The sequence below is a fragment of the Pantoea rodasii genome, from assembly GCF_002095465.1.
Taxonomy (GTDB): Bacteria; Pseudomonadota; Gammaproteobacteria; order Enterobacterales; family Enterobacteriaceae; genus Pantoea; species Pantoea rodasii.
The window spans coordinates 346,029-524,703 of sequence record NZ_MLFP01000001.1 but is presented as its reverse complement, the minus strand read 5'-3'; the positions used below and the strand labels follow the sequence as shown (position 1 = coordinate 524,703).

The 178,675-nt window shown below is 54.4% G+C and carries 138 protein-coding genes, 3 tRNA genes, 1 other RNA gene and 17 pseudogenes (1 of these 159 running past the window's edge); 44 read left to right on the top strand and 115 right to left on the bottom strand.

The window, feature by feature from the left end; genetic code table 11:
• Positions 1 to 7: 7 nt before the first annotated feature.
• The 9 genes from HA45_RS02345 to mltB all read right to left on the bottom strand — a co-directional run bounded on the left by HA45_RS02345 (position 8) and on the right by mltB (position 8,401).
• Positions 8 to 100, bottom strand: a tRNA-Ser gene (locus HA45_RS02345).
• Between the two features lie 302 nt (positions 101 to 402).
• Complete coding sequence (gene csrA / locus HA45_RS02340; protein WP_004155916.1) at positions 403 to 588, bottom strand: carbon storage regulator CsrA; 186 nt, start codon at positions 586 to 588, stop codon at positions 403 to 405.
• Between the two features lie 248 nt (positions 589 to 836).
• Positions 837 to 3,464, bottom strand: a complete 2,628-nt coding sequence (alaS, locus tag HA45_RS02335; protein ID WP_100703643.1) for an alanine--tRNA ligase — start codon at positions 3,462 to 3,464, stop codon at positions 837 to 839.
• A gap of 134 nt (positions 3,465 to 3,598) precedes the next feature.
• Positions 3,599 to 4,114 (bottom strand): regulatory protein RecX, encoded by a 516-nt coding sequence (locus HA45_RS02330; RefSeq protein WP_240629269.1) that lies wholly within the window; start codon positions 4,112 to 4,114, stop codon positions 3,599 to 3,601.
• A gap of 107 nt (positions 4,115 to 4,221) precedes the next feature.
• The gene (gene recA, locus HA45_RS02325; protein WP_100703642.1) at positions 4,222 to 5,301 is read right to left on the bottom strand and encodes a recombinase RecA; all 1,080 of its coding nucleotides are present in this window, start codon (positions 5,299 to 5,301) and stop codon (positions 4,222 to 4,224) included.
• A gap of 94 nt (positions 5,302 to 5,395) precedes the next feature.
• On the bottom strand, positions 5,396 to 5,890 hold the full coding sequence (gene pncC, locus HA45_RS02320; protein WP_100703641.1) for a nicotinamide-nucleotide amidase: 495 nt from the start codon (positions 5,888 to 5,890) through the stop codon (positions 5,396 to 5,398).
• A gap of 101 nt (positions 5,891 to 5,991) precedes the next feature.
• The gene (gene tam, locus HA45_RS02315) at positions 5,992 to 6,768 is read right to left on the bottom strand and encodes a trans-aconitate 2-methyltransferase (RefSeq protein ID WP_100703640.1); all 777 of its coding nucleotides are present in this window, start codon (positions 6,766 to 6,768) and stop codon (positions 5,992 to 5,994) included.
• 127 nt (positions 6,769 to 6,895) lie between these two features.
• Positions 6,896 to 7,231, bottom strand: a complete 336-nt coding sequence (locus HA45_RS02310) for a zinc ribbon domain-containing protein YjdM (RefSeq protein WP_100703639.1) — start codon at positions 7,229 to 7,231, stop codon at positions 6,896 to 6,898.
• 87 nt (positions 7,232 to 7,318) lie between these two features.
• Positions 7,319 to 8,401: a lytic murein transglycosylase B gene (gene mltB, locus HA45_RS02305; RefSeq protein WP_100703638.1), complete on the bottom strand. Its 1,083-nt coding sequence runs from the start codon at positions 8,399 to 8,401 to the stop codon at positions 7,319 to 7,321.
• 348 nt (positions 8,402 to 8,749) lie between these two features.
• On the opposite strand from mltB, the gene mutS reads away from it, so the two are divergent.
• Positions 8,750 to 11,311 (top strand): DNA mismatch repair protein MutS, encoded by a 2,562-nt coding sequence (gene mutS, locus HA45_RS02300; RefSeq protein ID WP_420849072.1) that lies wholly within the window; start codon positions 8,750 to 8,752, stop codon positions 11,309 to 11,311.
• 111 nt (positions 11,312 to 11,422) lie between these two features.
• Here the strand turns inward: mutS and rpoS are convergent, their stop codons facing one another.
• The 13 genes from rpoS to cysG form a co-directional block, all read right to left on the bottom strand.
• The gene (rpoS, locus tag HA45_RS02295) at positions 11,423 to 12,418 is read right to left on the bottom strand and encodes an RNA polymerase sigma factor RpoS (RefSeq protein WP_100703636.1); all 996 of its coding nucleotides are present in this window, start codon (positions 12,416 to 12,418) and stop codon (positions 11,423 to 11,425) included.
• 51 nt (positions 12,419 to 12,469) lie between these two features.
• The gene (gene nlpD, locus HA45_RS02290; protein ID WP_100703635.1) at positions 12,470 to 13,588 is read right to left on the bottom strand and encodes a murein hydrolase activator NlpD; all 1,119 of its coding nucleotides are present in this window, start codon (positions 13,586 to 13,588) and stop codon (positions 12,470 to 12,472) included.
• 166 nt (positions 13,589 to 13,754) lie between these two features.
• The gene (locus tag HA45_RS02285; protein ID WP_100703634.1) at positions 13,755 to 14,381 is read right to left on the bottom strand and encodes a protein-L-isoaspartate(D-aspartate) O-methyltransferase; all 627 of its coding nucleotides are present in this window, start codon (positions 14,379 to 14,381) and stop codon (positions 13,755 to 13,757) included.
• On the bottom strand, positions 14,375 to 15,136 hold the full coding sequence (surE, locus tag HA45_RS02280; RefSeq protein ID WP_100703676.1) for a 5'/3'-nucleotidase SurE: 762 nt from the start codon (positions 15,134 to 15,136) through the stop codon (positions 14,375 to 14,377). Before surE ends, HA45_RS02285 begins: the two co-directional genes overlap by 7 nt.
• Positions 15,137 to 15,353: 217 nt before the next feature.
• Positions 15,354 to 16,397 (bottom strand): tRNA pseudouridine(13) synthase TruD, encoded by a 1,044-nt coding sequence (gene truD, locus HA45_RS02275; RefSeq protein ID WP_100703633.1) that lies wholly within the window; start codon positions 16,395 to 16,397, stop codon positions 15,354 to 15,356.
• Positions 16,394 to 16,876, bottom strand: a complete 483-nt coding sequence (gene ispF / locus HA45_RS02270) for a 2-C-methyl-D-erythritol 2,4-cyclodiphosphate synthase (protein WP_100703675.1) — start codon at positions 16,874 to 16,876, stop codon at positions 16,394 to 16,396. The genes truD and ispF overlap by 4 nt, the downstream gene beginning before the upstream one ends.
• Complete coding sequence (gene ispD / locus HA45_RS02265; RefSeq protein ID WP_100703632.1) at positions 16,876 to 17,592, bottom strand: 2-C-methyl-D-erythritol 4-phosphate cytidylyltransferase; 717 nt, start codon at positions 17,590 to 17,592, stop codon at positions 16,876 to 16,878. The genes ispF and ispD overlap by 1 nt, the downstream gene beginning before the upstream one ends.
• Positions 17,593 to 17,595: 3 nt before the next feature.
• Positions 17,596 to 17,913, bottom strand: a complete 318-nt coding sequence (gene ftsB / locus HA45_RS02260; protein WP_007893240.1) for a cell division protein FtsB — start codon at positions 17,911 to 17,913, stop codon at positions 17,596 to 17,598.
• Between the two features lie 171 nt (positions 17,914 to 18,084).
• Positions 18,085 to 18,405 carry a DUF3561 family protein gene (locus HA45_RS02255; RefSeq protein ID WP_100703631.1) on the bottom strand — a complete coding sequence of 107 codons (321 nt, stop codon included), beginning with the start codon at positions 18,403 to 18,405 and terminating at the stop codon, positions 18,085 to 18,087.
• Positions 18,406 to 18,461: 56 nt separating this feature from the next.
• On the bottom strand, positions 18,462 to 19,067 hold the full coding sequence (gene cysC / locus HA45_RS02250) for an adenylyl-sulfate kinase (RefSeq protein WP_100703630.1): 606 nt from the start codon (positions 19,065 to 19,067) through the stop codon (positions 18,462 to 18,464).
• Positions 19,067 to 20,494 carry a sulfate adenylyltransferase subunit CysN gene (gene cysN, locus HA45_RS02245; protein ID WP_100703629.1) on the bottom strand — a complete coding sequence of 476 codons (1,428 nt, stop codon included), beginning with the start codon at positions 20,492 to 20,494 and terminating at the stop codon, positions 19,067 to 19,069. The genes cysC and cysN overlap by 1 nt, the downstream gene beginning before the upstream one ends.
• Before the next feature lie 10 nt (positions 20,495 to 20,504).
• A complete protein-coding gene (cysD, locus tag HA45_RS02240) occupies positions 20,505 to 21,413 on the bottom strand; it encodes a sulfate adenylyltransferase subunit CysD (protein ID WP_100703628.1) in 909 nt (302 codons plus the stop codon).
• Between the two features lie 9 nt (positions 21,414 to 21,422).
• The gene (cysG, locus tag HA45_RS02235; RefSeq protein ID WP_100703627.1) at positions 21,423 to 22,838 is read right to left on the bottom strand and encodes a siroheme synthase CysG; all 1,416 of its coding nucleotides are present in this window, start codon (positions 22,836 to 22,838) and stop codon (positions 21,423 to 21,425) included.
• Between the two features lie 248 nt (positions 22,839 to 23,086).
• Between cysG and HA45_RS02230 the strand changes: the two genes are divergently transcribed.
• The gene (locus HA45_RS02230) at positions 23,087 to 24,106 is read left to right on the top strand and encodes an aminopeptidase (RefSeq protein ID WP_100703626.1); all 1,020 of its coding nucleotides are present in this window, start codon (positions 23,087 to 23,089) and stop codon (positions 24,104 to 24,106) included.
• 9 nt (positions 24,107 to 24,115) lie between these two features.
• Positions 24,116 to 24,400, top strand: a complete 285-nt coding sequence (locus tag HA45_RS02225) for a YciI family protein (RefSeq protein WP_100703625.1) — start codon at positions 24,116 to 24,118, stop codon at positions 24,398 to 24,400.
• 103 nt (positions 24,401 to 24,503) lie between these two features.
• Here the strand turns inward: HA45_RS02225 and HA45_RS02220 are convergent, their stop codons facing one another.
• The 3 genes and pseudogenes from HA45_RS02220 to cysJ all read right to left on the bottom strand — a co-directional run bounded on the left by HA45_RS02220 (position 24,504) and on the right by cysJ (position 28,763).
• Positions 24,504 to 25,238 (bottom strand): phosphoadenylyl-sulfate reductase, encoded by a 735-nt coding sequence (locus HA45_RS02220; protein WP_100703624.1) that lies wholly within the window; start codon positions 25,236 to 25,238, stop codon positions 24,504 to 24,506.
• Positions 25,235 to 26,959, bottom strand: coding sequence for an assimilatory sulfite reductase (NADPH) hemoprotein subunit (gene cysI / locus HA45_RS02215; RefSeq protein ID WP_100703623.1), 1,725 nt, complete (start codon positions 26,957 to 26,959; stop codon positions 25,235 to 25,237). The genes HA45_RS02220 and cysI overlap by 4 nt, the downstream gene beginning before the upstream one ends.
• Positions 26,959 to 28,763: pseudogene (gene cysJ / locus HA45_RS02210) on the bottom strand (NADPH-dependent assimilatory sulfite reductase flavoprotein subunit). The gene cysI and the pseudogene cysJ overlap by 1 nt, the downstream one beginning before the upstream one ends.
• A 294-nt stretch (positions 28,764 to 29,057) precedes the next feature.
• Between cysJ and queD the strand changes: the two are divergent.
• Together queD and HA45_RS02200 are read left to right on the top strand one after the other, a co-directional pair.
• The gene (gene queD, locus HA45_RS02205) at positions 29,058 to 29,420 is read left to right on the top strand and encodes a 6-carboxytetrahydropterin synthase QueD (protein ID WP_176505758.1); all 363 of its coding nucleotides are present in this window, start codon (positions 29,058 to 29,060) and stop codon (positions 29,418 to 29,420) included.
• A gap of 129 nt (positions 29,421 to 29,549) precedes the next feature.
• Positions 29,550 to 30,149 (top strand): inorganic diphosphatase, encoded by a 600-nt coding sequence (locus tag HA45_RS02200; protein WP_100703621.1) that lies wholly within the window; start codon positions 29,550 to 29,552, stop codon positions 30,147 to 30,149.
• Between the two features lie 84 nt (positions 30,150 to 30,233).
• Here HA45_RS02200 and queE read toward each other — a convergent pair whose 3' ends face one another.
• The 6 genes and pseudogenes from queE to rumA all read right to left on the bottom strand — a co-directional run.
• Positions 30,234 to 30,905, bottom strand: coding sequence for a 7-carboxy-7-deazaguanine synthase QueE (gene queE / locus HA45_RS02195; RefSeq protein ID WP_100703620.1), 672 nt, complete (start codon positions 30,903 to 30,905; stop codon positions 30,234 to 30,236).
• A gap of 149 nt (positions 30,906 to 31,054) precedes the next feature.
• Positions 31,055 to 32,350 carry a phosphopyruvate hydratase gene (eno, locus tag HA45_RS02190; RefSeq protein ID WP_100703619.1) on the bottom strand — a complete coding sequence of 432 codons (1,296 nt, stop codon included), beginning with the start codon at positions 32,348 to 32,350 and terminating at the stop codon, positions 31,055 to 31,057.
• Between the two features lie 77 nt (positions 32,351 to 32,427).
• A complete protein-coding gene (pyrG, locus tag HA45_RS02185; RefSeq protein WP_100703618.1) occupies positions 32,428 to 34,065 on the bottom strand; it encodes a glutamine hydrolyzing CTP synthase in 1,638 nt (545 codons plus the stop codon).
• 250 nt (positions 34,066 to 34,315) lie between these two features.
• On the bottom strand, positions 34,316 to 35,107 hold the full coding sequence (mazG, locus tag HA45_RS02180; protein WP_100703617.1) for a nucleoside triphosphate pyrophosphohydrolase: 792 nt from the start codon (positions 35,105 to 35,107) through the stop codon (positions 34,316 to 34,318).
• 94 nt (positions 35,108 to 35,201) lie between these two features.
• On the bottom strand, positions 35,202 to 37,433 hold the full coding sequence (gene relA, locus HA45_RS02175; protein WP_100703616.1) for a GTP diphosphokinase: 2,232 nt from the start codon (positions 37,431 to 37,433) through the stop codon (positions 35,202 to 35,204).
• Positions 37,434 to 37,468: 35 nt separating this feature from the next.
• Positions 37,469 to 37,697 (bottom strand): annotated as a pseudogene (gene rumA, locus HA45_RS27840) (23S rRNA (uracil(1939)-C(5))-methyltransferase RlmD); the annotation flags it as partial.
• A 281-nt stretch (positions 37,698 to 37,978) separates the two neighbouring features.
• Here rumA and barA point away from each other — a divergent pair.
• On the top strand, positions 37,979 to 40,708 hold the full coding sequence (barA, locus tag HA45_RS02165) for a two-component sensor histidine kinase BarA (RefSeq protein WP_100703615.1): 2,730 nt from the start codon (positions 37,979 to 37,981) through the stop codon (positions 40,706 to 40,708).
• Positions 40,709 to 40,818: 110 nt separating this feature from the next.
• Here the strand turns inward: barA and HA45_RS02160 are convergent, their stop codons facing one another.
• From HA45_RS02160 to HA45_RS02135, 6 genes and pseudogenes are all read right to left on the bottom strand, one after another.
• The gene (locus tag HA45_RS02160) at positions 40,819 to 41,958 is read right to left on the bottom strand and encodes a glycerate kinase (RefSeq protein WP_100703614.1); all 1,140 of its coding nucleotides are present in this window, start codon (positions 41,956 to 41,958) and stop codon (positions 40,819 to 40,821) included.
• 85 nt (positions 41,959 to 42,043) lie between these two features.
• A complete protein-coding gene (gene garR / locus HA45_RS02155; RefSeq protein WP_100703613.1) occupies positions 42,044 to 42,928 on the bottom strand; it encodes a 2-hydroxy-3-oxopropionate reductase in 885 nt (294 codons plus the stop codon).
• 19 nt (positions 42,929 to 42,947) lie between these two features.
• Entirely contained in the window at positions 42,948 to 43,715 is a 768-nt protein-coding gene (gene garL, locus HA45_RS02150; protein ID WP_100703612.1) for a 2-dehydro-3-deoxyglucarate aldolase, read from the bottom strand.
• 52 nt (positions 43,716 to 43,767) lie between these two features.
• Positions 43,768 to 45,098 (bottom strand): annotated as a pseudogene (gene gudD / locus HA45_RS02145) (glucarate dehydratase).
• Positions 45,099 to 45,108: 10 nt separating this feature from the next.
• Positions 45,109 to 46,455, bottom strand: coding sequence for an enolase C-terminal domain-like protein (locus HA45_RS02140; RefSeq protein ID WP_038645131.1), 1,347 nt, complete (start codon positions 46,453 to 46,455; stop codon positions 45,109 to 45,111).
• Positions 46,456 to 46,464: 9 nt separating this feature from the next.
• Positions 46,465 to 47,811 carry an MFS transporter gene (locus tag HA45_RS02135; RefSeq protein WP_100703610.1) on the bottom strand — a complete coding sequence of 449 codons (1,347 nt, stop codon included), beginning with the start codon at positions 47,809 to 47,811 and terminating at the stop codon, positions 46,465 to 46,467.
• A gap of 173 nt (positions 47,812 to 47,984) precedes the next feature.
• Between HA45_RS02135 and HA45_RS28905 the strand changes: the two are divergent.
• Together HA45_RS28905 and garD are read left to right on the top strand one after the other, a co-directional pair.
• Positions 47,985 to 48,029, top strand: a pseudogene (locus tag HA45_RS28905) (LEPR-XLL domain-containing protein); the annotation flags it as partial.
• Positions 48,030 to 48,317: 288 nt separating this feature from the next.
• A complete protein-coding gene (garD, locus tag HA45_RS02125; RefSeq protein WP_100703609.1) occupies positions 48,318 to 49,877 on the top strand; it encodes a galactarate dehydratase in 1,560 nt (519 codons plus the stop codon).
• 126 nt (positions 49,878 to 50,003) lie between these two features.
• Here garD and HA45_RS02120 read toward each other — a convergent pair whose 3' ends face one another.
• From HA45_RS02120 to syd, 4 genes are all read right to left on the bottom strand, one after another.
• The gene (locus HA45_RS02120) at positions 50,004 to 50,450 is read right to left on the bottom strand and encodes a flavodoxin (RefSeq protein ID WP_100703608.1); all 447 of its coding nucleotides are present in this window, start codon (positions 50,448 to 50,450) and stop codon (positions 50,004 to 50,006) included.
• A gap of 12 nt (positions 50,451 to 50,462) precedes the next feature.
• The gene (truC, locus tag HA45_RS02115) at positions 50,463 to 51,242 is read right to left on the bottom strand and encodes a tRNA pseudouridine(65) synthase TruC (protein ID WP_100703607.1); all 780 of its coding nucleotides are present in this window, start codon (positions 51,240 to 51,242) and stop codon (positions 50,463 to 50,465) included.
• A complete protein-coding gene (locus HA45_RS02110) occupies positions 51,242 to 51,568 on the bottom strand; it encodes a YqcC family protein (protein WP_100703606.1) in 327 nt (108 codons plus the stop codon). The genes truC and HA45_RS02110 overlap by 1 nt, the downstream gene beginning before the upstream one ends.
• Before the next feature lie 586 nt (positions 51,569 to 52,154).
• Positions 52,155 to 52,703, bottom strand: a complete 549-nt coding sequence (gene syd, locus HA45_RS02105) for a SecY-interacting protein (protein WP_100703605.1) — start codon at positions 52,701 to 52,703, stop codon at positions 52,155 to 52,157.
• 62 nt (positions 52,704 to 52,765) lie between these two features.
• Here syd and queF point away from each other — a divergent pair, with 62 nt between their 5' ends.
• The 3 genes and pseudogenes from queF to xni all read left to right on the top strand — a co-directional run bounded on the left by queF (position 52,766) and on the right by xni (position 55,946).
• Positions 52,766 to 53,611 carry an NADPH-dependent 7-cyano-7-deazaguanine reductase QueF gene (queF, locus tag HA45_RS02100; RefSeq protein WP_100703673.1) on the top strand — a complete coding sequence of 282 codons (846 nt, stop codon included), beginning with the start codon at positions 52,766 to 52,768 and terminating at the stop codon, positions 53,609 to 53,611.
• A gap of 186 nt (positions 53,612 to 53,797) precedes the next feature.
• Positions 53,798 to 55,152, top strand: a pseudogene (ppnN, locus tag HA45_RS02095) (nucleotide 5'-monophosphate nucleosidase PpnN).
• Positions 55,153 to 55,190: 38 nt separating this feature from the next.
• A complete protein-coding gene (gene xni, locus HA45_RS02090; RefSeq protein WP_100703603.1) occupies positions 55,191 to 55,946 on the top strand; it encodes a flap endonuclease Xni in 756 nt (251 codons plus the stop codon).
• A gap of 239 nt (positions 55,947 to 56,185) precedes the next feature.
• Here the strand turns inward: xni and rlmM are convergent.
• The 4 genes and pseudogenes from rlmM to HA45_RS02070 form a co-directional block, all read right to left on the bottom strand.
• Positions 56,186 to 57,285, bottom strand: a pseudogene (gene rlmM / locus HA45_RS02085) (23S rRNA (cytidine(2498)-2'-O)-methyltransferase RlmM).
• Positions 57,278 to 57,673: a DUF423 domain-containing protein gene (locus HA45_RS02080; protein WP_034823080.1), complete on the bottom strand. Its 396-nt coding sequence runs from the start codon at positions 57,671 to 57,673 to the stop codon at positions 57,278 to 57,280. Before HA45_RS02080 ends, rlmM begins: the two are co-directional and overlap by 8 nt.
• 50 nt (positions 57,674 to 57,723) lie before the next feature.
• Positions 57,724 to 58,641 (bottom strand): transcriptional regulator GcvA, encoded by a 918-nt coding sequence (locus tag HA45_RS02075; protein WP_100703601.1) that lies wholly within the window; start codon positions 58,639 to 58,641, stop codon positions 57,724 to 57,726.
• A gap of 335 nt (positions 58,642 to 58,976) precedes the next feature.
• Positions 58,977 to 59,201, bottom strand: coding sequence for a YgdI/YgdR family lipoprotein (locus HA45_RS02070; protein WP_100703600.1), 225 nt, complete (start codon positions 59,199 to 59,201; stop codon positions 58,977 to 58,979).
• Positions 59,202 to 59,408: 207 nt separating this feature from the next.
• Between HA45_RS02070 and csdA the strand changes: the two genes are divergently transcribed.
• Both csdA and csdE read left to right on the top strand, forming a co-directional pair.
• Positions 59,409 to 60,614 (top strand): cysteine desulfurase CsdA, encoded by a 1,206-nt coding sequence (csdA, locus tag HA45_RS02065; protein ID WP_100703672.1) that lies wholly within the window; start codon positions 59,409 to 59,411, stop codon positions 60,612 to 60,614.
• Between the two features lie 4 nt (positions 60,615 to 60,618).
• A complete protein-coding gene (gene csdE, locus HA45_RS02060) occupies positions 60,619 to 61,068 on the top strand; it encodes a cysteine desulfurase sulfur acceptor subunit CsdE (protein ID WP_100703599.1) in 450 nt (149 codons plus the stop codon).
• Here the strand turns inward: csdE and tcdA are convergent.
• Together tcdA and mltA are read right to left on the bottom strand one after the other, a co-directional pair.
• Positions 61,056 to 61,861, bottom strand: a pseudogene (tcdA, locus tag HA45_RS02055) (tRNA cyclic N6-threonylcarbamoyladenosine(37) synthase TcdA). The gene csdE and the pseudogene tcdA sit on opposite strands and share 13 nt — an antisense overlap.
• Positions 61,862 to 61,994: 133 nt before the next feature.
• The gene (gene mltA / locus HA45_RS02050) at positions 61,995 to 63,143 is read right to left on the bottom strand and encodes a murein transglycosylase A (protein WP_100703598.1); all 1,149 of its coding nucleotides are present in this window, start codon (positions 63,141 to 63,143) and stop codon (positions 61,995 to 61,997) included.
• Positions 63,144 to 63,347: 204 nt separating this feature from the next.
• Here mltA and HA45_RS02045 point away from each other — a divergent pair.
• Both HA45_RS02045 and HA45_RS02040 read left to right on the top strand, forming a co-directional pair.
• A tRNA-Met gene (locus HA45_RS02045) sits at positions 63,348 to 63,424 on the top strand.
• A gap of 50 nt (positions 63,425 to 63,474) precedes the next feature.
• A tRNA-Met gene (locus HA45_RS02040) sits at positions 63,475 to 63,551 on the top strand.
• Between the two features lie 79 nt (positions 63,552 to 63,630).
• Here the strand turns inward: HA45_RS02040 and amiC are convergent.
• A complete protein-coding gene (gene amiC / locus HA45_RS02035; RefSeq protein ID WP_100703597.1) occupies positions 63,631 to 64,866 on the bottom strand; it encodes an N-acetylmuramoyl-L-alanine amidase AmiC in 1,236 nt (411 codons plus the stop codon).
• Between the two features lie 232 nt (positions 64,867 to 65,098).
• Between amiC and argA the strand changes: the two genes are divergently transcribed.
• Positions 65,099 to 66,427: an amino-acid N-acetyltransferase gene (gene argA, locus HA45_RS02030; protein WP_100703596.1), complete on the top strand. Its 1,329-nt coding sequence runs from the start codon at positions 65,099 to 65,101 to the stop codon at positions 66,425 to 66,427.
• 168 nt (positions 66,428 to 66,595) lie between these two features.
• Here the strand turns inward: argA and recD are convergent, their stop codons facing one another.
• The 12 genes and pseudogenes from recD to rppH form a co-directional block, all read right to left on the bottom strand.
• Complete coding sequence (gene recD / locus HA45_RS02025; protein WP_100703595.1) at positions 66,596 to 68,440, bottom strand: exodeoxyribonuclease V subunit alpha; 1,845 nt, start codon at positions 68,438 to 68,440, stop codon at positions 66,596 to 66,598.
• Positions 68,437 to 71,982 carry an exodeoxyribonuclease V subunit beta gene (gene recB, locus HA45_RS02020; protein WP_100703594.1) on the bottom strand — a complete coding sequence of 1,182 codons (3,546 nt, stop codon included), beginning with the start codon at positions 71,980 to 71,982 and terminating at the stop codon, positions 68,437 to 68,439. Before recB ends, recD begins: the two co-directional genes overlap by 4 nt.
• Complete coding sequence (gene ptrA / locus HA45_RS02015; RefSeq protein ID WP_100703593.1) at positions 71,979 to 74,876, bottom strand: pitrilysin; 2,898 nt, start codon at positions 74,874 to 74,876, stop codon at positions 71,979 to 71,981. The genes recB and ptrA overlap by 4 nt, the downstream gene beginning before the upstream one ends.
• A gap of 105 nt (positions 74,877 to 74,981) precedes the next feature.
• A complete protein-coding gene (recC, locus tag HA45_RS02010; RefSeq protein WP_100703592.1) occupies positions 74,982 to 78,362 on the bottom strand; it encodes an exodeoxyribonuclease V subunit gamma in 3,381 nt (1,126 codons plus the stop codon).
• Positions 78,363 to 78,441: 79 nt separating this feature from the next.
• The gene (locus tag HA45_RS02005) at positions 78,442 to 78,714 is read right to left on the bottom strand and encodes a prepilin-type N-terminal cleavage/methylation domain-containing protein (RefSeq protein ID WP_240629271.1); all 273 of its coding nucleotides are present in this window, start codon (positions 78,712 to 78,714) and stop codon (positions 78,442 to 78,444) included.
• Between the two features lies 1 nt (position 78,715).
• Complete coding sequence (locus HA45_RS02000; protein ID WP_100703591.1) at positions 78,716 to 79,144, bottom strand: DUF2509 family protein; 429 nt, start codon at positions 79,142 to 79,144, stop codon at positions 78,716 to 78,718.
• A complete protein-coding gene (locus tag HA45_RS01995; RefSeq protein ID WP_100703590.1) occupies positions 79,141 to 79,680 on the bottom strand; it encodes a prepilin peptidase-dependent protein in 540 nt (179 codons plus the stop codon). The genes HA45_RS02000 and HA45_RS01995 overlap by 4 nt, the downstream gene beginning before the upstream one ends.
• The gene (locus HA45_RS01990; RefSeq protein WP_420849071.1) at positions 79,671 to 80,222 is read right to left on the bottom strand and encodes a prepilin-type N-terminal cleavage/methylation domain-containing protein; all 552 of its coding nucleotides are present in this window, start codon (positions 80,220 to 80,222) and stop codon (positions 79,671 to 79,673) included. The genes HA45_RS01995 and HA45_RS01990 overlap by 10 nt, the downstream gene beginning before the upstream one ends.
• A gap of 112 nt (positions 80,223 to 80,334) precedes the next feature.
• Positions 80,335 to 81,129, bottom strand: a complete 795-nt coding sequence (gene thyA / locus HA45_RS01985; RefSeq protein ID WP_100703589.1) for a thymidylate synthase — start codon at positions 81,127 to 81,129, stop codon at positions 80,335 to 80,337.
• Entirely contained in the window at positions 81,126 to 82,007 is an 882-nt protein-coding gene (gene lgt, locus HA45_RS01980; protein WP_100703588.1) for a prolipoprotein diacylglyceryl transferase, read from the bottom strand. Before lgt ends, thyA begins: the two co-directional genes overlap by 4 nt.
• A 114-nt stretch (positions 82,008 to 82,121) precedes the next feature.
• Entirely contained in the window at positions 82,122 to 84,368 is a 2,247-nt protein-coding gene (gene ptsP / locus HA45_RS01975) for a phosphoenolpyruvate--protein phosphotransferase (RefSeq protein WP_100703587.1), read from the bottom strand.
• Positions 84,369 to 84,380: 12 nt separating this feature from the next.
• Positions 84,381 to 84,910, bottom strand: a pseudogene (gene rppH / locus HA45_RS01970) (RNA pyrophosphohydrolase).
• Positions 84,911 to 85,595: 685 nt separating this feature from the next.
• Between rppH and mutH the strand changes: the two are divergent.
• The 4 genes from mutH (at position 85,596) to HA45_RS01945 (ending at position 88,572) form a co-directional block, all read left to right on the top strand.
• On the top strand, positions 85,596 to 86,327 hold the full coding sequence (gene mutH / locus HA45_RS01960) for a DNA mismatch repair endonuclease MutH (RefSeq protein WP_128598871.1): 732 nt from the start codon (positions 85,596 to 85,598) through the stop codon (positions 86,325 to 86,327).
• 13 nt (positions 86,328 to 86,340) lie between these two features.
• Entirely contained in the window at positions 86,341 to 87,051 is a 711-nt protein-coding gene (locus tag HA45_RS01955; RefSeq protein ID WP_100703583.1) for a TerC family protein, read from the top strand.
• 117 nt (positions 87,052 to 87,168) lie between these two features.
• Positions 87,169 to 87,387 carry a YgdI/YgdR family lipoprotein gene (locus HA45_RS01950; RefSeq protein WP_100703582.1) on the top strand — a complete coding sequence of 73 codons (219 nt, stop codon included), beginning with the start codon at positions 87,169 to 87,171 and terminating at the stop codon, positions 87,385 to 87,387.
• A gap of 144 nt (positions 87,388 to 87,531) precedes the next feature.
• A complete protein-coding gene (locus tag HA45_RS01945) occupies positions 87,532 to 88,572 on the top strand; it encodes an NADP(H)-dependent aldo-keto reductase (protein WP_100703581.1) in 1,041 nt (346 codons plus the stop codon).
• A 102-nt stretch (positions 88,573 to 88,674) separates the two neighbouring features.
• On the opposite strand, the gene lplT is transcribed toward HA45_RS01945, so the two are convergent.
• The 13 genes and pseudogenes from lplT to HA45_RS01885 all read right to left on the bottom strand — a co-directional run bounded on the left by lplT (position 88,675) and on the right by HA45_RS01885 (position 111,915).
• Entirely contained in the window at positions 88,675 to 89,865 is a 1,191-nt protein-coding gene (gene lplT, locus HA45_RS01940) for a lysophospholipid transporter LplT (protein WP_100703580.1), read from the bottom strand.
• Positions 89,862 to 92,012: a bifunctional acyl-ACP--phospholipid O-acyltransferase/long-chain-fatty-acid--ACP ligase gene (aas, locus tag HA45_RS01935; protein ID WP_100703579.1), complete on the bottom strand. Its 2,151-nt coding sequence runs from the start codon at positions 92,010 to 92,012 to the stop codon at positions 89,862 to 89,864. The genes lplT and aas overlap by 4 nt, the downstream gene beginning before the upstream one ends.
• Positions 92,013 to 92,190: 178 nt before the next feature.
• Positions 92,191 to 93,588: an efflux transporter outer membrane subunit gene (locus tag HA45_RS01930; protein ID WP_100703578.1), complete on the bottom strand. Its 1,398-nt coding sequence runs from the start codon at positions 93,586 to 93,588 to the stop codon at positions 92,191 to 92,193.
• Positions 93,589 to 93,591: 3 nt separating this feature from the next.
• Positions 93,592 to 96,693, bottom strand: coding sequence for an efflux RND transporter permease subunit (locus tag HA45_RS01925; RefSeq protein WP_100703577.1), 3,102 nt, complete (start codon positions 96,691 to 96,693; stop codon positions 93,592 to 93,594).
• Positions 96,693 to 99,882: pseudogene (locus HA45_RS01920) on the bottom strand (efflux RND transporter permease subunit). The gene HA45_RS01925 and the pseudogene HA45_RS01920 overlap by 1 nt, the downstream one beginning before the upstream one ends.
• A pseudogene (locus tag HA45_RS01915) lies at positions 99,879 to 101,122 on the bottom strand (MdtA/MuxA family multidrug efflux RND transporter periplasmic adaptor subunit). The pseudogenes HA45_RS01920 and HA45_RS01915 overlap by 4 nt, the downstream one beginning before the upstream one ends.
• A gap of 142 nt (positions 101,123 to 101,264) precedes the next feature.
• Entirely contained in the window at positions 101,265 to 102,665 is a 1,401-nt protein-coding gene (locus HA45_RS01910) for an efflux transporter outer membrane subunit (RefSeq protein WP_100703574.1), read from the bottom strand.
• Positions 102,655 to 105,788, bottom strand: a pseudogene (locus HA45_RS01905) (efflux RND transporter permease subunit). Before HA45_RS01905 ends, HA45_RS01910 begins: the two are co-directional and overlap by 11 nt.
• An 8-nt stretch (positions 105,789 to 105,796) precedes the next feature.
• A pseudogene (locus tag HA45_RS01900) lies at positions 105,797 to 106,932 on the bottom strand (efflux RND transporter periplasmic adaptor subunit).
• Between the two features lie 246 nt (positions 106,933 to 107,178).
• Entirely contained in the window at positions 107,179 to 107,367 is a 189-nt protein-coding gene (locus HA45_RS01895; protein WP_100703571.1) for a toxin-antitoxin system HicB family antitoxin, read from the bottom strand.
• 270 nt (positions 107,368 to 107,637) lie between these two features.
• The gene (locus tag HA45_RS01890) at positions 107,638 to 109,368 is read right to left on the bottom strand and encodes a penicillin-binding transpeptidase domain-containing protein (protein ID WP_100703570.1); all 1,731 of its coding nucleotides are present in this window, start codon (positions 109,366 to 109,368) and stop codon (positions 107,638 to 107,640) included.
• A 46-nt stretch (positions 109,369 to 109,414) separates the two neighbouring features.
• On the bottom strand, positions 109,415 to 109,543 hold the full coding sequence (locus HA45_RS28605; protein ID WP_280174493.1) for a hypothetical protein: 129 nt from the start codon (positions 109,541 to 109,543) through the stop codon (positions 109,415 to 109,417).
• A gap of 110 nt (positions 109,544 to 109,653) precedes the next feature.
• Positions 109,654 to 111,915, bottom strand: coding sequence for a molybdopterin-dependent oxidoreductase (locus HA45_RS01885; RefSeq protein ID WP_100703668.1), 2,262 nt, complete (start codon positions 111,913 to 111,915; stop codon positions 109,654 to 109,656).
• 195 nt (positions 111,916 to 112,110) lie between these two features.
• On the opposite strand from HA45_RS01885, the gene galR reads away from it, so the two are divergent.
• Entirely contained in the window at positions 112,111 to 113,112 is a 1,002-nt protein-coding gene (gene galR / locus HA45_RS01880; RefSeq protein WP_100703569.1) for an HTH-type transcriptional regulator GalR, read from the top strand.
• Between the two features lie 29 nt (positions 113,113 to 113,141).
• Here galR and HA45_RS01875 read toward each other — a convergent pair whose 3' ends face one another.
• Together HA45_RS01875 and lysA are read right to left on the bottom strand one after the other, a co-directional pair.
• Positions 113,142 to 113,594: a GNAT family N-acetyltransferase gene (locus HA45_RS01875; protein WP_100703568.1), complete on the bottom strand. Its 453-nt coding sequence runs from the start codon at positions 113,592 to 113,594 to the stop codon at positions 113,142 to 113,144.
• Positions 113,591 to 114,844, bottom strand: coding sequence for a diaminopimelate decarboxylase (gene lysA, locus HA45_RS01870; protein ID WP_100703567.1), 1,254 nt, complete (start codon positions 114,842 to 114,844; stop codon positions 113,591 to 113,593). Before lysA ends, HA45_RS01875 begins: the two co-directional genes overlap by 4 nt.
• Positions 114,845 to 114,954: 110 nt before the next feature.
• Between lysA and HA45_RS01865 the strand changes: the two genes are divergently transcribed.
• Positions 114,955 to 115,875, top strand: a complete 921-nt coding sequence (locus HA45_RS01865; RefSeq protein ID WP_100703566.1) for a LysR family transcriptional regulator — start codon at positions 114,955 to 114,957, stop codon at positions 115,873 to 115,875.
• On the opposite strand, the gene HA45_RS01860 is transcribed toward HA45_RS01865, so the two are convergent.
• Complete coding sequence (locus tag HA45_RS01860) at positions 115,872 to 117,035, bottom strand: MFS transporter (RefSeq protein ID WP_100703565.1); 1,164 nt, start codon at positions 117,033 to 117,035, stop codon at positions 115,872 to 115,874. The genes HA45_RS01865 and HA45_RS01860 overlap by 4 nt on opposite strands.
• Positions 117,036 to 117,396: 361 nt before the next feature.
• On the opposite strand from HA45_RS01860, the gene HA45_RS01855 reads away from it, so the two are divergent.
• The gene (locus tag HA45_RS01855; RefSeq protein WP_100703564.1) at positions 117,397 to 118,023 is read left to right on the top strand and encodes a hypothetical protein; all 627 of its coding nucleotides are present in this window, start codon (positions 117,397 to 117,399) and stop codon (positions 118,021 to 118,023) included.
• On the opposite strand, the gene HA45_RS01850 is transcribed toward HA45_RS01855, so the two are convergent.
• The 12 genes and pseudogenes from HA45_RS01850 to xerD form a co-directional block, all read right to left on the bottom strand.
• The gene (locus HA45_RS01850; protein WP_100703563.1) at positions 118,024 to 118,695 is read right to left on the bottom strand and encodes a DUF1989 domain-containing protein; all 672 of its coding nucleotides are present in this window, start codon (positions 118,693 to 118,695) and stop codon (positions 118,024 to 118,026) included. It lies immediately after the preceding gene.
• 13 nt (positions 118,696 to 118,708) lie between these two features.
• A complete protein-coding gene (locus tag HA45_RS01845) occupies positions 118,709 to 119,374 on the bottom strand; it encodes an amino acid ABC transporter permease (protein ID WP_100703562.1) in 666 nt (221 codons plus the stop codon).
• Positions 119,374 to 120,024 carry an amino acid ABC transporter permease gene (locus HA45_RS01840; RefSeq protein ID WP_100703561.1) on the bottom strand — a complete coding sequence of 217 codons (651 nt, stop codon included), beginning with the start codon at positions 120,022 to 120,024 and terminating at the stop codon, positions 119,374 to 119,376. The genes HA45_RS01845 and HA45_RS01840 overlap by 1 nt, the downstream gene beginning before the upstream one ends.
• A gap of 3 nt (positions 120,025 to 120,027) precedes the next feature.
• Positions 120,028 to 120,675 (bottom strand): urea carboxylase-associated family protein, encoded by a 648-nt coding sequence (locus HA45_RS01835; protein WP_100703560.1) that lies wholly within the window; start codon positions 120,673 to 120,675, stop codon positions 120,028 to 120,030.
• Positions 120,659 to 121,291 carry a DUF1989 domain-containing protein gene (locus HA45_RS01830; protein WP_100703559.1) on the bottom strand — a complete coding sequence of 211 codons (633 nt, stop codon included), beginning with the start codon at positions 121,289 to 121,291 and terminating at the stop codon, positions 120,659 to 120,661. The genes HA45_RS01835 and HA45_RS01830 overlap by 17 nt, the downstream gene beginning before the upstream one ends.
• Positions 121,292 to 121,293: 2 nt before the next feature.
• Positions 121,294 to 122,156 (bottom strand): annotated as a pseudogene (locus HA45_RS28900) (transporter substrate-binding domain-containing protein).
• Between the two features lie 225 nt (positions 122,157 to 122,381).
• Positions 122,382 to 123,233 (bottom strand): MurR/RpiR family transcriptional regulator, encoded by an 852-nt coding sequence (locus HA45_RS01820; RefSeq protein WP_100703667.1) that lies wholly within the window; start codon positions 123,231 to 123,233, stop codon positions 122,382 to 122,384.
• A 172-nt stretch (positions 123,234 to 123,405) separates the two neighbouring features.
• Positions 123,406 to 124,926 (bottom strand): lysine--tRNA ligase, encoded by a 1,521-nt coding sequence (gene lysS / locus HA45_RS01815; RefSeq protein ID WP_100703557.1) that lies wholly within the window; start codon positions 124,924 to 124,926, stop codon positions 123,406 to 123,408.
• A gap of 9 nt (positions 124,927 to 124,935) precedes the next feature.
• A protein-coding gene (prfB, locus tag HA45_RS01810; RefSeq protein WP_100703556.1) for a peptide chain release factor 2 occupies positions 124,936 to 126,034 on the bottom strand; the annotation gives its coding sequence in 2 pieces (ribosomal slippage) (positions 124,936 to 125,958 and positions 125,960 to 126,034; 1,098 coding nt in all).
• A 169-nt stretch (positions 126,035 to 126,203) separates the two neighbouring features.
• Positions 126,204 to 127,927, bottom strand: a pseudogene (gene recJ / locus HA45_RS01805) (single-stranded-DNA-specific exonuclease RecJ).
• Positions 127,928 to 127,936: 9 nt separating this feature from the next.
• Positions 127,937 to 128,650 (bottom strand): bifunctional protein-disulfide isomerase/oxidoreductase DsbC, encoded by a 714-nt coding sequence (dsbC, locus tag HA45_RS01800; RefSeq protein WP_100703554.1) that lies wholly within the window; start codon positions 128,648 to 128,650, stop codon positions 127,937 to 127,939.
• 22 nt (positions 128,651 to 128,672) lie between these two features.
• Positions 128,673 to 129,566 carry a site-specific tyrosine recombinase XerD gene (gene xerD, locus HA45_RS01795; protein ID WP_100703553.1) on the bottom strand — a complete coding sequence of 298 codons (894 nt, stop codon included), beginning with the start codon at positions 129,564 to 129,566 and terminating at the stop codon, positions 128,673 to 128,675.
• 102 nt (positions 129,567 to 129,668) lie between these two features.
• Here xerD and fldB point away from each other — a divergent pair, with 102 nt between their 5' ends.
• Complete coding sequence (gene fldB / locus HA45_RS01790; RefSeq protein ID WP_100703552.1) at positions 129,669 to 130,187, top strand: flavodoxin FldB; 519 nt, start codon at positions 129,669 to 129,671, stop codon at positions 130,185 to 130,187.
• Here the strand turns inward: fldB and HA45_RS01785 are convergent.
• Both HA45_RS01785 and sdhE read right to left on the bottom strand, forming a co-directional pair.
• A complete protein-coding gene (locus tag HA45_RS01785; RefSeq protein ID WP_100703551.1) occupies positions 130,184 to 130,603 on the bottom strand; it encodes a protein YgfX in 420 nt (139 codons plus the stop codon). The two genes, fldB and HA45_RS01785, sit on opposite strands and share 4 nt — an antisense overlap.
• Positions 130,578 to 130,844, bottom strand: coding sequence for an FAD assembly factor SdhE (gene sdhE / locus HA45_RS01780; protein WP_100703550.1), 267 nt, complete (start codon positions 130,842 to 130,844; stop codon positions 130,578 to 130,580). Before sdhE ends, HA45_RS01785 begins: the two co-directional genes overlap by 26 nt.
• A 218-nt stretch (positions 130,845 to 131,062) precedes the next feature.
• Between sdhE and ygfZ the strand changes: the two genes are divergently transcribed.
• The gene (gene ygfZ / locus HA45_RS01775) at positions 131,063 to 132,046 is read left to right on the top strand and encodes a tRNA-modifying protein YgfZ (RefSeq protein WP_100703549.1); all 984 of its coding nucleotides are present in this window, start codon (positions 131,063 to 131,065) and stop codon (positions 132,044 to 132,046) included.
• Between the two features lie 61 nt (positions 132,047 to 132,107).
• Here ygfZ and trhA read toward each other — a convergent pair whose 3' ends face one another.
• The 9 genes and pseudogenes from trhA to HA45_RS01730 all read right to left on the bottom strand — a co-directional run bounded on the left by trhA (position 132,108) and on the right by HA45_RS01730 (position 143,139).
• Entirely contained in the window at positions 132,108 to 132,761 is a 654-nt protein-coding gene (gene trhA, locus HA45_RS01770) for a PAQR family membrane homeostasis protein TrhA (protein WP_100703548.1), read from the bottom strand.
• A gap of 174 nt (positions 132,762 to 132,935) precedes the next feature.
• Complete coding sequence (locus HA45_RS01765) at positions 132,936 to 133,679, bottom strand: SDR family oxidoreductase (RefSeq protein ID WP_100703547.1); 744 nt, start codon at positions 133,677 to 133,679, stop codon at positions 132,936 to 132,938.
• A gap of 187 nt (positions 133,680 to 133,866) precedes the next feature.
• Positions 133,867 to 136,655, bottom strand: a pseudogene (gene gcvP, locus HA45_RS01760) (aminomethyl-transferring glycine dehydrogenase).
• Positions 136,656 to 136,838: 183 nt separating this feature from the next.
• Positions 136,839 to 137,225, bottom strand: coding sequence for a glycine cleavage system protein GcvH (gcvH, locus tag HA45_RS01755; protein ID WP_100703545.1), 387 nt, complete (start codon positions 137,223 to 137,225; stop codon positions 136,839 to 136,841).
• A gap of 19 nt (positions 137,226 to 137,244) precedes the next feature.
• Positions 137,245 to 138,342: a glycine cleavage system aminomethyltransferase GcvT gene (gene gcvT / locus HA45_RS01750; protein WP_100703544.1), complete on the bottom strand. Its 1,098-nt coding sequence runs from the start codon at positions 138,340 to 138,342 to the stop codon at positions 137,245 to 137,247.
• A 446-nt stretch (positions 138,343 to 138,788) separates the two neighbouring features.
• Positions 138,789 to 139,991, bottom strand: a complete 1,203-nt coding sequence (gene ubiI / locus HA45_RS01745) for an FAD-dependent 2-octaprenylphenol hydroxylase (protein ID WP_100703543.1) — start codon at positions 139,989 to 139,991, stop codon at positions 138,789 to 138,791.
• A gap of 20 nt (positions 139,992 to 140,011) precedes the next feature.
• The gene (gene ubiH, locus HA45_RS01740; RefSeq protein WP_100703542.1) at positions 140,012 to 141,190 is read right to left on the bottom strand and encodes a 2-octaprenyl-6-methoxyphenyl hydroxylase; all 1,179 of its coding nucleotides are present in this window, start codon (positions 141,188 to 141,190) and stop codon (positions 140,012 to 140,014) included.
• Positions 141,187 to 142,509: a Xaa-Pro aminopeptidase gene (gene pepP / locus HA45_RS01735; RefSeq protein ID WP_100703541.1), complete on the bottom strand. Its 1,323-nt coding sequence runs from the start codon at positions 142,507 to 142,509 to the stop codon at positions 141,187 to 141,189. Before pepP ends, ubiH begins: the two co-directional genes overlap by 4 nt.
• 48 nt (positions 142,510 to 142,557) lie before the next feature.
• The gene (locus tag HA45_RS01730) at positions 142,558 to 143,139 is read right to left on the bottom strand and encodes a YecA/YgfB family protein (RefSeq protein ID WP_100703540.1); all 582 of its coding nucleotides are present in this window, start codon (positions 143,137 to 143,139) and stop codon (positions 142,558 to 142,560) included.
• Between the two features lie 170 nt (positions 143,140 to 143,309).
• Between HA45_RS01730 and zapA the strand changes: the two genes are divergently transcribed.
• From zapA to HA45_RS01715, 3 genes are all read left to right on the top strand, one after another.
• Positions 143,310 to 143,639 carry a cell division protein ZapA gene (zapA, locus tag HA45_RS01725; RefSeq protein WP_007890288.1) on the top strand — a complete coding sequence of 110 codons (330 nt, stop codon included), beginning with the start codon at positions 143,310 to 143,312 and terminating at the stop codon, positions 143,637 to 143,639.
• 39 nt (positions 143,640 to 143,678) lie between these two features.
• A non-coding RNA gene (ssrS, locus tag HA45_RS01720) (6S RNA) lies at positions 143,679 to 143,862 on the top strand.
• A 182-nt stretch (positions 143,863 to 144,044) separates the two neighbouring features.
• The gene (locus tag HA45_RS01715; protein ID WP_100703539.1) at positions 144,045 to 144,644 is read left to right on the top strand and encodes a 5-formyltetrahydrofolate cyclo-ligase; all 600 of its coding nucleotides are present in this window, start codon (positions 144,045 to 144,047) and stop codon (positions 144,642 to 144,644) included.
• Between the two features lie 66 nt (positions 144,645 to 144,710).
• Here the strand turns inward: HA45_RS01715 and serA are convergent, their stop codons facing one another.
• On the bottom strand, positions 144,711 to 145,949 hold the full coding sequence (gene serA, locus HA45_RS01710) for a phosphoglycerate dehydrogenase (protein ID WP_100703538.1): 1,239 nt from the start codon (positions 145,947 to 145,949) through the stop codon (positions 144,711 to 144,713).
• 290 nt (positions 145,950 to 146,239) lie between these two features.
• Entirely contained in the window at positions 146,240 to 146,899 is a 660-nt protein-coding gene (gene rpiA, locus HA45_RS01705) for a ribose-5-phosphate isomerase RpiA (protein ID WP_100703537.1), read from the bottom strand.
• 181 nt (positions 146,900 to 147,080) lie between these two features.
• Between rpiA and HA45_RS01700 the strand changes: the two are divergent.
• Positions 147,081 to 147,985, top strand: a pseudogene (locus HA45_RS01700) (LysR family transcriptional regulator ArgP).
• 95 nt (positions 147,986 to 148,080) lie between these two features.
• Here HA45_RS01700 and HA45_RS01695 read toward each other — a convergent pair.
• Positions 148,081 to 148,812: an oxidative stress defense protein gene (locus tag HA45_RS01695; protein WP_100703535.1), complete on the bottom strand. Its 732-nt coding sequence runs from the start codon at positions 148,810 to 148,812 to the stop codon at positions 148,081 to 148,083.
• Between the two features lie 219 nt (positions 148,813 to 149,031).
• Between HA45_RS01695 and HA45_RS01690 the strand changes: the two genes are divergently transcribed.
• On the top strand, positions 149,032 to 150,339 hold the full coding sequence (locus tag HA45_RS01690) for an MFS transporter (RefSeq protein WP_100703534.1): 1,308 nt from the start codon (positions 149,032 to 149,034) through the stop codon (positions 150,337 to 150,339).
• On the opposite strand, the gene HA45_RS01685 is transcribed toward HA45_RS01690, so the two are convergent.
• The gene (locus HA45_RS01685; protein WP_100703533.1) at positions 150,326 to 151,024 is read right to left on the bottom strand and encodes an IclR family transcriptional regulator; all 699 of its coding nucleotides are present in this window, start codon (positions 151,022 to 151,024) and stop codon (positions 150,326 to 150,328) included. The genes HA45_RS01690 and HA45_RS01685 overlap by 14 nt on opposite strands.
• A 59-nt stretch (positions 151,025 to 151,083) precedes the next feature.
• On the opposite strand from HA45_RS01685, the gene HA45_RS01680 reads away from it, so the two are divergent.
• Entirely contained in the window at positions 151,084 to 153,360 is a 2,277-nt protein-coding gene (locus HA45_RS01680) for an FAD-dependent oxidoreductase (protein WP_420849076.1), read from the top strand.
• On the opposite strand, the gene argO is transcribed toward HA45_RS01680, so the two are convergent.
• From argO to tkt, 6 genes are all read right to left on the bottom strand, one after another.
• Complete coding sequence (argO, locus tag HA45_RS01675; RefSeq protein ID WP_100703531.1) at positions 153,339 to 153,962, bottom strand: arginine exporter ArgO; 624 nt, start codon at positions 153,960 to 153,962, stop codon at positions 153,339 to 153,341. The genes HA45_RS01680 and argO overlap by 22 nt on opposite strands.
• Before the next feature lie 130 nt (positions 153,963 to 154,092).
• Positions 154,093 to 154,965, bottom strand: a complete 873-nt coding sequence (gene mscS, locus HA45_RS01670; protein ID WP_100703530.1) for a small-conductance mechanosensitive channel MscS — start codon at positions 154,963 to 154,965, stop codon at positions 154,093 to 154,095.
• Positions 154,966 to 155,153: 188 nt separating this feature from the next.
• Entirely contained in the window at positions 155,154 to 156,233 is a 1,080-nt protein-coding gene (gene fbaA, locus HA45_RS01665; RefSeq protein WP_100703529.1) for a class II fructose-bisphosphate aldolase, read from the bottom strand.
• Between the two features lie 99 nt (positions 156,234 to 156,332).
• Positions 156,333 to 157,496, bottom strand: coding sequence for a phosphoglycerate kinase (pgk, locus tag HA45_RS01660; RefSeq protein WP_100703528.1), 1,164 nt, complete (start codon positions 157,494 to 157,496; stop codon positions 156,333 to 156,335).
• Between the two features lie 51 nt (positions 157,497 to 157,547).
• The gene (gene epd / locus HA45_RS01655; protein ID WP_100703527.1) at positions 157,548 to 158,567 is read right to left on the bottom strand and encodes an erythrose-4-phosphate dehydrogenase; all 1,020 of its coding nucleotides are present in this window, start codon (positions 158,565 to 158,567) and stop codon (positions 157,548 to 157,550) included.
• A gap of 420 nt (positions 158,568 to 158,987) precedes the next feature.
• Positions 158,988 to 160,979: a transketolase gene (gene tkt, locus HA45_RS01650; RefSeq protein ID WP_100703526.1), complete on the bottom strand. Its 1,992-nt coding sequence runs from the start codon at positions 160,977 to 160,979 to the stop codon at positions 158,988 to 158,990.
• Positions 160,980 to 161,252: 273 nt separating this feature from the next.
• On the opposite strand from tkt, the gene loiP reads away from it, so the two are divergent.
• Entirely contained in the window at positions 161,253 to 162,008 is a 756-nt protein-coding gene (gene loiP / locus HA45_RS01645) for a metalloprotease LoiP (protein WP_100703525.1), read from the top strand.
• 50 nt (positions 162,009 to 162,058) lie between these two features.
• On the opposite strand, the gene HA45_RS01640 is transcribed toward loiP, so the two are convergent.
• Both HA45_RS01640 and speB read right to left on the bottom strand, forming a co-directional pair.
• Entirely contained in the window at positions 162,059 to 162,469 is a 411-nt protein-coding gene (locus HA45_RS01640; RefSeq protein ID WP_100703524.1) for a YidB family protein, read from the bottom strand.
• Between the two features lie 782 nt (positions 162,470 to 163,251).
• Positions 163,252 to 164,172: an agmatinase gene (gene speB / locus HA45_RS01635; protein WP_034823229.1), complete on the bottom strand. Its 921-nt coding sequence runs from the start codon at positions 164,170 to 164,172 to the stop codon at positions 163,252 to 163,254.
• 811 nt (positions 164,173 to 164,983) lie between these two features.
• Here speB and HA45_RS01630 point away from each other — a divergent pair.
• The 12 genes and pseudogenes from HA45_RS01630 (at position 164,984) to HA45_RS01590 (ending at position 172,970) form a co-directional block, all read left to right on the top strand.
• On the top strand, positions 164,984 to 165,760 hold the full coding sequence (locus HA45_RS01630) for an ABC transporter permease (protein WP_100703523.1): 777 nt from the start codon (positions 164,984 to 164,986) through the stop codon (positions 165,758 to 165,760).
• Positions 165,757 to 166,422 carry an ABC transporter ATP-binding protein gene (locus tag HA45_RS01625; RefSeq protein WP_100703522.1) on the top strand — a complete coding sequence of 222 codons (666 nt, stop codon included), beginning with the start codon at positions 165,757 to 165,759 and terminating at the stop codon, positions 166,420 to 166,422. The genes HA45_RS01630 and HA45_RS01625 overlap by 4 nt, the downstream gene beginning before the upstream one ends.
• Positions 166,409 to 166,702, top strand: a complete 294-nt coding sequence (locus HA45_RS28895) for a Stealth CR1 domain-containing protein (protein WP_366557311.1) — start codon at positions 166,409 to 166,411, stop codon at positions 166,700 to 166,702. Before HA45_RS01625 ends, HA45_RS28895 begins: the two co-directional genes overlap by 14 nt.
• Positions 166,659 to 167,087, top strand: coding sequence for a hypothetical protein (locus HA45_RS28890; protein ID WP_366557310.1), 429 nt, complete (start codon positions 166,659 to 166,661; stop codon positions 167,085 to 167,087). Before HA45_RS28895 ends, HA45_RS28890 begins: the two co-directional genes overlap by 44 nt.
• Positions 167,087 to 167,383 (top strand): stealth conserved region 3 domain-containing protein, encoded by a 297-nt coding sequence (locus HA45_RS28885; protein WP_366557309.1) that lies wholly within the window; start codon positions 167,087 to 167,089, stop codon positions 167,381 to 167,383. The genes HA45_RS28890 and HA45_RS28885 overlap by 1 nt, the downstream gene beginning before the upstream one ends.
• Positions 167,384 to 167,556: 173 nt before the next feature.
• Complete coding sequence (locus tag HA45_RS28880; protein ID WP_128598870.1) at positions 167,557 to 167,841, top strand: glycosyltransferase; 285 nt, start codon at positions 167,557 to 167,559, stop codon at positions 167,839 to 167,841.
• A pseudogene (locus HA45_RS28875) lies at positions 167,825 to 168,070 on the top strand (glycosyltransferase family A protein); the annotation flags it as partial. The gene HA45_RS28880 and the pseudogene HA45_RS28875, both read left to right, overlap by 17 nt.
• A 48-nt stretch (positions 168,071 to 168,118) precedes the next feature.
• Positions 168,119 to 168,730, top strand: a complete 612-nt coding sequence (locus tag HA45_RS01610; RefSeq protein WP_244563356.1) for a hypothetical protein — start codon at positions 168,119 to 168,121, stop codon at positions 168,728 to 168,730.
• Entirely contained in the window at positions 168,724 to 169,464 is a 741-nt protein-coding gene (locus HA45_RS01605; protein WP_128598869.1) for a CDP-glycerol glycerophosphotransferase family protein, read from the top strand. Before HA45_RS01610 ends, HA45_RS01605 begins: the two co-directional genes overlap by 7 nt.
• Positions 169,394 to 171,280: a CDP-glycerol glycerophosphotransferase family protein gene (locus HA45_RS01600; protein ID WP_158087305.1), complete on the top strand. Its 1,887-nt coding sequence runs from the start codon at positions 169,394 to 169,396 to the stop codon at positions 171,278 to 171,280. Before HA45_RS01605 ends, HA45_RS01600 begins: the two co-directional genes overlap by 71 nt.
• A gap of 54 nt (positions 171,281 to 171,334) precedes the next feature.
• Entirely contained in the window at positions 171,335 to 172,114 is a 780-nt protein-coding gene (locus HA45_RS01595; protein WP_128598867.1) for an accessory Sec system protein Asp2, read from the top strand.
• 40 nt (positions 172,115 to 172,154) lie between these two features.
• Positions 172,155 to 172,970 (top strand): hypothetical protein, encoded by an 816-nt coding sequence (locus HA45_RS01590; protein WP_128598866.1) that lies wholly within the window; start codon positions 172,155 to 172,157, stop codon positions 172,968 to 172,970.
• Here the strand turns inward: HA45_RS01590 and HA45_RS01585 are convergent.
• The 4 genes in view from HA45_RS01585 to HA45_RS01570 are tightly spaced (at most 39 nt apart) and all read right to left on the bottom strand, a layout consistent with a single transcriptional unit that may run on beyond the window.
• Entirely contained in the window at positions 172,953 to 174,212 is a 1,260-nt protein-coding gene (locus HA45_RS01585; RefSeq protein WP_100703519.1) for a capsule polysaccharide biogenesis protein, read from the bottom strand. The two genes, HA45_RS01590 and HA45_RS01585, sit on opposite strands and share 18 nt — an antisense overlap.
• 39 nt (positions 174,213 to 174,251) lie before the next feature.
• Positions 174,252 to 176,279: a capsule polysaccharide biogenesis protein gene (locus tag HA45_RS01580; RefSeq protein ID WP_100703518.1), complete on the bottom strand. Its 2,028-nt coding sequence runs from the start codon at positions 176,277 to 176,279 to the stop codon at positions 174,252 to 174,254.
• Positions 176,280 to 176,291: 12 nt separating this feature from the next.
• Complete coding sequence (locus tag HA45_RS01575; protein ID WP_100703517.1) at positions 176,292 to 177,968, bottom strand: polysaccharide biosynthesis/export family protein; 1,677 nt, start codon at positions 177,966 to 177,968, stop codon at positions 176,292 to 176,294.
• A gap of 11 nt (positions 177,969 to 177,979) precedes the next feature.
• On the bottom strand, positions 177,980 to 178,675 hold the 3' portion of the coding sequence (locus HA45_RS01570) for a capsule biosynthesis protein (protein ID WP_100703516.1). Its footprint extends 453 nt past the window's final position; only the last 696 of its 1,149 coding nucleotides appear in the window; its start codon lies beyond the right edge, outside the window; its stop codon occupies positions 177,980 to 177,982.

Sequence of the window (178,675 nt, the reverse complement as noted above, 5' to 3'; positions counted from 1 at the left end):
TCGGAAATGGCGGTGAGGCGGGGATTCGAACCCCGGATGCAGCTTTTGACCGCATACTCCCTTAGCAGGGGAGCGCCTTCAGCCTCTCGGCCACCTCACCATACGCGTTCTTGCGAACTGTGCTTCTGAACTTGTTTCTGCTCATCGGCACTGCGTGGCGCACATATTACTTTCCCGCACTTATAAGTCAAACAATTTTTCCCGAGTTTTTCTGGATATCGTTCTGTTTGCACAAATGACGCGCAATTAGTGTGTTTTGCCGACAAAAGAGTGATTAATCAACAGCGAAAGCACGCTGCAGTTAACGAAACAGGAAGAAAGAAAACGAGAGAAGTACTGGGAAAAATGAAGCTGAGGGGAGAAAAGCGGTAGCGCCTCGCTGGATGCGAGGCGCTGAATCCGTTAGTAACTCGTTTGCTGAGTCTTTTCGGCCTGAATACGCTGATAGATTTCTTCGCGATGCACCGAAACTTCTTTAGGCGCGTTCACGCCAATACGGACCTGGTTACCTTTAACACCCAGCACCGTTACAGTCACCTCATCGCCAATCATGAGGGTTTCACCAACTCGACGAGTTAGAATAAGCATTCTTTGCTCCTTGAAAGATTAAAAGAGTCGGGCCTGTTCGGTCTCCCGGCCATATCCATCATATAACGCTGAACAATGTCTATGACAAATACACCATTGTGCATCGCCACGCCAATACATTCTGCTGATAGTTAGTTTAGCCGAAATACACTACATCAACCGGACTTTGTCATTATCGGGTGCACACCGCGTTAAAAAGCGCCAGAACACGGGGTTCTGACGCTCTGGACGATGCTGCGTTTATTTCGTTACAGACGGTTGCTCACCCAGTCCGGCACTCCAGCCAGCGCTCCAGCCAGCGCCTGTGGATCCGTTCCACCTGCCTGAGCCATATCAGGACGTCCACCGCCTTTACCACCCACCTGCGCAGCCAACTCCCCCACTAACTCACCGGCTTTCACACGGTCGGTCAGGTCTTTTGTCACGCCCGCAATCAGCGAAACCTTACCTTCAGCGACGGTTGCCAGCACGATGATGGCGGAACCCAGCTGATTCTTCAGCTCATCCATCATAGTACGCAGCATCTTCGGCTCAACGTTGCTAAGCTCGCTCACCAGCAGCTTGGTGCCCTTCACGTCGACCGCTTTACTGCTGAGTGAAGCACTTTCTTGCGCCGCTTGCTGATCGCGCAACTGCTGCAGTTCTTTTTCCAGCGCACGGACATTATCAACCAGGCCGCGCACTTTCTCATTCAGATTGCTGCTGTTGGCTTTAACCACCTGAGCAAGCTCAGATATCTGATCGCTCTGTGCATGAAGTTGCGCAATTGCCCCCTCACCCGTCAGCGCTTCAATACGACGCACACCCGCCGCCGTGCCGGATTCAGACTGAATGCGGAACAGACCGATATCGCCGGTGCGTGCTGCGTGCGTACCACCACACAGCTCAACGGAGTATTCACCCATGCTGACTACACGTACGCGCTGCTCATATTTTTCACCAAACAGCGCGGTGGCACCACGTGCCTTCGCTTCATCCAGATCCATCACTTCGGTCTGAATTAACAAATTGCGACGAATCTGAGCGTTAACGATATCTTCAACGGTACGAATCTGCTCTGGCTTCATCGCTTCATTATGAGAGAAGTCGAAGCGCAGGTATTTATCGTTGTTGAGTGACCCTTTCTGCCCAACGTGATCGCCTAACACTTCACGTAACGCTTCATGCATCAAATGCGTTGCAGAGTGATTAAGAATGATGCGAGCGCGGCGCTCTTCATCCACTTGCGCATTTAAGCGGTCCCCCACGCGTAACTCACCGTGGTTCAGCTTACCGATATGACCAAAGGCTTTGCCATACTTCTGGGTATCCTGAACGCTAAATTCAGCATTCTGCGCAGTGAGTACGCCCGTATCACCGACCTGACCACCAGATTCACCGTAAAACGGTGTTTGGTCCAGAATCACTACAGCATCCTGACCGGCAGAAACCTGCTCAACCTGCTGGCCGTCAACAAACAGCGCCTGTACGGTGCCTTCATGTTGCAGGTACTCATAGCCTTTGAAGTCAGTCGCTGAATCAAAGCGAATCACGCTGTTGTAGTCGGCACCGAAGCCACTGGCCTCACGTGCGCGCTGGCGCTGCTGCTCCATTGCCGTTTCGAAGCCCGCTTCATCAATCTTCAGATTGCGCTCTCGGCAGACGTCGGCAGTCAAATCAGCCGGGAAACCGAAGGTGTCATACAGACGGAATACTGTCTCACCATCCAGCGTATCACCCTGCAGGTTGGCCAACTCTTCGTCGAGCAAGGCCAGACCACGTTCCAGCGTCTTAGCAAACTGCTCTTCTTCATTTTTCAGCGCATTTTCAACGTGCTTCTGCTGACGTTTCAGATCTTCACCGGCATCGCCCATGACGTCGATCAATGGCGCAACCAGCTTGTAGAAGAAGGCCTCTTTAGCGCCCAGCATATTGCCATGACGCACTGCACGGCGAATGATACGACGCAGCACGTAGCCGCGGTTTTCATTTGACGGGATCACGCCATCAGCAATCAGGAATGCACAAGAGCGGATATGGTCAGCAATCACGCGCAGGGATTTATTATTCAGGTCAGCTGCACCCGTCACCTGGGCAACCGCTTTGATCAGTTTGGCAAACAGATCAATTTCATAGTTGGAGTTAACGTGCTGCAGGACCGCGGCGATACGCTCCAGGCCCATGCCGGTGTCTACTGACGGTTTCGGCAATGGCTCCATGGTGCCGTCGGCCTGACGGTTAAACTGCATGAAGACGATATTCCAGATCTCAATATAGCGATCGCCATCTTCTTCCGGGCTGCCCGGCGGGCCACCCCAGATATGGTCGCCGTGATCGTAGAAAATCTCGGTGCATGGGCCGCAAGGACCGGTGTCACCCATCTGCCAGAAGTTGTCAGATGCGAAAGCGCTGCCTTTGTTATCGCCAATGCGGATAATGCGTTCGCGTGGCACGCCTACTTCGTTAGCCCAGATGTCAAAGGCTTCATCGTCGGTCTCGTAAACAGTGACCCACAAACGCTCTTTTGGCAGCTTAAACCACTGCTCACCCGTCAACAGTTCCCAGGCATAAGCAATCGCTTCTTTCTTGAAGTAGTCGCCAAAGCTGAAGTTACCCAGCATTTCAAAGAAGGTATGGTGACGAGCGGTGTAGCCTACGTTCTCAAGATCGTTATGCTTGCCGCCGGCGCGCACACAACGTTGAGACGTGGTTGCGCGGGCGTAATCGCGCTTATCCTGACCGAGGAAAACGTCTTTAAACTGCACCATCCCAGCGTTAGTAAACAGTAACGTCGGGTCGTTGTTCGGTACGAGGGAGCTGCTGGCTACAACCTGATGTCCCTTGCTATGAAAAAAGTCGAGAAACGCTTGACGGATCTCAGCAGTGCTCTGGCTCATAAAATTCCTGGAATCACGCTAACGAACGTTCCCTTTCGCTGGCAAACCGCTTCTGCAAGCTCACCGCTGATTGAGGAACAAAAAGTGGGAATAAGATAAATTTTCTTCAGTGGGAAGTAAAATCCCATCGCCTTTCAGTCGTCAATATTTCTGAAAACCGCCTGAATATCTTCCATCATAAAGCCTTTTGACATCAAAAAGCGCTGTACTTTGCTTTTCTCGGCCCAGGTTTGCGGCAATGGATCACCAAATTTACGCTTAGCTAAATCGGCTGCACTCTGGCTCCAGTCCACTTCCGTCTCCATCATCGCCTGATTAATCTCATCACGGCTGATACCTTTTTGCTGCAACTCCATACGTACGCGTTGTGAACCGTAACCTTTGCGTGCACGGCTTTGGATAAAGCGTTCGGTGAAACGTTGATCGTTAAGCCAGCCGCTCTCCTGACACCAGTCGAGTACCTTTTCCAGTAGCTCTTCGGGGATCGGCACGTTCTCTTCTTGCTTCAGATAAGCTGCACGTTGTGTAGAGAGCTGTAACTTACGTTTTAACTCGTCACGACTGTGGTCACGCTGGGCTAAGATGCGCATGGCACGGTCTAGCAAACGGGAATATGTCGGCACAGAGGCCGCAGCAGGTGATGATGACATGGGTTTTACCTTGTTCTGACTGTTGCGCAGGGTAAAGCAAGAAGACGATCAGGGGAAGCATGGACGGGGAAAAGCAAACGGGAGCATTGCTGCTCCCGTGGGGTATTTTAGAAATCTTCGTTGGTTTCGCTAGCTTCTTCGTGGTCGCCAGCAGGTATTCCCGCTGCATCGCCTTCAGCCGTAGCCGCCGTTGCACCCGTCAGCAACATATCGCGCAACTTCTTATCGATTTCGTTGGCAATCGCCGGATTCTCTTTGAGGAAGTTGGTCGAGTTCGCTTTACCTTGACCAATCTTATCGCCGTTATAGCTGTACCACGCACCGGCTTTCTCAACCAGTTTGTGTTTCACGCCAAGATCCACCAGCTCACCAAAGGTGTTGATACCTTCGCCGTACATAATCTGGAATTCAGCTTGCTTAAACGGTGCAGCGATTTTGTTCTTCACCACTTTTACGCGGGTTTCGCTACCAACCACTTCATCGCCCTCTTTAATCGCACCGATACGGCGGATATCAAGACGGACAGAAGCGTAGAATTTCAGCGCGTTACCACCGGTCGTGGTTTCCGGGTTACCAAACATCACACCAATTTTCATACGAATCTGGTTGATGAAGATCAGCAGCGTGTTGGACTGCTTCAGGTTACCCGCTAACTTACGCATCGCCTGGCTCATCATACGTGCGGCCAGACCCATGTGCGAATCACCGATTTCGCCTTCGATTTCGGCTTTTGGCGTCAGTGCAGCAACGGAGTCAACAATGATCACATCAACGGCACCAGAGCGCGCCAGCGCATCACAAATCTCTAACGCCTGCTCACCGGTATCCGGCTGCGAACACAGCAGGTTATCGATATCAACGCCCAGCTTTTTCGCATAGACCGGGTCAAGGGCGTGCTCAGCATCGATAAACGCACAGGTTTTGCCTTTACGCTGTGCTGAGGCAATGACCTGCAGCGTCAACGTCGTCTTACCGGAAGATTCAGGTCCGTAAATCTCTACGATACGGCCCATTGGCAAGCCGCCAGCACCCAACGCGATATCCAGTGACAATGAACCGGTTGAGATGGTTTCCACGTCCATTGAGCGGTCTTCACCCAAGCGCATGATCGTGCCTTTACCAAATTGTTTCTCAATCTGGCCCAACGCGGCAGCTAGAGCTTTCTGTTTGTTCTCGTCAATTGCCATTTCCACTCCTAATCATGCTGGGTAAGCCGACATCATCGTATGCCTGCTCGTTCTATTGCGGCTAATTATACTGTATGACCATACAGTATCAAGTTTAATTTGTCAGAAATTCATCAAGCAGCGTTTGTAGCGCCCAAGTCACTGACTGACGCCGGACTGCGTCGCGATCTCCGGCAAAGTTCTGCCGCTGCGCCAAAACTCGCCCCTCTGGCCCGGCAATGGCAAACCACACGGTACCAACAGGCTTTTCTGCCGTGCCTCCGTCAGGCCCGGCAATCCCGCTGACCGCAATGCCATATTCTGCTGCCGCAGCATGACAGGCTCCGCGAGCCATTTCGCGCACCGTTTGTTCACTCACGGCCCCATGCTGGGCCAGCGTCTCATCCTGCACGCCAACCATCTGCTGCTTGGCTTCGTTGCTATAAGTGACGAAACCCCGCTCAAACCAGGCTGAGCTACCGCTGATATCCGTAAAGACTTTGGCAATCCAACCGCCAGTGCAAGATTCGGCTGCCGTGACTGTCGCCTGACGTTTTTTCAGCTGTTCACCAATACGCTGGCTCAGCTGCTGCAACTCTTTATCGTTCATCGCCTTCTCCTGTAGAGCGCTTCACGTTAGCCATAAATGGTGCAGCATAGAGCCCTTTTCAACCTTTATTGCGCTATTTTGCGCACCCGCTTCCAGCTAACTCAGCGTGTTCGCACTGCCACCATGAATAAACGTGGGAAAGCTAACAAAACCTGACCATTGCTGCGCGGGGGATAGGCGGGGAGCAATGCCTGATGATAGTCATGCAGAAAATCGGCCTGCTGCTGTTGATTCAACGCGGCAAGGAAAGGACGTAAACCCGTTGCTTGTAGCCAGGTAATGATGCCCTGCGCATCGGCCATGGGGTGATAGTAAGTGGTACGCCAGATATCAACCTGACAGCCGGCATCACTCAGCAAGTCATAATACTGTTCCGTGGTCAGCAGGTGTTTGCGATCCGCTGCCTGTGGCGAAATTTCTGCCTGCCAGCGTTCACTGGCCGCCACTTCACGCATCAGGCGGTGTGAGGGTTCATCGAGATTATCGGGCATCTGAATCGCCAGTGCACCGCCAACATCTAACTGATTAACCAGATGGGGTAGCAGCGAGTGGTGATCGGTAAGCCATTGCAGTGAAGCATTGGCATAGATGACCTGCTGCGGCTGCGGAGCCTGCCAGGTGCGAATATCGGCTTGTTGAAAGGTGCAGTCAGGCAGGCGCTCCTGGGCTTGTTCCAGCATGGCTGCAGAACTATCAATCCCCGTGATCTGCGCATCCGACCACAACTGTGCGAGTAGCTCAGTGCTGTTACCGGGGCCGCAACCGAGATCGGTGGCAAAATGGACGTGGAGAGGAGGGATTCGTTCTAACAGTTCACGTGCGGGTCGCGTGCGTTCTGATTCAAATTGGCGATACAGCTGTGGATTCCAGTCTTGCATGTCAACGCTCCTGTCTGGCTGAAGAGCATCACACTACCTGTTTTTTGCCTGTGGGGACGAAGATAAAAGTGCGATGCTTTAGCAGACTGGAAAGAATCATACCGGACGGCCGGGTGCCGTCCTGCTGTTAGTTCTTTTTCACAAACTCAGATTTGAGTTTCATCGGACCAAAGCCATCAATCTTGCAATCAATGTTGTGATCGCCTTCAACCAGGCGAATACTTTTCACTTTGGTGCCAATCTTCAGGGTTGAGGAGCTACCTTTCACCTTGAGATCTTTAACCACGGTAACGCTGTCGCCATCAGCCAGCAGATTGCCATTGGCATCACGCACCACCAGGCCATCCGAGGCTGCCTCTGCGCTCATGGACCATATATGGCCACAAGATGGGCAGTTCAGGTTATCGCCATCCTGCCAGGTATAATCAGCCTGACATACAGGACAAGCAGGTAAGGTTGTCATTCGCGTTCCTAAGAAGTCAAAAAGCGGTGAAGATGGCACCGCAAAAAGGGGCGCCATCTTATACCCTCATACTTTATAAGGACAGCATTAAAGCATGTTGCCCTGGCGCGCTTTGGCCACCGCTTCACCTAACTGCCATACGGCCATGGCGTAGTGCGTGCTGTGGTTATAGCGCGTAATGACATAGAAATTAGGCAGTCCATACCAGTATTGATAGCTGGTACCGAGATCAAGCCGCAGCAGGCTCGCCTGATTATTACCATCCAGCGATCCTTGCGGCGTCAGACCACTGGCCATCAACGTGTTCACCGGATAGAGCGTTTTAAACCCGTTTTCCAGCGCGGGAGCCTGGCCGCTTGCCGGCACGGCAACATTCTGCCCTGCGCGCCAGCCATGTTCTTTGAAGTAGTTTGCCACGCTGCCAATGGCATCCACCGGATCCCATAAATTGATGTGGCCATCACCATTGAAGTCGACCGCGTACTGCTTATAGGACGATGGCATAAACTGGCCATAACCCATGGCACCGGCAAAAGAGCCGCGCAGATCCAGCGGATCATCCTGCTCAGTCCGCGCCATTAACAGGAAGGTTTCCAGCTCGCTACTGAAATAGGCGGCGCGACGGGGATAACTGAAGGACAAGGTTGCCAGTGCATCCAGCAGGCGCGTTTTACCCATCACCCGGCCCCAGCGTGTTTCCACCCCAATAATGCCGACAATGATTTCAGGCGGAACGCCATAAACCTGTTGCGCGCGCTGCAGTGCATCCTGGTATTGATCCCAGAACGCCACGCCGTTTTGTACGTTATCCGGCGTGATGAATTTATTGCGGTAGCGGATCCAGGCCCCGTTTGGCCCGGTCGGCGGCGTGTAACTTGGTGCCTGTTGATCCATCAGACGCAGCACATAGTCCAGCCGTTTTGCCTGCCCAATCACGGCATGCAGCTGTTCACGGTTAAAACCGTGTTTTGCCACCATTTGATCAATGAACTGCTCAGCCGCTGGATTACCGGCGAAATCGCCAAACATGGGCTGAACGGCGTGTGAAGGTTCCAGTAAAAAACCGCCTTTCGGTGCAGGCACAACGGCGGTTTGCTGCTGGGATGCAGGCTTACTGCTGCAGGCAGCAAGTAAGGCAATTAGCGGAAGAAAAGCAACCTTAAAACGCATTAGATATCCATAAGCCAGATGAAACCGGAAGCCCACATGGTAATCGTTCATCAAAGCGGGATACAGAGCAATATCTTAAAATTCCGCCGCTTTTCCCTGGTTTCAGTGGGTTGCAGGGTAAATTTGCGAAACGGCTCCACACTTTGTCTCAATCTTGAGATTTTGCTTTTTACTGCTTATCGCAATTTGCTAAGGTCGGCAGCCAGAAACCGTTGCTGACTGATGAAGGCCGGGGGGCAAAAATGCTAATATCTGCGCTTTGGTTTCCCGTTGATGGGATAACGCAACGCACTGGCTGGCACGACCGGCCAGACAAAATCAAAAGAGTTAATTTTGAGTGAAAACGAGATGAAAGGAGCAGCGCAAATGGACTTAAGTGGCCACACCCCCATGATGCAACAATATCTGCGCCTGAAGGCTGACCATCCCGAAATCCTGCTGTTTTATCGCATGGGCGATTTTTACGAACTGTTCTATGACGACGCCAGGCGTGCTTCACAACTGCTGGAGATCTCACTCACCAAACGCGGCGCGTCAGCGGGTGAACCAATCCCTATGGCTGGCGTACCTTACCATGCCGTAGAAGGTTATCTGGCAAAACTGGTACAGCTCGGCGAATCCGTGGCGATCTGTGAACAGATTGGCGATCCGGCACTGAGTAAAGGCCCGGTTGAACGTAAAGTAGTACGTATCGTCACGCCCGGCACTATCAGTGATGAAGCGCTGTTACAAGAGCGTCAGGATAATCTGCTGGCGGCGATATTCCAAAGCCCGCGCGGCTTTGGTTATGCCACACTCGACATTAGCTCAGGGCGTTTTCGCCTGAGTGAACCTGCCGACCAAGAGACCATGGCGGCAGAACTGCAACGCACCAATCCTGCCGAACTGCTCTACCCCGAAGATTTACAGGCGATGACGCTGATTGATCAGCGCCGTGGTCTGCGCCGCCGTCCGCTGTGGGAATATGAAATCGACACCGCACGTCAGCAGTTAAATATGCAATTTGGCACGCGCGATCTCAGCGGTTTTGGCGTTGAACAGGCACATCTTGCGCTGCGTGCGGCCGGTTGCCTGCTGCAATACGTCAAAGATACGCAACGAACCTCCTTGCCGCACATTCGTTCGCTGAGCATGGAACGTCAGCAGGATAGCGTGATTATGGATGCGGCCACCCGACGCAATCTGGAAATTACCCAGAACCTGGCAGGCGGCATAGAAAATACCCTGGCTGCGGTGCTGGATAAAACCGTCACGCCGATGGGCAGCCGTATGCTCAAGCGCTGGCTGCATATGCCGCTGCGTGATGTCGCCATTATTGGGCGTCGTCAGGAATCGATTGCCGAGCTGCAGTCACTGAGTGAGGAGTTACAACCCGTGCTGCGTCAGGTGGGTGACCTGGAACGTATTCTGGCGCGCCTGGCACTGCGCACCGCACGTCCGCGCGATTTAGCGCGTATGCGCCATGCATTCCAGCAGCTTCCAGAGTTAAACCAGCAACTTGATGGCGTCGCGGCCACTCAGCTTGTCAATTTACGCGCGCAGATGGGAGATTTTGCTGAGCTGCGCGAATTGCTGGAGCAGGCCGTCATCGAATCACCGCCGGTGTTGGTGCGTGACGGTGGCGTTATCGCGCCAGGCTACAACGCAGAACTGGATGAATGGCGTGCGCTGGCGGATGGCGCCACCGATTATCTTGATCGTCTGGAAATTCGCGAACGTGAGAAGCTGGGACTGGATACGCTAAAAGTCGGCTTTAACGCTATTCATGGCTACTACATTCAAGTGAGTCGTGGCCAAAGCCATTTGGTACCCATTCATTATGTGCGCCGCCAGACGCTTAAAAATGCCGAACGCTATATCATTCCTGAACTGAAAGAGTATGAAGACAAAGTCCTGACCTCGAAAGGTAAAGCACTGGCTCTGGAAAAGGGGCTGTACGAGGCATTACTTGATCATTTATTACCCCATCTTGAAGCACTGCAGTTAAGTGCAGCAGCACTGGCCGAACTGGATGTCTTGGCTAACCTGGCGGAACGCGCATGGACGCTGAATTATTGTCGTCCGGTGTTGCAGGAAAAAGCCGGTATTCGCATTACCGCCGGACGCCATCCGGTAGTGGAGCAGGTGTTAAAAGAACCGTTTATTGCCAACCCGCTGTCGCTCTCCAGCCAGCGACGCATGTTGATCATCACGGGTCCTAACATGGGCGGTAAAAGTACCTACATGCGTCAAACCGCGCTGATTGCGCTTATGGCGTGGATTGGCAGCTATGTGCCTGCGGAAGAGACGGTGATTGGCCCCATCGATCGCATATTCACTCGCGTGGGTGCAGCTGATGATCTGGCGTCAGGTCGCTCGACCTTTATGGTCGAAATGACTGAAACGGCCAACATCCTGCACAACGCCACTGAAAACAGCCTGGTGTTAATGGATGAGATTGGGCGCGGCACCTCAACTTATGATGGCCTGTCGCTGGCATGGGCCTGCGCGGAAAGCCTGGCCAATCGCATCAAAGCGATGACGCTGTTCGCCACCCACTACTTCGAACTCACCACCCTGCCAGAGAAAATGGAAGGTGTGGTCAATGTGCATCTCGATGCGGTGGAACATGGCGATACCATTGCTTTCATGCACAGCGTGCAGGATGGTGCCGCCAGCAAGAGCTATGGTTTGGCGGTGGCAGCGTTAGCAGGCGTGCCAAAGGACGTTATCAAACGTGCGCGCCACAAGCTGAAAGAGTTAGAAGCGCTTTCGGGCAGTTCAGCAACATCCACCGTTGAGGGATCGCAAATGCAACTGCTGGTCGCCGAAACCTCTCCGGCCGTCGATGCACTGGAAGCGTTAGATCCTGATAGCCTCACGCCGAAACAGGCGCTGGAGTGGATTTACCGTCTTAAAACATTGGTGTAAGCCTTCGAAATGGCGGTGCTAGGGCGCCGCTATCCTTTGGCAGGTACGGTCAGATTTTAGGCATAAAAAAACGGTGACCCTTGGGTCACCGTTCTTGTTACCGGTTACGGCTTATTCGCGAAACAGTGCTTCAATGTTGAGGCCCTGTGTCTGCAGGATTTCACGCAGACGGCGCAGACCTTCAACCTGAATCTGACGGACACGTTCACGGGTCAACCCGATCTCACGGCCCACATCTTCCAGCGTTGCCGCTTCATAACCTAACAGGCCGAAACGACGCGCCAGCACTTCACGCTGCTTGGCATTCAATTCAAACAACCACTTAACGATGCTTTGTTTCATATCATCGTCCTGCGTGGTGTCTTCCGGGCCGTTGTCTTTCTCATCGGCCAGGATATCCAGCAGCGCTTTTTCGGAATCTCCACCTAACGGTGTGTCAACCGAGGTAATACGCTCATTGAGACGCAGCATACGGCTTACGTCATCAACCGGCTTGTCTAACTGCTCAGCAATCTCTTCAGCACTCGGCTCATGGTCAAGCTTGTGCGAAAGTTCACGCGCGGTGCGCAGATAAACATTCAACTCTTTAACGATGTGGATCGGCAGACGGATAGTACGGGTTTGATTCATGATCGCCCGTTCAATAGTCTGACGAATCCACCAGGTGGCATAAGTTGAGAAACGGAACCCACGTTCTGGGTCAAACTTCTCCACGGCGCGAATCAGGCCGAGATTACCCTCTTCAATCAGATCCAGCAATGCCAGACCACGATTGCTATAACGACGGGCAATCTTCACCACCAGGCGTAAGTTACTTTCAATCATACGGCGACGAGAAGGAATATCACCTCGTAACGCACGACGGGCAAAGAAGACTTCTTCTTCCGCTGTTAACAGTGGAGAGTAACCAATCTCTCCGAGGTAAAGCTGCGTCGCATCCAAAACGCGTTGCGTCGCACCCTGTGACAACAACTCTTCTTCAGCTACATCGTTATCACCAGGTTCGTTCTCAACGAGAGCCTTCTCATCAAAAACCTCAGCTCCGTTGTTCTCCTCGAATTCCGCATCATCGTGTGATTCATTAACTTTCAGCGTATTCTGGCTCATTAAGCGGCTCCTACCCGTGATCCAAGGGCAGAACACCAAGGTTCTGCCGGATTATCGTTGCGGTAAATAACGCAACGGGTTTACGGATTTCCCCTTGTAACGAATTTCAAAGTGTAATCTTACCGAACTGGTTCCGGTGCTACCCATGGTAGCTATTTTTTGCCCCGCCTTAACTTCCTGTTGTTCCCGGACCAGCATAGAGTCGTTGTGGGCGTAGGCGCTCAGGTAGTCATCATTGTGTTTGATGATGATTAAATTACCGTACCCACGGAGCGCGTTACCTGCGTATACCACCCTTCCTGAAGCAGTGGCGACAACAGGTTGTCCACGCGAACCGGCGATATCGACACCTTTATTTCCGCCTTCCGCAGCGGAGAAGTTATCGATGATCTTCCCATCAGTCGGCCAACGCCAGCTTCCCACTGGTGTTGTGCTATTCGTCGTGCTGCTGACTGTAGGTGGTGCGACAACCGGAGCTGTGGTCGTTGCCACATTATTTGCCCCTTTCGTCGGCAGCATTTTACTGCCTGACGAACCCGAATCATCAGAATACGTAATAACAGGTTGCTGTGCAACAGGGGTCGATTTAATTTGCGATTGACTTGGTGTCACCGGCACGCCGCCCTGCGTAGCATCCGCTACGGTTATCGCATTCCCGCCAGTGATGGTCTGGCCATTTCCGTTGCCAACCTGCAGAACTTGCCCAGCCTCCAGGCCATACGGGGCCGGGACGTTGTTGCGTTGTGCCAGGTCGCGGAAGTCATTGCCGGTAATCCAGGCAATATAGAACAAGGTATCACCGCGTTTGACGGTGTAGGTCTCACCACCGTAACTACCTTTAGGAATATTCCCATAATTGCGGTTGTACACTATGCGACCATTTTCGGTGGTGACGTTGTTATTGCCACTAACCATTCCGCCGGCAGGTGCCGCAGATGGTGTACCGCCGCTTAACATTCCGCCTTGTGGCATTGAGGGCACGGCGCTGCTCTGTCCAGACAGCATGCCGCCGCCAGCCGAGGAAGCCATACCGCTCTCCCCACCGCCACCACCAATTTGGCTAATCGGTGCTTGCGAGTTGTCGCCAGAGCTACAGCCCGCCAGCCAAAATCCTACCAGTGAAAGTGCCGCCAAACGGCGTAATTGAAATACTGTGCTTCCCGTGCTCATTGATCCCCCGTTATGGCAATCCTGGATGTAACTGTGTAATGGTTTTGACCGCATGATTCACTGCACAACAGGCGGAATGCGGTCTTTCACATTGATTAACAAGGATAGTAACAATATCAACTGCGCCATGCCATGTAACAGTTGTGAAGATTTACGTAGCTATGGCTCAGGCCAGATCGCCCTGAACTAACGGTACAAAACGGACGGGCTCGATGATTTCTTCAATTAATTCATCTCCCTGACGACGTAAGCGCTTTAAAACCTGCTGATCTTCGCCCACCGGCAGCACCATTTTGCCACCGTCACCTAATTGCGCTATCAGCGCAGTCGGAATTTCAGGCGGTGCGGCCGTGACAATAATGGCATCAAACGGGCCACGTGCCGCCCAGCCTTGCCAGCCGTCACCGTGACGCGTTGAAATATTATGCAGATCGAGCTGCTTCAGGCGGCGCTTAGCCTGCCACTGCAACCCTTTAATGCGTTCAACAGAATAAACATGATTAACAAGATGGGCCAGAATAGCGGTCTGATAGCCCGAACCGGTGCCAATTTCCAGCACGCGCGATTCTGGGGTCAGTTCAAGTAACGCGGTCATCCGCGCCACCATATAGGGCTGAGAAATCGTCTGGCCACTGCCAATCGGCAGCGCAACGTTTTCCCAGGCTTTATGCTCGAACGCCTCATCGATAAAGCGTTCACGCGGGACATCGGCGATGGCTTTGAGCAGGTGTTCATCGAGAATTCCCTGCGCACGCAGTTGCTCTAATAGCGTTTCGATGCGCCGGTTCACCATGCGAGATTGACCTCAGCCTCGGTCAACCAGTCGCTTAATATTTCCTGCGCCGCGTGTGCGGTGAGATCAACATGCAATGCCGTGAGCGACACATAACCTGCATCTACCGCGGCGAAATCGGTATCCGGACCTGCATCCAGCTTTTCCCCCGGCGGGCCAATCCAGTACAGCGTATGGCCGCGCGGATCTTCTGTGCAAATCACCTTATCGGCCGGATGACGACTGCCGCAGCGCGTCACGCGGAAACCTTTGATTTCCGACAGCGGCAGATCAGGCACATTGATATTGAGGATACGCCCGGTGCGCAGCGGTGCGCGGGACAAAGCACGCAGCAATGTGCAGGTTATCGCCGCTGCGGTAGCGTAATGCTGGTGTCCATTGAGTGAAACGGCCAGCGCGGGCAGTCCAAGATGGCGCCCTTCCATTGCCGCGGCCACGGTGCCAGAGTAAATCACGTCATCACCCAGGTTGGGACCCGCGTTGATCCCCGAGACCACAATATCCGGACGCGGCTGCATCAGTTTGTTGACCCCGAGAAACACACAGTCCGTCGGCGTCCCCATCTGCACCGCGATATCGCCATTTTCATGGGTAAAAGTCCGCAGCGGGGTTTCTAATGTCAGAGAATTTGATGCGCCACTTCGATTGCGATCGGGCGCGACCACCTGCACTTCCGCAAACTCACGCAGCGCGCGAGCCAGCGTTTGAATGCCGGGGGCATGAATTCCATCGTCGTTGCTGAGCAATATCCGCATCTGTTCCTGACCTTTGTTCATTCAACTGGCCCTCAACTCACCTGGCAGCCGCAGTATGGGTACCGTAAAACGGTTTCTGGCGAGACAAGGATGTTTGCATTCTAGCCGTGAGGCGCGGGAAGTGGTAGGCGTAAATCACGGAACTTACGGCGTTTGCCGCAACAATGCGCAGCCGAAGTCGAGATTTACCCGGCATTGCGGCCGGGTAAAGAGGAGGTTATTCGTCGTTGATAGGCGCAGCGGCACCGTTACTCAGCAGTTCGCGCACCACGCTGGTCGCGAAACTCCCGGCAGGCAGCCAGAATTCCATTTCTAACGTCACATCATCCCACCAGTTCCAGCGCAAATCCTTCGGCACCACCAGCATGGCGCGGCGGGCCGCATCTACGCGTTCACGGTCAAGTAATCCCAACAAATCCGCCGCGGGTGCCAGATTGGCCTGTTCAAAGGCCAGCATCTCACCCTGGGTGCCCAGCTCGCCTCGTCCGGCAAGCGGCGCGGTGATGCGCAGTTGGTGATGGTTAACCCGTTGCTGCAATTCCGCTAACTCTTCCGCCAACGCAACAAACCAGCTCCCGCGCCCGGCCAGCTGCAGCGCATCGCCCGCCTGTACCTGATCCAACACACCATCGCGCTGCAAGCGCGCGCTGGTGACCTGATTGAACAACTGACTGCGCGAGGCGGACAGCAAAATACCTTTCATACTGCGGTCGCGCGGGCGGAATTTATCCTCAGCCCACAGCTTCGCCTGCGTCAGGTTGTTGCCGCCGCGTCCAAAACGCTGCTCGCCAAAGTAATTGGGAACGCCGCTTTGCTGGATACGCTGCAAGCGCGCTTCCACTTCAGCACGATCGGAAACCTGACGCACGATCAAACGGAAAGCATTTCCAGCCAGTGCACCTGTGCGCAATTTACGCTTGTGGCGAATCACCTGCAGAATCTCCACACCTTCCAGCTGGAAACCGGCCAGATTCGGCATCGCATTGCCCGGCACACGGAAGCACAGCGTTTGCTCGGTGACCGCATGGCGGTCTTTCATACCGGCATAGCTCATATCACGCTGATGTACGCCGAGAAATTTCGCAATCGCTTCAGCGACAAAACGCGTGTTACAGCCGATTTTGCGGATACGGACCAAAACCTGTTCGCCCTCGCCATCATAGGGATAGCCCAGGTCTTCAACCACCACAAAGTCTTCGGGATTGGCTTTGATAACGCCAGTCGCACTCGGCACACCGTGCAGATAAAGCAACTCACTCATGCCCGATCGGCCTTCACCAGCAGCGCTACCGCTTCACAGGCAATGCCTTCGCCACGACCGGTGAAGCCGAGCTTTTCCGTGGTGGTGGCTTTGACGTTGACGTCGTCCATGTGGCAACCCAAATCTTCGGCGATGTTGACGCGCATTTGCGGCACGTGCGGCAGCATTTTCGGCGCCTGAGCAATGATGGTGACGTCGACGTTACCGATGCGGTAGCCTTTCAACTGGATACGACGCCAGGCTTCACGCAGCAGGCCGCGACTGTCCGCGCCTTTGAACGCGGGATCGGTGTCCGGAAACAGTTTGCCGATATCGCCCATCGCCACCGCGCCAAGCAAGGCGTCCGTCAGCGCATGCAGCGCCACGTCGCCATCCGAATGCGCAATGAAGCCGTGTTCGAAGGGAATACGCACCCCGCCAATCACCAACGGACCTTCGCCGCCAAACGCGTGAACGTCAAAACCGTGGCCGATACGCATCATGCGCTCTCCTTTAACTGAATCTGGGTTAGATAGAAGGCCGCCAGCGCCAGGTCTTCTGGCCGCGTTACCTTGATATTGTCACTGCGCCCACTCACCAGCTCCGGATGATAGCCGCAGTATTCCAGCGCCGAAGCTTCATCGGTAATGGTAGCGCCTTCATGAAGTGCGCGCGTCAGGCATGCCGTGAGTAATTGATGCGGGAAAAATTGCGGCGTCAGCGCGTGCCATAAATCTTCGCGTTCCACGGTGTGGGCAATCGCCTGTTTGCCCGGTTCGGCACGCTTCATGGTGTCACGCACCGGGGCAGCCAGAATTGCACCGACTTTGCTGTTCGCACGGACCGCCAGCAATCGCGCTAAATCATCCGGATGCAAACAAGGGCGTGCGGCATCATGCACCAGCACCCACTCGCTGTGTTTAATTGCCTGTAATCCTGCCAGCACCGACTCGGCACGCGTCTCGCCGCCGGTCACGCGCAGCACGCGCGGATCCTGCGCCAGCGGCAGCGAATCAAACCAACCGTCATCGGGACTGATTGGCACGATCACTTGCTTAACCGCGGGATGCGCCAGTATGCGCGCAACGCTGTGTTCGAGAAGGGTGAATTGACCAATGGTCAGATACTGTTTCGGGCAGGCAGCCTGCATGCGGCTGCCGACGCCAGCGGCTGGCACCACGGCAATCACATCCGCAAGGGAAGAGAGGTTGTTCATGGTTTATCGTTGTTGATTCTGCGCAGCTTGTTGCGCGTTACGTTTGTTCTGGTCTGGCACCAGGCGATAGAAAGTCTCGCCGGGCTTAATCATGCCCAGTTCATTGCGTGCACGTTCCTCAATCGCCTCTGAACCGCCATTGAGGTCATCAATTTCGGCAAAAAGCTGATCGTTACGCGCTTTAAGTTTGGCGTTATTCGCCTGCTGCGACGCGACGTCTTCGTTGACGCGCGTATAGTCATGGATACCGTTCTTACCCAGCCACAAGGAATATTGAAGCCATCCCAGCAGCACGAGCAACAGTAGCGTCAATTTTCCCATCCCCGCCCCCTGAAAAACGGCCCAATCATCCCATAACTTCGCACAGGACTCCACAGTGACAGCGAAAATGCCGTACACCGGTGAATGTCTACACAAGGAATGAACGGATTTACAGCGAAGCGGCGGGTAAAGTTTTGTAACCAGCCGATGCGTTTGCACATCAGCAAGCGGTTACCAACCCGAGAGAAATGAGAACAACAGCCAGAACAGACACACCACCACAATCGTGGTGATCACCCCGCTCCAGAACAGATGTCCGCGGATCATTAAGCTCAGTACGATACCAATCAGGACCGAAACGGGTAATAACGCGAGGAAGAACGGCCACGTGTAGAGGAAGAAGAACAGCGTATTGGAACCGTAGAGCATGAACGGAATCGCCAGCGCGCACCAGTACGAGAGAAAGCCAATCACGCCGCCCGGCAATGATGAGCGAGGCTCATCCGGGGTGCGTTCATCTTTGCGTGCCAGCATGGGGGTTACGTTCTGCATAGAGATCCTGTTGACGCATAATCGCGGCAAACCCCTTGGGATTTGCCGCTGTCGGTTCAGGATCTGATGATATCGCGGTGACGCAGGAGGTCTAACAATTGGGCGCTCAGTTTTGTAACCAATTGTTCGCCATCAAGATGGATTTCCGGCGCGTCCGGCGCCTCATACACGCTGTCGATGCCGGTAAAGTTACGCAACTCTCCGGCTCGGGCTTTTTTGTATAAGCCTTTCGGATCGCGCGCTTCACACACCGCCAACGGCGTATCGACAAACACCTCGATAAACTGCCCGGCGCCGAGCAAATCACGCACCATCTGGCGTTCCGCGCGATGCGGTGAGATAAACGCGGTCAATACCACCAAACCGGCATCCACCATCAATTTCGCCACTTCGCCGACGCGACGAATGTTCTCTTTGCGATCGTCATCGCTGAAGCCGAGATCACGACACAGGCCGTGACGCACATTGTCGCCATCCAGCAGATAAGTGCTGACGCCCGCGCGATGCAGCGCCTGCTCCAGCGCGCCCGCCACGGTGGATTTACCCGAGCCTGACAGCCCGGTAAACCACAGCACCACGCCTTGATGGCCGTGCTGCTGCTCACGCTCTTCACGCGAGACCGGATGGTCATGCCACACCACGTTTTCGTCGTGTTGCGCCATTACTTACCACCCAGCAGGTCGCGGGCGTTCCAGTGTGGGAAGTGACGGCGCACCAGCGCATTCAACTCCAGCTCAAACTCACTGAATTGCCCTGCTTGTGCACGCGTATCGGTCAGCGGCTGATGGATCATTCCCGCGCCCACCGTGACGTTGCTCAGGCGATCGATAAAGATCATACCGCCAGTGACCGGGTTCTGCTGATAAGCATCCAGCACCATCGGCTCATCAAAGGTGATTTCCACCAAACCAATGCCATTCAGCGGCAGGCTTTCGACTGCACGCTTCTCCAGCGTATTGATCTCCACCTGATGAATGATCTTTTCCACGCGACCACGCGCTTTCTTACCGGCGACCTTCACTTCATAGCTTTGGCCCGGCTGCAGTGGTTGTTCTGCCATCCACACTACATCAACGGTGGCAGACTGCACCGCTTGCAGTTCAGCGGCGGCATCCACCAGCAGATCGCCACGGCTGATGTCGATCTCATCTTTCAGCACCAGCGTAATCGCTTCACCGGCACCCGCTTCCTGCAGATCGCCATCGAAAGTCACAATGCGCGTCACCGTCGATTCAACGCCCGAAGGCAGCACTTTGACGCGTTGGCCGACCTGCACCGTGCCGGACGCCAGCGTACCGGCATAACCCCGGAAATCGAGATTAGGGCGGTTCACATACTGCACCGGGAAACGCATCGGTTGGTGATCCACCACGCGCTTCAGCTCCACGGTTTCCAGCACGTCGAGCAGCGTTGGGCCGCTGTACCATGGCATGGTGACGCTTGGGGTTGCCACGTTGTCGCCTTCCAGCGCAGACATCGGCACAAAACGGATATCCAGATCTTCCGGCAGCTGTGCGGCAAAATCGAGGTAAGACTGTTTGATCTGCTCGTAAGTCTCTTGCTTGTACTCCACCAGATCCATCTTGTTGATGGCAACCACCAGATGCTTGATGCCCAGCAGCGTGGAGATAAAGCTGTGACGACGGGTTTGATCCAGCACGCCTTTACGCGCATCGATCAGCAGAATCGCCAAATCACAGGTCGACGCACCGGTCGCCATGTTACGGGTGTACTGCTCATGCCCCGGCGTGTCGGCGATGATAAATTTGCGCTTCTCGGTGGAGAAATAGCGATACGCCACATCAATGGTGATGCCCTGCTCACGCTCAGCCTGCAAACCATCCACCAGCAACGCCAGATCGAGTTTTTCGCCTTGGGTGCCGTGACGCTTGCTGTCGTTATGCAGCGAGGAGAGCTGATCTTCATAAATCTGACGGGTATCGTGCAGCAGGCGACCAATCAGCGTACTTTTGCCGTCGTCGACGCTACCGCAGGTCAGGAAACGCAGCAGGCTCTTGTGTTGTTGCGCGGTCAGCCAGGATTCAACGCCACCCTGATCGGCAATCTGTTGTGCAATTACGGTATTCATCTGCGTCTCCTTAGAAATAACCCTGACGTTTCTTCATTTCCATCGAACCGGCCTGGTCGCGGTCAATCATGCGGCCCTGGCGTTCACTGGTGGTGGAGACCAGCATCTCTTCAATAATTTCCGGCAGCGTCTGCGCTTCGGATTCCACCGCGCCAGTCAGCGGCCAGCAGCCGAGGGTACGGAAACGCACCATACGCTGTTTGATCACTTCACCGGGCTGCAGATCGATACGGTCATCATCGATCATCATCAGCATGCCATCACGCTCCAGCACCGGGCGCGGCGCGGCGAGATACAGCGGAACAATTTCAATGTTTTCCAGGAAGATGTACTGCCAGATATCCAGCTCGGTCCAGTTAGAGAGCGGGAACACGCGAATACTTTCGCCTTTGTTAATCTGACCGTTGTAGTTGTGCCACAGCTCAGGACGCTGATTTTTTGGATCCCAGCGATGGAAACGATCGCGGAACGAGTAAATACGCTCTTTGGCACGTGATTTCTCTTCGTCACGACGTGCACCGCCGAAGGCCGCATCAAAACCGTACTTATTCAGCGCCTGCTTCAGCCCCTCGGTTTTCATGATGTCGGTGTGTTTAGCGCTGCCGTGGACAAACGGGTTAATGCCCATCGCCACGCCTTCCGGATTACGGTGCACCAGCAGCTCGGCACCCATGTTTTTCACGGTGCGATCGCGGAACTCGTACATTTCACGGAATTTCCAGCCGGTATCAACGTGCAGCAGCGGAAATGGCAGCGTGCCCGGATAGAAGGCCTTACGCGCCAGATGCAGCATCACCGAGGAGTCTTTACCGATGGAGTACATCATCACCGGATTGCTGAACTCGGCCGCCACCTCGCGGATGATATGGATACTCTCTGCCTCCAACTGACGCAGGTGAGTAAGACGATTTTGGTCCATAATTTTTCCTCAAGCCAAATTGACAACGGCGGACTCGCGAGCCCCCTGCTGTGCCGAATGTTGGAACCAGGCTAATTGCCCGTGCAAATTCACCACTTCGCCAATCACTATCAGTGCTGGCGTGGGCGCGGCTACAGCCAGCGCCTCAAGTTGATCTAACGTACCGGTCAGCACCTGCTGATCCTGACGCGTGCCGCAGCCAATCACCGCCACCGGCGTGGAGGCTGCGCGCCCATGTTCGATGAGCCCCGCCGCGATTTCCGCTGCTTTAAGGGTGCCCATATAAATGGCTAACGTTTGTCGCGCACGTGCCAGCGTCGGCCAGTCAATGCCTGCGCTATCACTGCGCAAATGCCCGGTGACAAACAGCACGCTCTGCGCGTGGTCGCGATGGGTCAATGGAATCCCGGCATAAGCAGTGGCGCCCGCCGCCGCAGTAATGCCCGGCACCACCTGGAACGGAATGCCCGCCGCTTTCGCCGCCTGGAGTTCTTCGCCACCGCGGCCAAAAATAAACGGGTCGCCGCCTTTCAAACGCACCACGCGTTTGCCCTGCAGCGCCAGCTCGACCAGCATCGCATTGGTCTCTTCCTGTGATACGGAATGTGCACCCGCACGCTTGCCGACGCAGATACGATCGGCATCACGGCGCACCAGTTCCAGCACCTCTTCGCTCACCAGATGGTCATACAGCACCACATCCGCCAGCTGCATCACCTGCAGGCCGCGCAGCGTCAGTAAACCGCTGTCACCCGGACCGGCACCCACCAGGGTAATTTCACCCTGATTGTCGCTGTCATTCTTTAACTCACGATCCAGCGTGCGACGTGCTTCGTTGACGTTACCGGCTGACATCTGGCTGGCGAACAGACCATTAAACGCCCGCTCCCAAAAGCGACGACGTTCCGACATGCTGTGATAACGCTGTTTAACCTTGTCACGCCATTGCCCCGCTACTTCGGCCATCTGACCCAGGTTGGCAGGCAACAGCGCCTCAATTTTTTCACGCAGCAGACGCGCTAACACTGGCGCAGTGCCGCTCGAGGAGATCGCCACCACCAGCGGAGAGCGATCAACAATAGAAGGGAAGATAAAGCTGCACTTGGGCTGATCGTCCACCACGTTCACCAGCTTGTGGCGCGCGTTGGCGGCATCAAACACCTGCGCATTCAGCGCGTTGTCATCCGTGGCAGCGATCACCAAAAACACGCCATCCAACTGAGCCGGTTCGAAGCGGGGTGCAATCCACTCAATCGCGTTAATGTCCAGCAGCGCCTGCAACTCATGGCCGAGTTCGCGCGCAGCTACCAGCACGCGCGCACCGGCCCGTCGCAGCAGTTCGATTTTACGCGCAGCGATTTCACCACCGCCGACAACCAGCACCGGACGGTTTTTGAGATCGGCAAAGAGAGGCAGATAATCCACGTTAACCTTGCTAGTTTTACAATAAGTTAACGCGACTATACTTTCCCACCTTCCAGCAGATGAAATTACGAATTGGCATTAGTAGTTACCGAATGGAATAACGACCCAGGATTGCTGATAACAATTTGTGCTTAACAAATGATATTGCTGGTGTTTCGGAGCAATTCAAATTGTGCAATCGCGGTCACAGTTTCATACTAATCGGGAATTTTTTTAGCATGACGGGATGTCACAAAAGGACCCTAACTATGTTTGCCACTCTCCGCCGCACCGTGCTGGCCGCACTGATTGCGGGCGGTTTGCCTTTCTTTGCCCACGCCGCCACTGACGCGCCAGGGCATTTTGCTGAACAGCAGCTGCGCCACATTGCCACCTATTTTCCCGGCCGTATGAGCGGCAGCCCAGCCGAGCTGATGACCACCGATTACCTGCAGCAGCAATTCACTGAGCTGGGTTATAAGAGTAATACCCGTCAGTTCAATACCAGCTACAACTGGTTAGACCGCAAGGGTGAGACGCGCCCACGTAAAGTCTCGGCCACCTCGGTGATAGCTGCCCGGGCTGGCGCGGTGCCGCAAGAGATCCTGATTGTCTCCCATCTCGACACCTGGACGCCGCTTAGCCGCCACGAAGCCGACAACAATCTCGGTGGCCTGCGTTTACAAGGCGTCGATGACAATGCTTCTGGCCTCGGCGTGATGCTGGAATTGGCGCAACAGTTGAGTAAAACCCCGCTGCATTACGGCGTGCGTTTTGTCGCACTCAGCGCCGGTGAAGCGGGATTGCACGGTATGGATGATTATCTGACGCGCATGAGTGCGCAGGAGAAGAAGAACACGTTGCTGGTGATCGACCTCAACAGTCTGATCGTTGGTGACCATCTCTACTTCAACAGTGGTATCAATACGCCTTCTGCGGTACGTAAACAGACCAGCGCACGCGCCGTGCAGCTGGCCCATCGCTTCGGTATTTCCGCCGCCAGCCACAGTTTGACCGCGCGCGACTATCCGGGCGTGAACCCGTTCGACAAAGCCGGGATGCCGCTGCTGGATGTCACCGCCGCTAACTGGGCGCTGGGTAATAAAGATGGTCAGCAGCAGCGTGCGCACAGTAGCCACTTCCCGGAGGGCAACGTGCGTCATCAAACCGATCGCGATAACCTTAATTATCTGGATCGCTGGCTTCCGGGCCGGATTACGCAACGCACGCGCGACAGCGTGAAGATCTTACTGCCGCTGGTGACCGAGCTGGCTAACCCAACAACCTGAGGATTTGCTATGTACGTGGTGTATCTGAATTATTTCCGTCCCGCTGAAGAAGCCGATGCGTTGCTGGCACCGCATATTGAGTGGCTGGATCGCTATTTTGACAGCGGAGACTTTATCGCGGCAGGCCGTAAAGATCCGCGCACTGGTGGCATGGTGCTGGTGAAGGAGATGGATCGCGCCCAACTGGTTGCGATTCTGGCAGAAGATCCGTTTGTCGCGGTGGCCCATTATGAAGTGACGAAGGTGAACGTAACGCGTGCGGCAGATGCGTTTGCTGGCTTGAAAGGAATCTAAAGTTAATCGTAGCGGCACGATTTATCGTGCACCTGTCAGCGTTAGAGGCGCTGAAGGGGGGCGCGATAAATCACGCCGCTACGGTTTTCAGCTGTTTTCTGCATTAACCTTCGTGCAATCCGCACTCGCGCTTCAAGCCAAAGAAGCGCGTCTCTTCTTCTGCCATGCCCGGTTCCCACTTCTTGGTGGTGTGCGTATCGCCCACTGACAAATAACCTTCGTCCCACAGCGGATGGTACTTCAGGCCATGCTGCTGCAGGTACTGATGCACCTGACGGTTATCCCAGTCAATGATCGGCAGAATCTTGAACACGCCGCGCTGCACCGCCAGCACCGGCAAACTGGCACGGCTGCCAGACTGGTCACGACGCAAACCAGCGAACCACGTCTGCGCGCCCAGCGTTTCCAGCGCGCGGTTCATCGGTTCGACTTTGTTGATCTGGTTGTACTGCTCAATCCCTTCGACGCCCTGCTCCCACAGTTTGCCGTAGCGCGCTTCCTGCCATGCTGGAGAGGTCTCAGCGCGGAAGATTTGCAGGTTGAGATTGAGCTTCTCGGTCAGCTCATCAATAAAACGATAAGTTTCCGGGAACAGATAGCCGGTATCGGTCAGGATCACCGGCGTATCCGGTTTCTGCTGCGTCACCATATGCAGCAAAACCGCCGCCTGAATACCAAAGCTGGAGGACAGCACAAACGCGCCCGGCATATTTTCCAGCGCCCAGCTCACGCGTTGCTCAGCAGAGAGTTTCTCCAGCTGCACGTTACTTTCGGCCAATGCCATGATGCGATCAACTTTGCTGCCACTGTTCAGTGCTGCGAGATCAAGTACCGTCATACTGCCTCCGAGTCCCAAAAATCACGGGCGGGATCCACCACGGCTTTGATGATGCCCGCGCGAATCACGAAGTCACCGAAACCTTCATCAGCCTGACGCTCGGTAGCCCAGCGCGCCACCAGCTCATCGATACTGGCCAAAATTTCGCCTTCGTTGATGTTCTCGCGGTACATGCGCGGAATGCGTGTACCCATGCGGTTGCCGCCAAGATGTAAGTTGTAGCGGCCCGGTGCTTTACCCACCAAACCCAACTCTGCCAGCAAAGCACGGCCACAGCCGTTCGGGCAACCAGTAACGCGTAGCACTATGTGCTCTTCACCGACGCCGTGCTTATGCATGATCTCTTCGACCTTGGTGACGAAGGAAGGCAGGAAGCGCTCGGCTTCAGCCATTGCCAACGGACACGTCGGGAAGGCCACGCAGGCCATCGAGTTTTCACGCTGCGGCGTGACCGCTTCCATCAAACCGTGTTCACGGGCGATGGCTTCGATTTGTGCTTTTTGCTTCTCGGGCACACCGGCCACAATCAGGTTCTGGTTGGCGGTCAGACGGAAGTCGCCCTGATGAATTTTAGCGATTTCGGCAATACCGCGTTTCAGCGGACGACCCGGATAATCCATCAGACGACCGTTTTCGATAAACAGCGTCAGGTGCCACTTCTTGTCGATGCCTTTCACCCAGCCCACGCGATCGCCACGAGTAGTAAAGGCATACGGACGAATCGGCTCAAACGTCAGACCGGCACGCTTTTCCACTTCGGCTTTGAAAGTGTCAACGCCAACGCGCTCCAGCGTGTACTTGGTTTTGGCGTTTTTACGATCGGTACGGTTGCCCCAGTCACGCTGGGTGGTGACGACCGCAGCGGCAACATCGAGAATCTTTTCCACCGGCAGGTAACCAAACTCGCTGGCGGTACGCGCGTAAGTCGCTTTGTTCCCGTGATCGATCGACAAACCACCGCCAACCAACAGGTTAAAGCCAATCAGTTTGCCTTTCTCCGCAATGGCGATGAAGTTCAGATCGTTGGCATGCAGATCGACATCGTTATGCGGCGGCACTACCACCGTGGTTTTGAATTTACGCGGCAGATAGGTCTCACCGAGGATCGGCTCTTTATCCGTGGTGGCAACCTTCTCTTTATCCCACCAAATCTCAGCGTAAGCGCGGGTTTGCGGCAACAGGTGCTCGGAGAGCTTTTTCGCCCACTCGTAGGCTTCCTGATGCAACTCCGACTCCACTGGATTCGAGGTGCACAGCACGTTACGGTTCACGTCGTTGGCGGTGGCCAGCGCGTCGAGGCCGACTTCGTGCAGCATCTGGTGCGTCGGCTTCACGTTCTTCTTCAGAATGCCGTGAAACTGGAAGGTCTGACGGTTGGTCAGACGGATGCTGCCATAAATGGTTTTATCGGTGGCGAACTTATCAATCGCCAGCCACTGGGTTGGCGTGATGATGCCGCCCGGCAAGCGGCAACGCAGCATCATCGCGTGGCGCGGTTCCAGTTTCTGCGCTGCACGCTCGGCACGGATATCACGGTCATCCTGCTGGTACATGCCGTGGAAACGGATCAGCAGGAAGTTATCGCCGCTAAAGCCGCCGGTCAGGCCTTCATCGAGATCCTCGAGAATGGTACCGCGCAGATAGTTACTCTGTTTTTTCAGACGCTCAGCGTCGACCAGCTTGCCTTCAACGACCAGCGGTCCAGGATGTTTTTCGCTCATTAGTAAACGTCTCGCTGATAACGGCGCTCAATGCGCAGCTCACTTAAAAATTCGTCAGCCGTTTCACGATCCATGCTGCCGTGTTCGACCACCACATCCAGTAATGCCTGCTCAACGTCTTTCGCCATGCGATTGGCGTCGCCGCAGACGTAAAGGTGGGCGCCCTCTTCAATCCAGCGCCACACTTCCGCCCCTTTCGCGCGGATTTTATCTTGTACGTATATTTTCTCAACCTGGTCGCGTGACCACGCTAAATCAATGTTGGTCAGCAAGCCGTCTTTGACGTATTTCTGCCATTCCACCTGATAGAGGAAATCATCGGTGAAGTGCGGATTGCCAAAGAACAGCCAGTTCTTGCCACCTGCGCCGTCGTTATCACGCTGCTGCATAAAGGAACGGAACGGCGCGATGCCGGTGCCAGGACCGACCATGATCACCGGGGTTTCCGGGTTGGCCGGCAAGCGGAAGTTGTCGTTGTGTTCGATGAACACGCGAATCTCGCCCTCTTCTTCGATGCGGTCGGCCAGCCAGGTTGACGCACCACCGCCGCGCTGACGACCGTCAATCTCGTAGCGGACTGCGCCAACGGTGATATGCACCTCGGTATCAGTTTCCGCTTGCGACGAGGCGATGGAATAGAGACGAGGGGTCAGAGGACGCAGCAGCCCGGTCAGCTGTTCGGCGTTCAGTTCGGTCGGGGCCTGACGCACCATATCGACGATCGGGAAGCTTTGCGCATAGCTTTGCAGCTTCGGCTTATCACCTGACAGCGCCAGCAGCGCATCATTACGTGACAGCGCCGCATATTGCTCAACGATCTGCGGGGTATTCACCGTCAGCTCATAATGTTTTTGCAGCGCCTCAGCCAGCGGCAAGGTTTCGCCGTTCACTTCAACGGACTCATCGCCTTTCAGCCACACCAGCTGCAGCAATTCATCCACCAGCTCGGCGTCGTTCTCAAACCACACGCCCAGCGCATCGCCCGGTTGGTAACGCAGACCTGAATCGCCCAAATCGATTTCGATATGGCGCACATCTTTATCGGAATCGCGGCCGGTGATTTTCTGGTTGGCAGCAAAGCTGGCGGTCAGCGGCGCTTCTTTACTGTAAGGCTGGTGTGAATGTCGTTCACCACGCCGGATGCCGTTACGGCTGCGACCACCGAGGATTCACTCGGCACGCGCGCTTTCAGGATCTCGGTCAGCTGCTGACGCCAGGCCGTGGCTTGCTCTTTATACTCGACGTCCGCATCAACACGATCCAGCAGACGTTCTGCGCCCAGCTCAGCCAGACGCTCATCAAAGTCTTTACCGGCTTTGCTGAAGAACTCGTAAGAGGTATCGCCGAGGCCAAACACCGCAAACGCGGAGCCTGCCGCAAATTTCGGCGCTTTCTTCGACAGCAGGAATTTATGCAGCGCGACGGCTTCTTCTGGCGGCTCGCCCTCACCTTGAGTGGAGGTGACCACCACCAGTAATTTCTCCTGGCCGATTTGCTTGAACTTGTAGTCACCGGCGTTCACCAGATTGACGCTCAGCCTGGCGGCCAGCAGGTCATCACGCAGTTGTTCAGCCAGACGACGGGCGTTACCGGTTTGCGAAGCGGAAATCAGCGTAATGGTTGGCACTTCTGCCTGAACCGGCGCAGGTGCGGCAACGGCGCCCGGCGTCTGATTGACCATGCCCCAGAAGTAGCCGGAAAGCCAGGCCATCTGCGTGGTGTTGAAATCCGTGGTCGCTGCCTGTAAGCGCGCGAGTTGCTCCGGATTAAGCGGGAGCATTGAACCTGGTGCCTGAGTCGTCATCGCGTTAAAAATTCCAGTGTATGAGGTCCGGACCGATATGTGGCGGAAGAGTGAGTAGGTTACCGGGCTGTATATTAACGATTAAATAAGCCTTCGACATAATAAATAACCAAAATGACTAAGTGGTTTTTCGGGTAATGTTAATCGACAAAAGTGGTAAATAAAGCCACAGTAATTCAATGATTTAATCAGTGACCGATCGCCTGCCAGGGCGCAAAATGCCCTTTTCAACACTAGCGGGTGCGAAAAATCTGTGATTCAGGTAGAATTCGGCGGTTTTTAAGTCTGAGAGCCATTATGTCTACCACGCTGTTTAAAGAGTTCCAGTTCGAATCTGCTCACCGTCTGCCGCATGTGCCTGAAGGGCATAAGTGTGGTCGTCTGCACGGCCATTCGTTTCTGGTGCGACTAGAAATTACCGGTGAAGTGGATGCACATACCGGTTGGGTAATGGATTTTGCCGAACTGAAGGCGGCATTTATGCCGATTTATGATCGTCTCGATCATCACTATTTGAATGATATTCCAGGCCTGGAAAATCCAACCAGCGAAGTGCTGGCAAAATGGATTTGGGATCAGATGAAGCCGATCCTGCCAGAACTGAGCGCCGTGATGATCAAAGAAACCTGTACCGCAGGTTGTACTTATAAAGGTTAATCACTGTTGACGGGCTGCCGCTGTGCAGCCTGACTTTCAGCTATACGCTTCTTTACGTTCACTTCATCTCCCTGTCATCCGCCCCCACTACGTTGTTGTCTCCTTCATTAAAGATCAAGAGAATCAACAATGAACCTCGTCAAACGTCTTTCTGTTATTGCTTTGCTTGTTTCCGCCTCTGCCGCCGTTCAGGCGCAAAACGTACTGGATTTCCCACAGCCAGAAAACGTGCCGGATGAATTCTATGCCGTGACCGAAATCCCGGCTGGCGGCATGATCAAATATGAAACCGATGCTAAAACCGGCTTTATTGTGGCTGACCGCTTCCAGTCGATGCCGGTGGCTTATCCCGCCAATTACGGTTCATTGACGCAGTCATTGGGTGGCGATAAAGATCCGCTGGACGTGATTTTCTACACCCGCGCACCGCTGCAACCGGGCACGTTGATCAAACTGCGTCCGATTGGCGTGCTGAAGATGATCGATGGCGGCGAAGTGGATGACAAAATCGTCGCGGTGCCGGCCAGCAAAATCGACCCAACTTACGATGACATCAAAGAGATGAGCGATCTGCCGAAAATGGAGCAGGAGCGTCTGCAGGCGTTCTTCCGTGTGTACAAGCAGTTGCCAGACGGTCGTAAGAAAGTTGAGCTGAATGGTTTTGAAGATGCGGCGAAAGCCAAAACTGAAATCAAGCAGGCGTTCGACGCTTATAAAGCGAAGCAGTAAAACCTATCGTCGCGGCGCGATTCATCGCGCATTTAGCAGCAGTGATGTTGCAAAATACGCGTGATGAATCACGCCGCTACGGGATTAAGCAATATTCAAATACTTATGCGTCTGCATCGAAAGGCGCCAGTTACGCGCAATACAAGTATCAATGCACAGTTTGGTGGCCGCATCGCCGCGACTGATCGGTTGCAGCGCCACGATGCGCTTTTTGTCATCGTGCAGGCCTGCCAGTAAAACATCTAACGCTTCCACATCACGCTCACGTGCCACCGGATGTTTAATCTCATCCGCACGCTGCAACGCCTGCGGCAACACGTCATAACCACCGCGCATATTCACCTTAGGTGAAACCGTCACCCAGGTGGCGTCAGAACACTGCACTTCATGCGTGCCGCTGGTCTCAATCTGGCAGTCAAATCCACCGGCTTCTAACGCTTCGGTCAGCGGGCGCAAATCAAAAATGGCCGGTTCGCCGCCAGTGATCACCACATGGCGCGCGGTCCAGCCCTGACGTTGAATGGTCTCAATCAGCATCGCCGCGTCGGCGCTGCCCCAGGCGTCACTCTCCACGGTTTTCACCAGAATATCGCCCAGCGAGGTCTCCCGATTGGCCAGCTTTTCCCAGGTATGTTTGGTATCACACCAGCTACAGCCCACCGGACATCCCTGTAAGCGGATGAACAGCGCCGGAACACCGGTGTAAAAACCTTCACCCTGCAGGGTCTGGAACATTTCGTTAATCGGGTAGAACATTTTTCACTCACGTCTAAAATTCGAGGCGGGGATTATGGCAGATTTTCGCCGTGCGTTCACAGCTGCTTCGTGTCAAAAAACAAAAAGCCCCGCACGAGGCGGGGCTTTATCAGCGATGATGCGGCCAATCGGGCCACATCAACAGACCATTACTGGCCTTTAACTTCTTTCAGACCGTTGAACGGCGCTTTGTCGCCCAGCGCTTCTTCGATACGAATCAGCTGGTTGTACTTAGCAACGCGGTCAGAACGGCTCATAGAACCGGTTTTGATCTGGCCTGCTGCAGTACCGACCGCCAGGTCAGCGATGGTCGCATCTTCAGTTTCACCTGAACGGTGTGAAATCACCGCGGTGTAGCCTGCGTCTTTCGCCATCTTGATTGCAGCCAGCGTTTCGGTCAGAGAACCGATCTGGTTGAATTTGATCAGAATGGAGTTAGCGATGCCTTTATCGATACCTTCTTTCAGGATCTTGGTGTTGGTGACGAACAGGTCGTCACCTACCAGCTGAATTTTGTCGCCCAGTACTTTGGTCTGGTACGCGAAGCCCGCCCAGTCAGATTCGTCCAAACCATCTTCGATAGAGACGATTGGGTACTGTTTGGTCAGGTCTTCCAGGAAGTGCGTGAACTCTTCAGAGGTGAAAGCTTTGTTGCCTTCGCCAGCCAGCACATATTTGCCGTCTTTGTAGAATTCAGAAGCCGCGCAGTCCATCGCCAGGGTGATGTCTTTACCCAGCTCATAGCCTGCTGCTTTTACCGCTTCAGCGATAACAGCCAGTGCTTCAGCGTTAGAACCCAGGTTTGGCGCGTAGCCACCTTCGTCACCTACCGCAGTGCTCATGCCTTTAGATTTCAGGACTTTTGCCAGGTTGTGGAAAACTTCAGAACCCATACGGATGGCTTCTTTCACGTTTTTCGCGCCCACTGGCTGAATCATGAATTCCTGGATGTCGACGTTGTTGTCGGCGTGCTCACCACCGTTGATGATGTTCATCATTGGCAGTGGCATTGAGTATTTGCCTGGGGTGCCGTTCAGTTCAGCGATGTGCGCATACAGTGGCAGGCCTTTAGAAGCCGCAGCCGCTTTAGCTGCTGCCAGAGAAACCGCCAGAATGGCGTTAGCGCCGAAGTTGGATTTGTTCTCAGTACCGTCCAGCTCGATCATGATCTTATCGATGTTCGCCTGGTCTTTGGCATCTTTACCGGTTACCGCACCCGCGATAGGACCGTTAACAGCTGCAACCGCTTTGGTTACACCTTTGCCCAGGAAACGAGATTTGTCACCGTCACGCAGCTCCAGTGCTTCGCGAGAACCGGTTGAAGCACCTGATGGCGCCGCAGCCAGACCAACGAAACCGCCTTCCAGATGCACTTCTGCTTCTACAGTCGGGTTGCCACGAGAGTCGATAATTTCGCGACCGATGACTTTTACGATTTTGGACATTCGATTTTCCTCAGTACAAGTTAGTCAATCCTAAGACAAACAACGCGCGAAAAGTTCGCGCGCCGTTCGTTAAACTTTTACTTCGCTAACCGCTTCTGGTGCTCCTGCGCGGCTTTAACAAAGCCAGCGAACAGCGGATGACCATCACGCGGGGTCGACGTGAATTCCGGGTGGAACTGACAAGCTACAAACCACGGATGGTTCGGGAGTTCAATGATCTCCACCAGCTGGTCGTCGCCGGAACGGCCCGCAATATGCAGACCCGCCGCTTCAATCGGCTTCAGCAGCAGATTGTTGACTTCATAACGATGGCGGTGACGCTCAGTAATCACCTCAGAACCGTACAGCTGACGCACTTTGCTTTCCGGCGACAGCTGGCACTGCTGGCTTCCCAGACGCATGGTGCCGCCCAGATCGCTCTGCTCAGTACGCTGCTCAACGTTGCCTTCTTCATCACGCCATTCAGTGATCAGCGCAACCACTGGGTACTTACAGTCTGGCACAAATTCCGTTGAGTTGGCGTCGGCCATCCCTGCCACGTTGCGCGCAAATTCCATCAACGCAACCTGCATACCCAGGCAGATGCCGAGGTAAGGAATGTTGTTCTCACGTGCATACTGCGCGGTGAGCATTTTGCCTTCCACACCACGGTAACCGAAGCCACCAGGGATCAGGATAGCATCCAGATCTTTCAGAATTTCGACACCGCGTGATTCAACGTCCTGCGAATCGATCAATTTGATGTTCACGGTGACGCGATTTTTCAGGCCGCCGTGCTTCAACGCTTCAATCACTGACTTGTAGGCATCGGGCAGCTCGACGTATTTGCCGACCATACCGATGTTTACTTCGCCGCCCGGATTGGCTTCTTCGTAAATAACCTGTTCCCATTCGGCCAGGTTTGCTTCCGGCGCGTTCAGATTGAAACGCTTACAGATGTAGTCATCCAGGCCCTGCGATTTCAGCATGCCAGGAATTTTGTAAATGGAATCCACATCTTTCAGGGAAATAACCGCTTTTTCCGGTACGTTACAGAACAGCGCGATTTTGGCGCGTTCGTTGGCCGGCACAGCACGGTCAGAACGGCAGATCAGCACATCAGGCTGGATACCGATCGACAGCAGCTCTTTCACTGAATGCTGGGTTGGCTTGGTTTTCACCTCGCCTGCAGCCGCCATATACGGCACCAAAGTCAGGTGCATATACATGGTGTGTTCACGGCCCACATCAACCGCCATCTGGCGAATCGCTTCAAGGAACGGCAATGACTCAATGTCACCGACAGTTCCGCCGATTTCGACCAGCACGACGTCATGACCTTCGCCGCCTTCAATAATGCGTTCTTTGATGGCGTTGGTGATGTGTGGGATAACCTGGATCGTGGCGCCCAGATAGTCACCGCGACGCTCTTTGCGCAGTACTTCTGAGTAAATACGACCGGTCGTAAAGTTGTTGCGGCGCGACATTTTGGTGCGGATGAAGCGCTCGTAGTGACCCAAATCCAGATCGGTTTCGGCCCCATCATCGGTAACAAACACTTCACCGTGCTGCGTTGGGCTCATGGTACCCGGATCGACGTTGATGTACGGATCGAGTTTCATGATGGTCACATTCAGACCACGTGCTTCAAGAATGGCTGCGAGGGAGGCTGCGGCAATGCCTTTGCCCAGAGAGGATACGACCCCGCCGGTCACAAAAATATAATTCGTTGTCATGCTGAACCTGAGAGTTTAGGTTTAAAGACGGTGGAATAACCAAGACGGGAAAATAGTATACCCGAAGTCGTCTTAAGCCACAATTGATGAATCACACCATCCCCCACGCATTGAAGCCGATAACATAGCGGATAGACGGGGGTTAAATGTTGACGTGCGTCACAAAGTTACCGCTTGGCTGAATCGAGTAAGCTCAAGCGGACAAATTATGCACAGCGCAGGAATAATCGGCTATTTGTGGAATAATCGCTTAGTCTTTGTTCTCACTGACTTTCACCTGCTGCCAGGCGGCTTCCATCTGTTCCAGTGTGGCATCGGTCATCGCCATGCCCTGATCGCTGATGATGGATTCAACCTGTCGGAAGCGGCGCTCGAATTTATCATTGGCTTTCTGCAAAGCCACTTCTGCTTTACTGCCCAAATGGCGAGAGAGGTTGACGGTGGCGAACAGCAGATCGCCGATTTCTTCTTCCAGCTTGTCGTTATCAACCACCGCCTGCTGTGCTTCGTGCATCACTTCATCGATCTCTTCATGCACTTTGTCGAGCACCGGACCCAGGTTATTCCAGTCGAAGCCCACCGTGCTGCAACGCTTCTGAATTTTGTGCGCGCGCATCAGTGCGGGCAGCGCTTTGGGAATGTCATCCAGCGCGGAGTGCTGTGACTTTTCGGCACGTTCGCTGTGCTTAATGGCTTCCCAATTTTTCAGCACTTCCTGCGTGGTGTCGGCCTGCACATCACCAAAAATGTGTGGATGACGACGTTCCAGCTTGTCGCTGATCGCGTTGCAGATGTCATCAAAGTTGAAGCGCTGTTGCTCATCCGCCATCTGCGCGTAAAACACCACCTGGAACAATAAATCGCCCAGTTCACCGCGGAGATCGTAAAAGTCTTCGCGCTGAATGGCATCGATCACTTCGTAGGTCTCTTCCAGCGTGTAAGGCGCGATAGAGGCAAAGGTCTGCTGGCGATCCCACGGGCAGCCGCGCTCCGGGTCGCGCAGGGTTTGCATGATGGTGAGCAGGCGGTTGAGGGCTGTCATGGGGAAATCCTTTGGGGTTAAAAATGGAAAAGGTCGCCAAAAATGGCGACCTTACGGCGCACCGAACACTGTAGATGCGCCATTAATGGCAAAATCAGTTCAAACGACGCGCATCGATGATATCCGGCACCTGATTGAGGCGCGCCAGCACGCGGCCCAGCACCTGCTGGTTATAAATCTCAATATCCATATCGATGGTCGCCAGCTGCTTTTTGGTGTCGCTGCGGCTGGAAACGCCCAGCACGTTAACTTTCTCATTCGCCAGAATGGTGGTGATATCACGCAGTAAGCCGCTGCGATCGTTGGCGGTGACGCGCACCACCAGCGAATAACCGCTGGAATAATCTTCGCCCCACACCGCATCGACAATACGTTCCGGCGCATGAGAGATCAGCTCGCTGAGCTGGTCACAATCGGCACGGTGGATTGAAATACCGCGCCCTTGCGTGATAAAGCCCACGATATCATCGCCGGGAATCGGCTGGCAGCAACGCGCGATATGGTGCAGCAGATTGCCCACGCCTTCCACCACCACGCGCCCGCTCTCTTTGCGTTGCGATGGCGTGTACGATTTCTGCGTCAGCTGGCGCAACGCCTGGCGATCTTCCTCTTCTGCACTCGGTTTGTTGAGTTTGGCCTGCAGGAAATTCACCATCTGATTGAGACGAATATCGCCGCCGCCAATCATTGCCAACAGCTCATCCTGCGAGCTGACGTTGTAACGCGGCAGCAGAATTTTTTCTGCATCGCGGAAACTGATATCCAGCTGGCTCAACTCGCTTTCAAGAATCTGGCGGCCCGCCAGAATATTTTTGTCGCGATCCTGTTTGCGGAACCAAGCGTGAATCTTCGAGCGACCACGGCTGGTGGTGATATAGCCGAGGTTCGGATTGAGCCAGTCGCGGCTGGGGTTCGGCTGCTTCTGGGTGATAACTTCAATCTGATCGCCCATCTGCAGCTGATAGGTAAACGGCACAATGCGGCCGCTGATTTTGGCCCCAATGCAGCGATGGCCGATATCGCTGTGAATATGATAAGCGAAATCCAGCGGCGTGGAGCCGGACGGTAAATCCACCACATCGCCTTTCGGGGTAAACACATACACCCGATCGTCAAACACCTGGCTGCGCACTTCTTCCAGCATCTCGCCGGAATCAGACATCTCTTCCTGCCAGGTGATCAGCTTACGCAGCCACGCAATGCGCTCCTCATGCCCTGCGGCACCGCGCGCGTTGCTGGAGGTCGGGCCTTCTTTGTACTTCCAGTGCGCCGCCACGCCCAACTCTGCATCTTCATGCATCTGGCGAGTACGAATCTGGATTTCTACCGTTTTGCCCTGCGGGCCGAGCACCACGGTATGAATTGATTGATAGCCATTGGGTTTAGGATTAGCGACGTAGTCATCAAACTCGCTTGGCAGATGGCGATACAGCGTGTGCACGGTACCCAAAGCTCCGTAGCAGTCCTGCAGACGTTCCGCGACAATACGCACCGCGCGCACATCGAACAGCTCATCAAACGCCAGCGACTTCTTCTGCATTTTGCGCCAGATGCTGTAGATGTGTTTCGGGCGGCCATACACTTCTGCGCGCACGCCCTCTTTCTGCATCTCCGCACGCAAGTTACTCACGAAGCTATCAATGTAACCTTCACGATCGATGCGGCGTTCATGCAGCAGTTTCGCAATACGCTTGTATTCATCAGGATGCAGATAGCGGAAGCAGTAATCCTCCAGCTCCCATTTGAGCTGACCAATGCCCAGACGGTTAGCTAACGGTGCATAGATATTGGTGCTTTCTTTCGCGGCGAGTACGCGTTCGTCTTCTGGCGCGTCTTTCATTTCACGCAGGTGGGCGATACGTTCCGCCAGCTTGATGACCACGCAGCGGAAATCTTCCACCATCGCCAGCAGCATGCGGCGTACGTTATCCACCTGCTCGGAGGCCATCGAGTCATTGTGAATCGCTTTTAGCTGGCGAATGGCATCCATGTCGCGCACGCCGTGCACCAGCAAAACAATGCCCTTGCCGAATGACGCTTCCAGCTCTTCTTCACTGACGACATTCGCGTTGGCGAGCGGGAACAGCAATGCCGCACGCAGGCTATCGTTGTCCATACTGAGCATGGTGAGAATTTCCACCATCTCAATACCACGCCACAGCAGCAGAGCCTGATCTGGATGGTTGTGCGTTTTGGTTTCACAGTAGCGCCAGGTATCCGCTAATCGCTGACAGGATTGCGGATTATTAATATTTAAACTGGCGATCCACTGGTCAAGGGCAAACTCCCCTTCCGTATTCAAATGCGCACTTCTAACCGCAACCATATCCTCTCCTGCCATAACGACGAAAACGCCGCGTATGTTTTGCTTAACAGCACCATGGATTCGAGATAGCGGAGAGGTGGGAACCTATCCAGCATCGCGACCCTTTCCAAATGGTAGCCCGCCGACAGTAATGCCTGACTGCCGCGCGCAAGTGTTGTGGGTATTCTGTTCAGCATTATACGCTGCCTGGTGGACTAATGCTGCAACACCCTCCACACCCACGGCAATTTGTACGAACTTTCCTACCGGCGAGGGTAAATTCCCCTACCCTGGAACAGATTCCGCTGCGAATGATTGTGCTCATGCGAAAAACGTTCCAGTTTTACGCGACCGTTCCACACCCGGTAATGTGCGGAAACCGCGGTGCAACAGCCGTTATCGCGCCTCACTTTCGGGCACCAAAATGGGGCGTCGCGCCAATTCCACTTCGCTGAGTCACCACGTGCTGTTTTGCGAAGTAAAATTGCGCCATAGTGTCGTCAATGGGTGCGCCACGGTGAAGGTGAGTGCACAAGGACAGATGCCAGGAGTTGCAGGCCACAATTATGACCAAATATAGCCTGCGGGCGCGAATGATGATTTTGATACTGGCGCCAACGCTGATGATTGGCCTGCTGCTCAGTACCTTCTTCGTGGTGCACCGTTATAACGAATTACAACATCAGGTACGCGATGCCGGCTCGAACATTATCGAACCGCTGGCGGTCTCCAGCGAATACGGCATGACCTGGCACAACCGTGATGCGATTCGCGAGCTGGTAAGCCTGCTGCATCGTCGTCATTCCGACATTGTTCGTGCCATTACCATTTTCGACAACAACAATCACATCTACGTCACCTCGAACAACAATCAAAATCTGGCGTTGTTGCAGAAAGAGGATATCTCGACGCTGGAAGATGGCGTGTCCGTCGAGCGCCATGGCAACCTAATGGTGTTGCGTACCCCCATAATCTCCGAACGCTATTCAGTGGATGAGTTGCCGGGAGAAGATGCGAAACCGTCCGGCAATCCGCTGGGTTATGTGGCCATCGAACTCGACCTGCAATCGGTGCGGCTGGAACAGTATAAAGAAGTGTTCGTGGCCACTTTGCTGCTGCTGTTTTGTCTGTGTATCGCCATGCTGTTTGCCTATCGCCTGATGCGCGATGTCACCGGGCCGATTCGCAACATGGTCTCCACGGTGGACCGCATCCGCCGTGGCCAGCTCGACAGTCGCGTTGATGGTTACATGCTGGGCGAGTTGAGCATCCTGAAAAACGGCATCAACGCTATGGCGATGTCGCTCACCGCTTACCATGAAGAGATGCAGCAGAATATCGATCAGGCCACCTACGATCTGCGTGAAACCCTCGAACAGTTGGAGATCCAAAACGTCGAGCTGGATCTGGCGAAGAAGCGTGCGCAGGAAGCGGCGCGTATCAAATCAGAATTCCTTGCCAATATGTCGCATGAGTTGCGCACACCGCTCAACGGCGTGATTGGCTTTACCCGCCAGATGCTGAAAACCGGGCTGAGTACCAACCAGCGCGACTACATGAGTACCATCGAACGTTCGGCTAACAACCTGTTAAGCATCATCAATGACGTGCTCGATTTCTCCAAACTGGAAGCCGGCAAGCTGGTGCTGGAATCGATCCCGTTCCCGCTGCGCGCCACGCTGGATGAAACGCTGGTGTTACTGGCGCCCTCAGCACATGACAAAGGATTAGAAATCACCGTCTGCCTGGAAAAACAGGTGCCAGACAATGTGATTGGCGACCCGCTGCGACTGCAGCAAATCCTGATCAACCTGATTGGCAACGCCATCAAATTCACTGAACAGGGGCACATTGATTTACGCGTTGAACTGCGCAGCGTCAGCAATACGCGGGTTGAACTGGAAATTCAGGTTCACGATACCGGCATTGGTATTTCTGAGCAGCAGCAGTCACAACTGTTCCAGGCATTCCGTCAGGCGGATGCGAGTATTTCCCGCCGCCACGGCGGTACCGGTTTGGGTCTGGTGATTACGCAAAAACTGGTGTCGGAAATGGGCGGAGAGATTGCGTTTCACAGCCGCCAGAACCAGGGTTCGACCTTCTGGGTGCACATCCATCTCGATCTCAATCCCAACGCGCCGCCGATCCCGCGCATGCTGGAGGATCTGCGTGCCATTCCGTTAGCCTACATCGAACCGCATGCCGCCGTGGCCAAGGCGGTGCAGGAGATGCTGAGCATTACGCCATTGCAGGTGCAGCATTACGCCACGCTCGATGAGCTGCCCGATAGCCACTTCCCGCTGCTGCTGATGGGATTACCGGTCAGCGATCCGCATCCCGCCACGCTGCCCGATGCGCTGATTCATCGTCTGCGCTTGCATGCTGACTCGGTGCTACTGGCGTTGCCCAGCGAGATGATGTTGTTTGCCGACGATTTACGGGCGCGCGGCATTGCCGGCTGCATCGCTAAACCGGTTTCACTGACGCGCCTGCTGCCGATGCTGCTGGATCTGCACAGTCGGCACAGCGATACGCTGCCGCGCAGTGCCCGCCAGCCGCTGACGGTGATGGCAGTGGATGACAATCCCGCCAACCTGAAGTTGATTGGTGCGCTGCTGGAGGAGCAAGTGCAGCAGATTATTTTATGCGACAACGCGGAGCAGGCAATTCGCCAGGCGCGGCTGCACAAGCTGGATGTCATTTTGATGGATATTCAGATGCCGGATATCGATGGCATTCGCGCCAGTGAGATTATTCGTGGTTTGCCGCTGCATGCCAACACGCCGATTGTTGCCGTGACCGCACATGCACTGGATGGCGAGCGCCAGCAGCTGATTGGTGCCGGGATGAATGATTATCTGGCCAAGCCGATTGACGAAAATAAGCTGAACCAGTTACTGCAACGCTATGCGCCAAACATTGTCTCAGCACAGCCGGTGTATCCTGATGTTGCGCCGTCACTCGATTGGGCGCTGGCACTGCGCCAGGCCGCCAACAAGCCAGATCTGGCGCGCGACCTGCTACAGATGCTGTTGGATTTCCTGCCGGAAGTGGAAGCGCGCGTGGAGAGTTGTATGGCCAGTAATGACGTTGTTGGCCTGCGCGAGATCATCCATAAGCTGCACGGCAGCGCCAGCTACAGCGGCGTCCCGCGACTGAAACAGCTGTGCCAGCAGCTGGAGAAGAGTTTGCATCAGGAGAGCGATATTGAGGCGCTGGAGCCGGAATTGCTCGAGCTGAGTGATGAGATGGCCAACGTGGCGCGTGAAGCGCGGAAGGTATTGGGCGTCAAGTGATGTAGTGAACAGACTTGTTGCGGCGCGATTTATCGCGCGCTGCCTGAAGCGGCACGGTGCCACATCGGGTCAACACGCGCGATAAATCGTGCCGCTACGGTTCGCGGGGGTTACAGTGCCTGGCCTGCCTTGATCGTTGCCGCCACATTACGCGCGGTGAGTCGCACATTCTGCGCGGCATTGGCTAACGCATCCTCCAGCGAGCCAACGCTAAACAGCACGCTGAACACCGCATCCAGCCCGTGCTGATGCACCACGCCAACATCCGCCGTTAAACTCCCGGCAATACCAATCACCGGCTTGTTAAACTGCTTCGCCACCTTCGCCACGCCAATCGGCACTTTGCCGTTAATGGTCTGGCTGTCGATACGTCCTTCGCCAGTAATCACCAGATCGGCATCTTTCACCTGATCGGCTAATCCCAGGGCTTCGGTCACAATCTCAATACCGCGACGCAGCTCGGCCTGACAAAACGCATGCAGCGCCGCGCCCATACCGCCTGCCGCACCGCCGCCGGCAATGTGCAGTACATCAATATCTAAATCGCGATGGATAATGTCCGCGTAATGCGCCAGCGCTTTATCCAGTTGCTGCACCAGCTCCGGCGTCGCCCCTTTTTGTGGACCAAAGATTGCCGATGCGCCCTCTTCTCCCGTTAATGGATTGGTGACATCACAGGCCACTTCGATGCGGCACTGCTGAATACGCTTATCCAGCTGATCGATTTCAATGCGCGCCAGCTGCGGCAGTGCGCCGCCACCAAACGCAATCTCATTACCCTGCTGATCCAGCAAGCAAGCGCCCAGCGCCTGCATCATGCCTGAACCGCCATCGTTGGTGGCGCTACCGCCAATGCCAATGATGATGTGGTCAACACCGCGATCGAGCGCATTTTTGATCAGCTCGCCAGTGCCATAAGAGTTGGTGATCAGCGGATCACGCTGCGCGGCAGGCACCAGTTCAAGCCCGCTGGCCGCCGCCATTTCAATAAAGGCGCTGCGCTCGTCACCGGATAAACCGTAAAACGCATCGACGGGTGCGCCGAGCGGTCCGGTGACCGATAATCTGACAATACTTCCCTGCGTTGCCGCCACCATCGCTTCGACCGTGCCTTCACCACCGTCGGCAACCGGTATCTTCACGTATTCGGCTTCGGGAAAAATCTCGCTAAATCCCGCTTCAATTGCCGAAGCCACTTCCAGGGCGGACAAACTCTCTTTATATGAATCCGGTGCGATGACAATTTTCATAGGCAATCCGAGCGCGATGGGTGACGGAGTTCCGTCCTGCTAATGCAGTAAGCGGTCCGGCATCCGCAGACACCGGACAGACAAACTACCGGGTGATCTCGACCTGAGCTAATTTTTCATAATAGCAAGCCAGCGCACTATGGTCAGATGTGCCTTTGCCATCGACTTTCAGCGCCTGCATCATTTCCATCACCGCAGCGGTCAGCGGCAGATGCGCGCCAATGTCGTGTGAGGTATCCAGTGCGTTAGCCAAATCTTTGATATGCAAGTCGATACGGAAGCCGGGCTTGAAATTACGATCCAGCACCATTGGCGCTTTGGCATCCAGCACCGTGCTGCCTGCCAGCCCACCCCGAATCGCCTGATACACCAGCTCCGGATTCACGCCGGCTTTAGTCGCCAGCGACAGCGCTTCAGACATCGCGGCGATATTCAGTGCCACAATCACCTGGTTCGCCAGCTTGGTGACGTTGCCTGCACCGATATCACCGGTGTGCACTACGGAACCCGCCATCGATTTCATAATGTCATAGCACTGGTCGAATACCGCTTTATCTCCGCCCACCATCACCGACAGCGTGCCCTCAATAGCTTTTGGCTCGCCGCCGCTGACCGGCGCATCCAGCATCTTGATGCCTTTTTCTGCCAGCGCATCGTGCACTTCACGGCTGGCCAGTGGTGCAATCGAACTCATATCGATGACGATCAGGCCCGGCTTCGCGCCTTCAATGATGCCGTTGGCACCGAGGCACACTTCTTTCACCTGCGGTGAGTTCGGCACCATGGTGATCAGCACGTCAACCTGCTCGGCCACCTCTTTTGGCGTTTTTGCCACGGTCGCACCCAGCTCCACCAGTTCAGCTTCATTGCTGACGTTGTGATCGCGTACCACCAGCGAATAACCGGCTTTCACCAGGTTTTTACTCATCGGTTTGCCCATAATACCGAGGCCGATAAATCCAATTTTCATTGCCTTTCCTCTCAGTCAGTTACTTCTTAAATTTGTCACACAGCGCCTGCGTGGCGTTGCGGAAAACACCCAGATCGCTGCCCACGGCAACGAACGTAGCGCCCCATTCGAGATAACGGCGCGCGTCGGCTTCCACCGGGGCCAGAATGCCGCTCGGCTTGCCCGCGGCTTTAGCACGCTCAAAGATGTGTTTGATCACTTTCAGCACTTCAGGATGCGCAGGTTGGCCGAGATAGCCCATCGCCGCCGAGAGATCACCCGGTCCGACAAATATGCCGTCCACGCCATCGACTGCCGCAATCGCATCAATGTTATCCACCGCCTGCTGCGTTTCGATCTGTACCAGCACCGTGATGTTGTCGTTGATGGTGGCGTTGTACTCCGGCAGCGTGCCGTACATGTTGCTGCGATGCGAAACCGATACGCCGCGAATACCCGCCGGCGGATAGCGCGTTGAGGCCACCGCGCGAATCGCCTCTTCCTCGGTTTCGACAAACGGCACGAGGAAGTTATAGAAACCAATATCCAGCAGACGCTTGATGATCACTGGTTCGTTGCACGGCGGACGTACCACCGGCGCGCTGTGGCTGCCTTTCAGCGCCATCAGCTGCGGGATAAAGGTGGTGATGTCATTCGGCGCGTGTTCGCCATCCAGCACCAGCCAGTCAAAACCGGCGAGGCCCAGAACTTCGGTAGAAATCGGACTGGCAAGCGCGCACCAGCTACCAATCAGGGTTTCCCCTGCCAGCAAACGGCGACGAAAGTGGTTCGGCCAGGCATTGCTCATTGTCTTTACTCCTGTCTGTTACAACGGGCGCCCGCAAGGGGCGCCGGAAGCGTTAGCGCACCAGGCACGGACGCTTGTTATCGAAAGTCCAGTTCGGCACGAGGAACTGCATCGCCTGCGCATCGTCGCGCGCGCCCAAACCGTGTTTCTGATACAGCGCGTTGGCCTGCATCACCTGATCCATATCCAGCTCGACGCCCAGACCCGGTTTTGCGGCACCTGCACCATGCCGCCCTTGATCTGGAACGGCTCTTTAGTCAGGCGCTGATTGCCTTCCTGCCAAATCCAGTGGGTATCGATGGCAGTAATCGCGCCCGGTGCAGCAGCGGCCACGTGGGTGAACATCGCCAGCGAGATATCGAAATGGTTATTGGAGTGTGAACCCCAGGTCAGGCCGAAGTCGTGACACATCTGCGCCACGCGCACTGAACCCTGCATGGTCCAGAAATGCGGGTCGGCCAGCGGAATGTCCACCGATTGCAGTGACAGCGTGTGGCCCATTTGACGCCAGTCAGTGGCGATCATGTTGGTGGCGGTCGGCATACCGGTCGCGCGGCGGAATTCAGCCATCACTTCACGGCCCGAATAGCCCTGCTCAGCGCCACACGGATCTTCTGCGTAGGCCAGCACGCCTTTCAGCTGCTTGCCAAGAATAATCGCTTCATTCAGCGACCAGGCACCGTTGGGATCGAGCGTGACGCGCGCCTGTGGGAAGCGTTTAGCCAGCGCCGTTACGGCTTCGGCCTCTTCGCCACCGCGCAGCACGCCGCCTTTCAGTTTGAAATCGTTGAAGCCATATTTCTCGTAGGCCGCTTCCGCCAGTCGCACCACGGTATCCGGCGTCAGCGCCTCTTCATGACGCAGGCGATACCAGTCGCACTTGTCGGTTTCCTGGCTCTGATAAGACAGCGACGTTTTCTTGCGGTCGCCGACATAGAACAGGTAACCCAGCATCTCCACACGGTCGCGCTGTTGGCCATCGCCGAGCAGCGAGGCAACGTTGACGCCCAAATGCTGGCCGAGCAGATCCAGCAGCGCCGCTTCAATACCGGTCACCACGTGAATCGTGGTACGCAGGTCGAAGGTCTGATTGCCGCGTCCGCTGGAATCACGATCGGCAAAGGTACTGCGCACCAGATTGAGGATGTTTTTGTATTCGCCCACGGTTTTGTGTACCACCAGCGTGGCAGCATCTTCCAGCGTCTGACGGATCTTCTCACCGCCGGGAATTTCACCGACGCCGGTGTGGCCGGCATTGTCTTTGATAATGACGATGTTACGGGTGAAAAACGGCGAATGGGCACCGCTCAGATTCAGCAACATGCTGTCGTGACCGGCCACCGGAATGACCTGCAGCGATGTGATTTTTGGTGTCTGACTCATTTCCTGCTCCTTATGCATGACGGCGACCGAAGGCCGGACGCTTACGGTCGAATGACCAACCGGGAACCAGATATTGCATGGCCGTGGCGTCGTTACGCGCGCCCGCCGGCAGAGATTTGTACAGTGCATTGGCCTGATGCAGGCGATCCCAATCCAGCTCGACACCGAGGCCCGGTTTATCCGGCACGGCGATCTTGCCGTTGCGGATTTGCAGCGGCTCTTTGGTCAGGCGCTGATCGCCTTCCTGCCAGATCCAGTGGGTATCGATAGCGGTGGGTTTGCCCGGTGCCGCCGCGCCAACGTGGGTGAACATCGCCAGCGAAATATCGAAGTGGTTGTTGGAGTGACAACCCCAGGTTAAGCCCCAGTCATCACACAGTTGCGCCACGCGTACCGCACCGCTCAGCGTCCAGAAGTGCGGATCGGCCAGCGGGATATCGACTGAGTTGAGCATCACCGCGTGATTCATCTCACGCCAGTTGGTGGCGATCATGTTGGTGGCGACCGGCAAGCCGGTGGCGCGGCGGAACTCCGCCATCACTTCGCGGCCGGAATAGCCCTGTTCAGCACCACAGGGATCTTCGGCGTAGGTCAGCACATCGCCCATGCCTTTGCACAAGCCGATTGCTTCATCTAACGTCCACGCGCCGTTGGGATCGACGGTGATACGCGCATCCGGGAAGCGTTTTTTCAGTGCGGCAGCGGATTCAATCTCCTGCTCTCCCGGCAATACGCCTCCCTTCAGTTTGAAATCTTTGAAACCGTATTTGTCCTGTGCCGCTTCCGCCAGACGCACCACCGCTTCAGGCGTTAACGCTTCCTGATGACGCAGGTGATACCAGTCATGGCTTGCACCTTCGCCGGTCAGATACGGCAAATCGGTTTTACGACGATCGCCGAGGTAGAACAGATAACCGAGCACCGTGACTTCATCGCGCTGCTGGCCCGGACCGAGCAACTCGGCCACAGGCACGCCCAAACATTGGCCCAGCAGATCCAGCAGTGCGGCTTCCAGCGCCGCCACCGCGTTGACGCGCAGTTCGAAGGTCCAGGCACCTTTGCCGAAGGTATCGAAATCCGCCGACTGATTGCCTTTGTGCACCTGCTGCACCAGCCGGTTCATGCGCGCCACCTGCTGGCCTTTGACCTGCGGAATCGCCTCAACCAGCGTTTGATAGATGGTTTCACCGCCTGGCGCTTCACCGACGCCAGTGTGACCATCGCTGTCGGTCAACACCACGATGTTGCGGGTGAAGCAGGCGCTGTGTGCACCGCCGATGTTCAACAGCATACTGTCGTAACCCGCTACCGGGATCACCTGCATATCGGTGATCACCGGGCTACTTTGCGTATTCATACTCAGTCCTTATGCTCGGTGTTTCAGTTCAATACGTTTGATATCGCCCGTAATGAACAGGAAGCTGAACGCGGCAACGAAGGCGTGGATACCCACGTAAATCAAAGCACCTTCGAACGAACCAGAAGCGGCGATGATGTAACCGATAGCAATTGGCGTCACGATGCCGGAGAAGTTGCCGAACATGTTGAACAAGCCGCCGCTTAATCCGCTGATCTCTTTCGGTGCGGTATCCGCCATCACTGCCCAGCCCAGTGCACCAATGCCTTTGCCGAAGAACGCCATCGCCATAAACAGCACCACCACCCATTCGGTATCGGTGTAGTTACACATCACCATGCTGATAGAGAGCAGCATGCCGACCACAATTGGCGTCTTACGCGCAATATTCAGCGAACCGGTTTTGCGCATAAGGTAATCGGAAATCACTCCACCTAACACACCGCCCAGGAAGCCACAGATGGCCGGGATTGAGGCGATCATGCCGGCTTTCAGAATCGACATGCCGCGCGCCTGCACCAGATACACCGGGAACCAGGTAATAAAGAAGTAGGTCAGCGCGTTAACACAATATTGTCCGAGGTAGATGCCCCACATCATGCGGGTCGCGAGCAGCTGCTTGATTTGGAACCACTTCTCATCCCAGCTCACTTTGCGCTCGGACTTTTTCGCGTCCATGTTGATCAGCGCACCGCCCTGTTCCATGTACTCCAGCTCGGCTTTGTTGACACTCGGGTGATTGTTGGGGTCGTGCATAAACTTCAGCCAGACGAAACTCAGAATGATGCCCAGCCCGCCCATGAACCAGAACACATGTGCCCAGCCCACTTCCGCCACCAGCCAGCCCATGATTGGTGCGAAGATCACCGTGGCGAAGTACTGTGCCGAGTTGAAAATCGCCACGGCGGTACCACGCTCTTGTGCCGGGAACCAGGCTGCAACAATACGGCTGTTACCCGGGAAGGAAGGCGCTTCTGCCAACCCGACCATAAAGCGCAGCAGGAACAGCGAAACCACGATGCCGAAGCCGCTGAACAGGTCAACAAAGCCCTGCAGTAAGGTAAACAGCGACCAGAGGAAAATACTCCAGAAGTAAACGCGTTTTGAACCAAAGCGGTCGAGCAGCCAGCCGCCGGGGATTTGTCCGATAACGTAAGCCCATGAGAAGGCGGAGAAGATATATCCAAGACCGACCGAATCAAGGCCGATATCTTTAGACATCGCGGAACCGGCAATCGAAATGGTTGCACGGTCACCGTAGTTGAATGAAGTGACGATAAATAACATCACTACAATCCAGTAACGGGCGTTGGTGCGTTTTTGCACCGCTTCCGCTGTCTGGCTGAAACTATTCATGATGCACTCCTGAAATATAGCGAACGCTACATTCACTCTGACTGCATACACATCGCGTTGGGTATCAGAATGATGTCGGGTTAAACACGGCGATTGTTGTTATGGCAAAACGATGATGCGTCGTGACAAATAACCAAACGTTTAGAGAACGAGAATCAGTATAGGAACAGCCAAATCACGAGGCATTGGAAGAACGCATGATGATGAGCGGCGATTAATACTGATTTTATGGCAATTGCACATAAGGCTGCGGTGTGGCTCACGGAACCCGACAAATCATCGTCATATTGATGAAGAAACAGACAGCCAACGCGCGCTTTGTGAGTGTGTTCACTTGTATTTGGATAAACGAACCAAACTCCGCGATTAAAACCCCTTAAAGCCAGTCAGTTGCACAATGCGCTGGCAAATACCCCTGCATATACTGAGGCTGGCAAAAATGATGACGTGATGGAAGCATTTACACCGCGCTGCCAAGTACAGCGCGACGAACTGGAAGGTGAGCAATGAACCGACCGCTAACAGAAAAACCGCTGTATATAAAAGTGCACGATGCCGACAACGTGGCCATCGTGGTCAACAATCAAGGCTTACCCACGGGCACCCGCTTTGAGGATGGCCTGCAGCTCACCGAACATGTGCCGCAAGGACATAAAGTGGCGCTGGTGGATATTCCTGAGAACGGCGCGATCCTGCGTTATGGCGAAGTGATCGGCACCGCATTGCGCCCGATCGCCCAAGGCAGCTGGATTGAAGAATCGCTGGTGGCGCTACCCGAAGCGCCTCCGCTAAACACTCTGCCACTGGCAAACAATGTGCCGCCCGACCTGCCACCGCTTGAAGGTTATACCTTTGAGGGTTATCGCAACGCCAATGGCAGCGTGGGAACGCGCAATCTGCTGGGTATCACCACCAGCGTGCACTGTGTGGCTGGCGTGGTGGATTACGTGGTGCAGATGATTGAACACGATCTGCTGCCGCGTTATCCCAACGTCGATGGCGTGGTCGCCTTGAACCATCTTTATGGCTGCGGGGTGGCGATCAATGCGCCAGCAGCGGTGATACCGATTCGCACTATTCATAACCTCGCGCTCAACCCCAATTTTGGTGGCGAAGTAATGATCGTCAGCCTCGGCTGCGAGAAATTACAGCCCGAGCGTCTGCTGACAGGTACGCCGGACGTGCAGGCGATTTCGCTGGACGATCGTGACATTGTGCGTTTGCAGGATGAGCGTCATGTCGGCTTCGGTGCGATGGTGGATGAAATTCTTCAGGTCGCCGAACGTCATCTGAAAAAGCTGAATCAACGGCAGCGTGAAAGCTGTCCGGCATCCGAACTGGTGATCGGCACCCAGTGCGGCGGAAGCGATGCCTTCTCCGGCGTGACAGCTAATCCGGCTGTCGGCTTCGCCTCTGATTTGCTGGTGCGCTGCGGTGCCACCGTAATGTTCTCTGAAGTGACCGAAGTGCGCGATGCGATACACCTGCTAACGCCGCGCGTGGTCGATGAAAACGTCGGTAAACGCCTACTGGAAGAGATGGCGTGGTATGACGATTACCTCAGCCAGGGGCAAACCGACCGTAGCGCCAACCCTTCACCGGGCAATAAAAAAGGCGGATTGGCCAACGTGGTGGAGAAAGCATTGGGGTCGATTGCCAAATCAGGCCGCAGCCCAATTGTGGAAGTGCTGTCACCCGGTCAGCGTCCGACCAAGCGCGGTTTGATCTATGCGGCAACACCGGCCAGTGATTTTGTTTGCGGAACGCAGCAGATGGCATCGGGCATTACGTTACAGGTGTTCACCACCGGTCGCGGCACGCCGTACGGTCTGGCCGCCATTCCAGTGATTAAAATGGCCACGCGTAATGCACTGGCTGAGCGCTGGCATGATCTGATGGATATTAATGCAGGGACGATTGCCACGGGTGAAGAGAGTATTGAGCAGGTGGGCTGGCGGTTGTTTGAGTTGATTCTGGATATTGCCAGTGGTCGCAAACAAACCTGGTCCGATCGCTGGGGGATTCGTAATCAGCTGGCAGTGTTTAATCCGGCACCGGTGACCTGATTGTTATCAAACCCTCTCCCAACATGGGAGAGGGTTTGTTCAGGCGCGTCAGAATAATCATCACCTGATTTGTCAGGCCGCTTAGATTGTCTTAAGTCGCTTGCCAGAGCTGAAGCGAAGGCAAAATTACAGCAATTTACCCCAGTTCTCGACCCACGGCGTGGTCACTGACTCAGGCTCTGGATCTTCTGTGGCATCCACCAACAGCACGTCACCAATGCGTTTGGCACTTTGTTCCTGCAAGGTGGCATCAAAGGTTTTACCCGCGCCGCAGAAGTTGTCGTAGCTGCTGTCACCCAGTGCAATCACGCCGTAGCGCAACTCTGGCTGATAGCCTACTTCATCACGCACTTGCACAAACAAACGGGCGATATTGTCCGGGAAGTCGCCCTGACCGGTGGTCGAAGTCACAATCAGCACCACATCCTTGCTGTAAGCCTGCCAGTCGGCCAACGTCGGATCTTCAAAGACCTTAACGTCATGGCCCTGCTCTTCCAGTACCGGCTGGGCTTCTTCAGCCACCAGCAGCGCATTGCCGTACACCGTTCCTGTAAAAATGCCAATCTTTGCCATCTTGCCGCTCCTTTATTCTGTTGGCTTATCCTGGACTGCCTCGTCAGCAAACTCAACCCTCGGAACTTCAGGGATCTGATCCTGCCAGCCGAACTGTTGCAGCATCCCTTGCCAGACGCGATCCAACCCCGCACGAATCACTAATGGCTCACCGGTCACTGGATGGGTCAGGCTGAGTGCGCTGGCATGTAACATCAAACGATTCATACCAAAGTGCTGTGCGGCGCCACGATTTTGACGCAAATCGCCATGGGCGCTATCACCAATAATCGGGTGACGCAGATGCACCATATGACGACGCAACTGATGTTTGCGGCCGGTGTGTGGCGACATCTCCACCAGGGTATAACGCGCGCTGTCATAACGGCTGATCGCCACCGGCATCTCAACCTGTGCCAGTGAGCAATAGTCGGTCACCGCTGGCTGTGCGGTGCGTTCCTGGCTGGCAAACTTATCGGCGATCTTATCCAGCTCTTCGAGCAACGGATAGTCGAGCGTCGCGCTGCCATCCAGCCAACCACGTAGCACCGCATGATAGGTTTTCTGTATTTGATGCTGCTCAAATTGCTGTGACAGCAGATGGGCCACTTCACTGGAAAGAGCCATTAACAGCACGCCGGAGGTGGGACGATCGAGACGATGAACGGTAAACACGTGCTGACCAATCTGATCGCGCACCGTTTGCATCACCACCACTTTTTCGTCGCGGTCGAGCCAACTGCGATGCACCAGCCAACCAGAGGGTTTGTTGACGGCAACCAGCCATTCATCTTGATAAAGGATTTCTAACATTACAGGGTCGGATCCTGAAAAAGCGCGTCAAGCTGGCCGAGTGTCAGCAACAGCACCGCATGGCCCGGCGTGGTAGCCGGTAAAGCCACTTCATAATAAGGCGTCACGGCGAAGTTTTGCGGCAGCGGCGCACCGGCTTCGATCAGCGCGTGGAAGCGGGGGATCAACACCCACTGCAGCCATTCCAGCGGTTCCAGGGTGTCGAGACAAAATGGCTCGGTGCTGGCGAAAGCTTCCGCCTCAGGGGATTGAGACTGCCAGTGGCCGTGTTCGCGCATCACCGCTTCGACCTGTTGCAGCCGTTGAATAATCATTTGCGACGACATACGCCACCTCCAGAGAAAATTTGGGCGGCAAGCATACCATTAGTCTTTCATGGCGCAAAAAAGCCATAAAAAGGGAGCACTGTATTTACAGTGCTCCCGGTTTCGTTCGCAGCATTCCCGCCACCGCTGTGCTCCCTGCTCATCCATGACAACTCTTCCTGTGCTTTCCATTGCCTGTCATCGTGACAGATATCCTTAGCATCCTGGCCCACCACATCCCGCGTGGCTCTCATTCTCCGTCCTGGAGGTGTCCCTGACTCAATCCTGAGTGTCCTGCTTCGTCCTGAAGCCTTCCGTGTGCCGTAACTCCGTTACGTTCCCGCCTCCTGGCTGACATTCTCCTGAACGTCTCTTAATCCCCAGCATCCTGCCAGTGGTGACTATTCTGTCAGAAACCATCGTAATAACAAGTTAGTAAGACGCGTTAATAGATTTCTCACACTACTAATTTTAGGAGTGATGCCATAAGCTCATGATTCACAATATTTTTACATAGCGGACTTCCGGAAGTCTGCGAAATGATCTAGCGATCTCTCACACTGCTTGTGAGAGATGTCTTACAAGATTAACCCGCGAACTCTGCCACTCAAACACTAACCGGTTGTAAAGCATTAAGAAATATCTGAACACTTGCCGCCAGGACTTCACGCTTTTTACTACTAAGCTGTTCCAGAATAACTTCGCCCGTCAGATTGCACAGGGCAATCACATCCTGCTCTGATTCAGTCGTGGCAATAAATAATGTTGGACTCTGTTTAAGGCGGCGCTTCATCACCAGGTGGCCAATCAGGTTTTCCTGCAAGCGGGTAAAATCTGATTCACTCCACACCTGCAATAAGGTCACCGGCTGTTGTTCAAAGGTGGCCGTCATATCACCGGCAAATTGCGTCGTATAAAAGGCACTGATTTCCGGCATTAACTGGATCTCCAGCGCGCGCTCTACAGCTGCCAACGTGGCAGGCAGAGTAAAAGGCTGCGGCTGCCACAACACGCGATCGTCCAGCGTACCCACAATGCAGGGGGATGGCACACCGAGGAGATCCGCACTGGCGGGCAGATGTCCCGCCTGCTGCTGCCAATCCTGAACATATCGGGCGGTAAAATCACGCAGAGCGTCTGCGGTTTGCTGCATCATTCATCTTCTCGCTTGTGATCGGTTACACTTAGCCACTTTGATGGAATGTAGTGGTAACCGATATGTCTTCTGAAAACCACGATCGGGCATTAAGTGGCCTGACGTTAGGCAAGCCCACGGCTTATGTAGATCGCTACGATAACACGCTGCTGCAATCGGTGCCGCGCAGCCTGAATCGTGAACCGCTCGGGCTCTATCCAGACAATCTGCCCTTTCAGGGTGGGGATATCTGGACGCTGTACGAACTCTCCTGGCTGAACAGCAAAGGGGTGCCACAAGTTGCAGTGGGCGAAGTGGTACTGCGCGCAGACAGCGAAAACCTGATCGAATCTAAGAGCTTTAAGCTCTATCTTAACAGCTTTAACCAAACGATTTTCGCCGACTGGGGCGAAGTCCGCCAGACGCTGGAACGCGATCTTCGAGCCTGTGCTCAGGGTGAGGTCAGCGTCGCACTGTTCCGCCTGAGCGAAGTTGAAGGACAGCCAATCGGCCATTTCAATGGCGATGTGATCGACGAACAAGATATTGAAATCCACGATTACGCCTTCAATGCTGATTATCTGGCACATGCTGCGGGCGAGGACGTGATTGAGGAAACGCTGGTCAGTCATTTGCTGAAATCGAACTGTTTGATCACTCACCAACCCGATTGGGGTTCAGTGATGATCCGTTACAAAGGCCCGCGTATCGATCGTGAAGCGCTGCTGCGTTACCTGATCTCGTTCCGCCAGCATAATGAGTTCCATGAACAGTGCGTTGAGCGCATTTTCAACGACATTCAACGCTTTTGCCAGCCAGAATCCCTGACTGTTTACGCACGATACACGCGTCGTGGTGGACTGGATATTAACCCCTGGCGCAGCAACGTGCCTTTCTCCCCGACGTTTTCACGCCTGGTTCGCCAGTAACAGATTGCGAGACGCCTCGCAGGCCGCTGCACGGATGCGCGGTTCCACTTGAGCATTCCCTGCGGACAACGTTACTCTGTGAATGGCGCGAGAGTTTAAGCCCGCGTTCCAAAGGATTTTCGTCACTGCGTTCAGTACGTTAAGCGCAGCGTCACCCGTCACGCATTTGCGTGTAAAGGAGTTCTCTTGATTACACATATCAGCCCACTTGGCTCAATGGATCTGCTCTCCCAGTTGGAAGTCGACATGCTGAAGCAAACCGCCAGCAGCGACCTTTACCAGCTTTTTCGTAACTGCTCACTTGCGGTGCTCAACTCCGGCAGCCAGACCGACAGTAGTCATGAACTGCTTTCCCGCTTTGAAAATTTTGATATCAACGTGCTGCGTCGTGAACGTGGCGTCAAACTCGAACTGATCAATCCGCCGGAAGAGGCGTTCGTTGATGGCCGTATCATCCGCTCATTACAGGCCAACCTGTTTGCCGTTCTGCGTGACATTCTGTTTGTCAATGGCCAGCTTGAGCGCAGCGATCAGCAAACCGCTGATGATTCCGCCCACATAACCAACCAGGTGTTTTCGATCCTGCGTAATGCCCGCGCGCTGCACATCGGCGAATATCCCAACACCGTGGTGTGCTGGGGCGGCCACTCGATCAACGCGGTCGAATACCAGTACTGCCGTAACGTTGGCACCCAAATGGGTCTGCGCGAACTCAATATTTGTACCGGATGCGGACCTGGCGTCATGGAGGCGCCGATGAAAGGCGCGGCAGTGGGCCATGCCCAGCAGCGCTATCATGACAGCCGCTTCATCGGTCTGACGGAACCGTCCATCATCGCGGCAGAGCCACCGAATCCGCTGGTGAATGAGCTGATCATCATGCCGGATATTGAAAAGCGCCTTGAAGCCTTTGTACGCATCGCGCATGGCATTGTGATCTTCCCTGGCGGCGTGGGCACGGCAGAAGAGTTACTTTATCTGTTGGGGATTTTGATGAACCCACACAATAAAGATCAGGTGCTCCCGTTGATTCTTACCGGCCCGAAAGAGAGTGCAGATTATTTCCGTGTGCTGGACGATTTCATCGTCAACACGCTGGGCGAAGCCGCGCGCAAGCACTACAAAATCATCATTGATGATGCCGCCGAAGTGGCGCGCTTGATGAAGAAGGCCATGCCACAGGTGAAGGAGTATCGTCGTGAAACCGGCGACGCCTATAGCTTCAACTGGTCAATTCGTATCGCGCCTGACCTGCAGGTTCCGTTTGTGCCAACCCATGAAAACATGGCCAACCTGAATCTGTTCCCGAATCAGCCTGCGGAAAAACTGGCGGCGGATTTACGTCGTGCTTTTTCTGGCATCGTGGCGGGTAACGTCAAGGAAGTGGGCATTCGCGAAATTCGTGAGAAGGGTCCTTACCAGCTTCGTGGCGACGCAGACATCATGCATCGCATGGATGAGCTGTTGCAGGGCTTTGTCGCGCAACAGCGTATGAATTGCCAGGCAGTGCCTATATCCCCTGCTACGAAATCATTAAATAACCCACCAGGAAGGCAGCCTGCGGGCTGCCGCTATCACTATGTCGTTTCATCTTCTGATCATTGATGCGCTGAACCTGATCCGTCGCTTGCATGCCGTGCAGGGCACACCGTGTCGCGAAGCTTGCGTGGCCGCCTTGCATCAACTGTTAGTTCACACACAGCCGACACACGTGGTCGCGGTGTTTGATAGTCACGAGCGCCACCCCGGTTGGCGGCATCAGCTGCTGCCCGATTACAAAGCCGGTCGCCCTGCGATGCCAGACGATTTGCAGCTGGAGATGCCCGCCATCCAGCAGGCGTTTGAAGCTGTCGGCGTGCGTTGCTGGGTCGCCGATCTCGACGAAGCCGACGATCTCGCCGCCACGCTGGCGGTAAAAATGGCCGATGCTGGCCATCAAGCGACTATCGTCTCCACCGATAAAGGCTATTGCCAGCTATTGGCGCCCAATATCCGCATCCGTGATTACTTCCAAAAACGCTGGCTGGACGTGCCTTTTATCGAACAGGAGTTCGGTGTCACGCCCGCGCAGTTGCCCGATTACTGGGGGCTGTGCGGTATCAGCAGCAGCAAGATTCCCGGCGTTACCGGCATCGGCCCCAAAAGCGCCCGTGAACTGCTCACGCAGTTTGGTACGCTGGAAGCCCTGTATCAGCAGTTCGACCAGGTCCCTGAAAAGTGGCAAAAGAAATTGCGCGATCACCGAGAGATGGCAGAGATTTGCCGCCAGGTTTCAACGTTAAAACGCGATTTGGAATTGCAGGGGAATTTGAATACGTTGCGCTATAAGGCGTAAATGATCTGTGCGGCGTTTCTGCCGCACACACCTGCGAGCCTCACAACATGCGCAATAAATTGCGCCGCTACAGTTTGAACCCGGGAAATCCAGCGAAGTATGACGGGAAATGCATCCTGCGAAATAATTTGTGCTACAGCAAGGCGGCAAGTGCGTGAGTCCCCGGGAGCATACGTCAGTATGTGACCGGGGCGAGCAAGCGCAGCCAACGCCGCTGTAGTGCAAAGTATGAAGCAGGATTAGCGTTCGTCGCGACGGCCGCCCACTGCCGCCCAAAGGCGGCGCACGTGAACGGTCACTTCTTCACGATCGTGATACAGCTGACGCGCCTGGATCTCTGCATTGATGCCCTTCTCTTTCAACGCTTCATCGATCATTGCCAGGTTTTGCGTCACTTCTTCGTAGCGCTTTTTCATTGGCAGCTTGAGGTTGAAGATCGCCTCACGGCACCAGCCATTGACCAGCCACTCGGTCATCAAACTGGCCACGCGCACTGGTTTTCCACCATGTCACACACCAGCCAGCTGATGTTGCTGCGCGCGGGACGGTATTTGAACCCATCCTCGCGGCAGTGGGTAACCTGTCCGGTGTCCATCAGGCTCGGTGCCATCGGGCCGTTGTCCACGGCATACACCCACATGCTGTGTTTAACCAATTGATAGGTCCAGCCACCGGGGCAAGCGCCCAGATCAACCGCATACATGCCACTGCCTAAACGTTCTTCCCACTCATCGGCCGGGATGAAGACATGGAATGCCTCTTCCAGCTTTAAAGTCGAACGGCTTGGCGCATCAGATGGGAACTTGAGACGCGGGATGCCCATATAGAACGGTGAATTGTTCTCTGGCAGTGAATATCCGACATAGCAGGTGCCCGGTGCAATAAAGAACACGTGCACCACTGGACGCTTCGGCGATTCGTAGTTGAGCAGAATTTTGCTTTCACGCAGGCTGGCACGCAGCGGTACGGTCAGCTTGCGGCAGAACTTGGTGAGTTCTTTCGCCTGATTCGTATCCGGCACTTCGACACGCAGATCACCGCCTTTTTCCACCACGCCGGTCAGCATACCCACGATAGGGGAAATACGATCTTCCTGCGGCAGGTCGCGCAGCAGTTCGCCCACCACCAGCATCTGGCGTGCAAAAATCAGCTCAGAAAACGGCAGCGTTTGAATCAGTTTTTCAGCATCTTCCTGCTGATAGCACTCATAAAGCACATAGCCGGAATCATCTTTGACGCGCGCAAAACCAAAAATCTCACGCTCGGTCGCTTTGGCACTGATTTCTGCCGCACACTCTTTCTCAAAGCCAGGACGGCAATAGAGCAAAACTTTATTCATGGCGATCCGCCTTTCGTTTAAGACGCAATGCGCCAATCAACATCAAGAACCAGCCTATCAGGAAGAACAATCCTCCCACTGGCGTGACAAAAACCCAAAACTTTAAGTGTGACAGCGCCAAACAATACAGGCTGCCACTGAACAACACGGTGCCGAGCGCTAATGCAGCGCTACTCCAGTAAAACCAGATATTGGCGCGGCGCAGCATCGCTGCACCCAGACCAATGACCGCCAGCGTGTGATAAGCCTGATATTCAAGGCCGGTATGAATCCACGCCATTTCGGCTGGGCCAAGCGACTTGCTCAGCACGTGCGCCCCAAAAGCACCAAATGCCACCAGCAGGAATCCGCTGATGGCGGCAAACACAAACATGGCACGACTGGACATTTATTCTTCCTCAGAATGAAACTGCACATCACTGTGCAGCACTCAACGCATTAGTGATCGTAGCGAAAGCGGAATTTTTCTTGTTCAACTGCGGCTTTTTCCAGGATCCACTGACGAAAGGCGGCTATTTTACCCAGTTCTGCCTGGCTGTCATGACAAACCAGATAAAAAGCATTTTTACTGACTAATACGTCATTAAATGGACAGACCAACCGCCCGGCTTCAATTTCACTCTGCGCCATCACATTATTGGCGAGCGCAACGCCCTGGCCGTGAATAGCGGCCTGTAGCACCATCGCGCTGTGGCTGAAAATCGGTCCCTGCTGCACATTAATGTGCTGCAATCCTAGCTGACGAATGTAGGACTGCCAGTCGCGCCGCGAGGCGTCATGCAACAGCGTGAAGTGTGCCAAATCGGCCGTTGTTTTCAGCGGATTGTCGCCGGTCAGCAGCATCGGCGAGCAGACCGGCAACAAATATTCGGCATACAGCTTTTCAACACGCAGCCCCGGCCAGTTGCCGCGGCCGTAGAAAATAGCCACGTCTACATCATCGGCTAGCTTCTCTTCATCACGGTCGACCGCCTGGATACGCACATCGATGCCCGGATAAGCCATATTAAAGCTGGAAAGGCGTGGCACCAGCCACTGAATGGCAAAACTCGGCAGCAGGCTGACGGTTAAAGCACCCTTGGCACTGCGCGCCTGAAGTTTACGCGTAGCATCGTTGATCGCAGAGAAGATCTCCTTGATATCCAAATAGTAGCTTTGACCTTCTTCCGTAAGTAAAAGCGAACGATTCCTCCGCCGAAACAGCTTTAGGCCGAGGAAATCTTCCAGAGATTTAATCTGGTGGCTGACAGCTGCCTGGGTAACGAACAGCTCTTCAGCGGCTTTTGTGAAGCTTAAATGGCGGGCTGCAGCATCGAAGACGCGTAAAGCATTAAGCGGTGGAAGGCGTTTTGACATGGTTTTCCGTGTGCGGATTCATAAGGTCATCGTCCAACTTATACAAAGTCGTTACGTATTAGTTTTTTTAATCCGAGACATTATAAATTGTCCGTTGAGGAAGCTCCAGCAAATACCTATAGTTGCCGCACTTCCTGAGCCGGAACGAAAAGATTTCTGGAAACGTGCGAGAGATCGCAGACTTTTGGAGAGCTTTTGGCTTGTGGTCGTGATGTTGTGTTTGCATTTTGATCTGACGATTGCAGATCAAGCTTTTAATTCCTGTAGATTTACCCTGTCTGTCCAAGTGATTTTAAGTAGCACCGCAAATTGCGGTGCTTTTTTTTATCTAAAGCTTACTGCCCCATCTCAACCATTTCTTTTACATCTGTACGGTTAATCTGCTGCTCGTTGCCATTGGCATCTTTATAACTGATCATACCGGTATCATCGTCAACTTTCGGTTTGCCAGCGGCAACAATGGTGCGACCATCATTAGTATGCATGACATAATTGCTGGAACAAGCAGCCAGGGTAAAGGCCATGGTACACACGGCCAGCACTGCGGCGAGTTTTTTCATCTTCTATCTCCTTGCAGATTGATTGCATTAAACCACCCGCATGCGCTGACCAGAGGCAGCAAAAAGTGATTTCGACTGATAATGTCGATTCGTTATGCGGGTATCGGTTCAAACCTTGCAATAATTAGCATAACGCGCTTTTCCAGCTTTGCCAGCGAACCGGCCGGCTTTCGGCCTGGTCCTAAAAATGAATACAGTGGGTTTAGTATGACCATCTTCTCCCCAACCGCCTTCCGCGCGCAGTTTCCAGCGTTAAGCGATGCTGGCGTGTACCTCGATAGCGCCGCCACAACGTTAAAGCCACAGGCGGTGATTGACGCCACGGCAAATTTTTACAGCTTGAGTGCGGGCACCGTGCATCGCAGTCAGTTTAAAGCCGCTCGCGCCTTAACCGAAAAGTACGAGCAGGCGCGCGGACGGGTGGCCAACTTGATCCATGCCGCCGATGACCGCCAGATAATCTGGACGCGCGGCACCACGGAAGCGATTAACCTGGTGGCCAACAGCTGGCTGGCACCACGCTTACAGCCGGGCGATGAGATTGTGGTGAGCGAAGCAGAACATCATGCCAATCTGGTGCCGTGGCTGATGGTCGCGCAGGCTCGCGGCGCGAAGCTGGTGAAATGGCCGATTGGCGCAGATCGTCTGCCGGATATCAGCCTGCTTCCGCAACTGCTCAACGCGCGAACCAAACTGCTGGCGATCGGCCAGATGTCGAATGTCACCGGCGGCTGTCCGGATCTCGCTCAGGCCATTACGCTGGCGCATCGCGTCGGCGCAAAAGTGATGGTGGACGGTGCCCAGGGTATCGTGCATGCCCCACCGAATGTTCAGGCGCTGGATATCGACTTTTATGCCTTCTCCGCCCATAAATTGTATGGCCCAATGGGCATCGGGGCGCTTTACGGCAAAGCCGAACTGCTGGAAGAGATGGATGCGTGGCAAGGCGGCGGCAAGATGCTGACGCAGGTCGATTTTAACGGCTTCACGCCCCAACCGGTGCCGTGGCGTTTTGAGGCCGGTACGCCAAACGTCGCTGGCGTGGTGGGCCTGAGCGCCGCGCTGGAGTGGCTGTCACAGCATCACGCCGAAAAGGCCGAGATGTGGAGCCAGCAGTTAGCCAGTTTGGCCGAAGAGCAGTTGAGTGAAATTCCCGGTTTCCGCAGTTTCCGCTGCGGCAATGCCAGCCTGCTGGCGTTTGATATTGAGGGTATCCATCACAGTGATATTGTCACCTTGCTGGCAGAACAGGGCATTGCGCTGCGAGCCGGGCAACACTGCGCCCAGCCCTTAATGGCGGCGCTGGGCGTCAGTGGTACGTTACGCGTGTCATTCGCCCCGTATAATAATTTGCAGGACGTGGATGCGCTGGTGCGCGCCATGCATCATGCCGTAGAACTGCTGAGTGAATAACGCTATGACGACCCTGATTGGTCCGCATCCGTTTGGTGATGTGATTACTGAAGCCAGCCTGACCGAAAAATTTACCCATTTTCATCAGTGGGAAGATCGCTATCGCCAGCTGATCCAGCTCAGCCGCCAGTTACCTGCTCTGGCAGAGGAGGTAAAAACGGCAGATATTGAACTCAGCGGCTGTGAAAATCGGGTATGGCTCAGCAGCCAGCTGCTGCCGAACGGCAAACTGCACTTCTATGGCGACAGCGAAGGCCGCATTGTGCGCGGATTGCTGGCGGTGCTGCTGACCGCAGTAGAAGGCAAAACGCCAGCGGACCTATTAGCACAAGATCCGCTGGCGTTGTTTGATACCTTAGGCCTGCGCGCACAGCTCAGCGCCTCACGCAGCAGCGGCTTAAAGGCGTTGGCCGATGCAGTGCAACGCACCGCGCGGATGCATCAAGCAGCCTGACGCGCCGCGCGAGCGAGAAACTTCTTCAGCGCGTGTGAAACAGCGATAAAGCCGAATGTGGCGGTCACCATGGTGGCCGCACCAAAACCCGCCGCGCAATCCATACGTTTTGGCCCTTCAGCGGTGCTTTTGGAAGTACAGACGCTGCCATCCAGCTGAGGATAAACCAGCGCCTCGGTGGAAAACACGCAATCAATCCCTAACTTGCCTTTGCTGTTCTTCACCACACCAAAGTCGCCTTTCAGTCGCTCACGCAGTTTTGCCGCCAGCGGATCCTGAATGGTTTTGGCTAAATCACTGACCTGAATCTGCGTCGGATCGATTTGTCCGCCCGCCCCGCCGGTGGTGACTAACGGGATTTTGTTACGACGACACCACGCAATCAGCGCCGCTTTGGGGCGCACGCTGTCTATCGCATCAATCACGTAATCAAACCCGCCGACAGCAACTCAGCGGTGTTATCCGGCGTGATGAAATCATCAATGCAGGTCACTTCGCACTCCGGATTAATGGCGCGAATCCGCTCCGCCATCACCTCGGTTTTCGCTTGTCCCACTTTGCCTTGCAGGGCATGAATCTGGCGATTGGTGTTGGTGATGCAGACATCATCCATGTCGATCAGCGTGATTTTACCGATTCCGGTGCGTGCCAGCGCTTCAGCAGACCATGAACCCACGCCACCAATACCAATCACACAAAAATGGGCGTCGGCAAAACGCTGCAGTGCGTCCTGCCCGTACAAACGCGCCGTGCCGCCAAAACGTTGCCGCCAGGCGTCGCTGACTTCTTTCATATCAAACCTTTTGATGCGGTGCGCATGCATGCGCACCCTTACAGAAACAGTGAAGGACTCGTTGAGTCGCCCTTATTGGCGACCCATGGCAAATCAGTTAAATACTCCCGCTGATTTGCCGCAGGGAAGAATATCAATTCGCCCCGATAATCAGTGAACCATTATTGCCATTCTGCGGATTGCTAAACAACGGCTGTCCGGCACCCGGCGCGGCTTTCAACACCCAGACGCGGCCGTAGTGATTGTAGAAGCCGGCAAGGTGCGCCGCATCCGGCCCGACACCCTGATAGATGTCGAAGTGTTGGCCTTTAATCGCTCCGCCAACATCCAGTGCCACCATCAGTCGCATCTCATACTTGCCGTTGAACTTGCCCTTCTCATTCAACTGCGGCACTTCGGCTAACAATGCCGTGCCTGCAGGAATCAATGAACGATCGGAGGCCACAGACGCTTTGGCAATCAAAGGCACCGCACTGGCACCACGCACCGGCACATACTCTTCCGGCTTAAAGAACACGAATGACTGGTTAGTCTCGAGGACATTACGCACCTGCTCCGGCGAATGATCTTGTGCCCACTGGCGAATCGCCTGCATCGACATATCTTCACGCTTCACTTCACCGCGATCGATCAGCTCTTTACCAACGCTGTGATAGGCCCAGCCATTTTTGCCGCCGTAGCCAAAGAAGCGCATTGGACGGCCGTCACCGAAATCAACGTAGCCGCTGCCCTGCACGTCCATCATAAAGTTATCGATCAGCGAGTTGCTCCAGGCGATCACGTAACGTTCATCGAGTCCGCCACTATATATAGAAGCACGGCTCGGCAACTTCTGGCCGCGCGGGCGCGGGGGCATGCGATAAATCGGGTACTGGAACTCACCCTGGCGGGTATAGCGTGCTTCCACCACAGGCGTGTAGTAACCGGTGAACTGCACGTTACCGTAGTTATCGGTACCTTCCATCTGATAAGCATTTAAACCGAACTGGCTCAGCTGACGGGTATCGGCGCCGGAGAGCAGCCAGTTCTGGATCGCGCTGTAAGTGCCGGTGTTGCGGCTATACAACCCGGATGATGCCCCCTGAATCTGTTGCACCTGCACGCCAAAATCGCGGCCGTTAACAGGGCGCCCTTTGGCATTCGGTTCATTAACCAGCCCAAGCGGCTGATTCAGTTTGCCATCTATATATTGCTGACCACGGTCAGTCGGTTTAGAACTACAGCCCGCTAAAAGCGCGAGAAACGCGCCAGTCAGTGCATATTTGGCCCAATGTCCTTTCATTACGTTCTCTTTTTCTCGGTTGTTTGCAGGGCGACGATAGCAAAGGGACAGAGAGAATGAAATCCGCCACAGGGTACCGCGCTCACATCTGTACAATTAATCGCCCAATGGCACTATTAATCACCAACTGGCTGTAAATTTAAGGCTTTAACACAAAAAGGGGTTGCATCGCCGCGCGTCGAGAGTATAGTGCGCATCCACGGACGCGGGGTGGAGCAGCCTGGTAGCTCGTCGGGCTCATAACCCGAAGGTCGTCGGTTCGAATCCGGCCCCCGCAACCAATTCGTCTTTAGAAGAATACAATGTGAACGTAGTAAAAGCGTCAGACGGACGCGGGGTGGAGCAGCCTGGTAGCTCGTCGGGCTCATAACCCGAAGGTCGTCGGTTCGAATCCGGCCCCCGCAACCAATTACAGATAAGCACCTTAACGGGTGTTTTTTTGTTTTTGTCGCCAGTCAAAAAAAGCGGCACAGTGGCCGCCCTCCTCTCAACGATGCGCAAGCACCGCACCTTTATCGAAATACGCCTTAATCCCATGCAGGATCGCCTCAGCCACCTGATGCTGATAACGCGGCGTGCGCAGCTTACGCTCCTCCTCGACATTGCTGATAAACGCGGTCTCCACCAGTATCGATGGAATATCCGGGGCTTTGAGTACCGCGAAACCCGCCTGATCCACCGTGCGTTTATGCAGGTGATTGATATGACCCATACGCGATAACACCTCTTTACCGAATTTCAGGCTGTCGCTGATGGTCTGCCGCTGAACCATGTCGAACATCGTGTGATCGAGATAACGGTCGCCACTCATGCTGACGCCACCAATCAAATCCGATTCGTTTTGGGTTTGCGCCAGGAAGCGCGCGGCGGTGGAGGTTGCACCACTGGTCGAAAGCGCAAACACCGACGAACCGCGCGCGGCACGGCTGGTAAAGGCATCGGCGTGAATCGAGATAAACAGATCGGCGCGCTGCTTGCGTGCTTTCGCAACGCGCACACGCAGTGGAATAAACACATCTTCGTTGCGCGTCATGTACGCTTTCATGTTGCGCTCTTTGTCGATCAGCGCTTTCAGGTAGCGGCCAATCTTCAGCACAATGTCTTTTTCCCGCGTCTTATATTTGCCATGCGCACCGGGATCTTCGCCGCCGTGACCGGGATCGATCATGATGATGATCGGACGGTCGCGCCCTGCTTTGCCCGGTAACGGCGCCTGCGCGGGTTGATCGCGTTCAAGGTCACCCTGATTGTAATCGTTCAGTAACGCCAGTAGCGGATCCTCTTCCGGCGATGGCTGGCTCGGATAGAGATCGACCACTAAACGATGTTTGATGCCCGCCACCGGTGCCAGCGTGAAGATCTTCGGCGCGACGTTGCGTTTCAGCTCCAGCACCACGCGCACCGTGTTGGCATCGAACTGGCCGACGCGGGCATTTTTAATATATGGATCGTCAACGCGTACTTGCTTATCCACCCCTTTCAGGACCGGATTGATATGCAGGTTCTCAATGTCGATCACCAGGCGATCGGGGTTGCTCAGGGCGAACTGTTTATACTTGAGAGGAACATTCGACTCTAACGTCACGCGGGAGTAAGTCGATGAAGGCCAGATGCGCACCGCCACAATATGCTGGCTGGCTGCCAGTCCGGTTCGCGTTACGCTCAAGAGTAATAGCGCGCCCGCGCCCTGCAATAATCGTCGTCGTGTAAAAGCTTCGGACATGCCGCTCCAACTGCTGTGTGATGTCTAAAATATCGTCAATCGACGAGAGGAAGGCGAAAACTTTGCTTGGCAAGCCGTGTCGTGTTTTGCCAGAAAAACCAGATAATGCAGGCTGTTAGCGAGGGTTGCATCAGGAAAATCGTAAAGTAACGTCAGGCCCGGCGCTTGCAATAACCGGCAAAAGAGCATAAAAATACACAAATTACGAATAAACATTCACAGAGGGTTTGCCGTGAAGGAACGTAGTACCGAACTGGTTCAGGGTTTTCGCCATACCGTTCCCTATATAAATGCCCACCGTGACAAGACCTTTGTCATCATGCTGGGCGGTGAAGCCATCGAGCATGAGAACTTTTCCAGCATCGTTAATGACATCGGATTGTTGCATAGTCTTGGCATTCGCCTGGTGGTTGTTTACGGCGCCCGTCCGCAGATTGATGCCAGCATGGCACAGCAACAGCTGGAACCGATTTACCACAAGCACACGCGCGTAACCGATGCCCAATCACTGGAACTGGTGAAGCAGGCTGCCGGACGTTTGCAGCTGGATATTACTGCCCGCCTGTCAATGAGCCTGAATAACACTCCGCTGCAAGGCGCGCACATCAACGTGGTAAGCGGTAACTTTATTATCGCCCAACCGCTAGGCGTGGATGATGGTGTGGATTACTGCCACAGCGGCCGTATTCGCCGTATTGATGAAGAGGCGATCCATCGTCAGCTGGATAATGATGCCATCGTGCTGCTCGGCCCGGTCGCGGTATCGGTAACCGGTGAAAGCTTTAACCTGACCTCTGAAGAAGTGGCTACCCAGTTGGCGATCAAGCTGAAAGCCGAAAAGATGATTGGCTTCTGCTCTGAACAAGGCGTCACTAATCGCGAAGGCACCATCATTTCCGAGCTGTTCCCCAACGAAGCGCAAGCGCGTATCGATGAGATGGAAAATGACGGTGATTTCCTGTCGGGCACGGTGCGTTTCCTGCGGGGTGCGGTGAAAGCCTGCCGCAGCGGCGTGCGTCGCAGCCACCTGATCAGCTATCAGGAAGATGGCGCATTGATCCAGGAGCTGTTCTCACGCGACGGTATCGGGACACAGATCGTGATGGAGTCTGCCGAGCAGATTCGTCGCGCTACCATCAACGATATTGGCGGCATTCTGGAATTGATTCGTCCACTGGAGCAGCAAGGCATACTGGTGCGTCGTTCGCGCGAGCAGCTGGAAATGGAGATCGACAAATTCACCATTATTCAGCGCGATAGCCTGACCATCGCCTGTGCCGCGCTCTATCCGTTCCCGGATGAACAGATTGGTGAGATGGCCTGCGTGGCAGTACATCCGGACTACCGCAGCTCATCACGCGGCGAGCTGCTGCTGGATCGTGTGGCACTGCAGGCGCGCCAGATGGGTCTTAAGAAGCTGTTCGTGCTGACCACCCGCAGTATTCACTGGTTCCAGGAACGCGGCTTTACGCCGGTAGATATCGAATCACTGCCGGAGAGCAAGAAACAGATGTATAACTATCAACGCCGTTCGAAGGTGCTGATGGCGGATTTGCGCTAACGGTAGTGAATCGCGCTGAAGGGTAGTGAATGGAAAATTACGCTTAATGGCCTGGAGTTGCCCCACTTCTTAGACTGATAACGTTGTTTCAGGATGCGCATCCACGCGCATCCAATTAAACATCCGCATTGCCCTGAGGTCGGTTTGTCGACCGACCTCAACCCCAACTCAGGATGACTCGCCGCTCAGCCGATCCAACAATCCGCTACGGCGCTGCGTGCGTAACTGCACCGCACGACGAAAAACGCCATCATCGCTGTATAACGTTAGCTGCTTACGCGCACGGGTAATTGCGGTGTAAATCAGCTCGCGGGTCAACACCGGTAAAAACTGCGCCGGCATCACCAGCGCCGTATGCTCAAACTCCGATCCCTGCGATTTATGCACCGTCATTGCCCAGGCGGTATCATGTGCCGGTAAACGGCTCGGCTGTACGGCTTTGATGCTGCCATCCGGCAACGGAAAGAACACCTTCAGCAGCCCTTCGTCATCGAACAACGTAATGCCAATGTCGCCGTTAAACAGCCCCAGCGCGCTGTCATTGCGCGTGACCATCACCGGGCGGCCCTGATACCAGCGGCTGCCGCCAGGCGGACGACGAATCAGCTGCATCTGTATCAGTTTTTGCTCGATACGCTGATTTAATCCCTGCACGCCAAACGGCCCTTCACGCAGTGCACACAGCAACTGGTAACGCCCAAACGCGGCGAGGATGTCAGCGGGTGGCGATCGCTGGCTCACCAGATGGAGAAACGGACGATAGCCCGCTGCGATGTCAGTCAGCATCAACTGATACGCCTCGCCATCATTGAGTGGCTGGCGTGAAATGTCGCTGAAGCCCGCGTTAAATGCGGCTTCGACGGCTTTTGGCTCGCCGGCATTGACCGCAGCAGCCAGCTTGCCGATGCCCGAGTTGGCATCAAAACGGTAGCTTTTACGCAATAAGCAGATGGCATCGCGCACGGCGGGCGCGCTGGGATCATCGTGGCCTTCAACCAGGCAACCGGTTAAGGCACTTAGCTGGGCTGCGCGCGCTACGCTGTATCCTGCTTCAGCGCAGCGACAAATATCGCCCAGCACCGCGCCAGCTTCCACCGAAGCCAGCTGATCGCGATCGCCGAGGAAAATCACCCGCGCCTGTGGCGGCAGTGCGGCGATCAGGTTCGCCATCATGCCCAGATCAACCATCGAGGCTTCATCCACCACCAGCACATCAAGATGCAGCAAATTACCGGCGTGATAGCGCAGGCGCTGCGTTTCCGGTTGTGCACCGAGCAAACGGTGCAGCGTGGTGGCTTCCGCCGGGAAGCGCTGGCGCTCAGTGTCGCTGACCGGCAGTTTTTGCAGCGCCTTGCCAAGTGATTCGGTTAATCGCGCCGCCGCTTTACCTGTTGGCGCCGCCAGCTGAATACGCAGCGCACCGTCAGTCAGGCGAATCAATGCCGCTAACAGCTTCGCCACCGTGGTGGTTTTGCCGGTGCCGGGACCGCCAGAAATCACGGTTGTTTTCTGGGTCAGCGCCACCGCTGCAGCGATTTTTTGCCAGTTATCCGGCTCCGTACCAAACAGCTCATCCAGCACCTCACGCACCGTTTCACTGGCAAACGGCTGCGTTGCAGACTGCGCCTGAAAGAACCGTGCCACCTGCGCTTCGTTGTGCCATAAGCGATGCAGGTACAGACGGTTTTCACTCAGAACAATCGGAGCGGCCTGTTCGTCACCACTCACCGCCGACCAGTTTGCCAGCACATCATGCCAATTCTGCGGTTCACCCGCCGCCAGCCAGATGGCCTGAACCCAATCAGGATGACGACCATTAAATAATCCTTCACGACTCAGCTGTGACAGCGGCAGGCAAACATGGCCCTCTCCCGCTTCGGCGCTGAGACAGGCAGCAGCAAGGAGGCGTGCTGGCTGCGTGTCATCCGCCAGCAACAGGGCGAACTGGACATCCAGTGAACGCAGTAAACGCAGTTCAACCGCCTGTTGTAATAGCGCTGTGATGCCGCTCATGCCGTGGCTCCCTGCCCGCGAAACAGGCTATCCAGTTGTGAAACAAATTCGAGGGTGGGCCGTGTGTGGAACACGCCATTGGCCGGTGAAGTGCCATCCATGCCACGCAGGAACAGATAAAACACGCCACCGAAGTGTTGCTCGTAGTCGTAGTCCGCCAGGCGATGTTTAAGATAGCGATGCAGCGCCAGCGTGTAGAGCTGATACTGCAAATCGTAACGGTGGTCGATCATGGCCTGTTTCATCGCCGCTGGGGTATAGGCATCGTGACTGTCGCCCAGCCAGTTGGATTTATAATCCAGCAGGTAATATTTACCCTGCCAGCGGAACACCAGATCGATAAAGCCCTTTAACATCCCCTGCACCTGACGAAAATCGAGCGGTGGCGCATCAGACGATAAAGCATCCTGGCGGATCAGTGCATCCAGGGCATTGGCCGTCAATAAGCCGTCGATAGGCAAGTAAAAGGCCATTTCGACCAGGCGATCGCTGGCCTGCACGTTGCCGAGCTGAATCCCTTGCGCATTGAGCGGCGTGCTCACCACGCGCGCAATCCAGTCCGTCAGCATCGGCTGCCAGTGCAACGGATAACCATTCTGCTGCAGATGTTGATCCAGCAACGCCGCAGTTGGGGGCTGAGGGAAGTCGAGCGATTCGAACAGTTCGTGCAGGAAAGTCCCCGGCGCCGCGCCACGCGGGAAATGGTGCGGCGTCAATGCGGCTTCAGCGGCCTCTTCCTGCTGCTCTTCACCTGCGGCTTCGATATCAAAGCTTGGCATCACATCGAGTAGTCGCTGGTTGCCGTGCTGCTGCAAGCCGGAATAACTGGTCACTCGCCAGGGTTCAACCAGCGTGCGGGAGACGGTTCTGGCAGCCAATGCCTGATCGGCAGTTGCAGGTTCCTGCCAGCGTTCGGCCTCCTGATGCGCTATCTGCACGACTTCAGTCCCGGTGGCATCCATCTGTTCAAGCAGCGTGGCTAGCTGTTCTGCCGAGGCCGCCTCACCGCGCTGCAGCAGATAGCCCAGCGCGCTTTTATGCAGATCGCTCGCGCCCTCTTTCTTGCGCGTACCGCGAAACAGCGGTGCCACGCCAACGCTGCAGTGATAGATCGAGCGGGTGAGTGCCACGTAAAGCAAACGCAGATCTTCCGCCAGGCGCTCCTGTTCCGCCATCGCCAGGCTGGCGTCATCGGCCTGCAGATCGAGCACCGCCTCAAAGTTGTCGCGATCGTGATACAGCGCGGTATCCGCTTCGCGATATCCAGCCGCAAACGGCAGCCACACCAGCGGATATTGCAGTCCTTTGGATTTGTGGATGGTGACGATCTGCACCAGGTGGCGATCGCTCTCCAGACGCAGTTGCTGGCTGGACGACTGGCTATCCGGGCTGGCAATCTGCTGCGCCAGATAACGTACCAGCGCATGCGGGCTGTCGAGCTGTGAAGCGGCCTCCTGCATCAGTTCACCAAGATGCAGCAGATCGGTCAGGCGGCGTTCCCCGTTTTCCGAGGCCAGCAAGTTTTCCGCTAGCTGACGTTCCAGCATCAGCTGACGCAGCATCGGCAATACGCCACGCTGTTGCCATAACTGCTGCCAGCGGGCGAAAGTCTCGACTAATTCATCCCAGCCACGCGCATCCTGATCCAATGCATCCAACTGTGCGGCATCAAAAGCAAATAGCGAGGTGGCCAGCGCCGTGCGTAACATGCGCTCCTGCTCGGGAGCCAGCACCGCCTGCAGTAACCACAACAGTTCACGCGCTTCCGGGGTGGTGTACACGCTGTCGCGATTCGACAAGTAAACCGAGGGAATACCGAGCTGGTTAAGTGCTTCACGGATAAGATTCGCTTCATTGCGGCTGCGCACCAGCACCGTGATATCCGATGCCTGCACCGGGCGCTGTGCTGAAGCTTTGCCCAGCAGCGCTCGCTGTTGCTGTCCAGCCTGTAACCAATGGCTGATGTCCGCAGCACATTGCAGTGCCATGGTCTGCTGATAGTCGCCGACGCTGCATCCCTCGCCCGGTTGTAACCAGAGACGTAATGCCGCCTGCTCCTGCTGATCGATGCTCAGAGACAGCGTTTGATTCGGCGCCGCGAACTGCACCGGCAAAAAGGGAATGGCGTCAAACAGGAACGGCGCGTCAAGGCGAGAAAACAGCTGATTGACGCTCTCGACCATGGCTGGCGAAGAGCGCCAGTTGGTGTCGAGGGTGTAATGCGCGCTAACTTCATTACGCGCGCGGATATAGGTAAAAATATCAGCACCGCGAAACGCATAAATAGCCTGTTTGGGATCGCCAATCAACAGCAGCGCATGTTCGGGCTGATTGATATAAAGCGTGCGGAAAATACGATACTGCTGCGGATCGGTGTCCTGAAATTCATCGATTAACGCCACCGGAAAGCGCTGACGAATCGCCTGAGCCAGTTGCTCACCCGCGGGCTGCTGCAGGGCATCATCCAGCCGGCTCAGCAGATCATCAAAACCCAGCAGCGCCTGTTGACGTTTCTCTTTGCGCACTGCCGCACGGACATCAACCAACGCACGTGCAATCACCAAATCGCGCAGTGAAATCGGCTGAGCCAGGAACAGATCAATCGCTGTAAACAGCGCATGGTGCGGCGGATGGCCTTTTTTGGTTTTCTCTTCCAGCACCTGCTGGCCAAAGCGCGCCAGTTCTGCAGGCAACTGATAGTCACAGGTTTCACTCTGCGCCCAGAAACTGACCTTATTCACCCACACCGGCAGATTTTTACTGCTGTAGCTACGCTTATCGACATCGGACTGCCCGACCAGCGTCAACACCTCTTCACCCACCGCGCGCCATTCGGCTTTTATCGCGTCGATACGCGCCAGATTTTCATGATGGCGCGTGGTCAGTGTTTCTGCGTCCGCGGGCGGCAAACGCAGGCTGGGGGATTCGCCCTGCAGCCATGGCCGTAAGGTGGCCAGCAGCTGCTCCGGGCCACTCCACTCGCTGACAATCACGCGCGCAATATCCAGCGTGAGCGGGTAACAGTGGCGACGCCAGAAATCGGCAGTGGCCTGGCGCAGCAGCTGTTGCTCATCTTCAATCAGTTGCTGCTCAAACAGCATGCCCGATTCAAACGCATTGAGATTGAGCATGCGCTGGCAGAAGCCGTGGATGGTAAAGATCGCCGCTTCATCCATCTGACGTTCCGCCGCCAGCAGCAGCGATGCCGCCTCCGCAGGCTGCGGCATCTCTTGCAACAGCAGCTTCAGCATGGGATTGCGGCTGGTACCGCGAATACAGGCCAGCCGCAGCTCATGAATATTGGCGCGGATACGTCCGCGCAGTTCCGCCGTGGCCGCCTCAGTAAAGGTCACCACCAGAATTTCCTCTACCGACAACGGACGGGAATAAGCGTTGGGCCCCCCCAAACCTAACAACAACCGCAGATAAAGCAGACCGATAGTGAACGTTTTTCCGGTCCCGGCAGACGCCTCAATCAGCCGCTCTCCGCGTAACGGCAGCGTTAGCGGATTGAGCGATTCAGGCGGCTGATGCAGACTCATTGCGTATCACTCTTTACCGGCAGAGATTGCTGTAGCTTCTCAACCTGATCCCAGTTGGTAAAGCCTGGCAGTGGCGCATAATCATCTTTGGTGGCGCCATCGTGACTGCCGCCAATCTGCGAAATCATCGCCATCCCCTGCTGTTGCAGCACAGCCTTGTGGAAGAAATCGGCCAAACCCTGTGGGGTAAGTTTCTGGATCTGCTCAATCGCCTTTTCACGTGTATCGAAGGCAAAATTCTGACGGTTGAAGTCACGACTGTAGCGATTCGCTTCCTCATCCAGCGTTTGCGGACGTTGTTTTAAGTCGTTGATCAACGCCTGCTGATACTGGGCAAAATCTTCCGGTTTCATGTCGCGCAGACGTTGCTCTGCCTGCGGATAAAACGCCTCGAAGCGCTGCATCAGGTAAGCCGGTTGCTTACTGTTACTTTGCAGCAGGAAGCCAATCCCCCACTGGCGACCAATCGGCATCTGATACGAGAACACGGCATAGCCAAGTTGTTCCTGAGTACGCAATTGATTGTAGAACCAGGGTTGAACAATCTGGCTCAACATGGTGCTGTTGGCCATGCTTTGATACTCGTCGTAACCCAGTGGCACGTAGAGCGCGGCAAGCGCCGAATCCGTGCTGCTGCCTGCAGTTTGCAGGTTAGCCTTCATGGCTTTATCGATCACCACGTAATCACTGTGCCAGTAACTGTGCCCCTCGCTGTGCAGCTGCTGCTGCAGGTCAGTGCCTAGCTGTTTGACGAGTTCGGCAGACAGGTTGCCTACTACCATCATTTCCGGCGTGGCGTTGCGTAGTAACGCATCGCGGTAATCCGTCACGTCTTTTAGCGTCAGGTCTTTGACTAATTTACGACGCGTCTCACGTTGGGTGTACGGCAGCTGAGACAACATCTGCATCGGTTGGATGGCCTGCTCAAAGGCTTTCCCCTTCTCCGCAGCCTCTAATCGATCCAGATACCAGGACTTCGCCTGTTCCAGCTGCTGTGCATCGGGCTGGAAGCTGGCATAACCCTCGACCAGTTTCTTCAGCAGTTCAGGCAAGCGTTGCGTAAAACCACTGGCGCTGAACACGATGCCGTCATCTTCACCGGTCGAGAAACTGATGCCGCCCACCGAGGCCTGAGAGTTCAGCTCATCCAGCGCCACGCTGGAGAGATAATCATTCAGGCCAAACAGCACCTGCTGACGTGCATCACCGATCGCCGCTTTGTTACGCAGCGCCAGAGTGATGGCTGCCTTAGGTTCACTGGCGTAGAACTGGCTCGGCATCCAATAAATGCGCATGCTATCACCGCTGGTGAGTGCCAACGGGTGGGTATAGGTTTTGCCATCGCCAGGCACGATAGTGAAATCAGAGGGGATATACGGATTCAGCGTCGGCATTGATAGCTGAATCTGAGTACCACGCTGCTGCCAGTCACTGAACTGCGCAGCATTGATTTTATCGACCTGATAAGGCGCATTCACAAAGTAAGCTTCTTTGTTGTGCGGCTCATTCGGGCTGATATACCAGATGCGGGCATTTTGCGGCGTCATCTCATCCAGACGAGATTTTATCGCAGCAGGATCGAAGTTATCAGCGAGGTACGGTGCATCCAGCGTGTGATCGACCGGCACGCGCAACATGGTATCCACTAACCATTCGATGTAATCCATATCACGGGTAATCGATGGATAACGGAAATCCAGCGCCAGGACGTGCGAAACCTCGTCAAAATAGCCTTTATCAATGCCTTTATTACGCAGCATATCGAGGTAGCTAAACACGGCGGCGATCACTTCATCACGCTGCGCCAGGCCTTTATCGGTCAGCGATACCGTGATAGCAAACACGCCGCTATTACGATCCGTCATCGGATCGGCGCCGGCATTAACGCCGTCCGCTAACCCTTGTTTTTGCAGCCAATCATTCAGAGTGTTTTTACTGCGGTTGCCAAGAATGTAACTGATCAGCGTGTCGGTTTTGCTGCGGAACTGCTCGCTGTTGTTGGCAATGCGGAATTCCAATTTTAACTGCTTGCGCGGCTGGGCGGGCACGTAATGAATGATGATGCCTTTCTGCGCATCGGTCACCACCGGCACTTCGATTTTTGGCACGATGGCCTGATGGTTAGCCACACGCCCAAAAGTCTGGACCGCAATATCGGCCATTTCCGGCAACGATTTGTTGCTGTAAATCACCGCTTTCATCAGATTGGCTGAGTAGTGGCTGTGATAAAAATCACTCAGCGCCTGATGCAAATTGCTGTCAGGCTTATCACGCAGCGTATCGAGGTTACCACCGGAATAACGCGATGCCGGGTGCGCCGGGTTCAGGGTTTCCGCCCCAACCTGCGACATACGCAGCCCATCGCGCGAACGCGCCATGGTCAGTTCCGCATTCACCGCATGGCGCTCACGATCGGCGTTAACCGGATCGAGTAATGGCTCAGCAATGGCATCGGCCAGGCGATCGACCGCCGGTTGCAGCGCGTCATTTTCCACTTCCAGATAGAACGCTGTGCGATAAGATGCGGTGCTGGCGTTATGGCTGCCACCATGCTTTTTAAGGAATTCCGCCAGGTTGTCCGGCTGCGGATAGCGTTTAGACCCCATCGACACCATATGCTCGGTGTAGTGCGCCAGTCCCAGCTGTTGATTAGGATCGTCCAGCGAGCCAATCGGCAACGTCAGCGCCGCCAATGATTTCGGTGCGTCTTTGTCAGACACCAGCAATACCGTCATGCCATTGCTGAGCGTAATCGCCTGATAACTGCGTGGATCGTGATCGCTTTTTCGAATCGTTTCGTTGATAGGTTGCCAGCCGCGATCGCTATTGGCAAAGGCATTCAGCGCCAGCATGCTCAGCAGCAGCGCTCCAATCCAGCGTGCGTAAATCCGCATTTAAACCCCTTTCTTTACCCTTTACCGCTGGCTGTGTGCCCAGCGGCGCAATAAACAACTTTTTATGATTTTGGGAACACCAGCAAACACCGGGTTACCCGATTGCTATTCATCATCTTGATGCGCAAGGCGCACCGGTAAATACCACTGACGAGCGGCGGCAGTTATCGCCTGCACCGCTTCATCATCCAGCATACGGCTTAAACGTTGCAGATAGGGATCGCTGCCCTCACCTTCCACCTGGAAACCACCCTGCCAGGCTTGCAGCAATTTGTTAAGTGCCTTTTTCTGCGTAGCTTCATCGTCCAACAGCTGGCGAGATTTGCCGTCAAAACAGGCATCCAGCCACGCGCCCCCTGATTTGTTCAGCAGCATCAACGGTTCAGTCATCCCGACCTGATAGGCCTCAACGTATTCGCTCAACAATGACAGCGCAGGCTCCGCGTCGATGGCTTTAAAACACCAGCGACTCTGTTTGCGCCCGTACATGCGGCTTTCCCCTTTGCCGCCCAGCGAGCAATACACCAAATGCTCCAGCCACAATAGCAGGCCATCATTCATATTCAGCACGCCCGGACGCCAGCGCAGCAGCCCATCAGCTTGCACCTGGGTTAGCCAGCCGGTCAACTGCACGCCGTTAAGTGACAGATTGATCTCCCACCCTTCGGCCGCCTGACGCTGACCGCTGACTTCCGCAGCCACTTCCTGCATCTCTTCGGTCTGGCTCTGCCAGAAAAGTTCCCCAAAAGCGCCATAAGGCAGATTGCCGGCGGCTCGATGGCGCGCATAGAGCTGGGCCGGATCGTCGCCATTAACCAGCGTATTCAGCAACTGTGCATTGATTTGATAACGCTCCAGGCTATCCGGTGCAAAGGGTTCGCTGTCCGGCAACTCGCTCTCTTCCATCCAAAACGCCACGCCTAACCGCTGCTGGAACCAGGCGCGCACCGGATGGCGCCAGAAGCGCAGCAGTTGTTCCAGCGAGAGGGTTTCCAGCGGCAGCAACGGTAGCCGTTGCACAAAGTCCGGCTGTGCCACGCCGCTGCCGGTGGCTGCCGGCAACCATTCGGCGGCAAAGCTCTGACCCCAGGCTTCGGGCTGATAGTTTTCCGCCGCAAATGGCATGCGGCTGTGCAGCGTTTGCAAATGCTCACGCACGTGCTGTTCGCTGACGTCGGGTTCACATGCTTCGTCGCCCGGCAGGCAAAAACTCTGACCAAGATAATCCACCAGTTCCGTTACCAGCACCGAGGGATAACGCTCGGTGTTGTCCTGAATCGCACGACCGATGTAACTGATGTAAAGCTGGTGTTGTGCTGAAATCAGCGCTTCGAGGAACAGGTAGCGATCATCATCACGGCGACTGCGATCGCCTTTGCGTGCCTGCTGCTGCATCAGATCAAAGCCGAGCGGTGCCAGGGTGCGTGGATACACGCCATCGTTCATGCCTAACAGGCACACCACCTTGAAGGGAATGGAACGCATCGGCATCAGGGTACAGAAGTTAATCGGCCCCGCCAGGAAGCGTTGGCTAATACGTTGCTGATCGAGGCGTGAACGCAGTTCATCACGCAGTAAGGTCACGGGAATTGGCTGCTGATAGGCCGCCTGCATGCCCTGCTCAATAATCTGTTTCCACTGGGTTTCAACCAGCAGCAACGCTGCTTCGCTCTCGGCGTCGCCATTGAAGAAACTGTCGATCAGCTCGCGGCACAGCGGTAACCATTCTGGCAGCGTGCGCTCTTCAGACAGCCGGAGGCGCCATGCCTCAAGACGTGACAGCAGTTCAGCCAGATGCCCGGCAAGTTCGGCAATCAATCCACTGGATTCATCGTAAGGTAAAATGCCCTGCCAGTCGCCGTTGCGGCTTTCCAGCGCATAGCCCAGCAACATACGTTGCAAACCAAAGCGCCAGGTGTGCTGGCCAGTGACGGGGAGCGCCAACGCTTCGACGCTCGCATCATCCAGCCCCCAACGAATGCCGGACTCCATCACCCAGCGGCGCAGCAGGCGCAGACCGCTTTCATCCACCGAGAAGCGCTGCGCCAGCGCGGGGACTTCCAGCAGTGCCAGCACCTCTTCGGAAGCAAAGCGACTCTCCGGCAAGCTCAGCAAACTTAACAGGGCTAAAATCGCCGGGTGCGCCTGGCTGGCACGACGATCCGAGATAGCAAACGGCAGATAACGATCGGCGGGCGCACTGGCAAACGCCGCCTGAATAAAGGGCGCGTAGCTGTCGATATCCGCCACCATCACAATGATATCGCGCGGCTTCAAATCGGGATCGGCTTCCATTAGCCCTAGCAGATGATCCTGTAACACTTCCACTTCACGCTGAGCGCTATGACACACCTGCAGCGTGATGGAACGATCGTGCGGATCGAGCGGGCGTTTTTTGCTGCTGTTGCCCAGTTCATCCGCATGCAGGCCAATCACCGCATGGTCATCAAGGTTGAGCAGGTCGGCTTGCAGGCTGTGCAGCAGGTTGTCCTGCGGCATCTCGACAAAGGCATCAATATCGTTCGCGGCGGATTCCATCTGACTGAGCAGGAACAGGTTATCGCGCCCCAGTTTTCCCCACGAAGCTAATAATGGATTGGTGAGCTGCTGTTCGCCGAGTTCATTGAACAGCGTCTGTGCTGCTTCGGGATCGCGGAACAGCATCTGCGTCTCTTCGGACTGAATGCGGCGACGTTTGCGGCTCTGCAATTTCGCGAGGAAAGCGTAATCCTGAATATCGCCCCAGTAATGGCGGCAGGGATTGGTAAACAGCAGATGAATATCGATGTGGCGACCGAGCGCTTCCAGCGCCTGCAAATACACCGGCGGCAGCGCGGAGATACCACAAATGAACACGCGTTGCGGCAACCCTGCTGGAGGGGTTGATGCTTGCTCCAGCGCGTGGATAAAGCGCGCATACAGGTTGGCGCGGTGCCACATCGGCTGGCCTAGCTGCTCGGTGAACGCCACCAGATCGCGCCACAGCGGTGCCTGCCACTGCTGGGCATCGCTTAAGCCGTCAATGAGTTCTCCGCGTTCCCAGCTGTTGAGCCAGTCAGATCGATACACCAGATATTGGTCAAACAGATCGGCAACACGTGCGCTGAGCTGATACAGCTTACGCTTGTCATCGTCATCATTGAGGTAGTGACGTAATGGCTGGAACGCATCCTGCTCCAGCAAGGTGGGCAAGCGATGCATCAGCTTCCAGCTCATGCTGGCTTTGGTGAAAGCGCTCTCTTCAGGGATTCCGGGCAGCACTTTGACAAACATGTTCCAGATAAAGGTCGCAGGCAGCGGAAAGTCGATATTCGCCGCGATACCAAAACTGTTTGCCAGCTCCATCTGCAGCCACTGCGCCATGCCGGGGCTTTGCACCAGCACCTGTTCGGCCGCGAGCGCATCGTTCAGCGGCTGGTTTTCAATCAGAATACCTGCCAGATTTTTCAACAGATCGAGCTGATTGGAGTGGTAAACCCGGAACATAAATCTCCTTGAGAGGGAAAACAGCGCAGCCTGGTCACTCTACCCTGTATCGTTAACGATGCCTATCGCAGAGGTCACCTTAGTGACAATTGAGCCGCGCCAGAGTGGCGCTGCGCTGCTGCGAACCCGTCACGGTGACGCGCTCCAGCATGCACCCCAGGCCCACACTCTGCTGCTGGCGCTCAATCTGCCAACCCGCCACCTCGCGCCCGAGCAAGGCTTGTCCGGCAACCTGCCACGCCTGCTGTTGCTGCCACTGTTGACTAAACCCCAAGGCCAGTACCCGATGGTATTGCAACAGCGTGCTGATGGTCATTGCCAGCAACAGCATCGCCACCAGCGTTTCAGCCAGGCTAAAGCCCTGCTGATAACGCCTGCGGCTGGCAGTGCTCTGGTTTCGACAATGGACAGTAATCAATCCAGCCGCGTGCCTCGGGTTGCAGCCGATGGCTGCGTGGCGAGACCCATTGCCAGAGGCGGAGATCGCTTTTTTCATCCTGACCCGATAACAGCGCATTGCCCTCCTCCATAGGTAATAAGCAGCTTAACCACTGGTGTGCGGGCTGTTGCTGGCATTGCCAACCGGGCACTGCCGACCAGCTTTGCATCAGCCCCCATTGCAGCGCAGCCTGTGCCTGCGAAAAATCTTTATGGTGCTGCTGCGTATCCGCCACCAGCACCACGCTCTGTGACAACTGCGTACGCAGAGCATGCAGCGTCAAACTGCCGAGTAATAACAGCATCAACACCATGCCTAACGTGCTGTTGCCGTGCTGCTTCATAGATTCATGCCTTCAATCCAGTGCTCAACGTGTTGGCTTTGCTCACCGGCACGGCCCGTCAGGTGGAGGATCAAGCGGGTGCCCTGGCGCACCAACCGGAACTGCTCAATGGTAAGAAAGGCGGGAGCGGTGAGGCGCTCCCAGCCATTGCCGTTACAGTTATCCACCGCGCGCTGCATTTCCAGCTGTCCGCTGCGTAACCGATAGCCGTAAAAATCACTGTCACTGCTGCCCACGCCTTCCCAGCGCCCATTGCTGTTTTCATCCCAGCGCAGCAGCACACAGCTGACACCCGCCGGCAGAGTGAGCGCGGGTCCAGTGCATTGCCCATGGCAATAACCCGCGCGCTGTAGCGCTTTTTGTAACGTCGAGGAGAGCTGTTGCAGCTCCTGCTGCAACTGCACGCGCTGTTGCAGACGCAGATTTTGCTCCAGCAGCAGCGGCAAAAATCGCCCGACGCTCACCATCAATATCGCGCCCACCGCCAGGGCAATAAGCATTTCCAGCAGGCTGAAACCGGCCTCGGTTATTCGCACCCTTTTTCTCCCGTCTGGCAGGCGCGTATGCGTGCACGCGCGGAGATAATCACCCGCCAGCGACCGGCTGCGCTTGTAACTTCAATGCTGCCAGGACGCGCCACATCACGCCGGCCATAGAAACCCGGTTCGCCGGCGATCGCGCTGAAGCGCACCCCGGTATGCGGCGACGCTAGCCACCAGCGTGAAGGCAACTCACAGCCCTCAGGCGGTTTAGTGCCGACACCCAGGCAGCCGCGTTCGCCGGGAATCAGCCACAGATTGAGTTCGCTGTTATGCCAGCTTGCGTGGGCGCGCAGCCGTAATAGAAATCCCTGCAGCTGCTGCACGCTATCGCGCAACTGTTGATGTTGCTGCCAGCGCTGCCAACTGTGCAGGGCACCGAGACTAAGTATCCCGGCGATCACCATCACCAGCAGTAATTCAGGCAAGGTGAACCCGAGGTTTGCGTTTTTGTTCATGGCGACAACGGTGCGCGTCTTCGAGGCGGCTAACAAGGCAACATCAAGCAGGATGGAAAGCGTCGCGCAGGCTATTTTCACGTGGTACAGGCAGATACAGATTGTTGCGAGGTGGATTCAGAAAAGCGGGTGTAGAAAAGGGAATAAAAAAGCCCCGCACAGTGGCAGGGCTTCGACGTTATTGCGCGTGCTTTTACACCGCGACCGGCGCTTTAATGGCCGGATGCGGGTCGTAACCCTCAATCTCAAAATCTTCAAAGTTGTAGTCGAAGATAGAGTCGGGTTTACGCTTGATCACCAGTTTAGGCAGTGGGCGCGGCTCGCGCGTCAGCTGCAGCTGTGCCTGCTCCAGATGGTTGCTGTACAGATGGGTATCACCACCGGTCCAGACAAAATCACCCACTTCCAGATCGCACTGCTGCGCCACCATATGCACCAGCAGCGCATAGCTGGCGATATTGAACGGCAGGCCGAGGAAGATATCGCAAGAACGCTGATACAGCTGACAAGAGAGCTTGCCGTTAGCCACGTAGAACTGGAAGAACGCATGGCACGGTGCCAACGCCATCTGGTCCAGCTCGCCCACGTTCCACGCTGAGACGATAATGCGGCGCGAATCCGGGTCACGTTTCAACTGCTCAATCACTTTGCTGATTTGGTCAATTTCTGCGCCTGAGGCACTGCCCCAACTGCGCCACTGCTTACCGTAGACCGGGCCTAAATCGCCGTTCTCATCAGCCCACTCGTCCCAAATCGTCACCTTGTTATCTTTCAGGTAGCTGATATTGGTTTCGCCTTTAAGGAACCACAGCAGCTCATGAATGATCGAACGCAGGTGCACTTTCTTGGTGGTGACCAGTGGAAAACCGTCCTGCAAATTGAAACGCATCTGGTGGCCGAAAATCGACAGCGTGCCGGTACCGGTGCGGTCGGCTTTCTCTGCGCCTTCATTCAGCACATGTTGCATTAAATCCAGATACTGTTTCATTTTACCTCACGAGTTTGTGGCTGTGGACGACGACGGTACGCCCAGATCATCATAATCACGCCGCCCAGAATCATCGGAACCGACAGAATCTGGCCCATGCTGATGCCGCCTTCAAACAGGCCCAGTTGGGCATCTGGCTGACGGAAGAATTCCACGATAATGCGGAAGGCACCGTAACCAATCAGGAACAGGCCTGAGACGCTGCCCATCGGGCGTGGCTTGCGAATAAACAGGTTGAGAATGATGAACAGCACAATGCCTTCAAGGAACAGTTCATACAGCTGCGAAGGATGGCGCGGCAGCACACCGTAGGTGCTCAACAGTTGCTGATATTGCGGGTTGTTGGCGGCCAGCGCGATATCTTCGCTGCGAGAACCCGGGAACAGCATGGCGAATTTGAAGCCAGGATCGACGCGGCCCCACAGCTCACCGTTGATGAAGTTACCGAGACGACCGGCACCCAAACCAAACGGAATCAGCGGTGCAATGAAGTCGGACACCTGGAAGAAGTTGCGCTTGGTGCGATGGGCAAACACCAGCATCACCACAATCACCCCAATCAGGCCACCGTGGAACGACATGCCGCCATCCCAGACTTTGAACAGGTAAAGGGGGTTATCGAGGAACAGCGGCAGGTTATAGAACAGCACGTAGCCAATACGGCCACCGAGGAACACACCGAGGAAGCCTGCATACAGCAGATTTTCCACTTCCTCTTTTTTCCAGCCGCTGCCAGGTTTGTTGGCCCGGCGCACCGCCAGCCACATAGCAAATACAAAGCCCACCAGATACATCAAGCCGTACCAGTGAAGCGAAATCGGTCCGATGGAGAAAATTATCGGGTCGAATTGGGGAAACGAAATGTAGCCGTTAGTCATCTTTCACCATCGTTTTTTCTGCCCTGAAACGGGTCTGGCTAAGGGGTCATAATTAAAAGGCTGCGCATAATAGCACAGCCGCTTTTCACAATTGGCGCGGAAGTGTAAACGCCGTTAACGACCGCCGCGAATCAAACCGCCCAGACCGCGTCGCTCCATAAACGCGGAAACCAGATGGCGTACTTCAGTGGCGGTATGCGCCGCCACACCCTGTTCACTCAGCTTCTGCGTTTCTTCGTGATCGAGGTGACGCAACAGATACTTCACACGCGGAATGTTCTTGCCGTTCATGCTCAGGTGGTGATAACCCAACCCCACCAACAGCGCGACGCACATGGGATCGCCGGCCATTTCACCACACAGGCACAGTTCCAGCTTGGCCTGACGGGCTTCGTTGGCAATGCTTTGCAGCGCGCGCAACATCGCCGGATGCAGCGGATCGTAGAGATTCGCTACGCGGGTATTGTTGCGATCCACCGCCAGCAGATACTGGGTGAGATCGTTGGTACCCACCGAAACGAAGTCCACGCGATCCGCCAAATGCGGGATCATGAACAGCATGGAGGGCACTTCAATCATCACGCCAATCCGCGGTTTAGGGATCACGTAACCCAACATTTCTTCCACTTCGCGACCGGCACGATCGATCAGCCGACGTGCATCGTCGATCTCATCGATATGGCTGATCATCGGCAGCAGAATACTGAGATTGCCCGATGCCACGTTGGCGCGCAGCATCGCACGCACCTGCACCAGGAAAATTTCCGGTTGATCGAGCGTCAGGCGAATGCCGCGCCAGCCAAGACAGGGATTCTCTTCACTGATCGGCATATAGGGCAGCTGTTTATCGGCTCCGACATCCAGCGTGCGCAGCGTAACAGGCTTGTCGTAGAACAGTTGCAGCATGCCTTGATATTGCGCCACCTGCTCCTCTTCCGACGGGAAGCCGTTGTGCAGCATAAACGGGATTTCAGTGCGGTACAGGCCGATGCCGTCCACCCAGTTATCCAGCTTCTGTTCATGCTCAGGGCTCAAGCCCGCATTCAGCATCACCAGCACCCGCTCGCCGCTTTTCAGCTCACCGGGCTGTTCCACAACGCCTTCGGCCATTTTGCTCAGCGCGTTTTCTTCGCTAATTAAGCGCTGATACTCCTGCACCAGCACCGGTTCAGGGTCGATCAGCACTTCTCCGCGATAGCCATCGACCACTAACACGCGTTTATTGAGCTGTGCAGGGATGATATCCGCGCCCATCACGGTCGGAATCCCCATCGCGCGCGTCAAAATGGCGGCGTGGGAGTTGGCGGCACCGTCGCGCACCACCACCCCGGCTAAACGCTCCGGTGGCAGCTCTGCCAGCGTAGTGGCCGTGAGTTCATCGGCCACCAGCACGAAACGCTCAGGCCAGGCATTGGTGCCGACCAGCGAATCATCGAGGTGAAAGAGCAAACGTTGTCCGAGCACGCGCAAATCGCCCGCACGCTCGCGTAAATATTGGTCCTGCAGGCTGGCAAACTGTTCGGCAAACTTCTCGATCACCGTTTTCACCGCCCACTCGGCGACCGATCCGCGGTCGATCTCGGCAAACAGATCTTTTTTCAGCCGTGCATCGGTTAACAGGTGCGAGTAAAGATCGAAGATCGCGGCACTTTCTTTCTGCACGCTGGCGGTAAAACGTTTACTGAAGCGGCGGAATTCATTGCCCGCCTCGCCCATTGCCAGCACCAGCCGTTCGCGTTCGCGCTGCACATCCAGTGTCGATGCCGCAGAGACCTGATCCAGCAACGGCTGAGTTTCATCAACCCAACCGGGCGCGACCGCCACGCCAGGCGCCGCCGCAATCGCTTTGACGCGCGTCTGACGGAATTGGCCGAACAGTTGACCGAGCTGCGATTGCGACAGCAGACCCGCCATTTGCGTGGCCAGCGTGACCAGGAAAGATTCTTCGCTTTCGTCGAATTGACGATGCTCTCGCTGCTGCACCACCAGCACGCCAAGCAGCTGGCGACGGCTGATGATCGGCACGCCGAGGAAGGAGCGATAGCGCTCTTCTTTTACGGAAGGGATGTATTTGAAGCTGGGATGGCTCTGCGCGTCGGCGAGGTTAATCGGCTCGGCCAGACGTCCGACGAGCCCGACAATACCTTCATCAAACGCCAGCGTGACAGTGCGACCACGCGGCTTTTTGAGCCCGCGCGTCGCCATCAGGTAGTAGCAACGACGATCGTGATCCGCGAGATAAACCGAGCAGACCTCGGTTTCCATCGCAAGGCAAATTTCGTTTACCAGAATGTCGAGTGCTTCATTCAGACGCGGAGCACTCGCCACTTTCTCTACTATTTCGCGCAACTGAGTGAGCATAAAGGGCGTGGCCTATCCTCTTTTACGTCGATGGGCGGCGTTGTTACTGCGCTGCCCCGCACTCTCCTGCATAGACATCACCACGCCAGCGAATTCCTTCATTACGCGGCGATAGACATCGCGTTTGAAGGAGACAACCTGACGCACCGGATACCAGAAGCTAACCCAGCGCCACCCATCGAACTCTGGCGTGCTGCTGTGTTGCACATTGATCTCCGCGTCACTACACATCAACTGCAGAAGAAACCACTTTTGTTTCTGGCCGATACACACCGGCTTTGTGTCCCAACGCACCAAACGTTTTGGCAACTTGTAACGTAACCAGTTACGGGTTGAAGCAAGTATTCGAACATCTTTGCGGTGTAAACCCACTTCTTCGAACAGTTCGCGATACATCGCCTGTTCAGCGGTTTCACCCGGATTGATGCCTCCCTGAGGAAATTGCCAGGAGTGCTGTCCAAAGCGCCTGGCCCATAACACTTGTCCTTGCCTGTTACAGATTACGATACCAACATTCGGGCGGTAGCATCATCATCGATCACTGGACTACCTCAAAGCAAAATTTGAATAGCCTGATTGTTTCACACTCCTTACAGGCGGTAAACCACTGGATATGCGGGCCGATAACAGAATAAAAACAGGATAACTCACAGATTTGAGCCAAGTTATAAACAGAGGAGTCGATTTTAGGGTGATCTTATTCACCTTTTCTGTGGATAGCTTTGTGAAGAACACGGGAATGAATTGAATAACCCCTTCGGAAAAATCTCATACAACCTGTAAGGAATGACTATAAAAACATGATTAATCATGGTGATAGATGAAAATTTCCGTATCAAACCCGCAAAGTTCATGATCAAATAACTGACAGGATCCCATGACTGCTCAAAGATCCACCAACGTCGCTTTTATCCACAGATAATGTCCTAAACCTGGTCAAAGAAAGGAAAAAAAGCGTTCAAATCAGTAAAGTCAAGGCTGTAAATGGAAACAGGGGTCGTTAACAGGGGGTGTTATCCCACCTTTCTGTGGATAAGTAGGTTTAAGAACCTGTTCATTGTCGATAACAAACTGGGATAACCTTGCCATCGCATCCACACCCGCCCGATAACGCGCCTAAAAAAGCACGCTTAATCATGCTATTATCACGGTTATTCACTCAGCGAACATGTGGAAAACTTGCCCGCGCCTGAGTTGTTCAACCTTTAACCAATATGGGTTTTTTCGATGAATTCCCCTGCTTTGCTGCCTAAACCTCCCCAGGATGAAGCAGAATTGTTGCAACGTGCCCAGCGGTTGGCCGGTCAGACTTTTGCCGCCCTGGCCGCCCAACTTGGCTTAGCGGTGCCTGCCGATCTACGCCGCGATAAAGGCTGGGTTGGCATGCTTATCGAGTTGCATCTGGGGGCCAGCGCAGGCAGCAAGGCCGAGCAGGATTTCGCCCACCTCGGCATCGAACTCAAGACCATTCCGGTAGATGCTCAAGGCAAACCGCTGGAAACCACTTTTGTCTGCGTTGCACCGTTAACCGGTAACAGCGGCGTGACCTGGGAATCCAGCCATGTGCGCCATAAACTGGCCCGCGTGTTATGGATTCCGATTGAGGGCGATCGCGCCCTGCCGCTAGCGGATCGTCGGGTGGGTTCGCCGCTGTTATGGCAACCCAGCGAAGAAGAAGATCAGCAGCTGCGCGAAGATTGGGAAGAGCTGATGGATATGATCGTACTGGGTCAGGTGGAATGCATCACCGCCCGCCACGGGGCCTGGCTGCAGATCCGCCCGAAAGCCGCGAACAGTAAAGCGTTAACGGAAGCCATCGGCGTGCACGGAGAGCCTATAATGACCTTACCGCGCGGCTTCTACCTCAAGAAAAGCTTTACCGGACCGCTGCTGGCGCGCCATTTTTACTGTAAGTCAGGCGCATCGGGTGCGTATAATTGTCGTTTAATATTCGTTTAGGATTGAATGATTCATGTTTGACTGGATTGCTGATCCCAATGCCTGGCTGGCACTGGGAACATTGACCATTTTGGAAGTGGTTTTGGGTATCGACAACATCATCTTCCTGTCGCTGGTTGTCGCTAAGCTGCCGAAACACCAACAAAACAAAGCACGCCGCCTGGGTTTAATGGGGGCCATGCTGATGCGACTGGGCCTGCTGGCGTGTATCGCCTGGGTCGTTCGCCTGACTAATCCGCTGTTTACGCTGATGGATCACAGCTTCTCCGCCCGCGATCTGATTCTGCTGTTTGGTGGTTTGTTCCTGCTGTGGAAATCCAGCATGGAGATCCATGAGACCATTGAAGGCGCCGAAGGTGAACACAAAACCAACGTACACTCCTTCTTTGGCGCCATCGTGCAGATCATGCTGCTGGATATTATTTTCAGCCTCGATTCGGTGATCACGGCAGTGGGTTTGTCCGATCACCTGTTCATTATGATGGCGGCGGTGGTGATTGCCGTATTGATGATGATGTTTGCCGCGCGCACCATTGGTGAGTTTGTTGAGCGTCACCCTTCGGTGAAAATGCTGGCGCTGGCGTTCCTGATTTTGGTCGGCTTTACTCTGATTCTGGAGAGTTTCGGCATCCATGTACCAAAAGGTTACATTTATTTTGCCATGTTCTTCTCAATGGCGGTGGAGTGCCTGAACCTGATGCGCGGCAAGAAAAGCGCGGCTTAAGGAAGTCAAGGGCGAGCGCATCTCGCCCTTTAATTTTAGGAATGATGCGATTACGTCAGCCAGCGAAAGCATTTATTACTACACTTTTGCAGTTGAAGTAGGTTGATGGAGATAAGAATGAAAGGGTTGGTAAGTATTGTAGGTATTATGCTGGTCGCGCTGACGTTAAGCGGTTGCAGCAGTGATTACGTGATGGCGACCAAAGATGGCCGCATGATTAAGACCGATGGCAAACCATCCATCGATAAAGAGACCGGGTTAGTGCAGTACACCGACAATCAGGGTCATGTGATGCAGATTAATGGTGATGAGGTCTCCACCATCATTGAGCGTTAAGTGCAAAATTCGATTGCCTGCACGATTTTTCCCCCCAGTGCAGGTGATTTCCCGAACTTTCCCCCCTTCCTTCCGCGCCGCTTCACAGGATATAGTCCCAGAGGACACAACATTCCCTTTCATAATGAAAAAAGGAAGCCGGCAATGCATTATCACCGCATCCCCCACAGTACGCTGGAAGTCAGCCAACTGGGGTTAGGAACCATGACGTTTGGTGAGCAAAACAGCGAAGCCGACGCCCACGCGCAACTCGATTACGCGATTAGCAGTGGCATCAACTTAATTGATACCGCTGAAATGTATCCGGTGCCACCGCGCCCGGAAACCCAGGGATTAACCGAACAGTACATTGGCAGCTGGCTGAAAAAGCGCGGCAGCCGTGACAAGATCATTCTGGCCAGCAAAATTGCCGGCCCGGTGCGCGGTGCGGACGCGTCAATTCGTCCCAACCAGGCACTGGATCGCAAAAACATTCGTGAAGCGCTGGATGCCAGCCTGAAGCGTCTGAATACCGATTACATCGACCTCTATCAGCTGCACTGGCCGCAGCGTCAGACCAACTACTTTGGCAAGCTGGGTTACCAGTACAGCGAAACCACCGCCAACGTGACGCTGCTGGAGACGCTGGAAGCGCTGAATGAACAGGTGCGTGCGGGTAAGATTCGCTACATCGGCGTGTCTAACGAAACCGCATGGGGCGTGATGCGCTATCTGCAGCTGGCTGAAAAGCACGAGCTGCCGCGCATTGTCACCATTCAGAACCCGTACAGCTTGCTGAACCGCAGCTATGAAGTCGCCCTGGCGGAAATCAGCCAGCATGAAGGGGTTGAACTGCTGGCCTATTCAAGCCTGGCGTTTGGTACCTTGAGCGGCAAATATCTTAATGGTGCGAAACCGGCCGGTGCGCGTAACACGCTGTTCAGCCGCTTTACCCGCTACAGCGGTGAGCAGTCGAATCAGGCGATTGCCGCTTACGTGGATTTGGCGAAGAAGCATAATCTGGATCCGTCGCAGATGGCGCTGGCCTATGTACGCCAACAGCCATTCGTCGCCAGCACCCTGCTGGGTGCGACCACGCTGGAGCAACTGAAGATTAACGTGGAGAGTTTCAACCTGACGCTGAATGCCGAAGTGTTAGAGGAACTGGAAGCGATTCATCGTCAGTACACTTACCCAGCACCTTAACCGGCACTTTACCGTAGCGGCGCGATGTATCGCGCTTTTCTGCAGCAGCATAGCTGCTAACAGATACGCAATAAATTGCGCCGCTACGGCATTCTGCTTTGCTTACTTGCGCGTTTTCCACCATAGCACCGCAATCGCCAGCGCAAAAATCCCACCGAACCCAATGCCGGTTGCCACCGCAGGCGCACCAAACTTCACGGCAACGGTATACAGCCCCAGCATCACCAACATCGCGATGTTTTCACCGAAGTTCTGCACTGCAATGGCGTTACCTGCGCCCACCGACTCTTTACCGCGCTCCTGCAGCAGCGCATTGAGCGGCACCACAAAGAAGCCGCCCAGCGCACCAATCACCATCAGCACCAGATAGGCATTCAGCAAGCTGGTTTGCAGTGAGAACACCACCACCATCACGCCAATTAAAAATCCTGCTGGCATACAGCGGCGCACGGTTTTTAGCGTCACCAGTTTTGCCGCCGCGGCGGCGCCAATCACAATCCCGATCGCCACCATGGCATTTAACGTGGTGGGGGTTTTATTGTCGGTGATGCCGAGTGCCACCGGCACCCACAGCACCAGCAGAAAACGCAACGTTACGCCCGCGCCCCAAAACATGCTGGTGCCGAGCAGGGAAAAGCGCGTCTCACCGTTCCGCCACAGCAGCAAGCCAGAAGCGGCAAAGCTGCGCAGCATCGCGCCGAAATGCCAGCTCTGGCCGGGACGCGCCGCCACCAGTTTAGGGATAAAGATATTCGCTACTACCGCCAGCGCGTAAGTGAGTGCACACACAATCAGCGCGGCCAACAGATTCCAGTCAGCCAGAATACCGCCCGCCACCGAGCCCAGCAGAATCGCGGCGATGGTCGATGACTCCATCAGCCCGTTGGCTTTCACCAGCCGCTCACCGCGTGTGATTTCCGTGAGGATGCCGTACTTCGCCGGTGAATAGGATGCGGCACCAATACCCACCAGCGTGTAGCCAAGGAACGGATTGAAGCCGAAGCAGATAATCAGCGCCCCCAGCAGCTTGAGGCTGTTGGCAAACATCATCACCCGGCCTTTGGCAAAGCTGTCGGCCATCTGCCCGACAAACGGCGCGAGTAAGATGTAAGTGGCCACAAACATCATTTGCAGAATCGGCTGACTCCAGTCGGGATAGAACTGGCTTTTCAGCACTGCCAGCGTGGCAAACAACAGTGCGTTATCGCCAAACGCCGAGAAAAACTGCGCCACGATCACCGCCATCATGTTGCGTGACAGCAGCGGTGCATCCGAATTGACTGCCTGACTCATGCCTGCTCCTCTTCCGCCAGCTGCTTGAGGCTGACATAGTCCGGTTTGCCACTGCCGAGCTGCGGCAGCTGTTTCATAAAGCGAATGTCACGCGGCACCGCCAGTTCTGGCGCACCGATGTCACGCGCGGCTTTTAACAGTTGCTCGCGCGTCAGTTCACTGTCGGTAGTGAATAACACCAATGCTTCACCGCGATGATCGTCCGGACGCAGCGACGCGGCATGCTGTTTCTCCGCCGAGGCTTTCAGCGCAATCTGCTCAACACTTTCCAGCGACACCATCTCACCGGCAATCTTGGCGAAGCGTTTAGCGCGCCCCTGAATCTGGCAGAAGCCACCTTCATCAAAGCTAACGATGTCTCCGGTGTCGTACCAACCGGCTTCCATCTCACCTTCGCCGTTGTCCGCCACGGGCTTTTCCAGCACGCCGGGATTTTCAACGCGCAGATAACCGTTCATCACGTTCGGACCACGCAGTTGCAGGCGACCGCCCTGCTCGATGCCCGGCACGGCAATCAAACGCGAATCCATGCCCGGCAGAATGCGACCCACGGTGTGGGTTTTCGCCGCCATCGGTACATTGATCGCCACCACCGGCGCACATTCCGTCACGCCGTAGCCTTCAAGAATGCGGATGCCGTACTTCTCAGCATAAATCTGTCGCGTGCCTTCCTGCAGTTTCTCCGCACCCGCCACTACATAGCGCAGTCGCGCAAAATCATACGGACTGGCAAAGCGCGCGTAGTTGCCAAGGAAAGTCGAGGTGCCGAACAACACGGTGCAGTTACGGTCGTACACCAACTCCGGCACGATGCGGTAATGCAGCGGGCTCGGATAGAGGAAAACCTGAGCGCCAGTCAGCAACGGGGTAAACAAGCCCACCGTGAGGCCAAAAGCGTGGAACAGCGGCAGTGCCGACATAAAGCGGTCACGCGGGGTGAAATCCGCCACGGTACGAATCTGTTCAACGTTAGCTAACAGGCTTTTGTGCGAGTGCACCACGCCTTTGGGATTGCCTTCGGAGCCGGAGGTGAACAGCACCATTGCGGCCTCTTCCGGCTGTTGCTTTATCTGGGCACGGCGCGGCATCAGCAGGTGCGCCAGGATCCACAGCTTGTCTTTCAGCGTGACGGTATCTTTGAGGTCTTCAAGGTAGATCCACTGCACTTCCGTTAAGCCTTCCGGCAGATGCCCCAGGTTGCCCTTTTCGAGGAACTGGCGTGAGGTGAACACGGTTTTGACCTGCGAAGCGGTAAGCGCAGCGCGCATGCCGTTAACGCCTGCGGTGTAGTTGAGCATCGCCGGAACGCGCCCGCGCAGTGATGCACCAAGAATCGCCGCCGCCGTTACCGTGGCATTGGGCAGCAGCAGGCCAACAAACTCACCCTGCTGGCTGTAGCGCTCCAAAATACGTCCCACGCCCAGCGACTTTTTCAGCAGCCCGGTATAGCTATCCGGTTTGAAGTTGATGTCTTCGATGCACGGTTTTGTGAAGCCATAACGCTGGCGCGCCTTGAGGAAGGCTTCGAACAAGGTTTCACGCGGCCGCACCGCCATGCGCGCTTCCATCATCACATGATGTAAGTGCTCACCTGCTAATATGCGGCGATCGCGTGCGCGTTTCGCTTCCGGCATCGGAATAACGGTAGCAGGCAAGACGCTTAAGGTGATGCGCGGAAACAGGCGACGTTTGAATACCCCCGCCAGTCGCCCAAACGGCGTGTACTCCGCCCCTTCGATGCGCATGGGAACCACGGTCGCACCCGATTTAGCCGCGACAAAGCCCGCACCGCTGTAGATCTTCATCAGCGAACCGGTCACGGTGATGCGCCCTTCCGGGAAGATCACCACCGGACGCCCCTGGTTGATCATCCGCACCAGATGTTTGATCGACATCGGTTTGGTGGGATCGAGCGGCACGAAATCGATGATCGGCTTCAGGAGCCGCATATACCATTGATCGCTGATCGAAGAGTAGACGGCGAACACCGGTTTGATCGGCAGGAACAGCGCCACCAAAATGCCATCAAGGAATGACATGTGGTTAGGGGTGATCAGCACTTTTTCTTTGTGCAATGCGGTGAGATCGCCACGCAGTTCCACCCGCCATAACAGGCGAAACAGGAAACGCAAAACAGTGAAAAGCATGCCAGCTCCTTAGCAACGGTAAAATATGGCGCTTACCTTGCAGGATCTGGCGATTTTCGACAAGTGGTGCGGGGGATAAAACCACACGAATGTATAGCGATGCGATTTATCGCGCATGTCTGAAGCAACGGTGTCGCCGACAGACACGCGAAAAATCGCGACGCTACCCAGAGCGTGCTTAATTTTGCTGCCAACCACCGCCTAGCGCGGCGATCAGCTCAACGCTGCTTACCCACTGCGTGCTCTGCAATGACAGCAAGCTTTGCTGCTCGCTCAGGCTGCTGTTTTCGGTGGTCGCCACATCAAGGTAATCGATCATCCCGGCATCGTACTGGTTACGCGTCACGCGCGCCGACTCCTGCGCGGCGCTGGCGGCCAACTGCTGCGAGCCGATTTCACCCTGCAAGGTATTCAGCTGCACCAGATAATCTTCCACTTCACCCATCGCCGTCAGCACCGACTGGCGATAATCGGCTACGCTGGCGTCATAGGCGGCGCGTGCCTGTTCCACTTTGGCCGAGGTAGCACCGAAGTCCAGCAGCGTACCGCTCAGCTCCGGCCCTAATGACCAGACGCGATTCGGCAGCGAGAACAGGCTGTTGATGGCCGATGAACTCACACCGCCGCTGGCGCTAAGGGTTAAATCTGGATAGTAACCGGCAATCGCCACACCCACCGCCGCGTTGGCTGAAGCGACGTTACGCTCGGCGTAGGCGATATCCGGACGACGCTGCAATAGCGCAGAAGGCAAACTGTTGGGAATCGCGGGCAGCGTCGCGTCCAGCTTAGCGACCGGCAGCGAGAAGTCAGCCGGTGCACGGCCCAGCAACAGCGCAATGGCGTGTTCCGCTTGCGCACGCTGCCACTGGTAATCCTGCGCCGAGGCGCGCGCGCTCTCCAGCTGCATCTGCGCCTGTGCCAGCGTGGCGCGTGATTCACTGCCCGCTGAATACTTGTTCTGAATTACCGTCTGATAACGCTGATAAGCATCGATGCTGCGCTGATACAGGGCAATTTTCTCGTCGATGATGCGCAGCTGGAAGTAATCCTGCGCCAGCTCCGACTGGGCACTCAGGGTGATATTCGCCAATTCGGCTTTGCTGGCCTGCGCGCTGGCTTTGTTCTCTTCCAGCGTACGGCGCAACTTGCCCCACAAATCCAACTCCCAGCTGGCGCTGAGATCGGCGGCATGCGCATTGCTGACACTGCGCTGGCCGGTGGTGCTGGCGCGACTGCCGCTGCGCGTGCTGCTGGCGTCGTAGCTCACCGATGGGAACAGTGCCGCGCGTGATTGCGAAGTCAGCGCCTGTGCTTCACGGTACTGCGCCGCATAGCTCGCCACGTTCTGGTTGGAGATGCTCACCTGACGCAACAGGCTATCCAGCGTGGCATCGTGATACACCGACCACCAGTCGCCTTTGTTCTGCTCATCCTGCGGCGTGGCCTGCTGCCAGCCTTTGGCTTCTTTAAAGTGGGTCGGCATCGCCATGGTGGGACGCTGATAATCCGGCCCCACCGCGCAGCCTGCCAGCAACAGTGCCATCACCATCGGGGTAAATTTCAGAATATTTTTCATTAATCAGGATTCCACATGACGCATCCGCTGCCACTGACGTTTGGTGGCGCGGCTTAAGCTATCGAGCCAGAGATAAACCACCGGCGTAGTAAACAGAGTGAGCAACTGGCTGAGTGCCAGACCGCCAGCAATTGCCAGCCCCAACGGACTGCGTAAATCGGCATCGCCGCCGCTGCCCAATGCCAGCGGCAAAGCACCAAAGAAGGCCGCCAGCGTGGTCATCATGATCGGACGGAAGCGCATGATACAGGCTTGTGTGATCGCCTGTTTCGGCGACATGCCCTGCGTGCGCTCGGCGTGGATCGCAAAGTCGATCATCATGATGGCGTTCTTCTTCACGATGCCGATCAGCAAAATAATGCCAATCAACGCGATGACGGTGAGCTGCGTATTGGTCAGAAGCAACAGCAGCAGCGCACCGACTCCCGCCGATGGCAGCGTAGACAGAATAGTGATCGGATGGATGTAACTCTCATACAGCACGCCCAGCACGATATACACCGCCGCCAGTGCGGCAATAATCAGCCACGGCATGGTGGCGGTCAGCTGCGCAAAGGCGGCCGCCGTGCCAGCAAAACCGGCCTGAATGGTAGACGGCAAGCCGAGCTGCGCCATTGCTTGCTTAATAAGCGCCTGTGCCTGCTCCAGCGACACGCCATCATTCAGGTTAAACGCAACCGTGCTGGTGGCTGACTGGCCCTGATGCGCCACCGACAGCGGTGCGTTGCCGCCCTTGAAGCTGGCGAAGGCGGCCAGCGGCACACGATCGCCGCTGTCGTTGATCACATACAGCTCTTGCAGAATCTCCGGATCGCGGGTGTAACTGCCCTGCAGCGACATCACCACATGATACTGATTCAGCGTGTGATAGAGCGTGGCGACCTGGCGCTGGCTAAAGGCGTTGTTGAGCATGGTATCCAGCATCTGCACGTTGACGCCCAGCCGTTGCGCGCGATCGCGATCGATATTGATCACCACTTCCTGCCCACCAGTTTGCGAATCAGAGTCCACGCTGTTGAGCTGTGGGATCGCCGCCAGCGCGGCCTGCACTTTCGGTGTCCACTCGCGCAGCACATCCAGATCGTCGGCCTGCAGGCTGTATTGATAAGTGGCGTTAGCGCTACGCCCACCGATGTGCAGATCCTGCGCCGCCATCAGGAACATCTGCGCCCCAGCGATATGGCTGGTCTTCAGGCTGAGACGGTTAGCGACTTCTGTAGCCGTGGCATCACGATCGCTGAAATCTTTCAGGCGCACAAAGAAGTTCGCGCTGTTACGTGAGCCAAACATGCCGCTGCCCATCGACGACATCACGCTGTCCACCGCCGGATCCGACTGGATGATCTTGGTGAACTCCAGCATCTTCGGCTTCATCGCCTGGAACGAGATGTTTTGATCGGCACGCAGTGCGCCCATCAGCAGACCGGTATCCTGATTAGGGAAGAAGCCTTTCTGCACCACCGAGAACAGGAACAGATTCAGCAGCACCGTCAGCACCAGGCTGAACATGGTGATTTTCTGATGCGCCATCACCCACGTCAGACCACGGGAATAGGCTGCCAGCAAGCCATTCAGCTGGTTTTCGATAAACTGATACAGCGGATGCGGGCGCTTGCTGACTTTCGGTTTTGGCTTCAGCAGCCGCGCGCACAGCATCGGTGTCAGGCTCAGCGAGACAAACATCGAGATCAGCAGCGAGACGGTGAGCGTCACGGCAAATTCGCGGAACAGACGTCCGACAATACTGCCCATCAGCAGGATCGGGATAAACACCGCGATCAACGACATGGTCATCGACAGCACGGTGAAACTCACTTCGTGTGCGCCTTTCAGCGCCGCACGCAGCGGGCTCAGGCCCTCTTCGATGTGCCGCGTGATGTTTTCCAGCACCACGATGGCGTCATCGACGACAAATCCGGTGGCGATGATCAGTGCCATCAGCGACAGGTTATCGAGGCTGTAGCCCAGCAGATACATCACCGCACAGGTGCCAATCAACGATACTGGCAGCGCCAGCGCCGGGATCACCACCGCCTGCACGTTGCGCAGGAACACAAATACCACCGCGATCACCAACAGCATGGCGATCAGCAGCGTCTCTTCAGTGTCGTAAAGGGATTCACGCACCGTCGGCGAACGGTCCACCACCACTTTCAGCTGGGTATCCGCGGGCAGATCTTTTTCCAGCGCCGGCAGCTGCGCTTTGATGGCATCAATGGTATCGAGCATATTGGCACCGGCCTGGCGCTTAATGCCCACCATCACCGACGGCTGCGAATTGAGGAAACCGGCTTGATACTGATCTTCCACCGAATCGTACACGGTGGCGACATCGTGCAGGCGCACCGCTTTGCCGTCTTTATAAGTGACGATCAGATCCTGATATTGCGCCGCTTTATCTAACTGGCCGTTGCTGTCCACCACCCACGACTGGCTGCTGCCCTGCAGAATGCCTTTGGGTTTGTTGGTGGTGCTGTTGGCGATGGCTTCACGTACCGTATCCAGCGAGGTACCGTACTGCGTCAGCTTGAGCGGTTGCAGGTCAATGCGCACGGCTGGCAAGGCACTGCCCATCAGCGATACTTCACCGACGCCTTTCACCTGCCCCATCGCCTGCTCGATTTTGCTTTCAGCGAGGTCGTAGAGTTCACCCGGTGTGCGCGTGGCGGAGGTGAGTGCCAGCATCACAATCGGTGCATCGGACGGGTTGGCTTTGCGATAGGTCGGCAGTGATTCCATCGCGCTCGGCAGCAGACTGCGTGCGGCGTTGATCGCCGCCTGCACATCACGCGCCGCACCGTTGATATCGCGGTCGAGATCAAACTGCAAAATGACACTGGTGGAGCCCTGCGAACTGGTCGAAGTCATTTCGGTGACGCCGGCGATCTGCCCGAGTGAGCGCTCCAGCGGCGTCGCCACCGTGGCCGCCATGGTTTCCGGGCTGGCACCGGCTAGGCTGGCGCTGACCATGATGGTCGGGAAATCCACCTGCGGCAGCGGGGCCACCGGCAACAGCCGATAACCCAGCAAACCGAGTAGCATGATCGACAACGTTAACAGCAACGTGGTAACCGGACGGAAGATAAATAGCCTGGTTAAGTTCATTACTCGCTCCGCGCCTGCTGCTGTTTACGCTGCATATAGCGCTTGCCGCGCTGCGCAATGCCATCAAACCACAGGTAGATGACTGGCGTGGAGAACAGCGTCAGCACCTGGCTGACAATCAAGCCGCCGACAATCACCAGACCCAGCGGTTGACGCAGTTCGGCACCGGATCCCGATGCCAGCATCAGCGGCAGCGCACCCAGCAGCGCCGCCATGGTGGTCATCAGAATCGGACGGAAGCGCAGCAGACAGGCCTGATGTATCGCATCACGCGCGCTCATGCCCTGCTTGTTTTCAGCTTCCAGCGCGAAGTCGATCATCATAATCGCGTTCTTTTTCACGATACCGATCAGCAGGATCACCCCGATCAACGCAATCAAACTGAACTCGCTGCCCGCCAGTAACAGCGTCAACAGCGCGCCAACTGCCGCCGATGGCAGCGTCGAGAGAATGGTTACCGGATGAATAAAGCTCTCATACAGAATGCCCAACACCACATACATGGTGACCAGCGCCGCCAGAATCAGCCACAGCGTGTTGCTGGTGGCACTCTGGAACGCCGAGGTTTCCCCCTGATAGCGCAGCGTGATGCTGGACGGCAGATTGAGCTGTTGCGTCACTTCGGCAATCGCCTTTTGCCCATCCTCCAGCGAGTAACCGCTGTTGAGGTTGAATGACACCATCACCGCCGGGAACTGATTCAGACGCATATGCATCAGCGAACCGGTGCGCTGGTGAATGGTGGCAATCGAGGTCAACTTCACCATGCCCGTGGTGGTGGTGTCGCTGTCTGAACTGGTGGTTGAACTGCTGCTGCTCGAACTGCTGCTGGTACTGCTTGAAGTGCTGGAGCTGCTGCTGGTCACCGGCAGATAAACATCATCAAACGACGCCGGGGATTGCTGATACTGCGGCGCGACTTCCAGCACCACGCGATACTGGTTGGCCTGGGTAAAGATGGTGGAAACCAGACGCTGGCCGAAGCTGTTATACAGCGCGGTATCGACATCCGATGCCGTTAAGCCATAGCGCGCGGCTTTGTCGCGGTTCAGCTCGACATAGGCAACACGGCCCTGATCCTGCAAGTTGCTCACCACGCCGTTAAATTCCGGGCGCTGCTGCAAGGCCGCCACCATTTTCGGCGTCCAGCTCACCAGGTTTTCACTGTCGGCATCATCCAGCGTGAACTGATACTGGCTCGGCGTGACCTGATCGTTAACCGTTAAATCCTGCGCCGGTTGCAGATAAAGCTGAATGCCCGCAACCTGCGCGGCCGCCTGCTGCAACTGCTTGATCACCACATCCGCTTTGTCATCGCGCTCATCAAACGACTTGAGGTTGATTTGGATGCGGCCGCTATTGAGGCTGGTGTTGCTGCCGTCGATACCGATAGTGGAAGAGAGGCTGTCCACCGACGGGTTCTGCAAAATCACCTTTGCCAGCGCCTGCTGACGCTTCGACATCTCGCTAAATGACACATCTTGCGACGCCACGGTAATGCCCTGAATCAGGCCGGTGTCCTGCGTCGGGAAGAAACCTTTCGGGATGGCGATATACAGCAGTGCCGTCAGGGCGAAGGTCGCCAGCGCTACCAGCAGCGTCAGCTTCTGATGGTTCAGCACCACCGTCAGCAAGCGGTCATAGCCACGCACCAGCTTATCGAATATTTGCCCGCCCTTACGCGAGAAGCGCGACTGTTTCTCTTCCGGGATATGCTGCAGTAGGTAGGCGCACAGCATGGGCGTCAACGTCAGTGACACCACCATCGACACCAGAATCGATACTGCCAGCGTGATGGCAAATTCGCGGAACAGGCGTCCGACCACATCGCCCATAAACAGCAGCGGGATCAGCACCGCAATCAGCGAGAAAGTCAGCGAGATAATGGTGAAGCCGATTTGCTGCGAGCCTTTCAGCGCCGCCTGCATCGGCGTTTCGCCCTCTTCCAAACGACGCGAAATGTTCTCCACCACCACAATCGCATCATCGATGACGAAGCCGGTGGCGATGGTCAGCGCCATCAGCGACAGATTGTTGAGACTGAAATCGGCCAGATACATCACGCCGAAGGTGCCAATCAGCGACAGCGGCACCGCCACGCTCGGAATCAGCGTCGCCGCCACATTGCGCAGGAACAGGAAGGTGACCATCACCACCAGCGCCACCGACAGCATCAGCTCAAACTGCACGTCGCTGATGGAAGCACGGATGGTTTGAGTACGATCCGACAAGATGCTCATCTTCACGCCATCGGGCAACGCAGCCTGCAGGGTGGGCAGCTGCGCTTTGATACTGTCCACCACCTGAATCACGTTGGCACCGGGCTGGCGCTGTACGCTGATCACAATCGCCGGGCTGTTATTGGCCCACGCCGACTGGAAGCTGTTCTCCGGGCCCTGTTCAATGTGTGCGATGTCTTTCAGGCGCAGTGCAGCACCGTTCTGATAGGTGATAATCAGATTGCCGTACTCATCCGCGGTACGCAGCTGATCGTTGGCGTCGATGGTCACCGAATGGTATTTGCCGTCGAAGCCACCTTTTGAACCATTGACGTTGCTGTTACTGATTAACGTATTGACGTCTTCCAGCGACAGCTTGTGTGCGGCCAGCGCTTTCGGGTCCATCTGCACGCGGATCGCTGGCTGATGACCGCCCGCCAGCGTCACCATACCGACGCCGTTAATCTGCGACAGCTTCAGCGCCACGCGGGTGTTCACCAGATCCTGCACCTGCGTCAGTGGCAGGTTATCCGAGCTGGCCGCCAGCGTAATCACCGCGGTGTCCGCCGGGTTGACCTTTTTGTAGGTCGGCGGATTGGGCAGATCGCTCGGCAGCAGGTTGTTGGCAGCGTTGATTGCCGCCTGCACTTCCTGCTCGGCGACATCCAGCGACAGATCGAGGCTGAACTTCAGCGTGATGATCGACGAGCCACCAGAGCTGGTCGAGGTCATCTGGCTTAAACCGGCCATCTGCCCCAGCTGGCGCTCCAGCGGTGAGGTGACGGACGAGGCCATCACATCCGGGCTGGCACCGGGGATACAGCGTGGTGACCTGAATGGTCGGATAATCCACCTGCGGCAACGCCGAGGTGGAAAGGAATTTATAAGCGAAGATCCCGGAAATCAGTACGCCCACCATCAGCAAGATGGTGGCGACGGGACGCTGGATAAACAGTCGAGACGGATTCATTTTTTGGCCGCTGTGGCAGTTTTGCTGTCATCGGCCAAAGAGACTTTACTGCCGTTGGTCAGACGATCGATACCTTCGGTGACCAGACGCTCGCCCGGCTCGACGCCTTTAAGGATTGACTGCTGATCTTCGCCAAACGCCGGACCGGTGGTCACGGCTTTGCGCGTCACGGTGTTATCCTGATTGATGACAAACACAAAGCTGCCGTCGCTACTCAGTTGCAGCGCCTGCGCCGGGATCACCGTGGCATTATTCAGGATGTTGGTTTGCAGACGCAGGTTCACAAACTGATTAGCAAACAGCGACTCATCTTCATTCGGGAAAGTGGCTTTCAGTTCGATGGTGCCGGTGGTGGAATCAATCTGGTTACTGATGAACTGCACGTTGCCCTGCGCCAGTTGGGTGCTGTTGTCCTGATCAAAGGCCACTGCAGGTAAGCTCTGCCCGTTGTGCAACGCTTTGGTGAGCTGTGCGATGTTGCTCTGCGGCACGCTAAAGGTCACGGCGGCAGGCTGCATCTGCGTCACCACCACAATGCCGGTGGTATCGGTGGTTTGCACCATGTTGCCCGGATCGACCAGACGCAGGCCAACACGGCCGCTGACCGGTGAGGTGATGCGCGCAAACTCAATATCCAGCTTCGCGCTGGCGATCTGTGCCTGATCGGCAGCGACCGCCCCTTTGTACTGTCCAACCGTGGCGGTTTGTGTATCGAGATCCTGGCGTGACAGCGAGTCCTGCGCCGCCAGCTTTTGTAGCGGTTCAACGTCAGTTCGGCGCTTTTCAGCAAGGCCTGATTCTGATTGAGGTCGCCCTGATACTGCGCCAGCGTCGCCTGATAGCTGCGCGGATCGATCTGCGCCAGCAGCTGTCCGGCCTCGACTTTTTGCCCTTCGGTAAAGAACACTTTTTCCAGTTGACCCGCTACGCGGCTGGTGACGGTGACGCTGGCATTGGGGATCACCGTACCCAGCGCATTGAGATACACCGGGACGTTGGCCGTTGAAGCTACGCCACTGTGCACCAGCGTGGCACTACCGCCCATCATTGCCATGCCCGGTGGGCCACCTGCGCCACCGCGATGACCGCCCTTTCCGCCTCCCGGCGGCATGCCGCCCGGCGCACCACCGTGTCCGCCCACCACGCGCCAAATCACGCCAGCCACAATCAGCACAACAAGTAAAATGAGTAGCCATTTCAGCCAGTGGAAACGCGATCTGCGAGGGGAATTAATTGTCATCGGACTCTTCAGATAAACAGGAAAAAGGAAAATCCCCTGCCATGACAGGGGATTATTTCAAAGGAAATCATCACTGCTTGTATTATCAGCTGAAGTGCCATGGAATTTCCATGGAGAAACCGTAAGGGTAACGTTAAGGCTCTTAAGCCTTCCAGCCGCCTCCCAGCGCTTTGTACAAGGTGATTTTCTGGCTCAGCTGGCCCAGATGCGCACTGATCAGTGACTGCTGCGAACTGTAAAGCGATCGCTGGGCCACTAATACATTGAGATAATTGTCTACGCCTTGCTTAAACCGCATTTCGGAATAGTCGTAATCGCGCTGGTTAGCACCGACCTCCTGTTGCAACGCAGCAAGCTGATCCTGCCAGGTATCCTGACCGGCCAAAGAATCATTGACCTCTTTGAATGCGGTCTGAATCGCTTTCTCATAGTTAGCAATTTCAATGCGTTTCTCAATGTGCGCGATGTTGAGATTAGCCTCGTTTTTGCCGCCGTCAAAGATTGGCAGGTTAATCGACGGAACGAAGGACCAGGCGCCCGTGCCGCCGCCCAGCAAACTACCGAGTGAACTACTGGTCGATCCGCCGGAAGCCGTCAAGGTGATGCTCGGGAAGAAGGCTGCCCGCGCTGCGCCAATATTGGCATTCGCCGCTTCCAGCGTGTGCTCCGCCGCCATGATATCCGGGCGACGCGTCAGCAGATCGGACGGCAAGCCCGCTGGCGTGGCCGGGAACTGCCAGTTGGCATCCAGCGTGGCGTGTGACAACAAGGTGGCGGGCAGATCGGTGCCGACCAGCAGGCGCAGCGCATCCACATCCTGACGTACCTGGCGCGTATAGCTCGCCACATCGGCCTGCGCAGCACGCACGGTGCTTTCCGCTTGTGCCAGATCCTGATCGCTGCTGGCACCGCCGTTATAACTGAGCTGCGTCAGACGGTAAGATTCCTGCTGACTTTTCGCGGTGTTTTGCGCCAGATGCAGCAGATCGTTATCCGAGCTTAACGTCAGCCAGGCAGTTGCCACCTCCGAAATCAGCGAGATGCGCGTGGCGCGTTCGGTTGCCGCCGTGGACAGGTAGGTTTCCTGCGCCTCATCACGCAGGCTCTGTAAACGGCCAAAGAAGTCCAGCTCCCACGAGGTGACGCCCAATCCGGCGTTAAGCTCGTGATAGGTCTCTGCACCGGTGGTTTTGGTGTTGTAGAGATTAGCCGGCACATGCGCGGAAGTCTGGCTGGCGCTGGCGTTGATCGACGGCATCAACGCAGCACGCTGCACGGTGACGCTCTGCTGCGCTTCTTCCACATTCAGTGCCGCGACCCGCAGGTCACGGTTGTTGCTGAGCGACAACTGAATGAGGTTACGCATCGTGGCGTCAGTAAAGAAGTTCTGCCACGGCAGATCGGCCACGTTGCCCACCGCCGTGGGCTGATCGTACTTCGCGTCCACCGGCATCGCGGGGCGCTGATAATGGGGAGCCAGCGTACAACCCGCCAGCACCATGGCCAGCGGCAGCAGCGCCATACGGAAAGTTTTAGTGTTCATGAGTTGTCACCTCTGCGGATGCTTTTTTCTTACGGGCGAAGAGCTGCGACACCACCACGTAGAACATCGGTACAAAGAAAATGGCGAGGAAGGTGGCGGTAATCATCCCGCCCGCGACCGCCGTACCAATCGAGTGCTGGCTACCGGCACCGGCACCGTTCGAAATGGTGAGGGGCAGCACGCCGAGGATAAACGCCATCGAGGTCATGATAATCGGGCGGATACGCAGCCTGGCCGCTTCCACCGCCGCCTCAACCAGCGTTTTGCCTTCCCGTTCGTGCAGCTCTTTGGCGAACTCGACGATCAGGATGGCGTTTTTCGCCGCCAGCCCGACCGTGGTGAGTAAGCCCACCTGGAAGAACACATCGTTCTGCAAGCCACGCAGCAGTACCGCACTGATGGTGCCGAGGATGCCGAGCGGCACCACCATGATCACCGAGAACGGAATTGACCAGCTCTCATACAGCGCCGCCAGACACAGGAACACCACCAGAATCGAGATCAGATACAGCTGAGTGGTCTGATTACCGGAAGCCTGTTCCTCATACGAAATGCCGTACCACTGCACGCGGAAGCCTTTAGGCAACTGCTTCGCCAGCTGTTCCACCGCTTTCATCGCTTCACCGGTACTCTGCCCTGCCGCAGGCGATCCAAGGATCTCTTCAGAGGTCAGGCCGTTAAAGCGTTCAAAGTGTGGTGAGCCATATACCCACTTGCCGGAGGCAAAGGCGGAGAAAGGCACCATGGTGCCGCTGGTGTTGCGGAAGTACCATTTATCGAGGTCAGACGGCGTGACGCGCGAGTCGGCTTTCCCCATCAGGTACACCTCTTTCACACGCCCGTTATACATAAACTGATCGATATAGCTGGAACCCCACGCCACTGACAGCGTGTTATTGATGTCGGTCATGCTCAGACCCAGCGCGCTGGCCTTCTCGTCATTGATCTCCAGCTGATACTGCGGCTCATCTTCCAGCCCGTTCATACGCACCTGCGCCAGATGCGGATCTTTGTTGGCCAAATCGATCAGCTGATGTGTGGCATCCATCATCTGCTGATGGGTATGCGCGCCGGTATCCTGCAGATAGAGATCGAAGCCAGTGGCGTTACCCAACTCCATCACCGCCGGTGGCACCATGGCGAAGATTTTGGCGTTTTGATAATTGGCAAAGTGCGCCATCACCCGATTCGCCAGATCCTGCACGCTCTGTCCGCTGTGGGTACGATCGCCCCAGTCCTTCAGGCGCACAAAGGCCATGGCGTTACTCTGGCCGCGACCGGCGAAGTTAAAGCCCGCCACGCCAAAGGTGGTGGTGATCACCGAGGCTTCGTTTTTCTGCAGATAGGCATTCAGGTCATTGATCACCTGCTGCGTACGCTGTGAAGACGAGTTCACCGGCAGCGTCATCTGCACCATCATCAGGCCCTGATCTTCTGCGGGCAGGAAGGTGGTCGGGACACGCGTGAACAAAAAGCCCGTCACGCCGACGATCACCAGGTAGATCACCAGGAACAGGCCGCGACGGGAAATCACTTTGCTGACGCCGCGCGTGTAATGCATTGCGCCGCTATCAAACTTACGGTTAAACCAACCGGCAAAACCGGTGGTCTTGTGCTCCGCCGCGTCCGGCTTGAGTAAGGTGGCGCAGAGTGCAGGGGTAAAGATCAGCGCCATGATCACCGACAGCGCCATCGCCGAAACGATGGTGATGGAGAACTGACGGTAAATTACCCCGGTGGAACCCGAGAAGAACGCCATCGGTAACAGCACCGCCGACAGCACCAGCGCGATACCAAACAGCGCGCCCTGAATCTGCTGCATCGATTTTATGGTGGCAGTTTTCGGATCGAGGTGCTCTTCATGCATCACACGCTCGACGTTCTCCACCACCACGATGGCGTCATCCACCAATAGTCCTATCGCCAGCACCATACCGAACATCGTCAGGGTGTTAATGCTGTAACCGAAGGCCGACAGAATGCCAAAAGTGCCAAGCAGCACCACCGGCACCACCAGCGTGGTGATCAGCGTGGCGCGCAGGTTTGCAGGAAGATCAGCATTACGAAGAACACCAGCACCACCGCTTCGATCAGCGTTTTCACCACTTCCTCAATCGAGGCGCTGACCACCGGTGATGTGTCATACGGATACTGAATTTCAACGTTATCCGGCAGTGAGTCTTTCAGATCGGCAATGGTCTGGCGCACCGCTTTGGCGGTATCCAGTTCATTGGCCCCGGTCGCCAGACGCAGCGCGATACCCGCCGCCGGTTTGCCGTTCAGGGTGGCATCAATGCCGTAGGTTTGTGGCCCGAGCGCGACGCTGGCCACGTCTTTCAGGCGAATCTGCGAGCCATCGCTGTTCACTTTCAACAGCACATTTTCAAACTGCTGCACGGTGGTGAAACGGGTTTTGCCCAGCACCGTGGCCTGGGTTTTCGCGCCCTGAATGGTCGGTAAACCGCCAAGTGAACCGGATGACACCTGCACGTTCTGGTTATCAATCGCGGTGGTCACATCGCTTGGCATCAGGTTGTACTTGTAGAGCCTGGCGGGATCGAGCCAGATGCGCATGGCATATTCCGAGCCCAGCACCATAAAGTCACCGACGCCCGGCGTACGCGAGATCGGGTCTTCCAGCTTCGACACCAGCATATCGGCGAGGTCGCCGTTGGTCAGTTTGCCGTCTTTAGAGATCAGCCCGATCACCATCATGAAGTTCTTCTGGTACTTACGGATGCGGATCCCTTGCTGGGTCACGTCGGTCGGCAGCTGTGATTCAGCCAGCGAGACGCGGTCCTGCACCTGCACCTGCGCGATGTCAGGGTTGATGCCCTGGTTGAAGGTGGCGATGATCTGCGCACTGCCGTCCGAGGCGCTGCTGGATTCCAGATAGCGCAGGCCGTCCAGCCCGTTCAGCTGCTGCTCAATGACCTGTACCACGGTGTTCTGGGTGGTTTCGGCACTGGCACCCGGATAGGTTACCGAGATCGATACCGCGGGTGGCGAGATGTTGGGATACTGATTGACCGGTAAACTGATGGCCGCAATCGCCCCCACCAGCATCACGATAATCGCAATCACCCATGCAAAGATGGGACGTTCAATAAAAAACTTCGACATGCCGCCCCCTATTGCGCCGCAGCGTCGGTCATCGACAGACTGACCGCACTGGCGGATGGCGTGTCATTGGTGCTGGCGGCGGTGGTGGTGACTTTCGCCCCATTGCGCACGCTTTGCAGATTGTTCACCACCACGTTTTCACCTTCACTCAGCCCGGCGTTCACCAGCCATTCGCCTTTGATCATCTCGCCGGTATGAATGCTGCGCTGCTCAATGGTGTTGTCGCTTTTCACCACGTAGACATACGGCTGACCTTTGGTGTCATGCATGATCGACTCCTGCGGCACCAGAATCCCCTGCTGCTGAATGCCTGCGGGAAGCTGGCGTGCACGTACATGCCCGGCAGCAGTTCGTTATGCGGATTCGGGAACACCGCACGCAGCACCACGGTGCCGGTGGCGGTATCGACGTTCACTTCTGAGAACGCCAGTTTGCCCTGCTGGCCATATTGGCTGTTGTCTTCCAGTGACAGGCCCACCGCCGCGGTGTTGTCATCAACTTTGGCAATCTTGCCGTCGGCTAATGCGCGACGCAGACGCAGCAGATCGGTGGAGGATTCACTGACATCCACGTAGATCGGATCGAGCTGAGTAATGGTGGCGAGATAATCGGTTTGACCGTTGGTCACCAGCGCGCCTGCGGTATAAATCGAGCGGCTGATATGGCCGGAAATCGGCGCTTTCACCAGCGTGTAATCCAGATTGACCTTGGCAGTTTCCACATCGGCCTGCGCTTCACGTTCTGCGGCTACGGCATCGTCGTAGGTTTGCTGGCTGATGGCATGAGCGGAGGCCAGCGGCTGATAGCGTTTCGCCACCATCGCATCGTTCTGCCAGGTGGCCATGGCTTTGTCGTAGGCCGATTTGTAGGTCGCCGGATCGATCTGATACAGCGGCTGGCCAGCTTTGACTTCTCCGCCTTCGGTAAACAGGATTTTCTGGATCACGCCGCTGACCTGCGGTCGCACCTGCGCGGTACGAACAGCAGTGGTACGTCCGGGCAATTGGGTCACTAACGTAACAGGCTCAGATTTTAGGGCGATCACACCCACCTGGGGTGTTGTGGTTGCAGCGGGCTTTGCTCCGCCCTGGTCACAGGCTGCCAGTAAAAACACCACGCTGGCAGAAAGAAGTTTCAGGCGCATAATTTTTCTCTGGATGGAAGGAGGGATAGTCACGGAAGTGATGACGGACAAAAAAGCATTGTAGGGAGGGAGTGACGCGGCGGTTGTTAAGGTTGCGTAAAATATATTTTCCAAAGGAAAATGGTAAACCTTTCGTGCCATAAATGGCTGTGAAATTTAGCTTTTTGCGGGTTTTATGGGGTGGTGCGCATCAATGCGCACTCAACGAAAACCCAGGGCTTCCATTGATAGCGACCTGGCCGAGGGTCAACCTTTCGGCTCAATTCCCCTGCGGCGCAGTTCGCGTCGCGCCAGATCTTTTAGCCAGCACGACAGCGTAATATTTTCATCCTCGGTGACTTCGCGCAGCTGCTCGTGCAGCTCGGGATGAATCCGCAACTGAAACGCTGAGGAGCGGCCCTCGCCTTTTGGCGTGCGGTCTTTGGTTTTTGGCATCTGGAACGGGCCTCAACGAATGGCAATAAAAACGCCCCGAAGCCGTGCTACCAACACGGCCGGGGGGCTGGCGAACCGAAATGGAATGCGGCATCGCGGTGCGTTACATACAGGTTACACGGCAAGATATTTTTATGTTGGCGGGGAAATGTTAAGACTCAGACAAGAGGTGTGAGCGAGTTCGCTCAACGCCCCATTTCTGGTCATAACCTAAAAAAAACCCACGCATCAGCGTGGGTCAGGATCAATTGGCCAGCACAACCTGATTGATTACGATTTATCAGGCGTTGGCTTCACGTAAATCGCGTCGGGTGCCACATTCATGTGTTTCAACACCGGCCCCATGATGTTGCCGAAGATAGGCGCAGCCACCGAACCACCGAAGTGATCTCCGGCCGTAGGATGGTTGACCATCACCACCAGTGCCACTTCAGGGTGACTGGCTGGCGCGATCCCAGCGGTGTAGTTAACGTAACCGCCATCGTATTTACCGCTAGTGCCCATCTTCTCAGCCGTACCGGTTTTGGTTGCCAGACGATAGCCCGGCACCGCCGCTTTCAGCCCCGTTCCGCCCGGCAGCACATCACTTTCCAGCATATGCACCACGGTCTGCACAATCTGCGGATCGGCAACCTGTTTACCCAGCACTGGCGGCGTAACTTTGGTGATCGACAGCGGACGATAGACGCCAAATGAACCCAGGGTGGCATACTCACGCGCGATTTGCAGCGGCGTGACGCGCAGGCCATAACCAAATGAGAAGGTCGCTCGTTCGATATCCGCCCAACGCTCACGGTGCAGCGGGAAATACCCCACGCTCTCACCGGTCAGGCCCAATCCTGTGGGTTTACCCAAGCCAAACGCCTGATAGGTGTTGACCAGGGCTTCGGCCGGCATCGCCAGCGCAATGTGTGATACGCCGATGTCGCTGGATTTCTGCAAAATGCCGGTCATGGTCAGGCGCGGCCAGTGGCCGACGTCACGAATTAAATGGCCGTTAACGCGATAAGGAGAGGTATCGATCACCGAATCGGCACGCACTAAGTGGCGTTCCAATCCTTCCATCACCACCAGCGGTTTCACCGTTGAGCCGGGTTCATAGCTGTCATTGATCGCCGTGTTGCGCATCTGCGCTGGCGTGGCGTTATCGAAATTATTCGGGTTGAACGACGGGTAAGAGGCCATCGCCAGAATCTCGCCGGTATCGATTTTGATCAGCACCGCCGCACCGGAGTCGGCTTTATTCAGTATCACCCCGTCACGCAGCTTGCTGTAGAGCGTAAACTGGTCAAATTTGTCGATGCTGAGCTGCACCGTCGGGGGCTGTTTCGGCGGCTCGTAATCCAGCATGGCAACGATGTTGCCCTCTTTATCCTGGCGATACACCTCTTTACCCGGTTCACCTTGCAGCACGTGATCAAAGCCTTTTTCCAGACCGTTCAGCCCGTTGCTGTCCGCACCGACAATACCGATCAGCGGCGCGGCGGCTTCACTCATTGGATAGAAACGGCTGTCGTTGTAGACCGAACTCACCCCTTTCAGGTGCAGCGATGCGATATCCTTCGCAATGCCCAGTTCAATCTTGCGGCCAAGGTAGAGGAAGCGTTTTTTCGGGTTGGCGGTGATCTGCGCACGCAAATCTTCCGGCCGCAAATTGAGCGCGGAGGCCAGATATGTCCATTTGGCACTGGTGAAATCGGGGTTGGCTTCCAGCACGCGCATCGGGTCAGCGATGATATCGCGCGCGGGCACGCTGAGCGCCAGCGCCTGACCATCACGATCCAGCAAGGTGCCGCGGTTAGTCGGCAGCGTCACGGTGCGCAGCGAACGCTGATCGGCTTCGTGTTCGAGCATCGGATGCTTGATCAGTTGCAGGTCGCCAACGAAGATCAGCAACAGCACCATGCAAGTCAGCACGCCCAGACAAATCAGGCGAAAACGAAACGGGTTAAACGGGGCTTTAATCTGGTCTTTTCCCAGAAATTTTTTAATCGGGGGCATAGCAGTCCGCTGCGGTAAAAAGGAAATCCAAGCTTATTATCTGCAGTTATAAAGAAAGGCGCGGCATGATGACAGGAAAACTGTGTTTCAGTTCGTTAGCGGGATCGACAGGCAAAAAAACCTGCGCATCTGCGCAGGTCGGTGTAATCAAGAAAACTTTTTGATGTTCACCCATCAATACCTCTGGGACCCTGACTTTAGCAAGGTGGCACGACGGTTCACCATCTCTCAAACGCAACAGTTACCCGCAAAATGTAACCAGCGATGAGATTGTTTGCGGCCCATTCACATCAGATGTTTTTTGATTTCCACCAGGCAACTCATGGCGTTAGGGCCCTGCGTCAACGACGAGGTGCCGATGTCCAGCGTCAGCACATTGGGGTTGCCTGCCCGGTCCCACGGCTGCCACGCGCGGCCGAATCCGGGATCAAACCACGCACCGGTGGCGATGATTACCACGCCCGGCGTTAAGCCATCGCTGAGGCGCACGCCCGCCAGCATGCGACCGCGCGCGTTGCTGACTTCAATCTCATCGCCATCAACGATCTGACGCGCCGCAGCGTCCTGCGGATGCATGTATAAGGTTTCGTGCCCGGCGGTTTTATTCGCCTGCACCGTGGCAGTGGCGTCCATCTGGCTATGCAGTCGATCCGAAGGCTGAATCGAGATCATATGCAGCGGGAAATCCTCGCTCAGCGGCGCGCCTAACCACTCCTGCGGCTCACGCCACTCAGGATGTCCGGCAAAATCTTCCAGCTGATAATCGGCGATGGTCTGACAAAACAGCTCGATTTTACCACTGGCGGTTTGGATCGGATGGGCCTGCGGATTAGCACGGAAATCGTCCATAAATACATACGGCTTGCCGCCTTCCGGAATCTCGACGAAGCCGCGCTCCCAGAACTCGCCAAACTCCGGGAAGTGGATTTCTTTGCGCGCGTGCGCCACCGCACACTGCTGATACAGGTGCTCAATCCACTGCATCTCATTGCGCCCTTCGGTAAACACATCGCGGTAGCCGAGACGGTCGGCGATATCCGCGAAGATATCGAAATCATTACGCGCCTGATGCTGCGGTTTCACCGCCTGATGCATCGCGAACACAAAACGATCGCGTGAAGATCCGCCGATGTCGTTACGCTCCAGCGTCGTGGTGGCGGGCAACACGATATCCGCCATCTGCGCCGCCGGGGTCCAGACGATATCCTGCACGATCACGGTATCCGGGCGCTGCCAGCCTTCCACTAAGCGGTTGAGCTGCTGATGATGATGGAACGGATTCCCGCCCGCCCAGTGCACCAGATGGATATCGGGATAGTGCAGAGTTTCGCCCTGGAAGTGATACGGCTGGCCCGGATTGAGCAGCATGTCGCTGATACGCGCCACCGGAATCGAGAAGTTACCGGGATTCGGCCCGGTGCTCATCATCGGCGCTGGCCCTTCCTGACGCGGATTACCAACGCTGTTCATCGAACCGTGACCGAAGGAGAAGCCGCCGCCCGGCAAACCTGGCTGGCCGAGCATTGAAGAGAGCGCGATCATCATCCAGTACGGCTGTTCACCGCGATGGGCGCGCTGCACCGAGTAGGAACAGGTAATAAAGCTGCGTTTGCCAATCAGCTGCTGTGCCAGTAACGCGATACGCGCCGCCGGAATGCCGGTGATGGCACTCGCCCACTGTGGCGTCTTGGCGATGCCGTCGCTTTCGCCCAACAGATATTCACGTAGCTGCGGCCAGCCGGTGCAGTGGCTGGCGAGAAAGCTTTCGTCCAGCGCGTTGCGGCGCGTAATCTCAAAACCAAGCGCCAGCATCAGCGCCACATCGGTATTCGGGCGAATCGCAATCCACTCGGCATTGACGAACGCCGGGCAGTCATCGCGCATTGGGCTGATGTTGATGATCGGCGTGCCTTTGGCGCTCAGCTGCTCCAGCGCCGGTTTCAGGCTGTGCTGTCCGGCTCCGCCTGACGCCACCTGGGCATTTTTCAGCGCCAGGCCACCGAAGGCGATAAAGATCTCCGCATGTTCCACCACGCTTGGCCAGTCGGTGACGCGCCCGGTGAGCGGCATGTAGGTGCCAATCACGTATGGCAGGAAGAACTGTGCCGCGCCCCAGCTGTAGTTGCCCTGCTGGTCAACACCGCCGCCGCCCTGGAAATAAAAACGACGGATCAGGGTGCGCGCATGGTTAACGCGTCCCGCCGATGACCAGCCATAAGAGCCGTTGAAAATACCGGATGCGCCGTAGCGATCGCGCACGCGGCGATTCTCTTCGGCCACCAGATCCAGCGCGGTATCCCAATCCACCGCGACAAAATCTTCGCGTCCGCGCAGGGTACGATCGCTGTTCTCACGCGACTTCAACCATGAACGGCGCACCATCGGCTGGCGGATGCGTTTATCCGAATAAACCAGTTCCGGGATGGTATTGAGCATCGGCGAGGGATCGGCATCTGCGAAGAAGGGTTCGCAGCCAATCAGGCGGTCGTTTTCCGTCACGGCGGTGAAAGCGCCCCAGTGCGCCAGGTGCGGCACGCGTGTTTTCATGATTTTGGGTCCGGCAGGCAGGTCTGAATAGTACTGGCAGCATAACATGCCGCCCTGGCGGGCTGAAGCCTGGCTGTGAGCGCCTGATTTTCCGCGCTTTTGCGACAGCGCTGACATTCTCGCGGGTTGCTACGGGTAGTGTTTTCCGTAACACTGGTGGCATGTGTAAACGTTTTCCCGGATGCAAGAAATCGCATGGCTACCATTAAGGATGTTGCCCGCATGGCTGGGGTGTCGGTCGCGACCGTTTCCCGCGTCATCAATCATTCACCCAAAGCCAGCGAGAGTTCACGCCTCGCCGTAACTCAGGCTATGGAGCAGTTGCAGTATCACCCGAACGCCAACGCGCGCGCCCTGGCGCAGCAATCCACCGAAACTATCGGGTTGGTGGTGGGTGACGTTTCCGACCCCTTTTTTGGCGCGATGGTGAAAGCCGTCGATGAAGTGGCGGGTGCAACCGGCAACTTTCTGCTGATTGGTAACGGTTACCACAACGAGCAAAAAGAGCGTCAGGCGATTGAACAGCTGATGCGTCATCGCTGCGATGCGCTGGTGGTACACGCCAAGAAGATCCCCGATGCCGATTTGGAAATGCTGATGAAGCAGGTGCCGGGCATGGTGCTGCTCAATCGGCTGCTAAAAGGTTTTGAATCACGCTGTATCGCGCTGGATGACCGTTACGGCGCCTGGCTGGCAACGCGCCATCTGATTCAGCAAGGCCATACGCAGATCGCCTTTATCTGCTCGACCCACCCGATTTCGGATTCCGAAGACCGCCTGCAGGGCTATTACGATGCGCTGAAAGAGCACGGTTTGCCGTCCAACGATCGTCTGGTGGCGTGGGGCGAACCGGATGAAGTCGGTGGCGAGCAGGCGATGACGGAATTGTTGGGGCGCGGTAAACAGTTCACGGCGGTGGCCTGTTACAACGATTCGATGGCGGCCGGTGCGCTGGCGGTGCTGAGTGATAACGGCATTCGCGTGCCGGAAGAGATGTCGCTGATTGGTTTTGATGATGTGCTGGTGTCACGCTATGTGCGCCCGCGCCTGACCACGGTGCGTTACCCGATTGTCACCATGGCGCAGCAGGCGGCACAGCTGGCGCTAGCGTTAGCCAACGGCACGGAAATGCCGGAGGTGACCAATATGTTTAGCCCAACGCTGGTAAGAAGGCATTCGGTGAGCGGACCGGGTTGATCTCCAGGTGCGCATAAATGCGCACCGGATCATAACGCCTGCGAATACACCTTCACCCGCACATCGGGGAACTCCAGCGCGTCACACTGATACTGCCAGCCAAAGCGCTCGTAGTAGCCACCAAACGTTGACCACAGCCACAACTTTTCATGTCCGCACTCGCGGGCATAATTCAACACATGCTGCTGTAACGCTTCGCTCAGGCCATTGCCGCGCGCATGCTCATCGATATACAGCGCGGCAATCCATGGATAGAGATCCTGACGGCTGATCAAATCACAGCGCCAGAACCCGATAGTGCCCAACGGTACATCGCCATCCAGCGCCACAAAGGTCACCGGATACTCCGCTCCGTTGAGGCTGCTGCGCACAATGCTGTCGTAAAACTCGCGTGACGTTCCTGCACCAAACGCCTGCCACAGCCAGTCGGTGATATGACTGGCGTGATGCGGTACGTCGCTCAGTGGAACAATGTTGATCACATCAGCTCCAGCGCCAGCAGCTCCTGAATGGTCTGCGCACGACGGATTTCACGCGGTGCGCCATTCTCGAACAGCACTTCCGGAATCAATGGACGACTGTTGTAGTTGGAGGACATAGATGCGCCATACGCGCCGGTATCGTGGAACACCAGATAATCACCGACCTGCGTAGCGGGCAGCGCACGCGTCTCGACTTTGCCGCCTTCCAGCTGAGTAAACACATCGCCTGATTCGCACAGCGGACCGGCCACCACGCTCTCAACGGTGTCATCACTCAGCGCGCGACCATCGGCTGGCAGCACGGAAATATGGTGGTAGCTGCCGTACATCGACGGACGCATCAAATCGCTGAAGCCCGCATCCACCAGCACAAAGTGACGGCTGCCCATATCCTTAACGGCACGCACCTGCGACACCAGCACGCCAGACTCCGCCACCAGGAAACGACCCGGCTCAATTTCCAGTTTCACCGCATGACCGAGATGCGCCGCGATGCGGTCTCGCGCACCACTCCACAAACCGAAATAGTGCTGGGTATCAATAGATTCTTCGCCGAAGCGGTAAGGAATCGACAGACCACCGCCCGCTGAAATCGCTTCCAGATCCTGACCGAATTCGATGACCTGATCGACCATCGCGTCACACACCTGCTGCAGGTGACCGTAGTCAACGCCTGAACCAATGTGCATATGCAAACCCACCAGGTGCAGACCATGCTGCTGAATCGCCGCCAGCGCCAGCGGCAGATCGCTGTGCCAGATGCCGTGCTTGCTGTTCTCACCGCCGGTGTTGGTTTTCTGGCTATGGCCGTGACCAAAACCTGGATTGATACGCAGCCAGACTTTATGGCCCGCATAGACCGCGCCAAGCTGATGCAGCATATCGACCGAACCGGCATTGACCGGCACTTTTAGCTCGGCGATACGTGTCAGCGTCGGCTGATCGAAGACGTCAGCAGTAAACACGATGTCCTCGCCACCCGGCTGGAAACCAGCGGCCAAAGCGCGTTCAATTTCACCCAGGGAAACCGAATCAACTTTGACACCCGCAGCACGCATCAGGCGCAGAATGTGAATATTCGAGCAGGCTTTCTGGGCAAAACGCACCACGTCAAACGCGCTCAGCTGCGCAATACGCTGCTGGATAATGGCGGCATCGTAGGCCCAGAAGGGGCCCGCATAGCGCTGTGCCAGCGGCAGTAAGTTGGCGGCGGTCAGGGCGGTTTCAGTGTTGTTCAGTGGACGTGGCATCTCAATTCTCCTGTGTCTTTACCACTATTTAGCCACAGTCTTTCAATTCAGAAAAATATCTGTTTTAGCGACATCTATGCAAATATGATATGGATTGGTGAGGAGGAATGATGGCAAAAATTAACTGGCGGCATATCGAAATTTTCCATGCGGTGATGACCAGCGGCAACCTGACGCAGGCCGCCGCGTTGCTGCACACCTCGCAGCCAACGGTGAGCCGCGAGCTGGCGCGGCTGGAGCAGCAGCTGGGTCTCGAACTGTTTGAGCGGGTGCGCGGACGGTTGCAACCCACGGTACAAGGGCTGCGTCTGTATGAAGAGGTGCAGCGATCCTGGTACGGCTTAGACCGCATCATGGATGCGGCGGAAGGCTTGCGCCAGTTTCGCCAGGGCGAGCTATCGATCGCCTGTTTGCCGGTGTTCTCGCAGTCACTGCTGCCGCCGCTGCTGCAACCCTTTCTGCAACGCTATCCGCAGGTCAGCCTGAATATCATTCCGCAGGAGTCGCCGCTGCTGGAGGAGTGGCTGTCGGCTCAGCGCTACGATCTCGGTTTGACGGAAACCCAGCATGCTCCGGCCGGCACCGAGCGCGTGCCGCTGCTGACCTGTGATGAAGTGTGCGTGCTGCCGCCCAACCATCCGCTGTGTCAGCGTGAGGTGTTAACGCCGCAGGATTTTCAGGGGGAGAATTACGTCAGTTTGTCGCGCAGTGATAGCTATCGCCAGCTACTGGATTCGCTGTTTCATGAGCAACAGGTGGACCGGCGTTTGGTACTGGAGACGCACAGTGCGGCGTCAGTGTGCGCGATGGTGCGCGCGGGGGTGGGGATTTCAATTGTGAATCCGCTGACCGCGCTGGATTACGCAGACAGCGGCGTGGTGATGCGCCGTTTCAGTGTTGCCGTACCCTTTACCGTGAGTCTGGTGCGGCCCCTGCATCGGCCGGCATCGGCGCTAGTCGATCATTTCTGCGACCACCTGCAACAGCAGGTGGCCACATTGACTCAACGCATTGCCGAACGTCTGATTTAAGCGCGTACCGCTTCGCCCTGCCCGCCCGATTTGCGGAAGGTGATCAGGCAAATCACCAGACCCACTACCGCGAGTGCCGCAGCAGCAACCGGCACAGCGGTCAGGCCAAAGCCTTTGTCGATCACTGCACCGCCTACCCAGGCACCCAGTGCATTGCCGACGTTAAAGGCCGCGATGTTCAGCGTTGACACCAGATTTGGCGCCTCTTTACCATGGCGCACCACGTTAATCTGCAAGCCCGGCACGGTAGCAAAGGTCGCCATCGCCCACAGGAACAGGGTGAGTTCCGCCAGCCACAGCGCGTGGCTGGTCCAGCTGAACAGCAAAGAGAACACGGCGATCAGTACAAAGCTGAGGATCAGGCTAAAGGAGACTTTCCAGTCGGCCAGCTTGCCGCCGAGGATGTTGCCCACCGTCAGGCCCGCACCAATCAGGAACAGCGTCCAGCTAACACCGCGATCGGTGATGCCGGTTACCTGCAACAGCAGCGGAGCGATATAGCTAAACAGCGCGAACATCGCAGCAGCAAAAAACACCGTCATCAGCAGCGACAGCCACAGTTTGCCATTCGCCAGCGCGCCAATTTCACTCGCCAGATGCACCGGTTTCTCTTCTTTGTTAGCAGGCAGACTGACGATTAAAGCGATAAAGGCGAAGATGCCAATAATCGCTACCCCCCAGAAAGTGGCGCGCCAGCCGAACAGTTGACCAAACCAGGTGCCAAGCGGCACGCCCAGCACGTTGGCCAGCGTTAAGCCGGTGAACATCAGCGCCACTGCCGATGCCTGACGGCTCGGTGCTACCAAACTCGCCGCTACCACGGAACCAATCCCGAAGAAGGCACCGTGACACAGTGCGGTAACCACGCGCGCCAGCATCAGCAGGTTGTAGGTATAGGCCAGCGCACACAGCACGTTGCCGATAATAAAGATGACCATCAGCAGAGTCAGGGTGCGTTTTCGCGGCAGTTTCGCGGTCAATAACGCCATGATCGGTGCACCGATGGCAACGCCCAGTGCATAACCACTGATCAGCCATCCTGCTGAAGGAATCGACACCTGTAGATCGCCCGCCACTTCCGGCAGTAATCCCATGATGACGAACTCCGTGGTGCCGATGGCGAACGCACTCAGCGCCAGCGCCAGTAATGCAACAGGCATAACACACTCTCCTAAAATGATCTTGCAGGCGGCCGCACCACGAGCGCAGTGCGGTAACAGCGGACGCTTATAGATATTTGAACTGCGTCACATTCTGATTAAAGCACAGGCTTTGCTGCTCAACCAGCCTCCGCGCTGCAATGCTTTTTTGCTCACAGCGCAATAATCCCTGCGCGTAAAAGTGACTGTGCCTGACCACTGAGACAGATAGCACTTTTCACGCTACGCTTGATTCAGTTGTGATCGCGGTCACAGCGCATCAGCTTTTGACGCCAAATCAATCAGTAAAGGATGTGCACGCATTGCCGATACCCCAATGGATTGCCCGGTAATGTGATGTCAAAAACGCAGGGGAGAATCTATGCGATGGCTTTTCGCAGTGACGGTGGTTTGCCTGAGCGGCTGCTCCGTGGGTCACTACGAGTACAGCAAAGAGGCAGCAAAACGCGTTGATATGACGGTGACCGGTATTCCTACCGTGCTGGGCATTGGCGCGCTCGGCACCACCATTCCGCTGACGCCTGAATACAGCTTAACGGCCGCGCACGTGGCGAAATACTCGATGTACCGGGTGAAAGCCTGGCATCCCGAGTGCGATATCGCCGTGGTGTACCACAAGAACAGCGAAACCAATCTCCCGCCGCCGTTCCGCAACAGCCATATTGGCGACAACGTGAATCTTTACGGCTACAGCTTTATTTCGGCGATGCCGGTGGCGTCGAGCGGCAAGAATCTGATCAATACCACGCTGGCGAATGACTGGAACAAACCGAGTTGCGTAGTGGTGGCCGCCAATGCGGGTGTGGTGAAAGGCATGTCAGGCGGTGCAGTGTATAACGCCAGCGACGATACGCTGGCGGGGGTAATTGTTGGCTACAGCAGCGCGATTGATGACAACAAAAGCGGCAAGACCTTGTATAAGGATGTGGCGCTGTATGTGCCTTATGCGCGCTTCCAGGCGTGGCTGGATCAGGTGGTGAAGTCGTAATTACGCGGGCACCCAGGCCCCTTTCAACTGCACCTGCGGGAACCCGGCGGTCAGAATACGCAGTTCGGCGTCACGCGGGGTGTTGTCGCCCTGCCCCTGAATGCTAACGATATCCTGCGGACAGGCCGAGAATGCCACAAAGCAATCCATCTCGGCGCGCAGCACAATGTAGTCACCTGGCTTAGTCACCACCGGCAGCGTTTTCAACGTGATACCGTCCGGCTGCACCTGAATGTTCATAAAAATATTCAGTGACGCCAGATTGCCGTGCGGCAGTTCGACACCTAACTCGCGCATGCCTTCGAACAGGTTATCGTGGCAATTACGGTGATATTCGGTGCAGCCCAGCAACTCATAACGACGCGCATCGCAGGCAGCCATAAAGGAGTCATGCACGCCGGGTGAGGTATCCGCCACCAGCGTTAAAATCGGATGGCGCTGGCTGGTGATAAAGCTGTCGCCCACTTTGGGATTAAGACGCTGATTCCACACGCGCGTCGCCTCCATACACATATATTCACTGACGTCTTCGGCGTTGTACGCCCAGCAATCCACCACTTGCGTGCCGTGCAGATTGATCACCTGCACCGCTTCTCCTTTCTTCAGACGCACCGCTTTGCCGTAGCGCGCGGGAATAGTGATCGCTTCACGATGCTGATATTCAGCCGACATAGTGTTCTCCTGATTAATGCTGCATGCCGCGACGATAGCGCGTCATGCGAGATTCAAGGCTGCGAGCCAGCCAGTCGATCAGACTGTTGAGCAGCCAGTAACAGAGCGCCACCGTGAGATAAATTTCCAGCGGCGCGTAGGTATCTGAAATCGCCTGTTTGGCGGCGTACATAAACTCCTGCACCGAGACAATCGACAGCAGCGCAGAGTCTTTGATCAACCCAATCATCAGCCCGACCAGCGGTGACAGCATCTGCGGCAGGGTTTGCGGCAACACCACATCGCGCAACTGCTCGCTGCGGCTCAGGCCCAATACCCGACACGCTTCCCACTGCCCTTTCGGCAACGCCTCGATAGCCGCACGGATCACCTGTGCGATATACGGCGCGTAATAGAGCGTCAGGGCCAGCACGCCCACCACCGGAGATGACAGCGTGATGTCGTACTCCGGCAGCACAAAATAGAGCAGGTAAATCACCACCAGCAGCGGCAGTGCCAGAGTTAACCCGCTGTAAAGGTTGAGCAAGCGCAGCCAGAACGGCGAGGCGCGCATCAGCAGCCACGCCATCAGACCGCCCCACGCCAGCGAGCAGAGCGCGGCGACAATGCACAGTTGCAGCGTGGCGATCATGCCGTCACCGAGTGAAGGCAAAGAGGTGAGAATGGCTTGCCAATCCATCAGGCGATCCTCCTTTTAGCTTCCAGACGTCGGGCGGCGGCAATCAGCGGCATGGCGATCAGCAGATATCCGGCCGCCACCAGCAACAGCACTTGCGTGGCTTCATAGGTGCGCGCAATCACAATCTGTCCGGCGTAGGTCAGTTCCGTCAGCGCCACCACCGAAGCCAGCGGCGTGGTTTTCAGCAAGATAGTGAACTCGTTAACCAGCATCGGCAGGCTGGCACGCATCACCTGCGGGTTAATCACGTACCACCAGGTTAAAAAGCGGCTGAGCCCCAGCGTACGTGCGGCTTCAAGCTGCCCGCGCGTGACCAGCGAACGGTTCACCCGCAGAATTTCCGCCACGTAAGCGCCACTGTTGAGGCCGATGGCAATCACCGCGGCCAGCATCGGCTGACCGCCCAATCCGAGGCGCGGTAAGGTGAAAAACACCACGAACAGCTGCACGATGGCCGGCGTGCCGCGCATCAGGCTGATATAGAGCCGACCGATGGCGCGCCAGATCCAGGCTCGGCGCAGTTGCAGGAAGCAGCCAAGCTGCCCCATCACCACGCTGACCAATGAGGCGAGTACGGTGAGTACCAACGTCATCAGCAGGCCGTGTCCGAGTTCCGGCAGCGCGGCCACTACCTGTTGATCCAGCCCCATGCGTTACTCCGCGTTAAAGTCGTGCAGGTTTTCCGCCACCGAAAGCAGCAGCGGTGCAGGTTGATCGTTGCCCTCAATGCCGGTGTTGCAGGCTGAGACGATGAATTGCGTATCCACCACCACGCGACAGGTGATGCTGTCGCCTGCTTTGGTCAGGTTCGGCTCCGGCAGGATGTCACCCGTGCGCGTCAGTTTGACGTGCATAAACAGGTTGATCGGATCCGGCAACTTTGGCACTTTCATGCCTAAACGCGCCAGCTCATTGTTCACCGCTTCAAGACAGCCTTCGCCCTGATAACCTTTTTCCGCCAGGAATGCGCTGGTGGAGGCGGGCAGCAGCAGGTCGTGACGCTTCACGCTGTCTTTGCCCAGCACCATCATGGGACGACGACGGTTGTTCACCAGACGCATACCTGAACCCAGCAGATAGCTGTTGCTGAAGACGCGAGTGTGATGCACCGATAGCCACACGGCAGGATCGGCGAGGCTAAAACCGAACAGGGAAGCCACTGCGCCGTCGCCCTGGGCCGTGATACGCAACAACTGCCCGCGCAGCACCTTAATCGACCCAACGCTGCCCGGTTCCACCGTGACCGACTGAGCCAGCGTGCGCTCAGTGGTATCTTCAAAACTTTCACGCATTAACAGCATGATTCATCTCCTCTGCGTGAAAATGGTCACTCACCACGATATCAATCGGCGTGACCTGCAAACCGTTGCCGGGAATGATGTCCTGCGGGCAGGACGACACTGAACAAATCAGGTCGCACAGCGCTTCAAAAGTAATGCTGTCGCCTGCTTTGCTGTTGGGATCGGTGACTTCCATCCGGCCATCGGCGGTGACCGGGCCGTTCTGAAACAGGTTGAACGGCTCAGGCAGCGAGAAGTACGTCACGCCAAAGGCTTTCATGCCTTCCAGCAGGTTATCGACGCAGTTGCGATGGCCTTCGACGCCGAAATCGACGCTGAAACGGGTGCGATCGCAAGCCGGCACGTTGGCATCATGAATGCCGATGCTGTCGGCCAGAATACGCAGCATCGGGCGGTTCTCGCTCGACCACAGCGCATCGCCCGGCTTAAAGAACAGCGAACGCAGATGCTGGCGCGTGTGCACTGGTGACAGCTTTTCGTTCAGGTCATCGGCGTTGACGGCGACGAAATCCGCCGCCTGCTGCCCTTCACTGTCAATCACGGTAATAAACTGGCCTTTGCGTACGCGGAAGGTTTTACCGTGGCCCGCAGGCACCGTGAGGTTGCTCTGGCACATAATTACTCCTGAGGAATGAAATCGCTGGCGGGCACGGTAAAGGTGGTGCCGAGATACTGCTGCTGCAGCTTGGTCAGCTCGCCATCTTTCTGCATCGCCAGAATGTGGTCGCTGATGGCTTTGTTCAGGCTGCCGTCTTCTTTGCGTGTTGCCCAACCCATCCACTGCGATGGACCGACTTCACCGACCTGCGCCACTTTACCGGCGTATTTTTTTGCGACCGGAGCCAGCACTGAGATGTCGTCATAAACGAAGTCGGCGCGCTTGGTCATCAGGGTGCTGACAGTTTGATCGAGTGAATCCACGTTGATGATGGTGATCGGTTTTTGCCCTCTTTTTTCAGCTGCTCGTTAAAGCCTTTCAGCAACTGCTCGGGCACGCTGGAGGTTTTCACCGCACCGCGCAGGCCAGACAGGCTTTCCGGGCTGAGGGTTTTGCCGCTGAAGGTGCCAGCTTCACTTTCACGCACCAGCACGCCGTTAACGGTTTTGCTGTAAGGCACGGTGAACAGCACTTTCTTCGCACGCTCGGCGGTGACGTTAAGAGAAGAACCTTCAGCATTGAATGAGCCAGAAATCAGGCCTGGCAAAATGCCGCTGAAGGCGGTTTTCTGAAACTCCAGTTTCACACCCAGGTCTTTGGCGAAGGATTGCATGATCGCCACGCTGTAGCCGGTGATCTCGCCTGAGTCGTTGGTGTATTCGTATGGAGGAAAGGTTGGATCGATGCCTACGGTGATTTTGCCGCTGCTTTTGATGTCAGACAGCGTGTCGGCTTGCGCCTGCGCCACGGTGCCAACGGAGAGAAGTGCGGCAATCAGCAGTGCTGTTTTTTCATTATGGTGTTTCCCTGGTGTTGGTGAAATGTCTTTTTCTACTGAGCATATTTTGTGCCAGTTTTTTCACCCCCCCGGTAACACCTTTGAGGTATGTGGGGTATTACTGAATAAAATCAGTGAGAAACATTTGTTTCTTTTATTTTTATTTTAAGTTTCTACGGTTTCACACATGAAGAAATGGGCTTTTGCCGCGGGAAGGGAAATGCACTGTAATGGGGCAGATTCTGGCGCTGCATGCGCCAGAACGGGGCGTTATTCCAGTTCGTCGAGGGATTGGTGTAAGGCCTCAACCTGCGCGAGATAATCATTACTGGTTTTACCCATTTGTCGGGCCACCAGTGAGCAGAGCAGATTGCACACGCCGGAGAGCGCAGCGGTACTATCAAACATCAAACTGCTGTCGGTATGGCAGCGCACCACCCACTGCGCGTGGCGTGCCGGTTTGCCGGAGAGCACATCGGCGATATACAGCATCGGCACGTGGCGCTCTGCCAGCGCATTCATCGCCGCTTCCAGCGCAGGCATGCGACGACGCAAGCCAACACAGATCACCACATCCTGCTGATTCAGCGCGGCGAGATGCTCCGCCAACGAATCGCCGGGGCGCGGCAACAGGCGCACATCAGGATGGACATGCACCAGATCGCGGTAAATCAGCTGCGCAATGGTCTGGCTATGACGCCAGCCCATCACCACCACTCGGCGTGACTGTGCAATGGCGATCACCGCCTGCTGCAGTTGCTCACTGTCCAGCGTGCGGTAGCTGTTGACCAGATTGGCGATCTCTTTTTCCAGGTGCTGCTGCATGATGCTGGCAAGCGGTGATGCAGTCGGCGCGGCTTGCAGATAGAGCGGTGAACCGCTGCTCTGCATCTCACGCGCCTGACGGCGCGCGGCTTCATAGCTTTCGTAACCAAGATGACGGAAAAAGCGCGTAGTGGTGGCTTTGGAAACACCCGCGCTTTGTGCCAGTTCGGTGGCGGTATTCATCGCCAGCTGGCCCGGAGCGGCCAGCAGCACGTCGGCCAGCCGTTGCTCATGGCTGGAGAGTTGATCCCAGTGCTGTTGTATCCGGCCCTCTAACGTTGCCGCTTTTGCACTCATGGTGATTCCCTGAAAAATAAAAAACCATCCTGCACAGAGCGTGCCGGGTTGTCATCAGGAATTTTGCCAGGCAAACAGAAATGAAAAATGGTCGCCATAAAAAAAGGCCGCCATAAATGGCGACCTTTCGGGCTCAATGCACAATGCGCAGCGTCAGGCGCACCGCTTTGGCTTATTTGCTGGTAGGACGCAGCGCCGGGAACAGAATCACGTCGCGGATGGTGTGACTGTTGGTGAACAGCATCACCATACGGTCGATACCAATACCGAGACCTGCAGTTGGCGGCAGGCCGTGCTCCAGCGCGGTGACGTAGTCTTCGTCGTAGAACATCGCTTCGTCATCGCCCGCATCTTTCGCGTTAACCTGCTGCAGGAAACGTTCCGCCTGATCTTCTGCATCGTTCAGCTCGGAGAAGCCGTTACCGATTTCACGGCCGCCGATGAAGAATTCAAAGCGGTCAGTGATTTCTGGATTCTCGTCATTACGACGTGCCAGCGGTGACACTTCAGCCGGGTATTCGGTGATGAAGGTTGGCTGAATCAGATGCGCTTCAGCGGTCTCTTCGAAGATTTCAGTGACCACACGTCCCAGACCCCAGCTCTTTTCCACTTTGATGTGCAGCGATTGCGCAATCGCCACCGCTTTATCAAAGTCTGCCAGATCGTTCAGGTCGGTTTCCGGACGGTATTTCTTGATCGCTTCACGCATGGTGAGCTTCTCAAACGGCTTACCGAAATCGAAGGTGTGGTCACCGTAAGGCACTTCGGTCTTGCCCAAAATGTCCTGCGCCAGGGTACGGAACAGGCTTTCGGTCAGTTCGATCAGATCTTTGTAATCCGCATACGCCATATAGAGTTCCATCATGGTGAACTCTGGGTTATGACGCGGCGAGATCCCTTCGTTACGGAAGTTACGGTTGATCTCGAACACACGATCGAAACCGCCCACCACCAGACGCTTCAGGTACAGCTCTGGCGCAATACGCAGGTACATATCGATGTCGAGCGCATTGTGATGGGTGATAAACGGACGGGCAGACGCACCGCCAGGGATCACCTGCATCATCGGGGTTTCCACTTCCATAAACTCGCGATTCACCATGAACTGACGGATGCCCGCCATGATCTGCGAACGCACCTTGAAGGTGTGACGTGAATCATCGTTGGAAATCAGGTCCAGGTAACGCTGACGGTAACGAGTTTCCTGATCGGCCAGGCCGTGGAATTTGTCCGGCAGCGGACGCAGCGCTTTGGTCAGCAGACGCAGTTCAGTGATGTGGATCGACAGCTCGCCGGTCTTGGTCTTGAACAGCTTACCGCGTGCGCCGAGGATATCGCCGAGATCCCATTTCTTGAACTGCTCGTTGTAGACGCCTTCTGGCAGATCATCGCGTGAAACGTAGATCTGAATCTGGCCGCCCACATCTTGCAGCGTCGCAAAAGAGGCTTTACCCATGATGCGACGGGTCATCATACGACCGGCCACGCTCACTTCAACGCCGAGCGCTTCCAGCTCTTCGTTCTCTTTCGCGTCATAGCTGGCATGCAGCTTATCTGAGGTGGTGTCACGGCGGAAATCGTTAGGAAACGCCACGCCCTTTTCACGCAGCGCGCTGAGTTTTTCGCGACGCGCTTTCAGTTCGTTGTTTAACTCAAGGGCGGCATCAGCGCTCTGCGGTTGTTGTTCAGACATGTCGGTTCCTTATAGCCCTGCTTTTAAACTTGCTTCAATAAAGCGGTCGATGTCGCCATCCAATACCGCCTGAGTGTTGCGTGTCTCTACGCCAGTGCGCAGATCTTTGATACGCGAATCGTCGAGTACGTATGAGCGAATCTGACTGCCCCAGCCGATGTCGGATTTATTATCTTCCGCGGCCTGCTTGTCAGCGTTTTTCTTTTGCATCTCATATTCGTACAGCTTCGCACGCAACTGCTTGAAAGCTTGATCTTTGTTCTTGTGCTGCGAACGGTCGTTCTGGCACTGCACCACAATGTTGGTCGGCAAGTGGGTAATACGCACCGCAGACTCAGTTTTGTTAACGTGCTGACCACCCGCACCTGACGCGCGGTAAACGTCGATACGCAGATCGGCTGGGTTAATGTCGATATCAATGTTGTCATCGACTTCCGGGTAGATAAACACCGAGCTGAATGAGGTGTGACGACGGCCGCCGGAGTCAAACGGACTCTTGCGCACCAGACGATGGACACCGGTTTCAGTACGTAACCAGCCAAACGCATAGTCACCGATGATTTTAATGGTGGCGGATTTGGTTCCAGCCACTTCACCGTCTGACTCTTCAATAATTTCGGTTTTATAGCCTTTGGCTTCTGCCCAGCGCAGATACATGCGCAGCAGCATGCTGGCCCAGTCTTGCGCTTCGGTGCCGCCAGAACCGGCCTGAATATCCATGTAGCAGTCGGCGCTGTCATACTCGCCAGAGAACATGCGACGGAATTCCAGTTCGCCCAGCTTGGTTTCTAAACCATCCAGCTCGACAACCGCTTCGTTGAAGGTTTCTTCGTCATCGGCTTCAACGGCCAGATCCAGCAAACCCTGCACATCTTCCAAGCCTTGACTCATCAGATCTAACGTTTGCACCACGGCTTCCAGTGAAGCACGTTCTTTACCCAGCGCCTGTGCACGTTCAGGTTCGTTCCAAACGTCTGGCTGTTCCAGTTCGGCGTTTACTTCTTCGAGGCGTTCTTTCTTGGCATCATAGTCAAAGATACCCCCTAAGAACGTCGCTGCGCTCGGTGAGGTCTTGAATACGATTTTTGACCGGATTAATTTCAAACATGGCTTTTCAGTCTTTTTTGACGATTCGGTGAAAGGAGATAAAAAGTAACGCGCTAGTTTACCCGAAAGCACACCCACTTTGTAGCGGCGCGATGTATCGCGCGCACCTGAAGCAACGATGCTGCTGACAGATGCGCAATACATGGCGCCGTGACCTCATCACAGTATGGTTATACCGGCCAGATTTGGTCAATAATCAGCTGTACCGAGCGGTTGCCGCGGTACTCATTGATATCCAGTTTGTAAGCGAGTTTCACCTGACGCACGCTGGTGTCTGGCCACAAGGTGGTATCGACGTTAAACGCAATCCCGTCCAGCAGCGGGCCGCCACCCAGCGGCTCAATCATCACCTTCAGATGACGTTCGCCCACCAGCTTCTGTTGCAGCAGTTTGAAGTGACCATCAAACACCGGTTCCGGGAATGCCTGGCCCCACGGACCGGCTTCACGCAGCATTTCGGCGGTGTGCAGGGTGAACTCCTGCGCGTGCAGTTCGCCGTCAGACCAAATCACGCCCTGCAACGCTTCGCCATCCAGCCACTCATCAATCAGCGCAGCAAAACGCTCACGGAACAGATCGTATTTTCGGTTTCCAGCGACAATCCGGCCGCCATGGCGTGACCACCAAACTTGATCATCATGCCGGGATAGAGCGTGTCGAGGCGCTCCAGCGCATCACGTAAGTGCAGACCGGCAATCGAACGGCCAGAGCCTTTCAGCATGCCATCACCGGCAGGCGCAAAGGCGATGACCGGGCGATGGAAACGCTCTTTCAGCCGTGATGCCAAAATGCCGACCACGCCCTGATGCCACTCAGGATGATAGAACGCCAGACCGAGCGGCAGATCGGTATGCTGACGCTCCAGCTCATCGCACAGCGCCAGCGCTTCACTCTTCATGCCCTGCTCAATCTCTTTGCGCGTCTGGTTGAGCGCATCAAGCTCGTTAGCGAGCATGCGCGCCTGCGCAATGTCTTCGGTGAGCAGCAGTGCCACGCCGACCGACATATCATCAAGCCGGCCTGCGGCATTCAGGCGCGGTCCAACGGCAAAACCGAGATCGCTCGCCGCTAACTGGCGTGCATCGCGATTAGCGATCTCCAGCAACGCGCGAATACCGGCACGGCATTTTCCCACGCGAATGCGGCTCAAGCCCTGCCACACCAGAATGCGGTTATTGGCATCCAGCGGCACCACATCTGCCACCGTGCCCAACGCCACCAGATCCAGCCACTCCGCCAGATTGGGTTCCGTTTTGCCATCGATAAACCAGTTTTGCGCACGCAGATGCGCACGCAGCGCCAGCATCAGATAAAACGCCACGCCCACGCCCGCCAGCGAACGAGAAGGGAATTCGCTGTCATTGAGGTTGGGATTAACGATCGCTTCGGCGGCGGGCAGCGTTTCACCGGGCAAGTGGTGATCGGTGATCAGCACCGGAATACCGTGCTGATGTGCGGTGTCTACGCCGGTATGCGAGGAGATACCGTTATCTACGGTGAGAATCATCTCCGCGCCGCGCGCGCGCGCCTGCTCGACCACTTCCGGGCTGAGACCGTAACCGTCCTCAAAACGGTTTGGCACCAGATAATCCACGTTGCCACCCATGCTGCGTAGCGCCAGCACGGTTAATGCGGTGCTGGTCGCGCCATCGGCATCGAAATCGCCAACCACCACAATGCGGCGGCCCGCTTCCAGCATCTGATGCAACAGGGTAACGGCTTGATCGATGCCGCCCAGCGTTTGCCACGGCAGCAGATGTTTGGCGCCGCGCTCCAGCTCAGCCGCTTCTTTGACGCCGCGTTGCAGATAAAGGCGACGCAGCAGCGGAGGTAAATGATCAGGTAGATTGGCGTCGGCCTGGGCTTCACGCCGACGCAGTTCAACAGAATGCATCACTGTGGATTAACCGCCTCGCTTCTGGCCATCAAGCACTTGCTTCAATTCTTGCGGTCCCTGATAGCCAGGGATCATCACGCCGGTATCGGTGAGGATGGCGGGTGTGCCCTGAATACCGTACAGAATGCCGAGCTGATAGTGCTTATCCAGATTGATTTTGCAGGTCTCTGGCGCATCCATCTGCGGCGCATCACCTTTCATCGCTGCATCAAAGGCTTTGTTGCGATCGGCGCTGCACCAAATGGCGCGCATGGCTTTTTCCACCTGGCCATGCAGGCCTTCACGTGGGAAAGCCAGGTAACGCACGGTAATGCCCAGCGCGTTGTAGTCGGCCATTTGTTCATGCAGCTTGCGGCAGTAGCCACAGGTGATGTCTGTGAACACCGTAATCACGTGCTGCTCTTTCGGTGCTTTGTAGACAATCATTTCCGGCGCCAGCGCGGTGATTTTTTTGTCCAGCAGTTGGTTGGTCACGTTGACGGGTTGCGCGCCGCTAACATCGTACAACGGGCCCTGAATCATGTGCTTACCGTCTTCCGACACATACAGCACGCCGCTTTCCGTTAATACGGTTTTCATGCCCGGCAACGGTGAGGGTTGAATGTCTACTTGCTGTAATCCGAGTTTTTTCAGGGCTTGCTGAATGGCGCTGTCATCGGCATGTGCCAGACCGCTAAAGGCGCTGACCAACAACGCCAGCATCGTTAACTGTTTTTTCATCTTAAATCCTTGTTGCCGCTGCTCAGGCGCGCGGATGATGCTGTTGATGTAACAGACGCAGACGCTCGGTGGCGACGTGCGTATAAATTTGGGTGGTCGAGAGGTCGCTATGCCCCAGCAACATCTGTACGACGCGTAAATCTGCGCCGTGGTTCAGTAAATGTGTGGCAAATGCGTGGCGCAACACGTGCGGCGACAGTTTCTCGCTATCGATACCGGCAAGGGTGGCATAGTGTTTGATGCGATGCCAGAAAGTCTGCCGTGTCATTTGTTGCGCGCGGTTACTGGGGAACATCACGTCCAGCGTTTGCCCATTCAACAACCATGGCCGACCATGCTCCATATAATGCTCCAGCCAGTAAATGGCTTCTTCACCTAACGGCACAAGGCGCTCTTTGTTGCCTTTACCGATCACGCGCACCACGCCCTGACGCAAACTGATATCGCTGATGGTGAGTCCCACCAACTCGGATACGCGCAAGCCAGTGGCATACAGCAGTTCCAGCATCGCTTTGTCGCGAAGCTCCAGTGGAACATCAATACTCGGCGCTTGCAGCAGACGTTCTACCTGTTTCTCACTGAGATCTTTTGGCAAGCGCTGCGGCAGTTTAGGCGCAGAAAGCAGTGCGCTGGGATCGTCGCCGCGCAGCTTTTCGCGATAGAGATATTGAAACAGGCGGCGCATGGCGCTGAGCGTGCGCGCGGAACTGGTGGCCTTGTAGCCGCCCTCCACGCGTTCGGCGAGAAATTGCTGCAGATCGAGTGCTTCCAGCGTCAGCAGTGTGCGTTCGTGGTGGTGTAACCAGCCGGTGAGCGTTTGTAAATCCTGTCGATAGGACGCAAGCGTGTTCTGCGCCAGGTTACGCTCAATCCAGAGCGCATCCAGAAACTGTTCTATCAGATCGCTATCCTGCACGGTTGCCCCCAAACACGTGTGAAATCGTGCTCATTATGCCTGAAAGTCACCTGCTTCTGGTACAATTGCGCCAAAGTGTGTATCAGTCAGAGCATTAATTGCATGAATATCGGTCTGTTTTACGGCTCAAGTACCTGTTACACCGAGATGACGGCGGAGAAGATTCGCGACTTTCTCGGTGAAGAGTTAGTCACGCTGCACAATCTCAAAGATGACGACCCCTCGCTGATGGAGCAGTACGATTTACTGATCCTCGGTATTCCGACCTGGGATTTCGGCGAGCTGCAGGAAGATTGGGAAGCGGTGTGGCAGCAGTTGCCTGCACTCAATCTGCACGGAAAAATTGTCGCGCTGTATGGCATGGGCGATCAGGCTGAATACTCAGAATGGTTCCTGGATGCGCTGGGCATGCTGCATGAATTATTGCAGCCGATGGGCGTGCAGTTTGTCGGCTACTGGCCGCTGGAAGGCTATGAATTCGTCAGCAAAAAGCCGCTGACCGCTGATGGCAGCCAGTTTGTCGGTCTGGCACTTGATGATGTGAATCAGTTTGAACTGAGCGAGGAACGCGTCGAGCAGTGGTGTGAACAAATTCTGACAGAAACCGCCGCGCTGCTTTAATGCTGACTACCCGCATCATGCAGGAAACAGCTGGCGCGTAAGGTGCGCCACGCATACGGCGGCAGGTTGTCATGCATCAGCCATAGCCGCCAGCGTTTACCCTGCTGATTTCGCAACGTCAACAACACGCCAAAGGGCAACCAATCTGCTTTACGTGCTAATTGCCAGCGCGTTCCACACCAAAGCCAGTCACCTTGTTCATCCACGACTAAGCGGCCTGTGCGCCGCTTAAGCCGACCTTCATTGCGCCAGCACTCCAGCAGCATCAGCGTCACCAACAGCGCTTTGCCCCAACGCCAGCCCTCGGGCCAACTGAGGCTGAACAGCCCAACCATGACCAGCAAAAACAGCGTCACATTGAGCGCCCGGGCGCTGCGTGACGCCTGCAAATCACATTGGAACCGGTCCGCGTTCACGATTGCGCTGCTGAATCAGTTGCACCATGCGCTTGAACTCTGGATCAGCGGGTTCGCCGTGGTTCATTAACCAGTTGAACAAATCGGGATCGTCACTCTTGAGCAGGGCAATAAACACCTGTTTGTCGGTGTCAGTGAGCGAGTCATATTCGAATTTAAAGAACGGCATGATGGAAACATCCAGCTCCAGCATGCCGCGACGGCACGCCCACTGAACGCGAGCTTTATCATGAATTTCCATGTGTCTTTTTTCCATGGCTGAAAACAGTGGCGCTCAGTGTACCTGCTTTTTACTTTGCCTGCAGACATCGCGCTTCAGGCTGCGTGACAGCGCGCAAAGCAGAACCACCTAATACAGGGTTATCACGCGATTTGTGCGCCAGATTGGGTAAACAGGTTGCAATGCCGCACTGCTCTTTTAACATTGGAAGCAATATTGTTATTAATCAGGATGCCCTCATGCCGATTTTCACCCTTCCGCCACGCCAGCCAGCAGCAGCGTCCCGTCTGCCTTTAACCCTGATCTCCCTCGATGAGTGGGCGTTGGTTGCTGTGCAGGGCAAAGACAGCACTTCTTATCTGCAAGGTCAGGTCACTTTGGATGTAGCGGCAATGGGCGCGACCCAGCACCGTCTCGCCGCCCATTGTGATGCCAAAGGGAAAATGTGGAGCAACCTGCGCTTGTTCCATCGCGGCGAAGGTTACGCCTATATCGTGCGCCGCAATCTGCGTGAGCAGCAGCTTAACGAACTGAAGAAGTATGCGGTCTTCGCCAAAGTGACCATCGCAGCGGATGATGAAGCGGTGTTGCTTGGCGTAGCCGGTTTCCAGGCTCGCGCGGCGCTGGCAGAGGTGTTTGCCACCTTGCCGGATGCTGAGACCCCGGTAGTGCAACAAGATGACAGCACCTTGTTGTGGTTCGAACAGCCCGCCGAGCGCTTCCTGCTGGTGACGACCCTGGCGCAGGCCGAAGCCCTGAAAGAGAAATTAGCCGGCGCTGCGCAGTTTACTGACAGCACGCAGTGGCTGGCGCTGGATATTGAAGCGGGGATTCCGGTGATTGAAACTGCCACCAGCGCGCAGCTGATTCCTCAGGCAACCAATTTGCAGGCGCTAGATGCGATCAGCTTTAAAAAAGGCTGTTATACCGGTCAGGAAATGGTAGCGCGTGCCAAATTCCGCGGAGCCAATAAGCGTGCGCTTTATTGGCTGGCGGGCAACGCCAGCAAAGTGCCGCAGGCTGACGGCTCGATGGAGTTGCAGATGGGCGATCGATGGCGTCGTACCGGCACCGTGTTGAGCGGTGTGCAGCTGGATGACGGCAGCGTGTGGGTGCAGGTGGTGATGAACAACGATCTGGAGCCGGATAGCGTGCTGCGCGTGGAAGGTGATGAAGGCGGCAACTTGACGATTCAGCCGCTGCCGTATTCATTGGTAGATTAATGGGTATTCCAGGTGCGCATAAATGCGCACCTTACGACACGCACCGAACATCGCCGCAAGCTCAGGCAACATAAAAGTAGATGGCGCAGAAGTGCAGCATGCTGCCGCCCAGCACGAAACCGTGCCAGATGGCGTGGTTATAGGGAATGCGCCGCGAGACGTAGAAAATCACCCCCAGCGAATAAACAATCCCACCCGCAGCCAGTAACCACACACCGCCGGCAGACATTTTGGTCGCCAGCTGATAAATCACCACCAGCGATAACCAGCCCATACTGAGATAGGTCACTAACGACAACACTTTGAAACGGTGCGCTATTGTCAGTTTAAAAATGATCCCCGCCAGTGCCAGACTCCAGATCACCACCATTAATCCCTGCGCCAGTGGCGACCTTAATCCAACCAACAAAAATGGCGTGTAGGTGCCTGCAATCAGCAAATAGATGGCGCAGTGGTCAAATTTTTTCAGCCAGTATTTGGCTTTCTGATGTGGAATAGCGTGATAGAGCGTTGAGGCGAGAAACAGCAAAATCATGCTGCCGCCATACAGGCTGTAACTGGTGATGGCGGTGATATCAGCTCGCATTTCAACTGCCTGGGTTAACAACAATACCAGGCCAACTATGCCGAAAATGCAGCCAATTCCATGGCTAATGCTGTTGGCGATCTCTTCGGCTAACGAATAACCCTGAGTGATAAGTCGATTCTGTGCCATGCGCTTCATTCCTGAATAATGGTGTGAGAACTGTGCTTTTTATGACCATCAGGGTAACCGGGATAAATTTCAGAGTACACATGTAAGCTAAAATAATTCTGTGAAGAGGTGTGACAACCGGCTGATGGCAGCGATGCATTGCGCTGCCTCAGTTTCAATTGTTAAATCAGAAAATTAGCGACCGCCTGCGGCATCGATAAAGGTGCCGGTGACGTAAGAGGCAGCATCACTGGCTAACCAGATAATCGCGGCGGCGATTTCTTCAGCCTGACCGCCACGCTGCATCGGTAGCGAACTGGCAACACGATCAACTCTGCCAGGTTCACCGCCATCGGCGTGCATTTCGGTGTAGATTAATCCCGGCCGCACGCTGTTTACGCGAATGCCTTGTGCGGCCACTTCCAGTGATAACCCTTTGGTCAACGTATCCATTGCGCCTTTTGACGCCGCATAGTCAACGTATTCGCCGGGTGCGCCAAGGCGTGCAGCCGCAGATGAGACATTCACAATGGCACCACCCTGCCCGCCGTGTGCGGTGCTCATGCGCTTGACCGCTTCACGACAGCAGATAAAAGTGCCGGTAACGTTGGTGGCGAACACGCGCTGAATACGTTCCGCATCGAGATCTTCTACGCGGCACTGGGTAAACAAAATTCCTGCGTTGTTGACCAGCACGCGCAGACTGCCAGCCTGCTGATCAAGTTGCTGGAACATGCGTACCACTTCCGCTTCAATCGCGATATCGCCCTGCACGGCGAATGCGCTGCCGCCCAGTGCTTCAATCTCTGCCACCACCTGCTCAGCTTCGGCTGCCCGCTGGCGATAATTGACCGCGACGCGATAGCCCGCCTGCGCCAGCATCAGTGCTGTTGCGCGTCCAATGCCACGGCTGCCGCCGGTGACTAATGCCAGATCCATGTTGCCTCCAAAATAGAAAAAGGGCCGATTTCTCGGCCCTCAGATTAGGTGTTCAAATTGTATTTAGCCAAAATAATTTGAGTGGCAACAAGGCAACAGTTTCCGCCCTTCCCGTCACTCACAAATATTCGAGACAGGGGTGAATGAGTGCCGCCAATGCACGGCGGCCCTGATTACCACTGCTAAATTATTGGTATTCGCTCATTGGAACACAGGAGCAGAACACGTTGCGGTCACCAAACACATCATCCAGACGCTTTACGGTTGGCCAGTATTTGTTGGTGCTACCTGCCGGGAAGACCGCCAGCTCGCGGCTGTAGGGATGCGCCCACTCACCTACGATCTCAGTTTGGGTGTGCGGTGAATTCACCAGCGGGTTATCGTCAGCTGGCCATTCGCCATCGGCCACGCGGTCGATTTCCATGCGGATGGAGAGCATCGCATCGATAAAGCGATCCAGCTCGATTTTGCTTTCTGATTCAGTCGGCTCAACCATCAGCGTTCCGGCCACCGGGAAGGACATGGTTGGCGCGTGGAAGCCGTAATCGATCAGACGCTTGGCAATATCCAGCTCGCTGATGCCGGTCTGCTCTTTCAGCGGACGAATATCCAGAATACATTCGTGTGCTACGCGGCCATCGCGACCGGCATACAGGATTGGATAGGCGGATTGCAGACGGCTGGCAATGTAGTTGGCATTCAAAATTGCCACCGAACTCGCCTGCTTCAGGCCTTCCGCGCCCATCATACGGATATACATCCAGCTGATTGGCAGAATTGATGCGCTACCAAACGGTGCTGCTGATACCGCGCCCTGCTGCGTCAGCACGCCATCAATTTGCACCACGCTGTGACCCGGCACAAACGGAGCCAGATGCGCTTTCACGCCGATTGGCCCCATGCCCGGACCGCCGCCGCCGTGAGGAATGCAGAAGGTTTTGTGCAGGTTAAGGTGCGATACATCGGCGCCGATGTAACCCGGCGTGGTAATCCCCACCTGTGCGTTCATGTTGGCGCCATCGAGGTAAACCTGGCCGCCATGCTGATGCACGATCTGGCACACTTCGCGGATGGTCTCTTCGTAGACGCCGTGCGTCGAAGGATAGGTCACCATGATGCATGACAGCTCATCGCCAACCTGCGCCGCTTTCTCACGCAGATCGCCCAGGTCGATGTTGCCTTGTTTGTCACAGGCCACTACCACCACAGCCATGCCCGCCATCTGTGCGGATGCCGGGTTAGTGCCGTGTGCAGAACTTGGGATCAGGCAGACATTACGTCCACCTTCGTTGCGGCTCTCGTGATAACGGCGAATCGCCAGCAGACCGGCATATTCACCCTGTGCGCCAGAGTTTGGCTGCATGCAGAGCGCATCGTAACCGGTAAGCTGCACCAGCCACTGTGACAGCTGGCCGATCATCTGCAGATAACCGGAAGCCTGTTCTGCCGGGCAGAAAGGATGTAGTTCCGCAAACTCGGGCCAGGTGATCGGGATCATTTCGGCTGCGGCGTTGAGTTTCATGGTGCAGGAACCGAGCGGGATCATCGCCTGGTTCAGCGCCAGATCCTTTTTCTCCAGGCTGTGCATGTAACGCATCATCTCGGTTTCGCTGTGATGACGGTTGAACACCGGATGCGTCAGGAATTCACTCTGACGTGACATGCCTGCGGGAATAGCGCTGTTTTCAGCGGCTACACTGGCATCCAGTGCATCAATATCCTGACCATGTGTATCGCCCAGCAGAATCGCGAATAAAGCCTGCACGTCTTCACGTGAGGTGGTTTCATCCAGCGTGATGCCGACGCCGTTGAGCACGTCGCTGCGCAGGTTAACACCAAAGCTCACCGCACGACTCAGCACTTCGGCCTTATCGGCAACGTCGACCGTTAAGGTATCGAACCAGCTGTTGTGACGCAGCTTTAGGCCACCATTTTTCAGGCCCGCAGCCAGAATGCTGGTGAGACGATGAATGCGTGAGGCGATGCGCTTCAGGCCCACAGGACCATGGTAAACCGCATACAGACCGGCGATATTCGCCAGCAGCACCTGCGAAGTACAGATGTTGGAGTTGGCTTTCTCACGACGGATATGCTGCTCACGCGTCTGCATAGCCATACGCAGTGCGGTATCGCCTGCGGCATCGCGCGAGACACCGATGATACGGCCCGGCATTGAACGTTTGTACTCGTCGCGGCTGGCGAAGAACGCGGCGTGTGGACCGCCGTAACCCATCGGCACACCAAAGCGCTGAGCGGAACCGAAGACGATGTCTGCGCCCTGCTTGCCCGGTGCTTCTAACTGCACCAGCGCCATGAAATCGGCGGCCACGCTCACCACCACTTTGCGGCTTTTCAGCTCGGCAATCAGTGAACGGTAGTCATGCACTTCACCGCTGGTACCCACTTGCTGCAGCAGCACACCAAACAGGTCGTCGTGATCCAGTGCTTTGCTGGCGCTGTCGATGATCAGTTCAAAACCAAAGGTTTCCGCACGGGTTCGCACCACATCCAGCGTTTGCGGATGGATGTCGTCGCAATAAAGAATTTGCCGGCATTTTTCAGTTTGCTGACGCGCTTGGCCATCGCCATCGCTTCGGCTGCGGCAGTGGCTTCGTCGAGCAGTGAAGCAGAGGCAATATCAAGACCGGTTAAATCCAGCGTCAGGGTCTGGAAATTCAGCAGTGCTTCAAGGCGGCCTTGTGATACTTCAGGCTGATACGGCGTGTACGCGGTGTACCAGCCCGGGTTTTCCAGCATGTTACGCAGGATAACCGGCGGGGTGATCACCGCACTGTAGCCCATGCCGATCCAGGATTTGTAACGCAGGTTCTGACTGGCAATGGCTTTCAGCTCTGCCAGCGCTTGCTGTTCGGTCGCGGCATCGCCCACCGCAGGCGGGCCTGGCAGCTGGATGTCGGCAGGGACGATGGCGCTGATCAGTGATTCCAGAGAGCTGGCACCAATCGCTTCCAGCATGGTGGCCTGCTGCGCGGGTGTAGGACCGATATGGCGCTCAATGAAGGCACCGTTATGTTCAAGCTGGCTGAGAGTCTGGGTCATTTGCAGTAAATCCTGAATCGGGCTGGGTTACAAAAATGGCATTAAATCAGGCAGATAAAAAAGAAGGCGCTGCAGCGCAGCACCTCCGATAACTACCGATTACTCGTCGATGGCGCCTTTGTAGGCATCAGCATCCATCATTGAGTCGAGCTCTGAAACGTCGCTGGCTTTGATACGGAACAACCAGCCCGCTGCGTACGGTTCGCTGTTAACCAGCTCCGGTGCGTCAGCCAGTTCTTCGTTCACGGCAACGACTTCACCGCTCAGTGGTGCATAGATATCGGATGCGGCCTTAACTGACTCAGCCACAGCACAGTCATCACCGGCAGCGAAAGTGGCACCCACGTCTGGCAGGTCCACAAACACCATATCGCCCAGCAGTTCTTGCGCATGTTCGGTGATACCCACGGTAAAGGTGCCATCGGCTTCCTGGCGTACCCATTCGTGACTATCGCGGTATTTCAATTCATTAGGCACATTGCTCATCGCCATTTCTCCTGAAAAATTACTGAGCGACCGGCTTACCGGCGCGAACAAAAATCGGTTTGGTGACTTTCACCGGCATTTCACGATTGCGGATCTCTACAATCGCTTGCTCACCAATGCCCGCTGGCACACGTGCCAGCGCGATGCTGTAACCCAGCGTCGGGGAGAAGGAACCACTGGTAATAATACCCTGCTGTGGCTGACCTAATTCATCAGTAAAGCGAACCGGCAAGCCGTTACGCAGCACCCCTTTTTCGGTCATGATCAAGCCGACCAGCTTCTCGGTGCCTTTTTCACGTTGTGCTGCTAACGCTTCACGACCGATGAAATCGCGATCGGTCGGTTCCCAACCGATGGTCCAACCCATGTTGGCCGCCAGCGGCGAAACGCCTTCATCCATTTCCTGACCGTACAGATTCATACCGGCTTCCAGACGCAGCGTGTCACGCGCACCCAGGCCGGCCGGTTTGACGCCTGCCGCCAGCAGCTTCTGCCAGAAATCAGCCGCTTCACTGTTTGGCATTGCAATTTCATAGCCAGCTTCACCGGTATAACCGGTCGTGGCGATGAACAGGTTTTCGCTTTGCACACCAAAGAACGGTTTCATGCCCGCTACAGCTTCACGCTGCGCCGCAGTGAACAACGTCTGTGCTTTCTGCTGCGCTTGCGGGCCCTGCACGGCAATCAGCGCCAGATCGTCACGCTCGGTGAGTTCAACGCCAAACGGCTGTGCATGCTGTTTAATCCACGCCAAATCCTTCTCACGCGTTGCGGAGTTCACCACTAAGCGGAAAAAGTCTTCGGTCATAAAGTAAACAATCAAATCATCAATGACGCCAGCCGAGGCATTCAGCATGCCGGTGTACAGGGCTTTGCCAGGCTGAGTGAGTTTGGCGACATCGTTGGCCAGCAAAGAGCGCAGGAACTCGCGGGTGCGGGCACCGCGTAGATCGACGATGGTCATGTGGGAAACATCAAACATGCCGGCATCATTACGCACCGCGTGATGCTCATCCATCTGCGAGCCGTAATGCAGCGGCATCATCCAGCCATGGAAGTCCACCATGCGCGCACCGCATGCCTGATGCTGTTCGAATAGAGGCGTTTGCTGAGTCATAACCATCCTGTGAAAACAAGTGAATGTGACGCGCCTGCGTCGCCTTGTCAGGCTGACGCAAACGTTCTCTTTGTGCTGAAGTTACCACCGAATGCGGCGATTAACCATAAGGAAAACGAGGGCGAAACACTACCATCATTCAGCAGTGCATCGAACGCTGACCAGCACAATTCACTGTGTTTTTGTGATTAACCACGCATAAAATACATTACAGGTACATTAATACAGCCAAATAATGGAATGCGCGCCTCAAGATGATGAAATGGTTCGGCAAGAAGATCGACTCATCATGAATAAAACTAATGCGAATTGACGGGTAAAATTAGAATAAATCAAACGAGGCGCAATTTGGGTGCAGGCGCGCACCAGTGCGGTGCAATCAGGAATAAAGCGTATTCATGCAGAGATGAAAACGGCGCCAGATGAGGCGCCGTGAGAGCTGTTTTTTAGCGGATCCAGCTGGGCATATCGTTCAACCCCATGGCCTGTTTTAGCATCATGGGTTTCACGCCTGGCAGCGTGTCAGCCAGCTTTAAGCCTACATCACGCAACAGCTTTTTCGCCGGATGCGTCCCCGCGAACAGCTCGCGGAATCCTTGCATACCTGCCAGCATCATCGCGGCACTGTGCTTGCGGCTACGCTCGTAACGACGCAGATAAAGGTGCTGCCCAATATCCTTGCCTTCCTGGTGCAAACGGCGGATTTCACCGATCAACTCAGCAGCATCCATAAAGCCAAGATTCACGCCCTGCCCCGCCAGCGGATGAATGGTGTGTGCGGCATCGCCGACCAGCGCCAGACGGTGCGCAGCAAAGTTGCGTGCATAACGCGCCATCAGCGGGAAGGTTTTACGCTCGCTTTCGACATGGCACAGGCCCAGACGCATATCGAAGGCGACTGAGAGTTGCTGGTTGAACAATGCTTCGGGCATCGACTGCGACCGCGCGGCTTCCTGCGGAGATTGCGACCAAACGATGGAGCAAAGATGCGGGTCCTGCATTGGCAGGAACGCCAGAATGCCGTCGCCATGGAACACCTGACGCGCAATCGCATCATGCGGCATATCGGTGCGGATATTCGCCACCAGCGCGTGATGATCGTAATCCCAGAAGGTAATCGGGATATCGGCTTTGTCGCGCAGCCAGGAGTTTGCCCCATCAGCGGCAATCAGCAGGCGCGCACTCATCATGCTGCCATCCTGTAAGGTAACGAAAGCTTCGTTGTCGCCAAACGCCACCTGTTGCAACTGGGCAGGAGCCAATAAGGTGATGTCGCTGCACTGGCTGGCGCGTTGCCACAGTGCGCTGTGAATCACCTCATTTTCAATAATATGGCCGAGATGCGATAAGCCTTGCTGCTCGTCATCAAAGCTGATGGAACCAAAGCTGTCCTGATCCCACACTTCCATGCCGTGATAGGCGCTGGCGCGTAACGCCAGAATGCTGGACCAGACGTCCAGTTTTTGCAGCAGGCGTTCGCTGGCAGCGTTGATCGCCGAGACGCGAATCGACGCGGCACTCGCCGGATCAAATTGTGGCTCAGGTGCTTTTTCCAGCACGGCAACGCGCAAGCCGCTCCCCTGCAATCCGCAGGCAACGGCCAGACCTACCATGCCGCCACCGGCGATGACCACATCAAATGTTTGCATTGCTGCCCCTTAATTCATGCTTAACGCTTGACCCAGCCGAGCGTGCGCGCGGCAAGTGGGTTTCGCAGCCATGGCAGATGGTCCATTGCCACCAGCCCAAAATTTCTTCCCGCCACTAATGGCGCATAACGGTTGGCAAACAGCCGTACCAAACCATCAGTCACGCCGATCGTCGCTGTGCGATCCGGCTGGCGACGCGCAGCAAAATGCTGCAACACGCCATAGCTGCCCACGTCCTGCTGCTGGCGATGGGCGCTGGCCAGCGTTTCCGCCAACGACATCACATCACGCAGACCTAAATTGAACCCCTGGCCCGCAATCGGATGCAGCGTTTGCGCCGCATTTCCCACCAGCGCCAGACGATGCGCCACCTGGCGTTCAGCGGTTTGCAACGCCAGCGGATACACTTCGCGCTGGCCCGTGTGCGTAAAGCGTCCCAAACGCCAGCCAAATGCTTGCTGCAGCTCGCGCAGGAAGGTCGCATCATCCCACTGTTTAACCGTGGCTTCAGCTTCAATTGGGTGGCACCACACCAGCGACATACGATTGCCAGACATCGGCAATAGCGCCAGCGGACCGTGCTCGGTGAAACGTTCGAATGCCCGGCCCTGATGCGGCTGTTGCGTGGTGACGTTGGCGATAACCGCCAGTTGCTGATAATCGTCACGCTGCCAGGTAATGCCGCAGGATGCCGCTAACGGCGAGCGCGAACCATCGGCGGCCACCAGCAACGCGCCGGTCAGTTGTTCCCCGCTGTTGAGCGTCACCTGCACGCTGTCAGCACTGCGTGATACTGATGATACATAATCGGGGCAACGCACCGTGACACCGGGCGCACTTTGCAAACGCTGGAACAGGCGCTGCCCTACATCAAACAGTTCAACCACCTGACCCAGTGCCGGGACTTGATAATCATCGGCCTGCAATTGGACAAAGCCGCTGTGTCCCCGATCGGAAACGTGCACATCCGTAATTGGCGTGCCGCAATCCGCCAGCGATCGCCATAGATCGATGTCGGCCAATTGCTGGCAGGTGCCCGCGGCTAACGCTATGGCACGTCCGTCGTATCCCGGATGTGCACGGCTATCCGGCAAACTACGTTCGATCAATGTGACGGGCAATTTACCTTGCGTCAGATGCGAAATCGCCAGCGCCAGCGTCGCACCTGTCATGCCGCCGCCTGCAATCAAAATGCTCATACGTGACGTGCCGCTGCCATCAAGGCCTCAATCGCATCCGCATCTTTCACGACGCTGTCGGTCAGATTTTCATTGCCGTCAGTGGTGATTACGATGTCATCTTCGATACGAATACCAATGCCGCGATACTGCGCAGGCACTTTGGCATCCGGCGCAATGTACAGACCCGGCTCGATGGTCAGCACCATGCCCGGTTCCAGAATACGGTCGCGGCTTGGTGTGCCGTAATGGCCGACGTCATGCACATCCAGCCCCAGCCAGTGGCTCAAGCCGTGCATAAAGAATGGGCGATGCGCCTGCTCTTCAAACAGCGTGTCGATATTGCCTTCCAGAATACCGAGATCGACGAGACCGGTGATCATGATGTGCACCACTTCGTCATTGACGTCATGAATGCTGATGCCCGGACGGAACATCGACAGCGCTTTGTACAGCGAGGCCAGCACGATGTCGTAAATTTCGCGCTGAGGTTGCGTGAACTTGCCGTTGACCGGAAACGTGCGGGTGATATCGCCCGCATAGCCGTGGAACTCACAGCCGGCGTCGATCAGCACCAGATCGCCATCGCGCATCTCACTTTCGTTTTCGGTGTAATGCAGAATGCAGCCGTTTTCACCCGATCCCACAATCGTGTTGTAAGAGGGGAAACGTGCACCGTGGCGATTGAATTCATGATGAATTTCGCCTTCAAGCTGATACTCAAACATACCCGGTCGGCAGGTTTGCATCGCGCGGGTATGCGCCAGCGCGCTGATTTTTCCCGCCCGACGCAGGATTTCGATCTCGGCTTCGCTCTTAAACAGGCGCATATCGTGCACCCACGGACGCCAGTCGGTGATCGTTGCTGGCGCGCTGAGATTCTGGCGGAATCCACGGCGCAGTTTTTCCAGCGCGCTGAACACTAGCTGATCGGCTTCTGCGTATTCACCCTGAGCGTGGTAAACCACATCAAGCCCGTTGAGCAGTTGATGCAGTTGTTCACCAATATCGTCCCACGGCAAGGCGCGATCGACCCCAAGCTTCGCGGGTGCAGCGTCCTGACCGAGACGGCGGCCAAACCAGATCTCCGCCGTCAAATCGCGAACCCGATTGAACAGCACGCTGTGGTTGTGCTTGTCATCACTTTTGATCAGCACCAGCAGCGCCTGCGGCTCGTTGAATCCGGTGAAATACCAGAAGTCACTGTTTTGGCGGAAGTTGTATTCGGTGTCGTTGCTGCGGGTCACTTCAGGTGCAGCGAAAATCAAAGCGGCGCTGCCAGGTGCCATACGGGCAATCAGCGCCTGACGACGTTGCTGGAAGGTTTCCAGTGTAATCATGTTTGCACTCCCTGTTGAAACGGGCACCACGCGCCCGCAATGACGCGCTTAGTGTAACGTAGGTTTTTTCACTTCCGGCGCAGTGGGCGTGTGCTGACGCGCGAACGTTTCGTGACACAGCAACGCGGCAACACGCACGTATTCAATCACCTCTTCCAGCGATTGCTCCAGCTCTTCCTGATCTTCATCTTCTTCGTAACCGAGCTGCGCGATGGTGCGTAAATCATCAATCGCTTCGCCGGTTTCGCCCGTGACTTTATCCAGCTTGGGCTGTGTAACACCTAAGCCGAGCAGGAAATGATTGACCCAGCCCGCGAGCGCATCGGCGCGATCGAATACGGTGATGTCATCATCTTCCGGCAGCATCAGCTGAAACATGAAACCCTCTTCTTCCAGCGTATTGCTCAGGTTTTCATGCAGGGCCTGCAACGGCTGCGACAGGCTTTGCGAAAACGCCATGCCGTCGTTGGTGAGTTCGTGGATCTTGGTTTTCCAGCTGGCATCTTTGTTGCCACCACACAGGATGCCGGAGAGTAATCCGTGCATTTCAGCGGGGGTCATACCCACGCCCTGCTGAGAAAGCGCTGCGGCTAGCGCGTTGTAACCAGGAGTTTCGTTCTGTAAAGACATAGGCTTTGTTCGTCGTTGGCAGAATAAGTTCGTGTTATGCTACCACCAGGTGCCTCAGGGTTTCCAGAAAAGGGGTTGTAACTTATATCGCGGCTCTATATAGTTGCGCACCTCCCAACCCATTGACAGGTAAGGGGGATGCGAACAGAGTAATCAGTCAGGATGGTGGCATGTCTGCACAACCGGTAGATATTCAGATTTTTGGTCGTTCATTGAGAGTAAATTGTCCGCCCGAACAGCAAGATGCGCTGAATCTGGCTGCAGAGGATCTCAATCAACGGTTGCAAGATTTAAAAGTTCGCACTAGAGTCACCAATACAGAGCAACTGGTGTTCATCGCCGCCTTAAACATTTGCCACGAGTTGGCACAGGAAAAAGGCAAGACGCGCGACTATGCAGCCAACATGGAACAACGTATCCGTATGCTGCAGCAGACCATTGAACAAGCATTAGTTGAGCAAGGTCGCATAACTGATCGCCAGGGCCCTAATTTCGAATAACACTTCATGGTACTCATGTTAGAGTCACGGTGAAGTCAATTTTCTCTGAGATGTTTGCAAGCGGGCCCGTCCCCTGAGCCGATATTTAATACCAACAGAATGTGACGATCCACAATTTGTGCGCATGCTCGGTCCGTCCGAGAAGCCTAATAGTTGTGACGGCATGTTCACCTTGAACCATGGGTTCAAGGGTTACAGCCTGCGGCGGCATCTCGGAGATCTCCTCTTTAGTACTTTTCGCTAGACTTTCATGTTGTAGTAAGGCGGCTAGCCAGTAAATCCCAATGAGCTTACACCGGTAACTGATTGGGTTCGCAGCCAACGCCGCTACAACCTGAAGTTTGACGCGAATCCCCCGCTTCGCATGATATAGTTGGCCAAACAGCCGACTCTGCCGGGGACATCATGACCACACCTTCCCTACTTGATCGCCAGGACATCCGTCAGCATGTACGCCATCTGCGTCGCAATCTTACGTCTGATCAACAGGAACAGGCTGCCGATCTGCTTGCTGAGCATGCCATCAATTTTGCACCCATCACGAATGCACAGCGTATCGCCCTGTTTTTATCCGTCGATGGCGAGATCAATACCCGCCCGCTGATTGCCAAACTGTGGCAGCAGAAAAAACAGGTTTACCTACCGGTACTGCACCCATTTGCGCCCGGTCATTTGCTGTTTCTGCGCTACACGCCTGATACGCCACTTAGCCCGAATAAGTTACGTATTCCTGAGCCGCCGCTGGATATCACGCAAATGACCACGCTCGATCAATTGGATGTGATGCTGGTGCCATTGGTGGCTTTTGACCATCAAGGGCAGCGATTGGGGATGGGCGGTGGTTTTTACGATCGCACGCTGCAACATTGGCAGCAGCATGACTTTTTACCGGTGGGCATTGCGCACGATTGTCAGCGAGTTGAAGCATTGCCGGTAGCGGCGTGGGATGTGCCTTTGCCCGCGATTCTGACGCCGTCAAAGCTGTGGCAGTGGGATAACACGTAACAAAACGCTGGGGCGCGCACTGGCACGCCCACAGGCGGCCTGAAGGCCGCCTCAACACGATATCAATCAGTACAGCAGACGGGCGCGCATGGTGCCTGGAATCGCCTTCATCAGCTGCAGCGCTCTCTCCGCGACATCTTCTTCCGCATCGATATCAATCACCACGTAACCCATGACCGGAGTCGTTTGCAGATACTGCGCGGCGATGTTGATGCCCTGCTCGGCGAAAATCTGGTTAATCGCGGTCAGCACACCAGGACGGTTTTCATGGATGTGCAGCAAACGGCTCACGCTGGCAGCGTGCATCGGCAGCGACACTTCCGGGAAGTTAACCGCAGACAGCGTAGAACCGTTGTCCGAGTACTTCGCCAGTTTGCCCGACACTTCCAGACCGATGTTTTCCTGCGCTTCCTGGGTTGAACCCCCGATGTGTGGCGTCAGGATCACGTTATCGAACTCACACAGCGGTGAGTTGAATGGATCGCTGTTGGTGGCCGGTTCGACCGGGAATACGTCGATGGCAGCGCCAGACAGGTGTTTGTTAGCCAGCGCATTGCACAAGGCTGGGATATCAATCACCGTTCCGCGTGCGGCGTTAATCAGCAGGGAACCCGGCTTCATCAGCGCCAGCTCTTCCGCACCGATCATGTTCTGAGTCGATGCATTTTCTGGCACGTGCAGGCTGACCACATCGCTCATGTTCAGCAGATCGGACATATGGCGAACCTGAGTCGCGTTGCCCAGCGGCAATTTGGTCTCGATGTCGTAGAAGAACACGTGCATACCCAGGCTCTCTGCCAGCACGCCCAGCTGCATGCCGATATGGCCGTAGCCAATGATGCCCAGCTTCTTGCCACGCGCTTCAAAGGAGCCGTTAGCTACTTTGTTCCAGATACCGCGGTGCGCTTTGGCGTTCGCTTCAGGAATACCGCGCAGCATCAGCAGCATTTCACCGATCACCAGTTCCGCAACCGAACGGGTATTGGAGAATGGCGCGTTAAACACCGGCACACCGCGTTTCGCCGCAGCACCCAGATCAACCTGGTTAGTACCGATACAGAAGCAGCCTACAGCGACCAGCTTCTCAGCCGCCGCAAAGATCTCTTCAGTCAATTGGGTACGGGAACGGATACCAATGAAGTGCGCATCGCGAATCGAGGACTTCAGCGACTCCGCATCCAGTGCCCCTTTATGGAATTCGATGTTGGTGTAACCTGCGGCACGCAGATTTTCCAGCGCACTCTGGTGAACGCCTTCCACCAGCAGGAACTTAATCTTGTCTTTTTCCAGTGATACCTTTGCCATTTCCCGACCCTATTCAGAATTCAACGATGACTACCATAAGGGAGTCTTCTGCCAAAATATCAAAAATTTCGTGCGCAGCAATACAAACGATTGCCTGCGTGCCAGCACGCGCCCACGTGGAGGCAGCACAAAGCCGTACAAAATCGTGGGATGCGTGAGCGCCGAAGTACGAACCTGCTGTTGATGAATCTTTTGTGACATAAGTCACCAAATTTCACCCTGGTGAGAAAAGATGTTTTGCAGATGGAAATAACCGGCGCAGCGCGTGCGCCGGCGAATACGCTATCAGATCAATATGTGATGGTTTTCACGCCATCAGCCGTGCCGATCAGCGCGACATCAGCTCCACGCGCAGCAAATAACCCCACGGTGACCACACCCGGCAGCGCATTGATGGCTTTTTCCAGCGCAATCGGGTCGAGAATACGCAGATTATGCACGTCGAGAATAATGTTGCCGTTATCAGTGACCACGTTCTGACGATACTCAGGTTGACCGCCCAGCTTCACCAGTTCACGGGCGACAAACGCACGCGCCATCGGAATCACTTCAACCGGCAGCGGGAAGTTACCCAGGATATCCACCTCTTTGGAGGCATCCGCGATGCAGATGAACTTTTTAGCCACCGCTGCGACAATCTTCTCACGCGTCAGCGCTGCGCCGCCGCCTTTGATCATCTGCATCTGTGGATTGATTTCGTCCGCGCCATCAACGTACACCGACAGCTCATCAACATTATTCAGATCGAATACCGGAATCCCCAGGGCTTTGAGTTTTTCCGTTGACGCTTCCGAGCTGGAAACCGCGCCTTCAATTTGATCTTTCATGGTGCCAAGCGCATCAATAAAATGCGCCGCTGTTGAACCGGTGCCAACGCCAACAATGGTGCCGGGTTGCACGTATTGCAGTGCTGCCCAACCTACCGCTTTTTTCAGTTCATCCTGGGTCATGGTATGTTTAAAACCTGTGCGACATCGAAGTGCGCGTAGTATAAAGCAAGGCGTCGTAAAAATGCGCGGCTGATAACGCATCGATTTAAGCCTTTGGAAGCCAGCCCGCAAAAATCCGCCGCAGCACAAGATGACAGTTTTGTGGCATAGTCTTTTCCATCCTGATCGAGAGAGAACAATAATGAAACGCCCGGATTATCGAACGCTTCAGGCGCTGGATGCTGTGATTCGCGAGCGCGGTTTTGAGCGCGCCGCCCAAAACTCTGCATCACGCAGTCTGCGGTGTCGCAACGTATTAAGCAGTTGGAAAATCTCTTTGGTCAGCCGCTGTTGGTACGTACTGTGCCGCCGCGTCCGACGGAACAAGGACAAAAACTGCTGGCGTTATTGCATCAGGTTGAGCTGCTGGAAGAGGAGTGGCTGGGTGATGATAACGGCGGCACCACGCCATTGCTGCTGTCGCTGGCGGTCAACGCCGACAGTCTGGCAACCTGGCTGCTGCCAGCGCTGAAAGATGTGCTGGCCGATTCGCCGGTACGCCTGAATTTGCAGGTGGAAGATGAAACCCGCACTCAGGAACGCCTGCGTCGTGGTGAAGTTGTCGGCGCGGTGAGTATTCAGCCCCAGCCGCTGCCAAGCTGTTTGGTGGATCAGTTGGGTGCCCTGGATTATCTGTTCTGCGCCTCACCGGATTTTGCAGCGCGCTACTTCCCGAATGGCGTCACGCGCTCTGCTTTACTGAAAGCGCCAGCGGTGGCGTTTGACCATCTCGACGATATGCATCAGGCGTTTTTACAGCAGAACTTTGACCTGTCGCCGGGCAGCGTGCCGTGCCATATCGTGAACTCATCGGAGGCTTTCGTGCAGCTGGCACGTCAGGGTTCGGTGTGCTGTATGATCCCGCATCTGCAGATTGAGCGCGAGCTGGCGAAAGGTGAGCTGGTGGATTTGACGCCGGGCCTGTATCAGCGCCGCATGCTCTACTGGCACCGCTTCGCGCCGGAAAGCCGTTTAATGCGCAGCGTGACGGATGCGTTAATCGCGCATGGGCATCGCGTATTACGTCAGGATATTGTAACCGCGTAGGCCACTTTGCGAAGCGGCGCGATTTATTGCGTGAATAAGCAGCATCGCTGCCATTCCGCGTCATAAATCACGCCGCTTCGATTCAACCCAGCAGATTACTGAGCCGTATTCGGCTTAATCTCGAACACCACATCGACCTGATCGTCAAAGTGAATGCTCTGCTGCTCATAAGTCTGCTGCGCGGTGGTATCCGCTGGTGCCGCGGCCGCTTTGTACATGCGCGCCATTGGCATTGGCTGATAGTTGGCCACGTGATAGCGGATGCTGTACACCGAACCTAACTTAGCGTTGAAGCCTTCTGCCAGCGCACCCGCCTGCTGAGTCGCATTGGCAATCGCCGCTTTGCGCGCCTGATCTTTGTAGGCATCAGCATTCGCCACGCCCAGCTCCACCGAACGAATTTCGTTCAGGCCAGATTTCAACGCACCGTCCAGCAGTTCATTCAGTTTATCCAGCTGACGCAGTGTCACCTGTACCTGACGCACCGCACGATAGCCTTTCAGCACTGACTTACCTTCTTTGGTGTAGTCGTACTCGGGCTGGGTGCTCAGATTTGCCGCATCAATATCTTTCTTCTCGATACCGTTCTTTTGCAGGAAGTCGAAATATTGCGCCACGCGATCATCGGCTTGTTTTTTTGCCTCTGCCGCGTCTTTCGACGAAACATTCACCACGATGGAGAGCGTAGCGATATCCGGACGCGCATCCACGCTTGCCTGGCCTGAAGTCACGACATGCGGGCCATTCGGGACTTCACCCGCTTGTACCATCGCTGACATTGCGCCAGTGCTCATTACGGCGGCCAGCGCCAGTGCTTTCAGTTTCACGAAAGTCCTCCTTGAAGGTTCAATTTACAGGTCGCCACTATGGCTAAACCTAAAACACATTACTATGCGTGATGGTCTGAGTTTGAAATCACCAAAAAGTTCGTCCACGCAGCGGTATTAACGTATCCGCGATCGCAAAACTATGCTTACAGATTCGCTGAAAGCCGACCGCAGTGTTTCTATTAAAGAAACAATTCTAGCCTCTGGGAGAGTTGTAGTATGACAGAACAGCCACTTAATCCAACCGCCGTAGCGGTACGCGCCGGGCGTACGCGTTTCCTGATGCTGGGTCTGGTGTTTATTAACATCATCATCAACTACATGGATCGCACCAATCTTTCGGTGGCCGCGACGCAAATGGCCGGTGAACTGCGCTTCACGCCGATGGAGATGGGGCTGATCTTCTCTGCATTTGGCTGGATCTATGCGGCGCTGCAGATTCCCGGAGGCTTTCTGATCGATCGTCTTGGCGCACGGTTGGTATATGGCGTAGGACTGTTTGCCTGGTCGCTGATCACCGCTCTGCACGCGCTCGCGAATAGCTTTGGTTCGCTGTTCGGTCTGCGGCTGGGCGTGGGTGCCTTTGAAGCGCCGGTGATGCCCTCAAATAACCGTGTGATTTCCAGCTGGTTCCCGGAACAGGAACGGGCCAGCGCCATCGGTATTTACTCCTCGGCACAGTTTGTGGGCCTGGCCTGCATGACGCCGCTGCTGTTCCATGTGCAGGATGCGTTTGGCTGGCGCGGGCTGTTTCTGATCACCGGCGTGGCGGGGATGATCTGGGCGCTGGTGTGGTACACGTTGTACCGTGAGCCGCACGAGCATAAAGGCGTGTCAGAGGCTGAGTTAGACTACCTGCGCAGCAACGGTGCGCTGCTCGAAAGCCGCCAGCAGTCCCAGCAGCCAAAGGCGCGCTGGGCCGATCTGGCGCAGATGTTCCGCAGCCGCAAACTGGTGGGAATTTACATCGGCCAGTTCACTATCTCCGCCACCTTCTGGTTTTTCCTCACCTGGTTCCCGACCTATCTGGTGGAGTACCGCCATATGGGATTCATCAAGAGCGGCTATGTGGCTTCGGTGCCCTATTTCGCTGCGTTTTGTGGCGTGTTGCTGGCGGGATTCGCCTCAGACCGCATGATACGGCGCGGCGTGTCACCCAGCGTGGCGCGCAAGCTGCCGGTGATCCTCGGCCTGTTCCTGACGCTGTTTATCCTTGGCGCCAACTACACTGATGACTCGACGCTGATTATCCTGTTTATGTCACTGGCATTTTTCGGCAACGGCCTGGCGACCATCACCTGGGTCTTTGTCACCGCGCTGGCGCCACGTCATCTGATTGGTTTGGCAGGCGGCGTGTTCAATTTCACCGGCGCTCTCTCCTCCATCGTGGTGCCAATTGCGATTGGCGCGCTGATCGATGGCGATAACTTCGCCCCGGCACTCGGTTTTATTGCCGTGCTGGCGGCGATCGGCATCTGTAGCTATCTGTTCGTGGTCGGGAAAATTGAGCATGTCAGCGCGCGCTGATCAGCACCTGTGCCAGCGCCTGCAGCTGGGCCACGCGTTGCTGCAGATGCGCATCATCGCCCTGCCAGATTTTGGCGAAAGCCAGCGCGGCGCGGTTGTTATCGATCGGCTGCGCCATGCTGATTTCCCCGTCATCGCGATGCCAGATCAGATGGTTCGCTTCACGCTTACGCGCCAGCAACGGCGCAATCTGCGCCCACTGTTCGTCGGTGAAACGCGGACGCAGCTGCTCATCACTCTCTGCCGCCAGCAGCGACACGCCAATCACCGACTGCCACGCGGGCAGCATGCGGAAACCGGCCAGTGCCTGGCTGGCGCTGGTGCGCTCACCCGGCTCGGAGTGCCAGATGTAGATCACCTGATCCTCCCACAGCACACCGAGCGCCACCACGATGTCGCGCGGCGCATGTGCATCCAGCTGTGGCAGCGCCTGGGCAAACAGCGAGGAGCCGCGAATGGCCTGCGCCGCCAGCGCATGAATACCCGGACCGGGCAAATAGCGCCGATGTTCATCCTGAATCGTCAGGCCAATCGATGCCATGGTCATCAGCAGGCGGTTAACGCGCGTGCTGTTCATATCCATCTGTCGCGCCAGTTCACGGCAGCCCACGGCTTTATCGCTGGAAACCAGATATTGCAAGCAGCGAATCCCATCAATCAGGCTTTGGTTGGGTTGAGAAGACATAGATCACCCTGTGGCGCTCAAAACACCAATCTTAGCCTCAGCATGACAGGAAGCAAATGATGCAGACTTACTCTTCGCAAAATGCGCGCCACTTCCCAGAGCTGCGATTAAACGCCGATGTTTTGGTCGCTGGCGGCGGTCTCGCCGGAGTATGTGCCGCACTGGCCGCCGCGCGTGAGGGTCTTCAGGTGGTGTTAATTCAGGATCGTCCGGTGCTGGGCGGCAACGCCTCCAGCGAAGTGCGTTTGTGGGCCAATGGTGCGACATCGCACATGGGCAATAACAACCGCTGGGCGCGCGAAGGCGGCATCATGGGCGAGATCATGGAAGAGAACCTGTGGCGTAACAAAGAGGGCAATCCGGTGCTGTTCGATATGCTGTTGCTGGATTTGGTGCAGTCTCAGCCCGGATTAACCTTACTGCTCAACACCGTGGTGCACGATATCGAGCAAACCGGCCGCCATTTGAAATCGGTGCAGGCCTTCAACGCCATCAACCAGACGCGCTATCACGTCAAGGCCAGCCAGTTTATCGATGCCAGTGGCGATGGCGTACTGGGTTATCTGGCGGGCGCAGCGCATCGCGTGGGCGCGGAAACGATTGAAGAGTTCGGTGAAAAGATGGCGCCGGGCGAACACTTTGGCCACAAGCTCGGCCACTCGATTTACTTCTACACTCAGCGCACTTCGCAGCCGGTGCGCTTTGTCGCGCCCTCTTTCGCGCTGAAAGACATCACGGACATTCCACGCTACAAACGCCTGACTTCCGATCTAAACGGCTGCGATTTGTGGTGGCTGGAATGGGGTGGAAGGCTGGATACGGTGCACGAAAGTGAAACCATCAAATGGGAGCTGTGGAAAATCGTTTGGGGCGTGTGGGATTACATCAAAAACTCCGGCGAGTTCCCCGATGCCGATACGCTAACCATCGAATGGGTTGGCCTGATCCCCGGTAAGCGCGAAAGCCGCCGCTTTGTCGGCGACACCTTGTTGTGTCAGCAGGACATCATTGAACAGCGCGACCACTATGATGCCGTAGCGTACGGCGGCTGGTCGATTGATCTGCATCCGGCCGATGGCGTTTACAGCGAACACGACGGCTGTCGCCAGTTTCACAGCAAAGGCACTTACACCATCCCGTTCCGCGCGCTTTACAGCCAGTCGCTGGACAATCTGCTGCTCACCGGACGCTTGATCTCCGCCACCCACGTCGCCTTTGGCAGTGCGCGCGTGATGTGCACCTGCGGCGTGTTGGGCGAAGTGGTGGGACGTGCGGCGGCGATTTGTCAGCAACAGCAATTGACGCCTTCACAGCTGGCACAGCCGGATCGCGTCGGCGTGTTGCAGCAGCAGTTGCTGCGTCAGGGCGCGTTCATTCCACGTCATGCACTGGTGAATCCGGCTAACAATGCGCAGGTCGAGGTCAGTAGCACCTTACAACTCAGCGCCCTGCCCGCTGATGGCGGCTGGCAGCCGCTGCAAGCACGCTGTGCCTTGCTGCTGCCGTTAAAAGCCGGTGAACGCTTACCGGCGATAACCGTGCAACTGCGTGCCAGACACACGCAGAAACTGCAGGTTTCGCTGCTCACCAGTGACAACCCGGCCAACACCTGTGGCGATCAACACGTCGCCAGCCAGACGCTGACGATTAACGATCAGGGCAGCTATCGATTGAGCTTTGATTACCGCGCGGATAGCGACCGCTATCTGTTTATCGCCTTTGAAGAGAATCCAGCGGTGGAAGTCGCGCTCACGCGTCAGCGGTTGCCGGGCATCATGATGGTGTTCAACAGTCTCAATCCGCGCGTGGCGAAACGCACTCGACAGATCAACGATGGCGATTACGGCGTGGATGAGTTCGATTTCTGGCTGCCGCGCCGTGCGCCGCATCAGGTACTGCTGGCGTTCGCATTGGAAACGCCGTTAAAACTCTGGCATCGCGACTACCTGCTCAACGGCAAGCTGCGCCCGGAACAGCACACCAACAGTTGGGTGCCCGCGCTGGATGATGCACAACCCAGCGTCAGCTGGCGCTGGGAAGATGCCCAGCAGGCCAGCCACATCACCCTGCTGTTTGATAATGACTTCGACCACGCGATGGAAACGGTGCAGATGGGCCATGCGCAGTCGGTGACGCCGCACTGCACCACGCATTACCGGTTATGGCTGGATGAAATATTATTAGTCGAGGTGCAGGATAATCATCATTCGCTGTGCCATCACGCCGTACCGCAGAGCGTGAGTTTCCGGCAGATACGCTTAGAACTGATCGCCAGTGCGGGCGCGCTGCCCGCACTTTACGGCTTACATCTTCATCAGAACGCGGCGATACCCTGACGCGCCAGCTGGATAGCGATAAACCACATCACGCCACCCACCAGCAGATTGATGATGCGCTGGGCGCGCACGGTGCGCAGGCGCGGTGACAGCCACGCCGCCAGCAGCGCCAGGCCAAAGAACCAGATAATCGAGGCACTCACCGTGCCCAACGCGAACCACTGGCGCGCGGCGGTAGAAGGCAGCTGGCTACCGAGGCTGCCGAGCACCACAAAGGTGTCGAGATAGACATGTGGGTTGAGCCACGTCACCGCCACAATGGTGGCAATGATGCGCCAGCGACCTTGCTTCATCACCGCATCATCGGCTAGCGTCACATCGCCCTGCCACGCGCTACGCAGCGCACCCCAGCCGTACCACAGCAGAAATGCCACGCCCGCCCAGGTAATCAGCATCAGCAGGACAGGCGACTGGTTTAGCAGCGCACTGCCGCCAAAGATGCCACCGCAAATCAGCAAAATGTCGCTGAGCGTGCAGAGTCCCGCCGTCATTAGATGGTAATGGCGTTTGATGCCCTGATTCATCACGAATGCGTTTTGCGGGCCAAGCGGCAGAATCAGTGCAGCGCCAAGAGCAAGCCCTTGTAAGTAAACAGTTAACACGATGACAGTCCTGAATAACGAGGTAATGCGATGCAGTATAGTGACGCGAGGATATTAGTGGAAATTGAAAGAATTAATCGGGGATTAGCAAAAGTGATGCAATAAGGGCACCCGCGGGTGCCCTTGAATGTTACTCGGTGCGCGCAGCCTGCTGCTCGCTTTTCACCTGATGCAGATGCACATCCATCTGTGGATACGGAATACCAATACCGTTGGCATCCAGCGTACGCTTGAAGTTCTTCATCAGATCCCAGTAAACGTTCTGCAGGTCACTGCTTTTACTCCAGCAGCGCACCACAAAGTTCAGCGAAGAAGCCGCCAGTTCGTTCAGGCCGATCTGAATGCCCATGTCTTTCAGCACGCGCTCGTCCGCCTCAACCACTTCCTGGAACAGCGCGATCACCTTATCAACATCCGCATCGTAGGCCACGCCGATAATGAATTCGTTACGACGAATCGGCTCACGTGAGTAGTTGATGATGTTACCAGCGATGATTTTACCGTTTGGCACCACCACAATTTTACCGTCGGCACTTTTCATGGTGGTGGAGAAGATCTGCACGTTCTGCACCGTACCCATCACGCCGCCGAGGTCTACGAACTCACCGGTTTTGAACGGACGGAAGGTCACCAGCAGCACACCCGCGGCGAGGTTCGACAGCGAACCTTGCAAGGCCAGACCTACGGCTAAACCGGCGGCACCCAGCACGGCGATCACTGAGGCGGTCTGCACACCCACGCGTCCCAGCGCGGCAATGATGGTAAAGGCGATAATTCCGTAACGCACCAGCGCTGACAGGAAATCAGCCACGGTGGCATCAATGTGACGCGCCAGTAACACGCGATTCACCGCATTGGAGATAAGACGTGCGATGAACATACCGATGATGATGGTGATAATCGCGGCAACGATATTCACCGCATAGCTCAGGATCAGTGCCTGATTACGTACCAGCCAGCCGCCAGCACTGTTAATGCCATCGACGACATTTAAGTCTTCCATTTGTTAGCCCTGTTGTTGAGTTTCCCGCAGGAAAAAGCAAAAACGGCCAGATTAACTCCGGCACTCCCGTGTACAAGGGTAAACAAAAATAGGGTGAAGCGCCAAAATTGGGCTGAATTTACTCACTATTCTGAATCGAATGCATAAAAAAAGGCCCTTTCGGGCCTTTTTTGTACTGTAAGGAAAAATTACAGCACGTCGACAGCGTTCAGCTCTTTGAAAGCCTGCTCTAAACGCACAACCATTGAAGCCTGTGCAGAACGCAGCCATACGCGTGGGTCGTAGTATTTCTTGTTCGGGCTATCCACGCCATTGGGGTTACCCAACTGCGCTTGCAGATAGTCTTCGTTCTTTTTGTAGTACTGCAGGATGCCGTCCCAGGTTGCCCATTGGGTATCGGTATCGATGTTCATCTTGATCACGCCGTAACCGATAGACTCTTCGATTTCTGCAGCAGAAGAACCTGAACCACCGTGGAACACGAAGTCCAGCGCGTTGTGCGGCAGATTGTGTTTCTTGGTCACGTATTCCTGAGAATCACGCAGGATAGTCGGCGTCAGTTTCACGTTGCCTGGCTTGTACACGCCGTGCACGTTACCGAATGATGCCGCGATGGTGAAACGCGGGCTAATTTTGCTCAGCTCGGTGTACGCGTAATCAACGTCTTCTGGCTGGGTGTACAGGGCAGAAGCGTCCATGTGGCTGTTGTCCACGCCGTCTTCTTCGCCACCGGTGCAACCCAGTTCGATTTCCAGGGTCATATCCAGTTTCGCCATACGCGCCAGATACTTGCTAGAGATTTCGATGTTTTCTTCCAGTGATTCTTCTGACAGGTCAATCATGTGAGAAGAGAACAGTGGCTTACCGGTTTTCTTGAAGTGCTCTTCACCGGCATCCAGCAGACCGTCGATCCACGGCAGCAGTTTCTTGGCGCAGTGGTCAGTGTGCAGGATGACTGGCACGCCGTACTGTTCAGCCATCAGATGCACATGGTATGCACCCGCGATAGCGCCGAAGATAGCCGCGCCCTGTGGCTTGTCGGTTTTGAAACCTTTACCGGCGATGAAGGCAGCACCACCATTGGAGAACTGAACGATGACCGGCGCTTTAACTTTGGCCGCAGCTTCCAGTACCGCGTTGATGGAGTCCGTGCCGACGCAGTTAACTGCAGGCAGAGCGAATTTGTTTTCTTTCGCTACTTGGAAAACTTTCTGAACGTCATCACCAGTGACAACGCCGGGTTTTACGAAATCAAAAATTTTAGACATGGTTGTGTCCTGTTTCGTTACCGTTCATCCCACAAAGGGACGTCGATTTTGCCCAGGATGGGCAGCCTTCAGACGGCGCCGAAGCGCCGCCCCCAAAAATTACTGCTTAGCGCGCTCTTCCAGCATCGCTACAGCGGGCAGTTTTTTGCCTTCCACGAATTCGAGGAATGCGCCACCGCCGGTAGAAATATAGGAGATCTTGTCTTCGATACCGAACAGGTCAATCGCTGCCAGGGTATCGCCGCCGCCCGCAACAGAGAACGCGTCGCTGTCTGCAATCGCGTTAGCCACGATTTCGGTGCCTTTACGGAAGTTCGGGAATTCGAACACGCCAACCGGACCGTTCCACAGAATGGTTTTGGCGTCTTTCAGAATCGCAGCCATCGCCAGTGCGGTTTCGTCACCGAAGTCCATAATCTCTTCGTTATCTGCGACTTCGGAAACCTTTTTCACGGTTGCCGGGGCAGTTTCAGAGAATTCCGTTCCGACGCGAGAGTCGGTTGGAACCGGAATGCCGTGCTCATCACGCAGCTTTTTCGCCGCTTCAACGAAGTCTGGCTCGTACAGTGATTTACCGACGTTGTTCTCGATAGCCACGAAGGTGTTGGCGATACCGCCACCGACGATCACGGTGTCAGCGATTTTCACCAGAGACTGCAGCACGTCGAATTTGGTCGACACTTTAGAACCACCAACAACCGCCACCAGCGGACGCTGTGGGTTGCTCATCACTTTTCCCAGCGCTTCCAGCTCAGCCGACAGCAGTGGGCCAGCACAAGCGATTGGTGCGAACTTACCCACGCCGTGGGTCGAAGCTTGCGCGCGGTGCGCAGTACCGAAAGCATCCATCACGAATACATCGCACAGAGCGGCATATTTCTTCGACAGCGTCTCTTCGTCTTTCTTTTCGCCTTTGTTAAAGCGCACGTTTTCCAGTACCACCAGCTCACCCGCGCCGACTTCAACGCCTTCGAGGTAGTCTTTCGCCAGAGTAACGGTGGTGCCGTTCAGTTTTTCTTTCAGGTAGTTAACAACAGGCAGGAGCGAGAACTCTTCGTTGTATTCACCTTCGGTCGGACGACCCAGGTGAGAGGTAACCATCACTTTCGCGCCCTGTTTCAACGCCGCTTCGATGGTAGGCAGAGAAGCACGGATACGTGCATCTGACGTCACTTTCCCTTCTTTCACTGGCACGTTGAGATCGGCACGGATCAGAACGCGTTTACCAGCAAGATCCAGATCGGTCATCTTAATTACAGACATGGTGAACCCTCTCGTTGATTCTCATAAGTTTTGCCAGACGCAGTCCGCGTCTTACCTGAAACCGATTGCGGCCATCGCTAACGTGGTGTCGATCATGCGGTTAGCAAAGCCCCATTCGTTGTCACACCAAACCAAGGTCTTGATCAGGTGGTGACCACTGACCCGCGTTTGTGTGCCATCGACGATGGCACTGTGCGGATCATGGTTAAAATCTACTGAGACTAACGGTAATTCCGTATAGTCAACTATACCACGAAACGCCCCTTCTGACGCGTTTTGCAGCAACGCATTGACCTCACACGCCTTCACTGCGTCACGTACGGAAACGCTCAAATCAATGGCTGTCACGTTGATCGTCGGCACGCGGACAGCGATAGCTTCGAAGCGATCGTTAAATTTCGGAAAAATACGGGTAATGCCAGCAGCAAGACGCGTATCCACCGGAATGATCGATTGGCTGGCGGCACGGGTACGACGCAGATCGCTGTGATAGGCGTCAATCACCTGTTGGTCGTGCATCGCCGAGTGAATCGTGGTCACGGTGCCGGACTCAATGCCGAAGGCGTCATCCAGCAACTTGATCACCGGAATAATGCAGTTGGTGGTGCAAGATGCGTTGGAGACAATGCGGTCAGTTTGTTTAAGAGCCTGTTCGTTAACGCCGAACACCACGGTGGCATCTAAATCGTTACCGCCCGGATGCGAGAACAACACCTTCTTCGCGCCCGCTTGCAGATGCGCTTCGCCATCTGCGCGGCTACCGTACACGCCGGTGCAATCCAGCACGATATCGACGTTCAGTTCCTGCCATGGCAGTGCATCGATCTCGGCTAAATGCAGAATGCGGATGGTATCGTCGCCGACAAACAGCTGGTCACGCTCCTGGCGCACATCCCAGGCAAAGCGGCCATGGCTGGTGTCGTACTTCAGCAAATGCGCCATGCCGGTGGCTTCAGCCAGTTCGTTGATCGCCACCACGGTGATTTCAGCGCGGCGGCCGGTTTCATACAACGCACGCAACACATTGCGTCCGATACGGCCAAAACCATTAATTGCTATGCGAACGGTCATCTCACTTCCTGCCACAACACCCTAAAAAACGTGCCAAATACCTTGAGCGTTTCGCTGCGTTTTGTACAGGGAATTATTGCCCGACTAAGGTTGCAAAATGATGCCACTCATTTGCAACTGAAACGGTTCAGCTAGAATAAAGCATGCAAGGAATAACAGGAATGATTGCGATCAATTGCGCTGCTGATTATTGGATCTACGTCACAAAATTTAAATGTGATGATTATTACTGCAGGAATAATTGAAGCGTTTCAGGCGGGCGTTGGGACAAAGCGTTGGAAGTAGATGCCGTCGCTGCGCAATGTATGACGCGTATCGTAGCGGCGCAATTTATTGCGCATATCAGTGTGGCGTGGCTGCAGCAGGTTGCGCGATGAATCGCGCCGCTACAGTCGCAGCGGCGCAATGTATGACGCGAAATTACAGAATAGATTTCGCAGTCTTAACTACGTTCTCAACGGTGAAGCCGAACTCTTTGAACAGCAGCTCTGCCGGTGCAGACTCGCCGAAGCTGGTCATGCCGACGATAGCGCCGTTCAGACCGGTGTACTTGAACCAGTAGTCCGCGATACCCGCTTCGATTGCCACACGTGCTGCAACCGCTTTCGGCAGTACAGATTCACGGTAAGCCGCGTCCTGCTTGTCGAAGGCATCGGTTGAAGGCATAGAAACAACGCGCACTTTACGGCCTTCGCTGGTCAGCTGGTCGTAAGCCGCAACGGCCAGTTCAACTTCTGAACCGGTGGCGATCAGGATCAGCTCTGGCGTACCTTCGCTGTCTTTCAGCACATAACCACCGCGTGCCACGTTGGCCAGCTGCTCAGTGGTACGGTCCTGCTGCGCCAGGTTCTGACGAGAGAACACCAGCACAGATGGGCCGTCAACGCGCTCGATAGCGTATTTCCAGGCAACCGCAGACTCAACCTGGTCACATGGACGCCACAGGCTCATGTTTGGAGTCACGCGCAGGCTCGCCATTTGCTCGACCGGCTGGTGCGTTGGACCATCTTCACCCAGACCGATTGAATCGTGGGTATAAACCATGATCTGACGAATCTTCATCAGTGCAGCCATACGTGCAGCGTTACGCGCGTATTCCACGAACATCAGGAAGGTTGCGGTGTACGGCAGGAAACCACCGTGCAGCGCCAGGCCGTTGGCGATCGCGGTCATACCGAATTCGCGCACGCCGTAATGGATGTAGTTACCGGCTGCATCTTCGTTGATTGGCTTAGAACCAGACCACATGGTCAGGTTGCTGGGTGCCAGGTCAGCAGAACCGCCTAGGTATTCAGGCAGGATCTTACCGAACGCTTCAATCGCGTTCTGAGAAGCTTTACGGCTGGCGATTTTAGCTGGGTTAGCCTGCAGCTGTTCGATGAACTTCTGCGATTCGGTTGCCCAGTTTGCTGGCAGCTCGTTGTTGGTACGACGCTTAAACTCAGCAGCCAGCTCAGGATGAGCAGCAGCATAAGCAGCAAACTTCTTATCCCATGCGGATTCTTTCGCCTGACCGGCTTCTTTAGCATCCCACTGCGCGTAGATGTCTGAAGGAATTTCAAACGGCGCGTGGTTCCAGCCCAGTTGCTTACGGGTCAGTGCGATTTCATCGTCGCCCAGCGGTGCGCCGTGCGAATCGTGTGTACCGGCTTTGTTCGGTGAACCGAAACCGATGATGGTTTTGCACATCAGCAGTGAAGGTTTGTCTGAAACCGCTTTGGCTTCTTCTACTGCTTTCTTGATCGCGTCTGCATCATGACCGTCAACGCCACGCACCACGTGCCAGCCGTAAGCTTCGAAGCGTGCTGCGGTATCGTCAGTGAACCAGCCATCAACGTGACCATCGATTGAGATGCCGTTGTCATCATAGAAGGCAACCAGTTTACCCAGCTTCAGGGTACCGGCGATGGAGCACACTTCGTGCGAGATACCTTCCATCATGCAGCCATCGCCCATGAACACATAGGTGCTGTGATCGACGATGTCATAGCTTGGACGGTTGAACTGTGCGGCTAAAGTGCGCTCAGCAATCGCGAAGCCCACTGCGTTAGCGATACCCTGGCCCAGTGGACCGGTGGTGGTTTCAACGCCTGCGGTGTAACCGTATTCCGGGTGGCCTGGAGTTTTAGAGTGCAGCTGACGGAAGTTCTGCAGCTCGCTCATCGGCAGGTCATAACCGGTGAGGTGCAGCAGGCTATAAATCAGCATGGAGCCGTGACCGTTAGACAGCACGAAGCGGTCACGATCTGCCCACAGCGGGTTAGTCGGATTGTGGTTCAGGAACTCACGCCACAGTACTTCGGCGATGTCCGCCATGCCCATCGGGGCACCAGGATGTCCCGATTTGGCTTTTTGTACTGCATCCATACTTAACGCGCGAATGGCGTTGGCAAGCTCTTTACGAGAGGGCATCTTCTACTCCAGGTCGGATTAATGCTCCGCCGCGCTTAACGTATTGTAATTAATCAGTTATCAGGCGAAGCGAGAAAAAAGTCGCACATCAATGTACATGAAAATAAGGGCAAAAGTACATGTGTCGACGTGCTAAATAGCGGGTAAACGGTTGCAATTCGGGGCTTGTCTGCTAGCCAGTGAACAGGATGCGAGCTATAAACAAAGCGTTTGAACACCGATCTCAATTTCAGGTGTTTGTTTTCTCTACCTTGTTACGCAAAGGACCTATAAATGAAAATCCGCACCACGCTACTTGCTGTGGGAATCGCTTCGCTGCTGAGCGGCTGTGAAGGGATGGACAACAACGCGCTGCTGCAATCCGGCGCGCAGGCTTACCAGGCTTATACGTTGAATGATTCACAGGTTAAGCAGCTGAGCGATCAGTCTTGTGCCCAAATGGACAAAGACAACCAGCTCGCACCTGCCAGCAGTGAATACCAACAGCGCCTGAACAAAATCGCCGCTGCGCTGGGCGATAACATCAATGGCGTGCCGGCCAACTACAAAGTCTATCTGACCAAAGATGTGAACGCGTGGGCGATGGCCAACGGCTGTATCCGCGTTTACAGCGGTTTGATGGATATGATGACGGACAACGAAGTGGAAGGCGTGCTCGGCCACGAAATGGGCCACGTGGCGCTCGGCCATACGCGCAAAGCGATGCAGGTGGCCTATGCCACCACGGCGGCGCGTACTGCAGCGGCGTCGGTGGGCGGTGTGATTGGTCAGCTGTCGCAATCTCAATTGGGCGATCTGAGTGAGAAGCTGGTCAATGCGCAGTTCTCGCAGACGCAGGAATCGCAGGCGGATGATTACTCCTACGAACTGCTGAAGAAGCGCGGTGTTAATCCACTCGGCTTAGCCACCAGTTTCGAGAAACTGGCAAAAATGCAGGGAGGGCAATCAAGCTCGATGTTTGATTCGCATCCGGATTCCGCAGCGCGCGCGCAGCACATCCGTGACCGTATTGCGGCAGATGGCAAATAATCGACAATAAAAAGGAGCGCCTTGCGCGCTCCTCTACTCAGCTTCAACAGCTAGCGCTTAAACAGATTATCCACCATCGAACCCAGATCCAGCTGGTTGTTGTGCAGACTCTGATCATCCAGTTGACCCTGCGGCGACATCTTATCGATCAGCTGCGGCAACAGCGCCGCCAGCGTGCCAGATGCACCATTCACATCGGTGCCCAGCTTATCGGCCAGCGACTGCAACTCATCCTGCCCGAAGGCATTCTGAATCTCACCGCCACCGACCTGTTGATTGCCGCCAGTGCCGATCCACGAACCCAGCACCTCGCCAAGCCCGCCTTGTTGAAACTTCTGCAGCAGCACTTCGATTCCGCCCTGCTCCTGCACCCAATTCCAGATCGCCTGCAACTGACCCAACTGATTGCCCTGCCCGTTGCCGTTCCCCAGCGAACCCACTAATTCATCCAGAAAGCCCATGCTGACCTCCAAAGATTATCTAACCGTGATTAACGAAGCGATTAATGACGTACGCATCAAAGTATAGCCATGCGGAGCCGATAACGAATTGTCACCGTTAAGTTGTTGAGCCGTTGATGCGAGAAGCGTGACAATGGCATGAACTCGCCAGACGGGGCCATGTCATAGTGAGCATGGTCTACACTGACCTTTTGTTTGCAGGCGATATCAGAGAGAGTCACTGGAGCACCACATACTATGTTGACCATTCTGATTATTCTCGCCGTCGTTATCGCGATTGTGCTGATTGGCGCGTATCTGGTGATACGTTCCGCAGCCAAAGATGTGAATGACGATTACTAGGAACCGGGGACGTCGAGGGCAATGGATCGCCCCATCAACTATCACCCTTTCTTAATCACTCTGCGCCGCTCAAAAAAATCTCAACCCACTTCACAGATTGACATCATTGCTATCAATACGCGTTGAGAAAGGACGATAAACATCAGTAGACGAGTTCGCGTGGAGAATGAGAAAGCAGAAACGTGATGAAAAAGTTCAGAAGCGGCGAATGCCCATAGATGGATGATTCTGAATTAGCGGGCGAAGCAAGATTTCTGTCATAAATAAGATGTAGCGTGGTTCAAAGACTCTGACAGGAGCCACATATGCTGACAATTATCATCATTGGCGCAGTGACATTACTGGCGGTTACCGGATTCGCCGTAGTGCGTTCAGCCAGCAACGATATCAACAACGACTATTAAGTTGAGGACAAGGCTCTCGCCCTGCCCTCATCTGGATTAACCTTTATTTGCAGCCTGAACATGTAGCATATCTAGCGCCAGCGTAGCCGCCGCCAGAGAAGTCAGATCGGCGTGATCGTAACCCGGCGCGACTTCCACCAGATCCATCCCGACGATATTCATTCCCTGTAGGCCACGAATCAGCTTGGTCGCTTTATCGCTGGTCAGGCCACCAATCACTGGCGTGCCGGTGCCCGGTGCGTGTGCCGGATCCAGACAGTCGATATCAAAGGTCAGATACACCGGCAGATCGCCCACGGTGCGTTTCACTTCAGCCAGAATGTCATCGACGCTGCGGTCGTTAACCTGTGCCGCATCCAGCACATTAAAGCCAAGGCTCTTGTCGAACTCAGTACGGATACCAATCTGTACAGAGTGATTCGGATCGATCAGCCCTTCTTTTGGCGCGGTGAAGAACATAGTGCCGTGGTCGAAGGTTGGACCGTTAGAGTAGGTATCCGTGTGTGCATCAAAGTGCACCAGTGCCATCTTACCGAAGTGCTTGGCGTGCGCGCGCAGCAGTGGCAGCGTGACGTAGTGGTCACCGCCGAAGGTCAGCATACGCTTACCGTTTGCCAACAGCTTCTCAGCGTGCGCCTGCAGTTTGTCAGAGAGATCCTGTGAATCACCGAATGCGTAAACGAGGTCACCGCAATCCACCACGTTCAGGCGCTGACGCAGGTCAAAATCCCACGGCCAGCGGCAACCTTCCCATGCGAGGTTTGTAGAGATCTGGCGAATCGCGCCCGGCCCTAAACGGCTGCCCGGACGACCCGAAGTTGCGGCATCGAAAGGTACACCAGTGATCACCCACTCAGCATCGCTGTCGTAAGGCTGGAAGTTCACCGGGAAGCGCATGAAACCGAAGGCGTTAGAAACCAGGGAGTTATCGTACTGATTGCCCAGGGTGTTATACATAACTTGTCCTCTTTAGATCCGTGAGTCGGTTAGCCACTAAGGTTTACCCTAAATAATTCATGTTGCAGGAAGGCGGCAAACGAATGAAGCCCGATGAGCTTACTGTAGTAAGTGATTCGGGTGATTGAGAGCAGCCAACGCACATGCAGCATGAATTGTGACGGGTATAGATGAAAAAAAATCCCCTCCGCGTCGTTATGCCCGACGAGGAAGGGATTTGTTGTGCATGATTATCTCGAAGAATCAGGCGACCTGCAATCGTCACCTTTCAAATGTAACAACTACTACTTTTTGTAAAATTTAGTAGATTATCTGGTGAATGAATTGATTAGCAGTATTGATTTCAACGTGAAAGATGAGTTCCAGTATAGATACACCCCTATAAACCAAACGCAATAAATTCAACATGTTGATGAATTCCACGCCATCTAATTTTGTTCAATAGGCCTTACGAATAACTTGCAGAATATTAATAGACGAAAACGTTTAGGATTATTTAGACATAATCTGTAACTTACATCGTCAAAATTAGGGAAAATTCTTACAGACATGCAGGGATCAGCTGCCCAATTGAATGGATTCATATCAACATCAAACCATCTAATTGTGCAAATGGCATCACGTCTTTCGCGTATTCATCAGCTCTAAATCTATGAATTTACGCAAAATATGCTGATCAATTCAGCTCCCCCGTCTGAAAAAACTATAAATCTCCCCCTACACCGCCCGTATTGCATCCAGTGCATTGGTAGCTGTTAAGCCAGGGGCGGTAGCGTGTAAAAATCCCACCCAATTCAAATGAGTTAAATCAATGGCCAGAAGTGGATTCGAAGTCCAGCAAGCTGCCGTTAAGGCCTTGTTTTTGCGTGAAATACGCACCCGTTTTGGAAAGTTTCGCCTGGGTTATTTTTGGGCGATTTTAGAGCCTTCTGCGCATTTGCTGGTGCTGCTGGGCATATTTGGTTTCATTATGCACCGCACCATGCCGGATATCTCTTTCCCGGTATTTCTGCTGAACGGCATTATCCCATACTTTATTTTCAGTAATATTACAAACCGCTCAGTCGGTGCGATTGAAGCTAACCAAGGGCTGTTTAATTACCGTCCGGTCAAGCCGATCGATACCATTATTGCCCGCGCATTGTTAGAAACCGTGATTTATGCTGCTGTTTATATTCTGCTGATGGTGGTTGTGTGGATGGCAGGTGAATACTTTGAAGTTACCAACCTCCTGCAATTAGTTGCGACATGGGGATTGCTGATTCTATTTTCATGCGGAATTGGGTTGATTTTTATGGTAGTGGGAAGAACCTTTGCCGAAACTCAAAAGTTTTTACCCATACTACTTAAACCACTCTATTTTATTTCCTGCATTATGTACCCGCTACATTCAATTCCTAAGGATTATTGGCCATACATATTATGGAACCCTATTGTGCATGCTGTTGAACTTAGTCGAGAAGCGGTTATGCCGGGATATGTGAGTGATGGCGTGAGTCTCAGTTATCTTGCACTTTGTAGTTTAGTAACGGTATTTACCGGTATTGCGTTATATCGCAATCGTGAAGAGGCAATGCTCACATCATGATTAAAATAGAAAATTTAACGAAATCATACCGTACGCCTCAAGGTCGCCATTATGTTTTCAAAGACCTGAATGTTGAGATACCAAGTGGTAAGAGTGTAGCGCTTATAGGTCGTAATGGCGCGGGGAAATCAACCTTATTACGTATGATTGGTGGAATTGACCGCCCAGATAGCGGCTCTATCACTACCAATAAAACAATCTCTTGGCCGGTTGGTCTTTCTGGCGGATTTCAAGGCAGCCTGACAGGGCGAGAGAATGTAAAGTTCGTTGCGCGTCTATATTCTAAGCCCGAAGAATTAAAAGAAAAGGTGGGATTTGTCGAGAATTTCTCTGAGCTTGGCAAATACTTTGACATGCCAATAAAAACTTATTCCTCAGGAATGAAATCAAGATTAGGTTTTGGTTTAAGCATGGCTTTTTATTTTGACTATTATTTAGTTGATGAAGTAATGGCAGTTGGAGATGCCAAGTTTAAAAGCAAATGCGATTATATATTCAAAGAAAAACATAACGAATCCTCCTTTCTGATGGTATCGCATAGCCTTAATTCTTTAAAGAATTTCTGCAATTCAGCGCTTTATATTGGAAGGGATAACAAAGTTGAGTACATGGAAAGCGTTGATGAAGCTATAAATAAATACATCAACCATGAAGGATTATAAAAACAACCAACATAGTAGAGCAAAAAGCATGCTTTCAAGAAAAATAAAGAAATTTTTAAAATCACCACCTTTGTTTTTTAAAGATTATCTTAACAAAAAATACCCGACTATTAGAAATGAAATAGATTGCCCAGAAGAATTACAGGACATATTAATCAAAAGTGATTTAAAACTGAATGATAATTTAGAAAATAAACTAATAATAGATGTTGTTTTTACTTGGGTTGATGATAGTGATGAAAAGTGGATGGATAAAAAAATCTATATGCGCAACAAATAAAAAACCAACTGCTTCTTATGCATTAGATAAAGCTAGATTTACTAATCACAATGAATTGCTTTACTCAGTTAAAAGCATATTAAAGCATATCCCCTGGGTAAATAAAATTTACATCGTAACAGATAATCAAAGTCCAAAATGGTACAATATAGAAAAAAATAAAAAAGTAATCATCGTTGATCATAAGGAAATTATTCCAGAAGAATACCTGCCAACATTTAACTCACATGTAATTGAAGCAAATATACATAAAATAAATAATTTATCAGAATATTTCATTTACTTTAATGACGATGTTTTTGTGGCTAGAGATCTACCAAAAAATCATTTTTTTGAAAGTAACGGTCTAGCATCATTATATACTTCCCAAAAAAACTATCATTAATGAAAGCCAAAGGAGTTCTTACCCCTACTTTAACAGCCTCATTGAAATCATCGGAATTAATTAATTTAAAAACAAGCTTTCTCGTTGATTCCCCCTTAGTACATACTTATGTTCCGCTGCGTAAAAGTATGTACAATGAAGTTTGGGATGAGTTTGAATTAGAAATAAAATCGTTTTTATCTAATAAGTTTAGAACCTATAATGATTTAAACTTAGCAACTTTTTTGTCCCTTGGTTTAGTTATACTAAAGGTATGGCATCAATTAAAAGAGACATCTGCTATTACTTTAACATAAGATCTAAATCTGCTAGAAGCTATTACAAGGCCCTAAAAGAATTGAAAATCAAGGGTCAGGCACCTCATTCATTCTGCGCAAATGATTTTAATACTGAAAATGAACACCCTGAAAACTACATTGAAACTTTAACAGAATCATTAGAAAACTATTATCAAGTTGAGAAATAAAATATGTTAAACAGGAAGATAAGAAAGTTATTAAGAGACCCCAAGCTTTTCATTAATGACTTCAAAAAAAACAGGGTAGTTAAGTTAAATAATGTAATGCAGCCTAAAACAGTTGGGTATTTTAGCTATTCTGTCGTGTCTGCAGTTTATAACTCTGAAAAATATCTTGATGATTTTTTTAAAAGTTTCATTGGGCAATCACTCAACTTTAAAAATAACATCCAATTGATAATGGTCGATGACGGCTCGACCGACAACTCAAAAATAAAAAATAAAAAAATGGGTTGATAAATACCCCCAAAACATCCATTACTTTTATAAAGAAAATGGTGGCCAAGCTTCAGCTCGAAATCTTGGACTGACAAAAGTTCAGACAGACTGGGTTACTTTCATTGACTCTGATGATTTTGTTGATGAAAACTATTTTTTAAATATCGATAATCTAGCTGAGAAAAAAAGCAATTTAAAGTTAATTTGCTGCAATCAAATATATTATATTGAAGAAACAAAAAAAGCGGAAGATCGCCACCCATTAAACTACCGTTTCAAAAACGGATTAAGTATAGTGACCAGCGATGACCTCGAAAAAAACATTCAATTCTCAGCTCCATTATCATTTTTTAAAATGGAAAATATAGATAATGAATTAAGATTTGATGAAACATTAAAACCCACATTTGAAGATGGTAAATTTGTAGCTCACTATATTTTAGGACTCAACAATAATGAAATAGCCTTCTTTGATAAACCAAAATACTTTAATCGTAAGCGTGAAGATAAATCTTCAACAATGGATAATGCTTGGTTAAATAAAGGGCAATTTGGAGTAGTCCTTGAAAATGGATACATCCCCACTCTGAAGAACTATCAGAAAAAATTAGGTTCGGTTCCGCGATTTATGCAACGAACTATTTTATGGGAAATGCTACGGTTAGTAAAACATATAGTTAACCAAGAGGAAAATTTATCTTTTTTAAGTAATGATGAAAAATCTAATTTCTTAAAATTGATGGATGAAACTTTTAGATACATCGAAAAGGACACCATATTAAGTTTCGAATTAGGAAGTTGCGGTTTCTCTCGCCAAGTTGGTATGCTCGGATGTTTTAAGCAATGCGACCCAGATATTCAAGTCGCATACCTTGAAAAGATGATCATGATCAAAATCTCATGCTAGTTCGATATTTCCATAGTTCGGTCGATGACGATATTGATTTAAAAATAAATGGAAAAAATATTGTTCCACACTATGAAAAACATTCATACCGTTATTTCCTAGATCGTATCTTCCTAATTGAATCTAGATTCTGGATTCCTATTTCTAATGGAGAACTTTCCATTAGTATAAATTCAAAACCAGTCAATATAAATTATATAGGTAAGAGATATAAAAATAAGGTGGCAATAAAAAAACATAATGCCGCTAAAGTAACTAAACACTGGTTATTAATGGATAGAGATGACTGTGCAGGAGATAATGCTGAACATCTTTACGATGGCATTATCAAAAACAACCCTCATAATATTATCCCTGCTTTCATACTTAGCAAAAAATCCCCGGACTGGGACAGATTGAAGAAAAAGAATTTCAATTTGGTAGAGTATGGTTCTGATTTACACAAAACACATCTAATTAACTGCGATTATGTAATCAGTTCGCATCTAGGAAATATATTAAATCCTTTTGCAGTAAAATGTAATCATAAAAAAGTATTTCTCCAACACGGGGTTACAAAAGATGACATTTCTAAATGGATAAATAATTGTCATTTCGATTTAATGCTTACAGCTACGGAAGACGAATATAACTCCATTATAAGTGATGGAAACAGATATATTTATGGGGAAAAAGAAAATAAAACTAACTGGTTTCCCTCGTTTCGATTCACTAAAAAACACAAAGTGCATTGATAAAACCATTCTTATAATGCCTACCTGGAGAAAAAATCTTAGCGGCCAATTTGAAAGTAATAACTCATCAAAGAGGATTTACAATGAAAACTTTAAAAATAGTGAGTATTTTAAAGAAATACAAAAAATCATTAAATCTGAAGTCCTCAAAGAAATAACGTCAAAAAATCTTGCTCGTGTTATCTTTTGCCCTCACCCTAATACTAAAGACTATATTACCGAGTTTTCGTTACCTGATTATATCGAATTACCTAGTAAATCTGATACTTTTAATAGCCTTATCTTAAAGTCATCTTTATTAATCACTGACTACTCTTCGATTGCATTTGACTTTGCTTACTCCCAAAAACCAGTCATATATTATCAATTTGATGAGTCCGATTTCTTTAACGGTAATCATACATATTCCCGTGGTTATTTTAATTATCATGACAAAGGGTTCGGAGCAGTAATTAATGACATTGAGAGTCTATCACATGAAATAAAAAAGCTACAAAAAAACAATTTCTTGATTGATGAAAAGTATCTAAAAAGGATTAGAGAAACCTTCCCTGTAATAGACTCAAACAATTGCAGTCGCGTAGTTTCGGCTATAATGAGTCTAGAGAACACCGATGAATTAAAAGAAAATAAGCTTAAGCAATATATTTCAACTTCCTGCATTAATAATAAATGGGACAGAGTCGTTGATGCTTATGAGCATTATCTATTACCTAGCAGGACTCTGACTTCCGAGGAAAAAATACTGTATGCTAAAGCTTTGATTCATTGCGGAAGCATTAGCAAATCGATTGATTTAATTGATAGCATTAATGATTGCATTGATTATGAAAAGAGTGAAGTGTACAAATTACAATCTTTAATTTACATGATACATTTTAACTGGGATAAAGCAGTATTACTTTGGAGACAGTGTAATAGCTTAACGACATCTGACACATTCCTTTATTTATTAGCTTTAGCATTTTCGACATATAAGGATGAGTTCAATGTGCACCAGTTTAGCACCTCTGAAATTATTACTAAAACTGAAGGTGAGCTTTTAAGCATTTTGCATAATTTTTCCATTGGAAATATAGACCTTGCAAAAACTCAGACTGAAATAATATTAAGTGATAAAAATATAAAATCAAATGTACTCGCCCTATTTAAGCTAGATATCATTCTTTCCTATTTTAATTTTATATCTTCGGATTTTGACGGTAGCCATAGGTCATTACAAAATTATGAAGTACACTCTAAAAGTGATGGAATCCATAGATTGATGATCATCCTTTTAGCATTTAAGAAAAATGAGCATGAAAAAGTCATAAATCAATTTGATTCATTAGACAGGGATATAAATAAACTACCGACTTCCATTGTTAAATTATATTTGAAAAGCATTATGGTTAAACGAGAGTTTATTAAAGCCAGAGGTGTAATTAATAACCTAAATGAAGATAAATTTTTAGACGATGAGATTGCCATTATATTGGCAGATTTAGAGTGGATTGAGTCTAGAGCACTTAATTCTTTAAATTTATGGGAAAATCTTTCTATTAGCCACCCATCACTTAATAAGAAATTAGCCATCGCGTATAGAACTTTAGGAGACATTGAAAAATCCTATTATTACTTTATGCAATACGAAAAGAGCATGAATCTTGATCATGAGGAGCTAACTTTCAAATCAGAAATATGTCAACTTCTGAATAAATGGACAGAAGCCAGTTTCAGCATAAATGAATTGATTCGCTACCATCCAGAATTTGTAGATTCTAACACTTGGAAAAGGTTATCCCATTTTCAAATGATGGAATCACTTAGCAAGTAAATTAGTCGCCTCGATAGAGGCGACTTTTATTTAATTAAACCAACATATATAAATATGCAAAATAAAGATAATGTATTTAATCATAATGAAAACACTGTTGAATATAGATTCGCCAGAGCCAAGCAAGATCGAAGACACCTATTGATAGTCTTCTCCGGTTTTGCAACAGCATATGATTTTATGGGTAATACCGCTTCTGGATGTAGATCTAATATTTTATGGATTAAAGATAGTTTTGATAATAACTACTCTTACTACCTATGTAAGAAAATGAATTTCTCAATTGAAGAGTCTGTCATAGCTTTAATTGAGAGCATTAGAATTAACCTCTCACTTAATAAAAGTCAGTGTACTCTATTAGGATTTTCTAAAGGTGGTAGTGCTGCCCTATACTATGGTCTAAAATATGATTACAAAAATATTATATCAAGTTGCCCTCAGGTAAACATTGGTAGCTATGTTAGTCAACACTGGAAGAAGAGTTCCAACTATATGATTGGGAATTCCAATATTCAGGAAAAAATAGTCACTCTCGATTCTTTATTACCCGATCTTCTGGCTAGCAATAGAATTCGAGAAAGCAATATATATTTAATATCCTCACCTGATGACATACAGTATGATAGCGAAATAAAACCATACCTTCCATTTTTTTGGAAAAGTAATAACTTCAATTTTATATTCACACAATCCAAGCTAGCTTGGCAACATAGTAGGGTTACGAGATATAACATACCAATAATTCTATCAATAATCTATGCCCATGGTGAAGGCATATTCCCTAGACTTGGATCAAATGTCAATGGAGAAGTAGAATATCCAAAATTAAAATAATGAGGAAATAATAAAGGAAATCAAAAATAAAAAAAACCTTGTGGCGGAATTATTTACAGCCAGAATTGAACTAGGTAAAATATATTTAAATGGCTCAGCTTTTATTCTTGGATATGAATGTGATAGTTTCTCTAAAATAAAACAACTCCTGATTATTAAAGGGAATGGCATTGAAAAATCGATCCCATTAGGTAAGAACCTTAATCGAGACATTTCTTATGATCATTTTGATAGGGTTTATATAGATTATAGTGCTGGTAACATTACTAATTATAAAAACATCGGAATTGATATAAATGATCTACCCTATGGCTCTTACATCTTGAACGTCCAAGTTATGACTTCCGGTCTAAGTTTTGAAGGAAAAATTAGCGCATTAAAAAATTTAGATTTAATGGAGGTTCATGATGGAAAAATAATAACGATTCGTAGTTTAGAAGATGAAATCATACTGGAGGTCAACCCTGTTATCAATGATGAAGACTTAGTATGCTTTGGTGTATCAAATCGATGGTTAAGAAACGATAAACTCCATATAGATGGTCACTTTATTGTTAAGGGAATAATACAGAATTCATGGGGAGATTCTAAATTTATCCTAACACTCAAGAACAATAATGAAACATTCAATTTCCCTATGGGGAAACAAACTATCGCGCCTGAGTCCATAGTTTTTTTTAACAGATACTCATATGCTAAATCTGGATATTCAACTTTAGGCCAGAAAGGCATTAGCCTTCTAGAATTACCTGATAGTGTATATGATATTTATGTGACATTAATCAAAGATGGCATTATCTACTCCAAAAAATGTGAATTTTGCATATCAACTGAAGATTCATGTTTTATTGATTAAGCCGAGAGATTTCTTCATCTCTAATTTACTCTTCAAGGCTAAATCTCCTTGACCTAATAAAGCACAATTTGATTTGTAATAAACCGTATTAATTTGCGTTCGATTTAAAAGTTCATTTTTGAATTTTTTAAACAACTTCATATCCGGCTTGAAATCCGCCGTCCAGAACTGATTAAGATGCCCTTGGTAGGTCAATCCTTTCATATCGTACAGCGCGTTCCCCATCACCTTTAATGGCTTGTTGTGGATCAGCGCTGAAATCCCCGCAGTGCTGTTAATCGTTATTGCCGCTTTAGCATGGGTTAATAACTCAGGCATGGGCACGTCATGCACATAAATCACCCGGTTCTTCACGCCATACTCTTTGCTGAGTTTATTGATCAGCGGGCCATATAAACGGTGTCCGCGATCCATCGGATGATGCTTAATCACCAGGAACTCGTTACGCGGTGCCTTCTTCGAAAATGAGAAGATTACGTCGTTAATGTAGTCGCGCACGTCCTCATACGGGCTGTGGTTACGAATCTGGCTGTCGTTATAGACCTGCAGAATGGCGAGGAAATAACGTTGATCAAGGCTATTCTGCAAATGCGATAACACATTACGCTGACGCCAGCCGTACCACTGTTTGCGCCAATATGCCCTGACCCAACACTGCGCCTCATACCATGGTGAGAATGACTTATGGTGGCGATACTGATGAAACTCATGGCGATAGCGCCAGCCCACAAGATAATACCAAGTCGCATGGCCAATACGCTTCGCGGCTGATGGCTTCAATTTCTCAACCTGCATGGCAGGCATTTCGGGTAAACGACGATAAAACTCTGGATCGCGTGGTAGGGATGAGAACGCATTGACCCCGCCCTCTTCTACCGTAATAAAGTGTGGGCGCAAATAGCCCTCTTCAAATGCGATAAAACGAATCCCTTTCGCCTGTGCCCAGCGCTTCGCCGCCTGATGCATAGGACGACAATCGCCAAAGCAAAGAATCGTGTCGAAATCGTATTCTTTATGCGTATCGCGCAGCCATGATGGAAATTCTTTTGGGGTTTTCAGGTAAGGCAAATATTTACGCTGGCGACAGTAAAAACGATCCCCACCGTTAAATATTACATTAACAGCTTCACGCTCCAGTGATTCGAGCCATGTGGCCACATCATTGAAGAACGGCCCCATAGGGCCCTGTAATAACAGATACTTTTTCCCAGACAGCAGCATCTTTAAAGCGTTACTGTGCATCATCAACCTTTTTTTTTGTTATTTTATGAATCGGTTTTCCTAACCGAATTTAACCTTAAAAAACATCAACATCTTGCGATAATGCCTAACTATGTAACTCGCTTTTTTCTTATTAACAAACATCTGTCCACGCGGTGCGTGAATCAAAAACTCTGCTGCTTCTTCCGCGCTGATCGCAGCCAAACGCAACGGATGGATATAAGTCGGATAAGCAATCAACGCCTGGTAGATCACATCCGCAAGCCCCAACTTGCGTTTGCGTCTTGCACAGACATGCTCATCAATTGTTAATCCCCATCCGGCATAAAATGGCATGCCATAGCAATGCACTTGCTTGCCATGCAACAACGCTTCAAAACCGGAAAGAGAAGTCATGGTGTGCAGCTCATCTGCCATCTGGATGCATTGAATGACATCGGCATCCAATGCCTGATAGTCCGCCAGCTGCGCCACTCTTTCCGCAGGAATATCCCCTTTGCGATTCCCCACCAGCACATCAGGGTGCGGTTTATAAATAATGAAGGCATCAGGGTTACGCTCACGCACGGTGCGCAGTAATGACAGATTGGTATTGATGGAAAGCGTACCGGTTTGAATTGACGCATCATCTTCAACCTGGCCGGGCACCAGTAGAATGCGTTTACTTTGGGAACCTGTCGGCAAAGCGAAATCAGCACCTAGGTTATATTTACTCAGTTTGCTTTCAACCAAACGCTGCTGCAGTTTCTCTGCACGTAACTGCTGTGCCAGCGTAAGCTCGCTGTGATTCAGCATGACTTCTAAGTCGCTGGCACGCGTCGCATCGTAATAGATACCGCGCTTATCCAGCACCAGCGAGAGTGGAGGCAGTAAATCCGAACCCAATCCCGAAGAGCGCAGGAAACCATCCTCCATGCGCCAGACCGGCAGCTGACGTAATTTTGCCTTCTCCTGCCAGCGCTGCTCGCCTCGCACACCCCATACCACGCAAGCCGTGGCGGCGCGGCAATGACGTGAGAAGCTGAGTTTGTTGGCAGTGGTGTGTAAAAACGGCTTGAGGATAGTGGATTTCCACAGCGTCAAACCCGGAGCCCAGAGGTGCCCACTGCGCTGCTGCTGATGGCGGCGCTGCAATTGCATCCAGCTCATCACATCAAACAGGGTTGCCCCTTCGCCGGTTAACGGATCGATATAACGGCTATAACGCAGATAGGCAGCGGCAAATAATTCTTCGAGAGTTGAGTGTCCACGACGCTGTTGCAACGGCTCCGCCTGTGGATGGCGATCGTCGGTTAAACCCCATCCTGCATACCAGGGTTGGCCAAAGCAGGTAACTGGCTTGCCCGCCATTAAGGCTTCGAAACCATATTGTGAAGTCATCACGTATACACGTGATACATGGCGCAGCAACGATTGCGGGCTGACGTTATCCGCCATCAGATGCACGCGATGCGTCGAATGCAGCTGATGGTAATACCCGGCCTTTTTACCCTCTAACACATCAGGATGGACTTTCACCCAAATGGTCGATGACGGGTTTTCTTTGATAGCTGCATCCAGCATCGCCACAAAATCATCTGGCCCGGCGTTACCGTATGTCACTGACATATCGCCAAAGGTCTGATCCACTACCAGCACTAAGTTGCTGGTCAGGCTCTCACCAGCAATGAAGGCCGGCGCTTGATTGTACTTGGAGAGGTCTTCAGTAACGATGGTGTGGATCGCTTCCTTCGCTTCGGCCGCCAATGCCTGATTGGCTTCACGTTGATGGATCAAACGTTCCAGCGCACTCGGTCGGCTGGCATCGTAATAGATGCCTTCATCATCCAGCACCATTGAGAGTGGCGGCGCACCGCTGACACCCAAATCTAGCGAGCGGATAAAACCGTCTTCAAGACGAAGTATCGATTTACCCGCCGCCTGTGCTAACTCCACCGGCTTCCGTGCGCTAGGGCGATGCCCCCACACCGCAACAGTATCAATCTCATCGGGTATCGGACGCAGCAGCGAAAGCTTCTGGCACGGCTGTGCCAGAAAATTGTCCAGATGCGGAATACGCCAAATACCCGATGAGAAAATACCAATCATGTCTCTTTATCCTTAGATCGACAGAATCACTTTCGCACCCACTGCCAGCTGGTAGAGGATGGTGGAAATACCACGTGTGACTTCGATGTTCTTCGATTCGTACTTCGGCAGTACCATCAGCTCGTCGCCTGGGTTCAGCGTGTCAACATCTTCTCCGTTCTCAGCTGCACCGTTCTGGCGAATCACCACAATCTTGGCGTTACCCGATTTCTGCGTCAGACCACCACATTTCTCGATGTAATCTTTCGGGCTCATGCCTTTTTCCCAGCTCACTGCGTTCGGGAACAGCACTTCACCATGCACCATAACCAGCGAGGTTTTCTGCGGGATGTTAATCACGTCGCCATCTTCCAGCAGAATCGAATCGAGGTTCTTCTCGTTGAGGATCACTTCACCCTTCGGCACCACGTTGCGCGCCTTGTTGACGAAGCGGCTGATCAGTTGAGCTTCCTGCATACGCAGGCTGGCTTCTTCTTTGGTAGACGATTGGGCAGAGAGCGAGGCTTCTTCCAGTTTCTGCAGAGACAGATCCAGCATCTCTTTCTGACGTAGCGCAACTGATGGACGATAAAGCTGGATGGCACTCATTTCAGACATGGTGTTGGTGCGAACCTTGGCTAAAACCGCACGCATGCTGGAACCGTACGGCAGCACCATCGCATGTTCGCCCGAATGCGCACCTTCAATGCGCACCTGAATGGTGCCGGCATAGCGATCGGTGCTGACGATCAGCGTATCGCCATCCTGCAACATGCGACCCGGCGCAGAGCTGATCGGGTAATACTCGCTGCGTTTCTGCAAACCCTGCTGGCGGATAATGGTGATGTTGGTGGCGCCTGGCTTGGCACGCGCCCAGTTCAGGGCCTCCGTCACCGGAATGCTGCTGTCGCGGAACTCGAAGTCGTAGCTGTTGAACACATCACCCTGCACGCTAAAGGTGTGCTGACGAGGCCCCACTAAAATGGTGTCGCCATCGGCAAACTGTGACAGGCCCAGTTTGCCATTCAGCAGGAAGTCATACAGGTTGATGCTTGAACGCACGCGGTTACCACGCTTCACCACGATATCCACGTAGCTGCCGCGATCGGGATCGACGCCGCCCGCTTTGATCAGGTAGTTGAGCAGGGAATCAGAGGTCACACCGCCATACAGGCCAGGACTGCGCACAAAACCGGTCACGTAAACCTTCACCGGCTGCGCCTGCAGCAGCGAGGCATATACGCTGACGTTGGCCTGATAAACCTGTTTCACCTTGGTGGTAATCAGCGCATTTAGCTGGCTGTTGCTGACGCCCGCCACCTGAACCGGTCCCACGTTAGGCAGGAAGATATTGCCCTTCGGATCGACCTGTAATGCGCCATCAAAAGTGAACGCGCCCCACAAACGTACCTGAATGCTGTCGCCAGGATTGAGCACATAGCCGGGGTTGAAGCCCACGGTGGCACCGCTGTCGGCGCTGGTGCCGTTGAACAGCTGCGCGCCGAACATGCGGCTCATCATTGCAGGTGCGACCGGGCGCGGGGTGTTATCAAACCCATCGCTGCTCTGCACCTGGTTTTGTTGACCAGTGAGGAACGAAGGCAGCGGAGCGGCACCGGTCAGATTCGGATCGGCGTTGATATCGATAGCCGCGCTGGCGGAGGTGGCTTGCCAGGCGGCAAGCAGTAACAGTGACTTCAATAATTTCATGACGAACTCAATTAATCCCGGTGATCTTCAACAACAGCCAACAGCAGTTTCAGGGTGCCGAACAGTAAGCAGCACACCAGCAACCAGCAGGCGATCAAATAAGGTGTATTGGGGAATGTGGATTCCTGCGGCTGCTGCGGTGAGCTGATCACCGACAAGACTTTCAGCTTGCGAGCCGCTTCCACGCGGGTTTTCTCAATCGAGGTCAGCGTCAGCTTGTACAGCTCGGTATCAAACGCCACCTTCGATTTAATCTCTTCAAAATCCACCGCCATACGGTTCAGCTTGTGGCCCTGCGGCGCGGTGATTTTGCCTTTTTCAGCGTCGATCTGCGCTTGTAAGGAGGAGATCGCGTTTTGCGCACTCACCACTTGCGGCGCATCGTCACGCAGATAAGTCAGCAGGTTACGCAGATCGGCTTCCATCTGGATTTTCTGGCCCATCAGGGTGTTAACCAGGGTGCTGGCGGCCAACGCCTGCGCTTCCGGGTCCAGCACGTTGTTGCTGTTCTGATAAGAAAGCAGCTCGCCTTTACTGGCATCTAAACGGGTACGCGCTTTGTCCATTTCCGCTTCAGCAAACGAGAGCTGATCGCGCGCAATGCGGTGCGACAGTTCGTTGATGAAGCGCTCGGATTCTTTCAACACGGCCTGGTTAAACTTCAGCGCAAACTCCGGGCTGAAGCCTTGCGTCTGAATATCAAGCAG

Excerpts from the sequence above, each read along its gene's own strand:
- HA45_RS01630 (WP_100703523.1), top strand. The coding sequence starts at position 164,984 with ATGGCCAGAAGTGGATTCGAAGTCCAGCAAGCTGCCGTTAAGGCCTTG.
- truD (WP_100703633.1), bottom strand. The coding sequence starts at position 16,397 with ATGAGTGAGTTGCTTTATCTGCACGGTGTGCCGAGTGCGACTGGCGTT.
- HA45_RS02330 (WP_240629269.1), bottom strand. The coding sequence starts at position 4,114 with ATGTCATCATCACCTGCTGCGGCCTCTGTGCCGACATATTCCCGTTTG.
- HA45_RS01845 (WP_100703562.1), bottom strand. The coding sequence starts at position 119,374 with ATGGATTGGCAAGCCATTCTCACCTCTTTGCCTTCACTCGGTGACGGC.
- zapA (WP_007890288.1), top strand. The coding sequence starts at position 143,310 with ATGTCTGCACAACCGGTAGATATTCAGATTTTTGGTCGTTCATTGAGA.
- mazG (WP_100703617.1), bottom strand. The coding sequence starts at position 35,107 with ATGACAGCCCTCAACCGCCTGCTCACCATCATGCAAACCCTGCGCGAC.
- HA45_RS01885 (WP_100703668.1), bottom strand. The coding sequence starts at position 111,915 with ATGAAAACACGCGTGCCGCACCTGGCGCACTGGGGCGCTTTCACCGCC.
- HA45_RS01830 (WP_100703559.1), bottom strand. The coding sequence starts at position 121,291 with ATGTGCCAGAGCAACCTCACGGTGCCTGCGGGCCACGGTAAAACCTTC.
- csrA (WP_004155916.1), bottom strand. The coding sequence starts at position 588 with ATGCTTATTCTAACTCGTCGAGTTGGTGAAACCCTCATGATTGGCGAT.
- lgt (WP_100703588.1), bottom strand. The coding sequence starts at position 82,007 with ATGACTAACGGCTACATTTCGTTTCCCCAATTCGACCCGATAATTTTC.
- galR (WP_100703569.1), top strand. The coding sequence starts at position 112,111 with ATGGCTACCATTAAGGATGTTGCCCGCATGGCTGGGGTGTCGGTCGCG.
- alaS (WP_100703643.1), bottom strand. The coding sequence starts at position 3,464 with ATGAGCCAGAGCACTGCTGAGATCCGTCAAGCGTTTCTCGACTTTTTT.
- pncC (WP_100703641.1), bottom strand. The coding sequence starts at position 5,890 with ATGAACGATAAAGAGTTGCAGCAGCTGAGCCAGCGTATTGGTGAACAG.
- HA45_RS01930 (WP_100703578.1), bottom strand. The coding sequence starts at position 93,588 with ATGAAAAATATTCTGAAATTTACCCCGATGGTGATGGCACTGTTGCTG.
- HA45_RS02255 (WP_100703631.1), bottom strand. The coding sequence starts at position 18,405 with ATGCAGAACGTAACCCCCATGCTGGCACGCAAAGATGAACGCACCCCG.
- csdE (WP_100703599.1), top strand. The coding sequence starts at position 60,619 with ATGACGACCCTGATTGGTCCGCATCCGTTTGGTGATGTGATTACTGAA.
- HA45_RS01730 (WP_100703540.1), bottom strand. The coding sequence starts at position 143,139 with ATGTCTTTACAGAACGAAACTCCTGGTTACAACGCGCTAGCCGCAGCG.
- trhA (WP_100703548.1), bottom strand. The coding sequence starts at position 132,761 with ATGGCACAGAATCGACTTATCACTCAGGGTTATTCGTTAGCCGAAGAG.
- lysS (WP_100703557.1), bottom strand. The coding sequence starts at position 124,926 with ATGTCTGAACAACAACCGCAGAGCGCTGATGCCGCCCTTGAGTTAAAC.
- HA45_RS02135 (WP_100703610.1), bottom strand. The coding sequence starts at position 47,811 with ATGAATAGTTTCAGCCAGACAGCGGAAGCGGTGCAAAAACGCACCAAC.
- HA45_RS01640 (WP_100703524.1), bottom strand. The coding sequence starts at position 162,469 with ATGGGCTTTCTGGATGAATTAGTGGGTTCGCTGGGGAACGGCAACGGG.
- HA45_RS01895 (WP_100703571.1), bottom strand. The coding sequence starts at position 107,367 with ATGCCAAAAACCAAAGACCGCACGCCAAAAGGCGAGGGCCGCTCCTCA.
- HA45_RS01950 (WP_100703582.1), top strand. The coding sequence starts at position 87,169 with ATGAAAGGGTTGGTAAGTATTGTAGGTATTATGCTGGTCGCGCTGACG.
- HA45_RS01605 (WP_128598869.1), top strand. The coding sequence starts at position 168,724 with ATGCTAGTTCGATATTTCCATAGTTCGGTCGATGACGATATTGATTTA.
- HA45_RS01680 (WP_420849076.1), top strand. The coding sequence starts at position 151,084 with ATGCAGACTTACTCTTCGCAAAATGCGCGCCACTTCCCAGAGCTGCGA.
- HA45_RS28885 (WP_366557309.1), top strand. The coding sequence starts at position 167,087 with ATGAAAGCCAAAGGAGTTCTTACCCCTACTTTAACAGCCTCATTGAAA.
- aas (WP_100703579.1), bottom strand. The coding sequence starts at position 92,012 with ATGCTTTTCACTGTTTTGCGTTTCCTGTTTCGCCTGTTATGGCGGGTG.
- pyrG (WP_100703618.1), bottom strand. The coding sequence starts at position 34,065 with ATGACAACGAATTATATTTTTGTGACCGGCGGGGTCGTATCCTCTCTG.
- ispD (WP_100703632.1), bottom strand. The coding sequence starts at position 17,592 with ATGAACAACCTCTCTTCCCTTGCGGATGTGATTGCCGTGGTGCCAGCC.
- rpoS (WP_100703636.1), bottom strand. The coding sequence starts at position 12,418 with ATGAGCCAGAATACGCTGAAAGTTAATGAATCACACGATGATGCGGAA.
- HA45_RS01890 (WP_100703570.1), bottom strand. The coding sequence starts at position 109,368 with ATGCCCCCGATTAAAAAATTTCTGGGAAAAGACCAGATTAAAGCCCCG.
- HA45_RS01575 (WP_100703517.1), bottom strand. The coding sequence starts at position 177,968 with ATGAAATTATTGAAGTCACTGTTACTGCTTGCCGCCTGGCAAGCCACC.
- sdhE (WP_100703550.1), bottom strand. The coding sequence starts at position 130,844 with ATGGAAATTCATGATAAAGCTCGCGTTCAGTGGGCGTGCCGTCGCGGC.
- nlpD (WP_100703635.1), bottom strand. The coding sequence starts at position 13,588 with ATGAGCACGGGAAGCACAGTATTTCAATTACGCCGTTTGGCGGCACTT.
- HA45_RS02000 (WP_100703591.1), bottom strand. The coding sequence starts at position 79,144 with ATGAAGCAGCACGGCAACAGCACGTTAGGCATGGTGTTGATGCTGTTA.
- HA45_RS02225 (WP_100703625.1), top strand. The coding sequence starts at position 24,116 with ATGTACGTGGTGTATCTGAATTATTTCCGTCCCGCTGAAGAAGCCGAT.
- lplT (WP_100703580.1), bottom strand. The coding sequence starts at position 89,865 with ATGAGTCAGGCAGTCAATTCGGATGCACCGCTGCTGTCACGCAACATG.
- HA45_RS01595 (WP_128598867.1), top strand. The coding sequence starts at position 171,335 with ATGCAAAATAAAGATAATGTATTTAATCATAATGAAAACACTGTTGAA.
- HA45_RS02200 (WP_100703621.1), top strand. The coding sequence starts at position 29,550 with ATGAACCTCGTCAAACGTCTTTCTGTTATTGCTTTGCTTGTTTCCGCC.
- recD (WP_100703595.1), bottom strand. The coding sequence starts at position 68,440 with ATGAGCGGCATCACAGCGCTATTACAACAGGCGGTTGAACTGCGTTTA.
- HA45_RS01865 (WP_100703566.1), top strand. The coding sequence starts at position 114,955 with ATGGCAAAAATTAACTGGCGGCATATCGAAATTTTCCATGCGGTGATG.
- surE (WP_100703676.1), bottom strand. The coding sequence starts at position 15,136 with ATGCGGATATTGCTCAGCAACGACGATGGAATTCATGCCCCCGGCATT.
- HA45_RS28890 (WP_366557310.1), top strand. The coding sequence starts at position 166,659 with ATGAAAAGTGGATGGATAAAAAAATCTATATGCGCAACAAATAAAAAA.
- HA45_RS01690 (WP_100703534.1), top strand. The coding sequence starts at position 149,032 with ATGACAGAACAGCCACTTAATCCAACCGCCGTAGCGGTACGCGCCGGG.
- HA45_RS02310 (WP_100703639.1), bottom strand. The coding sequence starts at position 7,231 with ATGACAACCTTACCTGCTTGTCCTGTATGTCAGGCTGATTATACCTGG.
- pgk (WP_100703528.1), bottom strand. The coding sequence starts at position 157,496 with ATGTCTGTAATTAAGATGACCGATCTGGATCTTGCTGGTAAACGCGTT.
- serA (WP_100703538.1), bottom strand. The coding sequence starts at position 145,949 with ATGGCAAAGGTATCACTGGAAAAAGACAAGATTAAGTTCCTGCTGGTG.
- cysD (WP_100703628.1), bottom strand. The coding sequence starts at position 21,413 with ATGGACCAAAATCGTCTTACTCACCTGCGTCAGTTGGAGGCAGAGAGT.
- HA45_RS01580 (WP_100703518.1), bottom strand. The coding sequence starts at position 176,279 with ATGATTGGTATTTTCTCATCGGGTATTTGGCGTATTCCGCATCTGGAC.
- HA45_RS02160 (WP_100703614.1), bottom strand. The coding sequence starts at position 41,958 with ATGAAAATTGTCATCGCACCGGATTCATATAAAGAGAGTTTGTCCGCC.
- HA45_RS01585 (WP_100703519.1), bottom strand. The coding sequence starts at position 174,212 with ATGCACAGTAACGCTTTAAAGATGCTGCTGTCTGGGAAAAAGTATCTG.
- pepP (WP_100703541.1), bottom strand. The coding sequence starts at position 142,509 with ATGATTACACTGGAAACCTTCCAGCAACGTCGTCAGGCGCTGATTGCC.
- recB (WP_100703594.1), bottom strand. The coding sequence starts at position 71,982 with ATGAGTCTGCATCAGCCGCCTGAATCGCTCAATCCGCTAACGCTGCCG.
- ftsB (WP_007893240.1), bottom strand. The coding sequence starts at position 17,913 with ATGGGAAAATTGACGCTACTGTTGCTCGTGCTGCTGGGATGGCTTCAA.
- garR (WP_100703613.1), bottom strand. The coding sequence starts at position 42,928 with ATGAAAATTGGATTTATCGGCCTCGGTATTATGGGCAAACCGATGAGT.
- barA (WP_100703615.1), top strand. The coding sequence starts at position 37,979 with ATGACCAAATATAGCCTGCGGGCGCGAATGATGATTTTGATACTGGCG.
- HA45_RS01685 (WP_100703533.1), bottom strand. The coding sequence starts at position 151,024 with ATGTCTTCTCAACCCAACCAAAGCCTGATTGATGGGATTCGCTGCTTG.
- amiC (WP_100703597.1), bottom strand. The coding sequence starts at position 64,866 with ATGTCCGAAGCTTTTACACGACGACGATTATTGCAGGGCGCGGGCGCG.
- cysI (WP_100703623.1), bottom strand. The coding sequence starts at position 26,959 with ATGAGCGAAAAACATCCTGGACCGCTGGTCGTTGAAGGCAAGCTGGTC.
- HA45_RS01910 (WP_100703574.1), bottom strand. The coding sequence starts at position 102,665 with ATGAACACTAAAACTTTCCGTATGGCGCTGCTGCCGCTGGCCATGGTG.
- HA45_RS28605 (WP_280174493.1), bottom strand. The coding sequence starts at position 109,543 with ATGGGTGAACATCAAAAAGTTTTCTTGATTACACCGACCTGCGCAGAT.
- ubiI (WP_100703543.1), bottom strand. The coding sequence starts at position 139,991 with ATGCAAACATTTGATGTGGTCATCGCCGGTGGCGGCATGGTAGGTCTG.
- speB (WP_034823229.1), bottom strand. The coding sequence starts at position 164,172 with ATGTATAACACCCTGGGCAATCAGTACGATAACTCCCTGGTTTCTAAC.
- HA45_RS01715 (WP_100703539.1), top strand. The coding sequence starts at position 144,045 with ATGACCACACCTTCCCTACTTGATCGCCAGGACATCCGTCAGCATGTA.
- mutH (WP_128598871.1), top strand. The coding sequence starts at position 85,596 with ATGAATTCCCCTGCTTTGCTGCCTAAACCTCCCCAGGATGAAGCAGAA.
- csdA (WP_100703672.1), top strand. The coding sequence starts at position 59,409 with ATGACCATCTTCTCCCCAACCGCCTTCCGCGCGCAGTTTCCAGCGTTA.
- HA45_RS02140 (WP_038645131.1), bottom strand. The coding sequence starts at position 46,455 with ATGAATACGCAAAGTAGCCCGGTGATCACCGATATGCAGGTGATCCCG.
- mltB (WP_100703638.1), bottom strand. The coding sequence starts at position 8,401 with ATGCGTTTTAAGGTTGCTTTTCTTCCGCTAATTGCCTTACTTGCTGCC.
- HA45_RS01600 (WP_158087305.1), top strand. The coding sequence starts at position 169,394 with ATGGGGAAAAAGAAAATAAAACTAACTGGTTTCCCTCGTTTCGATTCA.
- HA45_RS02110 (WP_100703606.1), bottom strand. The coding sequence starts at position 51,568 with ATGTCGTCGCAAATGATTATTCAACGGCTGCAACAGGTCGAAGCGGTG.
- rpiA (WP_100703537.1), bottom strand. The coding sequence starts at position 146,899 with ATGACCCAGGATGAACTGAAAAAAGCGGTAGGTTGGGCAGCACTGCAA.
- lysA (WP_100703567.1), bottom strand. The coding sequence starts at position 114,844 with ATGCCACGTCCACTGAACAACACTGAAACCGCCCTGACCGCCGCCAAC.
- HA45_RS28895 (WP_366557311.1), top strand. The coding sequence starts at position 166,409 with ATGAAGGATTATAAAAACAACCAACATAGTAGAGCAAAAAGCATGCTT.
- epd (WP_100703527.1), bottom strand. The coding sequence starts at position 158,567 with ATGACCGTTCGCATAGCAATTAATGGTTTTGGCCGTATCGGACGCAAT.
- gcvH (WP_100703545.1), bottom strand. The coding sequence starts at position 137,225 with ATGAGCAATGTGCCTAATGAATTGAAATACCGCGATAGTCACGAATGG.
- HA45_RS02075 (WP_100703601.1), bottom strand. The coding sequence starts at position 58,641 with ATGTCAAAACGCCTTCCACCGCTTAATGCTTTACGCGTCTTCGATGCT.
- fldB (WP_100703552.1), top strand. The coding sequence starts at position 129,669 with ATGAATATCGGTCTGTTTTACGGCTCAAGTACCTGTTACACCGAGATG.
- loiP (WP_100703525.1), top strand. The coding sequence starts at position 161,253 with ATGAAAATCCGCACCACGCTACTTGCTGTGGGAATCGCTTCGCTGCTG.
- queE (WP_100703620.1), bottom strand. The coding sequence starts at position 30,905 with ATGTTCTACCCGATTAACGAAATGTTCCAGACCCTGCAGGGTGAAGGT.
- syd (WP_100703605.1), bottom strand. The coding sequence starts at position 52,703 with ATGATGCAGCAAACCGCAGACGCTCTGCGTGATTTTACCGCCCGATAT.
- relA (WP_100703616.1), bottom strand. The coding sequence starts at position 37,433 with ATGGTTGCGGTTAGAAGTGCGCATTTGAATACGGAAGGGGAGTTTGCC.
- HA45_RS01835 (WP_100703560.1), bottom strand. The coding sequence starts at position 120,675 with ATGCTGTTAATGCGTGAAAGTTTTGAAGATACCACTGAGCGCACGCTG.
- HA45_RS02285 (WP_100703634.1), bottom strand. The coding sequence starts at position 14,381 with ATGGTGAACCGGCGCATCGAAACGCTATTAGAGCAACTGCGTGCGCAG.
- HA45_RS01850 (WP_100703563.1), bottom strand. The coding sequence starts at position 118,695 with ATGTCGGCTGAATATCAGCATCGTGAAGCGATCACTATTCCCGCGCGC.
- ubiH (WP_100703542.1), bottom strand. The coding sequence starts at position 141,190 with ATGAGCATTTTGATTGCAGGCGGCGGCATGACAGGTGCGACGCTGGCG.
- tkt (WP_100703526.1), bottom strand. The coding sequence starts at position 160,979 with ATGCCCTCTCGTAAAGAGCTTGCCAACGCCATTCGCGCGTTAAGTATG.
- HA45_RS01945 (WP_100703581.1), top strand. The coding sequence starts at position 87,532 with ATGCATTATCACCGCATCCCCCACAGTACGCTGGAAGTCAGCCAACTG.
- dsbC (WP_100703554.1), bottom strand. The coding sequence starts at position 128,650 with ATGAAAAAACAGTTAACGATGCTGGCGTTGTTGGTCAGCGCCTTTAGC.
- cysC (WP_100703630.1), bottom strand. The coding sequence starts at position 19,067 with ATGGCGCAACACGACGAAAACGTGGTGTGGCATGACCATCCGGTCTCG.
- HA45_RS02070 (WP_100703600.1), bottom strand. The coding sequence starts at position 59,201 with ATGAAAAAACTCGCCGCAGTGCTGGCCGTGTGTACCATGGCCTTTACC.
- HA45_RS02120 (WP_100703608.1), bottom strand. The coding sequence starts at position 50,450 with ATGGCAAAGATTGGCATTTTTACAGGAACGGTGTACGGCAATGCGCTG.
- xni (WP_100703603.1), top strand. The coding sequence starts at position 55,191 with ATGTCGTTTCATCTTCTGATCATTGATGCGCTGAACCTGATCCGTCGC.
- HA45_RS01855 (WP_100703564.1), top strand. The coding sequence starts at position 117,397 with ATGCGATGGCTTTTCGCAGTGACGGTGGTTTGCCTGAGCGGCTGCTCC.
- ispF (WP_100703675.1), bottom strand. The coding sequence starts at position 16,876 with ATGCGTATCGGCCACGGTTTTGACGTTCACGCGTTTGGCGGCGAAGGT.
- HA45_RS28880 (WP_128598870.1), top strand. The coding sequence starts at position 167,557 with ATGTTAAACAGGAAGATAAGAAAGTTATTAAGAGACCCCAAGCTTTTC.
- HA45_RS02080 (WP_034823080.1), bottom strand. The coding sequence starts at position 57,673 with ATGTCCAGTCGTGCCATGTTTGTGTTTGCCGCCATCAGCGGATTCCTG.
- HA45_RS01820 (WP_100703667.1), bottom strand. The coding sequence starts at position 123,233 with ATGAGTGCAAAAGCGGCAACGTTAGAGGGCCGGATACAACAGCACTGG.
- HA45_RS02220 (WP_100703624.1), bottom strand. The coding sequence starts at position 25,238 with ATGACGGTACTTGATCTCGCAGCACTGAACAGTGGCAGCAAAGTTGAT.
- fbaA (WP_100703529.1), bottom strand. The coding sequence starts at position 156,233 with ATGTCTAAAATTTTTGATTTCGTAAAACCCGGCGTTGTCACTGGTGAT.
- cysN (WP_100703629.1), bottom strand. The coding sequence starts at position 20,494 with ATGAATACCGTAATTGCACAACAGATTGCCGATCAGGGTGGCGTTGAA.
- HA45_RS02230 (WP_100703626.1), top strand. The coding sequence starts at position 23,087 with ATGTTTGCCACTCTCCGCCGCACCGTGCTGGCCGCACTGATTGCGGGC.
- tam (WP_100703640.1), bottom strand. The coding sequence starts at position 6,768 with ATGCAAGACTGGAATCCACAGCTGTATCGCCAATTTGAATCAGAACGC.
- ygfZ (WP_100703549.1), top strand. The coding sequence starts at position 131,063 with ATGCCGATTTTCACCCTTCCGCCACGCCAGCCAGCAGCAGCGTCCCGT.
- HA45_RS01765 (WP_100703547.1), bottom strand. The coding sequence starts at position 133,679 with ATGGATCTGGCATTAGTCACCGGCGGCAGCCGTGGCATTGGACGCGCA.
- truC (WP_100703607.1), bottom strand. The coding sequence starts at position 51,242 with ATGTTAGAAATCCTTTATCAAGATGAATGGCTGGTTGCCGTCAACAAA.
- ptrA (WP_100703593.1), bottom strand. The coding sequence starts at position 74,876 with ATGCGGATTTACGCACGCTGGATTGGAGCGCTGCTGCTGAGCATGCTG.
- HA45_RS01925 (WP_100703577.1), bottom strand. The coding sequence starts at position 96,693 with ATGAACTTAACCAGGCTATTTATCTTCCGTCCGGTTACCACGTTGCTG.
- HA45_RS01955 (WP_100703583.1), top strand. The coding sequence starts at position 86,341 with ATGTTTGACTGGATTGCTGATCCCAATGCCTGGCTGGCACTGGGAACA.
- HA45_RS01625 (WP_100703522.1), top strand. The coding sequence starts at position 165,757 with ATGATTAAAATAGAAAATTTAACGAAATCATACCGTACGCCTCAAGGT.
- eno (WP_100703619.1), bottom strand. The coding sequence starts at position 32,350 with ATGTCCAAAATCGTAAAAGTCATCGGTCGCGAAATTATCGACTCTCGT.
- recC (WP_100703592.1), bottom strand. The coding sequence starts at position 78,362 with ATGTTCCGGGTTTACCACTCCAATCAGCTCGATCTGTTGAAAAATCTG.
- HA45_RS01860 (WP_100703565.1), bottom strand. The coding sequence starts at position 117,035 with ATGCCTGTTGCATTACTGGCGCTGGCGCTGAGTGCGTTCGCCATCGGC.
- garL (WP_100703612.1), bottom strand. The coding sequence starts at position 43,715 with ATGAGCAATGCCTGGCCGAACCACTTTCGTCGCCGTTTGCTGGCAGGG.
- garD (WP_100703609.1), top strand. The coding sequence starts at position 48,318 with ATGAACCGACCGCTAACAGAAAAACCGCTGTATATAAAAGTGCACGAT.
- HA45_RS01840 (WP_100703561.1), bottom strand. The coding sequence starts at position 120,024 with ATGGGGCTGGATCAACAGGTAGTGGCCGCGCTGCCGGAACTCGGACAC.
- ptsP (WP_100703587.1), bottom strand. The coding sequence starts at position 84,368 with ATGCTCACTCAGTTGCGCGAAATAGTAGAGAAAGTGGCGAGTGCTCCG.
- queF (WP_100703673.1), top strand. The coding sequence starts at position 52,766 with ATGTCTTCTGAAAACCACGATCGGGCATTAAGTGGCCTGACGTTAGGC.
- mltA (WP_100703598.1), bottom strand. The coding sequence starts at position 63,143 with ATGAAAGGACATTGGGCCAAATATGCACTGACTGGCGCGTTTCTCGCG.
- gcvT (WP_100703544.1), bottom strand. The coding sequence starts at position 138,342 with ATGACTCAGCAAACGCCTCTATTCGAACAGCATCAGGCATGCGGTGCG.
- mscS (WP_100703530.1), bottom strand. The coding sequence starts at position 154,965 with ATGGAAGACTTAAATGTCGTCGATGGCATTAACAGTGCTGGCGGCTGG.
- thyA (WP_100703589.1), bottom strand. The coding sequence starts at position 81,129 with ATGAAACAGTATCTGGATTTAATGCAACATGTGCTGAATGAAGGCGCA.
- recA (WP_100703642.1), bottom strand. The coding sequence starts at position 5,301 with ATGGCAATTGACGAGAACAAACAGAAAGCTCTAGCTGCCGCGTTGGGC.
- mutS (WP_420849072.1), top strand. The coding sequence starts at position 8,750 with ATGAAAGGAGCAGCGCAAATGGACTTAAGTGGCCACACCCCCATGATG.